Source organism: Pseudomonas sp. 02C 26 (genome assembly GCF_002843585.1).
Taxonomy (GTDB): domain Bacteria; phylum Pseudomonadota; class Gammaproteobacteria; order Pseudomonadales; family Pseudomonadaceae; genus Aquipseudomonas; species Aquipseudomonas shirazensis.
The window spans coordinates 4,681,911-4,912,596 of the sequence record NZ_CP025262.1; the positions used below are offsets into that span (position 1 = coordinate 4,681,911).

Below are 230,686 nucleotides of genomic sequence, written 5' to 3' on the forward strand. Positions count from 1 at the left end.
CGAAGCCTGGGCGATGACGTGGTCAGCTTCTTCGATCGCCGACAGGAACACGATGTCGTCGGAAACCACACCCTCTTTCACCACGCGGTACGGGCTCTCGAGGAAGCCGTACTGGTTGGTGCGGGCATACGCCGCCAGGGAGTTGATCAGACCGATGTTCGGACCTTCAGGGGTCTCGATCGGGCACACACGGCCGTAGTGGGTCGGGTGTACGTCACGGACTTCAAAGCCAGCGCGCTCACGGGTCAGACCGCCAGGGCCGAGTGCAGAGACACGACGCTTGTGGGTAATTTCCGAGAGCGGGTTGTTCTGGTCCATGAACTGCGAGAGCTGGCTGGAACCGAAGAACTCTTTCACCGCCGCCGCAACCGGCTTGGCGTTGATCAGGTCTTGCGGCATCAGGCCTTCGCTTTCTGCCATCGACAGACGCTCTTTGACCGCACGCTCAACGCGCACCAGGCCAACCCGGAACTGGTTCTCGGCCATCTCGCCAACACAACGCACACGGCGGTTGCCGAGGTGGTCGATGTCGTCGACGATGCCTTTACCGTTACGGATGTCGACCAGAGTCTTCAGCACGTCAACGATGTCTTCCTTGCTCAACACGCCCGAACCTTCGATCTCGGAGCGACCGATACGACGGTTGAACTTCATACGGCCAACAGCGGACAGATCATACCGCTCGGCGCTGAAGAACAGGTTGTTGAACAGGGTCTCGGCGGCATCCTTGGTTGGCGGCTCGCCTGGACGCATCATCCGGTAGATCTCGACCAGCGCTTCCAGTTGGTTGCTGGTGGTGTCGATCTTCAGGGTGTCCGAAATGAACGGACCGCAGTCGATGTCGTTGGTGTACAGCGTCTCGAGGCGAACAACCTGAGCCTTGGCGATCTTGATCAGCAGCTCGGTGGTCAGCTCGGTGTTGCACTCAGCCAGGATCTCGCCGGTAGCCGGATGTACGATTGCCTTGGCAGTGGTGCGACCCAGTACGTACTCCATCGGCACGTCCAGCTGCTTGACGCCAGCCTTCTCGAGCTGATTGATGTGGCGTGCAGTGATACGACGGCCTTGCTCGACGATGACTTTGCCATTTTCGTCATGGATGTCCATGACCGCAACTTCACCGCGCAGGCGCTGAGGTACCAGCTCCAGGCTCAGGCTTTCACCGGTAACGTGGAACACGTTGGTGGTGTAGAAGGCGTTCAGTACCTCTTCGGTGCTGTAGCCCAGCGCGCGCAGCAGTACCGAGGCCGGCAGTTTGCGGCGACGGTCGATACGCACGAATACGCAGTCTTTCGGGTCGAACTCGAAGTCCAACCAGGAGCCGCGGTAAGGAATGATACGAGCCGAGTACAGCAGTTTGCCCGAGCTGTGCGTCTTGCCACGGTCGTGGTCGAAGAACACACCCGGCGAACGGTGCAGCTGGGAAACGATCACACGCTCGGTACCGTTGATAACGAAGGTACCGTTCTCAGTCATCAGGGGAATTTCACCCATGTAGACTTCTTGCTCTTTGATGTCCTTGATCGCTTTGTTCGACGACTCTTTGTCGAAGATGATCAGACGGACCTTGACCCGCAGCGGTACGGCGAACGTCACGCCGCGCAGGACGCATTCCTTGACGTCGAAAGCCGGTTCGCCCAGACGATAGCCAACGTACTCCAGGGCAGCGTTGCCGGAGTAGCTGATGATCGGGAAGACCGACTTGAAGGCAGCATGCAGACCGACGTCGCGGAACTGATCCTTGGATGCTCCCGCTTGCAGGAATTCGCGATACGAATCCAGCTGGATGGCCAGGAGGTAAGGCACATCCATCACGTCCGGCAACTTGCTAAAGTCCTTGCGGATACGTTTTTTCTCAGTGTATGAGTAAGCCATCAGCGTTCCCCAGCTTGGTCACCTGCTTGTTTGGCGTCTCCCGGCGGGAGCAACCAGAAAATCGTGCAAACCCCATGGTTTGCTCCACCCTCTAGGTGGCTACAGCACGTTATCGGGGCCGACCTGGTCGGCCGCCAATAACGGAAAAAGGCCGGTGGCAAAAGCCACCAGCCGTCAGCCTTAGCTCAACGCTCCGGCTGGAGTCGCAAAGTCGAAATTACTTCAGTTCGACTTTAGCGCCTGCTTCTTCCAGCTTCTTCTTAGCGTCTTCAGCGGCTTCTTTCGAAACGCCTTCAGCTACAACCTGAGGAGCGCCATCGACTTTCTCTTTGGCTTCTTTCAGGCCGAGACCGGTCAGTTCACGAACTGCCTTGATCACGTTTACTTTCTTCTCGCCAGCTTCCAGCAGAACGACGTTGAATTCGGTCTGCTCTTCAACAACGGCGGCAGCAGCAGCTGGGCCAGCAGCGGCAACAGCGGCGGTCACGCCGAAGGTTTCTTCCATTGCTTTGATCAGTTCAACAACTTCCAGAACGGTTTTCTGGCCGATTGCTTCGATGATTTGTTCGTTAGTCAGGGACATTGACTTAAATCCTGTATTGGGGTGAAGGCCTACGCAGCCATCAAATTAAACGTATGATTTTGAAAGCGCTTCGTTGCCTTAGGCAGCGGTAGCTTCTTTCTGGTCGCGAATGGCTGCCAGGGTACGAGCCAGCTTGCTGGTAGCGCCTTGGATAACGCTCATCAGCCTTGCGATGGCTTCGTCGCGGGTCGGCAGGGTAGCCAACACGTCGATTTCGTTCGCTGCAATGAACTTGCCGTCAAACGCAGCTGCCTTGATCTCGAACTTGTCCTGACCCTTGGCGAACTCTTTGAACAGACGAGCAGCAGCGCCCGGGTGTTCGTTGGAGAAAGCGATCAGGGTCGGGCCAGTGAAGGCGTCGTTGAGGACACTGAAGTCAGTGCCAGCAACAGCGCGCTTGAGCAGGGTGTTACGTACAACACGTACGTATACGCCAGCTTCACGAGCCTCTTTACGGAGTCCGGTCATTGCGCCTACAGTCACACCACGGGCATCAGCCACGACAGCGGACAGAGCGACTTTGGCAGCCTCGTTGACTTCAGCGACGATGGCCTTCTTGTCTTCGAGTTTAATTGCCACGGGTAAAACTCCTGCTTGTTACCGTTTCATCTGGCCGAAGCCGGATGTCGTTTTGGTGTCTGATTCGGTAAGGAACCGGGAGCACCATCTGCGTAGGCTGGGTGTTTAAGGCTTGCGCCGCCTACGGTCTTGGATAGCCCCCGCCAGGCAGGGACCCCAATTTTTGCAGCTGGCGTGCCTGAGCACGCCGGCTTTGTCTTACGCGTCCAGCGAGCTCTGGTCGATGACCAGACCTGGGCCCATAGTGGTGCTCAGGGTAACGCGCTTGACGTAGATACCTTTCGAGGAAGCCGGCTTGATACGCTTCAGATCAGCGATCAGGGCTTCAACGTTTTCCTTCAGCTTGCCGGCTTCGAAGCCAACCTTGCCAACGGAGGTGTGGATGATACCGTTTTTGTCGGTGCGGTAGCGAACCTGACCAGCTTTGGCGTTTTTAACCGCGGTAGCTACGTCTGGAGTCACGGTACCAACCTTCGGGTTAGGCATCAGGCCACGAGGACCGAGAACCTGGCCGAGTTGACCAACAACGCGCATGGCATCCGGGGATGCGATGACTACGTCGTAGTTCAGGTCGCCGGCTTTCATTTCGGCAGCCAGATCGTCCATGCCTACACGGTCAGCGCCGGCAGCCAGAGCGGCTTCAGCAGCAGGACCCTGGGTGAACACGGCAACGCGTACGGTCTTGCCAGTGCCGTGTGGCAGCACAGTAGCGCTACGAACGACCTGGTCGGATTTACGCGGGTCAACACCGAGGTTGACGGCAACGTCGAAGGATTCGCTGAACTTCACGGTGGAGAGTTCGGCCAGCAGCACTGCTGCGTCTTCGAAGTTGTAGACTTTGCCAGCTTCGATTTTCGAAGCAATAGCCTTTTGGCGCTTGGTCAGCTTAGCCATTACACACCCTCCACGTTGAGGCCCATGCTGCGAGCAGAACCGGCGATGGTACGCACGGCTGCATCCAGGTCAGCGGCAGTCAGATCAGCCTCTTTGGTCTTGGCGATCTCTTCCAGCTGAGCACGGGTCACAGCACCCACCTTGACGGTGTTAGGACGCGCGGAGCCGCTGGTCAGGCCAGCTGCTTTTTTCAGCAGAACCGAAGCAGGGGTGCTTTTGGTTTCGAAGGTGAAGCTACGGTCACTGTAAACAGTGATGATCACAGGAGTCGGCAGGCCGGCTTCTTGACCCTGAGTACGGGCGTTGAAGGCCTTGCAGAATTCCATGATGTTCACACCGTGTTGACCCAGTGCTGGACCAACGGGTGGGCTAGGGTTGGCCTGGCCGGCCTTTACTTGCAGCTTGATGTAAGCCTGAATCTTCTTAGCCATGAGCTACTCCAATATCGGGTACGAACGCCTGAAGGCTCCCCGGATTACGTGCGTTTTATCCCAGTGACGACAAAACCCCGCAGCACATAGGGCTGCGGGGTATGGGATGCGTCGTTCGCCTAGACCTTCTCGACCTGGCCGAACTCGAGCTCCACCGGAGTGGAACGACCGAAAATGAGCACCGCCACCTGGAGCCGGCTCTTTTCGTAGTTAACTTCTTCAACGGTACCGTTGAAATCAGCAAAGGGACCGTCAACAACACGAACCACTTCACCTGGCTCAAAGAGCGTTTTTGGCTTCGGCTTGTCGCTGCCGTCGGCAACGCGACGCAGAATAGCCTCAGCTTCTTTATCGGTGATGGGTGCAGGCTTGTCTGCAGTACCACCAATGAAGCCCATTACACGAGGGGTATCCTTGACAAGGTGCCAAGTACCTTCGTTCATTTCCATCTGGACCAATACATAGCCAGGGAAGAACTTACGCTCGCTCTTGCGCTTCTGGCCATTACGCATTTCGACGACTTCTTCGGTCGGAACCAGAATTTCGCCGAAACCGTCTTCCATGCCAGCCAGCTTGACACGCTCAGTCAAAGAGCGCATCACATGCTTCTCGTAACCCGAGTAAGCATGCACAACGTACCAACGCTTAGCCACGGGACACCCTTAGCCAACAATCAAGGAAACCGCCCAGCCGAGCAGGGAGTCGAGACCCCACAGCAGCAGCGCCATAACCAATACAACGACCACAACGATAAGCGTGGTTTGCATGGTTTCTTGGCGGGTCGGCCACACGACTTTACGGATCTCGGTACGAGCTTCCTTCGCCAACGCAAAGAACGACTTGCCCTTTGCAGTCTGCAAGGCAACGAAGCCAGCAGCAGCAGCCAGAGCTAGAAGTGCGAGTACGCGGTACAGAATCGGAGAGGCGGAGTAATATTGATTACCCACGACACCAACGACTACCAGTGCAACAACAGCGAGCCACTTGAAAAGATCAAAACGCGAATCTTGGGCTTCAGTTTTGGGAGTCATCGAGGAGGATCCTGTGAGAAGAAAGCCAATCACACCGAGGTGAATGGCAGGTCAGGAGGGAATCGAACCCCCAACCTACGGTTTTGGAGACCGTCGCTCTGCCAATTGAGCTACTGACCTTTAACACTGTACCAGGCCGGCCATTATGCCGACCTGATCTTATGAAATCAACTACTTATTCAATAATTTTTGCTACGACGCCGGCGCCGACGGTACGACCGCCTTCACGGATAGCGAAGCGCAGACCGTCTTCCATTGCGATGGTCTTGATCAGAGTGACTTCCATCTGGATGTTGTCACCTGGCATTACCATCTCAACGCCTTCCGGCAGCTGGCAGTTACCGGTCACGTCAGTAGTACGGAAGTAGAACTGAGGACGGTAGCCTTTGAAGAACGGAGTGTGACGACCGCCTTCTTCTTTCGACAGAACGTAAACTTCTGCGGTGAACTTGGTGTGCGGCTTGACCGAACCTGGCTTGACCAGAACCTGGCCACGCTCAACGTCGTCACGCTTGGTACCACGCAGCAGAACGCCACAATTCTCGCCAGCACGACCTTCGTCGAGCAGTTTGCGGAACATTTCAACACCAGTGCAGGTGGTGGTGGTGGTGTCACGCAGACCAACGATTTCCAGGGCGTCTTGAACGCGGACGATGCCACGCTCGATACGACCGGTAACAACGGTACCACGACCCGAGATCGAGAATACGTCTTCGATTGGCATCAGGAACGGCTTGTCGATAGCGCGCTCTGGCTCTGGGATGTAGCTGTCCAGAGTTTCTACCAGTTTCTTGACGGCAGTGGTGCCCATCTCGTTGTCGTCTTTGCCTTCCAGAGCCATACGAGCCGAACCGATGATGATCGGAGTGTCGTCGCCTGGGAAGTCATAGGTGGACAGCAGGTCGCGAACTTCCATCTCGACCAGTTCCAGCAGCTCAGCGTCGTCTACCAGGTCAGCCTTGTTCAGGAAGACCACGATGTACGGAACGCCAACCTGACGGGACAGCAGGATGTGCTCACGGGTTTGTGGCATCGGACCATCGGCGGCCGAGCAAACCAGGATAGCGCCGTCCATTTGCGCAGCACCGGTGATCATGTTCTTCACATAGTCAGCGTGACCTGGGCAGTCGACGTGAGCGTAGTGACGGATCTTCGAGTTGTACTCGACGTGCGCGGTGTTGATGGTGATACCACGCGCTTTCTCTTCTGGAGCACTGTCGATCTTGTCGAAGTCGACGACTGCCGAACCGAACACCTCGGAGCAGACGCGAGTCAGAGCTGCGGTCAGAGTGGTTTTACCATGGTCAACGTGGCCGATAGTGCCAACGTTTACGTGTGGTAGGGAACGATCAAACTTTTCCTTAGCCATCGAACAGTCCTCCGCAGAAGAAAATAGTCACTACTACCGATAAAACAAAGGCAGATATTTTCATATCTGCCTTGTTATATGGAGCTCTTGAGCGGACTTGAACCGCTGACCTCACCCTTACCAAGGGTGTGCTCTACCAACTGAGCTACAAGAGCGAAACAATGTGCAATAACAGCAAACTTGGAGCGGGTAGCGGGAATCGAACCCGCATCATCAGCTTGGAAGGCTGAGGTTCTACCACTAAACTATACCCGCGGAGCTTGCAGCTCTCGCTAAAATGGTGGAGGGGGAAGGATTCGAACCTTCGAAGTCGAAGACGGCAGATTTACAGTCTGCTCCCTTTGGCCGCTCGGGAACCCCTCCTGAGCGTGGGCGGCATTTTCAGCTTTTGCCGTCCTGCTGTCAAGCTTTTTTTCAATTAAATCTTGAAGTTAGCTGCTTTGACAACAGCTTCCGGTCCTACCACCTGAGTGGTGTTCCCTGCGAAGCGGGCGCCATTCTATCAAGCTATTCAGCAGTTGCAATACCCCCGCAGAAAATAATTTTGCGTTTTAAGTCTTTGAAATCCTTGGAAAGACTCTCGACCATTGATTGGTCCAGCAAACGCTCGCTTTCAACTGCAACCTTTAGCCACTGGCCGTCAGCTCCCGGCAGCTGGCCAGCCACGAGCTGCGTGTCAATGTCAAGGCTCAGCAACCGCTGGCGCAGCGCATCGATCTGCTCCTTGCTGGGCAGGCCACCCACTACCAGGCATTCATCGCGGCGGCGCGCCGGCGCCGCAGCACCCGTCTCGCGCAGCAGGCGGATCTCCTGCTGATTACCTTTATAAAGAGAGAGCGGCGCGACCTCTTTGACTCTCAACGGCGCCTCCTGCTGATGCCACACGTAAAAAACGACGTTAAGCACCAACAGCAACAGAAACAACCAACGCATAGGCACCTCAATCCAGTGGACAAGCCATGGCCAAGCCGACAAATACCAGATCCGGCACGATTCGCGCCTGCGGAGCCGCATCGCGAACAAGCGGCGCATCACCACCCGTGAGGAATACGCTAAAGCTATCGCCCCACAACGCCCGCGCCTGCTCGATCTGAGTTCGAGCAAACCCTTGCAGCATGAGCACGCAACCGCGCTCGACCGCTTCGACTGTAGAACGGCCGGGGGCGAGCGTGCTCAGCGCCCGCTCCGCCGAGGCATCGTCATAACGAATGCGCCGGGTATGCGTGCGCAACTGGCTACGCATCAGCGGCATCCCTGGGCAGATGTAGCCACCAAGATGCTCGCCATCTGCAGCAACGAAGTCAGCCTTCGCAGCGGTCCCTAGATCGATCACCAGGCATGCGCCTTTGGCCAGGTGATAAGCACCCAACACGGCCAACCAGCGATCCATGCCCAGCCGCTGGTAATCTTCATAGCCATTGCGCACACCGGCCATGGCCTGTGCTGGCAAGGCTACCTGGGCATCTATGGCAAACTCGGCAAACAGAACGGCGCGCAGCGCCGCGGTTTCTTCTTCACTGCGCACGCTGACGATTCGGCAGCCTTGCAGGTGCAACGAAGGCAAGCCCAGCACGGCGACAAGCAGGGCCTGATCCGAGTCGACAATCCCACCGCCAACAATAGTGGCGTCACTGGCATGAATGACGCGCCACTTGATAAAGCTGTTACCGCAATCGAGCTCAAGAATCATCACGCAACCTCAGGCTGAGCTCACCACCGCTGAAGCTCTTTTCCACACCGTCAACCTCAAGCCGCAAGCCACCCTGCCCATCTACCCCACGGACGATGCCATGGGTATGGCTGGTACCAGCGATCAGCGCGACTTTGCGCCCCTGCCAGACATGCGCCTGCTCCCATTCTTCCTGGAACGCGGCAAAGCCATAACGACGATGGCGAGCCAACTCATGCTGCAGCTGCACATTGAGGCGCGCGACCAGCAGATTACGATCGATCGGCGCGCCGGCTTCACGCCTCATTGACGTCCATTGTTGATCGACCTGGTCGTTGGTCTGCATGTTGACGTTGATCCCGACACCTATCACCACATGGCAGACATCAGCCGGGTCGCCCACCAGCTCAAGCAGGATGCCAGCGATCTTTTGCTCGGCAACCAGCACGTCATTGGGCCATTTCAGGCCAGCCTGCTCTACACCAAACCCGTGTAACGCGCGCATGACGGCCAACCCTACGACCAGGCTCAGGCCTTCGAGCTGACGCATGCCGCCTTCGATCCGGAGCACCAGGCTGTAATACAGGTTTTCGGCAAATGGGCTGACCCACTGCCGGCCGCGTCTGCCCCGACCAGCACTTTGCCGCTCGGCCAGCACCACAAAGGGGGCGGCCTGGCCCTGCCCTACTGCTCTAAGGGCCTCGGCATTGGTCGAGTCGATAGCGTCATGGATGTACAGCGGCCACAGTTCACCTTCGGATTGCGCAGCGATGACGCCGGCATCAAGCAGTGCCAACGGCGCTGCCAACTGGTAGCCGCGACCGCGTACCTTGTGGATAGACAGATTCAATTCGGATTCCAGATGCTGCAGCTGCTTCCAGACGGCGCTGCGGCTCACTCCGAGAGCTTCCCCGAGTGCCTGCCCGGAATGAAACCGGCCATCCTTGAGGAGATTCAACAACTTCAGCATGCCAGTCTCGACTTTGAATAAGGCTGGAATGATAGCCATGGCCTGCTGGCTTGCATAGGAAAAGGCGACCCAGGGCCTAGCTATAGAGCGAAATGTTCGCGGCGCCCTGGAAGTGCCAGGCATTCAGATGGAGAGCTAGTGCCGCTTTGCGACCCCAGATTTCCGGATCCCGGAAAAGACAAAACCCCTACCTGCTCGCGCAGATAGGGGTTTTGCGAAATGAATCTTGACGATGACCTACTCTCACATGGGGAGACCCCACACTACCATCGGCGATGCATCGTTTCACTACTGAGTTCGGGATGGGATCAGGTGGTTCCAATGCTCTATTGTCGTCAAGAAATTCTGTAGCCAGAACGTCCAGATGAACGGCCCAGCAAATTCGGATATGTGATGTTTGTGTACGAATCTTCAGCGTTTCGTCTTCACCACCGCAACCTGCATGAGCAAATTGCTTGGGTGTTATATGGTCAAGCCTCACGGGCAATTAGTATTGGTTAGCTCAACGCCTCACAGCGCTTACACACCCAACCTATCAACGTCGTAGTCTTCGACGGCCCTTCAGGGGATTCTAGATCCCAGTGAGATCTCATCTTGAGGCAAGTTTCCCGCTTAGATGCTTTCAGCGGTTATCTCTTCCGAACATAGCTACCCGGCAATGCCACTGGCGTGACAACCGGAACACCAGAGGTTCGTCCACTCCGGTCCTCTCGTACTAGGAGCAGCCCCTCTCAAATCTCAAACGTCCACGGCAGATAGGGACCGAACTGTCTCACGACGTTCTAAACCCAGCTCGCGTACCACTTTAAATGGCGAACAGCCATACCCTTGGGACCGGCTTCAGCCCCAGGATGTGATGAGCCGACATCGAGGTGCCAAACACCGCCGTCGATATGAACTCTTGGGCGGTATCAGCCTGTTATCCCCGGAGTACCTTTTATCCGTTGAGCGATGGCCCTTCCATACAGAACCACCGGATCACTAAGACCTACTTTCGTACCTGCTCGACGTGTGGGTCTCGCAGTCAAGCGCGCTTTTGCCTTTATACTCTACGACCGATTTCCGACCGGTCTGAGCGCACCTTCGTACTCCTCCGTTACTCTTTGGGAGGAGACCGCCCCAGTCAAACTACCCACCATACACTGTCCTCGATCCGGATAACGGACCTGAGTTAGAACCTCAAAGTTGCCAGGGTGGTATTTCAAGGATGGCTCCATGAGAACTGGCGTCCCCACTTCAAAGCCTCCCACCTATCCTACACAAGCAAATTCAAAGTCCAGTGCAAAGCTATAGTAAAGGTTCACGGGGTCTTTCCGTCTAGCCGCGGATACACTGCATCTTCACAGCGATTTCAATTTCACTGAGTCTCGGGTGGAGACAGCGCCGCCATCGTTACGCCATTCGTGCAGGTCGGAACTTACCCGACAAGGAATTTCGCTACCTTAGGACCGTTATAGTTACGGCCGCCGTTTACCGGGGCTTCGATCAAGAGCTTCGCTTGCGCTAACCCCATCAATTAACCTTCCGGCACCGGGCAGGCGTCACACCCTATACGTCCACTTTCGTGTTTGCAGAGTGCTGTGTTTTTAATAAACAGTCGCAGCGGCCTGGTATCTTCGACCGGCAAAAGCTTACGGGGTAAACCCTTCACCTTCGCCGGCGCACCTTCTCCCGAAGTTACGGTGCCATTTTGCCTAGTTCCTTCACCCGAGTTCTCTCAAGCGCCTTGGTATTCTCTACCTAACCACCTGTGTCGGTTTGGGGTACGGTTCCCGATTGTCTGAAGCTTAGGAGCTTTTCTTGGAAGCATGGCATCAACCACTTCGTCGCCTAAAGGCAACTCGTCATCAGCTCTCGGCCTTGGGATCCCGGATTTGCCTAAGATCCCAGCCTACCACCTTAAACTTGGACTACCAACGCCAAGCTGGCCTAGCCTTCTCCGTCCCTCCATCGCAACAATCGGAAGTACAGGAATATTAACCTGTTTTCCATCGACTACGCTTTTCAGCCTCGCCTTAGGGACCGACTAACCCTGCGTCGATTAACGTTGCGCAGGAAACCTTGGTCTTTCGGCGTGCAAGTTTTTCACTCGCATTGTCGTTACTCATGTCAGCATTCGCACTTCTGATACCTCCAGCAAGCTTCTCAACTCACCTTCACAGGCTTACAGAACGCTCCTCTACCGCATCACCAAAAGGTGATACCCGTAGCTTCGGTGCATGGTTTGAGCCCCGTTACATCTTCCGCGCAGGCCGACTCGACTAGTGAGCTATTACGCTTTCTTTAAAGGGTGGCTGCTTCTAAGCCAACCTCCTAGCTGTCTAAGCCTTCCCACATCGTTTCCCACTTAACCATGACTTTGGGACCTTAGCTGACGGTCTGGGTTGTTTCCCTTTTCACGACGGACGTTAGCACCCGCCGTGTGTCTCCCATGCTCGGCACTTGTAGGTATTCGGAGTTTGCATCGGTTTGGTAAGTCGGGATGACCCCCTAGCCGAAACAGTGCTCTACCCCCTACAGTGATACATGAGGCGCTACCTAAATAGCTTTCGAGGAGAACCAGCTATCTCCGAGCTTGATTAGCCTTTCACTCCGATCCACAGGTCATCCGCTAACTTTTCAACGGTAGTCGGTTCGGTCCTCCAGTTAGTGTTACCCAACCTTCAACCTGCCCATGGATAGATCGCCCGGTTTCGGGTCTATACCCAGCGACTAAACGCCCTATTAAGACTCGCTTTCGCTACGCCTCCCCTATTCGGTTAAGCTCGCCACTGAATATAAGTCGCTGACCCATTATACAAAAGGTACGCAGTCACCTAACAAAGTAGGCTCCCACTGCTTGTACGCATACGGTTTCAGGATCTATTTCACTCCCCTCTCCGGGGTTCTTTTCGCCTTTCCCTCACGGTACTGGTTCACTATCGGTCAGTCAGTAGTATTTAGCCTTGGAGGATGGTCCCCCCATGTTCAGACAAAGTTTCTCGTGCTCCGTCCTACTCGATTTCATTGATAAGAGATTTTCGTGTACGGGGCTATCACCCACTACGGCCGCACTTTCCAGAGCGTTCCACTAATCTCAAACCAACTTAAGGGCTGGTCCCCGTTCGCTCGCCACTACTAAGGGAATCTCGGTTGATTTCTTTTCCTCAGGGTACTTAGATGTTTCAGTTCCCCTGGTTCGCCTCTTGCACCTATGTATTCAGTACAAGATACTCAGCTTATGCTGAGTGGGTTCCCCCATTCAGAGATCTCTGGATCACAGTCTGTTTGCCGACTCCCCAAAGCTTATCGCAGGCTACCACGTCTTTCATCGCCTCTGACTGCCAAGGCATCCACCGTATGCGCTTCTTCACTTGACCATATAACCCCAAGCAATCTGGTTATACTGTGAAGACGACATTCGCCGAAAATTCGTACTGCCCTTTCGAGCATTCACAAATTTTACCTTAGCCTGATCACACACCAGTGAAAGTGCGTGTCAGTCTATTTATATCACATATCCGAATTTTTAAAGAACGATCTGACAAAAGTCAGAAATCAACATTCATCAACGAATGTTCATTTCTAAGTTCTGACAAGCTGTGAAGCATGAAGCAAAATGGTGGAGCCAAGCGGGATCGAACCGCTGACCTCCTGCGTGCAAGGCAGGCGCTCTCCCAGCTGAGCTATGGCCCCGTGTATCTGCAATGGTAGGTCTGGGCAGATTTGAACTGCCGACCTCACCCTTATCAGGGGTGCGCTCTAACCAACTGAGCTACAGACCTATAACAGGGTCACGTTACAGCATCGTCTTTATACAAGTGAATCAAGCAATTCGTGTGGGAGCTCATCAGCAGGCTGATGTCTTCGATTAAGGAGGTGATCCAGCCGCAGGTTCCCCTACGGCTACCTTGTTACGACTTCACCCCAGTCATGAATCACACCGTGGTAACCGTCCTCCCGAAGGTTAGACTAGCTACTTCTGGTGCAACCCACTCCCATGGTGTGACGGGCGGTGTGTACAAGGCCCGGGAACGTATTCACCGCGACATTCTGATTCGCGATTACTAGCGATTCCGACTTCACGCAGTCGAGTTGCAGACTGCGATCCGGACTACGATCGGTTTTGTGAGATTAGCTCCACCTCGCGGCTTGGCGACCCTCTGTACCGACCATTGTAGCACGTGTGTAGCCCAGGCCGTAAGGGCCATGATGACTTGACGTCATCCCCACCTTCCTCCGGTTTGTCACCGGCAGTCTCCTTAGAGTGCCCACCATAACGTGCTGGTAACTAAGGACAAGGGTTGCGCTCGTTACGGGACTTAACCCAACATCTCACGACACGAGCTGACGACAGCCATGCAGCACCTGTGTCAGAGTTCCCGAAGGCACCAATCCATCTCTGGAAAGTTCTCTGCATGTCAAGGCCTGGTAAGGTTCTTCGCGTTGCTTCGAATTAAACCACATGCTCCACCGCTTGTGCGGGCCCCCGTCAATTCATTTGAGTTTTAACCTTGCGGCCGTACTCCCCAGGCGGTCAACTTAATGCGTTAGCTGCGCCACTAAAATCTCAAGGATTCCAACGGCTAGTTGACATCGTTTACGGCGTGGACTACCAGGGTATCTAATCCTGTTTGCTCCCCACGCTTTCGCACCTCAGTGTCAGTATCAGTCCAGGTGGTCGCCTTCGCCACTGGTGTTCCTTCCTATATCTACGCATTTCACCGCTACACAGGAAATTCCACCACCCTCTACTGTACTCTAGCTTGCCAGTTTTGGATGCAGTTCCCAGGTTGAGCCCGGGGCTTTCACATCCAACTTAACAAACCACCTACGCGCGCTTTACGCCCAGTAATTCCGATTAACGCTTGCACCCTCTGTATTACCGCGGCTGCTGGCACAGAGTTAGCCGGTGCTTATTCTGTCGGTAACGTCAAAACAGCAAGGTATTCGCTTACTGCCCTTCCTCCCAACTTAAAGTGCTTTACAATCCGAAGACCTTCTTCACACACGCGGCATGGCTGGATCAGGCTTTCGCCCATTGTCCAATATTCCCCACTGCTGCCTCCCGTAGGAGTCTGGACCGTGTCTCAGTTCCAGTGTGACTGATCATCCTCTCAGACCAGTTACGGATCGTCGCCTTGGTGAGCCATTACCTCACCAACTAGCTAATCCGACCTAGGCTCATCTGATAGCGCAAGGCCCGAAGGTCCCCTGCTTTCTCCCGTAGGACGTATGCGGTATTAGCGTTCCTTTCGAAACGTTGTCCCCCACTACCAGGCAGATTCCTAGGCATTACTCACCCGTCCGCCGCTGAATCGAAGAGCAAGCTCTTCTCATCCGCTCGACTTGCATGTGTTAGGCCTGCCGCCAGCGTTCAATCTGAGCCATGATCAAACTCTTCAGTTCAATACTGCTTGGGTTTTTAAGAAACCCTAAACTTGGCTCAGCAATCTCAAATGACTACTATGATTTCTCATGCGGCCACTTGTGATGCTGATAATCTTGGCGACTATCAAACCGTACTCACAAGCACCCACACGAATTGCTTGATTCAATTTGTTAAAGAGCGGTTGGTTGAGCGTTTCGTCTCAACCGAGGCGCGCATTCTACGCTTTCCTCTGTGTCTGTCAAGCGTTTATTTCGAAGTATTTTGCGAGAAACTCGTTCAACTTCAAACACTTGACTCGCTTGCGATCTCTCGTAGCGGGAGGCGAATTCTACAGCGTTACAACCTGCTGTCAACTGCCTTTTTTCACCGCTGACGATCTTTCGATCGAAGCCCTTACAGCACCTCTGAAACTTTTAACTCATTGAATCTCAAGGAGTTTTCCGTTCCAACTACGCTGGAAGTGGGGCGCATTATAAGCGCCTACGGAACCCCGTCAACCTTTAATTTCAGCTCTTTGCATTTGGCCCTCACAAACAAAAGCGGGGAGGCCTTTCGGCCTCCCCGCTCTCTCTATACAGCCAAGCACTCTATATAGAAGCAAACATCACTCTGCTTTCAGCGAAACCCGCGCAAAGGCTTTCTTGCCCGCCTGACACACATGGGTCGCACCCAAGGCAAACACAAAGCTGCGATCAACCACTTCGCCATCAACCTTCACGCTACCCGCAGCCAGCAAGTCCCGCGCTGCAGCCGAGTTCTTCACCAGGCCAGCCTTGTTCAGGATTGCAGCAATCGGCATCGACTCGACAGCGGCGACCGTCACCTCAGGGATGTCCTCTGGCAGCTCACCGTCCTTCATCCGGTTACCGGCAGCGCGGTGCGCATTGGCCGCAGCCTCTTCACCATGGAAGCGAGCGACGATTTCTTCCGCCAGCTTGATCTTGATGTCGCGCGGGTTGGCGCCCTGCTCGACATCGGCGCGGAACTGCTCGATCTCTTCCATGGAGCGGAAGCTCAGCAGCTCGAAGTAACGCCACATCAGCGAATCCGGGATCGACACCAGCTTGCTGTACATCACCCCCGGAGCTTCCTGGATACCGACATAGTTACCCAGCGACTTGGACATCTTCTTGACACCGTCCAGGCCCTCGAGCAGCGGCATGGTCACGATGCTCTGTGCTTCCTGGCCGTAGGCACGCTGCAGCTCACGCCCCATCAGCAGGTTGAACTTCTGATCGGTACCGCCCAGCTCGACGTCGGACTTCAGCGCTACCGAGTCGTAGCCCTGCACCAGCGGGTAGAGGAATTCGTGGATCGCGATCGGCTGGTTGCTGGTGTAACGCTTGTCGAAGTCGTCACGCTCGAGCATCCGCGCCACGGTGTACTGCGACGACAGGCGAATGAAATCGGCGGGGCTCAGCTGGTCCATCCAGGTGGAGTTGAACGCGACTTCGGTCTTGGCCGGGTCGAGAATCTTGAACACCTGCTGTTTATAGGTCTCGGCATTGTCGAGGACCTGCTCGCGGGTCAGCGGCGGGCGGGTGGTGCTCTTGCCGCTTGGATCACCGATCATGCCGGTGAAATCGCCGATCAGGAAGATCACCTGATGCCCCAGCTCCTGGAACTGGCGCAGCTTGTTGATCAGGACCGTGTGCCCCAGGTGCAGATCCGGCGCGGTCGGGTCAAAGCCCGCCTTGATACGCAGCGGCTGACCGCGCTTGAGCTTTTCGACCAGCTCCGACTCGACCAATACCTCTTCCGCACCGCGCTTGATAAGCGCCAGCTGCTCTTCAACCGACTTCATAGAAAACCCGCAAGGCTCAGATTCAAAGGCAGCCAACCATACAAGATCGGCCATCAAATACAAGTTTGGCAACGAGATGTGACCCGAACGGGCGCTGTTGACGTCTATGCGCCCTTGCGCGAAACTGCTTTTGGTTATATTTTATACAGTTATTTCATCTTCATCATGTCATTCATCTTTTCTATTTCACTTTTTTCATTCACCTTTTCAAAGTCACCTTCCTATGCCTAAAGAAACGCCTAAAGCGCCGCCGCTTTATCCGAAAAGCCATCTGGTGGCCGCGAGCGGCATTGCCGCCCTCCTCAGCCTGGCCTTGCTGGTATTCCCTTCAAGCGAAGTCGAAGCCAAGAAAACCACCCTCAATCTCGAGCTGGAAACTCCCGCCGAGCAGCTCAAAGACGAAGCCAACGCAGCCCACATGCTGCAGGCACCTGCCGAGCAAGCCTCGCCATTTGCCCAGATCGACAACGCCGCTACCCCGGCCGAGAACACCGCCAAGACCGAAGCACCGGTTGAAGCACCCAAGGCGCCAGGCCATCGTGAAGTGATCGTCGCCCGCGGCGACACCCTGTCGACCCTGTTCGCCAAGGTCGGCCTGCCGTCCAACGTGGTCCACGACGTGCTCGCCAGCGGCAAGCAAGCCAAGCAGTTCAGCCAGCTCAAGCATGGCCAGGTACTGCAGTTCGAGCTGGACAAAGACGGCCAGTTGACCACCCTGCACAGTAAGGTCAGCAACCTCGAAACCATTCGCCTGAGCAAGACCGACAAGGGTTACAGCTTCGAGCGCGAAGTCAGCAAACCGGTGGTGCGCACTGCCTATGCCCACGGCGTGATCAAGAGCTCGCTGTCGGCCTCGGCCCAGCGTGCCGGGCTGTCGCACAGCATGACCATGGACATGGCCCGTGTACTGGGCTACGACATCGACTTCGCACAGGACATCCGCCCTGGTGACGAATTCGACGTGGTCTACGAGCAGAAGCTCATGGACGGCAAGGTGGTCGGCACCGGCAATATCCTCTCGGCCCGCTTCACCAACCGCGGCAAGACCTACACCGCAGTGCGCTACACCAACAAACAAGGCAACACCAACTACTACACCGCTGACGGCAACAGCCTGCGCAAGGCGTTCATCCGTACTCCGGTGGATTTCGCCCGCATCAGCTCGCGCTTCTCCAATGGCCGCAAGCATCCAATCCTGAACAAGATTCGCGCACACAAGGGTGTCGACTATGCGGCCCCTCGCGGTACGCCGATCAAGGCTGCAGGCGATGGCCGTGTCGAACTGGCAGGCCGTCGTGGTGGTTACGGCAACACTGTGATCATTGCCCACGGCAACCGTTACAAGACCCTCTACGGCCACATGCAAGGCTTCGCCAAAGGCGTCAAGACCGGCAGCACGGTCAAGCAAGGGCAGATCATCGGCTATATCGGTACTACCGGCCTGTCGACCGGCCCACACTTGCACTACGAGTTCCAGGTAGGTGGTGTCCACGTCGATCCGCTGAGCCAGAAGGTGCCGATGGCTGATCCGATCGCCAAGTCCGAGCGCCAGCGCTTCCTCCAGCAAAGTCAGCCATTGGTTGCCCGCATGGACCAGGAAAAGGCCACCCTGCTCGCCGCGAACAAGCGCTGAGTCATGGCGCTCTATCTGGGAGTGATGTCCGGGACCAGCCTCGACGGCCTGGACATCGCCTTGATCGAACAGGGTGAGCAGCTGCGGCTGCTTGCCACCCACTACACCCCGATGCCCACCGATCTGCGCCAGCAGTTGCTGAGCCTGTGTGCCAGCGGCCCTGATGAAATAGCCCGCGCCTGCCTGGCCGAGAACAGCTGGGCCACCCTCGCCGCCGAGGGCATCGCGCAACTGCTGGCCACACAAGGCCTGCAAGCTGATGACATTCGGGCTATCGGCAGCCACGGCCAGACCATCCGTCACGAGCCTGCACGCGGCTTCACCGTGCAGATTGGCAACCCGGCATTACTGGCCGAGCTGACCGAGATTTGCGTAGTTGCAGACTTTCGTCGGCGCGATGTTGCCGCCGGCGGTCAGGGCGCGCCACTGGTGCCGGCCTTCCATGAATCGTTGTTCGGCCACCTTGGTCAGCGCCTGGCAGTACTCAATGTCGGCGGCTTCAGCAACCTCAGCCTGATCGAGCAGAACACGCCAGTGCACGGCTTCGACTGCGGCCCCGGCAACGTGCTGATGGATGCCTGGATCGAGCGCAAGCGCGGCCAGGCATATGACGCTGATGGCATTTGGGCGGCAAGCGGCGTGATCATTGAGCCGCTGCTGAAACGCCTGTTGAGTGACCCGTTCTTCGCCGGCAGCGGCCCGAAAAGCACCGGTCGCGAGGTATTCAACTTGCCCTGGCTGCAAGCCCATCTGGCAGCATTGCCCGCCTGCCGCGACGAAGACGTGCAGGCCACGCTGCTCGAGCTGACTGCCCGCAGCATCATCGACTCGCTGAGCAATGCCCAAACCGCCACCGAGGCCCTGCTGGTGTGTGGCGGCGGTGCGCGCAATGGCGCCTTGATGCAGCGCCTGGCGCAGCTGTTGCCAGACGCTGAGGTCGCCAGTACCGCAGCCTATGGCGTCGATCCGGACTGGGTCGAGGCGATGGCCTTCGCCTGGCTGGCGCATTGCTGCCTGGAGGGCATCCCCGCAAATCGCCCCAGCGTTACCGCCGCCAAGGGCTTGCGCGTGCTCGGCGCTGTCTACCCCGCTTAACGCCCCCGCAGAATGCAAAACGCCGCGCAATTGCGCGGCGTTTTGCCAATCACAGCCCTGCTTCAGATCGAGAACGAAGAACCGCAGCCACAAGTGGTGGTGGCGTTAGGGTTCTTGATCACGAAACGCGAGCCTTCCAGACCTTCCTGGTAATCGACTTCGGCGCCAGCCAGGTATTGGTAGCTCATTGGATCGACCACCAGCGCAACGCCTTCGCGCTCGACGATGGTGTCGTCGTCAGCCACTTCTTCATCGAAGGTGAAGCCGTACTGGAAGCCCGAACAGCCGCCGCCCGTCACGAACACGCGCAACTTCAGGCGAGCATTGCCCTCTTCGCTGACCAGGTTCTTCACCTTGCTTGCAGCACCTTGGGTGAACTGCAAAGCCGTGGGGGTGAAGGATTCGACGCTCATGTTGACTCTCCCGGCGCAGTGCCGCCATAAAACTCGATGGCGGCTATTATCCGCTTCTCCGAGAAAAATGGTCAACAATACGTAAGCAGCAGGCGACCCGCCTTACGCCGCAGCACAAGGCGGGTCACCGCGATCAAGGTAGCAAGCCGGCGTGGGACAAGCCCATGCGCTCGTCCAGGCCGAACAGGATGTTGAGGTTCTGTACCGCCTGCCCTGATGCGCCCTTGACCAGGTTGTCGATTACCGACAGCACCACCACCAAGTCACCACCCTGCGGCCGGTGTACGGCGATACGGCAGACGTTGGCGCCGCGCACACTGCGGGTTTCCGGGTGGCTGCCAGCCGGCATTACATCGACGAACGGTTCATCGGCGTAGCGTTTTTCGAACAAGGCCTGCAGGTCGACCGACTTGTCGACGACATTTGCGTACAGCGTGGCGTGAATACCGCGGATCATCGGTGTCAGGTGCGGGACGAAGGTCAGTCCGATGTCCTGGCCAGCAGCCAGACGCAGGCCCTGGCTGATTTCCGGCAGGTGACGGTGCCCTTTGACCGCATAGGCCTTCATGCTTTCGCCCGACTCGCAGAACAGCGATCCGACCGCAGCGCCACGCCCCGCACCACTGACCCCGGACTTGCAGTCGGCGATCAAGCGCGATGGATCGGCCAGGCCAGCTTCGAGCAACGGCAACAAGCCAAGCTGGGTAGCGGTTGGATAGCAGCCCGGCACAGCGATCAGCCGTGCCTGACGGATTTTCTCGCGGTTCACCTCAGGCAAACCATAGACCGCATCCTTGAGCAGCTCCGGCGCACCGTGCGGCTGGCCGTACCACTTGCCCCACTCGACCGCGTCCTGCAGGCGGAAGTCAGCCGACAGGTCGATAACTCGGGTACCGGCCGCCAGCAGCTCGCCAGCCAGGGCGTGGGCAACGCCGTGCGGGGTGGCAAAGAACACCACGTCACAGGCCGCCAGGGCCTTGCTGTCGGGTACGCTGAAGGCCAGGCCGTCGTAATGACCACGCAGGTTCGGGTACATATCGGCCACTGCCACACCGGCTTCCGAGCGCGAGGTGATGACCGCGACTTCGGCCTGAGGATGCTGCGCCAGCAGACGCAACAGTTCGACCCCGGTGTAACCCGTGCCGCCGACGATACCGACCTTGATCATAACGCTTGCCCCTTATCAACGATGCGACTGGAAAGCGCACGATGATAGGGCTGCCAGCCGTCTGTAACAACTCTTGGGATGCGCCGGCAGGTGCTTCACCACTACTATCCGACCACCGTGAAAACCTGAAGGAACACCCTCCATGCTTTACCTATGGATCAAAGCGCTGCACATCGTCAGCGTGGTCTGCTGGTTCGCCGGCCTGTTTTACCTGCCACGGCTGTTCGTCTATCACGCGCAAAGCGAGGACAGCACCAGCCAGGAGCGCTTCACCGTGATGGAGCGCAAGCTGTATCGCGGCATCATGAACCCGGCGATGATCGCCACCTTCGTGTTCGGCATCTGGATGCTCTACCTGACCCCAGGCTGGCTCAGCCAGGGCTGGATGCATGCCAAGCTGACGCTGGTAATCCTGCTGACTGGCTACCATCACATGTGCGGCGCTCAGCGCAAACGCTTCGCGGCCGGCACCAACAAGCGCAGCCATGTGTTCTACCGCTGGTTCAACGAGGTACCGGTACTGCTGCTGTTGGCGATTGTCATTCTGGTGGTGGTCAAACCGTTCTGACCCGCTGGGGCGCTGTAGCAAAAGGCAACACCTCTGTTGGCCACGCTGTACACTAGCGCCCCTTTCCGTCGCCCCAGGAGCCGCGCATGACCCGTTACGCCATGATCACCGGTGCTTCCAGCGGCCTGGGCCTGGCCCTGGCGGAAGCCCTGGCGCGGCGTGGCCGTAGCCTGATCCTGGTGGCGCGCCATCGCGAAACCCTCGAACCGCTGGCAATCGAGCTGGCTCAGCGCTTTGGCGTCGAGGTGCTGCTGCGTGCCTGCGACCTCAGCCAGCCGCTGCGCCTGTCGGGCTTTGTGCTTGAGCTGGAAGAAGGCGAGCGGCGCATTGACCTGCTGGTCAACTGCGCCGGACAACGCACGTATGGCCCGTTTCTGGCCCACGAGTGGGCTGACGAACAAGACCTGCTCGAGGTCAACATCCTCGCCCTAACCCGCCTGTGCCACGCCATTGGCAACCTGATGGCGATCCAGGGCGGCGGGCAGATTCTCAACGTTGCTTCGCTGGCAGCTGTGGCCCCCGGCCCGTGGATGGCCTGCTATGCCGCGAGCAAGGCGTATGTGCTGAGCTTTTCCGAAGCCCTGCGCGAAGAGCTTGGCCGTACCGGCATCAAGGTCTCGGTGCTGTGTCCAGGCCCAGTACGCTCGGCACTGCGCAAGATCCCCAGGCTGGACAACGGCCAGCGCTGCCTGAGCGCCGAAGAAGTGGCGTTGTATACCGTCCGCGCACTGGACAAGAACCGCCCGCTGATCATGCCCGGTCGGCGTAATCGCTGGCTGGCGAGGCTGCCACGCCTCCTGCCGCGTTGGTTGACGCGCAAGCTGGCCGGCTTGATCAATCGCCGTTACTGCCCGCTGGAAGCGCAATAGCACTGTGCGCGCAGCGCCGTGCTGGGTACACTCAGCTCGGACCCTGACCATGGAGCAAGTGCTGTGGAGACTCTCTTCACCAAGATCATCAACCGGGAAATCCCGGCCAAGATCATCTACGAGGATGACCAGGTTCTGGCCTTCCACGATATCGCCCCGCAGGCGCCGGTACATTTTCTGGTTATCCCGAAAAAGCCGATCCGCACCCTCAACGACCTGACCGAAGATGACAAGGCCGTCGCCGGCCATATCCTCTTCACCGCGCAGCGTCTGGCCAAGGAGCTGGGTTGCGAGGACGGTTTCCGCGTAGTCATGAACTGCAACGAACTGGGCGGCCAGACGGTCTACCATATTCACATGCACGTGCTCGGCCAGCGCCAGATGCACTGGCCACCGGGCTGATCCAAGGCAAGCCCCGGCCAGGGGTTTGCGGTAAACTGTCGGGCATCATTCTTGCGGAGGTGCCCGATGGCTACCGAACGTCACTATTCGCCGCTCGACCGCTTGTTGCTGCAGGCCGATACCGCCATGCGCACCTTGCTCCCTTTCAGCGGCCAACCTGCCCGCCCTTCTCCTGCAATCATCCAGCCCGACGCTGACCTGGACGACGCGCAAACGCGCCATGTCGCCGGTTTGATGCGCATCAACCACACGGGTGAAGTCTGCGCCCAGGCGTTGTATCAGGGGCAATCGCTGACCGCCCGCCTGCCTCAGGTGCGCAAAGCGATGGAACATGCGGCCGAAGAAGAGATCGACCATCTGGCCTGGTGCGAGCAGCGTATTCGCCAACTCGGCAGCCATCCCAGTGTGCTCAACCCATTGTTCTACGGCATGTCGTTCGGCATCGGCGCAATCGCCGGGCTGGTCAGCGACAAGGTCAGCCTTGGCTTCGTTGCGGCAACCGAGCATCAGGTCTGCAAGCATCTGGATGAACACCTCGAGCAGTTGCCCAGCGAAGATGAAAAATCCCGAGCCATTCTCGAGCAGATGCGGGTCGATGAAGAGCACCATGCCGACGCGGCACTGGAAGCCGGCGGCTATCGCTTCCCGGCGCCCGTGCGCTTTGGCATGAGCCTGATGGCCAAGGTCATGACCAAAAGTACCTACCGTATCTAGGAATACACAGATGACCGAACGTTTCGATGCCAAGGATCTGGCGCGTGCGGTCGACGCCGGTATTCTGCAACCCGGCCAGGATCAGGCGCTGCTGAGTTTTCTGCGGCGCCAGCCAGTTGTCCAGGCAAGCTTCCAACTGGCGCATGTAGCGTTCTACCTCGGCGGCCTGCTGATCATGGCCGCCATGGGCTGGCTGCTGACCGAGGCCTGGATGAGCATCGGTGATTCTGCGCTGCTGGCTATCGCCCTGCTGTATATCGCCGTATTGACCATATCAGCCCTGGCCCTGCAACGGCGCCAGCAGCTTGTGCCTGCCGGCGTGCTCGGCGCAGTGGCGGTGAGCATTGTGCCGCTGAGTGTGTTTGCTCTCCAGCGCTTGCTGGGCTGGTGGCCGCTGGACGACACTCAGGTCGACTTCCATCAGTACTACACCAACGTGCAAGCCGGCTGGCTGCTGATGGAGGCGGCGACGGTGCTCGCCGGCCTGCTGATGCTGCGCCTGATTACCTTCCCGTTCATCGTCATGCCGATCGCCGTGGCGCTGTGGTTCATGTCGATGGACCTGACCGAGTGGATATACGGCGCGCCGTTCAGCTGGGAGCAGCGGCGCCTGGTCTCGGTCTGGTTCGGCCTGGGCGTGCTGCTGCTGAGCATCGTGGTCGATGGACGCACGCGCAAGGACTACGCCTTCTGGGGTTACCTGGCTGGCCTGGCAGCGTTCTGGGGTGGGTTGACCCTGCTCGACAGCGGCAGCGAATGGGGCAAAGCCATGTATGGCTTGATCAACCTGGGCCTGATGGGCCTGTCGGTGCTGCTGCGACGGCCGATCTTCATGGTGTTCGGCGCCATGGGCGTGGCGGCCTACCTGGGCTACCTGTCCTATCAGGTGTTTGCCGACTCGCTGTTGTTCCCGCTGCTGCTGACCTTGATCGGCCTCGGCGTGATCGGTCTGGGCCTTGTCTACCAAAAGCATCGTGAAAAGCTCAGTGCCAGCTTGCGCGGCAACTTGCCCGAACGCCTGCTCACGCTGTTACCCGGGCTGCGTCGATAATGTCGAGAGTTGCCCGGCGCCTGCTGCAAAGTCTGGGCTTGCCGTTGATGGCCTACCTGTTCATATGCCTGATGACCGCGCAAATCCGGCAAGCGAGCTTCAGTCTCACGCTACCCAGCCTGGGCGAACCCGACAGCAACAGTGCAATTGAACTACTGCTGTTGAGCCTGCCGGGGCAGTTACTGTTTGTGCTGGCGGGCTGCTTTACTCACAGACGCCGACTGCTGATTGGCGTCTTCTTGCTGGCGGCCAACATCACGGCACTGTTGCAGTGCCTGGTGTTTGCTCAATGCTTCGGCACCACGTGGAGCACCGCCGAGACTTTTATCCTGCTGGCCAGCAATGCACCAGCACTGCTGCTGGCGCTGGTGCCCGGGCTGGCCTTGCTCTACAACACGGAACAACTCAGCCGAGTTCGACGATCTCATAGCTGTGGGTGATTTCCACACCTGCGCGGCCGAGCATGATCGACGCCGAGCAGTACTTCTCTGCTGACAGCTCGACAGCGCGCTTGACCTGCGCTTCCTTGAGGCCGCGACCCTTGACCACGAAGTTGAGGTGGATCTTGGTGAACACCTTCGGATCTTCGTCAGCGCGCTCGGCTTCGAGGAATGCTTCGCAGCTCTCCACTGCCTGGCGCGATTTCTTCAGAATGCTGACCACGTCGAAGTTGCTGCAGCCACCGAGGCCGAGCAGGAGCATCTCCATCGGCCGCACGCCAAGGTTGCGCCCACCGGCTTCGGGCGGACCGTCCATGACCACGACATGGCCGCTACCCGATTCACCGAGGAACATGGCTTCACCGGCCCATTGGATGCGTGCCTTCATGCTTGTCGACTCCAGATACGTAGAAAGGGTGCCAGCTTAAGCCTTGTGAGCCCGTCGGAAAAGCTCAACTCAACACGCATCGCTGCCGATACACTGGGCAGCGCCTGATAAGCTGGCGCCAAATGACTGGCGCGGCCTGCCAGCCGATCCGAAAAGCCTCTGTATCGCATCGAACAGGATGTCCTGATGGTTGTGTCCGCCCTCTCCGCCAAGATCAAGAACATCGACAAGTTGCTGGTGCACTGCCAGCGCCGCCGGTTTGCCGCCAAGAGCGATATCCTTTGTGCCGGCGACCGGGCTGAGACCTTGTCGTTCATCATCAAAGGTTCGGTCACCGTGATCATCGAAGATGACGAGGACCGCGAGATGATCATCGCCTACCTCAACGATGGCGACTTCTTTGGTGAGCTGGGCTTGTTCGAGCCAGTCGGCAAGGAGCAGTATCGCAGCGCCTGGGTGCGGGCCAAGACCGAATGCGAAGTGGCCGAGATCAGCTACGAGAAATTCCGCGAGGTCGCCCGCCTCGACCCTGAGATTCTCTACGCCTTGGGCAGCCAGATGGCCCAGCGCCTGCGCAACACCACGCGCAAGGTCGGCGACCTGGCGTTCTTCGATGTCACCGGGCGCGTCGCCCGCTGCCTGCTCGACTTGTGCAAGCAGCCCGATGCCATGACTCATCCGGACGGCATGCAGATCAAGATCACCCGCCAGGAGATCGGGCGGATTGTGGGTTGTTCACGGGAGATGGTCGGCCGCGTCCTCAAGGATCTGGAAGAGCGCAGCCTGGTTCAGGTCAAGGGCAAAACCATGGTGGTCTACGGTACCCGTTAATCCTTGGGCAAACCTGCGATCACCTCAGCATAGGCGGCGGACAGGCGCTCGAACCAGGGCACTGCCGGCGCCACTTCATGCAGGGCGATATGACTGTCGGCGCGGCAGTGCTGATCAATGCCGCAGCACTGGTTGAAGCGGTTGACCGCCGCCACCATCGACTCGCGCTGGTCATCCAGCAGCAGGGCGCCATGCACCAGCACTACCGGGCGCTTGCCACCCAGGCCCTGGCGCCAGCGCTGAGCAGTGCCGACCAGCTTGCGCCCGTTGAGGTTGACGTTGTAACGGCCATCGCAAAACGCGCCATCGATCTCGCCCAGCGAAGCCACCCCGCCCCACTCGCGCAGAACCTCACACAGCGGCTGACACAAACGCTCGTAGGCGTTCTCGATACGGCCATGGTCGCCTTCGCTACGCGGCGCAACATAGACCAGCGCGACGTTGACCGTTGCATGCGATTGCGGCACCGGTTCGCCGCCAGTCTCGCGTAGCAGCACCGGCCACCCGGCAATGGCCAGTTCGGCGCAGGCAACTTCAAAGTTCTCTTGTCGACTCAGCCGCCGCGGCATCACCAGCGCCTGATCGGTCGGGCGCCAGAACAGCACGCCGGCCTCGGCATCGCCGCGGCACACGGCGGCGAGCAGGTCCTGCTCGGCTTGCAGGCCCTGCGCGACGGTCAGGGCCAGAGGTTGTTCGCTCATCAGGATGCCACCTTTTAGCCACCACGTAGAAACAACGAAGCCGGCAATGGCCGGCTTCAAGGTCAATCAGTCCAGTTCCTGAACCACGTTCTGTACCGGCCGCTGCGGGAAGAACAGCCGCTGCAATTCCTGCCCCGGTTGCTCTGCGCGCATGAACGCTTCGCCAACCAGGAACGAGTACACCCCGTTGATCTCCATCAGCTCGACATCGGCCCGGTTGAAGATCCCGCTCTCGGTGATCGCCAAGCGCTCGCGAGGAATCCGCGGCAGCAGGTCGAGGGTGGTTTCCAGGCTGACGTCAAAGGTGTGCAGGTTACGGTTGTTGACCCCGACCAGTGGTGTGTCGAGGGTGTTCAAGGCCCGCTCCAGCTCGTCGCCGTCATGCACTTCGACTAGCACATCGAGGCCGACCGACTTGGCCACAGCGGCCAGTTCGGCCATGCGCACATCATCCAGCGCAGAGACGATCAGCAGCACGCAATCGGCACCCAACGCACGGGCTTCGACGATCTGGTACGGATCGATCATGAAGTCCTTGCGGATCACCGGCAGCGTGCAGGCCGCGCGGGCCTGCTGCAGGTAGGCATCGGCGCCCTGGAAATAGTCGATATCGGTCAGCACCGACAGGCAGGTCGCGCCGCCCTTCTCGTAACTGACGGCGATGTCGGCCGGGGCGAAGTTTTCGCGGATCACGCCCTTGCTCGGTGAGGCCTTCTTGATTTCGGCAATCACCGCAGGCTGCTTGCGTCTGGCCTGCTCGATCAACGCATTGGCAAAACCACGCGGCGCATCAGCAGCCTTGGCCAGTTGCTCGAGCTCGGCCAGGCTGACCCGGGCACGGCGCTCGGCGACTTCCTCGACCTTGCGGGCGAGGATATTTTCCAGCACGGTCGGCACGCTCATGCTTCGTTCTCCTGCTTGAATACGGCGGTAAAGGCGCCCAGTTCCTGGAGTTTTTCCCAGGCCAGGCCGGTGTGCAATACATCGCTGGCAAGCTCTACGCCCTGCGCCAGGGTCATTGCATGGTCTGCTGCGTACAGTGCGGCGCCCGCATTGAGCACGATCATCTCGGCAGCCTTCTGGCCGTTTTCGGTCTTGCGCCGGCCCAAGGCATCGCGGATCAGTTCATACGAGGCCTGCGGGTTTTCCACCGCCAGGCCATGCAGGCTCTGGCTCTTCATGCCGAGGTCTTCGGGCTCGACCCAATACTCGCTGATCTCACCTTTTTTCAGCTCGGCAACAAAGGTCGGCGCTGCCAGGCTGAACTCATCCAGGCCATCCTTGGAGTGCACCACCAGCACGTGCTTGCTGCCCAGACGCTGCAGCACCTCGGCCAGCGGCCGGCACAACGCCTGAGAAAACACGCCGACCACCTGGTGTTTCACCCCGGCCGGATTCGTAAGCGGGCCGAGCATGTTGAACAGGGTACGCAGGCCCAGCTCGCGACGCGGGCCAGCGGTGTACTTCATGGCTTTGTGATGACTCTGCGCGAACATGAAGCCGATGCCCAGGCTGTCGATGCAGCGGGCAACCTGCACTGGCGTCAGGTTCAGGTAGATCCCGGCCGCCTCGAGCAGGTCGGCACTGCCGCTTTTGCCCGAGACTGCGCGGTTGCCATGTTTGGCCACCTTGCAGCCCGCTGCGGCGAGTACAAACGACGCTGCCGTGGACACGTTGAAGATGTTCGCACCGTCACCGCCAGTACCGACCACGTCGACCACGCCGTCGAGGCTTTCCAGCTCGACCTTGTCTGCCAGCTCACGCATGACCGACACCGCGCCGACGATTTCGTCGATGCTCTCGCTCTTCATGCGCATGCCCATGAGGAATGCACCGATCTGCGCCTCGCTGCACTGACCGGTCATGATCTGGCGCATGACGTCGCTCATTTCTGCAGTCGACAGGTCCAGGTGGCCAACGATACGGCTCAATGCGCTTTTGATATCCATGCTCGAATCCTTAACGGCGGCCGCCGGTCTGCTTGAGGAAGTTGGCGAACAGCTCATGGCCCTGCTCGGTAAGAATCGACTCGGGGTGGAACTGCACCCCTTCGATGTTCAAGGTCTTGTGACGCAGGCCCATGATTTCATCCACCGAGCCATCGTCGTGGGCAGTCCAGGCGGTCACCTCGAGGCACTCGGGCAGGGTCTCGCGCTTGACCACCAACGAATGGTAGCGGGTCACCGTGAGTGGATTGTTCAGTTCGGCAAACACGCCCAGGTCGCGATGATGGACCGGGCTGGTCTTGCCGTGCATCACCTGGCGAGCGCGGACTACATCGCCGCCAAAGGCCTGGCCGATCGACTGGTGGCCAAGGCAAACGCCAAGAATCGGCAGCTTGCCGGCAAAATGCAGGATGGCCTCGATCGACACGCCGGCTTCGCTCGGGGTGCACGGGCCAGGTGAAACCACGATGCGCTCGGGGTTGAGTGCTTCGATCTGGGCGATGGTCATCTCGTCATTGCGGATGACCCTGACCTCGGCCCCCAACTCGCCAAAGTACTGGACGACGTTGTAGGTGAAGGAGTCATAGTTGTCGATCATCAGTAACATGTGCGGCAAACCTCTAGAAGACTGACTTCTGATTCGGACCTTGCGCTTGCGCTTCCAGGCGCGGGTCATCCCGCACGGGGCGCTGGGTCAAGCACAAGGCAGGCAGATGGAGCGAGGCCGCGTGGCGGCCAGCCAACTCAACACATCAACGCGACGGGGTCTGTTCCGCCAGGGCTACGGCGCGGAACATCGCGCGGCGCTTGTTGATGGTTTCTTCCCACTCCAGCGCAGGCACCGAATCAGCAACGATACCGCCACCGGCCTGAACATGCAGTTCGCCATCCTTGATCACCGCGGTGCGAATGGCGATCGCGGTGTCCATGTTGCCGTTCCAGGCAAAGTAACCGACTGCGCCGCCATACACGCCACGCTTGACCGGCTCGAGTTCGTCGATGATTTCCATGGCACGGATCTTCGGTGCGCCGGACAAGGTCCCGGCCGGCAGGATCGCCCGCAGTGCATCCATCGCAGTCAAGCCCTCGGCCAGTTGGCCGGTGACATTGGAGACGATGTGCATGACGTTGGAATAGCGCTCGATCACCATCTTCTCGGTCAAGCGCACGCTGCCGGTTGCCGAAACACGGCCGACATCGTTGCGGCCCAGATCGATCAGCATCAGGTGCTCGGCAATTTCCTTGGCGTCGGACAGCAGGTCGTCTTCCAGCGCGCGGTCCGCTTCTTCGTTGGCACCGCGTGGGCGGGTGCCGGCGATTGGGCGCACGGTGACCAGGTTGTCTTCGACCCGCACCAGCACTTCCGGCGAACTGCCGACGACATGGAAGTCACCGAAGTTGAAGAAGTACATGTAAGGCGTCGGGTTGAAGCAGCGCAGCGCGCGATAAAGGTCGATGGGCGCGGCCTTGAAGTCGATCGACATGCGCTGCGACGGTACCACCTGCATGCAGTCGCCGGCGAGGATGTACTCCTTGACCGTATCGACCGCACGCTCGTAATCGTCCTGGGTGAAGCTTGAACGGAATGCCGGTTCGGCTGCCATCGGCCCGCTCAGGTCAAGGCCGCGACGTGGCGTGATCGGCTCGCGCAGCTTGGCCAGCAGCGCCTGCAGGCGCGCCTGGCCCTGTTCGAGGGCGTCTTCGGCAGACGGGTCGACCAGCACGATCGCGTGCATCTTGCCGGCCAGGTTGTCGAACACCACTACTGCGTCCGAGACCATCAGCAGAATGTCCGGCACACCCAGTGGGTCCGGGTTCGGGCAGGCGCCCAGGCGTTTTTCCACATAACGCACGCAGTCGTAACCGAAGTAGCCGACCAGGCCGCCATTGAAGCGCGGCAGGCCGGCGATATCGGCAACCTTGTAACGCTCTTTGAACGCTTCGACGAAAGCCAGCGGGTCTTCCACCTCGTGGCTTTCTACCTCGACACCGTCTTCAAGGATGCTCACCTGATAGCCGTGTACGCGCAGCACCGTGCGCGATGGCAGGCCGATCATCGAGTAACGGCCCCACTTCTCGCCGCCCTGAACGGATTCGAGCAGGTACGAGTTGGCCTGATCAGCCAGCTTCAGGTAGATCGACAGCGGCGTGTCGAAGTCGGCCAGGGTTTCGCAGGCCAAAGGAATGCGGTTGTAGCCAGCAGCGGCCAGACGCAGGAATTCTTCGCGGGTCATGAGTAGCCTCGGAGCAAGAGCAATGGGGTCAGGCAAACGGACGGGCCGGCAGCTGCCGGCGAGCAGAAGTCAGGCGCGCCAACGCCAACGGGCCAGGGCCTTGATGACTTTCATCCAGTATTTGCCGATAACCGCCACGATGGACTCTCTGTCTTTGGAGGCTGGAAGGTCGGCCAACGTTATCCCAGTGTCGGTGACTACGCAACCAGGCAACAGGATGCGTAGATCACTGATCACCAGGCTGGGCGATTCTTCCTCGATTGGCCGGCCGTGGTTGTAGCCATAGCTGAGGCCCACCGACTGCACTCCGGCGGCTTTGGCAGCGAGCACATCGCTGCGCGAATCGCCGACGAACACCGCCTGCGCCGGGCTGACCCCAGCCATTTTCATCACGAACAGCAGCGCCGCCGGGTCAGGTTTTTTCTGTGGCAGGGTGTCGCCGCCAATGATCCAGCGGAAATAGCGACCGATCTTCATCTGATCCAGCAGCGGCGCGACAAAGCGCTCCGGCTTGTTGGTGATCAGCGCCATCTCCACGCCTTGCTTGTGCAGCCAGCGCAAGGTGTCGCGCACGCCAGGGTAGACCACGGTGAGCTCATGGCTCTCGGCATAGGCCTCCATGAACAGGGACAGGCCCTGCTCGGCCAGCGCGTCGTCGACCATGCCGTGGTCAAGGCCTCCCGCCAGTGCCCGGCGCACCAGTACCGGTGCGCCATTGCCGACCCAGTGGCGAACCGCCTCAAGGCCGGCCGGCGGACGACCGAGTTCGAGCAGCATACGGTCTACCGCTGCAGCCAGGTCGGGGACAGAATCGATCAGCGTGCCATCCAGATCGAACATCACCAACTTGGGCAGCGTCCCCGGGAACAGCTGCTCGAAGCCGCTCATGGGCGGGCCAGGGCCATTTCGGCGCGCATCTTGGCGATCACTTCCTGGTAATCCGGCGCATTGAAGATTGCCGAGCCGGCGACAAAGGTGTCGGCGCCAGCAGCGGCGATCTCGCGGATATTGTTGACGTTGACGCCGCCGTCGATCTCCAGGCGAATGTCACGCCCGCTGGCATCGATCAGCGCGCGTGCTTCACGCAGCTTGTCGAGGGTGCCAGGGATGAACTTCTGCCCGCCGAAGCCTGGGTTGACGCTCATCAGCAAGATCATGTCGACCTTGTCCATCACGTACTTCAAGGTCTCCAGACCGGCAGCCGGGTTGAACACCAGGCCAGCCTTGCAGCCGCCGTCACGGATCAACTGCAGCGAGCGGTCGACGTGCGTGGTCGCGTCCGGGTGGAAGGTGATGTAGGTAGCGCCGGCTTCGATGAAGTCGCCGATGATGCGGTCGACCGGGCTGACCATCAGGTGCACATCGATCGGCGCGGTGACGCCGTATTTGCGCAGTGCGCTGCACACCATCGGGCCGATGGTCAGGTTGGGTACATAGTGGTTGTCCATGACATCGAAGTGGACGATGTCGGCGCCGGCGGCCAGTACTTTGTCGACGTCTTCACCCAAGCGGGCGAAATCGGCAGAGAGGATGGACGGGGCAATAGCGTAGGGCTGCATGGCGCACCTGTAGGCAGAAATCACGGTGGCGCGCATTGTACCTCAGCCCTGCCGGATGGGGGCTGATTGGTGTCAATCCTGCTGCAGCGCGCCAGCCCGAGGGTGGGGGCTGGCGCCAGCAGGCTACTCTGGCTGTTGCGTACGCAGTTTTTCACTGCGCCCACGTAGCCATTCCAAGGTCAACAACAGCACCACCGAGAAAGCGATGAGCAAGGTCGCTGCCGCAGCGATGGTCGGGCTCAGGTTCTCGCGAATACCGCTGAACATCTGCCGCGGCAGGGTTGCCTGTTCAGGCCCGGCGAGAAACAGCGTGACCACCACTTCATCGAACGAGGTGGCGAAGGCAAACAATGCCCCCGAGATCACCCCAGGAGCAATCAGCGGCAAGGTCACCCGACGGAACGCGGTCAGCGGCGAGGCACCGAGGCTGGCCGCGGCCCGCACCAGGTTGTAGTTGAAGCCCTGCAGGGTGGCCGACACGGTGATGATCACAAACGGTACGCCCAGCACCGCGTGCACAAGGATCAACGAGATGAAGCTGTTGCCCAAGCCCAGCGGGGCAAAGAACAAATAGCTCGCGACACCGATGATGACCACTGGCACCACCATCGGCGAGATCACCAGGGCCATTACCAACGACTTGCCGGGGAAGTCGCCGCGGGTCAGGCCAATCGCGGCCAGGGTGCCGAACACCATTGCCAGCACAGTCGCCGCAGGGGCGACGATGATGCTGTTGCGCAGGGCGCGCATCCACTCCGCCGAAGCGAAGAAGTCCTGATACCAGTGCAGCGAAAAGCCCTGCAGCGGGTACACCAGAAAGCTGCCGCTGTTGAACGACAGCGGGATGATCACCAGGATCGGCAGCACCAGGAACAACAGGATCAGGCCGCAGAGGATCCGCAGGCTGTAGAACCACACCCGCTCGATGGGTGACATATAGGGGCTCAGCATGACAAGGCTCCTCAGCTCAGACGCAGACGGCTAGCGCCGACCAGCCAGCTATAGATCAGGTACAGCAGCACAGTTGCCAGCAGCAACAGCCCGCCCAGTGCGGTGGCCATGCCCCAGTTGATGCTGGTGTTGGTGTAGAAGGCCACGAAGTAGCTGACCATTTGATCGTTCGGGCTGCCGAGCAGCGCCGGGGTGATGTAGTAGCCGATCGCCAGAATGAACACCAGCAGGCAACCTGCGCCAATCCCTGCGTAGGTCTGCGGGAAGTACACCCGCCAGAAACTGGCGAACGGATGGCAGCCCAGCGAAATTGCCGCGCGCATATAGCTCGGCGAGATGCCCTTCATGACGCTGTACAACGGCAGGATCATGAATGGCAGGAGGATATGCACCATCGAGATGTACACCCCGGTGCGGTTGAACACCAATTCCAACGGTTCGTCGATGATACCCATCGCCATCAGCGCACTGTTGATCAACCCGCCCGACTGCAACAGCACGATCCAGGCAGCCACTCGCACCAGAATCGAGGTCCAGAACGGCAACAGCACGAGAATCATCAACAGGTTGCTCTGCCGGGTTGGCAGGTTGGCCAGCAGATAGGCCAACGGGTAAGCCAGCAGCAGGCAGATCACGGTGATGACCACACCCATCCACAGGGTGCGGGTGAAGATATCCAGGTAGATCGCCTGGTCCGGCGTGGCCTTGGCTATCTCACCGAGGTCATCGATGCGGTGATCGACCGAGGCCAGCAGGTAATAGGGGGTGACGGTGCTGGTATTGCGGCGGATCGCCTGCCAGTAGGCAGGATCGCCCCAACGCTCATCCAGGTTTTGCAGTGCTTCTTTATAGGAAGCCGGTTCGCTCGCGAACGGCAGCGCCCGGGCAGTCTTCGACAACAGGCTGCGGTAACCGGCCAGCTCCATGTTCAAGCGTTTGGACAGGTCACCGAGGGTCTGGTTCTTGCGCGCCTCGGCCAGGTCCTGGCTCAGCGCCTGATATACCGGTTCGCCAGGCAGGCTCTTGCCATCCCACTGCTGTACCGCCTCGACGGTGCGCGGCAGGCCGGCGACCACCTCGGGGTTGGCCACGCTCTTGAACAACAGCGCCGCAATCGGCACCAGGAACACCAGCAGAAGAAACAGCGCCAGCGGCGCGATCAACGCCTGGGCCTTCCAGCGGTTGACCCGCTCGGCATGCTTGAGGCGCTGTTTGAGGCTTTTACCTGCGCCTTCGTTCAGGGGCACTGCAATGGCCATGGCGAACTCCGAAAATCTGGAAAACGGGGAGCGCCGGAGATAACCCGGCGCTCCGAGGGCGCAGTTACTTCTTCGCCGCCCAGGCGTTGAAGCGTTGCTCCAGCTGCTCGCTGTTGTCAGCCCAGAAGGCCACGTCGATCTGCACCTGGTTGGCGATGTTTTCAGGCGTGGTCGGCATGTCTTTCTTCACGTCATCCGCCAGCAGCGCGACCGCCTTGGAATTGGCCGGACCGTAGGCGATGTTTTGCGAGTAGGTTTTCTGCTGCTCGGGCGCAACGCTGAAGGCGATGAATTCCTTCGCCTCTTTGCTGTTCTTCGCGCCTTTAGGAATGGCCCAGGCGTCAAAGTCATAGATGCCGCCGTTCCATACCACCTTGAGGTTGCTTTCTTTCTGCACGGCAGCGATGCGACCGTTGTAGGCCGAGCTCATCACTACGTCGCCAGAGGCAAGGTACTGCGGCGGCTGGGCGCCGGCTTCCCACCACTGAATGCTCGGTTTGAGCTGATCGAGCTTTTTGAAGGCGCGATCCTGACCGGCTTTGGTCGCCAGTTCCTTGTAGACGTCCTTGGGCGCAACACCGTCGGCCATCAACGCGAACTCGAGGGTGTACTTGGCACCTTTGCGCAGGCCGCGCTTGCCCGGGAACTGCTTGGTGTCCCAGAAATCAGCCCAGCTGGTTGGTGCGGTCTTGAGCTTGTCGGCGTTGTAGGCCAGCACCGTGGACCAGACGAAGAAGCCGACACCGCACGGCTGAATAGCGCCCTTGACGTAGTCCGCCTCGTCACCGAACTGAGCGGGATCAATTTCCTCGAACAGGCCCTCGTCGCAACCACGGGCTAGCTCCGGCGATTCGACTTCGACCAGGTTCCACGAAACGCTCTTGGTATCGACCATGGCTTTGACCTTGGCCATTTCACCGTTGTACTCACCGGCGACGATTTTGCCCTTGCCGGCCTTTTCCCACGGCTCGTAGAAGGCTTTGACCTGGGCGGCCTTGTTGGCTCCACCGAACGACACCACGGTCAGGTCTGCGGCGGCCATGGCCTGGCTGGCGGCGAACAGGCCAAGGGCCACGGCGGTCAGTTTCAACTGCTTGCGCATTATTATTCTCTCCACAGTACAGGGTTGGTTAAGCGAACCTTCAATGGGCTTCGGCAATCGGATCGAGCGCGCGGGCGTGTTCGACTTCCCAGCCCAGCGGTACCACATCGCCCACGGCCAGGGCCGGGTCGAGTTCGGCAATCGGCTGCTTCACGAAGAAGTCGCCCTTGCCGCAGACTTCCAGACGCACCCGTACGTGGTCGCCCAGATAGATGAACTCGGCCACCCGGCCGGAGAATCGGTTGGCGCAGTGCTCGCTGTGGCCATTGAGGCGGACCCGCTCGGGGCGGATCGACAAGGTCACCGGATCGCCCGCCTGGCCGACATTCACCGCCAATGCCTCGACCTTCTCGCCCCGCGCCAGCTGCACCTGGCAGCGCTCGCCATTGCGCGCCAGCAAGGTGCCGCTGAGGCGGTTGTTTTCACCGATGAAGTTGGCGACGAAGGTATTGCGCGGCTCTTCATAGAGGGTGCGCGGGTCGGCGATCTGCTGAATTTCGCCCTGATGGAACACTGCCACCCGATCAGACATGGTCAGTGCTTCGCTCTGGTCGTGGGTGACGTAGACCACGGTCACGCCCAGGCGCTGGTGAATGTGCTTGATCTCCATCTGCATGTGCTCACGCAGTTGTTTGTCCAGCGCCCCGAGCGGTTCGTCCATCAGCACCAGCTGCGGCTCGAAAACCAGAGCACGAGCCAATGCCACCCGCTGCTGCTGGCCGCCGGAGAGCTGACCGGGGTAGCGCTGGGCGAAGGCGTCGAGCTGGACCATGCCGAGCACGCGCTTGACCCGCTCGCTGATGTCGGTCTTGCTCAGGTTGCGCACGCTCAGGGGGAAGGCAAGGTTCTCGGCGACGGTCATGTGCGGGAACAATGCGTAGTTCTGGAACACCATGCCGATATCGCGCTTATGCGGTGGCACGTTGTTGATCGAGCGCCCACCGAGGAGGATTTCGCCGGCGGTGGGGGTTTCAAAACCGGCCAGCATCATCAGGCTGGTGGTCTTGCCCGAGCCGGACGGGCCGAGCAAGGTCAGGAACTCGCCCTTGCGGATATCCAGATTGAGGTCTTTGACGATCAACGACTCGCCGTCGTAGCTCTTCTGCACACCACGGAAACTGACCAGCGTGTCGCCGCTGGCAGTGTTCGAATTCGCCTCGCTCATGCCTGCACCTTTTTGTTGGATGACTGCGTGAGAGAAGCTTAGACAAGGCGCAAGTGCCGGCAAATCGGGGCCGCTGAGAGAATGCCATCATCCCCTTGGAAGATTGCCTGTAGGGATCGCCCTACACGGATGGCGTTATCAGACAGGCGCTTCGCCGACTGAGCTGTGCCCTAGATGGCGTAGGTGGCGGGCAAGCCGCGTGCTTGAGCAGGGTACGCACTGCAATCGCTGCGCACCGCGGCAACTGCGCGGATGACCGCCGACGTCGCCGACAGAACAGTCACACCAGCTTGTGCTCCATGGCGTACTTGACCAGCTCGGCCAGGGAGTTGACCTTGAGCTTCTGCATCAGCCGCGCTTTATGGGTGCTGATGGTCTTGCTCGACAAGGCCAACTGCAGCGCGATGTCATTGACGTTGGCGCCCTGGGCCAGGCGCTCGAATACCGAAAACTCGCGCTCAGACAGCAGCGTATGCAGCGGCCGGGTGTCGGTCAGGCCGACCTCGAACACCATGCGGTCAGCCAGCGCCGGGTCAATATAGCGCCCTCCTCCCGCCACTCGGCGGATGGCCGTCAACAACAGCGCCGGGTCGCTGTCCTTGGTCGCGTAGCCGGCAGCGCCGGCCTTCAACGCCCGCGCAGCCATTTGCGCCTCGTCATGCATCGACAGCATGAGAATAGCCGGCGGGTTGTTCAGTGCGCGGATGCGCGGGATCGCCTCTAGGCCACTGACCCCCGGCATGGAGATATCCAGCAAGACCACTTCGCACGGGGTATGGCGCAACGCATCCAGCAACTGCTCGCCATTGCCCGCCTCGGCCACCACCTGCATGTCCTTGGCCAGGCCGATCAGTTGCTTGATGCCCTCGCGGACAATGGTGTGGTCTTCTGCCACCAGCACTCGAATCATGCTTGTCTCCTAATCCAGAGGGATACTGACGCTCAGGCTGCTGCCCTCGCCGGGTTCACTGTCCAGGGTCATGCTGCCGCCCAGCATCAATACCCGCTCACGCATACCGACCAGGCCAAACGAAGTCGGCCTGGGTTGATCGGGGCAAAAACCGACACCGTCATCGATCACGCTCAGGCGCAGGGTACCGCCGGTGCGCAGCAGCTCGATCTGCACGGTGTGCGCCTGGGCATGGCGCATCACGTTGGTCAGCGCCTCCTGCAGAATCCGAAACAGCCCGGTGGCCTTGGCATCACTCAATGCTGGCAGATTATCCGGCACCTGCACCAGACACGGTATCTGCGTGCGCGCTTCGAAGCGGCGCGCCTGCCATTCAATGGCCGAGGCGATGCCGGCATCAAGGATCGGCGGGCGCAGGGCGGTGGCGACATCACGCACCAACTGGAACAACTGCGCGATCAAGCGCTTCATGCTCGCCAGGCGCTCGTGCAGGCCGGGGTCGAGCTCGGCATAGGCCAGCTCGCACATCGACACTTCGAGCTTGAGCACGGTCAGCATCTGCCCGAGTTCATCATGCACTTCGCGGGCGATGCGGGCCTTTTCTTCTTCGCGCACGCTCTCAAGGTGGGCAGACAACTCGCGCAACTGCCCCTCGGAACGGGCCAGGGCCAGCTCGGCGCGTTTGCTCTGGCTGATGTCCCAGACCACGCCATCCCAGACCACGCGCCCGTCGGCCAGGCGCCGGGTACTGGCCTTGATATCAGCCCAGCGCTGCTCGCCCTGGCGGGTGACGATGCGCCCCTGCCACGACCAGTCCTGATTGTTGGCCAGGGCCAGGTCCTGGACCCGGTGATAATCACTGCGGTCATCCGGATGCACCAGGTTGCGCAAGCCCATCTGCGGATGCTGGATGGCTGCCGGAGTGTAGCCAACCAGGGCTTCGCTACCCTCGCTGATATAGGGGAATTCAAGCTCGCCGGCAGCAGGGTTGCGTTCGAGCCGAAACACCAGCCCCGGTACGTTGCCGGCAATACCCTTGAGCTGCGCTTCGCTTTCGCGCAGGGCCGCCACGGTGCGCCGGCGCTCGGTGACATCGGTGAGGAACATCACCAGGTATTCGGCATCGCGAAAGCGCAGAAAACTCAGCGACAGATCGACCGGCAACACGCTGCCATCGGCACACCGGCACTGACTCTCGAATTGCTCGGCGCCACCGTTGCCAGCCCGCACCCGGCGCCACAGCTCCAGCCAACGGTCCATGTCCAGGTTGGGCTCGAAGTCACGCAGCGGCCGGTCCAGCAGTTGCCCTTCGGCGTAGCCAAGCATGCCCTCGGCCGCGTGGTTGGCGTAGCGCACATGGCTGTCCCAGTTGATCCAGAGGATACCGACGGTGCTGTGGTCGATGGAAAACTGGCTCAGGCGCAGTGCCTGTTCGCGGCCGTGGCGCTCGGCCAACGCTTCGCGCGCCTGCAACAAGCTGCGTTCCAGCTGGCGCTGCTCACGGCGCTGCCACAGCAAGGTGGCGATGGCACACAGCAACAGCAGCCCGAACAACAGCGCGAGGTTCTGCCAGAAACCCGCGCTCTCGCTCAGGCGCGGGTACTTGGGCTGCAGCCAGCGCTGGTGCAATTGCTCCAGCTGCTTGGCCGGCATCGCCTGCAGCCCGCGCTCGAGCACATCGGCCAACAGCGGCCAGTCACGCCGCGAACCGATCCGCAGCAGTTGCGGCAAGCCGATGTCACCGACCACGACGAGATCGCTGAACTCGCCTTCGCGCGACAGGCGGCTGAGCTGCGCTTCGTCGACCACCGCAAAGCTCGCCTGCGCACCGAGCAGGGCTTGCAGCGCCTGCCGCTCGTTGGGCACGCCTTGCAGGTTGAGGTGGGTGTAGTTGCTGCGCAGGTAATCGGCCAGCGGGCTGGGCATGCGCACCACTACACGCTCACTCGACTCAAGCTTCTCCAGTTCGACCGCCACCGCGCCGCTGCGCGGCCCGACCACCAGCTGCGGCACGCGCATGTACGGGTCGCTGAACAGCCACAGGCGCAGGCTGGCCGGGGTCTGGGTCAGGCCTGGGGCGAAGTCGATCTCACCAGCCTTGAGGGCGTGCTCAAGCGCTGCCTGGTCAGCGAAATTGCGCCAGGTCAGGTCCAGTCCGAGCGCCTGCGCCAGCCAGCTGACCAGTTCGACGTTGGCCCCATACAGCTGCTGCAGGCGCCGGTCGAACTGCGCATAAGGCGCCTGCAGCACCAGGCCCACGCGCAGGCTGCGGTGCTCCTCCAGCCATTGCTGCTGAACCGGCTCCAGCGCCACCGACGGCACCGCAGCGGGCCGTGCCACGGCGATCAAGGGCAGGCACAGGCAGCCGATAACCAACAGGCGACGCATTCGCTTCATCTATACGCTCGACTTGGCAAGCGCGACCACCAGCCGTGGCCGTCGCGGACAAATACTATTAGGCTGCCGGTATCATTCTGGCTTTGGGTTGATTCATGTTGACACTTTATCGCACGCAGCTGGCAATGATCTGCCTCAGCTCACTCCTGCCGCTGGCAGCCCAGGCGACCGCTGCCGAACCTGCCGCTCCGGCCGATACAGCCGCCGCGCCGATTGTGCGCCCGGGGTTGCTCGAACGCAGCCAGGAAGACGCGCAAGCACTCGAACGGCGCGTGCCCAAGGCCGAGCAGCAGATGCTGCAGGCCGGCAGCGACAGCTTTCTGGCCCTGTGGAAGCCGGCCAACGACAGTAACCCGCAAGGCGCGCTGATCATCCTCCCCGGCGCCGGCGAGAACGCCGACTGGCCCAATACGGTCGGCCCGCTACGCAGTAAATTCCCCGATGCCGGCTGGCACAGCCTGAGCATCAGCCTGCCTGACCTGCTTGCCGACAGCCCGCAGGCGCGGGTCGAGGCAACACCAGCGGCGCCCGCCGAGAAAGCCAACGGCGAGGTTGCCACCGTGCAGGACACCCCGGTCGATGCCAACGCCAATGTCGCCCAGGCCACCGCAGCCGACCCCGACACCGCGCAGAGCACCGACGCGGTCGACGCCAGCGAACAGAACGATCAGGCCGACGCCGAGCGTACCTTCGCCCGCCTGGACGCTGCCGTGGCCTACGCCCAAAGCCAGAAAGCGCGCAGCATCGTCCTGCTCGGCAACGGCAGTGGCGCCTACTGGGCAGCGCGTTACCTCAGCGAAAAGCAGCCGCCGCAGGTGCAGAAACTGGTGATGGTGGCGGCGCAGACGCCAGCGCGGGTCGAGCATGATCTGCTCAGCCTGACGCCCACGCTGAAGGTGCCGGTTGCCGACCTGTATTTCGCCACCCGCAGAGCAGACCAGCGCGCCGCGCAGTTGCGCCTGCAGGCCAGCAAGCGTCAGTCAGGCAGCCAGTATCGGCAGCTGTCGCTGATCGCCATGCCCGGCAACAAGGCAGCAGAGCAGGAGCAACTGTTCCGCCGCGTGCGCGGCTGGCTCAGCCCGCAGGAATAAACCCTGGCCGTGGCTACAAACCGCGGCGCTTGCGCACCAGTGCGTAGGCCTGGTGCAGCTCGCGGGTGGTCTCGGTTGCCTGGCGCACCTGCGCCTCGCTGGCGCCGTTGCCAACCAGTTTGTCCGGGTGATGGCGGCTGAGCAGCCGCCTGTAGGCCTGCTTGACCTGATCGGCCTCGGTATCGGCGGCTACGCCGAGCAAACGCAGCGCGCCTGCGTAGGTCAGGGTGCTGCCCTCGACCCCGGTTTTACGCGGCTCGTACTCAAGCGAAAGCGCCTGCGCCTCGCGCCGGCTCAGGCCCAGCTGTTGCCCCCAGGCCAGCACCAGATCACGCTCATTGGCGCCGGCCCGGCCATCGGCCCAGACCATCCGCCAACAGGCGCGCAAGGTGCCTTCGGCAGCGTGCGGCTGTTGCTTGATGCGTTGCAGGTGATGGCTGAAGCGGTCCTTGCCGGCCTTGCCGCGATTGAACGCGGCAATCGCCCGCAACCGCGCCGGCTCGGCCAGCGCCAAGCGGGCCATCTCCTGACGCGCCTGCTGAATATGCCCAGGCGCCACCCGCCCGTCGCTTTTGGCCAAACGCCCAAGCAACACAAACAACAGCTCATCATCACGCAACGGCGGGCGCCCGCTCAGGCGCTCGCGACAGTCCGCCCAACCCTGCAGGCGTAAACGCCGGTCCATGGCCTGACCCAGCAAGGCTCCCAGCAGTGCACCAGGAATACTGGCCACTGCAAAGCCTGCCCCGGCACCAATCACTGTGCTCGGCCACCACATGTCAGGCGCGCTCGCCGATCAGGCGCTCGACTTCGGCGAGCCGCTCGAGCGTACCGACATCGACCCAATGGCCCTGATGGTACTCGCCGCTGACCTGGCCCTGCGCCATCGCCGCACGCAGCAGCGGCGCAAGCTTGAACGCGCCCGCCTGGCAACCGGTGAACAACGCTGGGTCCAGTACCGACACCCCACTGAAAGTCAGCGTGCCTGGAGTGTCGTCGCCATCGATCACCCGCTCACCTCGCAGGCGGAAATCGCCACGGCCGTGGTGCCCGGGGTTATCCACCAGTACCAGGTGCGCCAACGCCTTGCTCGGCGCGCGCAGACGGCTGAAGTCGAAATCGGTCCAGACATCGCCGTTGACCAGAATGAACGGCGCATCACCGAGCAGCGGCAGCGCCTTGAAGATACCGCCACCGGTTTCCAATGGCTCGCCCTCGGCCGAGTAGCGAATGCTCAGGCCGAACTGGCTGCCATCGCCGAGGTGGTCTTCGATCTGCTGACCGAGCCAGGCATGATTGATCACCACCTCGGTCACACCGGCAGCCGCCAGCGCGCGCAGGTGATACTCGATCAACGGCTGGCCGGCGACCGGCACCAGCGGTTTCGGGGTGTGCAGGGTCAGCGGGCGCATGCGCTCGCCCTTGCCTGCGGCCAGAATCATCGCCTTCATCGGCCCGCCTGCAGTTGTGCGATCAAGCTGCCCAGTTCTGCCAGCTCCGGTCGGCGCACGATCACTTCGTCTATATAAGCAAAGAAGCGTGGTACGTCGCTGAGGTAGCGCGGCTTGCCGTCGCGGTGGCAGATGCGCGCGAAAATACCGATGACCTTGAGGTGGCGCTGCACGCCCATCAGGTCACTGGCGCGGTGGAACGCCTCGAACTCAGCCTGCACCGGGATGCCGGCAACCCGCGCCTTCTCCCAGTAATCACCCAACCAGCCTTCAACCCGCGCTTGCGGCCAACTGAGGAAGGCGTCCTTGAACAGGCAGGTAATGTCATAGGTAATTGGGCCATAGACCGCATCCTGAAAATCCAGCACGCCAGGGTTGGGCGCACTGTGCATCAGGTTGCGCGGCATGTAGTCGCGGTGCACCAGCACTTTTGGCTGGGCCAGCGCGCTGTCGATCAACAGCTGGCTGACACGCTGCCAGCTGGCCTGCTGCTCGGCACTCAGGCTGACGCCCAGCTCGCGGCCCACATACCACTCAGGGAACAGCTCAAGCTCGCGGCGCAGCAAGGCGTCGTCGTAGCTCGGCAGCGCTGCGTCCAACGGCAGCCGCTGCAAGGCCAGCAGGGCGTCGATGGCGTCGGCGAACAGGCCGTCGGCGTTTTCCGGGTTAATAATGTCGAGGTATGTCTGGTGGCCCAGATCGCCCAGCAGGAGGAAGCCCCGCGCCAGGTCTTGCGCATGAATGGTCGGCACGTGCACGCCGGCACTGGCCAACAAATGATCGATGGCAACGAACGGCGCGCAATTTTCCTGCGGCGGCGGCGCATCCATGACCACGAAACTGCGCTCGCCGGCCTGCCAGCGGAAGTAGCGGCGGAAGCTCGCGTCACTGCTGGCGGCGGTCAGCGTGCCTGCTGGCACGTCGCCCCAGGCGTTGCGTTGAAACAGGTTGAGCAGTTGTTCCTGGAGCCAGGCCTGGAGCAGTTCTAGACGAAGATCGTGTTCGGGCATTACAAGGGTCTCCGACGGCCCTAGCCGTCAAGCGGGTCATGCTTTATTATCCAGCATCTTTTTCAGACCATCGAGAGGCGTGCGGCCCCACACGCGGGCAGATGGCACGCAGGAAGCCCGGACTAATAAGATGGCATTGAAATCCCCCACGTTTCGTAGAAAGTTTCCGTTGCTGGTAACAGGCAGTTTGCTGGTACTGCAACCACTGGCCACCTCGTACGTGGTGGCAGCCGAGCAGTTTGACTGCCAAGTGTCCGCCTCCGGTGGTTGGGACTGCAAGCCCAAGACGCCAGCCAACAGCCTGCCACCACGCCCTGTGCATGATGGCGCGGCGCTCAGTTCGACTGGCGAAGGTAAGGCTGAACAAGCCACCGTCGACGGCGAACCCGCGCCAATGCTGGTTACCGAGAGCAAGGGCCGCGGCCTGAAAACGCGCAGCGAAGACTACAGTCACCTCGACTGGGTCCCGCGCGACAAGCTCACAGCTGCCCAACTGGCCGAGACCGGTCCGTACTGCGCCGGTGCCTACATCGAGCCGACCCGCCCTGGCATGGATGACACCACGCCCAAGGACGAGTCGCCGACCTACATCAACGCCAAGGTCTCCAAGTACCAGCAGGAGCAGCAGATCGCTACCCTCGCCGGTGACGTGGTCATGCGCCAGGGCAGCATGCAGGTCGAGGCTGATGAAGCCAACCTTTACCAGGCCGAAAACCGTGGCGAGCTCAAGGGCAACGTCAAGATCCGTGACAACGGGGCGCTGGTAGTCGGTGATGCCGGGCAGATCCAGCTCGACACCGGTGAAGCCCAGGTCGACAACGCCGAATACGTGATGCACAAATCGCGCATTCGCGGTAACGCCCTGTACGCCAAACGCGCCGAAAACGCCATCATTCGCCTCAAGGACGGTACCTATACCACCTGTGAGCCGAACAGCAACGCCTGGCAGCTGAAGGGCAACAACATTACCTTGAACCCGGCCACGGGCTTCGGTACTGCGACCAACGTCACCCTGCGGGTCAAGGATTTCCCGGTGTTCTACACACCGTACATCTACTTCCCGATCGATGACCGTCGCCAGTCCGGCTTCCTGCCGCCGTCGTTCAGCTCCAGCAGCGACACCGGCTTCATGCTGGTCACGCCGTACTACTTCAACCTGGCGCCGAACTACGACGCCACGTTGTACCCGCGCTACATGGCCAAACGCGGCATGATGGTCGAAGGCGAATTCCGCTACCTGACCAAGTCCAGCGAAGGTCAGTTCGGCGGCGCCTACCTGAACGACGAAAGCAACGATCGCGAGAAGCAGACCGACTACCAGAAAGATCGCTACATGATCAACTGGCAGCACCGCGGTGGCCTCGATGATCGCCTGATGGCGGAAGTCGACTACACCAAGATCAGCGATCCGTTCTACTACCAAGACTTGGAGTCGGAGCAGATCGGCGTCGAGTCCGGTGATGTGGTCAACCAGCAAGGTGCGCTCACCTACCGTGGTGACAGCTACGTTGCCCGCCTGAATGCACAGGCTTACGAACTGGCCACCATTTCGCAAATCACCCCGTACGACAAGCTGCCGCAGCTGACCATCAACGGCATGCTGCCGTACCATCCGGGCGGCTTCGATCTGTCTTATGACGCCGAGGCAGTGCGCTTTGATCGTGATTTGAAAGATGATTTCGTGCGTGACAAAGACGGCAACCCGGACACTTCGGTCGGCGGTATCGCTGGCCGTCGGCTGGATGAAAACGTCTTTGGTCTGGCGCGAGCCAACGGCACTCGCCTGAACGTCGCGCCGGCTATCAGCCTGCCCCTGGCTGCAAGTTACGGCTACGTCACACCGAAGCTGAAATACGTGTATACCCGTTACGATCTGGATCTGGACGGCAAGGGCAAGGCTGATCTGGCTGCGGCTTCTGATGAGACTCGCAATCTGCGTGGTGACTTCTCCAGCAGCCAGGATCGCGACATTCCCGTCTTCAGCGTCGACAGCGGCCTGTACTTCGACCGCAATACCCAGTGGTTCGGCAAGGACTACCGTCAGACTCTCGAGCCGCGCCTCTTCTATCTCTACGTTCCGTATGAAGATCAGAAAGACATTCCGGTGTTCGACTCAGGCGAGAGCTACTTCAACTACTCCTCGCTGTTCCGTGACAACCGCTTCACTGGCTCGGACCGGATCGGCGACGAGAACAAGCTGTCGCTGGGCGTGACCAACCGCTGGATCGAAGAAAACGGCTTCGAGCGTCAACGCGTCAGCGTTGGCCAGGCCCTGTACTTCGCCGATCGCAAGGTGCAGATGCCAGGCATCGACTGGCGCACCCGTCAGGACTCGCAGTCGAACGTCTCGCCGTACGCATTCGAATACATGTTCGCCTTCAACCGCGACTGGCGCCTGAATGCCGACTACAACTGGGATCCGGACACCCGCAGCCCACGTTCGGGTAGCGCGATGTTCCACTACCAGCCGGAAGATAATCCGAACAAGATCATCAACGCTGGCTACCGCTACCGCAACGACCTGGTCCGCTACGACTCGCTGACCGGCACCTGGCAGGTAGGCGGCGGCGACTACGGCACCCCAGGCCAGCCGAACTACGTCAAGGACTACTACAAGATCAAGCAGCACGACTTCTCGGTGATCTGGCCGATCGTGCCGCAATGGAACGCGATTGCGCGCTGGCAGCATGACTACAACCAGAACCGCACCCTGGAAGCCATGGGCGGGTTCGAGTACGACAACTGCTGCTGGAAGCTGCGTCTGATCAACCGTTACTGGATCGACTACGACGACTTCAGCCAGGCAATTCCGCAGAACGAAAAAGGCGACCACGGCATCTTCCTGCAAATCGTCCTGAAAGGGCTCGGTGGCGTCGTGGGCAACAAGGTCGAATCTTTCCTCGACCAAGGCATTCAAGGTTATCGTACTCGTGAAGACCAAGCTTATTGATCGTCTGCGCCCGCTGATGCTGGGCGCCGCACTGCTGACCGGCGTGGCGCATGCTGCGCCACAACCGCTGGACAGCGTGGTGGCCATCGTCGACAACGACGTGGTCATGAAGAGCCAACTGGACCAACGTGTACGCGAGGTCGAGCAGACCATCGCCAAGCGTGGCGGCGGCATGCCGCCAAAAGGCGCGCTGGACCAGCAAGTACTGGAGCGCCTGATCGTCGAAAACCTGCAACTGCAGATTGGCGAACGCTCGGGCATCCGCATTACCGACGAAGAGCTGAACCAAGCCATCGGCACCATTGCCCAGCGCAATGGCATGTCGCTGGAGCAGTTCCAGGCAGCGCTGCGTCGTGACGGCCTGTCGTTCGACGATGCTCGCGAGCAGGTCAAGCGCGAAATGATCATCAGCCGCGTGCGCCAGCGCCGGGTTGCCGAGCGGATTCAGGTGTCCGAGCAGGAAGTGAAAAACTTCCTCGCCTCCGACCAGGGCAAGATGCAGCTGTCGGAAGAGTTCCACCTCTCCAACATCCTCATCCCGACCCCGGAAGGCGCCAACTCGGCAGCGATCCAGGCGGCCGCTCAGCAAGCCGGCCAGGTCTACCAGCAGCTCAAGCAAGGCGCCGATTTCGCGCAGATGGCCATCGCCCGTTCGGCCAGCGAAAACGCCCTCGAAGGCGGCGACATGGGCTGGCGTAAAGCCGGTCAACTGCCACCTGAGTTCGCCAAGATGCTCAGCGGCCTCAGCAACGGCGAGATCGCCCAGCCGATTCGCATCCCCAACGGCTTCCTCATCCTGAAAATGGAAGAGAAGCGCGGTGGCAGCGAAAACGTCCTGCGCGATGAAGTGCACGTGCGCCATATCCTGATCAAGCCAAGCGAGATCCGCAGCGACGCGGCCACCGAGCAACTGGCCGAGAAGCTCTACGAGCGGATCAAGAACGGTGAAGACTTCGCCACCCTGGCCAAGAGCTTCTCGGAAGACCCGGGTTCGGCGCTCAACGGCGGCGACCTCAATTGGGTCGACCCGAACAGCCTGGTGCCTGAGTTCCGCGAAGAAATGGCCCGCGCCCAACAGGGTGAAGTGACCCGTCCGTTCCGTACCCAGTACGGCTGGCATGTGCTTGAAGTCATGGGCCGCCGCGCCACTGACAGCACCGACCAGGCCCGTGAACAGCAAGCCCTGAGCGTGCTGCGTAACCGTAAATACGACGAAGAGCTGCAAACCTGGCTGCGCCAGATCCGCGACGAAGCCTACGTTGAGATCAAGCTGCCTGGCGCCGACCAGGCCGCCCAGTGAAGCCCCTGCGCTTCGCCGTTACTCCCGGCGAGCCGGCCGGCATAGGTCCCGACCTGTGCCTGCTGCTCGCCAGCGAAGCCCAGCCCCACCCCCTGATTGCCATCACCAGCCGTGACCTGCTCGCCGAGCGGGCCACCCAGCTGGGGTTGGCTGTCGACCTGCTGGCAGTCGCGCCGGGCAACTGGCCCGAGCAACCAGCACCGGCCGGCAGCCTGTATGTCTGGGATACACCGCTGGCGACAGCGGCTGTGGCCGGCCAGCTCGATCAGGCCAACGCCGCATTCGTGCTGCAGACCCTGACCCGCGCGGGCAACGGCTGCCTCGATGGCAGCTTTGCCGGGATGATCACCGCGCCGGTGCACAAGGGTGTGATCAACGAGAGCGGTATCCCATTTTCCGGACATACCGAGTTTCTCGCCGAACTGACTCACACCGCACAAGTGGTGATGATGCTCGCCACCGGCGACCTGCGCGTTGCCCTGGTAACCACCCATCTGCCGCTGCGCGAGATTGCCGACGCAATCACCGCTGAACGCCTTGAGCGGGTTACGCGCATCCTGCATGCCGACCTGCGCGACAAGTTCGGCATCGCCAACCCGCGCATCCTGGTCTGCGGGCTCAACCCGCATGCCGGCGAAGGCGGCCACCTGGGCCGCGAAGAAATCGACATCATCGAGCCTGCACTGCAGCGCCTGCGCAACGAAGGCATGGACCTGCGCGGCCCGCTGCCGGCCGATACCCTGTTTACCCCAAAATATCTGCAGCACTGCGACGCGGTGCTGGCGATGTACCACGACCAAGGCCTGCCTGTACTCAAGTACAAGGGCTTTGGCGCAGCGGTCAACGTCACCCTGGGCTTGCCGATCATCCGCACCTCGGTCGATCACGGCACCGCCCTGGACCTCGCCGGCAGCGGCCAGGTCGACACCGGCAGCCTGCGCGTCGCGCTACACACCGCCTATCAGATGGCCGAGAACCGCACATGAACGAGCAATACCAACACCGCGCGCGCAAGCGCTTCGGCCAGAACTTCCTGCATGACGCCGGTGTTATCCACCGCATCCTGCGCGCCATCCACGCCAAGCCAGGCGAGCACCTGCTGGAAATCGGCCCAGGCCAGGGCGCCCTCACCGAAGGCCTGCTGAGCAGCGGCGCGCAACTGGACGTCGTCGAGCTGGACAAGGACCTGGTGCCGATCCTACAACACAAGTTCGCCGGCAACGACAATTTCCGCCTGCATCAAGGCGATGCGCTGAAGTTCGACTTCAACCAGTTGGGTGTTCCTGCCGGCAGCCTGAAAGTAGTTGGCAACCTGCCGTACAACATCTCTACGCCGCTGATCTTCCACCTGCTCAGCCACGCCGGGCTGATCCGCGACATGCACTTCATGCTGCAAAAGGAAGTAGTCGAGCGCATGGCCGCAGGGCCTGGCGGCGGCGATTGGGGCCGGCTGTCGATCATGGTGCAGTACCACTGCCGGGTCGAACACCTGTTCAACGTCGGCCCTGGCGCGTTCAACCCGCCGCCGAAGGTCGACTCGGCGATCGTGCGCCTGGTCCCGCATGAAGTCCTGCCGCACCCGGCCAAGGATCACCTGCTGCTCGAGCGCGTCGTGCGCGAAGCCTTCAACCAGCGCCGCAAGACCCTGCGCAACACGCTCAAGGCCTTGCTCAGCAATGAACAGATCGAAGCCGCCGGCGTCGATGGCAGCCTGCGCCCCGAGCAGCTCGACCTGGCTGCGTTCGTGCGTCTGGCTGACAAGCTGGCCGAACAGAGCGCCGCGTAACAACGATACCGGCCTGGCCTGGGTGCAGCCATTTGCGCCCAGGCCGCTCCCCCCCCCGAAGCACCTCCGCTGCGACACGACTGGCCTCCCGCCCCGCCGATAGCCTAGACTGCATGCACTGCCGTAATCGCGTGTTTGCTCAAGGCCATTGCATGTCCGACCCTCGATACCTGATCGACGTTAGCGTCGTCACCCGCTACCTCAAAGAACAGTCCGACCCCGACAACGAGCGCTTTGCGTTCGCCTACACCATTACCGTGCAGAACAGTGGCACGGTCGCAGCCAAGCTGATGTCACGGCACTGGCTGATCACCAATGGCAATGGCGAAGTCGAAGAAGTGCGCGGGGCCGGTGTGGTGGGCCAGCAACCGCTGATCGCGCCTGGGCAGAGCCACACCTACAGCAGCGGTGCGGTGATCAGCACCCACGTCGGCGCCATGCAGGGCAGCTATCAGATGTTCGCCGAAGACGGTAAGCGCTTCGATGCCACCATTGCCCCCTTCCGCCTGGCTGTACCTGGGTCGCTGCACTGATGGCTGTGTACGCCGTCGGTGATCTGCAAGGCTGCCTGCAGCCGCTCAAGTGCCTGCTCGAGCGCGTGCGCTTCAATCCAGCTGTCGACCGCTTGTGGCTGGTCGGTGACCTGGTCAACCGCGGCCCCGAATCGCTGGAAACACTGCGTTACCTGTACGCCATGCGCGATTCGCTGGTGTGCGTGCTGGGCAACCACGACCTGCACCTGCTGGCGGCCTGGCACAATGTCGAGCGCCTGAAAAAAAGCGACACCCTGCGCGAGATTCTCGAGGCGCCAGATGCCGATCAGTTGCTCGACTGGCTACGCCGGCAAAAACTGCTGCATTACGACGAGCAGCGCGGCGTTGCCCTGGTGCATGCCGGTATCCCACCTCAATGGACCCTGGGCAAAGCCCTTGAACTGGCTGCCGAGGTAGAGCAGGTACTGCGCGACGACACCCGACTCAAACTCTATCTGGACGGCATGTACGGCAACGAGCCGAACAAGTGGAGCAAGGACCTCAGCGGGGTCGATCGCCTGCGTGTGATCACCAACTACTTCACCCGCATGCGCTTCTGCACCGCCGCAGGCAAACTAGACCTGAAAAGCAAAGAAGGCCTGGACACTGCACCCAAGGGCTACAAGCCCTGGTTCGCGCACAAAGACCGCCGCTCCCGGCATGTGCAGATCATCTTCGGCCACTGGGCCGCCCTCGAAGGGCAAGCCGACGCCCCTGGCGTAGTGGCGCTGGACACCGGCTGCGTGTGGGGCGGCGCGATGACCCTGTACAACGTCGACAGTGGCGAAATGCACCGCTGTGACTGCGCCGACGACGGGACCCCGCGCCCGCCGCTCAGTCAGCTAAACTCAACGATCAGCCCAGAAGGAACCTCGCCATGAGCGAATTCAAGCGCATCCCTCCCGAGCAGGCTCAGGCCCTGCGCGAGCAAGGTGCAGTCGTGGTCGACATCCGTGACCCGCAGGCCTACGCCGCTGGCCACATCGATGGCGCTCAGCACCTGGATAACCACTCGATCAGCGACTTCATCCGCGCCGCCGATCTGGACAAACCCACCGTCGTTGTCTGCTACCACGGCAACTCCAGCCAGAGCGCTGCCGCGTACCTGATTGGCCAGGGTTTCTCCGACGTCTACAGCCTCGATGGCGGCTTTGAACTGTGGCGCAATACCTACCCCGCCGAGACCGCTACCAGCTCCGCCGAATAAATTTTCACTTAGCCTGCAGCCCGCGCCCCGTGCGGGCTGCGCCAGACCTGACGAACGGTCGCGGCAAACTTCTCGGCCTAGCGCCCTTGCCCTTGCGCAGAACCAACTACTCTTAAGCTCAGGCCATCCAAAAAGGGGAGAGCCGGTACACCGGCGTGCGGGTCATCGGTAGCGCTTCAAGGGTGTTCTGGGGGGTACACAGCGGCCGGCGAAATCCGGCAGCTGCCAGCATCAACTGATTGATCCGGCGTCGGCTCCACGTATCGAGCGAGGTGACGTCATGAGTATTTTTAGCCACTTCCAACAACGTTTCGAGTCAACCCGTCAGGAAGAATTGACGCTGCAGGAATACCTGGAGCTGTGCAAGCAGGACCGCAGCGCGTACGCCTCGGCGGCCGAACGGCTGTTGCTGGCCATCGGTGAACCGGAGGTGATCGATACCTCCACCAACTCACGGCTGTCGCGCATCTTCTCTAACAAGGTGATCCGGCGCTATCCGGCCTTTGCCGACTTCCATGGCATGGAAGAGTGCATCGATCAGATAGTCTCCTACTTCCGCCATGCTGCGCAGGGTCTGGAAGAGAAGAAACAGATCCTTTATTTGCTCGGTCCGGTAGGTGGCGGTAAGTCGTCGCTGGCCGAGAAGCTCAAGCAACTGATCGAAAAAGTACCGTTCTATGCAATCAAGGGCTCGCCGGTCTTCGAGTCGCCGCTGGGTCTGTTCAATGCAACAGAAGACGGCGCCATTCTCGAAGAAGACTTCGGCATCCCACGGCGTTATCTGAACACCATCATGTCGCCCTGGGCGACCAAGCGGCTGGCTGAGTTCGGGGGCGACATCAGCCAGTTCAAGGTGGTCAAGCTGTACCCGTCGATCCTCAATCAGATCGCCGTGGCCAAGACCGAACCCGGTGACGAAAACAACCAGGACATCTCGGCACTGGTCGGCAAGGTGGATATCCGCAAGCTCGAGGAATTCCCGCAGAACGACGCCGACGCCTACAGCTACTCGGGCGCATTGTGCCGGGCCAACCAGGGCCTGATGGAATTCGTCGAGATGTTCAAGGCGCCGATCAAGGTCCTGCACCCACTGCTGACAGCTACTCAGGAAGGTAACTACAACAGTACCGAAGGCCTGGGGGCGATCCCCTACTCCGGGATTCTGCTGGCTCACTCCAACGAATCGGAGTGGCACACCTTCCGTAACAACAAGAACAACGAAGCGTTCATCGACCGGATCTACATCGTCAAGGTGCCGTACTGCCTGCGCGTCAGTGATGAGATCAAGATCTACGACAAGCTGCTGTTCAACAGCTCGCTGGCCAAGGCGCATTGCGCGCCCGATACCCTGAAGATGCTGGCCCAGTTCACTGTGCTGTCGCGCCTCAAGGAGCCGGAAAACTCCAACATCTACTCGAAGATGCGCGTCTACGACGGCGAGAACCTAAAGGACACCGATCCAAAAGCCAAGTCGATCCAGGAGTACCGCGATTCGGCCGGTGTCGACGAGGGCATGAACGGTCTGTCGACCCGCTTCGCGTTCAAGATCCTGTCCAAGGTGTTCAACTTCGACGCCCACGAGGTAGCGGCCAACCCGGTGCACCTGCTGTATGTACTGGAGCAGCAGATCGAGCAGGAGCAATTCCCGGCCGAGGTGCGTGAACGCTATCTGCGCTTCCTCAAAGAGTACCTGGCACCGCGCTACATCGAGTTCATCGGCAAGGAAATCCAGACCGCCTACCTCGAGTCCTACAGCGAGTACGGCCAGAACATCTTCGACCGTTATGTGCTGTACGCAGACTTCTGGATTCAGGACCAGGAGTACCGCGACCCGGAAACCGGCGAAATCCTCAACCGGATTGCCCTCAACGAGGAGCTGGAGAAGATCGAGAAACCGGCCGGCATCAGCAATCCGAAGGACTTCCGCAACGAGATCGTCAACTTCGTGTTGCGTGCCCGCGCCAACAACAACGGCAAAAACCCGACCTGGCTCAGCTACGAAAAACTGCGGGTGGTGATCGAGAAGAAAATGTTCTCCAACACCGAAGACCTGCTGCCGGTCATCAGCTTCAACGCCAAGGCCAGCAAAGAGGACCAGCAGAAGCACAACGACTTCGTCACCCGGATGGTGGAGCGTGGCTACACCGACAAGCAGGTGCGCCTGCTTTCGGAATGGTACCTGCGGGTCAGGAAATCGCAGTAAGCGGCTAGCTAGACGGCCCAGACCGCACGCTGTGCAGCGCACCGTTTCGACGCTGCGCCACAGCCTGCGGTACTGGTGGTGGCTGTTTCGTGCAGCGTCAAGCCTGCAGCTGTTGTCAGCGGAGAGACCATGAGCTACGTAATCGACCGACGCCTGAACGGCAAGAACAAGAGCACGGTCAACCGCCAGCGTTTTCTGCGCCGGTACCGTGACCACATCAAGAAGGCCGTCGAAGAGGCGGTGAGTCGTCGTTCCATCATGGACATGGAGCACGGCGAGCAGATCAGCATCCCCGGGCGTGATATCGACGAACCGGTGCTTCATCATGGCCGCGGCGGCAAGCAGACCGTGGTCCATCCAGGCAACAAGGAATTCACCGCCGGTGAACACATCGCGCGGCCGCAAGGCGGCGCCGGCGGTGGCGGCGGACGTGGCAAAGCGGGTAATTCCGGCGATGGCATGGACGACTTCGTATTCCAGATCACTCAGGAAGAGTTTCTCGAGTTCATGTTCGAGGACCTCGAGCTACCCAACCTGGTCAAACGCCAGCTGACCGGCACCGAGACTTACAAGACCGTCCGCGCCGGGATCAGCAACGAAGGCAACCCGGCACGCATCAACATCATCCGCACCCTGCGCTCGGCCCATGCCCGGCGCATCGCCCTGACCGGCAGCAGCCGCGCCCTGTTGCGTGAGGCCAAGGCGGAGCTGGCACGACTGAAAGTCGAAGAACCAGACAATTTCACCGATATCCAGGCAGTCGAAGCCGAAATCCAGCGGTTGAGCGCGCGGATCAACCGCCTGCCCTTCCTCGACACCTTCGACCTCAAGTACAACCTGCTGGTGAAGCAACCCAGTCCCAGCTCCAAGGCGGTGATGTTCTGCTTGATGGACGTGTCCGGCTCGATGACCCAGGCCACCAAGGACATCGCCAAGCGCTTCTTCATCCTGTTGTATCTGTTTCTCAAGCGTAACTACGACCGCATCGACGTAGTGTTCATACGTCACCACACCAGTGCCCGCGAAGTCGACGAAGAAGAGTTCTTCTATTCGCGCGAAACCGGCGGCACCATCGTCTCCAGTGCGCTCAAACTGATGCAGGAGATCATGGCCGAACGTTATCCGACCAACGACTGGAACATCTACGCCGCGCAAGCTTCGGACGGGGACAACTGGAACGACGATTCGCCGATCTGCCGCGAGATCCTCTCCAAGCAGATCATGCCGCATGTGCAGTACTACACTTACGTTGAAATTACCCCACGTGAGCACCAGGCGCTGTGGTACGAGTACGAGCGCATCGGCGATTCGTTCCCGGATACCTTTGCCCAGCAGCAGTTGGTCTCGGCCGGTGATATCTATCCGGTCTTCCGTGAACTCTTCCAGCGCAGGTTAGCCACATGACCGCCAGAGCACAGAGACGCCAACCGATTTCCACCGGGTCCGAGTGGACGTTCGACCTGATCCAGACCTACGACCGCGAAATCGGTCGGCTGGCCGAGCGTTACGCGCTGGACACTTACCCCAACCAGATCGAGGTCATCACTGCCGAGCAGATGATGGATGCCTATGCCTCGATCGGCATGCCGCTCGGTTACCACCACTGGTCCTACGGCAAGCAGTTCCTCAGCACCGAGAAGTCCTACAGCCGGGGGCAGATGGGCCTCGCTTACGAGATCGTGATCAACTCCGACCCGTGCATCGCCTACCTGATGGAAGAAAACACCATGTGCATGCAGGCACTGGTGATTGCTCACGCCTGCTACGGCCACAACAGCTTCTTCAAGGGCAACTACCTGTTCCGCACCTGGACCGATGCCAGCTCGATCATCGATTACCTGGTGTTCGCCAAGCAGTACATCGCCCAGTGTGAAGAGCGCCATGGCATCGACGCAGTGGAGGACCTGATCGACTCCTGCCACGCCTTGATGAATTACGGCGTGGACCGCTACAAACGCCCCTACCCGATTTCCGCCGAGGAAGAGCGCCGCCGGCAAAAGGACCGTGAAGAACACCTGCAACGCCAGATCAACGACTTGTGGCGGACCATCCCCAAAGGCGCCGACAAGGGCAACGACCGCGACGACGCGCGCTTCCCGGCCGAACCGCAAGAGAACATCCTCTATTTCATCGAGAAACACGCCCCATTGCTCGAGCCTTGGCAGCGTGAAGTGGTGCGCATCGTGCGCAAGATTGCCCAGTACTTCTATCCACAGCGCCAGACCCAGGTGATGAACGAAGGCTGGGCAACCTTCTGGCATTACACCTTGATGAATGACCTCTACGACGAAGGCCTGGTTACTGAAGGCTTCATGATGGAGTTTTTGCAGTCGCACACCAGCGTGGTGTTCCAGCCCGGCTTCGACAGCCCTTACTACAGTGGCATCAACCCCTACGCCCTGGGCTTTGCCATGTACGTCGATATTCGGCGTATGTGTGAACACCCAACTGATGAAGATCGCCGCTGGTTCCCTGAAATTGCCGGCAGCGATTGGTTGTCTACCATCAAGTTCGCCATGAGCAGTTTCAAGGATGAGAGCTTCATTCTGCAGTACCTGTCACCCAAGGTAATCCGCGACCTGAAGCTGTTCAGCATCCTTGACGACGACCAGCGTGATGACCTGCTGGTGCCTGCAATCCACGACGAAGACGGCTACCGCACCATCCGCGAACAACTGGCATCGCAGTACAACCTCGGCAACCGCGAACCGAACGTGCAGATCTGGAGCATCGACCGCCGCGGCGACCGCTCGCTGACCCTGCGCCACCAGCAGCACAACCGCAAACCATTGGGCGACTCCACCGAAGAAGTCCTCAAGCACCTGCACCGTTTGTGGGGCTTCGATATCCATCTGGAAACCGTGCAAGGTGACCAGATCATGAAGACCCATCACATGCCGCCACGGGGCGAACACGGCGACCCCGGCGACTACGGCCGGATGGACCTAGCGGTGATCCACCACCTCTAGCCCAGCCACCGCCATTGCTGTCGACAGGGTATCCTGTCGCCAGCAATGGAGGTTCTACATGCAGATTTACAAAGTCGGCGGCGCCGTGCGCGACCGCCTGCTCGGCTTGCCGGTAAGCGATGTCGACTGGCTGGTGGTGGGTGCAACGGTCGAGCAGATGCAAGCGCTGGGCTATCGCCCGGTCGGTGCTGATTTCCCGGTCTTCATCCACCCGAAAACCGGCGAGGAGTACGCACTTGCGCGCACCGAACGCAAGAGCGGACGCGGCTATGGCGGCTTTACCTTTCACGCCAGCCCCGAAGTTACGCTCGAAGAAGACCTGATCCGCCGCGATCTGACCATCAATGCCATGGCCGAAGACCTGCAGGGTAACCTATATGATCCCTACAACGGCCAGAGTGACCTGGAACAGCGCATCCTGCGCCATGTATCTCCGGCGTTCGCCGAAGATCCCCTGCGCGTGCTGCGGGTTGCGCGGTTCGCTGCGCGCTATGCCGCTTTGGGCTTCACGGTGGCCGCCCAGACGCTTGAGCTGATGCGCCAGATCACCGAGTCCGGTGAACTGCAGGCGCTGACTGCCGAACGCAGCTGGAAGGAGATCGAACGGGCCCTGATGGAAGATCAGCCACAGGTATTCATTGAAGTGCTGCGGGCCTGCGGCGCGCTCAAAGAGCTGCTACCTGAGCTGGATTCGCTGTTTGCCACGCCAGGTGAACGCGGCCAGGCCACCTTGGCCGTGTTGGCCCACGCCGCAGCCCATGAACAGCCACTGCACGTACGCTGGGCCTGCCTGACCCATGATCTGGGTGCAGCCATCAAAGCCGTCGGCCAGCGTTTCAAGGCACCTCGTGAATGCCAGGAACTCGCCTGCCTGGTAGGCGAATGGCAGCATCACTACCAGCAGGCAGCAGCGCTGGATGCCAGCACGTTGCTGAATATTTTGCAGAAGTTCGACGTCTATCGCCGTCCGCAGCGCCTGGAAGACTTCATCGCAGTCTGCGAGATGGTTGCCCACGGACACTCGCTGCATGACTGCTCGCAGAGTGCCTACCTGCGCGGAGCAGCTGCAGCCGCGAAAGCCGTAGAAGTGAAAGATCTGGTCCAGCAAGGCCTGACCGGGCAAGCACTGGGCGAGGCGGTCAAAGCCCAGCGATTGTCGGCACTGGAAGCCTATACCCAGCGCTGAATGTCGCTGTGACTGCGGCTCAGGTCCGGGTCAACTGCAAGCCGCGCCATTCAAACGGCACGGGTGCCAATACCTGATCGATGTTGGCATCCTGCCACAGCTGGGCCATGCGCTTGCCCTCACCGGGATGGACCAGCTGCGGCGCGATCTGCGACAACGGCAGCAGCACAAAGGCGTTTTTCAGAATCTCCGCCCGCGGCAATTCCAGGCCATCGAAGCTACCGTGCAGATCGTCATACATCAGCACATCGATATCCAGCGGCAAGCCCTTGCGCTCAGGCGCGTAGCGGCCGTTTTCCGCCTCGATCAACTTCAGCCGACGGTCCAGCTCGAGCAGCGGCAGGTCGGTTTGCCCGGTCACCACCAGGTTGTAGAACGGACCACTCTTGATCCCCACCGCCTGGCTTTCGAATACTGCCGAGCAACGCATGTCGCCGAGAAAGCTGGCCAGCGCGTCGAGCCCCGCACACAAGTGCCGCTCGCGCTCAACATTGCTGCCCAGCCCCAGATATACCGTGCTCAGAGACATCCGCGCTCGATCTCCACGCCAACACCACCACGGGCCGCCGGCACCGCGCCCGGCTTGGTCAGTTTCAGGCGTATCCAGGGGATATTGAATTCGGCCATCAACAGCGCGACCAGGCGCTCGGCGAAGGTTTCTACCAGTTCGAACCGCGCCTGTTCGGCAAAGGCCTGAATGCGCGCCGTGATGGTGGCGTAGCACAGGGCCAGGTTGAGGTCGTCAGTGGCGGCCGCAGGGCGGTTGTCCCACGCCAGACTCAGGTCCAGGCGCAGGCACTGGCGAATCTCCCGCTCCCAGTCGTAGGCGCCGATTACCGTATCGACTTCCAGGCCTTCGATGAACACTCTGTCCAAGCACTTCTCTCCACAGCACGACAAGGGCGACTGGCGCCGTTAGAATCAAGGCGTCCTCGCCCGGAATAGTTAGCATGTTTTGGTTATTGGCGATGCTCGCCTACCTGCTTGGCTCGCTGTCCTTTGCCATTGTTCTGAGCCGCCTCAGCGGTAACCCCGACCCTCGCTCAAGCGGTTCGGGCAATGCCGGGGCGACCAACATGCTGCGCCTGGCTGGGCGCAAGATGGCGATCCTGACCCTGCTGGGCGACCTGTGCAAGGGCATCGTGCCCGTGCTGCTGGCCGAGCAAGCCGGGCTGGGCCTGCAACAGCAAGCCTGGATCGGCCTGTGCGCGGTCATCGGCCACCTGTTCCCGGTGTACTTTCGCTTCCGTGGCGGCAAGGGCGTAGCCACTGCCGCCGGCGTGCTCCTGGCCCTGTACATTCCAGCTGCCTTGCTGGCTATCACGGCCTGGCTGATGACCTTCTACCTGACCCGCACCAGCTCGCTCGCCGCATTGATCGCCACTCCGCTGACCCTGCCATTGCTGGCCTGGCGCGAGCCGGCGGCGCTGCTGCCGATGAGTGTGCTGACGCTACTCATCGTCTGGCGCCATCGGCGCAACCTGCGCGACCTGTTCGCTGGCCGCGAACGGCATTTCTGACGCCGCCCCAACCCTTAAAAAAACCGATCAGATCGGCGGCAACTGCTCCATCGGCCAGCGCGCCTGCACGCTGATCGCCAGATCCTGCTGCTGCCCGGCCAGCAAACGCTGACAACCGGCATAGGCGATCATCGCGCCGTTGTCAGTGCAAAAGCGCGGACGCGCGTAGTAAACATTGCCCTTGATCGTTGCCAGCATGCCTTCCAGCGATGCGCGCAACGCGGTATTGGCACTGACCCCGCCGGCAATCACCAGGCGCTTGAGGCCGGTCTGCTGCAGGGCGCGCTTGCACTTGATGGTCAGAGTGTCGACTACCGCCTGCTGGAACGCCAGCGACACGTCGCAACGGGTTTGCTCGGTGTCGTCACCGGCATCACGGCACTTGTTCCAGGTGTTCAGCGCTGAGGTCTTGAGGCCACTGAAGCTGAATTCCAGCCCAGGGCGGTCGGTCATCGGCCGCGGGAACGTGAAGCGCCCCGGCACACCCTGCTCGGCCAGGCGGGCAATTTCCGGGCCGCCGGGGTAATTCAGGCCGATCAGCTTGGCAGTCTTGTCGAAGGCCTCGCCGGCGGCATCGTCCAGGCTCTCGCCGAGCAACTGGTACTGGCCGATGCCATCGACCCGAACCAGCTGCGTATGGCCGCCGGACACCAACAAAGCGACGAACGGGAACTGCGGCGGCTGCTCTTCAAGCATCGGCGCGAGCAGGTGACCCTCCATGTGATGCACGCCGATTGCCGGGATATCCCAGGCAAATGCCATCGACTGCGCACAGGAGGCGCCCACAAGCAGCGCGCCGACCAGGCCCGGGCCTGCGGTGTAGGCAATTGCGTCGATATCGCTGGCCACTGCGCCGGCATCCGCCAGTACTTCGCGGATCAACGGCAGCATGCGCTTGACGTGATCGCGCGAGGCGAGCTCGGGCACAACGCCGCCGTAGGCGCGGTGCAGGTCGATTTGACTGAACAGTGCATCAGCGAGCAAACCGCGTTCACTGTCGTATAATGCGACGCCGGTTTCATCGCAGGATGTTTCCAATCCCAGTACTAGCATGGGTCTGTGCCTTGTTTAGGCTGAATTCGAAGGCGCGCATGATAGTCCCCGTGCCCAGTGCCGACCAGCGGTTTTCGATCAGAGGCTTTGCATTCCGGTCAGCTTAGCGTTAACATCCGCAACCCTTGAAAACCGACGTTCTCCAGCGCATCTTTATTTTTGTCAGGAGCACGTCTACCCCGGTAACGAACGAAGGTAGCCCTGGATGCCAGCCGTCAAAGTAAAAGAGAACGAACCCTTCGACGTAGCTCTGCGTCGTTTTAAGCGCTCCTGCGAAAAAGCCGGTGTACTGGCTGAAGTGCGTAGCCGCGAGTTTTACGAAAAGCCAACTTCCGAGCGTAAGCGCAAGGCTGCTGCTGCAGTCAAGCGTCACGCGAAGAAAGTGCAGCGCGAACAGCGCCGCGCCGTTCGCCTGTACTAATACAGACGTTCGTCGCAAAGCTTCTGCCCTGCCCGGCTAACCCCGGGCAGTTGGCAGCAGCAGCTTCAAACCTCAGGCGCGAGCCCGAGGCGCCAGCTACCTAGAGCAGCCGGCAACCGTAACACACGTCAGAACTGGTCCTCGCGACCAGGCGTGCCGTCCCTGTCTGACGAGCCCTTGTGGCTGGCGACGCGCACACTCCCCTCGCTTGACCCTCACTGCATCGCACCGCACCCATCATTCCCGCACCCTTGCGTTAGCGATTAGACTTGCCGACTGCACGATGACGAGACTGCCATGGCCGGGCTGATTCCCCAGAGCTTCATTGACGACCTGCTTAACCGCACCGACATAGTCGACGTGGTGAGTTCGCGCGTCCAGCTGAAAAAAACCGGCAAGAACTACTCCGCCTGCTGCCCGTTCCACAAAGAAAAATCGCCGTCGTTCACGGTCAGCCCCGACAAGCAGTTCTATTACTGCTTCGGTTGCGGCGCCGGCGGTAACGCGCTCGGCTTCGTCATGGACCACGACAACCTGGACTTCCCCCAGGCCGTCGAAGACCTCGCCCGCAGTGCCGGCATGGAAGTCCCGCGCGAAGAAGGCCGGCGTGGCAACAAGCCACGTCAACCGACCGACTCGCCGCTGTACCCTTTGCTGGAAGCTGCCGCCGAATACTACCGCCAGGCGCTGCGCAGCCATCAGACGCGCAAGGCGGCCGTTGATTACCTAAAGGGTCGTGGCCTGTCCGGCGAAATCGCCCGTGATTTCAGCCTGGGCTTCGCCCCGCCCGGCTGGGACAACCTGATGAAGCACCTGGGTGCCGACAGCCTGCAGCAAAAGGTCATGATCGATGCCGGCCTGCTGATCGAGAATGCCGAAAGTGGCAAGCGCTACGACCGCTTCCGCGACCGGGTGATGTTCCCGATCCGCGACAGCCGTGGCCGGATCATCGCCTTTGGCGGCCGCGTGCTGGGTGACGACAAGCCCAAGTACCTGAACTCGCCGGAGACCCCGGTATTTCACAAAGGCCAGGAGCTGTACGGCCTGTATGAAGCGCGCAAGCACAACCGCAGCCTCGACGAAATCATCGTCGTCGAAGGCTACATGGATGTCATCGCCTTGGCTCAGCAAGGCCTGCGCAATGCCGTAGCGACCCTCGGCACTGCCACCAGCGAAGAGCACCTCAAGCGCCTGTTCCGGGTAGTGCCCAGCGTGCTGTTCTGCTTTGACGGCGATCAGGCCGGTCGCAAGGCAGCCTGGCGTGCACTGGAGTCGACGCTGTCGAGCCTGCAGGACGGTCGCCGCGCACGCTTTCTGTTCCTGCCCGAAGGCGAAGACCCGGACAGCCTGGTCCGTGCCGAAGGCACCGACGCGTTCCGCGCGCGCATCATTCAGCACGCACAACCGCTGGCGGATTACTTTTTCGAGCAATTGAGCAACGAAGCCGATCCTCGCTCACTGGAAGGCAAGGCGCACATGGCGACCCTGGCTGCACCGCTGATCGAAAAAGTCCCCGGCGCCAACCTGCGCCAATTGATGCGCAACCGGCTCAAGGAAATCACCGGGCTGGATACTCAGCAGGTCGAGCAACTGACGCAGAACGCGCCAGCGGCCAGCGTGCCCGATTACGACCCAGGCTTCGACTACGACGCCATGGCCAGCTACACCCCCGACTATTCCGACGCGCACCAGCCCGACTACGGCGCGCAGCAAGAGCAGCGGCCATGGACGCCGAACAAAGGTGCCGGCAAAAAGCAGTGGGAGAAAAAACCCTGGGACAAGAAAGGCGGCAAACCCTGGCAACGGGATGGCCAGCGCGAGGCGCCGCCACGGGTGCCGGCGCCGGTCGAACCGCCAACGCTGTCGGCCTTGCGCACCCTGCTGCATTACCCGCTGCTGGCTGGCAAGGTCGAAGACGCCAGCCATTTCGCCGATGAAGAGCATGTGTACAACCAGCTGCTGATTTCGCTGATCGAAGCTGCACAGAAGAATCCTAAGCTAAGCTCAATGCAACTGATTGCACGCTGGCACGGCACTGACCAGGGGCGTTTATTGCGCGCCCTGGCAGAAAAGGAATGGCTGATCGATGCCGATAACCTTGAACAACAGTTTTTCGACACCATTACTAGCTTATCCGCCCGCCAACGCGAGCGCAGCCTGGAACATCTGATGCGCAAAGCGCGTCAAAGTGACTTGAGTCCAGAGGAAAAATCTCAGCTTTTGGCCCTGCTGAGCCGCAAAGTTCCTGCACAAAACCCGACCTCATCTGGCGCGTGAGGCCCTTATTCGGGTATAATCCTCGGCTTGTTTTTTTGCCCGCCAAGACCTTCAGTGGATAGGGTGTTATGTCCGGAAAAGCGCAACAGCAATCTCGTATCAAAGAGTTGATCACCCGCGGTCGTGAGCAGGGCTACCTGACTTACGCGGAGGTCAACGACCATCTGCCTGAGGATATTTCAGATCCAGAGCAGGTGGAAGACATCATCCGCATGATCAACGACATGGGGATCAACGTATTCGAGACTGCTCCGGATGCGGATGCCCTGTTGTTGGCGGAAGCCGACACTGATGAGGCCGCAGCCGAAGAAGCCGCCGCAGCACTGGCTGCTGTCGAGACCGATATCGGCCGCACGACCGACCCGGTGCGCATGTACATGCGCGAAATGGGTACTGTCGAGCTGCTGACCCGCGAAGGCGAGATCGAAATCGCCAAGCGGATCGAGGAAGGCATTCGTGAGGTCATGGGGGCTATCTCCCATTTCCCGGGTACTGTCGACTACATCCTCGGCGAATACACCCGCGTCACCACCGAAGGTGGTCGCCTGTCCGACGTATTCAGCGGTTACATCGACCCTGACGACAATATCGCCACGCCGTCCGAAGAAGCCCCGCAGCTAGGCGCCAAAAACGCCGCTGCAGCCAAGGACGACGAGGAAGAGGACGAAGAGAAAGACGACAGCGAGGAAGAGGAAGAGACCGAAAGCGGTCCCGACCCAGTTCTCGCCCAGCAGCGCTTCGGCGCCGTGTCCGATCAGCTCGCGATTACCCTCAAAGTGCTCAAGAAGCACGGCCGCAGCCATGCCGAAAGCATTGGCGCGATGCAGGTTCTGGCCGAGCTGTTCATGCCGATCAAGCTGGTGCCCAAGCAGTTCGAGGTGCTCGTCGAGCGCGTTCGTGGTGCCTTGGACCGTCTGCGTCAGCAAGAACGCGCAATCATGCAGCTGTGCGTACGTGATGCGCGCATGCCGCGTGCCGACTTCCTGCGCCTGTTCCCGGGCAACGAAGTCGACCAGACCTGGAGCGGTGACCTCTCCAAGCGCAGCACCAAGTGGGCTGCAGCGCTGGGCGAAAAGAACGATGCCATCGTCGCCTGCCAGCAGAAGCTGGTAGACCTTGAAAACGAAACCGGTCTGACCGTTGCCGAAATCAAGGACATCAACCGTCGCATGTCGATCGGCGAGGCCAAGGCCCGTCGCGCCAAGAAAGAGATGGTCGAGGCCAACCTGCGTCTGGTGATTTCGATCGCCAAGAAGTACACCAACCGGGGCCTGCAATTCCTCGATCTGATCCAGGAAGGCAACATCGGCTTGATGAAGGCGGTCGACAAGTTCGAATATCGTCGTGGTTACAAGTTCTCGACGTACGCCACCTGGTGGATTCGTCAGGCCATCACCCGCTCGATCGCCGACCAGGCACGCACCATCCGTATTCCGGTGCATATGATCGAGACGATCAACAAGCTCAACCGTATTTCCCGGCAGATGCTGCAGGAAATGGGTCGCGAACCGACCCCGGAAGAGCTTGGCGAGCGTATGGAGATGCCTGAGGACAAGATCCGCAAGGTGCTGAAAATCGCCAAAGAGCCAATCTCCATGGAGACGCCGATTGGTGATGACGAAGATTCGCACCTGGGTGACTTCATCGAAGACTCGACCATGCAGTCGCCAATCGATGTAGCTACCGTCGAGAGCCTCAAGGAAGCGACTCGTGATGTTCTGGGCGGCCTGACCGCACGCGAAGCCAAAGTGCTGCGCATGCGTTTCGGTATCGACATGAACACCGACCACACCCTTGAAGAGGTCGGCAAACAATTCGACGTAACCCGTGAGCGGATTCGTCAGATTGAAGCCAAGGCGCTGCGCAAGTTGCGCCACCCGACCAGAAGCGAGCATCTACGCTCCTTCCTCGACGAGTGATGACAAACCCCGGCCCAGGCCGGGGTTTTTCTTGGCCATTGAAAAAGTGCCAGCACTGACCGCGCAGTTGTCGGGGCAATCCCGCCAGCTGTTGAATTCCTGCCGAAGTTAATCGTCTTACCCTCACACCCCGCAGCAATGCACGGCTACACTCGAATTCAGACTATCTGCCTAGAGGCTGCTATGCCGAAAATGCCGGCCCTACTGTTGCTGATCCTGTTTTACTGGAGCGCAACGGCCGGCGCCCTGACCCTGACCGAAGACGAGCAAGCCTGGCTCAGCGCCCATCCACAGCTGCGCCTGGGCGTGGACGCATCCTGGCCCCCGTTCGAGTTTCGCGATCAGGAGGGCCTCTACCAGGGACTGGCCGCCGATTACATCAATGTGATCCAGGAGCGTCTTGGCGTCACTCTCAAACCAACCGAGCCAAAAACCTGGAGCGAGGTGCTTGAGCTTGCCCGCAACGATCAACTCGATCTGCTGCCGGGCGTGATGTCGACCCCGGAACGGCAGAACTACCTATCCTTCACCCGCCCATACCTGGACTTCCCGATCGTTATTCTGGCCCATGAGGGCGGTCGCCAACCGCGCACCCTCAAGGATTTGTACGGGCTGAAGATCGCGGTGGTGGAAAACTACGCGCCCCATGAACTGCTGCGCACCCACCACCCCGACCTCAATCTGGTTGCCCTGCCCAATGTCAGCTCGGCCCTGCAAGCCTTGGCGACCGACGAAGTGGACGCCGTGGTCGGTGACCTTGCTTCAAGCATCTGGAGCCTGCGCGAGCTCAAGCTCGATGGGCTCTACGTCAGCGGCGAAACACCCTACCGCTACCAGTTGGCAATGGGCGTACCCCGGGACAACAAGCAACTGGTGGCCATCCTCGACAAAGTCATCGCCGATATGAGCAGCGATGAAGTCAATGACATCCAGCAGCGCTGGGTCGGCAACGTCGTCGATCAGCGCAGCTTCTGGCACGACATGCTGCTCTATGGCCTGCCGACAGTTGTGCTGCTGATGCTGGTTCTCGCTGCCGTCATCCGCATCAATCGCCGGCTCAGCTCGGAAATATCCCGGCGCATAGCGCTTGAACAGGAACTGCGCAGCAGCGAATACCATTACCGCAGCCTGGTCGAAAGCCTGTCGGCGGTCGCATGGGAAGCCGACGCCAACGATTTCACCTACAGCTACGTCTCGCCCCACGCCGAAGACCTGCTCGGTTACAGCCTGGGAGACTGGCTCAGACCCGGTTTCTGGAGCAGCATCGTGCATCCCGAGGACGCGCTCTGGGCCAAGGCTTACTGCGACAGCGAAACTGCCGCCGGCCGCGATCACAGCCTCGACTACCGCGTGATCCGCGCCGATGGCCATACGCTGTGGGTGCGCGATATCGTCAGCATGATCGAGCAGGGCCAGCGCTCGGTGATGCGCGGCCTGATGATCGATATCAGCGAGACCAAGCGTACCGAGCATGCCTTGCGTCTGTCCGAGCAGAAGTTTGCTTCGGTGTTCCAGCAATGCCCGGATATCCTCCTGATTGCTCGGCACAGCGATGGCTGCCTGCTTGAGGTCAACGAAGCATTCGAGGAGCAGATCGGCCTCGGCCCCAATCAGGTAATCGGCCGCACCGCTACCGAGCTTGGTCTGTGGGGCGTCAGCGGCAGCGGCCCGAGCGTACTGGAACGCTTGCACCTGGGCGGTATTCGCAACCTCGAGATGAGCTTCCGGCGCAGCAACGGCGAGTTGTTCACCGGCCTCACCTCGGCGGAGACCTTCGACCTCGACGGCACCCCGGCGCTGGTCGTGGCCGTACGCGACATCAGCCAGCTGAAGGAAACCCAGCAGCGCCTGCAGATCTCCGAAGAGAAATTCGCCAAGGCCTTCCACGCCTCGCCCGACGGCTTGCTGCTGTCCAGGCAGAGCGACGGCCTCCTGCTCGAGGTCAATGAAGGCTTCTGCCGCCTAACCGGCTACAACCTTGACCCGCGCCTTGACCAAACCTCGCTGGACCTGGGCATCTGGGTCGACCTCAACGAACGCAAGCTGCTGCTGAGCAAACTCAAGAAAGACGGCTTCGTGCGTGATTTCAGCTGCCACATTCGCCGCAGCGATGGTCAGATTCGCCTCTGTGAGCTGTCCGCCAGACCGCTGCCGATTGCCGGCGCCGACTGCATGCTGACTATCGCCCGCGACATCACCGAACGCCATCTCATGCAGGAAAAACTGCAACTGGCCGCCACTGTGTTTGAAAACACTGCCGAAGGTGTGTTGATCACCGACACCGATCAGCGCATCACTGCGGTCAACCGGGCATTCAGCGAGATCACCGGTTACAGCGAGATCGAAGCCCTCGGTCAGACCCCGCGCCTGCTCGCCTCTGGCCAGCATGACAGCGCCTTCTACGTTGCCATGTGGCACCAGCTGACTGCCGAAGGCCACTGGCAAGGCGAGATCTTCAACAAGCGCAAGAACAGCGACCTGTACCCGAGTTGGCTAACCATCAGCGCGGTGCGTAACAGCGAGCGCGAGATCACTCACTTCGTGGCGGTGTTTGCCGACATCTCCAGCCTCAAGCACGCCCAGGCCAAACTGGATTATCAGGCGCATCACGACCCACTGACCGGCCTGCCCAACCGCGCCCTGTTCGAAAACCGCCTGCATGCCGCGCTGCAGTGCTCGCTGGTGTCCAACCGCCAGGGCGCGGTGCTGTTCCTCGACCTCGATCGCTTCAAGCACATCAACGACAGCCTCGGCCACCCGGTTGGTGACCTGCTGCTCAAAGGCATTGCCCAGCGCCTCAAGGAACAGGTGCGCGACGTCGACACCGTGGCCCGCCTGGGCGGTGACGAATTCATCATTCTGCTGCCTGGTCTGCACAAGCCAAGTGACGCCAGTGCCATCGCCAACAAACTGCTGGCCTGCTTCAGCGCGCCGTTCCAGGCCGGCGAACACGAGTTCTTCACCAGCGCCAGTATCGGCATCAGCCTCTACCCACAAGACGGCAGCGACGTCGCCAGCCTGATCCGCAACGCCGACGCTGCGATGTACCGCTCCAAGGCCAAAGGCCGCAACCGGGTCGAAGCCTACACCCGTGACCTCACGGCCCAGGCCAGCGTGCGCGTGGCCCTGGAAAACGAACTGCGCCGCGCCATCGATCGCAACGAGCTGAGCCTGTGCTACCAGCCCAAGCTGAGCCTCAAGACACAAAACCTGGTCGGCGCCGAAGCCCTGATCCGCTGGAACCACCCAACCTTCGGCGACGTTTCCCCAGAGCATTTCATCCACCTCGCTGAAGAGAACGGCACCATCCTCCAGCTTGGCGACTGGGTACTGGAACAAGCCTGCCGGCAGATGCACCAGTGGCAAAAGCGCTATCAGCCGTTCGGCCCGCTGTCGATCAACCTCGCCGGCGCGCAGATGCGCCAGCCCCACCTGGCCAAGCGCATCGAGCAACTGCTCAAGACCTACCAGCTCAAGGCCGGCGACCTGCAGCTGGAGATCACCGAAAACTTCATCATGAGCCAGGCCGAAGAAGCCCTCAGCGTGCTCCATCAGCTCAAGCAGCTCGGCGTGCAACTGGCGATCGACGACTTCGGCACCGGCTATTCATCCCTGAGCTACCTCAAGCGCCTGCCGCTGGACATCCTCAAGATCGACCAATCGTTCATCCGCGGCCTGCCCGACGACCCGCACGACGCTGCGATCACTCGCGCGATCATCGCCCTCGGCCGGAGCATGCAGCTGACCATCATTGCCGAAGGGGTAGAGAACCAGGCGCAGCAGCATTTCCTCACCGCTGAAGGCTGTGAGCAGATCCAGGGCTATATCGTCAGCTTGCCGCTGCCGCCGGAAGAATTCGCTGCAGGCTTCCTGCGTTTAGCACTATCGGATCTTTCGGATGGCACCCATTCAAAACCCTAGCTATAATCCCCGCCACCTCTGGGGCCTATAGCTCAGTTGGTTAGAGCAGAGGACTCATAATCCTTTGGTCCACGGTTCAAGTCCGTGTGGGCCCACCAAATTGAAAGCCGCGCATTGCGCGGCTTTTTTCGTTTCTGAAATATCACTTACGGCCACGCAGCCGCTTCAGCCAGCACCAAGAAAGAGCAGTCCTCATTGCTAACCTTCGGACCAGCCCGCGCCAATGGCTACTTTGAGCCGAATAGCGTTTTTTATCGGCTCATTCTTGAAAACAGCACGCGTCAGGTGAAATCTACAAATCCCGCAACAACAGCGTCTTGCCCACATTACGCAGCACCTGGCTGTATTGCCGGCGCCAGTTATCGCGCCAGAACGCCGCATCGGCGGCGGTGCCGTCGGTGGAGCGGGCGCGGACGATATCGCTGGCGGCGACTTCTTCGGGTTGTTGCTGGCTCAACATGGGGAAGGCCATGTAACCGCGATAGTGCTGCGCCAAGACCTTGTCCAGAGCAGTGCCCGCGTAACCGCCTTGCTCCAGCAGGCGCTGACAGCCGCGGTTCGACAGCAGATAAGCATGGCTGCCGCGGGCACGCACCCGGGCGATGCCACGGCGCCAAGTCAACCAGACCTTGCCCAGGTTTGCGCCCAGGTAGAACAGCTCTGGATCGGCGCTCTGCAGAAATCGGTTGACCTGCTCGACCTGAAACGGCTCGAACGCTACCAGCGTGGCGTCGTCCTCGAGAATCAACACGCGCCGACAGCCGCGCTCCAAGGCAATGCGCGCGCAGTGACCATGGGAATCGAAACAGCCCCGTTCAGGGCTGTGCTGATCGCGCTCGACCAGCACATATTCGATCTTTAGCCCGCTGTCTGCGAACTCGTGTTGCAGCAGCAGGCGGCGATCGGCGCGTTCGCGCAAGCTGATGCAAAAAACGCTATCGACCTGCAGCTGTGTAAGGTCCTTGGATCTGGTCATCCTTCCCGTCTCTGGAACTGCGTAAAGACTTCAAGGGTTATTGCCAGGCATAACGTCCCGGTTGGCCTGACACCCACTGGCGTGTGAACTGCGATTGATTTCAAAAGTATAGATCAACTGCGCCAGTCTGCCCGCGACTGTGCCGCAGTGGGTTTATCTGCGTTATAAGTGTCGTCACTCAAGTTCCAGCTGCAGAGAGCCGACATGTCGCAACCGCGTCAAATCATCCTCGACGAAATCGATCGCCAGCTGATCGCCCTGCTTCAGATCAACGCCCGCGAAAGCGTCGCCAACCTCGCCCGGCAGCTGGGCATTGCCCGCACCACGGTCAATTCACGCCTGGAGCGCCTGGAAAACAGCAAAGTCATCGCCGGCTACGGCGTACGCCTGGGCCAGCGCCTGATCGGCGGTGGGCTGCAAGCTTATGTCGGGATCAAGGTCCAACCGCGCGCGGGCAAGGAGGTGGTGCGGCGGATGACGGCCATGGGCCAGGTGCAACAGCTGTGTGCCGTGAGTGGCGAGTTCGACTACGTGGCGTGGCTGCACAGCGAATCGCCGGAACAGCTGGACCAGTTGCTCGACCAGATCGGCAGCCTGGACGGTGTGGAAAAAACCACCACGTCGATCATCCTCAGCAGCAAGATAGACCGCGGCCAGCCGATCTGAAAGCCACTTAATGCCTTCGTCATAACGACGTCATTAGCCTCAAAGTGACGAAAAAAAGATTAAAACGACGCCAGCATGAGTCTTAATAACGAACTGCGCACACCCTAGAATGATCCCAGGCATTTTCTCTACTCACGCTTCGCCCTCCGCGCAGCTCCTGGCAAGGTCATAACATGAACAACAATCGCCACCCCGCCGACGGCAAGAAACCAATCACGATTTTTGGCCCGGACTTCCCCTTCGCTTTCGACGACTGGCTGGAGCATCCGGCCGGTCTGGGCAGTATCCCGCTCGACCGCCAGGGCGAAGAGGTGGCGATTATCGGCGCCGGCATTGCGGGGTTGGTAGCGGCCTACGAGCTGATGAAGCTTGGCCTTAAACCAGTGGTGTATGAAGCGTCGAAAATGGGCGGCCGTCTGCGCTCGCAAGCCTTCAACGGCACCGACGGGATCATCGCCGAGCTGGGCGGCATGCGCTTTCCGGTGTCGTCGACGGCGTTCTACCATTACGTCGACAAGCTGGGCCTGGAAACCAAACCGTTTCCAAACCCGTTAACGCCAGCTTCGCCAAGTACCGTCATCGACCTTGAAGGCCAGACCTACTACGCCGAAAGCGCGGCGGATTTGCCAGCGCTGTTCCAGGAAGTCGCCGACGCCTGGGCCGACGCGCTGGAAAGCGGCGCGCGCTTTGGTGATATCCAGCAGGCCATTCGCGACCGCGATGTGCCGCGCCTCAAGGAGCTGTGGAACACCCTGGTACCGCTGTGGGACGACCGCACGTTCTATGACTTTGTCGCCACTTCCAAGGCCTTCGCCAAGCTCAGCTTCCAGCACCGCGAGGTGTTCGGTCAGGTTGGCTTCGGTACCGGCGGCTGGGACTCGGACTTCCCCAACTCGATGCTGGAAATCTTCCGCGTGGTAATGACCAACTGCGACGATCACCAGCACTTGATCGTCGGCGGTGTCGAGCAGGTGCCTCAAGGCATCTGGCGCCATGTGCCGGAGCGTTGCGCGCACTGGCCGGCAGGCACCAGCCTCAGCTCGCTGCATGGCGGCGCGCCGCGCACCGGGGTCAAACGGATTGCCCGTGCCAGCGATGGCCAACTGGCGGTCACCGATACCTGGGGCGGCTGCCGCCACTACGCCGCTGTGCTGACCACCTGCCAGAGCTGGCTGTTGACCACCCAGATCGACTGCGAAGAGTCGCTGTTCTCGCAGAAGATGTGGATGGCTCTGGACCGCACCCGCTACATGCAATCGTCGAAGACCTTCGTCATGGTCGATCGGCCGTTCTGGAAGGACAAGGACCCGGAAACCGGCCGCGATCTGATGAGCATGACCCTCACCGACCGCCTGACCCGTGGCACCTACCTGTTCGACAACGGCGACGACAAGCCGGGGGTGATCTGCCTGTCCTACGCGTGGATGAGCGACGCCCTGAAGATGCTCCCGCACCCGGTGGAAAAACGCGTGCAGCTGGCACTGGACGCCCTGCACCGGATCTACCCGAACACCGACATTGCCGGGCATATCATCGGCGACCCGATCACCATCTCATGGGAGGCCGACCCGTACTTCCTCGGCGCCTTCAAAGGTGCGCTGCCGGGCCACTACCGCTACAACCAGCGGATGTACGCGCACTTCATGCAGGACCACCTGCCAAGCGCGCAACGCGGCATCTTCATCGCCGGTGACGATGTGTCGTGGACCCCGGCCTGGGTCGAAGGCGCGGTGCAGACTTCGCTGAACGCGGTGTGGGGTATCATCAACCACTTCGGCGGCAAGACCCACCCGGACAACCCCGGCCCAGGCGACGTATTCGACGAGCTTGGGCCGATCGCCCTGCCCGACTGACCAGGAGGCGGCATGCACATCGCTCTGTTCCAAGGCCAGCCCGGCCCCCTCGACCTGGCTGGCAACCTCGAACGCCTGCAGCAGCAGGCGCACCAGGCAGCCGCCAGCGGCGCGCAGTTGCTGGTGTGCCCGGAGATGTTCCTGACCGGCTACAACATCGGCAGTAAACAGGTCGAGCAGCTGGCTGAAGAATCGGACGGGCCCTCGGCCATGGCCGTGGTCGAGATCGCCCAGGGGCTCGGGATTGCCATTGCCTATGGTTACCCCGAACGCGGCGAAGACGGCGCCATCTACAACAGCGTGCAGTTGATCGACAGCCATGGCCGCAGCCTGGCCAACTACCGCAAGACGCACTTGTTCGGTGAGCTGGACCGGGCCATGTTCGATGCCGGCAGCAATCACTTCCCGGTGGTCGAGCTGAATGGGTGGAAGGTCGGCATGCTGATCTGCTACGACATCGAGTTTGCCGAGAACGCCCGGCGTCTGGCGCTGGATGGCGCCGAGCTGATCCTGGTGCCGACGGCGAACATGAAGCCATACGACTTCGTCTGCCAGGTGACGGTGCGTGCACGCGCCCAGGAAAACCAGTGCTACCTGGTCTACGCCAATTACTGTGGCGCGGAAGGCGATATCCATTATTGCGGGCAGAGCAGCATCATCGGCCCGGACGGCGCTGTGCTGGCGCTGGCTGGAGAAGATGAATGCCAACTGCACGCGGAGCTGGACAGGCACCAGGTCGTGGCCGGGCGCCAGGCATTCCCGTACTTGCAGGACCTGCGGCGCGACCTGCACCAGCGCTGAGGGTGAATGCGCTAGCATGCGCACTCGCCCCTGGAGAATTCATGCCTGACGCCACTCGCCATCTGCCCCTGGCCAACGGCCTGCACCTTACCTTGCGTCACGCGCCGCGCCTCAAGCGTGCGGCGGCGGCTTTGCGCGTGCATGCGGGCAGCCATGATGCAGCGACGCGCTGGCCTGGCTTGGCGCACTTTCTCGAGCACCTGTTTTTCCTCGGCACCGAACGTTTCCCGCTGGAGGATGGCCTGATGCGCTACGTTCAGGGCGTTGGCGGCCAGGTCAACGCGAGCACCCGCGAACGCACCACTGACTTTTTCTTCGAAGTGCCGCCCGCTGCACTGGCCGGTGGTCTCGAGCGCCTGTGCCAGATGCTCGCCGAGCCGGACCTGAGCCTAGTGCGGCAAGTCAGTGAGCGCGAGGTGATCCACGCCGAGTTCATCGCCTGGTCGCGCAATCGTGAATCGCAGGACCAGTTCACGCTGCTCCAGCGGCTAGCGGCGGGTCATCCGCTGCGCGCCTTTCATGCGGGCAACCGATACAGCCTGAACCTGCACAATCCGCAGTTTCAGCGCGAGCTCAGGGGCTTTCACCAACGCTTCTATCAGGGCGGGCAAATGGTCCTGAGCCTGTGCGGGCCGCAGTCGCTGGACCAGCTGCAAGCCATGGGCGAGCGCTACGCCAGCGTTTTCGCCAGCGGCCAGCGGATGATTCAGGCACTGCCACCGGCTTTGAAAGAGCAACTGCTGGTGCCGCCAGCGCCCAAGCACGGCCAACTCGAGCTGCTGTTTGCCCACGATGGATTGCCGGCGGGTGCACAGCAGGCCATGGAATTGCTGCTGGGGTGCATCAGCGACAGCCGCGAAGGCACTTGGCTGGACGCACTGCGCCAACGCGGCTGGGTGCGTGAATGCCAGCCAAAACTGTTGTATGCCTTCGCCGGCCAGTTGCTCTGGACGATACGTCTGCGCTTGACCGACACCGCGCAGGTCGATGAGGTACGAGCGCTGCTGCACGGCTGGTTGCAGTTCATCAGGCAAGCAGACTTCGACGCATTGAACGCAGCCTATGCTCAGCTGCAACAGCGCCGGGCGATGTCCGCCAGCGCATTGGAGCTGGCGCAGCGAGACAGCCGTGAAAACCCGCTGCAAGCACTCGATGCGCGATCGCTCCAGGCTCTGCCTGCAGTATTGGATGGCCTGCCGCTGCAGGCATACGGAAGCTGGCAACTGCCGCCCGCCAATCCTCTGCTGCTCGCGAGCCTGCCCAACACGACGGCAGCGCTACCAGCCGCCCTGAGCATCAGCGCCTGCCTGCCCAGCTCGCGCCAATACGCCGCGCTGTATCTGCGCTGGAGGATCGCAACACCTCTGCGCCAGCGTCTGCACGCAGTGCTGGTCAACGCACTGCGGCCGCTCACCGAGCGCGCCGAGCAGGCCTCGCTACAGATGGACTTCAGCAGCAGTGGCGAGTACTGGCAGTTACGCTGCGCCGGGCTCCCCGCGGCCGTGGTGCGGCTGGTTGAAGAGGCGCTGGCAGTGTTGAACCAACCTGCTGCTGACTGCTGGCAAGCACCTGTAGCGGATGAACCTGCGTTGATTCCGATCAGGGCGCTGCTCAAGCGTTGGCCCGACGAGGTAGCGATTGCGCCCACCGCTCAGCCAGATACTGCCCGAGTGCTGGATCAGGCGATCCTCGACCAAGTCTGGCGGAGCACCAGCTGCCGAGGCCTGGCGGTCGGCTTCGGCGACCCGGAACTGGCAGCATTGGGCTCGGCACTCAGCCGCACGATGTGGGACGAGGCGGCCGACCAAGAGCAGTCGCTCGATGCCAGCACTGTGCCGGGCAAACGCTGGCTATATGCCGACGTAACAGGCAGCGAACACGCGCTGTTACTTTTCTGTCCGCTGACGGCGCAGCTACAAGGCGCCGGACGGCTGCTTGCACAACTGCTGCAGGGCCCGGTGTACCAGCGCCTGCGGGTCGAACTGCAATTGGGCTACGCAGTGTTCAGCGCCTTCCGCCAGACCGACGGCATCGGCGGCCTGCTGTTTGGCGTGCAATCGCCCCACGTCCGGCCGGAGCAGATCCTCGCACATCTGCTTGAGGTGTTCAGCGCAGGCGTGACTCTCGACAACGCCGCTCGGCAAGCTTTGGCTGATAGCTTTGACGAGGCAGCGATGCCCGACGCCGAGGTCGCGCAGTTGGCTTGGCAAAGCCACCTGGCCGGTGCGGCAGCCGATCTCGGGGGGCTGCAAGCAGCTATTCTGGACACCGATCAAGCCAGTCTGAACGCCTTGCTGACAGCCCTGATCACGGCCCAGCACGGCTGGCTATGCCTGGCCAACAGCCCAGCGCCTGACTCGCCCTGACCGAGATTGTTACTCGCAACGCAACAACCCTTCTCGCAAAATGAACCTTCTGGTACATAATTATCTTGTAAGATAGCGCAACCTCAGCAAATGGAACCTCCTGCCTCCGGGGGGTACCAAATAAGTAGCTGACAACCCTCAAGCCCCATCCCGAAGGAGTAATCCCATGTGGACCAAACCTGCTTACACTGATCTGCGTATCGGCTTTGAAGTGACCATGTACTTCGCCAACCGCTAAGCCTGGCTTGCGGTTAGACGCCTCGGTCCCGCCGGGGCGTTGTTGTTTTTGCCTACAGCATTTTGCATAGAGGGTGGCCATGTACGTCCAGATTCTTGGTTCAGCTGCCGGTGGCGGATTTCCGCAGTGGAACTGCAACTGCGTCAACTGCAAGGGTTTCAGGGATGGCTCGCTGCGCGCGCAAGCGCGTACCCAGTCATCGATCGCGCTGTCTGACGACGGCGAGCACTGGGTCCTGTGCAACGCTTCGCCAGATATCCGCGCGCAACTGCAGGCGTTTGCACCGATGCAGCCGGCCCGTGCACTGCGCGACAGCGGCATCGACGCGATCGTCCTGCTCGACAGTCAGATCGACCACACCACCGGCCTGCTCAGCCTGCGTGAAGGCTGCCCGCATCAAGTCTGGTGCACTGACATGGTCCATCAGGACCTGACCAGCGGTTTTCCGTTGTTCAACATGCTCAGCCACTGGAACGGCGGCCTGGCCTGGAACCGTATCGAACTCGAAGGCAGCTTCGTTATCCCTGCCTGCCCCAACCTCAAGTTCACCCCGTTCCCGCTGCGCAGCGCCGCGCCGCCGTATTCGCCGCACCGCTTCGACCCGCATCCAGGCGACAACCTCGGCCTGCTGGTCGAAGACCTGCGCACAGGCGGCAAGCTGTTCTACGCCCCAGGTCTCGGTCAGGTCGACAACTCCCTGCTGGAAATGATGCAGGGTGCCGACTGCCTGCTGGTCGATGGCACGCTGTGGCGTGATGATGAAATGCAGCAGCGTGGCGTCGGTACCCGCACCGGTCGCGAGATGGGCCATCTGGCGCAGAGCGGCCCAGGCGGCATGCTTGAAGTGCTGGACGGCTTCGCCAGCCAGCGCAAGGTCCTTATCCACATCAACAACACCAACCCGATCCTCGATGAAGACTCGCCCGAGCGCGCCGAAGTCGAACGCCGCGGCGTCGAAGTCGCCTACGACGGCATGAGCATCGAGCTGTAGGAGCCGCACATGAGCGACGCAACGCCGATGTCGCCTGCCGAATTCGAGCAGGCTCTGCGCGCCAAGGGCGCCTACTACCACATCCATCACCCCTATCACGTGGCGATGTATGACGGCCGCGCCAGCCGCGAGCAGATCCAGGGCTGGGTCGCCAATCGTTTTTACTATCAGGTGAATATTCCACTGAAGGACGCCGCGATCCTCGCCAACTGCCCGGATCGAGAGATTCGCCGCGAGTGGATCCAGCGCCTGCTCGACCACGACGGTGCGCCCGGTGAAGACGGTGGTATCGAAGCCTGGCTGCGCTTGGGTCAGGCGGTTGGCCTGGACCCGGAGCAACTGCGCTCGCAAGAGCTGGTGCTGCCCGGCGTGCGCTTCGCGGTCGACGCCTACGTCAACTTCGCCCGCCGCGCCAGCTGGCAGGAAGCCGCCAGCAGCTCGTTGACCGAGCTGTTCGCGCCGCAGATTCACCAGTCGCGGCTGGACAGCTGGCCACAGCATTACCCGTGGATCGATCCGGCTGGCTACGAGTACTTCCGCACCCGTCTTGGCCAAGCCCGGCGCGACGTTGAGCACGGCCTGGCGATCACCTTGCAGCACTACACCACCCGCGCCAGCCAAGAGCGCATGCTGGAAATCCTTCAGTTCAAGCTGGATATTCTCTGGAGCATGCTCGACGCCATGAGCATGGCCTATGAGCTGGACCGCCCTCCCTACCACTCCGTCACCCGCGAGCGGGTCTGGCACAAGGGGATCACACTATGAGTCTTGACCGTCAACAGGTGCCCAGCTGGCGCCCAGGCTACCGCTACCAGTATGAGCCGGCGCAGCAAGGCCACGTCTTGCTGTACCCGGAGGGCATGATCAAACTCAACGAAAGTGCCGCGCTGATTGGCGGCCTGATCGATGGCCAGCGCTCGGTCGCGGTGATCATCGCCGAGCTTTCCCAGCAGTTCCCCGATGTGCCCGAGGTCGCTGACGACATCGAGCAATTCATGGAGGTGGCCCGTGCCGAACACTGGATCGTCCTCGCCTGAAACAGCCGGCAAAGCCGGCGTCGGCCTACCGCTGTGGCTGCTCGCCGAGCTGACCTACCGCTGCCCGCTGCAATGCCCGTACTGCTCCAATCCGCTCGATTTTGCCGAGCAAGGCCAGGAGCTGACCACGGCACAGTGGTTCAAGGTCATGGCCGAAGCGCGCGCGATGGGCGCGGCACAGTTGGGCTTCTCTGGCGGCGAGCCGCTGGTGCGCCAGGACCTTGCCGAGCTGATCGGCGAGGCCCGCCGGCTGGGCTTCTACACCAACCTGATCACCTCCGGCATCGGCCTTACCGAAAAGCGCATCGCCGAGTTCAAGACCGCCGGGCTGGATCACATCCAGATCAGCTTCCAGGCCAGTGACGAGCAGGTCAACAACCTGCTCGCCGGCTCGAAAAAAGCCTTCGCGCAAAAGCTCGAAATGGCCCGCGCCGTCAAAGCCCACGGTTACCCGATGGTGCTCAACTTCGTCACCCACCGGCACAACATCGACAAGATCGACCGTATCATCGAGCTGTGCGTGGCGCTTGAGGCCGACTTCGTCGAGCTTGCCACCTGCCAGTTCTATGGCTGGGCGCAGCACAACCGTGCCGGGCTGTTGCCAACCCGTGCGCAGCTGGAGCGGGCCGAACGCATCACCAACGAGTACCGCGAGCGGCTCAAGGCAGCTGGCAACCCATGCAAGCTGATTTTCGTCACCCCTGACTACTATGAAGAGCGACCCAAGGGCTGCATGAATGGCTGGGGCAGTATCTTTCTTACCGTCACCCCCGACGGCACCGCACTGCCCTGCCATGGCGCGCGGCAGTTGCCGGTGCAGTTCCCCAATGTGCGCGAGCACGACCTTCGGCACATCTGGTATGACTCGTTCGGCTTCAACCGCTACCGCGGCTTCGACTGGATGCCCGAACCCTGCCGCTCGTGCGACGAGAAGGAAAAGGACTTCGGCGGCTGCCGCTGCCAGGCGTTCATGCTTACCGGCGATGCCAGCAACGCCGATCCAGTGTGCGCCAAGTCGGCCGAGCATGGCATCATCCTCCAGGCACGTGAGGAAGCCGAGCACGCCCATCAGGCCATCGAAGAGCTGACATTCCGCAATGAACGAAACTCCCGAGTCATCGCCCGCGGCTGAGTTCAGCGCCGCCCAGGCCGTCGCCGCCGGCACCGACTTCGCCGACCTCAAGGTCGGCGCGGCCGGGCTGTTCTGGAACGAATTCCGCCCTGCCGACGGCGCTTGCCGCCTGTGGCACTGGCGCGAGCAGCAAGCCCATTGCCTGACGCCGGACGGTTTCAGCGCACGCAGCCGTGTCTACGAATACGGTGGCGGCAGCTTCTGCCTGGGCAAAGAGCTGCTGGTATTCGTCAACGAGTCCGATCAGCAGATCTACCTGCAAGGCCTCGATGGCTCTGCGCCACGCGCCCTGACCGCTGCCGCCGACTGCCGCTATGGCGATGTGCTGTGGCATGCCGGCGCAGTGCTCGCTGTCGAAGAGCAGCACGCTGACAGCGTTGTGCACCGCTTGGTCTGCTTCGCCGATGAGGGCCGTCAAGTGCTGGCCGAAGGCGCCGACTTCTATTCGGCACCGACCCTGAGCGAAGACGGCCAGCGCCTGGCCTGGATCGAATGGGACCGCCCGGCACAGCCCTGGACCCGCACTCGATTGATGTGTCGCCAGCGCGACAGACACGGCGAGTGGACTGCCACGCTATGCCTGGCCGGCGATATCGACCCAGAGCAGTCCTTGCAGCAACCCCGCTTCGACGGGCAAGGCAGGCTGTATTGCCTGTCTGATCGCAACGGTTTCTGGCAGCCATGGGGCGAGATCGAGGGCGCTTGGAAAGCACTACCAGCAGTCGCCGCCGACCACGCCGCCGCGCCCTGGCAACTGGGTGCCAGCAGTTGGCTGGCAATCGCACCTGATAGCTATCTGGCCAGCTGGTTCGAAAACGGTTTTGCCCAGCTTGGCCTGCACAGCGGTGATCAGGTTCAGCGCTTCGCCAGCGAGTACACGCGCTTTCGCAGTCTGGCCCTGGACGACCGCCATATCTACGCTATCGCCGCCTCGCCGATCAGCCCAGCCGCAGTCATCGTCATCGAGCGTGTCAGCGGCCAGACCAGCGTGCTTAGCGGCGGTGGCCTGCCGCTGCCCGCCGAGCGGATCAGTCGCCCGCAGCCGATCCGCTATCCCAGCGGCGACGCCCATGCCCATGGCTTCTTCTACCCGGCGGCCAACCAGCCGCAGGGCGGCGCCGCGCCGCTGGTGCTGTTCATCCACGGCGGGCCGACCTCGGCCTGCTACCCGGTACTCGACCCGCGCATCCAGTACTGGACCCAACGCGGCTTTGCCGTGGCCGACCTCAACTACCGCGGCAGCAGCGGTTATGGCCGCGCCTATCGGCAAGCGCTGCACTTGCGCTGGGGCGAAGTCGACGTCGAAGACGCCTGCGCTGCAGTCAGTTACCTGGCGGGGCTGGGCCTGATCGACCCGCAGCAGGCGTTCATTCGCGGCGGCAGTGCTGGCGGCTACACCACCCTGTGCGCGCTGGCATTCGCCGATGTATTTCGCGCCGGCGCCAGCCTCTATGGCGTCAGCGACCCGCTGGCGCTGGCACGGGCGACGCATAAGTTCGAAGGGGATTATCTGGACTGGCTGATTGGCGATCCTCAACGAGACGCCGAGCGCTACCGCCAACGCACACCGCTGCTGCATGCCGAGCAAATCAAGGTGCCGATGATCTTCTTCCAGGGCGAGCTGGATGCCGTGGTGGTGCCCGAGCAGACTCGCGCAATGCTGGCGGCGCTGAAAGCTAACGGGATTGAGGCTGAAGGGCATTTTTATGCCGGTGAGCGGCACGGTTTCCGCAAGGCCGAGAACCTTGCGCATGCACTCGAGGAAGAATGGAAGTTCTATTGCCGGGTACTCGACCGTTGAGCCGAGTTCCCCGCAATTGCAACAGAGGGCCGCAGCGCGGCCCTCGTCACGTCAGCGCTTGGCGATGATATACACCGCGTGGATGATGCCGGGGATATAACCCAGCAACGTCAACAGGATGTTCAGCCAGAACGCACCGGCAAAGCCGACCTGCAGGAACACGCCAAGCGGCGGCAGAAGGATCGCGATAATGATGCGAATGAAGTCCATGCATGTCTCTCCGTCAGTGGTTACTACACAGACTCGCGCGCTTGCGCAGAGGTTCCGCAGGCACAACATCTTGCGCTAAAGGCAAAAAAACGCCCCGGGCCGAATAAGACAGGCCCGGGGCGATGCGCAGAAACGCCAGACGGTTCGTTGAAATAAGTGAGCGCTATTGCCGATCAGGCGCGCATCTCGCGACGGTTGTGCTGTTGCCCGTGCAGCCGGGCAAAGGCTCTGGCCAGCTTCAGCAGCATCTCGTCGACAAGCCCGCGGCTAATCGTCAGCGCCGGGGCAAAGCGGACTACATCGGGCTGGGGCGCCTGTAGCAACAAGCCCTCCTGCAATGCCGCCTGCACCAACGCTGGCGCCACCTCATCGTGTAACTGCAGCGCCCACAGCAGACCCTGCCCACGCACCTCGCCATGACCATAACGGCCGGACAACCTGCTCAGACCTTCGCGCAGGTGGCGGCCGCGGTCCTTGATCTGCTCGAAGAAGCCAGGCGCGAGCACGCTCTCCAATACCGCCAGGCCGGCCGCGCACATCAGTGCATTGCCGTGCTGGCTGCCTTGCAGCTCGCCAGGCTCGGCGCAGCAGGCGCTGCCGCGGGCCAGCAGCGCGGCGACCGGCACGCCACCCCCCAGGCCTGTGCCAAGGGCGATAATGTCGGCACGCACGTCATATCGCTGTTCGGCCAACAACGCACCGCAGCGGCCGATGCCGGTCAGTGCTTCGTCGAAAATCAGCAGAATGCCCAGCTCGCGGCACAGCCGTTCGACACCCTGGAGATACTCGCGGCTGGCCGGGATAACGCCGGCCTCGCCCTGGATCGGTTCGAGCATGATCGCGACTGTGCGCGAGTCGACGGCGGCGTGCAGTGCGCTCAGGTCGTTGAACGCCACCTGGCTGAAGCCCGACGTATCCAGACCGCGCCCGTGGCAGGCCTGGCTGGCCGTAATGACATGATCGGCGCCGCTGCGATGCAGTTGGCCCCATTTACGCGCCAGGCGGATCGCCGCTGCGCACGCTTCGGCACCGCTGTTGAGCAGGTATGCCTGGTCACTGCCGGTGCTCTGGCAAAGCTTCTGCGCCAGCAGCAACTGGTTGTGGTTGGTTAGCTGCCCGCCGCAGTTAAGCAATGTCTGGGCCTGAGCACTCAGCGCTTCGCTCACCACTTGCGGGCAATGGCCGAGACTGTTGCCTGCACTGCCTTGGGTGAAGTCCAGATAAACCCGACCGTCGTTGTCCCATAACCACGAGCCCTGCCCACGCACAAAAATCGGCGCAGGCCGCGCGGCGGACGCCATCAGCCATTCGCTCGATAGCGGGGCGGTAGCTGCCGGTGCTGCTGGTACAGATTCGACCACCGCGACAGCTGGCCGACGCAGCTTGAACAGATTCATCAGAACTCCAGACCGATCTTTCAGCGTGGCCTATCAAAAGTGTTTTTCAGCGACTGCAACAATCGGTCGCTGCAACAGCAGGTAAATGCTTGAAAACGCCGCTAGACTAGGCACAACCGGGCACTCTGGCCATTTCGATTTCCCAGCTTTTTCGATAAGTGTTGCTTATGGATTTTCGCCAACTGCGTTATTTCGTCGCGGTCTATGAAGAAGGCCACGTCGGCCGTGCTGCCGAACGCCTGTCACTGTCGCAGCCGGCCTTGTCCCAGCAGATTCGGCAACTGGAACACAGCCTCGACCTGAGCCTGTTCGAGCGCAGCAACAAGCGCCTGCTGCCGACACTGGCCGCGCACACCTTGTACAACCATGCCCAGCCCTTGCTCGACGGCTTGCAGCGCGCCCATGAGGCTATGCGCAGCTTCAAAGGCCAGGCACTGCGTACCCTCGCCATCGGTGTCCTGCAGACCGTCCGCCCCGGGCTGGTACCGCAGTTGCTGGAGCGCGTGCGCCGGGCGCAGCCGCACCTGGTGGTGCAGATCTACGAACTGTCGGGGCTGGAGATCGAGCGGCGTCTGCTCAATGGCAATCTGGATATCGGCATCAGCTATCTGCCGCCGCGCCAGGCAGGCCTGCACGGGCTGATGCTGTATGAAGATGAGCTGCAACTGGTCATCCCAGACACCCACCCGTTGAAGGACTTCAAGAAGGTCTCGATCAGGCAGGCGGCTGAATTGCCGCTGCTTATGCTGGGTGAAGAGTTTCAGATCCGCCAGATCTGGAAGGAGCAGCTGGCCAGCCAGGGCCGCAGGCCGCAGGTACAGGCCGAGATGAACAACATGGCGGGAATCCTCGACAGCCTAGCGCACACCTCGCTGGCAACCATCCTGCCAGGGCGCGCCAAGGCAGCGGCCGAGGATGATCAAGGGCTGCTGTGGAAGCCCCTCAGCGAGCCGCGCGTACCACTCAAGGTTGGCCTGGTGTTTCGCGATGCGCAGCGCCAACAGGCGTCGCTGGAGCTGTTGCGCACATTGCTCGAAGAAGAAACCGACGGGCGCCCGCTGGGCGTGTCGCCGCTGGACGTACTGGGCTGACGGTAAAAACCACGCAACAAAGAAAACCCCGCCTAAGCGGGGTTTTCCAGACTGTTTCCCTGACATCCCTATCGCCTCACCATCCTGGCGAGATTCCTTCGTGTCCCTGTTCTGTCCTTTACGCTTCCTGCGTTCCGTCCATGTGAGAAATATTAGCTGTGGATCCAATCTGAAGATAGAGGCGAAAAGTCACCACGTCGTGTAGGAAAAGGCTTACAAATCACCCCAGATTTGTTACGTCATGTGATCGAGGCGTCAGAACTGCGCAGCGTCCAACAGATACAACGACTCGCTGCCTGCCTTGACCGACGCCACCAACGAATCCACCCGCGGCAGCAACCGCGCAAAGTAGAACCGCGCCGTGCCCAGCTTGCCCTGATAGAAAGCCGCATCGCCCTCGCCTGCCTTGGCTGCCTGGGCCATGCGCGCCCACATATAGGCATAAGCGACATAGCCGAACGCGTGCAGGTACTCAACCGAAGCTGCACCGATCTCGTTCGGGTTGAGCTTGGCCTGCTCGATAACCCACTCGGTCAGCCCATCCAATTGATCCAGGGCAGTGGCCAATGGCTGGGTAAACTCGCCCAGCCCGCTATCGGCACCAGCCACGAACTGGCGAATTTCGTCGGCAAACACCTGGTAGAACGCGCCACCGCTGGCGACCACCTTACGGCCCATCAGGTCCAGCGCCTGAATGCCGTTGGTGCCTTCGTAGATCTGGGTGATGCGCGCGTCGCGCACCAGTTGCTCCTGGCCCCACTCACGGATGTAACCGTGGCCGCCAAACACCTGCTGGCCATGCACGGTGCACTCAAGCCCGGTGTCGGTCATGAACGCCTTGGCCACCGGTGTCAGCAACGCCACCAGGTCCTCGCTGCGCTTGCGCGTGGTCGGGTCTTCGCTGTACTTGGCGTTGTCCAGTTGCAGGGCGACGTAAGTGGAGAACGCCCGACCGCCTTCGATCAAGGCTTTCATGGTCAGCAGCATGCGCCGCACATCCGGGTGGACGATGATCGGGTCGGCGACTTTGTCTTTTGCCTGTGCGCCGACTGGCGAGCGGCTTTGCAGGCGATCGCGGGCGTACTCGACGGCGTTCTGATAAGAGCGCTCGGCCGAGGCCAGGCCTTGAATACCGACGCCCAGGCGCTCGTAGTTCATCATGGTGAACATGGCCGCCAGGCCCTTGTTCGGCTCGCCGACCAGGTAGCCGACTGCGCCGTCGAAGTTCATCACGCAGGTCGCCGAGCCCTGAATGCCCATCTTGTGCTCGATCGAGCCGCAGTGGGCCGAGTTACGCTCACCCAGGCTGCCGTCGTCGTTGACCAGGAACTTGGGCACCAGCAGCAGGGAAATGCCCTTGGGCCCCGCGGGTGCGTCCGGCAGCTTGGCCAGCACCAGGTGAATGATGTTTTCGGTCAGGTCGTGCTCGCCACCGGTGATGAATATCTTTGTCCCACTGACCTTGTAGCTGCCATCCGCCTGCGGCTCGGCCTTGGTACGGATGATGCCCAGGTCGGTGCCGGCATGGGCCTCGGTCAGGCACATCGAGCCCGCCCAGACGCCGCTGTACATGTTCGGCAGATATTTGTGCTTGAGCGCTTCGCTGGCATGAGCGTTGATCGACAGGCAGGCGCCTGCGGTGAGCATCGGATACAGCCCGAACGACAGGCTCGAGGCGTTGATCATTTCCTCGACCTGAGCCGAGATCGCCTTGGGCATACCCATGCCGCCAAACTGCGGATCACCGCCAACACCGACCCAACCGCCTTCGGCGTAGGTCTGGTAGGCCTCGATGAAACCGGCTGGGGTGCGTACGCTGCCGTTGTCCCAGTGGCAGCCCTCTTCATCGCTGGCGCGGTTGAGCGGCGCGATGCTGCGGGCGGTGACCTTGCCGGCTTCTTCCAGCACCGCCAGAGCGGTGTCCTGGTCGACCGCCTCGGCCAGCTCGGGCAGCTGTGCCCACAGCGTGGCCACGTCGAAGACTTCATTGAGAACGAAGCGCATATCACGCAGGGGCGCTTTATAGTCAGCCATGGACAACCTCTCACTAGTCGGGTCGGGGCGGTCCTGGCGAGGACCGCGGCACTGGAGTGAAATCAGTGTAACCGAACAACTTTTGCGAGACATAGGGTCATCACGTGACCCTACAGTCAACCCCAGTCAACCTAAGTCATGCCATTCGCACAGCGCCGCGGCGTGATTGGTGGCCGAACATCACTACACAGTTACGCCCGGCAGCCTTGGCGCTGTACAGCGCCTCGTCGGCAGATTTGAGCACCGCCTCGGGGTTGCGGTGGTCGATCAAGCGTTCGGCCACGCCGATGCTGATGGTGACCGATACGGTAGCGCTGGCCGAGCCGCTGCGCCGTTGCCGGCCGGCGCTATCGTCCTGCGGGCGGCTGTTCTGGTCACGCAGCTGAATGGCGTAGTTGGCGATCATCTCGCGTACCGCTTCCAGGTGCGGCAGACACTCTTCGGCAGTCTTGCCGGCAAACACCAGGGCGAACTCTTCGCCGCCATAGCGGTAAGCCCGACCGCCCCCCGTCACTTTCGACAGCCGGCTGGCAACCAGCCGCAGCACCTGATCACCGACGTCGTGGCCGTGGGTATCGTTGAATTTCTTGAAGTGGTCAACGTCGGTCATGGCAATCACGTAGTTGCGCCCCAAGCGCTGCATACGCTCGTTCAGCGCACGCCTGCCGGGCAAGCCGGTGAGCTCGTCGCGGAAGGCCATCTGATAGGCCTCATGGGCGACCGCTGCGGCGATCATCAGCATGACCTGGCTGCACATGATGTTCAGGGTGAACGGCAGGATGAAGGTTTTCGGCAACATCCACAGCAGGCCCAGCAAGCCGATGATCTGCGCCGCATGCAGCGGTCGCGGCTGGCGCAGGTACTGCACCGCCAGCAGGATGAAAACGATGACGAAGACCGGGTACGCCAGCTGGATCAGGCTCATCCACTGACCGTGCAGCGACGGCCAGCGGATCTCCGCCAGCCAGCCCAGCAGCGCCTCCGGAAAGCTCTGCTGCAAGGCCACCGCCACGCTGCCGACGGCAAACAGTACGGCAAAGCGGGCGAGCATGTCCTGGGCCAGATGAGTGCGTTCCTGCCAGGCGGCGAACAGGCCGAACAACGCAGGTAGCAGCAGGCAGACCAGATGAAAGATCACTGCAGCGTCTTCACGCACGCGGCCGTTGTCGCGATAGAAGTCGGTCTGGGTGTCGAGCAGGTAGTAAGCGATATACACCGTGACCATCACAAACAGCTCACGCTGCCGGCGGTACACCGCGCAATAGGCGCCGCCGAGCAGCAGCACCATGGTTGGCAGCACATTGAACAAAGACGTGAAGAAGACGCTGAGGTCTCTCACATAGGCCGCCGCCAGCCCCGACACCAGTAACACCAGTGACGGCAGGAAATGGCTTACGCGTACAGCGGATAACTGAAACAAGGGTATCTCCAACCCGGCAGATCAATAATGGCATTGTGCCTTTACTTCATCGGCAGCGCACATGAATAGATGAATACACCAGATGTTTAACGGCAGGCGTGGAGCCAGGCTTAGCTTTTTCTGTGCATGGCGCTACGCGGCCCGGACGAGCGCTCACAAAAAAACCGCCTGCCGGTGAGGGCAGGCGGTTTTTGATGTTGCCAGCGCGGCTTAGATGGCCAGGCCGAAGTCTTCTTCTTTCATCGCCATCAGGTTACCGGCACCGGACAGCATGGTCGCTGCATGGGTGCGGGTACGCGGCAGGATACGCTGGAAGTAGAAGCGTGCGGTCTGCAGCTTGGCGGTGTAGAACGCTTCTTCGCTGGTGCCGGCGGCGAGTTTTTCAGCTGCCAGACGGGCGATATCAGCCCAGAAGTAGGCCAGGCAGGCGTAGCCCGAGTACATCAGGTAATCGACCGACGCGGCACCGACCTCTTCACGGTCCTTCATGGCGGCCATGCCGACTTTCATCGTCAGTTCGCCCCACTCCTTGTTGATCGCCGCCAACGGCTCGACGAATTCCTTGACCGCTTCGTTGCCTTCCTGGGCCTGGCAGAACTTGTGCACGATTTTAGTGAAGCCCTTGAGCGCTTCGCCCTGGGTCATCAGCACTTTACGCCCGAGCAGGTCGAGGGCCTGGATGCCGGTGGTACCCTCGTAGAGCATCGAGATGCGGCTGTCGCGCACGTTCTGCTCCATGCCCCACTCGGCGATGAAGCCATGGCCGCCGTAGATCTGTACGCCATGGTTGGCGGCTTCGAAACCGACCTCGGTCATGAACGCCTTGGCGATCGGGGTCATGAAGGCCAGCAATGCATCGGCCTTCTTGCGGGCTTCTTCGTCCTTGCTGTACTTGACGATATCGACCTGCTGCGCGGTGAAGTAGACCATCGCTCGGTTGCCTTCGGCAAAGGCCTTCATGGTCAGCAGCATGCGCCGTACATCAGGGTGGACGATGATCGGGTCAGCGGCCTTTTCAGGTGCCTTGGGGCCGGTCAGCGAGCGCATCTGCAGACGATCGCGGGCGTATTTAAGGCCACCCTGGAATGCCACTTCAGCGTGGGCCAGGCCTTGCAGCGCGGTACCCAGGCGAGCGGTGTTCATGAAGGTGAACATGCAGTTCAGGCCTTTGTTGGCCGGGCCAATCAGGTAACCGGTAGCGCCGTCGAAGTTCATCACGCAGGTGGCGTTACCGTGGATGCCCATCTTGTGCTCGAGCGAGCCGCAGCTGACGCCGTTGCGCTCGCCGATGGCGCCATCGGCGCTCGGCAGGAACTTGGGCACGATGAACAGCGAAATACCTTTGGTGCCAGCAGGGGCATCCGGCAGCCGCGCCAACACGATGTGGACGATGTTGTCGGCCATGTCGTGCTCACCGGCCGAGATGAAGATCTTGGTCCCGGAAACCTTGTAAGAGCCATCCGCCTGCGGCTCGGCCTTGGTCCGCAGCATGCCCAGGTCAGTGCCGCAGTGCGGCTCGGTCAGGCACATGGTGCCGGTCCATTCACCGGTGACCAGTTTGCTCAGGTAGGTGTCCTGCTGCTCAGCGGTGCCGTGCTCGGAAATGGTGTTCATCGCGCCATGGGACAGGCCTGGGTACATGCCCCAGGACCAGTTGGCTTCACCGACCATCTCGCTGACCGCCAGGCCCAGCGACTCAGGCAGGCCCTGGCCGCCGTGAGCAACATCATGGGCCAGGCTCGGCCAGCCGCCTTCGACGAACTGTTTGTAGGCTTCCTTGAAGCCAGTCGGGGTCTGCACACCCGACTCGCTCCACTTGCAGCCTTCGAGGTCGCCAACGCGGTTCAGCGGCGCCAGCACGTTCTCGCAGAACTTGGCACCTTCCTCAAGGATCGCATCGACCATGTCGGGCGTGGCTTCCTCGCAACCCGGCAAGCTCTGGTAGTGCGCTTCATAGCCGAGCAGTTCGTCGCGAACGAAGCGAATATCACGCAGAGGGGCTTTGTATTCAGGCATTGCGATGAACCTCTTGAGGAGTCCGGTGGAGTGAGCGCCGACAGCAACCAGCACTCGGTCAAACAGTTGTTTGAAACTTACGTTTAGGTGCAAACAAAGTCAAGAAGGGACTATGGTGCCATTTACGTCGCGAAACATGGCGTATCTGCCATGTGCCCGTAAATGCAACTGCGGGCCTCACTGCAGAGGGCAACCGATCAGACAACGGTGTTGTCTGATCAGCGCCATCGCAGTCAGGCCCGCAGAGGTTTCAGCGAGATTAGCAATCAGGCGTAGGTGTCGATGAAGCGGCCGAGCAGTTCGTCGGAAGCCTTGGCGACTTTCACACCAAGCTCGACTTCAGTCTTGCCCAGCGCCAACTGCACCGTGCTGGTGGCCATGTCCATTTGCTGGCTGCGGTCGACGGCGCGCAAGCGCTCGGCCTGATAGTCGCTGGACTGGCTGGTGGCGGCACGTTCGACGGTGCCGTTGGCGATCTGGCTGGCGGCCTGATCAACGCGGTTCTGGCCCGCCTGAATGGCGCCAAGACCTGCGTAGTAGGCAGAGCTACCGGTGATTTCCATGTCAAAACTCCGATGACGCTGGATAACGGACAAACTTCATTAAAGCAGGCCAACGCCGAAAAGGCCCGTTTAAATCGCTAATAGCCTAGTGCCATTCGATAGACCGAGGGTATGCGCGCGGAGCTTAATCAAGCAGGTCAAGCTGCAGATGTTCGGCCACGGCATCGGCACTGGCTTGCTTGAGTTTGGGCACCCGCCCCAAGCACGGCGCGGGCAGGCGTTCAGCGAGGCTGGCCAGGTTTTCTTCCAGCCGCGAGGTGCGCGGCTCAATCACATTGGCCACCCAGCCGGCCAGCTGCAGGCCATCGCGGGCAATCGCTTCGGCACTTAACAGCGCGTGATTGATGCAGCCCAGGCGCACGCCGACCACCAGGATCACCGGTAGCTTCAGCGCGATCGCCAGATCGGACAGGTTGGCATGGTCCGACAACGGCACCCGCCAACCGCCGGCACCTTCGATCAAGGTGAAGTCGGCGCCCTCTGCCAGAATCCCCTGCATCGCCTTGAGCAAAGCAGGCAGCGCCAGCGCCACGCCCGCTTCGCGCGCAGCCAGGTGCGGGGCGATTGCCGGCTCGAAAGCGAACGGATTGACCCGTTCATAAGGCAACTGGACGGTACTTTGATCAATCAGCGCTAACGCATCGGCATTGCGCAGGCCCTTGCTGGTCACCGCGCATCCCGACGCCACCGGCTTGGCCGCGAGGGTGCTCAGACCTTGCAGCCTAGCCGCATGGAGCAAGCCGGCAGCGATGGTGGTCTTGCCCACGTCTGTGTCGGTACCGGCAATGAAATACGCTTGGCTCATGTCATTCCCCAGCCTGCTGAGGCTTGCGCAGCACGGCATACACCACCTGATAGGTGGCCGGCAGGCCGGACGGCTGGCGCCAGTGTTCGTAGGCCTGCAGCAAACCCTGCATGCGCGCCCGCCCCGTTAGGCCAGCCGGCCGGCCAGGGTTGAGGTTATGCGCACCCAGCGCCTTCAGTTCATGGGTCAGGCTGCGTACATCGAGGTAGTGCAGCACCTGCGCCCGCTGTTGCAGAGCGAGCAACTGCAGGCCGCTGCCGGCACACAGCCGCTGGTAATCTTCGAACCGGCGGAAGCGGTTGACGTGGACCATGCCGTCTACTGCCTGCCAACTGGCGCGCAACTCTTCCAGAGTGCCTACGCACAGGCTGCTGAACGCCAGCACTCCACCAGGGCGCAACACCCGCTGTGCTTCGCTGAGCACGCTGGCGAACTGGCTGCACCACTGAACGGCCAGGCTACTGAAAATCAAATCGACAGTGGCGTCCTGCAGCGGCAGGCGTTCGGCATCGCCGACCACGTGGAACTGCGCGCCACCTTGCTGCCGAGCGTGATCTAGCATGCCTTCGGCAATGTCGACGGCCACGCCGACAGCGCCGGCAAAGCGCTCGGCCAGCACGCGGCTGAAGTGACCGGTACCGCTGCCCAGGTCGAGCCAGCGGCTTGGGGTGAGATCAGCCGGCAACTGCTCGAGCAAAGCCACACCGACGGCGCGCTGCAACGCGGCAACGCTGTCATAACTGGCAGCAGCCCGCGAAAACGACGCCGCCACCTGGCGTTTGTCAGGCAAGCCGCCCGGCAGGGTCGGATGGGACAGATCAGTCATCGCCGCTCTCGTGCAAAAAAATCTTGATGCCCGCCGCCAGGTCCTGCGGATATTCCAGCAGGAAGGCATGCGAGGTGTTTTCAACCAGACCGACCTCGACGTCCGGGACCAGCTCGCACAGCGCCTTGGCTGCCTCTGCCGGGACCAGCACATCGCTGCCGGCAAACAGGTGCAACTGCGGCCCGGTGTACTCCACCAAGGCGTCGCGGGTATCCAGCTTGCCCAACACCTCCAGGCCGCTCATCAGGTACAGCGGATCAGTGCTCGGCAAGCCGACATTGAGTTGCTTGAGCACGGCCAACTGATCCGGCGCACCCTGGGTGCACAGCGAGCGAAAGCGCTTCAGGGTGACCTGCAGATGGCTGCGACAGCCGTCGGCAAAGGTGCTGAAGGTGTCTGCCGGCATGCCGTGCGGCCAGTCGGCGCGGCTGACGAAACTAGGATTACTGGCCAGGGTCAGCAGGCCGCAGCAGCGATCACCGCGTTTGCGGGCCAGCTCGCTGGCGAGCATCCCGCCCAGTGACCAGCCACCCAGCCAGGTGTCCTGGGGCAGGGTGCGATCAAGATGGTCGACCCAGGCCTGGACATCGCCGTCGGGCAATTCCGGCAGCGCCAGCAGGTCGACCTGCAAGCGCGGATCCTGCGCGCGCAGGCTTGCCGCCAATGGATGCAGTGCAGCAGTACCCAGCCCCCAGCCGGGCAAGAGAATCAGGCGATTACGCATCGGCGCGCTCCAGTTGTGGATAACAGTCTGCCAATGCATTCAACAATAGCTGCACCTGCGCCTCGGTGTGCGCCGCGCTCAAGGTGACCCGCAGCCGCGCACTACCGGCCGGCACTGTCGGCGGGCGAATGGCGGTCACCAGCAAGCCGCGTTCGCGCAGCATCTGCGACAGGCGCACAGCACGGCCGCTGTCGCCGATCAGGATTGGCTGAATCGGCGTCTGGCTGTCCATCAGTTGCAGGCCGATCTGCTCTGCCCCCTCGCGGAACTGGCGGATCAACGCCGCCAACTGCTCGCGCCGCCAGCTTTCGTCACGCAGCAGCTGCAGGCTCTTGAGCGTGGCGCAGGCCAGCGCCGGCGGTTGGCTGGTGGTGTAGATGTAGGGCCGAGCGAACTGCACCAGTGCCTCGATCAAGTCATCACTGCCGGCAACAAACGCACCTGCGGTGCCGCAGGCTTTGCCGAGGGTGCCGATCAACACTGGCACCTGATCCAGACCAAGGCCGAAGTGCTCGACGATTCCGCCGCCGTTGGCGCCCAGGGTGCCGAGGCCGTGGGCATCATCGACCATCAGCCAGGCATTCGCTGCGCGGGCGGTCGCGGCCAGTGCGGGCAGGTCGGCGAGATCGCCATCCATGCTGAACACGCCATCGGTAACCACCAGGGTATTGCCGGTCGCCCGCTGCAGGCGGCTGGCCAGGCTCTGCGCATCGTTGTGCAGATAACGATTGAAGCGCGCACCGCTGAGCAGGCCGCCATCGAGTAGCGAAGCGTGGTTGAGGCGGTCTTGCAGCACCGTATCGCCCTGCCCGACCAACGCGGTGATGGCACCGAGGTTGGCCATGTAGCCGGTGGAAAACAGCAGCGCACGCGGCCGCCCGGTCAGCTCGGCCAGGGCTTCTTCAAGCTGGTGATGCGGGGTGCTGTGGCCGATGACCAGATGCGAAGCACCGCCACCGACCCCCCAGCGCTCGGCGCCGGCGCGCCAGGCAGCGATCACCTCAGGGTGATTGGCCAGACCGAGGTAATCATTGTTGCAGAAGGCCAGCAGCGGCTGGCCATCGACCACCACCTGCGGCCCCTGCGCGGTCTGCAGCAGCGGCCGTTGCCGATACAGATCGGCCGCGCGCCGTTCGGCCAGGCGCGCGGTGAGGTCAAAGGCCATTTCAGGCCGACGCTGCGTCGTAGAACATCTCGCTGCTGCGCTGCTCGACCAGGGCCTGCTCGATGGCTGCCTGATGCACTTCGTCAGCGTGCTCTTCGCGCGCTTCCGGCTTGATACCGAGGCGGGCGAACAGCTGCATGTCCTTGTCGGCTTGTGGGTTGGCCGTGGTCAGCAGTTTTTCGCCGTAGAAGATCGAGTTGGCCCCGGCCATGAAAGCCAGCGCCTGCATCTGCTCATTCATCTGCTCACGCCCGGCCGACAGCCGTACGTGCGACTTGGGCATGAGAATCCGCGCGACCGCAAGCATACGGATGAAATCGAATGGGTCGACGTCGGCTTCTTCAGCCAGCGGCGTGCCGACAACCTTGACCAGCATGTTGATCGGTACCGACTCAGGATGCTCGGGCAGGTTGGCCAGCTGAATCAGCAGCCCGGCGCGGTCGTCCAGCGACTCACCCATGCCGAGGATGCCGCCGGAGCAGATCTTCATGCCGGCGTCGCGCACATAGGCCAGGGTCTGCAGGCGCTCGCTGTAGGTGCGGGTGGTGATGATGCTGGTATAGAACTCAGGCGAGGTGTCGAGGTTGTGGTTGTAGTAGTCCAGGCCAGCCTGAGCCAGCGCGACAGTCTGGTCCTGGTCCAGCTTGCCGAGGGTCATGCAGGTTTCCAGGCCCAATGCCTTGACCCCTTTGACCATCTCCAGCACGTAAGGCATGTCTTTGGCCGAAGGATGCTTCCAGGCCGCGCCCATGCAGAAGCGCGTCGAGCCAATGGCTTTGGCGCGGGCGGCCTCTTCCAGCACCTTTTGCACTTCCATCAGCTTTTGCTTTTCCAGCCCGGTGTTGTAGTGGCCGGACTGCGGACAGTATTTGCAGTCTTCCGGGCAGGCGCCGGTCTTGATCGACAGCAGGGTCGAGACCTGCACACGGTTGGGATCGAAATGCGCGCGGTGCACGCTTTGCGCCTGGAACAACAAATCATTAAAGGGCTGCTGGAACAGCGCCTTGACCTCGGCCAGGCCCCAGTCGTGACGTGTTGTAGCAATTGTGCTGGCGCTCATCGGCGTTTCCTTATCTAGGCTCTGACTGGCGCGCAGGCCAAGAAAGCCGCCAGCGCATCACGGATAGGCGCAATATTTACGGAAGGGCCATGGACTGTCAACCAATACTCAGATGGCTGGTTTACAAGTGTACGAATATTAATCAACTGTGTTTGCTGTGTGATGAACACGCTCATCAGCCCTACCCGCTGTGCAGCGCCTGCGAGCAGGAATTGCCCTGGCTGGAGGAACAATGCCTGCGCTGCGCGTTACCGCTGGCCATCGCCGGCCTGCATTGCGGCCCCTGCCACCGCAGGCCACCGGCCTTCAGCCAGGTGATTGTGCCGTGGCATTTCGGCTTCCCGCTGGACAGCCTGATCAGTCGCTTCAAGCATCGCGGGCAGTGGCCCCTCGGTCGTTTGCTGGCGGGCTTGCTCGGGGATGCGTTGGCGCATCGCTACACCGAGGGCTTGCCCAGGCCGGACTACTTGTTGCCAGTGCCTTTGGCAGCGCGTCGGCTGCGCCAGCGCGGCTTCAATCAGGCCGGTATGCTTGCGCGCTGGCTGTCAGGCCAACTGGGCATCGCCTGCAACGAGCGCTGGCTGCTGCGTACCCGCGACACCCCGGCTCAGCAAAAACTCGGCGCCAAGGCGCGCCGGCGCAATCTGCGTGAGGCGTTTACCCTGGCGCCAGGCGTTGATGTCGAAGGGCGGCACCTGGCAGTGGTCGACGACGTGCTGACCACCGGCGCCACTGCCCAGGCCATTGCCAAGCTGCTGCGCAAGGCTGGCGCCCAGCGGGTCGATGTCTATTGCCTGGCGCGCACGGCCAAACCTGGCCAGGCCTGAGCGGGCGCCAGGGTTGACTGATGACGCTACGGGAGGCAACTTCGCCAGTCTCACACCGCCTGGCTCAAGCGCATGTCTCTGCCCACCCAGCTCACCCAACACATCGCCCGCCGCCCGCAGCGCATCGCCCTGCTGCAGCACATCGCCGAGCAGGGCTCGATCACCCGCGCGGCGAAGGCTGCCGGGATCAGTTACAAGTCCGCCTGGGACGCCATCGACGAGCTCAACAACCTTGCCGCGCAGCCTTTGGTCGAACGCAGCACCGGCGGCCGTGGTGGTGGCGGCGCGCAGTTGTCGTCAGAGGGCCAGCGCGTGCTGCGCCTTTACTTGCGCCTGCAAGCGCTGCAGGCGCAAGTGCTCGAGGCCGCCGAACACAGTAGCGACCTCGACCTGCTCGGCCGGCTGATGCTGCGCACCAGCGCGCGTAATCAGTTGCAGGGTGAGGTCAGCACAGTGAGCAGCGAAGGTCGGCATGACCGGGTGACCCTGGCGCTGAGTGGCGGGCTGCAGATTCAAGCGCTGATCACCCGCGACAGCACCGAGCGGCTGGAACTGGCGCCAGGCAGCCAGGTAGTGGCCTTGCTCAAGGCCGGCTGGGTGCACTTGCTCGGCCCGGAGGACACCGCAGAACCAGGCAGCAACACGCTCGGCGCCACGGTCGCCGAAGTGCTCGCTGAAGAAGAGGCCAGCTGCGAAGTGCGCCTGCAACTGAGTAATGGCCAGACCCTCTGCGCTTTTGCCGAGAGCCAGTGGCTGACAGCTCATGGGGTGACCACCGGCAGCGAACTACGTGCGCAGTTCCATCCGGCTTATGTACTGCTGGGCGTGCCGGCCTAGCGACCTCCGGTGCGCGGGGTAATGGAGTACCATGGTGCTCACGATGTCGCCCTGCGGAGCTCCAATGTCCCACCCTTTCGATACCCTCACCCCCGACCTGGTCCTTGATGCGGTAGAAAGCCTGGGCTTTCTCAGCGATGCCCGCGTGCTGGCGCTCAACAGTTACGAGAACCGGGTCTATCAGGTGGGCATCGAAGACCAGCAGCCGCTGATCGCCAAGTTCTACCGGCCGGGGCGTTGGACCGACGCACAGATCCACGAAGAACACGCCTTTACCGCCGAGCTTGCCGACTGCGAAGTGCCGGTCGTGGCGCCAATCAGCCATGAAGGCCAGAGCCTGTTCGAACATCAGGGCTTTCGCTTTGCCTTGTTCCCACGCCGCGGCGGCCGGGCGCCAGAGCCGGGCAATCTCGACCAGCTGTATACCCTAGGCCAGTTGCTCGGGCGCCTGCACAAAGTCAGCGCCACGCGGCCGTTCGTGCACCGTGAGTCGCTCGCTGTGGATAACTTCGGGCATGCCTCGCTGCAGACCTTGCTTGACGGCAACTACGTGCCCAAGGAACTGCTACCAGCTTATGAATCGGTCGCTCGCGATCTGCTCAAACGGGTTGAAGCGATCTACGCGCGCACCCCGCACCAGACCATCCGCCTGCACGGCGACTGCCACCCAGGCAACATCATGCACCGCGAAGACGCCTACCACCTGGTCGATCTGGACGACTGCCGGACGGGCCCGGCAGTGCAGGACCTGTGGATGATGCTCGCCGGCAGCCGCGAAGAACGCCTGGGCCAGTTGGCCGAGCTGATCGACGGCTACAACGAGTTCCACGACTTCGACCCGCGCGAGCTGCCGCTGATCGAGCCGCTGCGGGCCTTGCGCCAGTTGCACTACAGCGCCTGGCTGGCGCGGCGCTGGGACGACCCGGCGTTCCCGCGCAGCTTCCCCTGGTTTGGTCAGCCGCGTTACTGGGGCGATCAGATCCTTGCCCTGCGCGAGCAGATCTCGGCGCTGGACGAAGCGCCGCTGAAATTGTTCTAGGAGCAGGTGCAGGTCTGTCTACAATAGGTGCTGTTATTTAGCTACCTAAGCAAGGATTCGGCATGCACGCTGCAAACCCGCGTCGCGGGTATATTCTCGGCCTGACGGCCTACATCATCTGGGGCCTGTTCCCGCTGTACTTCAAAGCCATTCAGAGCGTGCCGGCGGTCGAGATCATCGTCCACCGGGTGCTCTGGTCGGCGTTGTTCGGTTCGCTGTTACTGTTGGTGTGGAAGCACCCCGGCTGGTGGCGCGAGTTGCGCGATAACCCCAAGCGCCTGGCAATCCTCGCCTTGAGCGGCACATTGATCGCCGGCAACTGGCTGACCTATGTCTGGGCGGTAAACAACGGGCGCATGCTCGAAGCCAGCCTCGGCTATTACATCAACCCATTGATCAACGTGCTGCTGGGCATGCTCCTGCTCGGCGAGCGTTTGCGGCGACTGCAGTGGCTGGCGGTCGGCCTGGCAGCGGTCGGGGTCGCACAGCAGGTGTGGCAGGTCGGCAGCCTGCCGTGGGTGTCGCTGGTGCTGGCGCTGACCTTTGGCTTCTATGGGCTGATCCGCAAGCAGGCACCCGTCGCGGCACTGCCCGGGCTGGTAGTGGAGACCTGGATGCTGGTGCCGCTGGCTGCGGGCTGGCTGTTGCTGCACCCGGCTGCCAGCAGCACGCAGGGGGATTTCTTCAGCAGCACTGAAGCGCTCTGGCTGATTGCCGCCGGGCCGGTCACGCTGGTCCCGTTGGTGTGCTTCAACGCAGCCGCGCGACACCTACCCTACACCACCTTGGGTTTCCTGCAGTACCTGGCACCGAGCCTGGTGCTGTTGCAGGCGGTGCTGCTGTTCGACGAGCACTTGTCGTCGAGCACGCTGGTCGCATTCATGTTCATCTGGGCCGGTTTGGCGCTGTACAGCGTGGATGCCTGGCTTAGAGTGAGCAAGCGCACCTGATCAATAAATAACCAAAAGCCTGCAGGCCACAGCTGGCGTGGCCTGCAGCAACCTCTCCAGAGGTTATCCACATGCTGATCCCCGCGCTTTGTGCACAAGCGCCTGATTACTGAGCGTTTTTTGCTCAATCCTCGGCAAGCGGCATGGGCATTGGGCTGAAGCGGTACGCCCCCAGGTTATCCACAGGGACGTCCCCGTAAATCAGGGATAACCGCACCGCCCTGGCTGTGGACTATTCTTCGGCGCGCAGCTCAAGTTCGACCATCAAATCATCGGCCAGCGCTTCCAGGCTCTGCTGCAGATCCTCCAACGAAAGCGCCATCGGCAACGCCAGCAGCGCGTTGGCGTGGAACAATGGCTCGCTGCTCATCGGCGCCGGGCGTACTTCAGTGGTGAAGCGCTCCAGATTTACCCCCTTGTCTGCCAGCAATCGGGTAATGTCGCGAACGATACCTGGGCGGTCATTGCCCACCAGTTCCATACTGATTGGCTTCCAGTTAGCCGCGGGCTCGGCGCCGCTCTCGGCGATCAGTACGCGGATGTTGTGGCTGATCAGCTGCTCCAGCGCTTTGACCAATTCAGCGTGGGACTCAGTCGGCACCGCCACCCGCAGGATCCCGGCAAACTGCCCGGCCATACGCGACATGCGGCTTTCCAGCCAGTTGCCGTTGTGGCTGGCGATGCACTGGGCAATGCGTTCTACCTGCCCAGCCTGGTCGGGGGCGATCACGGTCAATACTAGGTGGTCCACTGCGTACTCCTCTGCCCTGCCAAGGTTTCAGCCAGGCCAACCATGGCGCAAAGGCTGGCAATCGAGTGAGTATAGGCAAGCTGTGGCAACCTGCCGCAGGGCAGTCCGAATGACTAATCGTGTACTGTTTCAAGATTTATCTGGAACAATCTACCTGTTTTTTGCGAACATGCGGCTTCCCAGCGTGACCCTATGCGACCAAATGGTCGCACAGCGACGCTTTTAGTCTGATGTTCACCCGCCTGCTGCTTCATGTAGTATGCCCCGACGCGGACTACAAAACGTCGCTGGATGTCTGCCGATGGCGCCTGTGAAAATACGCAAACCGCCCGCCAGCGCGTCTGGCAGGCCGCACCCAGCCGCCTGCGGGCATGTACTGGTGCGTGTTTGAAGAAGCGCTACAGGCTTAATACGATGAGCGAAATAGCTGAGCAGAGTGAGGCAAGCAATGACTGAACACGTTCAAGTCGGTGGCCTTCAGGTCGCCAAGGTGCTGTACGACTTCGTCAACAACGAAGCCATTCCAGGCACCGGCATCGTCGCCAAGGATTTCTGGCTCGGTGCGGAAAAGATCATCAACGACCTCGCTCCGAAGAATAAAAACCTGCTCGCCAAACGCGACCAGCTGCAAGCCCAGATCGACGCCTGGCACCAGGCGCGTCAAGGCCAGGCTCACGACGCCGCAGCCTACAAGGCATTCCTCCAGGAAATCGGTTACCTGCTGCCAGCAGCAGAAGACTTCCAGGCAACCACGCAAAACGTCGACGAAGAAATCGCCCGCATGGCCGGCCCACAGCTGGTAGTACCGGTGATGAACGCGCGTTTCGCCCTCAACGCCGCCAACGCGCGCTGGGGTTCGCTGTATGACGCGCTGTATGGCACCGACGCCATCAGCGAAGAAGGTGGCGCCGAAAAAGGCCAGGGCTATAACAAGGTCCGTGGTGACAAGGTCATCGCCTTTGGCCGCGCCTTCCTCGACCAGGCTGCGCCACTGGCTGCTGGCTCGCACGTCGACTCCACCGGCTACCGCATCGATGCCGGCAAGCTCGTGGTTGCGCTCAAGGGCGGCAGCAACAGCGGCCTGCGCGACGATGCACAGTTGATCGGCTACCGTGGCGAGGCCGCGGCGCCAACCGCAGTCCTGCTCAAGCACAACGGCCTGCACTTCGAAATCCAGGTCGACGCCAGCACCCCGGTCGGCAGCACTGACGCCGCCGCCGTCAAAGACATCCTGATGGAATCGGCCCTGACCACCATCATGGACTGCGAAGACTCGGTTGCTGCAGTCGATGCCGACGACAAGGTGGTGGTTTACCGCAACTGGTTGGGCCTGATGAAAGGCGACCTGTCCGAAAGCGTCAGCAAGGGCGGCAAGACCTTCACCCGGACCATGAACCCGGACCGCGAGTACACCGCACCGAACGGCGGCAGCGTAAGCCTGCACGGTCGCTCGCTGCTGTTCGTGCGCAACGTTGGTCACCTGATGACCAACCCCGCAATCCTCGACGCGCAGGGCAATGAGATCCCGGAAGGCATCCAGGATGGCCTGTTCACCGGCCTGATCGCCTTGCACAACCTCAAGGGCACCACCACCCGCAAGAACAGCCGCACCGGCAGCATCTATATCGTCAAACCGAAAATGCACGGCCCGGAAGAAGTGGCGTTTGCCGCAGAAATCTTCAGCCGCGTCGAAGACGTGCTGCAGATGCCGCGCAACACCATGAAGGTCGGCATCATGGACGAGGAGCGCCGTACCACGGTCAACCTCAAGTCGTGCATCAAGGCTGCGGCCGAGCGCGTGGTGTTCATCAACACCGGCTTCCTTGACCGTACCGGTGACGAAATCCATACCTCGATGGAAGCCGGCGCCGTTGTGCGCAAGGGCGCCATGAAGAACGAGAAGTGGATCGGCGCCTACGAGAACAACAACGTCGATGTCGGCCTCGCCACTGGCCTGCAAGGCCGTGCCCAGATCGGCAAGGGCATGTGGGCCATGCCTGACCTGATGGCGGCCATGCTCGAACAGAAGATCGCCCACCCATTGGCCGGTGCCAACACCGCCTGGGTGCCGTCACCGACCGCCGCGGTACTGCACGCCCTGCACTACCACCAGGTTGATGTGCAGGCGCGTCAGGCGGAACTGGCCAAGCGCGCGCCGGCCTCGGTCGATGACATCCTGACCATCCCGCTGGCAGCCGACACCAACTGGTCCGACGAAGAAATTCGCAACGAGCTGGACAACAACGCCCAGGGCATCCTCGGCTATGTCGTGCGCTGGATTGACCACGGTGTGGGCTGTTCGAAGGTGCCGGACATCAACAACGTCGGCCTGATGGAAGACCGCGCGACCCTGCGTATCTCCGCACAATTGCTCGCCAACTGGCTGCGCCACGGCATCGTGCGCGAAGAGCAGGTGCTGGAAAGCCTCAAGCGCATGGCGGCAGTGGTCGATCAGCAGAACGCTGCCGACAGTTCGTACCGGCCAATGGCGCCGAACTTCGACGACAACGTTGCCTTCCAGGCAGCGCTGGAGTTGGTGCTCGAAGGTGCCAAGCAGCCGAACGGCTACACCGAGCCGGTGCTGCACCGTCGCCGCCGCGAGTTCAAGGCGCGCAACGGGCTGTAAGTGGAGAATGCCAGGGCCGCTTTGCGGCCCTGGCTTCACTCAATCCGCAATTCCTTCCTCACCAGCCGCAACAGCTTGTCCAGATCCGGCGGCTTGACCATGAAGTCCAGCACCCCAAGGTGCATCGCCTTGACGGCCTCTGGGACCTGCGACTCCCCCGACACCACCACAATGGGCAGATCTGCCCGCACCGAACTGCGAATCTGCTTGATCAGTTCAAGCCCATCCACTGGCCCCATGCGCAGATCGGTGATCATCATGCCAATACGCGGTTCACGCCTGAGTGCCCGCAACGCAGCCAATGCGCTCGACGCACTGATGCAGCGGATACCTTTGCGATTCAGATACCAGGCCAGGGCCCTACGGCTGAGGATGTCGTCGTCGACCACCAGCACCAGCGGCAGTTGCGGCGGTGGCGCGCTGACCAAGGCCAACGCCTCGCGCTCGGCGTCACTCAGAATGTCGTCATGCTCACCCATGGTCTTCCCGTTGAAATATCGTCTGCACAGCGTATGACCACAAATTCGCCGAATGTGCTATCCGCCCGTGCAGCCAACGTCGCCGAACGGGCGTTATGCCCTCATAGACTTACGTCCAATGGGCACGAACCGGCCGCCAGCCGACCATGGGGACCGAGAACAACAAGGCCGACTTCACTATATATAGTTAGATATATATAGATCGGCACAGCGATACGGTCAGCTCATGAGTAAAAAGGACGCCTACAGCCAAGCCGGCAGAACCGCGGTGTTGCAGAACATTCAGGGCACATTGCAGTTCCTGCAGCGCTTTCCGCCGTTCAAGCAGATGGAACACAGCCATCTGGCCTTTATGGTGGAGCAGTGCCAACTGCGCTTCCACGCCAGCGGCGAAAGCATCATCAAGCCCGCCGATGGCCCGGTCGAGCACTTCTATATCGTCAAGCAAGGGCGCGTCGTCGGTGAGCGCCAGCACGTCAGCCAGGCAGGGGTAGAAACCACCTTCGAGATCACCAGCGGCGAATGCTTCCCGCTGGCGGCCTTGCTTGGCGAGCGTGCGACCCGCACCGAGCACGTTGCCGGCGAGGACACCTTCTGCCTGCAGCTGAACAAAGCTGCGTTCATTCGCCTGTTCTCGATGTCGGATGTGTTTCGTGATTTTGCTCTGCGCGGCGTCAGCAGCCTGCTCGATCAGGTTAATCAGCAGGTGCGCCACCGTGCGGTAGAAAACCTCGGCAGCCAATATTCCCTGAATACACCGCTGGGCGAGCTGGCCATGCGTCACCCGGTGGTGTGCACTCCGGACATGCCCTTGCGCGAAGCGGTGCGCCTGATGCACGAACAGCAGGTCGGCAGCATCGTGATCATCGATCCGCAGCGCTTTCCGATCGGCATCTTCACCCTGCGCGACCTGCGTCAGGTAGTGGCCGATGCCAGCGCCGAACTGAGCGCGCCGATTGCCCTGCACATGACCGCCGCGCCGTTTTACCTGGCGCCGGATGCAACTGCGTTCGATGCGGCCATGGCGATGACCGAACGACATATTGCCCACGTCTGCCTGGTACATGAGCGGCGCCTGTGCGGGGTGGTGTCCGAGCGCGATCTGTTCTCCTTGCAGCGGGTCGACCTGGTCCATCTGGCGCGCACCATCCGCCATGCGCCACGGCTGGACACATTGGTGTCGCTGCGCGGCGAGATCAGCCAGCTGGTCGAGCGCATGCTCGCCCACGGTGCTTCGTCGACGCAGATCACCCAGATCATCACCCTGCTCAACGACCACACCGTGTGCCGGGTGATCGAGCTGGCCCTGGCCGAGCGTGGCGATCCCGGCGTAGCATTCAGCTGGTTGTGTTTTGGCAGTGAAGGCCGCGGTGAACAAACCCTGTTCACCGATCAGGACAACGGCATCCTGTTCGAGGCCGACGATACTGCCCAGGCCGACGCCCATCGGCGCGCTCTGCTGCCGCTGGCGCAGTACATCAACCAGTGCCTGGCGCAGTGTGGTTTCAGCTTGTGCCAAGGCAATATCATGGCCGGCAACGCCGACCTGTGCCTGTCGCGCAGCGAGTGGGCGCGGCGCTTTGCCGGGTTCGTCCGCGAGGCCAGCCCGGAAAACCTGCTCGGGTCTTCCATCTACTTTGACCTGCGCGCGGTCTGGGGCGATGAGCAGGCGGTCGAACAATTGCGCCAGGGCATGCTTGCCCAGGTCCGCGACAACCGCATTTTCCAGCGCATGATGGCCGACAATGCCTTGCGCCAGCGGCCACCAGTGGGGCGCCTGCGCGACTTCGTACTGACCCGTCAAGGCAACGACAAGGCCGCCACCCTCGACCTCAAGGTGCAGGGCCTGACGCCGTTTGTAGACGGCGCCCGTCTGCTCGCCCTGGCCAACGGCATTGGCGCCTGCAACACCCTAGAGCGCCTGCGTCAGCTGGTCGCCAGAGAAGTCATCGATGCCCTGGACGGCGCCGCCTTCGAAGAGGCATACCACTTCATCCAGCAGACCCGCATGCAGCAGCATCAACGCCAGAGCCGCGCCAACCAGGCCTACTCCAACCGGCTCGACCCGGACAGCCTCAACCAGCTCGATCGACGCATCCTGCGTGAGTCGCTGCGCCAGGCTCAACGCCTGCAAAGCAGCCTGGCCCTGCGGTATCAGCTATGAGTCTGTTTACCTGGCTGCGCCCTTCCCTGCCTGCCGCCGTCGACCCGGCCATGCGCCAGCGCCTGGCGCAATTGCCCAAGCCAGCGCCGCCAGGCGTGCATTCGCTGCGCGAGCAGCGCTGGGTGGTCATCGACCTGGAAACCAGCGGGCTCAACCTAAACCGTGATCAGGTGCTGTCGATCGGTGCGGTGGCTATCGAAGACGGCGCCATCGATTTCAGCCAGCAGTTCGAACGCACCTTGCACCGCCCGGCGCAGAAGACCAACCCCAGCGTGTTGATCCACGGCCTCGGCCCGGATGCCCTCGCCGCCGGCTCAGCGCCGGCAACGGCGCTGCTGGAGTTGCTCGAGTTCATCGGCGACAGCCCACTGCTGGCGTTCCACGCGCCGTTCGATCAGCACATGCTCGGCCGCGCCTTGAAAGACAGTCTTGGCCATCGCTTGCAGCACAGCTTTTACGACGTGGCCGAAATCGCGCCGATGCTCAACCCCGACACGGTAATGCGCGAGGCCGGCCTGGACGACTGGATCGGCCACTTCGGCCTGCAGGTGGATGAGCGCCATCATGCCAGTGCCGACGCCCAGGTCACCGCCGAGTTGGCCCTGATCCTGTTCAGCCAGGCCCGCCGGCAGCAGCTCGACAGCCCCCTGCAACTGAGCACGCGCCTGCAGCAATGGCGGCGGCGCAAGGCTCAGAGTCACAGTTGGTAATAGCTATCCGATAGACGTGGATTGCGTGCGGCCACCCGCCTCTGTAACAATCGCGAATAATTATCGTTAGTTAACGCATTCTTTCCGGGGAACGCTCTTGCCGTCTGCGCACAGTCCACATGCTGATCTGATCGGTGCGCTTTATCGCGACCACCGCAGCTGGCTGCTGGCCTGGCTGCAACGCAGCACGCGCTGCCGGCAACGCGCCGAAGACCTCAGCCAGGACACCTTCGTGCGCTTGCTCGGGCGTGACCAGTTGCCGGTGCCGCGTGAGCCAAGGGCGTTTCTTGCTGCGGTGGCCAAGGGTTTGCTGTTCGATCATTTCCGCCGGGCTGCGCTGGAGCAGGCTTACCTGGCGGAACTGGCGCAGATGCCCGAAGCCGAACAGCCCTCGCCGGAACTGCAACTACTGATTCTCGAAGACCTCAAGGCCATCGACCGCTTGCTTGGCAAACTGTCGAGCAAAGCCCGCGCTGCGTTCCTGCACAACCGCCTGGATGGCATGGGCCATGCCGAAATCGCCGAGCGTCTGGGCGTTTCCGTCTCCCGTGTGCGTCAGTATCTGGCCCAGGGGATGCGCCAGTGCTACATCGCTCTGTATGGCGAGCCGACGTGAGCACCAGCCCGGTCTCGAACAAGGTGCTGGACGCTGCAATCGCCTGGAAGCTGTGCCTGGACGATAGCCCCGGCGTGCCAGAGCAGCGTAGTGAGTTCCTGCGTTGGCACGCTGCCAGCGAAGAGCACGCTCGCGCCTGGCGCCAACTGGGCATGCTCGACCAGCGTTTCAGCGCCGCAGTCGGCCCAGCACGCAAGGCACTGCTGCAGTCGCGGGTCAGCTTGCGCCGGCGGGTTGGTACCCTTGGCGGCGGGCTCGCCAGCGTGCTACTGGTCGCCGCGCTGGTCCTGCAACTCGATGCACCGTCGCTGTCGCCGGGTTACTGGCTGGCAGATCAGCGCACCGCCACCGGCGAATTGCGCACCCTGCGCCTGGAAGACGGCACGTTGCTCAGCCTCAATACCCATAGCGCCGTGGATATCGATTTCGAAGGCAGCCAGCGCGTGATCGTTCTGCATCAGGGCGAAATCTCGGTTGAAACCGGCCATGACGACCTGCGGCCGCTGCTGGTGCGTACCGATGATGGTCGCCTGCGCCCACTAGGCACACGCTTCCTGGTCAAGCGCGAAGCGCAAGGCACGCGTCTTGAAGTGCTCCAGTCGCAGGTCGCGGCAATGCCGTCCAACCGCGCAGATGAGCAGGTTCTGGCAGCAGGCCAGCAGGTCATGATGACGGCCAATGGCCTCAGCCAGATCAGCCCGGTTGCGGCCGGCGCCGATGCCTGGACCCGCGGCATGCTGGTGGTGGACAACGTGCGCCTGGCCGATCTTATCGCTGAGCTGGGCCGCTACCGCAGCGGCCATCTGGGCGTCGCGCCCGAGGTAGCCGACCTGCGCGTGACCGGCAGCTTCCCGCTGACCGATATCGACCTGGCACTGGCCTCACTGACCCCTGCATTGCCGGTCAAGGTCGAGCAGCGCACGCCATGGTGGGTCAAGGTCGTCGCGCAATGAGCCGCTAGCGGCAGCGCCGATAAATTTATTTCGACAGGCCCCTGTCACTTTTCAATTCTCGCCCGGCAAGGAAGCACAAAGCACTTATCCGTCGAGGAGCCGCTGCATGTCCCGTGCCGTTGATCGTATCCTGCGCCCCAGCCTGATGGCTCTGGCGATTGCCCTGTCTATCCCGATGGCCAGCCCTGCTCTGCATGCTGCCGAGCAATCGCAACTCGCCTATGACTTGCCCAGCGCGCCACTGGCGACGACCCTGAATCAGATCGCTAGCCAGGCGGGTATCGCCCTGGCGATCGACCCAGCCCTGGTCAGCGGGCGCACCGCGGCGCCGGTCAAAGGCCAGTACGATGCCCTCGGCGCACTGCAGGCGGCCCTGCGCGGCAGCGGCCTGCAACTGCAGCAGAGCAGTGTCGGCAGTTACAGCCTGGTGGCCACGCCGGAAGGCAGCCTGGCGTTGCCGGAGACAAGTATCAATGCCAACTCCAGCTATGAAAGCGCATGGGGCGCGGTCGACGGCTACACGGCAACGCGCACCGCAGCCGGCAGCAAGACCGACACCGCCATCGCCGAACTGCCGCGCTCGGTCTCGGTGATCACCCGCCAGCAGATGGACGATCGCCCGGTGCTCAGCCTCAACGACGCCTTGCGCTACACCGCTGGCGTACAAAGCAGCGGCTACGGCTCCGACTCGCGCAACGACTGGTTGCTGGTGCGAGGTTTTGTCCCGACCCAGTTCCTCGACGGCCTGCCGTTGCCCCGAGGCAATTACGCGACTCCCAAGATCGAGCCGTGGAATCTGGAGCGCATCGCCGTGTTGCGCGGGCCGGCTTCATCGGTTTACGGGCAGACGCCGCCCGGCGGTCTGCTCGACATGACCTCGCGCCGGCCGCAGGCGCAGAGTGCACACGAGATCGAAGTGCAGGCTGGCAGCAATCAACACAAGCAGATCAACTTCGACAGCACCGGCAAAGTCGACGAGCAAGGTGAGTTTCTTTACCGCGTCAGCGGCACGGTGCGTGACAGCAATTCCCCGGTTGATCACATTCCAGACAAGCGCTACAACCTGGCCCCAAGCCTGACCTGGAACATCAACGACGATACCAAGCTGACCCTGATCACTCAGTTCACCCGCGACGATACCGGCATTACCGGGCAGTTCCTGCCGCTGCAGGGCACCAAGCTCGACAGCCCGGCGGGCAAGATTTCCCACCACAAGAACCTCGGTGATCCGGACTGGGAATCCTACGACCGCACTTACTATCACCTGGGCTACGCCTTCGAGACCCGTTTGAACGATGTCTGGCAGTTCCGCCAGAACCTGCGTTACGCGCGCAACGAGCTGGACTTCAAGGGTATTACTGCAGGCGGTCAGATCTGGCCCGCCGGTCCGGATGAAGCGGTAAGCGCCGACGGCACCGTGCAACGCACCGCCGGTATCGTTGAAGAAGACATCAGCCAGTTTGCCGTGGACAACAACTTCCAGGCCGACTTCAACACCGGCGTTGTCAGCCACACCGTGCTGCTGGGCCTCGATCACCAACGCTCCGACAGCAATGCTCGCTGGCGCTGGGGCTCGGCTGGCGTGCCGGCGAGCAACATCCACAACCCGATCTATGGTCAGGACTTCTCCAACGTCCAGTACTTCGACATGTACGACTACGACCAGAAGACCCAGCAGACCGGCTTGTACGTGCAAGACCAGATGGCCTTGGACAATTGGCGCCTGACCCTCGGTGGTCGTGAGGACTGGGTCCACACCGGCACCACCTTCCACAATCAGGGTGATGCCACCAGCACCCAGCGCGACAAGAAGTTCAGCAGCAACGCCGCCCTGAGCTACGTCTTCGACAACGGCATCACGCCGTATATTTCCTATGCCGAATCATTCCAGGCGGCCATGGGTTCAGTGGTCAACAGCACCACTGCCTTCAAACCCACCGAGGGCAAGCAGTACGAGCTGGGCATCAAATACCAGCCACCGGGCAGCAGCGCGTTGTTCAGCGCAGCCGTGTTTGACCTGACCCAGGAAAACATCTCGGTTACCGAAGGCGGCGTGACCCGCCAGGTAGGCGAAGTGCGGGTCAAGGGCGTGGAGCTCGAAGCCACTGCCGACGTCAACGAAAACCTCAAGCTGGTGGGTTCCTACACCTACAACGATAGCGAAATCGTCAAAGGGCTCAGCGCTGAAGAAGGCAAGCGCATGGCTCAAGTACCGCGTAACCAAGCCACTGCGTGGGCGGACTACACTTGGCACAGCGGTGCGCTGGACGGCTTCGGGGTGGGTGTCGGCGTACGCTATGTGGGCGATACCTACGGCAACACGATCAACAGCGACTGGGGCCATGTCGGCTCGTACACCGTCTATGACGCCTCCGTGCATTACGACCTTGGCCGCTTGAACAACTCCTTCAAAGGCGTAACCGTCGCGGTAGACGCCAAGAACCTGTTCAACAAGGACTACCTGTCGACCTGTGATGGCTACTACTGCTACTACGGCGACGAGCGCAACGTGGTCGCCAGCGTGAATTACAAGTTCTGATGCAACGCTCAGCGGGCCTGCCGCAGTCTGGCATGCCCACTGACGCCCTCGTCAAGAGCCCGAAAAGATGAAAAGCCTCACCATCCGCCGCTGGTCGCAGGTCCACACCTGGAGCAGCCTGATCTGCACACTGTTCCTGCTCCTGCTGGCAATCACCGGCCTGCCGCTGATCTTCCATCACGAACTGGAACACCTGCTCGGCGACGCCCCCGTACTGCGCCAGATGCCTGCCGATACCCCGCACCTGGACCTGCAGCAACTGGTGCTCAAGGCAGAACAGTATCGTCCTGGCGAAGTCATGCAGTACTTCGGCTATGACGAGGACGAGCCCAACGGCGTAGTCGCCATCACTGCCGCCACGGCAGGCAGCGATCCCAACGACTCGCACACCTTCATGCTCGATGCGCGCACCGGCGAAGCCGTGCCCATGCCGGCTGCCAACGGCGGCTTGATGATGACTATCCTGCGCCTGCACGTGGACATGTTCGCAGGGCTTGCCGGCAAACTATGGCTGGCGTTCATGGGCCTGTTGTTCGTCGTCGCGATCATCTCCGGCACAGTGCTGTATGCGCCGTTCATGCGCCGCTTGCCGTTCGCCAGCGTGCGCCAGGACAGATCGCCGCGCCTGCGCTGGCTCGACCTGCACAACCTGATCGGCATCGTGACGCTGACCTGGGCGCTGGTGGTTGGCGTCACCGGGGTGATCAGTGCCTGTGCTGACCTGGTCATCGCCGCCTGGCGCAACGACAGCCTGGCAGCAATGGTTGCACCCTACCGCGACGCGCCGCCGCTGACCGAGCGTGCGTCGGCCAGCCAGCTGCTGCCGATCGCAACTGCCGCTGCACCGGGGATGCGTGCCGACTTCATCGCATTCCCCGGCACACGCTTCTCCAGTGAGCACCACTATGCCGTGTTCATGAACGGCGCCACGCATCTGACCTCGCACCTGTTCACCCCAGTCCTGATCGACGCCACCACCCTCGCCGTCACAGCAGTCGGCGAGCGGCCCTGGTACATGGACGCGATGGGCCTGTCGCAACCGCTGCACTTTGGCGACTACGGCGGGCGGCCGATGCAGATCCTCTGGGCACTGCTCGACGTGCTGACCATCGTCGTGCTCGCCAGTGGCGTTTATCTCTGGTGGGGCAAGCGCCGTACCGGCGCGAAGGCCAAGCCATGAGCCATCGCTCGCAATCCACCTGGCGGATCTTTACCTGGCCTGTGCTGATCGCGCTGCTGGGTGCAGGGGGGCTGTTCGCCGCGCTGCTGGGCGACGATGGCTGGGATGTTCTGGCCTGGGTCGGCCTGGGCATTCCTGGCGTGCTCGGCGTGCGGGCACTGATCAGGCGCAGTTGAGTTATCTGGCTACAACCACAGCAGGTTTGCCGTACCTAGGATGCAGGGTCCCCCATGACAAGGAGCGGGCCATGCAACCTCTCGAACTTATCCAAACACTCACCGGCCAGATCAAGGCGCTGCTCGAACCCCTGCCGGTCATCGAGCAGCCGCTGCACAATGATCTGCAGACGCGACGCAAGCTCCACAGCGACCTGGCCAGCTACTGGTCAGAACTCAATACTCAAGGCTTGAACCGCAAGCAGTCGCTGATCGCCCTGCGCCAGATTTACCTGCTGGCCGAAATCGACCTGCGCATCACTGACGACACGCTGAGCGCCGATCAGGCCGCGCCGCTGCGCACTTGCATCGAGCAACCGCGCGCCTGGCAACGCCAGCAGATAGCGGCAGCACACCGACCTCAAGTCTACCGGCCCCTGCTGGTGAACCTGCAGCCCAACTGGCGCAGCTACCTGCCGGGGGTGATGGTGATCGTCGCGGGCACCCCTGAGGGCACGCGGCTCGACGCCGACAGCGAAACCGGCGAGGCACTGCTGTGCTGCCTGTCACAAGGCATCGAGGTATTTCCCTCGCTCAAGGCCTTGCATGACGAACTGTGCGAACGGCTGGACGACCCTCTACTCAGCAGCACGTTGCTGCACCTGTACGCCGACCCGCAATCCGCCGAGCAGGCGCGTCTGGCTGATCGTCTGCGTTATGAGTGGTATGCCGATGATCCGATCGAAGCGCAGGTACAGCAACTGATCGACACCCAGCGCCAGCGCCTGAACCTGCCGTCGCTATGGGGCGACGACCAGCCGTCATCGACCACCACGCGACACGCGCAGGTCATGGCGGCACTCAGGCTCGAGGATGATCTTGGTAGCAAGGCAACGCTGAACACGCGCTATTCGCGGTTACTGGAAAAACACATGCCGGCATGGCTGCGCGATGCTGACACGCAAAGCCTCAGCCACATCATGCAGACCATGCAGGAACTGGTGGTGGCCAGTGAAAGAGCAGCGGCTCCAGGCATCCCCACCCAAGCGCAGTTTATTCAGCAGAACGATCTCAGGACATGGACGCGAGCCCGCCTGCAAGAGCGCCTGCTCGATGATTTCGGCCTGCAACTGCTACCACAGGACATAACGGTGAGCATCACGCGCGCCCGCCAGGTCGGGCCGCAGCCCTACCCGTTCAACCCATCCCTGTTCATTACCTGGCAAGGCCTCAAACAGGTCGGCAATGAAACCATTGAGATGGTCACCGAGCGCTTGCCACTGGACGATCTGGCCTTGGTCAACCTCGCCTGGTTCAATTACGACTACTGGTTGACCGCCCGTGTCAGCCATACCGAGGCACGCACGCTGCCCCCGGAGCTGACGCCGGCCTACGTGAAGACACTGGTGCGCAGCCTCAATGCCGGCGGGCGCTATGCAGATTTTCTCTACACCCAACTGGTCGACTCGCGCACGGGCCGCTGGCGCCTGCTGGCCCATACTCGAATCAACCGCGCCCGAATGCGTGCCGAAGCGGTCAAGGCCCGGTATGCCGGGCACTTCGCCGAACATCGCGCCGAGCGTGGTTACCGCTGGGCAACGGCGGTACTGGACCAACCCCACAACGCGCTCCGCCCGCCGGTAGATGGCCATACGGTCGTGGTGCGGCAGCTACTGATCCAGGGCCATACGGTGCAGGGGGTGCTACTGATAAACACTGCACAAGGCAGTGTGCCGTCGTTTCTCATGTACACCCCAGACGCGCCAGACCGACGCAACTGGCGCGAGTTTTCCAGCACCCGGCAATTGCTGCGCACCCTGCGCGACAAACCGGCGCTGCGCCAGTACCTGGCCGCTCGGCTACCACAGGTCGAGGAGAGCGAGCTGCAACGGCTGCTGCTCAAAGGGGGCCTGGGCAGTTCTCTACGCCTGCCAGCCATTCACGACGATCTGTTCTTCGCATTGTATATGGCAGAGGTCCGCGCCCAACTTGCAGCAGTCGACACCAGCAGCCGGACGACTCGCGAGGTCAATGTTCAGTCAGTCATCGACCTGTCCTGGCGGTTGCTGGACCTGATAAGCCTGGTACTGCCTGCCAAGCCCCTGATGGCATTATCGATCGGGCGAATGATCCTGGACATCTGCGATGGCATCCAGGCACACCAGCGAGGCGATATGGAAGGCGTGTTGCGCCATCTCTACAACACCATCAGCCATGCCACGGATGCGGGCGGCAGCTTCTTCGCTACCGGCGTCCTGCGCCGAGCGCTGCGCGGCTTGCCCAAGCAACCGCCACTGCCATTGCCGGCCCGCTACCAAGTCAATGTCGACACCAGCTCGTTGCGCTATCGCATCGATGGTGTGCATGACATCGGTGTCTACGAGCAGGTTTCGGCGTTTGGGGGCTTGTCGTTGTACTTCGTCAGGGACAACCACGGCAGTCATTACAAAGTCAGCTTCGATGGCGAACGCTGGCGGGTTATCGACCCTGAGCAACCGGATGCCTATCTACAGCAGCCGATCAAACGCCTGCGCAGCGGCGAGTGGGTGATCGATTCACCTGTGCTCTGGTATGACGGCCTGCCAGATCTGGCAGCGTTGTGTCATGACTGCCTGCTCACGCCAGCCCGCGCCGGCACCCCTTTGAGCAGCGCAGCGGGCTTGCACGCTGATGGCCAGCAGCTGTACCTGCAGACCCGCAGCGGGCAACTGGGCTTGCGCAGGCATTTGCTGGCAGACCAGTACCACCTGCTGATTCCCCCGGCTGAGCAGACAGGCGTCAAGCCTTGGGCGGTGCTGCGCTGGCAGGCGGACGAATGGCGCATCCGAGTGCGCCAGTCGGGCCGCAGCAGCGACTGGCTGGCGCTGCCCGAAGCCTATTCGGCGAGCCGCGGCAACAGCTGATCAATCCGCTTGTGCAAGGCGCTGTCACTCGGCCAGTTTCGCAGCATGCGCGCCCGGTCACGGGCATAGGCAGCCGCGAAGCTGAGTTGAGTGGCGTGCTGGCACATGGCGTCGAGGTCGATCAACGACCATTGGCCGTGCTGCCAGAACAAATTATGGCCTTTCATATCGCCATGGCTGATGCGCTCGCGGATCAACTGCTGCATCAACCTCAGCAAGGCCTGCAACTGCTCGTCGGGCGCATCGCCACTGGCGACGAAGGGCGCAAAACACTCGAGCAGATCCGGTCCATCGGCGTATTCGGTGACCAGATAGGCACGGCTGCGCAGGCCCATGACCCGTTGTTCAAGCACCGCCAGCGGCTTTGGCGTGGCGATGTCGAGAAAGCGCAGGCGCTGCCCTTCGATCCAGGAATGCCAGGCCCGGCTCGGGCGCCAGAAACGCTTCAACCAGTGCACGGTGTTCTTGATGTTGTAGCGCTTGAGCACCAGCGGCCGGCCGCCAACGTCGACCCGGGCAACGCTTGCGGCGCCACCGGTCTTGTACAGGTGGCCTCTGTCGATCAGCGCATCGGCCTGCTCCAGCACCGGCTGCATGGCCGCCACTTCGCTACGATCGATAGCACGCAGGCCAGACAGGCTGCGTTCGACGCTGAAAAGGCTGCACTCGCGACCGGCCTTGTCCAGGAAGTCCTTGAGGCGCCAGGCGCGAACCTTGTCGACCTGCTTCTGCAGGGCTTCCAGCGGCAGCGCATGCTCGCCGTTGGCCAGCAGGTAATGCACAAGCAGCTCTTCGGTGAACGGCTCGAGGCGCTTGGGCAACTGGGCGAAGAACACGCCGAGGTTTTCCAGCACACGCGGGCGTGACAGGCATTGGCCAGGCGTCTCGGCTTTGATCCCGGCACCATCGATCAGGTACAGCTGGCCACCATGGCGGAGCAGGTTATCCAGATGCAGATCAGCCTGCCACAAGCCCTTGGCGTGCATCTGCGCAACCGCCCCAAGCGCCTCTCCCAGTACCTGTTGCTGCTCATCGGCCAGCGGCGCCAGCGCCTCGACCTCAGCCCAGGCAGCGCCCAGGCTCTGGGCGTTTTCCAGGTACTCGAACAACAGCCAGCCGCCCTCGCCCTCTTGCAGACCGTCAGCCAGCAGTTGCGGAGTGGTCAAGTCTTGCGCGGCAATCAGCTTGACGCCATCCAGCTCGCGCTGAAAATGCCGTGCAGCATTGCTGCCGACCAGCAGCTTGGCCAGCACCGGCTTGCCGCGCCAAATACCAGCACCGACGTAGCGTTGCCCAGGCAGCACCCGCAGCAGGCTGAGCAGCTGCAGCTCAGCGCTGCCAGCAGCATCGGCCAAGGTAATGTTCAGCGGCAGGCTCGGCGTGCGCCCAGCCGCCTTGAGTTCAGACAAACGCATCAACGGGCCTCTTTTTCATGCTGGCGGCGCACCAGCCGCTGCAGCCAGGTAGTCACCAGCGCGCTGTCGGCCGGTTGCTGCAGATAGGCCGCCAGCAGACTGCGCACATCGCCTTCGCTCCAGGCGCGGGCACGGCGCAGCAAAGGTTCCAGATCTTTCAGCCGGTCGCGCATGCCAAGCAGCAGCGGCCGGGTCTTTTCCAGGTCGATCAGTTGCGCCTGCCAGCCTTCGCGGCGCTCGCGCAGGAAGATGTGCTTGGGATAGAAGCAACCGTGCACCTGGCCGGCGGCGTGCAAGGTACGCCCCAGTTGGCCGCAGGCCTGGAGGATGCCCAGGCGTTTTTCCGCGGCCAGTTGCGGCCACTGCGCCAGCAGGCTGTCGAGGTCGTTCCACTCATCCAGGGCGCGAGTCATGAGCATCGCGCGGTGCTCGCCGTTGGCCTTGCGCTCACCGTAGAACACCGCCTGCAAGGCCGGGATCTTCAGCTTCTGGTAGCGCGTGATATTGCGAAACTCGCGGGCAAATGTCGGCTCACCGAAGGGCCGATGCAGGGTGCGAGTGAAGTAGTTGAGCTGGCGTTTGAGGTAGTAGCCCTTGCCCTCCAACTCCAGGCGAAACACGCTGCTCCAGCCGCCACGGCCGGTATTGGGTTCGTCCACCGCATCGAGTTGCAGCGCCCACAGCGCTTCGAAATCGTTCAAGCCGTGGCGTTGCAGGAGGGCAAGCTCGCTGCTGGCCAGATAGTCGGTCATTCCCTTCCCTCGAAAAAGCGCACCACTTCGCGTACCCGCCGTTTATCGCTCGCGTTCAACCGCTGGTGCCCGCGGTACTGCAGGTAGAAGCGCAGGCGCTGAGTCGCCGACAGGTGATACTTGGCGACCTTGTCCAGGCAGGCCAGGTCCTTGATCACTCGATGGCGGAGCATAAAGCCGCGCCAGAAATCGCCGGTCGGGCAATCGATGAAGAATAGCGTGCCCTGATCGTCCACCAGCAGGTTGCGCCACTTCAGATCGTTATGGGTGAAGTGGTTGTCGTGCATGACCCGCGTATGCCGGGCCAACTGACGGCTGACGTGGTCGACCCAGGCGCGGTCGGCCAGGCGCGGATCATTGCGCTTGGCCAGTTCGGACAGGTCTTCGGTACGCGGCAGCTCGCGGGTGATCATCGCCCCACGGCCAAAGGCCAGGCCATTGCGCTCCAGGCCCCAGCCGATCACTTCGGCGGTGGGAATGCCCCACTTGGCGAACTGCTTGAGGTTCTGCCACTCGGCCTTGATCCGCGGCCGGCCCAGGTAGCGGCGCAAGTGCTTGCCGGCGCCGGTATAGCGTTTGACGTAGTAGTACACGCCATCGCGCTGGATCCGCACCACTTCGCTGAGCGGGTCACGGGTCAGGCGCTCGCCGTCGATGGCGAACACTGCCTCGAGGCTGCCGAAATCTGCTGCCAGGTGTTGATACTCCGGCAGCAGCGTCCAACCCGCCATCAGAGTGCATCCCCGTAGCGTTGTTTGCGCGCGTACAGTTTCTGCGCCTTGCCTTCGAGCCAGGCCAGCAGGCGCGCCTCCTCGGTGAGGATCTGACGCAGCGGCTGCTGGAAGTAACCGCGCAGGAAGCGCAGCTTGTCGCGCCGGGTCAGGCCGATATCCAGCGCCGAGAAGTACAGCGCGGCCAGGTCCTTGTCGCGCCAGCGGCGGCTGATGCTGCTGCGGGTCTGGGCGCGGTGCAGGTCGATTACCGACAGTTTGAAGTCGTCGGCACTCACCGGGCGATCAGTATGCAGAAGGAAATGGCAGATGTAGCAGTCGCGGTGGTTGACCCCGGCGCGGTGCATGCCGCCGGTCATCTTCGCCACTTCGGCGATCAGCGCGTGTTTGAGGCGCGGCAGCGGCGGCTGCTTGACCCAGTCGATGCTGAAGTCTTCCAGGCTGATGGTCGGCGCCAGCTCTTCGGTGATGATGAACGAATGCTGCTGCGCCGGATTGCTGCCGCGCTCGCCGTAGGCGACTGCGGTCATGGTCGGCACGCCGACTTCATGCAGGCGCTGGATGGCGCGCCATTCCTGGCCGGCACCTAGTACCGGCAGCTTGGCGCTGAACAGGTTCTTGAAGATCTCGCCCCAGCCGATGCCACGGTGAATCTTGACGAAGTAACCTGCGCCCTCGACCTCGGTGCGCAGCGTGCGCCGGCCTTCCAGTTCGCGGAACACTTCGCCCTGCAGTTGCTCGGCGGCCTCGAAGGCATCGCGCCCGGCCCACAGCCGTTGGAACGGCTGCGCCAATATCAGCTTCATGCGCGCTCCTGGTTGAGGATCACATCGGCGGCATGCTGCGGCATGCTGTAGAGGTCGGCGCTGTCGGCAAACGCCAGGCCATTGCGCGACCAGGCCGCACGGGCCTCGCCGTCTTCGAGCATGCGTTGCAGGTAGCGGTCGAGCTGCTCCTGCGCGAACGGCTCATCAAGCACCAGGCCGCTGTCGGCCTCGGCGATGTAATGGGCATAACCGCATACTTTCGAGACCAGCACCGGCAAGCCGGCGACCAGCGCTTCGAGCAGCACGGTGCCGGTGTTTTCGTTGTAGGCCGGGTGGATCAGCAGGTCAGCACCCAACAGGAAGCGCGGGATATCGCTGCGCCCCTTGAGAAATTGCACCTGCTCGCCCAGGCCCAGCCCGGCACTTTGCAGCTGGAACACTTTGGGGTCGTCCTGGCCGATGACCATCAGCCGGGTGCGCTTGCGCAACGCCGCCGGCAGCGCAGCCAGCGCCTTGAGGCTGCGGTCGACGCCCTTGGTCTTGAAGCCGGAGCCGATCTGCACCAGCAGCAGGTCATCGTCAGCAAGCTTGAACTCCTGACGGAACTGCGCACGGATTTCAGCGGCGTTGGCTGGTGCCCGACGGTCCTGGGAAATCCCTGGTGGCAGCAGATGAAAACGCTCCACCGGTGTACCGTAGTGCTTGATGAACAGCGGCTGCTGCACTTCGGAGATCATCAGGATCTCGGTGCGGGCATCCTTGGCGAACACCGCACGCTCGTATTCGGCGAAGTGGCGGTAACGGCCCCAGCGCCGGTACAGGCTGCCGCGCAGGGTCTGCGCCTTGTCTTCGAAGCAGCCGTCGGCAGCGTAGTAGACGTCCAGTCCGGGCATCTTGTTGAAGCCGATCAGGCGGTCGACCGGGCGCTTGGCCAGGTCAGTGGCCATCCAGGCGCTGAGCTTCTCGTTGCGGCGATGGTTGAAGATCGCCTTGACCGGCGCCACCAGCACTTCGAAGCCAGGCGGAACCTCGCCCTCCCAGATCAGCGTATAGACGCGGATCTGATGACCACGCTGCTGGCACTCCAAGGCAATGCGCATGAAGTCACGCTGCAGCCCGCCAAACGGGAAGTATTTGTACAGTACGAAAGCCAGTTGCATTAACGAACATCCTCAGCCAGCAGCAACGCGCTCAAGCGGCTCGCCACATGCTCGGGATTCAGGCGAGTGAAGCACAGCGGCCACTCGCGTTTGATATCGAACCGGCGCAGATCCTCGGCGCTCGGTTTATAGGTGCACTTCTTTTGCAGGCAGGGCGCGCAAGGGAAGTCGCTGGCCTGGTGGACCTGGACACGTCCGTAGGCGCCGGTCAAACCAGGGTTGGTGGGTCCAAACAGGGAAATGGTCGGTACATCCAGTGCTGCAGCCAGATGACCCAGGCCGGTATCCACCGCCACGCAGGCCTTGGCTGCGGCCAACACGCGAGCCACCCCTACCAGATTCAATTTGGGCAGTACCTGGCAATTACTCAAGCCCTGGGCGATGCGCTCGGCACGGTCTTTTTCGGCCTGATTGCCCCACGGCAGGCAGACCTGCAGGTTGCGCCGGCCCATGCGTTCGGCCAACTCGCGCCAGTAGGCCTCTGGCCAATGCTTGGTTGCCCAGGTCGTGCCATGCAGGAACACCACGAACGGCGCCGTGGGTGGCAATTGCAGACGGTCGAGGTCCAGGCCGTAGTTGCCGATGCCTTCGGGCAGGTCGTAAGCCAGCGCCAGGGCAAACAGCTGGCGCAGGCGCTCCACCGCATGCTGGCCGACCGCAACCGACAACGGCCGGTCATAGAAGCGGCTGGACAGGCCTTCACGCGCCGAGAAGCGATCTAGCCCAGCCACCGGCGCCTTGACATAACGGGTCAGCCAGGCCGATTTGACCAGGCCCTGGGCGTCGATCACCAGGTCATACTGGCGCACGCGCAGGCGCTGCTTGAAGGCTTTCCATTCACCGCTCTTGAGGGTCTGCCAGATGTTCTTGCGCCAGCGCCGTATCGCCACCGGGATTACCCGGTCGACCGCTGGGTGCCAGCTCGGGATCTCGGCAAAACCCTCTTCCACCACCCAGTCGAAACGGATGCCGGGGATGGCGTGGGCGGCATCGGTCAGCGCCGGCAAGGTATGAATCACGTCTCCCAACGAAGACGTCTTGATGATCAGAACCCGCACTCAGTCGACCTCAGCCAGAACATCGATACGGTTCGGCCCAGCCAGATTATGCAGCGCGGCAATGACCTTGCCCGGCTCAAGCAGACGCAGGCAGTTGTAATGACCAAAGCGGCAGGTGCGGTCGAAGCACGGGCTGCATTCCAGGCCCAGGCGGACTACTTCGACCTGTTCGGCCAAGGGCGGGGTGAAGCCCGGCGAGGTCGAGCCGTAGACGGCCACCAGCGGGCGGTTAAGCGCCGCAGCGACGTGCATCAGCCCTGAGTCGTTGGAAACCACCGCATCGGCGCAGGACATCAGGTCGATGGCCTCGGCCAACGAGGTTTCGCCGGAAAGGTTGTAAGACTCTTCGCGCAGGCCGGGGATCAACCGGTCGCGGATGGCTTCGCCAACCGGGTGGTCTTTCTTCGAGCCAAACAGCCAGACCTGCCAGCCCTGGCGGATCATGGCGTCGGCGACTTCGGCGTAGTGCTCGGCCGGCCAGCGCTTGGACTCGCCAAACTCGGCGCCCGGGCACAAGGCCAGGACCGGCCGGTCCAGCGCCAGGCCGAACTTGGCCAGCGCGGCGTCGCGGCTCGGCGCCTCGATCTGCAGGCTTGGCCGCGGATACGGCTGCGGCAGCTCGGCGCCGGGCGCATAGGCCAGGGCCATGAAGCGCTCGATCATCAGCGGGTAACGCGCCTTGTCCAGCTTGCGCACGTCGTTGAGCAACAGGTAGCGCATCTCGCCGCGCCAACCGGTGCGTTTGGGGATGCCGGCAAAGTACGGCACCAGCGCCGACTTCAACGAATTGGGCAACAGGATCGCCTGGTCGTACTGGCCCGCCAGCGACTTGCCGATCCGCCGGCGCGTGGCCAGCTCCAGCGCGCCGTGGCCGAGCGGGAAGCTCAAGGCCTGGCGCACTTCGGGCATGCGTTCGAGCAGCGGCCGGCTCCATTCGGGCGCCAGCACGTCGATCTCACACTCAGGGTGCTGCTGCTTCAGGCACTGGAACAAGGTCTGCGCCATTACCATGTCGCCGACCCAGCTGGGGCCAATGATCAGTATTCTCATGCTTTGTCCAGGAACGCTGGGGGAAAGTGCAGCACGGTCTCCCCTCTTTATATTCAGGCTAGGTGGCGTGCAGTGTACCACTGGTGGTGGAGCAAGGCTTTTAGCGCCTGTAACGCAAAAGAACACGAGCTCAGCACGCCGCTCATAACCCTGTGGGAGCGGGTTTACCCGCGAAGAGGCCGGTCGCAGCCCCCTATTTGTACGGCAAAGGCTTTGCCTTCGTTCGCGGGTAAACCCGCTCCCACAAGTTTTTGCGGCGCAGCCTAACCCTGTGGGTTTACCGGGACGCCGGACTGCCGCGAAGGGCCGCCCTGCGGCCCCAGCGATTTCAGCTCAAACCCAACTCACCCCAGATCCGGCGCACTTCGGCGCGTTCAGTGGCGAACTGCGCGGCGTCGATCACTCCGGCCTGCTTTTGCAGGGCCTGGCGGTGCGAGGCCGAGCGAAACGCCTTGTACACTTCTCGCAGCAATATTGCATCGCTGGCCGGCACCAGCCCGGCCTGTTCGAGTTCTTCGAGGATGCGGATGTTGTCGGTCCAGCGCAGCAGCGCCGGGTGCGCGTGCGACCAGGCCAGTGCCGCGTACTGGACCATGAACTCGATATCGACGATGCCGCCGGCATCCTGTTTGATATCGAACGGCACGCCAGCCTCGAAGGCATTGCTGGCAGTGCCTGCCGCAGTCTGCTTGGTGCCCAGGCTGCCGCGCATCTTGGCGCGCATCTCGCTGACCTCGGCGCGCAGTTTGTCCAGATCACGTGGCTGGCCGAGCACCCTCGCCCGCACCGCTTCAAACGCGCTCGCCACGTCCTTGCAGCCAACCAGCACCCGCGCCCGTACCAGCGCCTGATGCTCCCAGGTCCAGGCTTGCCCTTGCTGGTAACGCTCGAACGCACCGAGCGAGCTGACCAGCAAGCCGGCAGCGCCCGAGGGACGCAGGCGCATGTCGACGTCATACAGCTGGCCGGAGTTGGTCTGGGTGGTCAGCAGGTGAATGATGCGCTGGCCCAGACGGGTGTAGAACTGCGCGCTGTCGATCGGCTTGGCGCCGTCGGTTTCAGCCTGCGGATCGCCGTCATGGATGAACACCAGGTCGAGATCAGAGCCGTGGCCCAGCTCGATGCCGCCGACCTTGCCGTAACCGACGATGATGAAACCTGGATCACACAGGCTGCCATCGCTGCGTTTGGGCTGCCCGTGACGGGCCACGGTCTGGCGCCAGGCCAGGGCCAGCACCTGGTCAAGAATCGCCTCGGCCAGCCAGGTCAGGTAGTCACTGACCTTCATCAATGGCAGGTTGCCGCTGATTTCCGAGGCAGCCACGCGCAGGCTGTGCGCCAGCTTGAAGTGGCGCAGGGCTTCCATCTGCTGCTCGAGGTCGTCTTCGGGGATGCGGGTCAGCCGCTCGCGTAGCTCGCTGGCCAATTCCGGCGCCAGCGGCGGGCTGAACAGACGGCCCTCGTTGAGCAGCTCATCGAGCAGCAGCGGATAGCGGGCAATCTGTTCGGCGATCCACGGGCTGGCTGCGCACAGCGTCAGCAGACGGCGCAGGGCACTTGGGTTCTCGGTCAGCAACACCAGGTACGCCGAGCGCCGCGCCACCGCCTCGACCAGCGGCAGTACCCGCTCCAATACCAAGTCGGGATTGTCGTGTTCAACGGCCTGAGCCAGCAGGCGCGGGATAAATGCATCCAGGCGTTCGCGGCCCAAGCGCTGCATCGAACGCAGCTGCGGGCTGGCGCGCAGCCCGGTCAAGCGGCGCAAGGCATCGGCTGGCTGGCCGAAGCCGGCTTCTTCAAGCTGGCGGCAGGCGGCCTCTTCATCCTGGGCCTGCTCCCACAGCGGCGACCATTCGCCACCCACCACCAGTTCGCCCTCGGCCTCGTCTTCATCCGGGTCAGCGATGACCTGGCGGAAGTGCCAGTCGATGCGTCCGCGCCAGTACATCAACTGGGCATGGAAGCTGTCCCAGTCGGCAAAGCCGAGGATGAACGCAACCCGCGCCCGATCGATGTCGCTGTCGGGCAACATCTGCGTCTGCCGGTCGGCAATGGCCTGGATGGCGTGTTCGGTATAACGCAGGAATTCATAGCCTTCGCGCAGCTCGGTAATCACTGCAGGCGGCAAATAGCCCTGCCCTTCAAGGGTGGCCAGCACCTTCAGCAGTGGCCGCTGCTGCAGGCTCAGGTCGCGCCCACCATGGATCAGCTGGAAAGCCTGGGCGATGAACTCGACCTCGCGAATGCCTCCGGCGCCCAGCTTGATGTTGTCGGCCATGCCCTTGCGCCGCACCTCCTGCTGAATCAGCTGCTTCATGGTGCGCAGCGCTTCGATTGCCGAGAAGTCCAGGTAGCGCCGGTACACGAACGGCCGCAGCATCTCCTGCAACTGGGCGCCGGCAGCCTGATCACCGGCCACAACACGCGCCTTGATCATGGCGTAGCGTTCCCAGTCGCGGCCCTGGTCCTGGTAGTACTGCTCCAGTGCATTGAACGACAGCACCAGCGCGCCGGCCGAGCCGTAGGGACGCAGGCGCATGTCGACGCGAAACACAAAGCCATCGACGGTGACCGGATCGAGTGCCTTGATCAGGCGCTGGCCGAGGCGGGTGAAAAACTCCTGGTTGTCCAGCGAGCGCTTGACCCCCTCGGTCTCGCCGCCCTCGGCAAAGGCGAAGATCAGGTCGATGTCCGAAGACAGGTTCAGCTCGACCGCACCCAGCTTGCCCATGCCCAGTACGACCATGTGCTGCGCCTCGCCACTGCGGTTGCCGATCGGCGTGCCGAACTGCTGGCAATGCCGCGGGTACAGCCATTGGTAAGCCTGATCGATGCAGGCGTCGGCCATATCTGACAGGTCGCGGCAGGTTTCCCCCAGCGCCGCCTGGCGGGTAATGTCGCGCCAGATGATGCGCATCTGCTGACGGTTGCGGGCCCGGCGCAGGTTGCGCGCCAGCTCTTCTTCGCTCTGCGCCGCCTGGGCCACTGCGGCAATCCGCGCGGTCATCTCGCCCGGCGCATAGGCCTGCTCCAGGTCACCGCTGGCCAGCAGCTCGAGCAACATACCCGGCTCGCGCTGAGCCTGATCGAAGATGAACTCGCTGGCGGCAGCCACCTGCTCGAACTGCTGCCGATGCTCGGCGCTCAACGTAGACAGGCCAGGGTCGTCCTGACTGCTCAGCGCCTCGTTCAGCAGCTGTTGGTTACGGGCGACCAGTGGTTGCAAGCCAGCGGGCAGATCGAGAGGCAAAGGCAGACGCATGGGCTATCCTTGATCGGCAACAAAGAGAGGGGTGTAATTGGCTACGGGGAAGCGGGACCGCGGTTGAAGTGTCATACAAAAGTTGTAAATAGCTGAAATCAACGAATCATTGGCATTAAACATCAAGATCCACCCGCCTCAGCTACATCGCCAACCAACATGAACGTTTTTCCCCACAAGCCAGGGTGCGACCAAACGTCGCATTTCTGTAGTATTACTACTACCCCGACCGTGTAAAAGCATGAAATGCGAAAGCTTTTGTAGTAAAACTACACGGCGCCGGGTCACACTCCGGTAATCCAAGAATTCACGACGTCTGCCCATAAGGCCAGTCGCAAACTCAGGCAGCCGATTCTGGTTGCCTTTCCGCCCTGGAGCAAGCCATGCAAGACCTCGATCCAATCGAAACCCAGGAATGGCTGGATGCCCTGGAGTCGGTCCTCGACAAAGAAGGCGAAGACCGCGCTCATTACCTGATGACCCGTATGGGCGAGCTGGCCACCCGCAGTGGATCCCAGCTGCCGTATGCCATCACCACGCCATACCGCAACACCATCCCTGTCACCCACGAAGCACGCATGCCTGGCGACCTGTTCATGGAACGCCGCATTCGCTCGTTGGTGCGTTGGAACGCACTGGCCATGGTCATGCGCACCAACCTGAAGGATTCGGACCTGGGCGGACACATCTCGAGCTTTGCCTCCAGTGCCACCCTGTATGACATCGGCTTCAACTACTTCTTCCAGGCCCCGACCGACGAACACGGCGGCGACCTGATCTTCTTCCAGGGCCACGCCTCGCCTGGCGTCTACGCCCGTGCCTTCATGGAAGGCCGGATCAGCGAAGAGCAGATGAACAACTTCCGTCAGGAAGTCGATGGCAAAGGCCTGTCGTCCTACCCGCACCCATGGCTGATGCCTGATTTCTGGCAGTTCCCGACCGTTTCGATGGGTCTGGGTCCGATCCAGGCGATCTACCAGGCGCGCTTCATGAAGTACCTCGAAGCCCGCGGCTACATCCCGGCCGGCAAGCAAAAGGTCTGGTGCTTCATGGGCGACGGCGAGTGCGACGAGCCGGAATCCCTGGGCGCGATCTCCCTGGCTGGCCGCGAGAAGCTGGACAACCTGATCTTCGTCATCAACTGCAACCTGCAGCGCCTCGACGGCCCAGTGCGCGGTAACGGCAAGATCATCCAGGAACTTGAAGGCGTGTTCCGTGGCGGTGGCTGGAACGTCAACAAAGTGGTCTGGGGCCGTTTCTGGGACCCACTGCTGGCCAAGGACGTCGACGGTATCCTGCAACGTCGCATGGACGAAGTCATCGACGGCGAGTACCAGAACTACAAGGCCAAGGACGGCGCGTACGTCCGTCAGCACTTCTTCAACACCCCAGAGCTCAAGGCCATGGTCGAAGACCTGTCCGATGACGAGATCTGGAAGCTCAACCGTGGCGGCCACGACCCGTACAAGGTCTACGCGGCGTACCACCAGGCTGTGAACCATAAGGAACAGCCGACCGTCATCCTGGCCAAGACCATCAAGGGTTACGGTACCGGTGCTGGCGAAGCCAAGAACACCGCGCACAACACCAAGAAGGTCGACGTCGACAGCCTGCGTCACTTCCGTGATCGTTTCGACATCCCGGTCAAGGACGACGAGCTGGAGAATCTGCCGTTCTTCAAACCAGAAGAAGGCAGCGCCGAGGCCCGTTACCTGGCCGAGCGTCGCTCCGCGCTTGGTGGCTTCGTACCACAGCGCCGCGCCAAGAGCATGAGCATCCCGACCCCGCCCCTGGAAACCCTCAAGGCGATCCTGGACGGTTCGGGCGACCGTGAAATCTCCACCACCATGGCCTTCGTGCGGATCCTCGCGCAGCTGGTCAAGGACAAAGAGATTGGCCAGCGCATCGTTCCGATCATCCCGGACGAAGCCCGTACCTTCGGTATGGAAGGCATGTTCCGCCAGCTGGGCATCTACTCGTCGGTCGGCCAGCTCTACGAGCCAGTCGACAAAGACCAGGTGATGTTCTACCGCGAAGACAAGAAAGGTCAGATTCTCGAAGAAGGCATCAACGAAGCCGGCGCCATGTCGTCCTTCATCGCTGCCGGTACTTCGTACTCGAACCACAACCAGCCGATGCTGCCGTTCTACATCTTCTACTCGATGTTCGGCTTCCAGCGTATCGGTGACCTGGCCTGGGCCGCTGGCGACAGCCGCACCCGTGGCTTCCTGATCGGCGGTACCGCCGGCCGTACCACCCTCAACGGTGAAGGCCTGCAGCACGAAGACGGTCATAGCCACCTGCTGGCCGGGACCATCCCGAACTGCCGCACCTACGATCCAACCTACGGCTATGAGCTGGCGGTGATCATTCAGGACGGCATGAAGAAGATGACCGAAGAGCAACAGGACATCTTCTACTACATCACCGTGATGAACGAATCCTACCAGCAGCCGGCAATCCCGGCCGGTGTCGAGGAAGGTATCGTCAAGGGCATGTACCTGCTCGAAGAAGACACCCGCGACGCGGCACACCACGTTCAGCTGATGGGTTCCGGCACCATCCTGCGTGAAGTCCGTGAAGCTGCGAAGATCCTGCGCGAAGAGTTCAACGTCGGTGCCGACGTGTGGAGCGTTACCAGCTTCAACGAACTGCGTCGCGACGGCCTCGCCGTAGAACGCGCCAACCGCCTCAAGCCTGGCCAGAAGCCACAGCAGACTTACGTCGAGCAGTGCCTGACCGGTCGCAAAGGCCCGGTTATCGCATCGACCGACTACATGAAGATTTTTGCCGAGCAGATCCGTCAGTGGGTGCCGAGCAAAGAGTTCAAAGTCCTGGGTACCGATGGTTTCGGTCGCAGCGACAGCCGCAAGAAGCTGCGTCACTTCTTCGAAGTTGACCGTCACTTCGTGGTGCTGGCTGCCCTGGAAGCCTTGGCTGACCGTGGCGAGATCGAACCGAAGGTGGTAGCTGATGCCATCGTCAAGTTCGGCATCGACCCGGACAAGCGCAACCCACTGGACTGCTGAGGAGTATTTTTAAGTGAGCGAACTCATTCGCGTACCTGACATCGGCAGCGGTGAAGGTGAAATCATCGAGCTGTTCGTCAAGGTTGGCGACCGCATCGAGGCTGACCAGAGCCTGCTGACCCTGGAGTCCGACAAGGCCTCCATGGAGATTCCGGCGCCTAAAGCCGGCATCGTCAAAGAGCTCAAGGTCAAGCTGGGCGATCGCCTGAAAGAAGGCGACGAACTGCTGGTTCTGGAAGCCGAGGGCGCTGCGGCGTCCGAGGCTCCGGCCGCTGCTGCGCCTGCCGCCGAACAACCGGCTGCCGCGCCTGCGCCAGCCGCCGAGGCTGCTCCTGCGCCGGCCGCAGCTCCTGCTGCTGCCACCGTGCAGGACATCCACGTGCCGGACATCGGCTCGTCGGGCAAGGCCAAGATCATCGAAGTACTGGTCAAGGCCGGCGACACCGTCGAAGCTGACCAGTCGCTGATCACCCTGGAGTCCGACAAGGCCTCCATGGAGATCCCTTCGCCTGCCGCTGGCGTGGTTGAAGAAGTGATCGCCAAGCTGGACGACGAAGTCGGCACCGGTGACCTGATCCTCAAGTTGAAGATCGCTGGCGCCGCACCTGCTGCGGCCCCTGCCCAGGCGGCTGCCGCACCGGCCAAGGCTGAGGCTGCTCCGGCTGCCGCACCTGCCGCCGCACCGGCTCCAGCTGCTGCACCGGCCCAGGCTGCTGCCCCGGCTGCTGCCAGCAACGCCAAGGTCCATGCCGGCCCTGCGGTACGTCAGCTGGCCCGTGAATTCGGTGTCGAGCTGGGCGCTGTTTCGGCTACTGGCCCGCACGGTCGCATCCTCAAGGAAGACGTGCAGGTCTACGTCAAGGCGATGATGCAGAAGGCCAAGGAAGCGCCGGCCGCCGCCGGTGCAACCGGTGGTGCTGGTATCCCGCCGATCCCGGTGGTCGACTTCAGCAAGTTCGGTGAAGTCGAAGAAGTGGCCATGACCCGCCTGATGCAGGTCGGCGCTGCCAACCTGCACCGCAGCTGGCTCAACGTGCCGCACGTGACTCAGTTCGATTCGGCTGACATCACCGAGCTGGAAGCCTTCCGTGTCGCGCAAAAAGCCGTAGCGGAAAAGGCCGGCGTCAAGCTGACCGTACTGCCACTGCTGCTCAAGGCCTGCGCCCACCTGCTCAAGGAGCTGCCGGACTTCAACAGTTCGCTGGCACCAAGCGGCAAGGCAATTATCCGCAAGAAGTACGTCAACGTCGGTTTCGCCGTCGACACCCCGGATGGTCTGCTGGTCCCGGTCATCAAGAACGTCGACCAGAAGAGCCTGCTGCAACTGGCTGGCGAAGCTGCGGCACTGGCTGAAAAAGCCCGTACCAAAAAGCTTTCGGCCGACGAGATGCAGGGCGCCTGCTTCACCATCTCCAGCCTCGGTCACATTGGCGGCACTGGCTTCACGCCGATCGTCAACGCGCCGGAAGTGGCGATCTTGGGTGTATCCAAGGCAACCATCCAGCCGGTCTGGGATGGCAAGGCCTTCCAGCCCAAGCTGATGCTGCCGCTGTCGCTGTCGTACGATCACCGTGTGATCAACGGCGCTGCTGCTGCGCGCTTCACCAAGCGCCTGAGCGACTTGCTGGGTGATATCCGCACCATCCTGCTGTAATGCTGCAACTGCTGCCCCGGTACATGCCGGGGCAGCAGGCACCACTTTCGAGCTGCCACGCTCGTACCTCAACCCCGCCCCTGGCGGGGCTTTTTTTTGCCCGCAAAACTGCAACCGGCTGCAGAAACTCACACCCCTGCCGATAAACTGCCAATAGCCCGACATGGCCGCTTGCCAGCCTTCGGGACATGATGCAACCTTGCCAGATGCGCTGCCTGCCAGGCCCTGTCACCCTCTTCAAGCGAGTCTTCGATGAAAAGCCAACCCGATGCCGCGACCCGAGTGGCGGCCGAGGTCGTGACCCAGCTACCCGTGCCCTCGCGGCTGGGCATGCTGCGTTTCGAAAGGCTCAACGAAGCCAACTGGGCGATGCTCTACCTGGACCCCAACTGCGACCGCCAATTCGGCCTGCCTGCCGCTGAGCTGTGCGCGTTGGTCAGCTCGCCGTATGCCAGCCTGATGGAGCCCGAAGCACGCTATCGCCTGCATGACGAGATCCAGCTGCAGCTGTCGCGCCGTGGTCATTACCGGGTGCGCTACACCCTGCACGTTGGCCCGGCGCCATTGCGTTTGCTGGAGTGCGGCGAAGTCTACAAGCAGCATGGCCGGCAGCTGCTGCGCGGGTACCTGACAGTGCTCGATGATCACGCCGAAGACAGCATCAACATGACCGCCAGCGACCTGGAAACCCGCAACAACCGCCTGCAGATCGCTCTGCAGCTGAACCAGCGCGCGCAGCAGGAACAGCTTGAGCATCTGGAGCGGGTACGAGCCCAGCAAGACTTGATTCTACGCCTGGCGCGGCAGCGCTACAGCGCCGACAACTCGCTGCTCGAAGCCGCCGAGCTGATCACCCGCAGCGCCTGTGAAATCTACAACGTCGACTGCTCGAGCATCTGGTACCTGCATGACCAGCAGCTGGAGCCGATTACCGCCTGGTACCGGCTTGACCAGGAGCACCGCCTACCGGCCCCGATCGACGCCAGCCAGTTCCCCGACTACATCGAAGCGCTGCATGCCAGCCGCGCCATCGACGCGCACAACGCCAGCCACGACCCGCGCACCCGCGACATGGCGCAGAGCCTGTTCCCGGCCTCCGACAACGCCATGCTCGACGCCAGTATCCGCGTCGACGGCCAGGTAGTCGGCGTGCTGTGCCTGGAGCAGACCGGCATGCCGCGGGCCTGGCAGTCGGATGAAATCGCTTTTGCCGGCGAGCTCGCCGACCAGTTCGCCCAGGTCATCACCAACCACAACCGGCGTACCGCTGCCAGCGCGTTGCACCTGTTCCAGCGCGCGGTCGAGCAGAGCGCCAGCGCCTTTTTGCTGGTCAACCGCGACGGCGTGGTCGAGTACGTCAACCCAAGTTTCACCGCGATCACCCAGTACAGCACCGATGAGGTCCAGGGCCATCGCCTGTCCGAACTGCCGGCCCTGGAAAACCTCAGCGAGCTGCTGTTCGATTCGCCGTCGAGCCTGGATATGGGCAACAGTTGGCAGGGCGAATTCAAGAGCCGGCGCAAGAACCTCGAACCCTACTGGGGTCAGCTGTCGATTTCCAAGGTGTACGGCGACAACCGCGAGTTGACCCACTACATCGGCATCTACGAAGACGTCACCCAGAGCAAGCTGGCTCAGCAGCGCATCGAGCGCCTGGCCTACACCGACAACCTGACCAACCTGGGCAACCGCCCGGCGTTCATTCGCAACCTCGATGAGCGCTTCAGCCGCGACAGCGCCAGTTCGCTGTGCCTGCTGCTGGTCGACATCGACAACTTCAAGCGGATCAACGACAGCCTTGGCCACCAGACCGGCGACAAGCTGCTGGTGAGCCTGGCCCGACGCCTGCGCAACAGTCTGACCGTCGGCGGCATCCTTGCGCGCTTTGCCAGCAACGAATTTGCCGTGCTGCTCGACCACACCAGCCTGGAGAGCGGCCAGAGCATTGCCCTGCAACTGCTGCGCACCCTCGACAAGCCGATGTTCGTCGACAACCAGCTGATCAACGTCACCGCCTCGGTCGGCCTGGCCTGCGCGCCGCTGCACGGCAGCGACCCGCAGACCCTGATGAAAAACGCCGGCCTCGCCCTGCACAAGGCCAAGGCCAACGGCAAGCATCAGGTGCAGGTGTTCACCGAAGTGCTCAACGCCGAAGCCAGCTACAAGCTGTTCGTCGAGAACAACCTGCGCCGCGCCCTGACCCAGAACGAGCTGGAGGTGTTCTACCAGCCCAAGCTGTGCCTGCGCAGCGGGCGCCTCCTCGGGCTGGAAGCGTTGCTGCGCTGGAACCACCCGGAGCGCGGCATGATCCGCCCGGATCAGTTCATCAGCGTGGCCGAAGAAACCGGCCTGATCATCCCCATCGGCAAGTGGGTGGTGCGCCAGTCGTGCCGCATGAGCCTTGAACTGAGCGCCGCTGGCCTGGGTGACCTGCACGTCGCCATCAACCTTTCGCCCAAGCAGTTTTCCGACCCGGAGCTGGTCAGCTCGATCGGCTCGATCATCAAGGAAGAAGGCCTGCCTTCGCACTTGCTGGAACTGGAGCTGACCGAAGGCTTGCTGCTTGAGGCGACCGAAGACACCCACCGCCAGCTGATCGAACTGAAGGCGTTGGGGCTGACCCTGGCGATGGACGACTTTGGTACCGGCTACTCGTCGCTGAGCTACCTGAAGAAATTCCCGATCGACATCATCAAGATCGACCGCAGCTTCATCAACGAAATCCCGGACAACCAGGACGACATGGAAATCACCTCGGCGGTGGTGGCCATGGCCCACAACCTCAAGCTCAAGGTAGTCGCCGAGGGCATCGAGACCCCTGCGCAGCTGGCCTTCCTGCGCCGCCATCGCTGTGACGTCGGCCAGGGCTACCTGTTCGATCGGCCAATCCCCGGCCGCGAACTGGTTGAGCGCCTCAAGCGCTACCCGCGCGGACCAGTGGCCTGACAGCGCGCTCAGTCTCGGGCACTATACAAGTCATTCGGGCCGCAGCAGCGCGCTGACGGCCCCTGCCTACATCTACTGAATATACAGAGGAGCGGCCATGGTCCTGCGTTCGGAAATCCTGGTGAACAAAAACGTCCTGCCTACTGCGGAACAGGCCCTGCCTGGCCGCGAGACGCCGATGAGCCTGCCCGAGATGCATTACGTCTTCAACGAGACGCCGCTGCTTGGGCCGTTCTTCCAGAACGTCGATTTCGCCATCTTTGGCCTCGGTTGCTTCTGGGGCGCCGAGCGCCGTTTCTGGCAGCGCGAAGGCGTGGTCAGCACGGTGGTTGGCTATGCCGGCGGCTTCACTCCGAACCCAACCTACGAAGAAGTCTGCTCGGGCCTGACCGGCCACACCGAAGTGGTGCTGGTCGTGTTCGACAAGGACAAGGTCAGCTATCAGGAGCTGCTGGCGATGTTCTGGGAGCTGCACAACCCGACCCAGGGCATGCGCCAGGGCAACGACGTCGGCACCCAGTACCGTTCGGCGATCTTCTGCACCAGCCCCGAGCAGCTCGAGCAAGCCAACGCGAGCAAAGCGGCCTACCAGGCTGAGCTGGACAAGGCCGGCTTTGGCCCGATCACCACCGAGATCGAGCAGGCGCCAACGGTGTACTTCGCCGAGGCCTACCACCAGCAATATCTGGCCAAGAACCCCAACGGCTACTGCGGCATCGCTGGCACCGGCGTGTGCCTGCCGCCCAGCCTGCAAGGCAACTGAGGCCCGGCCATGAGCACGATGACCCTGTTCCACTCGCCGCTGTCGCCGTTCGTGCGCAAGGTCATGGTGGTGCTGCACGAAACCGGGCAACTGCCGCGGGTACAGTTGCAGGCAGTGAATATCAGCCCGGTGGCTGGCGACGAGCAACTCAATCAGGACAACCCGATCGGCAAGATCCCGGCCTTGCGCCTGGAAGACGGCACTGTGCTGCATGACAGCCGGGTGATCTGCGAGTACCTCGACAGCCAGCACGTCGGCACCCCGCTGATCCCGCGTGAGGGCTCGGCCCGCTGGCGCCGGCTGACCCTGGCGGCGCAGGCCGATGCGATCATGGATGCGGCGGTATCGAGCCGCTACGAGAGCTTCCTGCGCCCGCAGGACAAGCGCTGGGATGGCTGGCTCGAAGCGCAGAGCGAGAAGATCCGCCGCAGCCTGGCCAACCTGGAGCAGGAGCACCTGGCCGAGCTGATCTCCGGGTTCGACATGGTCGCCATCGGCGTCGCCTGCGCGCTGGGTTATCTGGACCTGCGCCAGCCTGAGTTCGGCTGGCGTGAGCGCCAGCCCGGCCTGGCGGCCTGGTACGCCGAAGTGTCGCAGCGGCCTTCGCTGCGCGCCACTGCGCCAGCTGCCTGACTGACGGCAAAAGGGGCCGCAATGCGGCCCCTCTTTCAGCGCTGGCCTGGCGCAAACAGCAGGCCGATCTGCAGCGCCAGCCGGCGCCCCAGCTCACGTTCCTCCCTCATGCCGACCTCCCCACCCGCGACCAGTCCAGGCGCCGGGTCAGGACCATGAATACGCCGAGCAAGCCAAAGCACAGCAGCGAGCCCATCAACAGCGCGTAGTCCTCGGCGCTGAGCAACCCGAACAACATCGCGTAGAGCACCGCCAACCCGCCAGCGAAGCCCAACCCGCGCCAGACACTGCGCAGCACGTGGCTGAGGTAGAAGCCGATCAGCAGCACACAAGCCGACGCCGACAAGCCGTAGGCAGCGCCGAAACCCAGGTGCTCGGACAGTGACAGCAACAGCAGGTAGAAGAACGCCAACGCCACGCCAACCAGCACGTACTGCACCGGGTGCACGCTGAGGTTTTTCAGCACCTCGAAGAGGAAGAATCCGGCAAAGGTCAGAGCAATGAACAGCAGCGCATATTTGATCGCCCGCTCGCTCTTGAGGTACTGGTCGACCGGGTCGACAAAGCTCACGCCAAAGGTGCGCTGCTTGTACTCGCTACAGTCGGCGACCGTCGCACACTGGCGCAGGGCATCTTCCAGGTTGGTGGCAAAGAACGAGGTCTGCCAGTGGGCCTTGAAGCCCTCACCGCTGATCTCACGCCGGCTTGGCAAGTAACTGCCGACAAAGCTTGGGTGCGGCCAGTTGGCCTGCATGTCGACACTGCTGCTGCGCCCGATCGGCAGCACGTACAGCTGCCCGGTGCCTTGCAGGGCAAGCTCGAAGCCATAGGTGAACTCGCGCGCCTGCTGGCCATCGAACTGCGGCAACGGCACGTGCACACCGCCACGCATCCAGTCCAGACCAGTACCTGCAGCGAAAGGCAGGCGTTGATCGTCCAGCTGCAGTTCCAGGTTGCTCTCGATGCCGCGGATGTCGCTGATGCCAACCACCAGGAACGGCTTGTCGAAACGGTAGTCCTCATAGTCCTTGTCGATGCCCCAACGCTCGGGCAGCTTGAACCGCCCGGCTATCTGACTCTTGGCGTGGAACAGCCGCGCCTGATAGATGCCGCGGGCGCGCAGTTCGGTATCGATGTTGATGTCAGCGTCGAACGTCTCCGGCAGGAAGTACAACTGGCCGTTAACGGTGACCGTCTCCTGTACGCTCTGGCCGTCCTTGTCGATCCAGCGCCGCTCGTACTTGCGGTACGGCACCACCAGCAGTGGGCCGGAGATCAGCTGATCGAAGCTTGAGCTCTGGGCGATGTCGGCCAGCACATTGTCGCGCAGGTTCTGCCGGTCCTCGATCAGGCCACCGATCATCAGCAGTGGTATCAACAGCAGCAACATCAGCAAGGCGATCATGCCGAGCTTGAAACTCAGGGTCTTGTTCATGGGTGGAGGCTCCGTTGGCGATGGGCACAGTCTGTGCCGCGCCTGTGGAGCCAGCAGGGAGCCAATGTGGAGATTGCGTGGAGATACTGTGGTGAGTTGCAGTTACCAGCTTCGCCGACACCGCCGGGCCAGCTACGCTGGCGTTTCGCGACACAAGGCCGCTCCTACAGGGGCCGCGTCATGTCAGGTTCACGCGGATCCTGTAGGAGCGGCCTTGTGTCGCGAGAGGGTCGCGAAGCGGCCCCAGCAATTCAACAGACGCGCCGCAGCGGCAGCCACAACCTCACCCGCACGCCGCCTTCGACGTTATCCACCGCCAACTCGCCACCATGCAGCTGCATCACCTCGGCGACAAAATTCAGCCCCAGACCGCTGCTCTTGCGCCCACTGCCTGGTCGCGGCAGCGAATAGAAGCGCTCGCTGACGCGCCCTATCGCGTATTGCGGAATTGCCTCACCCTGGTTGAACAGGCTCAACGCGACCCGCTCGCTGCCCTGCTCCAGCTCGAACAGCAAAGTCCCACCCGCCGGGGTGAAGTCCAGTGCATTCTCGAGCAGGTTGGCCAACGCCTGGCGCATCAGGTACGGATCACAACGCAACCGCACCGCCGCCGGCACGCGCTGGCGCACCTGCAAGCCAGCGCTGTCGATACGCGCTGCGTGGGCCAGCAGCAACTCGTCGACCAGCACCGCCAGCGCCACCTCCTGCTCATCCTCCAGAGCCTGCATCTGCTCGACCTGGGCGAGATTCAGCAAGCGTTCGATCATCTGCTGCAAGCGCCCGCTCTCACGTTCGATATTGCTGGCGAAACGCAGCCGCTGCTCGGCGGGCATGTCGCCCTGCAGCAGCTCGGAGGCGCCACGAATCGCCGCCAGCGGGCTTTTCAGCTCGTGGGTCAGGGTATGCACATAGCGCTCGACATAGGCCTTGCCGGCAAGCTCGGTACGCATCCGCTCGACTGCGGTGGCGAGTTGCTCGAGCTCGCCGCCCTTGTAATGCGGCAACGCCGCGCGCTGACCCTCGCTGACCGCCTGGGCGTAGTGGGTGAGCCTGCGCAGCGAGCGCGCCAGCCACCACGACAACAGCGCACCGACCAGCAGGCCGAGGATGATCAAGCCCAGGCCAAGATTGAGCAGGCGCCGCTCGGCGCGGTCGATGTACGGCTGCAGCGAGCTGTTGGGCTTGGCCACGGTGACCACGCCGATGATCTTGCCGGCATCCATGATCGGCGCCGCGACGTGCATCACCGAGGTGCTTTCGTCATCCGGATCGCTGCGTGAAGAGCGCGCACCGTATTGCCCGTGCAGGGTCAGGTAGACGTCGTTCCAGCGTGAATAATCCTTGCCCAGATCGACCCCGGCCGAGTCGAGCAGGACGATGCCATTGGCGTCGGTCACGTAGATGCGGTGGCTGACCTGATTCTTCGCCAGCCCCCAGATCTGCGCGCCGGGGCGGCGCTGACCGTACGATTCAAGCAACTGCGGCAAGCGGCTCTGGCCAAGGGTCCCGGCCTTGACGTCGTCGTGGAGGATCTCCGCCAGCAGGTTGGCAGTGTCGACCAGGGTTTCTTCGGAAGCCTGGCGCACCACCGGGCGAATCTGCTCACGCACGGTATTGAGCAAAAAATAGCCAGCCAGCCCGACAAACAGGAAGTACACCAGAAAGATCCGAATACCCAGGCGCATCAGGCGTGTTCCGGGCTGTAGCTGTAGCCCAGGCCGCGATGGGTCTGGATCGGCTCGGCGTCAGCGGCGACCTGGCGCAGCTTGGCGCGCAGGCTCTTGATATGGCTGTCGATGGTGCGCTCGTAGCCAGCGTCCCCCGCTACCCCCAGCGCGTCGAGCAACTGCTCGCGGCTGAACACCCGCTGCGGCTGCTCAAGCAAGCACTGCAGCAGGCGAAACTCGTGACGGGTCAGGGCCAGGCTGACACTGCGGTAAACGATCTGCATGCGCAGCGTGTCGACCTGAAACAGCGTCGCCACAACGGGCGTTTCGCTGCGCGGCGCCATGCGCTTGAGGATCGCCCGCACCCGCGCGGCCACTTCGCGGGGGCTGAACGGTTTGACCACGTAATCGTCGGCACCGATCTCCAGGCCCAGCACCCGATCGATCTCGGCGTCGCGGGCGCTGAGAAACATCACCGGCACTTCGCTGAAGCGGCGCAGCTGGCGGCAGGTTTCAAAGCCACTGATGTCGGGCAGGCCGATGTCGAGAATGACCAGGTCGGCCGGCTGCAGGCGCTGGCGCTCAACGGCAGCGCTACCCAGGGTCACCCACTCGGTGCTGTGGCCGTCGGCTTGCAGGGCGTAGATCAGGGTGTCGGCGATGGCGGATTCATCTTCGACGATGAGGATATGGGGCATTCTTGGCGACAAGCCTCAAGCTGCAAGCTTCAACTAGAAGCGGATCGCGTGAACTTACACCGATCCGCTGTTTCTTGCAGCTTGTGGCTCGCAGCTTGAAGCTGCTCCGTCAGCACTCAGGCTTGCCAGCGGTAAACCTGCGCGCGGGGTTTACCGCCGCCTTGAACTCGCGCAGCGCCTTGGCGCCAATCAACAACGGATAATTGAAGCTGCTGCGGTCGGTCAGGTTGACCTCGACGGTGCGCTTCTCATCGCCCAGGCACAGCTCCAGGTCGACCACCGGCCGGCGTGCCGCCTCTGCGCTGTCGCCTTCCTCATCATCCTCGTCGGCGCGGCTCTTGATCTTGCTGATGCGCGCAACCTTGTGCTCGTAGACCTTGCCATCGGCATCCTTGGTTGCCAGCTTGAAGCGCACCCAGTCCTCGCCATCACGGGTAAAGCGCTCGATATCCTTGGCCGACAACGAGGCTGTCAGCGCACCGGTGTCCATCTTGGCCTTGAGCGTTTCACCGCCGATCTCCGGCAGGCTGATGTACTCGTAGCGACCATACAGGGTCGGCTCGGCGGCCATGGCCGGCAGGGCGAGCAGCGATAACAGGGCAAGCAGTGGTTTCACGGGCTAACTTCCTTGAGACGGGACAGCGCTTAGACTGCACAAGCGCGATAGGTTCGTCGCAAGAGCTTATCCAACATAATGTGAAACATTTGTCCCGGTCGTTGGCCACTGGAAGTTTGGCGTAGGCCATAACCGCACTTATCATTGTCGACCGCTTATTTCACACAACAAGAGTCTCTTTATGCGTCGCCTGCTGACCGGCATCCTCACAACCATCCTGCTATTGCTCAACACCGTGGTGATGATCTGCCCGTTGATGGTCTTCGCCCTGCTCAAGCTGGTGCTGCCGGGCCGAGGCCGTGACTATGCGTCTGCAGGCGTGATGTGGATGGCCGAGACCTGGTCGGAGATCGACAAGGTCATTTTCGCCCTGTGCATCCCTACCCAGTGGGATATCCGCGGCGTCGACAAGCTGCGACAGGACACCTCCTACCTGTGCGTGAGCAACCACCAGAGCTGGGTCGATATCCCGGCGCTGATCGAAAGCCTCAACCGCCGGGTGCCGTTCTTCAAGTTCTTCCTCAAGAAGGAACTGATCTGGGTGCCGCTGCTGGGCCTGGCCTGGTGGGGCCTGGACTACCCGTTCATGAAGCGCTACAGCAAGGCGTTTCTGGCCAAGCACCCGGAGCTCAAGGGCAAGGACCTGGAAATCACCAAGGCCGCCTGCGAGCTGTTCAAGCGCCAGCCGGTGACCGTGGTCAACTACCTTGAGGGCACGCGCTTCAGCGAGGCCAAGCGCCTGGAACAGCAGTCGCCGTACAAGCACTTGCTCAAGCCCAAGGCCGGTGGCGTGGCGTTCGTGCTGGCGGCGCTGGGCGAACAGCTCGACGCCCTGCTGGATGTGACCATCGTCTACCCGGGCGACCAGGCGCCGGGCTTCTGGGCCCTGCTCAATGGCAGCATCAGCCGGGTGATTATCGACATTCGCGTGCATGAGCTGGACCCGGCGTTGTGGGCGGGCGATTACGAGAACGACCCGGTGTTTCGCGAGACCGTGCAGGCCTGGGTGAACCAGCTGTGGGTCGAGAAGGACCAGCGCATCGAGCAGTTGCGCGCCGAGATGCGCTGAGGCCTGCAGCGGCTGAGCCGGCCTCTTCGCGGGGCAAGCCCGCTCACACAGGATGTGCGCTTGTGGGGAGGGGATCAATGTCCATCAGCCGCAGACGGACAGGAACGTAGGAAGCGCCCTAACACTTCTGCCAGTTATGCAACATCTCGCAGGCCGGGAAACTGAGCTGATCAAAGACTCAGCGCCTGCGAGGCCAGCCCCGTGAACAAACGCCTTAATTTCTACCAAAGCGGACAGATCAATCTCGAGATCACCGGCAACCAGAACTGGAAGCTACTGCAGGGGGCCGGTCAGCCGTTGGCTGAGCGGCGCGACAGCCACTCGGGCATGGACATTCAGCTGTTGATAACGGACAGCCAGAAGTCCGTGTTGAAGACGCACGGCGGCCTTGGCGCAGCCACTTGCATCTATACCGCCTATGGGCATGACGCTCGGTCACAGCCTGCGGCGCCGCGACTTGGGTTCGCGGGTGAACCTCCCGAGCCATTGACCGGCAACTACCTGCTGGGCCAGGGGTATCGCGCCTATAGCCCGGTACTGATGCGTTTCCTCGCACCTGACAGTCTGAGTCCGTTCGAGGAAGGTGGGTTCAATGCTTATGGCTACTGTGCGGGCGACCCCGTCAACTATTCAGACCCGACAGGGCACCATCCAGCGGTGTCAGCGGAGCTTCTGAAAGCCCAGATAGCAAAAATGCGCTCGGCTTCCGCAAAACGTTCCACCCCGCAACCGGTCAAGAAACTGCCCGGCAAAGACGCATCAGTAGAACCCCTGCGCTCCATATTGATAAAAGAGAAGCGCGCTGACCGACCGAGAAAGTCAGTACGCATCGCTGACACGCCGGGTCGCAGTGATGTGAAAGCGGATACCCCGACCGCCTTGGTGGCAGCACCAACGGCCCAGTCCATCTTCAAACAAAGGATGGCGCTCTCGAGGGCGTCAGGGAATATCTACGCTGAGCTTGAAAAACTGGAGCACCACTATGTAGAGGCTTTGCATTACTCCGGGAGTTCGCCCCAAGCCAGACGCCCGCCAGGCAAACTGATATCAGCAAAACTGAGAAGCATCAGCGAGCTAATCGGCAACAGGCGCCAACGGCTATTCGAGCTTCGCGACGCCGCCGAACGCCTTAGAACCTGATCAAACCGAAGGTGTTGTTGCAGGCGCCGGAGTGGTCCACAGGCTACCCAGGTTCTGCAGGAGCGAACCGGCGATGCCTTGTTGACCGAGGTACTGGAGAATCAGCGGGGCGAACTGGCCGATCATGCCGGTATCCATGCCCAGGGCCTTGAAGGCGCTGTCCAGATCGCTGCGGTCTTCGACGTTGTTGCCCAGCGCGTTGCTCAGGGCCGATTGTTTGTCGCTGTTCTTGCCGAGCAATTCGCCCAGGCCACTGAGGCCACCGAGGGCGTTGGCGCCGGAGAGCAGGTCCAGGCCGGGCACGGCCTTGGTCAACTGGCCGTAGTCGTCGCTGCTGAGGTTGTTGCGCGCCAGGCCGAGCATTGCCCCGGCGCCGCCCACGGCCTGTTCGGGGGTGATGTTCAGTTCGCTGCCCAGGGTGTTGAGCAGGTTGGCCGATTCGGCGGGTGCCTGCACCTTGCCTTGTGACTGCTGGCTTTGCGCGGCGGACACGGCATTGGCGGCGTCGCTGAAGTTGAAGGCGAACGCTGGCGTTGCGGCCAGGGTCATCAGGGTAGCCAGGGTAAACGCTTTCATCGGGGGGACCTCGTCGGCCGGAATGGCCTGGGAAACGAGGCATTCGACTGGGGGTTTGGAGGTTTGTTCCGAGCCGGGTATCGGGCCGTTTTCATCCAGCGGGGGGTGGTTTTCGGGCTTCCAGCTTGACGGCAGATTGCCGGGGCTGCTGCGCAGCCCTTTCGCGACACAAGGCCGCTCCTACAAGTACGGCGCTGCCTTGAGCCTTGCGCTGTATCTGTAGGAGCGGCCTTGTGTCGCGAAAGGGCCGCGCAGCGGCCCCAGCAATCTGAGGGACACAATCCGATTCGCTGAACCCCACTTGTTCAGGGCAGCCGCCCCGTCCACATCGGGGGGCAGCTGCACGCTGGGCGGAAAACCAAGTCACAAGGCAACCCTGGCAGGCCGCACTGACTCCTGCGTACAACTGCCATGAACAGCCATCTCATTAACCGAGTTCCCTCAGGGCATTTCCTAAGGCCATGTATGACTACCAACCGTGCGCAGGAAGTTTTGCATCCTAACGCGGGAATTCAGAAAGCACGCCAAACAAAACTAGTACTTTTGCCAGTTGTGCCCGCTCATTCACTCGCCCGACACTGGCGCAAACTCCCCCTGCACCAAGATCGCAGGCAACTCACATGAGCATGCACTAATGACCAAAACCAATGCGGGCGACCGCCTGTACTTTCATCAGGGCGACAAACTCGCCACCGTAAAACAAGGCACGCAAAACCACAGCGTATTCCGTAGTCTCGATACCGCCTTGGCAGAGCAATTAAACTGTGACAGCGAACCCGTGAGGTTCCTGACTACCGATGGCAATGGATCAGTGCTCCAGGTAAAAACTGACCAGCAACTGGAGAGCCTTCCTTACACCGCCTATGGGCACTCCGCATCACAGCCCTCAACCCTGTCACTCCTGGGATTCAATGGTGAGTGCATTGATCCGGCAGAGCTTTATATCCTAGGCAATGGTTATCGTTCACATAATCCTCGCCTCATGCGCTTCTTATCGCCAGACAGCCTCAGTCCGTTTGGCAAGGGGGGCCTCAACAGCTACGCTTACTGCGGTGCAGACCCTGTAAACTTCACCGACCCGTCTGGACACTTCCGACTGTTCGGTCGCTTGTTCGCACCCAAACTACCCAAACATGTAAAAAACGCGCCTACGCGAGGATTACCCAGCTACTCAGAGGCGCAAACATATGCCGTGCCCGGCGAGAGGCCACCCAGTTACGATGAGACTCTCAGGAATTACCCCAAAGAGAGAGATATAAGAATCACAAAGACCGCACCCCTTTTAAATAAATTAGAAGCTCGCGCCAAGAAGTACGACAGCTACATTGAACGCCAGCACGAAAAAGCTGATAGAGCCAACCATCAATACACAATCCACCAAGCCAGTGCCAACCATTACACCTACGGCTCTGACATGTGGCGCTTCCATATAAGCAAGGCAAATTTCGCCTACCACAAGGAAGCCTATTACAACATGAAATCAAGATACTTTACTGCCGATAGGGATAAGATAACTGCGGCCATTGCAGAGCTAAGACGGACTTAATCCTATTATCATTTCGGCTGCACAGCATCTATCAGCGGATGAATACTGGGGTTTGCGAGGACAAATGATGAAGATCAAAAACAGCAACTTATACTTTTATCAAGGCGGCACCCTCGCCTCCGTCAAACAAGGCACCCAAACCCGCACAATCCTGCGCGGCGCTGATACGCCGCTTGCCGAGCAGCATTCAGAGGCCACACAAGGTACGGAGCTTTTGGCAGCCAACGCGCTAGCCGACAGGTCACCTGCGGTCTAGGGATCGAGCATCAGAACAAATCCTGACATTCACCCTGCCAATCATCCCGGCCTCCCCTAAAAAAGCCCCTGAAAAGGGGCTTTTTTCTTGAGGTCACATCACGCCGCACTGAACGTCTTATGCGGATCAATCACAAACTTCTTCGGCACCCCAGCATCAAACTCGCCATACCCCTCAGGCGCCTGATCCAGGCTGATCACCTGCACGCCCACCACTTCAGCAATATTGATCCGGTCCCACATGATCGCCTGCATCAGCTGGCGGTTGTACTTCATGGTCGGGGTCTGGCCGGTGTGGAAGCTGTGCGATTTCGCCCAGCCCAGTCCAAAGCGGATGCTCAGCGCGCCGATCTTGGCGGCGGCATCCACCGCGCCCGGGTCTTCGGTCACGTACAGCCCGGGGATACCGATGTTGCCGGCAACGCGGGTCACCTGCATCAGCGAGTTCAGCACGGTGGCCGGCGCTTCATGCTTGGCGCCCTCGTGACCATGGCCGCGCGCCTCGAAGCCGACCGCGTCAACGGCGCAATCCACTTCCGGCTCGCCGAGGATGTCGACGATCTGCTCGTGCAGCGGGGTGTCCTTGGACAGGTCGACCACCTCGAAGCCCTGCGCCTTGGCATGCGCCAGACGGGCCGGGTTGAGGTCGCCGACGATCACGCAGGCGGCGCCCAGCAGCCGTGCCGACGCAGCAGCCGCCAGCCCGACCGGGCCGGCACCGGCGACATACACGGTGCTGCCAGGGCCAACCCCGGCCGTCACGGCGCCGTGGTAGCCGGTAGGCAGAATGTCGGACAGGCAGGTCAGGTCACGGATCTTTTCCATGGCCTTGTCGCGGTCCGGCAGTTTCAGCAGGTTGAAGTCGGCGTAGGGCACCAGCACGTATTCGGCCTGGCCGCCGGTCCAGTCACCCATGTCGACGTAGCCGTAGGCGCCACCGGCGCGGGCCGGGTTGACGGTGAGGCAGACGCCGGTGTGCATCTCTTTGCACGAGCGGCAGCGGCCGCAGGCAACGTTGAACGGTACCGAAACCAGGTCGCCGATTTTCATCCGCTCGACGTCACGACCCATCTCGATGATTTCACCGGTGATCTCGTGGCCCAGCACCAGCCCGACCTGGGCGGTGGTACGGCCACGAACCATGTGCTGGTCGGAGCCGCAGATATTGGTGGAGACCACCTTGAGGATCACACCGTGCTCGATCTTCTTGCCGCGTGGGTCCTGCATTTTGGGGTAGTCGATGTTCCGCACCTCGACCTTGCCAGCGCCGAGATACACCACTCCACGGTTACCAGACATGCTCTTACCTCGCTTGATTTGTACTTATGCAGCGTTGGTTGAAGCGCCGCCATCCATGGGCGGCATGTGTTACTGGAATGGGGGAATTGTGGGCTTGTGGCAGGGAAATGCCGTGACTGGAAACGACAGTGGCTTGCCCGCAGGCGTCAGGTGGGTCTGGAGATAGCCGGGGGCGCTTTGCGCCCCTTTCGCGACAGAAGGCCACTCCTACAAGGACCGCGTCGGCCCAAACTACGCGGTCTTTGTAGGAGCGGCCTTGTGTCGCGAAAGGGCCGCAAGGCGGCCCCGACGATCTCAGAGCACCACCGTCCGATTGGCGTTCAAAAACACCCGCCGCTCAATGTGATACCCCACCGCCCGCGCCAGGGTCAGGCCTTCGATATCACGCCCCTTGGCAATCAGGTCTTCGGGATAGTGACTGTGATCGACCACTTCGACCCCCTGGGCAATGATCGGCCCTTCATCAAGGTCGTTGTTGATGTAGTGCGCCGTGGCACCGACCATCTTCACACCCTTGTTGTAAGCCTGGTGATACGGCTTGGCACCCTTGAACCCAGGCAGCAACGAGTGATGAATGTTGATCGCCCAGCCATCCAGGCGACGGCACAGTTCAGGCGACAGCACCTGCATGTACCGCGCAAGAATCACCAGCTCGGCACCACTCTCCTCGATCACCTGCAGCACCTTGCGCTCTTGCGCAGGCTTGTCCTTGGGGTCGAGGGCGAAGTGGTAATACGGGATCTTGTGCCAATGCGCCAATGGCTCGAGATCGGGGTGATTAGAGATCACCGCGACCACGTCCATCGCTAGCTGACCAATGCGCTGACGGTACAACAGGTCGTTCAGGCAGTGATCGGCCTTGGACACCATGATCACCACCTTGGGGCGGTGATTGGGTGCGGTCAGCTCGAAGGTCATGCCAAACGCATCGCTGCGCTCGGCCAGGCCATCACGAAAACCCGCCTCATCGAAATCATCTGGCTGGCGGAACTCGACGCGAATGAAGAAGCGCCCCGACAGCCGATCATCGAAGGAGTGGTGCTCGGTGACATAGCAACGCTGCTCGTAGAGAAACCGCGTCACCACATCGACCGTGCCGAGCATGCTCGGGCAGTCGGCGGTGAGAATCCAGGTATCCGGTGCCCGACTCATGTGTCTCTCCTTAGGCTTCGATGCTCAGGCCGTATTCAGCCGAGGCGTCCTGCAGCCACATCCACCAGTAATCGGCGAAGCTGCGGCGAATCACCAGTTCCCAGGTATCTTCACCGGTGCGGCGGATCACCAGCTGCGACTTGGCGAACACCGTGCCGACCGCCTTGCCCACCGGGAAGTTGTTTGGATGTACATCATAGCTGGTGGATTTCATCAGCACGTCGCGCACGTTGGCGCCCTGCAACTCGAGCAGGGTCTGCCCGCCGCTGACATTGACCACCTGAATGTGCAAGCCCGCGAGGGCGTCGCGCAGTTGCTGCTCGACCGCAAACTCCTGCCCGCCCGGGACGATCAGCAGCCACTCATCCGGGCCAACCCACTGCAGCGAGGTCTCGCCCTTGGCGACCACGGTCAGGGCTACCGGCAGCTCCAGGCCGAGGGCCTTGTGTACACCGCTGGCAAAGGCCGGATCATGGCCGTCGCCACGCAAGGTCAGATGACCAAGCAGTTTTTTCTCGCGCAGGGTCACGCCTGCGTTGTTGCGGCCCTTGCCCACCAGGCTGGCGAGGTCTGCATGGTGCAGCGGCGTCTGGGCCTTGGCCTCGGCGCCGGGGTTTTGCTGGAAGACGTTGATAGCGCTCATTGTTACCTGCCTTGAATTCTTGTGTTCAGGCGTGGCAGCGGCGCTCGGCCGCGGCCACGAGAGTTGAGCATCGGTCTGGCGTCAGACGTTCTGCCGCTCACCCTTCGGATCGAAGAACACCGAAGACACAATCTCTGCTTCGATCACGCTGCCATCGGCCTGCGGCGAATACACCCGCTCACCCATGCGCTTGAGACCACCCTTGACCACACCCATGGCGAACGAATAGCCGAGGGAGTTGGAGGCATAGCTGGAGGTGACGTGACCGACCATGTCCATCGGGATCGGCTGCTTCGGATCGAACACCAGCTGAGCGCCTTCCGGCAGCCACTGTTTAGGGTTGATCGGCTTGAGCCCGACCAGTTGCTTGCGGTCTTCGCGCAGGCAGTCCTCGCGGTTCATGCCACGCAGGCCGATCCACGAGTACGGCTTGTTGCGTCCGACACACCAGCTCATGTTGAGGTCGTCGGCGTTCATCGAGCCATCGGTATCCTGGCCAACGATGATGAAGCCCTTCTCGGCACGCAGCACGTGCATGGTCTCGGTGCCATACGGGGTCAGGTTGTACTGTTTGCCCGCCGCAACGATCTTTTCCAGCACACCCATGGCGTAGTTGGCCTGGACGTTGACTTCGTACGACAGCTCACCGGTGAACGAGATGCGGAACACCCGCGCCGGCACGCCGCCAACGGTGCCTTCCTTCCAGGTCATGAACGGGAAGGCGTCCTTGTCCAGGTCGATGTCGCTGATCTCGGCCAGCAGCTTGCGGCTGTTGGGGCCAGACAAGGTCATGGTTGCCCAGTGGTCGGTGACCGAGGTGAAGTACACCTTCAGTTCCGGCCATTCGGTCTGCAGGTACAGCTCCATCCAGCCCAGCACGCGCGCTGCGCCGCCGGTCGTGGTGGTCATGATGAAGTGGTTGTCGCCGACGCAGGCGGTCACGCCGTCGTCGAAGACCATGCCGTCTTCCTTGCACATCAGGCCATAACGGGCCTTGCCCACATCGAGCTTGGTCCAGGCGTTGGTGTAGATGCGGTTGAGGAACTCACGCGCATCCGGGCCTTGAATGTCGATCTTGCCCAGGGTCGAGGCGTCCAGCAGGCCGACGCTGTCGCGCACGGCCTTGCACTCACGCTCAACGGCAGCGTGGATGTCTTCACCGGGTTTTGGGAAATACCACGGACGTTTCCACTGGCCGACATCCTCGAACTCGGCGCCGTTTTTAACGTGCCAGGAATGCAGTGCGGTGAAGCGTACCGGCTCGAACAGGTGACCACAGTGACGACCCGCTACCGCACCGAAGGTAACCGGCGTGTAGTTGGGGCGGAACATGGTGGTGCCCATCTGCGCAATGCTGATACCCAGCGAACGGGCGGCGATGGCCAGGCCGTTGATGTTGCCCAGCTTGCCCTGATCGGTACCGAAGCCCAGCGCGGTGTAGCGCTTGACGTGTTCGACCGACTCGAAGCCTTCACGGGTCGCCAGCTCGATGCCGGCAGCGGTGACGTCGTTCTGCTGGTCAACGAACTGCTTCGGCCCACGAGTGCCTTTGTCATGCGGCACCTGGAACAGGGCCAGGGTAGGCTCCTCGGTGCGCTGGACGGCTTTGGGCAGGGTACCGACCACGGCCTTGAAGCCGGCTTCGGTAGCGGCGCGCACGCCACCTTCAAAACCATCGGCCAGGACATCACCAAGCGGGTAGACGCCATTCATGCCGCCAACACAGACGCGCTTTTGCGGCGCATCACCCGGGACGAAACCGAGGATGTCTTCACGCCATACCGGACGCCCGCCAAGGTGCGAGGCCAGATGGACGATCGGGCTGTAGCCGCCGGAGGTCGCGATCAGATCGCAGGCCAGGGTTTCGCCAGGGCTGGTCACGGTAAACGCCTGGGCGTCGATGGCGGCAACCCGCGCACCGGTCACATGCTTGCTGCCAGCCGCTTCAACCACAGCGCTGGAGGTGAGGATGCGAATGCCCTTGGCGCGTGCTTCTTCCACCAGCGAACCGCGTGGGTTGTGGCGTGCATCGGCGATCGCAACCACTTGCAGGCCGGCATCGTGCCAGTCCAGGGCAACGCGATAGGCGTGGTCGTTGTTGGTCGACAGCACCAGCTTGCGCCCAGGCGCCACGCCGTAGCGACGCACGTAGGTGGAGACAGCGCCGGCGAGCATGTTGCCCGGCACATCGTTGTTGCCGTACACCAGCGGACGCTCGTGGGCGCCAGCCGCCAGCACAACTTGCTTGGCACGCACGCGGTGGACGCGATGACGCACCTGGCCAATCGGCGCGCGGTCACCGAGGTGGTCGGTCAGGCGCTCGTGGATGGTCAGGAAGTTATGGTCGTGGTAGCCGTTGACGGTAGCGCGTGGCAGTACCAGCACTTCGGCCATGCCTTGCAGCTCGGCCACGGTAGCCGCGACCCAGTCGGTGGCAGGCTTGCCATCGAGAGTCTCACGGCTGTCGAGCAGGCTGCCGCCGAACTCTTCCTGCTCATCGGCGATGATCACCCGCGCACCGCTGCGGCCAGCGGCCAGCGCTGCGGCCAGGCCGGCAGGGCCAGCACCGACGATCAACACGTCGCAGTGGTGGTTCATGTAGTCGTAGCTGTCCGGGTCGTTCTGCAGCGGCGCGCGACCGAGGCCGGCGGCTTTGCGGATGTACTTCTCGTAAGTCATCCAGAACGATTTCGGGTACATGAAGGTTTTGTAGTAGAAGCCCGGCGGCATCATGCTGCCACCGACCTTGCCGAGGATGCCCATCACGTCGTTGTTGACGTTCGGCCAGCCGTTGGTGCTGGTCGCGACCAGGCCGGCATACAGCGGCTGCTGAGTGGCGCGCACGTTGGGGATCTGGGTGGCTTCGCTGGAACCGATCTGCAGGATCGCATTCGGCTCTTCGGTGCCGGCTGCAATGATCCCGCGAGGCCGCGAATACTTGAAGCTGCGGCCGACCACATCGACGCCGTTGGCGAGCAACGCGGCAGCCAGGCTGTCACCTTCGTAACCCTGATAGGTCTTGCCGTTGAAGCTGAAATTGAGGACTTTGCCGCGGTTGACACGGCCGCCGCTGGCAAGGCGATAACTCTGGCTCATACTTTTTCCCCCAGGCCTTTGACGGTCGACGGCGCGGCGCTAGCCTTGCTGGCGGCAGTGATCTGCGGCTTCTCGCCGATCTTGTAGGTTTCCAGAATTTCGTAGGTCACGGTGTCGCGGGTGACGTTGAAATACTGGCGGCAACCGGCGACGTGATCCCACAGTTCGTGGTGAATGCCACGCGGGTTGTCGCGGAAGAACATGTAGGTACCCCACTCCTCGTCGGAGCAAGCCGCCGGATCGAGCGGGCGGGCAATATGGGCCTGGCCTGAGGCGTGAAACTCTTCTTCGGAGCGCAGCTCGCCGCAGTGGGGACAGAAAATATGCAACATGACGATTGTCTCCGATTAGTGGGCGACGGCCGCAGCGCCGTGTTCATCGATCAGCGCACCGTTGTAGAAGCGGTCGATGGAGAATGGCGCAGCCAGTGGGTGCATTTCGCCTTTGGCCAGGCTTGCGGCAAACACGTTGCCTGAGCCTGGGGTGGCCTTGAAGCCGCCGGTGCCCCAACCGCAGTTGAAGAACAGGTTCTTCACCGGGGTCTTGGAGATGATCGGGCAGGCGTCCGGGCAGGTGTCGACGATGCCGCCCCATTGGCGGTTCATGCGTACCCGCGAGAGGATCGGGAACATCTCGACGATCGCCTGCAGGGTGTGCTCGATCACCGGGTACGAACCGCGCTGGCCGTAGCCAACCCAGCTGTCGATACCGGCGCCGATGACCAGGTCACCTTTGTCCGACTGGCTGATGTAGCCGTGTACCGCGTTGGACATGATCACGCTGTCGATGATTGGCTTGATCGGCTCGGAAACCAGCGCCTGCAGCGGGTGCGACTCGAGCGGCAGACGGAAGCCCGCCAGGCGCGCCATGTGCCCGGAGTTACCGGCAGTGACCACGCCGACGCGCTTGGCGCCGATGAAGCCCTTGTTGGTCTCGACACCGATCACCGCGCCGTTTTCCTTGCGGAAACCGGTCACTTCGGTCTGTTGAATCAGGTCGACGCCGAGGGCGTCGGCAGCGCGGGCAAAGCCCCACGCCACGGCATCGTGACGGGCCACACCACCACGGCGCTGAACGGTTGCACCGAGGATCGGGTAGCGGGTGTTCTTCGAGCAGTCCAGGTACGGGATCTCGGCCGCGACCTGGTCGGTATTGAGCAGCTCGCCGTCGACGCCGTTGAGGCGGTTGGCGCTGACTCGACGCTCCGAATCACGGATGTCCTGCAGGGTGTGGCAGAGGTTGTAGACGCCGCGCTGGGAGAACATCACGTTGTAGTTGATGTCCTGCGACAGGCCTTCCCACAGTTTCATGGCGTGCTCGTAGAGCTTGGCCGACTCGTCCCACAGGTAGTTGGAGCGAACGATGGTGGTGTTGCGCGCGGTGTTGCCGCCGCCCAGCCAGCCTTTTTCGACCACGGCAACGTTGGTGATGCCGTGCACCTTGGCCAGGTAGTAAGCCGTCGCCAGGCCATGCCCGCCGCCGCCTACAATCACCACGTCATAGACCTTTTTCGGGGTCGGCGTGCGCCACATGCGCTGCCAGTTTTCGTGGTGGCTGAGGGAGTGTTTGAAAAGGCCGAAGCCCGAATAGCGTTCCATTGTCTGTTACTCCACTCAGCGGTAAACCGGGAAGTCGGCGCACAGTGCGGCGACCTGCTTGGCAACGTCGGCTTCGACGTCGGCGTCGCCCAGGTTGTCGAGGACATCGCAGATCCAGCCGGCCAGTGCCACGCACTGAGCCACCTTGAAACCGCGGGTTGTGACCGCCGGGGTGCCGATGCGCAGGCCCGAGGTAACGAACGGCGACTGCGGGTCGTTGGGTACGGCGTTCTTGTTGACAGTGATGTGCGCGCGGCCCAGGGCTGCGTCAGCGTCCTTGCCGGTCAGGCCCTGACGGATCAGGCTGACCAGGAACAGGTGGTTGTCGGTACCGCCGGACACCACGTCATAACCGCGCTTGATGAACACTTCGGCCATGGCCTGGGCGTTGTCGATGACCTGCTGCTGGTACTGCTTGAAGCCAGGCTCCTGCGCTTCCTTGAAGCACACTGCCTTGCCGGCGATGACGTGCATCAGCGGGCCGCCCTGGGCGCCGGGGAATACCGCCGCGTTGAGCTTTTTCTCGATGTCCGGGTTGGCCTTGGCCAGGATCAGGCCGCCACGTGGACCGCGCAGGGTCTTGTGGGTGGTGGTGGTGACCACGTCGGCATACGGCAGCGGGTTTGGGTACAGGCCAGCGGCAACCAGGCCAGCAACGTGGGCCATGTCGACGAACAGCAGCGCACCCACCTTGTCGGCAATGGCGCGGAAGCGCGGGAAGTCGAGGGTCTTGGAGTACGCGGAGAAACCAGCAACGATCATCTTCGGCTGATGCTCGACCGCCAGGCGCTCGACTTCGTCGTAGTCGATCAGGCCGGTGTCGGTGTTGATGCCGTATTGCACCGCGTTGTACAGCTTGCCCGAGGACGAGACCTTGGCGCCGTGGGTCAGGTGGCCGCCATGGGCCAGGCTCATGCCCAGAATGGTGTCACCGGCTTGCAGCAAGGCCAGGTATACAGCGCTGTTGGCCGACGAACCGGAGTGCGGCTGGACGTTGGCGTAGTCGGCACCGAACAGTTGCTTGGCGCGCTCGATAGCCAGCGCCTCGACCTTGTCGACGTGCTCGCAACCGCCGTAGTAGCGCTTGCCCGGATAGCCTTCGGCGTATTTGTTGGTGAGGCCGCTGCCCTGGGCCTGCATCACGCGCTTGCTGGTGTAGTTTTCCGAAGCGATCAGCTCGATGTGATCTTCCTGACGTTGTTCTTCGGCATTCATCGCCGCCAGCAGCGCGTCGTCGTAACCCTGGATCTGGTCTTGCTTGCTGAACATCATGTGTCTCCCGGCAGCGATCATTTTTTGTCAGTAGGGTTCAGTGCCCCTTTGTGCCGATGGTATGACTGCGGCGGGTGGGTCAGATGCCTGCGCACGCCTTGCAATGGCGCGTTTACGACATTCGCCGCTGGGCTGTCGCGCGCGGGCATGCTTGCCAGAATCAGCCATCGGCCTGCGCCCGCGTGCTTGAGCCGCCGGCGGGCCGGGCAATTGCGCCGTGCACGGTTGTATAGGCAACCGGGTAAATGATCGTTTAGAGTGCATCTCTGCGTCGTTCACAGGACCGTGTCATGACAGATAACAGCCAGCAATTCGCCAGCGACAACTATTCCGGCATCTGCCCCGAAGCCTGGGCGGCGATGGCCAAGGCCAACAAAGGCCACGAGCGCGCCTACGGCGATGATCAGTGGACCGAGCGTGCGGCGGCGTACTTTCGCAAGATCTTCGAAACCGACTGCGAAGTGTTCTTCGCCTTCAACGGCACCGCAGCCAACTCGTTGGCCCTGGCCTCCTTGTGCCAGAGCTACCACAGCGTGATCTGCTCGGAGACCGCCCACGTCGAGACTGACGAATGCGGCGCTCCGGAGTTTTTCTCGAACGGCTCCAAGCTGCTCACCGCGCCCAGCGTCAACGGCAAGCTGACGCCTGAGTCGATCCGCGAAGTGGCGCTCAAACGCCAGGACATCCACTATCCGAAACCACGCGTGGTGACCCTCACCCAGGCCACCGAAGTCGGCACCGTGTACCGCCCCGACGAGCTCAAGGCGATCAGCGCCACCTGCAAGGAGCTGGGCCTCAACCTGCATATGGATGGCGCGCGCTTCACCAATGCCTGCTCGTTCCTCGGCTGCTCGCCGGCCGAGCTGACCTGGAAGGCCGGCGTCGATGTGCTGTGCTTTGGCGGCACCAAGAACGGCATGGCCGTGGGCGAGGCGATCCTGTTCTTCAACCGCGAGCTGGCTGAAGACTTCGACTACCGCTGCAAGCAGGCCGGCCAGCTGGCATCGAAGATGCGCTTCCTCTCCGCGCCTTGGGTAGGGCTGCTGGAAGACGGCGCCTGGCTGCGCCACGGCAACCACGCCAACCACTGCGCGCAGTTGCTGGCCTCGCTGGTCAGCGACCTGCCGCAGGTGAAGCTGATGTTCCCGGTGGAAGCCAACGGGGTGTTCCTGCAAATGCCGGAGCCGGCGCTCGAGGCGCTGCGCAACAAGGGCTGGCGCTTCTACACCTTCATTGGCAGCGGCGGCGCACGCTTCATGTGCTCGTGGGACACCGAACTCACGCGCGTGCGTGAGCTGGCGGCGGATATCCGCGCCGTCGTGGCAGTCACCCCTCTGTAGAGCCATCCCTGTAGGAGCGGCCTTGTGTCGCGAAAGGGCTGCGTAGCGGCCCCAACATTTTGTGGCGCTGCACAAATCCTAGGGCCGCTGCGCGACCCTTTCGCGACACAAGGCCGCTCCTACAGGAGGGCGCGGCAACACCGGCTACTGCATTTCAAAGCCTGAAACCACCCATCTGCCGCGCCAGGTCATCAGCCAAGCGGCGCAGTGCCTGGCATTCCTCGCGACAACCAAGCACCTCGGCGGCGGTCTGCCGGGCCAGGTCGGAAATCCCCTGCACATTGCGATTGATCTCTTCAGTCACCGCTGACTGCTGCTCGGTCGCGGTGGCCACCTGCTGGTTCATGTCACTGATGCGCTCGACCTGATCGGTGATCGCCCCCAGCGAGGCGCCGGTGCGCTGGCTTGCTTCAACCCCGCTACCGGTGGCCAGCTGGCCTGCCTGCATTGACTGTAGGAGCGGCCTTGTGTCGCGAAAGGGTCGCGCAGCGGCCCCAGATTCTCAGCTTCGCCGCCACTATCGCCGGGCCAGCTTCGCTGGCCTTTCGCGACACAAGGCCGCTCCTACAGGAGGGCGCGGCAACACCGGCTACTGCATTTCAAAGCCTGAAACCACCCATCTGCCGCGCCAGGTCATCGGCCAAGCGGCGCAGTGCCTGGCATTCCTCGCGACAGCCAAGCACCTCGGCGGCGGTCTGCCGGGCCAGGTCGGAAATCCCCTGCACGTTGCGATTGATCTCTTCAGTCACCGCTGACTGCTGCTCGGTCGCGGTGGCCACCTGCTGATTCATGTCACTGATGCGCTCGACCTGATCGGTGATCGCCCCCAGCGAGGCGCCGGTGCGCTGGCTTGCTTCAACCCCGCTACCGGTGGCCAGCTGGCCTGCCTGCATTGACTGTAGGAGCGGCCTTGTGTCGCGAAAGGGTCGCGCAGCGGCCCCAGATTCTCAGCTTCGCCGCCACTATCGTCGGGCCAGCTTCGCTGGCCTTTCGCGACACAAGGCCGCTCCTACAGGCTCGCGGCAACCCCCGGCGACTGCCCTTTACAGCCTGAAACCACCCATCTGCCGCGCCAGGTCATCGGCCAAGCGGCGCAGTGCCTGGCATTCCTCGCGACAACCAAGCACCTCGGCGGCGGTCTGCCGGGCCAGGTCGGAAATCCCCTGCACGTTGCGATTGATCTCTTCAGTCACCGCTGACTGCTGCTCGGTCGCGGTGGCCACCTGCTGATTCATGTCACTGATGCGCTCGACCTGATCGGTGATCGCCCCCAGCGAGGCGCCGGTGCGCTGGCTTGCTTCAACCCCGCTACCGGTGGCCAGCTGGCCTGCCTGCATTGACGTCACAGCCACGCCCGCGCCCTGCTTGAGGCGCTGAATCATCTGCTGCACCTGATCGGTAGACAGCTGCGTGCGCCGGGCCAGGGTGCGCACTTCATCGGCGACCACGGCAAAGCCGCGGCCCATTTCACCGGCGCGGGCCGCCTCGATGGCCGCATTGAGGGCGAGCAGGTTGGTCTGCTCGGAAACGCTGCGAATCACCGCCAGCACCTCATCGATCGAGGCCACTTCCTGCGCCAACTGGCCCACCGCCTCGGCGGCCCGGCTGATTTCACCGGACATGCCATGGATGCCCTGTACCGACTGCTGCACCTGCTGGCGCGCCTGCACCGCTTCGTCACGCGCCGACTGCGAGGCGTACGCCGCATGTCCTGCGTTTTGCGCAACGTCCTGCACAGTCAGGCCCATCTGGTGCACGGCGGTGGCGACCATCTCGGTCATCTGTTGCTGACGCTCCGAGCGGTCGGCGGTGTTGCCGACTACCTGCGTCACCTGTTCGACCGAACGGTGCAGGCGCTCGGTAGTGCCCAGCACCTCGGCGATCAGCGCCCTCTGGCTGTCGAGAAAGCGGTTGAAGCCGCGAGCCAGATCACCCAGTTCATCCTCGCGGGAATCATCCAGGCGATGGCTCAGGTCGCCAGCGCCGCCACCAATCTGCACCAGCGCCGTGGTCACCTGACGGATCGGGCGCACCAACCCGCGCGCCAGCAGCACCACCAGCAGCAATGAGAGCAAGGCTACTGCCCCACCAATCAAGCTGGTCAACCACACCGCCTGGCGCATCTGCGCGTAGATCTGCGCCTGCGGCACTTCAGCCACCAGCGTCCAGTTGAGATCACGCAGCGGCAGGCTCAGGGCCAGATACTGCTCGCCGTCACGTTCGAACTGGCTACGCTGCAGGCCTGCGCCCCGCCCCAGTAAACGCTTGGCGGCGTCGCCACCGACCTGTTCGGCGAGCGTGCGTTTGGCGCTGTATTGGTTGTCCGGGTGGACCTGGATCAGGCCGTCGTTGCGCACCAGCATGACCCTGCCCTGCTCGCCAAAACTGAAGTCGTGGATCAGCTTGGACAACTCGGTCAGGCGCAAGCCCATGCCGGCGATGCCGACCAGTTGCCCGGCCTTTTCGATGCGGTAGTCGATGAACAGCGCCACCTCGCCGGTGGCGCCATCCACGTCGATATTGATCAGCCGCTCGGCACCACTGTCGATGTAGCCATAGAACCACTGGTCCTTGGGGTTCTGCCGGCCAAGGGTGCGATCCAGGCCTTTCTCGTTGTAGTAGTGGCCGCTCGCAGTGGCGGCGAACAACGCGGTAAACGCATGGTTGCGCTGCTTGGCAGCGTCCAGGTATTCGATGAAGCGCGCCGCCTCGGCGGGATTCTCACCGGCAGCGAGCCAGTCACGCAGCAGGGTATTGCCGGCAATATCGGCGGCCGCCACCAGCGGCTGGCTAAGCATGCGCTCGATATCGTTGCGAATGGCCTCGATGCTGGCCGGCAGAGCGGTGTCGAGCAAATAGCGCTCGGTCAGGCGATTGACCGCCACGGTATAGATCGCAACCACCACCAGGATGCTCACCAACAGGGCCGTGCCCATGCCTGCGATCAACTGCAACTGGATACTTCGCCGCCAGATACGCATACGTTTTCCTCCCCCAGGATTCTTGTTTTGGGGGATTGTATACACTTACGTATCCATTCAATCCAGCAATCATCGACAAACGCTAACGCAAAACGGGGAACAGCCACGCGTCACCGCATGGCTGCCCCCCGCTCGAATTTTGCCTGTTGGCTGGTGCTTTACTGCTCGCCGATGGTGCGTGCGATGGCATCTACCGTGGCATCGATCTGCGCCTGGGTGCGGGCGAGCGTCACTTGATGCTCTTTTTGCAGTTCGATCTGCCGCGAGCACAGATTCAGCGCCGCCAGCACCAGCAGCTTGTCACCGATCAGGGTCGGGTACTGGCGCTTGGTTTCGTTGAGGGCGGTGTTGAGCATCCGCACAGCCTGCGAGAGGGTCTCTTCCTGGCCTTCAGGGGCCTTGATCGAATAGTCGATACCCAGAATCGACACGACATTGATCGGCTGCGCTTGCAGTTTCATCCGTTGACGACACCTGCGCTGGCGCGCTCAACCAGCGCCTGGATACGCGCAGCAGTGGCGCCGTGTTTCTCTTCCTGTTCCATCAGCGACAGCTGCAGGCTGTCGTTGTCTTCCTTGGCCTGGGCCAGTTCCTGGGCGATGGCAGCGTTCTGCTCGCTCAGCTGGGTGTTTTTCTGCATCAGGTCGTTGACCAGCTGCTCGAGTTGATTCAGGGAAGTTTCCAACATGGGGTATGTCTATCTCGGGTTGTTGCAGAGGGCGCACACGATAAAGAAAAGCACGCGCCCCCGCCATTAAATATCGGGTCAAAAGGCTTCAGCCAGGCCAGATTGACAGGGGATCGGCCACCTTGTTCCGGCCTGGGTCAACCGCCGGTCAGGATTTGTCGCGGCCAACTCGGGCTTTTGCTCATCGAACTCAAGACTGGCCGGTCATGACCGATAGCCATACAGGTCTTATCTCGACGCAAGGATTGCGCGCCACCTTACCTTGCCCGGATTGTCCAAATCATGTCCCTACGCAATATGAATATCGCCCCGCGCGCCTTGCTCGGGTTTGCCTTGATCGGCGCATTGATGCTTGGCCTTGGCGTGTTTTCGCTGGTCCAGATGGGCAAGATTCGCCAGGCGGGTGTCGCCATCGAAAGCATCAACGTGCCGAGCATCAAAACCCTCGATGAACTGACCGCGTTGAGCCTGCGCTTGCGTACGCTGTCCTATCGTCTGCTGGTCAATCGTGACCCGGCCGCTCAGCAAGACACCCTGCGCCTGCTGGACGAGCGCAACGCGCAAATCGACAAGGCGCAGAGCCGTTACCAGACGTTTATCGTCGATGTCGAAGAACAAGCCGCGTTCGATCAGTACGGCCAGTTGCTGACCCAGTACCGCCAGCTGGAAACCCGCATGCGCAACCTGAGCCAGGCCAACCGCATCGAGGAACTGGCCGACCTGCTCAACCGCGACCTGCTGACCAACTCCGAGCAGATCAACAAGGTCATGAACACCCTGCTGGAAATGAACACCGAGCAGGCGCGCAACGCCAACGCCACCGCCGCCAATCAGTACAGCACGGCGTTCACCCTGGTGATCGGTCTGCTCATCGCCGCCACCGTGCTGACCCTGATCTGCGCATTGCTGCTGACCCGCAGCATCGTCAAGCCGATCGAAGAAGCCTTGCAGGCAGCTGAACAGGTAGCCGACGGCGACCTCACCCACACCATTCGCGCCGAAGGCAGCGACGAAGCAGCGCGCCTGCAGCGAGCCATGGCCCGCATGCAGGAAAAGCTGCGCGACACCCTGCACCTGATCGCCGGCTCCTCTACCCAGCTGGCCTCGGCGGCCGAAGAGCTCAACAGCGTGACCGACGAGAGCGCGCGCGGCCTGCAGCAGCAGAACGCCGAAATCGAACAGGCCGCCACTGCCGTTACCGAGATGACCAGCGCGGTCGAGGAAGTGGCGCGCAATGCCGTCAGCACCTCGGAGGCTTCGGCTGAAGCCAGCCGTTCCACCAGCGATGGCCGTGACCTGGTACTGGAAACCGTCAGCGCCATCGAGCGCATGAGCGGTGACGTACAGGGTACTGCCAAGCTGATCACTCACCTGGCCGAACAGTCGCGTGATATCGGCAAGGTACTCGACGTGATTCGCGGCCTGGCCGATCAGACCAACCTGCTCGCCCTCAACGCCGCCATCGAGGCAGCGCGGGCCGGTGAGGCCGGGCGTGGTTTTGCCGTGGTGGCTGACGAAGTGCGTGCACTGGCGCATCGCACCCAGCAGTCGACCAGCGAGATCGAGCGCATGATCGGCACCATCCAGGGCGGTACCGGCCAGGCGGTCGAGTCGATGCGCACCAGCACCGAACGCGCCGAATCGACCCTGAACATCGCCCGCGGCGCGGGCCTGGCGCTGGACACCATCGCCACGGCCGTAGCACACATCAACGAGCGTAACCTGGTCATCGCCAGTGCGGCCGAAGAGCAGGCTCAGGTCGCCCGCGAAGTCGACCGTAATCTGGTCAACATCAACGACCTGTCGGTGCAAAGCGCCACCGGGGCACACCAGACCAGCGCGGCGAGTGCCGAGCTGTCGCGCCTGGCAGTTGACCTCAGCAGCCTGGTTGCACGCTTCCGCGTCTGACCCAGGCTGCAGCGCTCAAGCGGCCTCGGCTTAGTACTCGATACGAACGTCGCCGCGCGGCACGCTGCAGCAGGAGAGGATGTAGCCCTCGGCTTCATCCTCTTCGGTGATGCCGCCGTTGTGCTCCATGTCCACTTCGCCGCCCAGCTTGAGCACCTTGCAGGTGCCGCAGATGCCCATGCCGCAGGCTTTCGGGATCATCAGGCCGACCTTGGCCGCCGCCGCATGCACGGTCTCGCCCGGGGCCACGCGGATGCTCTTCTCGCTGCCGACGAACTCCACCAGGTTCAGATCGGACAGATCCACTTCCGGAGCATCGGCTGCCTGTTCGGCGTGCTCGACAGCGTCGGCCTTGGCCTCCGCCGGGGTCGCGCCAAACGACTCCTCGTGGTAGTTCTTCATGTCGAAGCCGACCGCCTCGAGCATACGCTTGACCGCGCTCATGTACGGCGTAGGCCCGCAGCAGAACACCACGCGCTCCATGTAATCCGGGGCGATCAGCTCCATCAGGCGCTGGTTCAGATACCCCCGATAACCTGCCCACGGCTCGCCCAGCCCGTGCTTCTCACAAATGATGTGCAGGCTGAAGTTGGGGATGCGCGAGGCCATCTGTTCCAGCTCGCGGTGGTAGATGATGTCCTTCGGTGAACGCGCGCTGTGGACGAACACCATGTCGACATTGGCATTGGTGTCGTAGAACCAGCGCGCCATCGACATCACCGGGGTGATACCGACGCCACCGCTAAGGTAGAGCACCTTCGGTGCCGGGAAATCGATTGCGTTGAACAAGCCGACCGGGCCGTGCACCGGCAGTTCGGCGCCTTCGTGCATGGTGTCGTGCAGGTAGTTGGAAACATGCCCACCCGGTACCCGCTTGACCGTGATCGAGAAGCTGTACGGCACCGATGGCGAACTGGAGATGGTGTACGAGCGCATCACCTGCTTGCCTTCGATTTCAAGCTCCAGGGTGACGAACTGGCCGGGCTTGAAGAAGAACATGATCGGCTGGTCGGCCATGAAGCAGAAGGTGCGCACATCCCAGGTTTCCTGGATGACCTTGACGCAGCGCACGATGTGGCGGCCGTTGGCCCAGGTCTGGGTGCTGACCGGGTTGAGGAATGTTTCGGACATGTTGTTCTCCAACGGCCGACTACCGGCCTTTTATGGCTCCGATAATGCTCAAGGCCGTGGCCCGGCACATTCCCATCAGCGACATCGGCGTGCTTATCGCGACCAGCCCCGCACGACAAGGGCTGGCGCGTCGGAATTCGATTCGGCCATGTCGCCCATGGATACGGCTCAAGGCGCCCTTGATCGCACACTCCACGGCAAATAGACCTGATGTTTTCTGCACCTGCCTTGCGGCACTAAAACAACGATTAGCCACCTTTCGCCGGCCTTTATCGGCCTTGAGGATTACAACGATGGACGTCACCGCAACCCTGAGCCTGGGCGATCCACTGGAAGCTGCACGCAAGGCCACCGCCGAGATGCTGCAGACCCGCGAGCGCACCTACTCGCTGCCCCAGCCGTTCTACACTGACGAGCGTCTGTTTCAGATCGACATGCAGGAAATTTTCCAGAAGGAATGGCTGATCGCGGGCATGACCTGCGAGATCCCGACCAAGGGCAACTTCCTCACCCTGCAAGTCGGCAAAAACCCGATCATTGTCATCCGCGGCGCCGAAGGTAAGGTGCATGCGTTCCACAACGTTTGCCGCCACCGCGGCTCGCGCCTGTGCACCAGCGACAAGGGCAAGGTCGCCAAGCTGGTCTGCCACTATCACCAGTGGACCTACGAACTGGACGGCCGTCTGCTGTTCGCCGGCACCGAAATGGGCGCCGACTTCGACATGAAGCAGTACGGCCTCAAGCCAGTCAATGTGAAGGTTGCGGGTGGCTACATTTTCATCAGCCTGGCGGAGAACCCGCCAGCCATCGACGAGTTCCTGGCCACCTTGGACCATTACATGGAACCGTACGACATGGAGAACACCAAGATCGCGGTGCAAACCCAGTTGCTGGAAAAGGCCAACTGGAAGCTGGTGCTGGAAAACAACCGCGAGTGCTACCACTGCAACGGCTCGCACCCCGAACTGCTGAAGACCCTGCTCGAGTGGGACGACACCGAAGACCCGCGCGCCGACCAGGCCTTCAAGGACCACGTGGCCGCCTCGGCCGCCGCCTGGGACGCCGAGAAGATTCCTTACCTGCACAAGAGCCACGGCCTGCGTAACCGCATCGTGCGCATGCCGCTGCTCAAGGGCACCGTGTCGATGACCATGGACGGCAAGCAGGCGAGCAAGAAGCTGATGGGCCGGATCAAGAACCCCGACCTCGGCTCGATGCGCATCCTGCACCTGCCGCACTCGTGGAACCACTGCATGGGCGACCACATGATCGTCTTCACCGTGTGGCCGATCAGCGCCCAGGAGACCCTGGTCACCACCAAGTGGCTGGTGCACAAGGACGCCGTCGAGGGCGTCGATTACGACCCTGAGCAGATGCGCAAGGTGTGGGACGCAACCAACGACCAGGACCGCCGCCTGGCCGAAGAGAACCAGCGCGGGATCAACTCCACCGCCTACCAGCCAGGCCCTTACTCGAAGACCTATGAGTTCGGCGTGGTCAACTTCATCGACTGGTACAGCCAGCGGGTGCTGGAAAACCTCGGGGCGGAGCCGGCGCCGTATCTCAAGGAAGTCAAAGCCCAGTAGCGGCGACGGGTGGGCTCAGGCCACGGCATCGCTTTGCCGTGGCCGGAGCCGGGTTCACACCGGGGTGTCCCTGATCACGCTCACACTGCGCGTGGGATCCCACCGATTGCCCTGTACCGGGTAGCGCTGCGGTATAGGCGCAGTTGCCATGCTGTACAGTTCGCCCACGGAAATCGCCGTGGCAACAAATCCAAACGCCATATCCACCCAAGCAAGTGCATCGCCCTGGGCGCCCATCAAACGCGCACTGGCGGTACCGATACTCATACCCGCACTCACCCCGCCAAACGCGGCCAGCGCCTTGTCGCGCGTGCTCCACGGGCTCAAGGGTGTTTCAGCGTTGTTGTATGTCAGCGCTCCCGCTCCGCTTCCTGCATGAGGTCCCGTGATATCAAAATCACGTTCAGTAGTGTAATTGCGATAAACCCCGGTCGCGGTGACGAGCAGATTGATCACCCCTGATGCCAAGCTTCTGAGCGGTCCGAGCCAGGCAGGAATCTGACCACTGGGGTCTGCCCAGTTGACCGGATCATTACCGCAGTAGGCATAGGCATTGATCCCGCCTTTGCCGAAGGGGCTGAGGCGATCCGCTGAATGAAAGCGCATCAAGACCGGGTTGTAGCTTCGATGGCCATTGCCCAGGTGGTAGCAGCCGGTGACGCAATCGCGTGGCTGGCCGCTGAATCCCAGAATCGGGCCGCTGGGCTGATGTACATAACCGTAGGGTGTGTAGGCCCGCGGACGAAAACCCGAGCCTGCCATGGGCGTCTGAGCCCTGTCTGGGGCTAACAGATGGAGTGAAGACATGTTGGTAGCTCTCGGTGTAAGGGTGTCCCGTGACGCTAACCCTGCAGGCGGATGAGGTTAACTGGCAAAAGTACTAGCGGAGCGAACCGTCACGATCTTACCCACAGGCTGATTGCCTACCGTTGTGGACATCGCTTGGCGCTCGGCAGTGACGTAACTGGTCATTTATTAATCAAAACTCTACAAGCCCTGTATTCATTGGCCTGCAGGAGATACCCAACACCTTGTCCACAGAGAGACCAACAGAGTTTGTGTGCAAAACACGAGTGGGTGGAAAATGGCTTGTGGATAACCTCGCTAGGCCGCTGATAGTGATGGTTTGACCGGATTTATCGGGGTTTCGCTCAGTTTCTGATCAATCCAGTGCAGCCCTTACCAGGCGGGCTCTGCAGCCGATGCCCAACAGATTATCCACAGGCCCACTAACAGCGATTGTGGGCAACCTCGTCGTATTGCCGCCTTCGCGAAACAAAAAAGCCATGAAAATCCATGGCTTGAATTGATTTTTTTTTGTACAGAACTCTGGAGACCTTGAAAATACTGGGCTGTAGCGATGCGCAAACACTTTATCCACAGAGTGGCGAACAGAGATTGTGTGTAAGCGGGGAGTGGGGCGCCCTGCGCCTGTAGGAGCGGCCTTGCCGGGGCGCCGGACCGGTCGGAAAGGGCTGCAACGCAGCCCCTCGGTCGTTCAGACAATCTCGAACCGGCCCTGCTAACGCAACACCCCCTCCTCCACCAGCAACTTGAGAATCGCCTCGGCGCCCTCCTGTGGCGAAACATCCTTGAGCACCTTGCCGCCGCCGCCACTGGCCTTGGCCGTGGCGGCCTTCATCCGGTCGGCGCCGCTCTTGGCCTTGATCACCTTGAGCCGCTTGGGCCGCGGGCGTGCCGGTTGCAGCTCGGCGTCGGCCAGCAGGGCATCGTCCACCACCTCGACATCACGCGCCGCCAACACCCCGCGCCGGGCCGGGCCGAACGCGCTCTGGCGCGGCTTCGGCGCGGCGTTATCCACAGTCGCGAGCAACGGCAGGCGCACCTTCAAGCGCCGCCGCTGGCCGCGTGGCAGGGCCTGCAGCACCTGGGCGGTGCCGTTTTCAATGGACTCCACCTCGGCCAGGCCGACGATCAGCGGCCAACCGAGCCTCTCCGCCAACAGAAACGGCAGCATGCCCGAGCCTTCGCCTGTCTCGGCCTGGCTGCCGGTCAGCACCAACTGCGCGCCTGCGTCGCGCAAGTAATCCCCGAGCACCCCGAGCACATCGGCGCCCGCCGGCTGCTCCAGCACATCCAGGTGATCCAGGCCCATCCCCAGGTAGGCGCGCAAGGCCTCCTCGCGCGGATCGCCGGCGTGCACCACCTGCAAGTTATCCCCAGCCAGCTGCAATCCCAGCTCGACCGCACGGGCATCCTGCTCGGCCCGGCGACTACGGCCAGAGCCGGGATGAGCACCAATGGAAACCAGGCTAATGACCTTTGTACTCATGTTGGAACCCTTATGCCGCGTCGCGCTGGCCGCCGCTGCGGTAGTTATCCACAGCTTCGATCAGAGCCTGAAGAATCGCCGCGCTGTCGCCAATCACTGACAGGTCGGCCCGTTTGATCATGTCGCAGCCAGGGTCCATGTTCACCGCCACCACCTTGTCACAGGCACCAATGCCCTGCAGGTGCTGGATCGCCCCGGAGATACCCACAGCCACGTAGACCCGCGCCGTGACCCAGGTACCGGTGGCACCCACCTGGCGCGTACGCGGCATGAAGCCGTCGTCGACTGCCACCCGCGAGGCACCTTCGGTGGCGCCCAATGCAGCGGTGGCACGGTGGAATAGCGCCCAGTCCTTGACGCCGTTACCGCCAGAGACGATGAATTCCGACTCGGCCATGGCAATGGCGGCCGGGTCGACCGCCACCGAGCCAAGGTCCTCGATGCGCGACAAGCTACGCGCAACGCTTGTGGACAACTCGACCGGCAGCGCCTCATGGCGGGTTTCACTGACCGGCTCGGCGCACTCGGCAGCGGCCAGAATCAGCCGTGCCATGCCCCGTTGCAGGTCTTGTTGGCCCGCGCCAGCACGGCCGATGCACTGGCCATCCTTGATCTGCCAGACCCGCGTCGCCGGGCGTTCACCCAGTGATGCAGCAAAGCGCCGGCCAAGCTCACCGCCACCGGTGCGGCTGTCGGGCAGCAGCCAGTGCTGCGGGGCAAACTGGTTATCCACAGCGCGCAGGCCCTGCACCAGTTGCTCCGGTGCATAACCCTGGAATGCCTCGCCTTCGATCACCAGCAGGCGATCGACACCGGCGGCGCCGAAATTGCCTTCCTTGTGCTCGCCAAAAACAATCGCCAGCACCGCGCCATCCTTGCCGGCGAGGCTGTGGGCCAGGCCGAGCAAGTCGCGGTCGTGAGGGCCAAGGCGGCCGCCGACCATGTCCGGGACCACGGCGATGTAGAACGCAGGATCTGCCACCTGATGTAGCGGCAACTGCACTTCAGCTGCAGCCGTACGCCGGCCCCCGGTAGCGGTGCCTTGCTGGGCACCGCTGCGGTCCAGACGTTTGAGGCCGCTGGCCGCAATGAAGCCTGCGGCAATTGCGTGGGGGTTCTTGCGGATGATGCCATTGGGCCCCATCCAGCTGGTTTGCTGGGTCTGCATCGCTGCGTGCAACGGATGCAGACGGTTACGGGCGATCCACTCGGCGCGTGGGTCGCGGCGGATGATGTCGCTCATCAATGCACCTCCGCAGGTTCACGTTTGGCTGCTGCAGCTTTCGCAGTAGCTGGAGCATCGGCTTCGATCAGCACATCGGCGACCAACTCGGCGAGGTCCTTGATCAGTGGCCGTGGTTCGACCACGCCTTCAAGCATCGCGGTGCACTGTGGGCAACCCACGGCGACCACTTCGGCCTCGGTTTCGCGGATGTCGTCCATGCGCATATCGGGGATCCGTTGCTTGCCCGGGATGTCGGTGATCGGCGCACCGCCACCGCCGCCGCAGCAGCGTGAACGGAAGCCCGAGCGCTGCATCTCGCGCACTTCGATGCCCAGCGCCTTGAGCACTTCGCGCGGCGCCTCGTACTCGCCGTTGTAGCGGCCCAGGTAGCACGGGTCGTGATAGGTCACGCTGGAACCTTTGTGCTGGCCGAGGTTGAGCTTGTTGGCGGCGATCAGCTCGGCGATATAAGTGCTGTGGTGCAGCACCTGATAGTCACCACCGAGCGCGCCGTATTCATTCTTCAGCACATGGAAGCTGTGCGGGTCGCAGGTGACGATGCGCTTGAAGCGGTACTGCGCCAGGGTCTGGATATTGCGTTTGGCCAGTTGCTGGAAGGTAGCTTCATCGCCCAGGCGACGGGCAACGTCGCCGCTGTCGCGTTCTTCCAGGCCGAGCACGGCAAAGTCCACGCCTGCCGCCTTCAGCACTTTGACGAAGGCACGCAGGGTGCGCTGGTTGCGCATGTCGAAGGCGCCATCACCGACCCAGAACAGCACCTCGGTGGTTTTCACCTCGCTGAGCAGCTGCAGGTTGAGGTCGGCGGCCCAGTTCATTCGCCCACCCGGGTTGAAGCCGCCCGGGTTGTCGGTGGCGATCAGGTTGTCGAGCACCTCGGCGCCCTTGTTCGGCGTGGCGCCGCGTTCCAAAGTCAGGTGACGGCGCATGTCGACGATGGCATCGACGTGCTCGATCATCATCGGGCATTCCTCGACGCAGGCACGGCAGGTGGTGCAGGACCACAGCGTGTCGGCATCGACCAGGCCATTGACGATCGGCTGATGCGGATGGCCGCCATGCTCGCCCAGCGGCTTGCCCGGATACGGGCTGCCGGCGAACTTGGCGTCGGTGCCACCGGCCAGGCCGATGACCATGTCCTGGATCAGCTTCTTCGGGTTCAGTGGCTGACCGGCGGCGAACGCCGGGCACATCGCCTCACACTTGCCGCACTGCACGCAGGCGTCAAAACCAAGCAGCTGGTTCCAGGTGAAATCGGCAGGCTTTTCTACACCGAGCAGCGCGTTCGGGTCTTCCAGATCAATTGGCTTGAGCCCGGTCGAGCGGCCACCGCCAAAGCGTTCGGCGCGGCGGTGCCAGGCCAGGTGCAGGGCACCGGCGAAGGCGTGCTTCATCGGCCCGCCCCAGGTCATGCCGAAGAACAGCTCGGACACGCCCCACAACACACCAAGGCCCAGCACCGCGACCATCACCCAGCCGCCAGTATTGGCGGGCAGGATGCCGGCCACCGGCAGCGTCGCAATGAAGAAGCTCGCCGCGAATACCAACAGGCTTTTCGGCAGGCGCATCCACGGCCCTTTGGACAGCCGCGCAGGCGGATTGAGGCGCCGCTTGAAGACGAACAGTGCGCCGGTGAACATGATCACGGTGGCGACCAGCAGGGCGTAGCCAAGGATCTTGTTCTGCAGGCCAAAGCCATGCACCAGAATCGCCAACGCTGCCGACAACACAAAGCCGCCTGCAGTGGCGACGTGGGTGTTGGACATGTACTTGTCGCGCTCGACCACATGGTGCAGATCCACCAGGTAGCGCCGCGGCATGGCCAGCAGGCCGCCGAGCAGGTTGACCTTGGACGGCCGGCCACGGCGCCACATGCGCACCCGGCGCAACGCGCCGAGCACTGCCAGGCCAAGGGCCGCGAACAGCAGAATGGGTAAAAGGGTGTTTAACATGGGAGGCTCCCACAACAGCTGAAATCGTGCGCCGCGCTCAAGCAAGCGCGGCGCGGACCCCTGTAGGAGCGGCCTTGCGTCGCGAAAGGGCTGCAACGCAGCCCCAGGATCTATGTAGCGTCACAAGATCGCCGGGGCCGCTTCGCGACCCTTTCGCGACACAAGGCCGCTCCTACAGGAGGGCCAGTTCATGTGCGATCGATCAGAAGTCCTTGCACAGGCGCAAGGCGTCGTAGATCGCCGCGTGCACGTTGCGCTGGGCCACGCAGTCACCAATGCGATAGAGCAAGTAGCCTTCGCCCGGCTGGCTGAGGATCGGCTGTGGCTTGATGGCAAACAGCGCCTCCACATCGATCTGGCCCTTGTTGCGCGAACCCTCTTTGAGCCCGTAGTACAGCTCTTCGTCAGGACGTACACCGTTCTCGATCACCACCTGGTCAACCACCCGCTCTTCCTTGGCGCCGGTGTATTCGTTTTCCAGCACCGCGATCAGCTTGTCGCCTTCGCGATAGACCTTTTCCAGCATCAGGTCGCCGGTCATGATCACTTCTTTCGGGTACATGCTGCGGTAGTAGGTCGGGAAGGTGGTGCCGCCCATGGCCACGCCTGGCTTGATGTCATCGGTGACGATCTCGACCTGGCTGCCCTTGTCAGCAATGAAGTCCGCGGTCGACATACCGGTGAATTCGCAGATGGTGTCGTACACCAGCACATTCTTGCCCGGCGCAACCTTGCCATCGAGCACGTCCCAACTGCTGACCACCAGGCCTTCGGCAGCGCCCCAATGCTCGTTCTGCTCGACGAACGGATGGCCGCCGACCGCCAGCACGATCACGTCCGGGCGCAGGTCCTGGATGGTCGCGATATCAGCCGCAGTGCCCAGGCGCAGGTCGATCTTCAAACGGGCGAATTCGAGCTGGTACCAGCGGGTGATACCGGCAATCTGGTCGCGTTGCGGAGCCTTGGCAGCAATGGTGATCTGCCCGCCCATCTGCTCTTTCTTCTCGAACACGGTGACGTCGTGGCCACGCTCGGCGGCAACCCGCGCCGCTTCCATGCCGGCAGGGCCGGCACCGACCACCACCACCTTGCGTTTGACGCCGGTAGTCTTCTCGATGATGTGCGGCACGCCCATGTATTCACGGGAGGTCGCGGCGTTCTGGATGCACAGCACATCCAGCCCTTGATACTGGCGGTCGATGCAGTAGTTGGCACCGACGCATTGTTTGATCTGGTCGATCTGGCCCATCTTGATCTTGGCGATCAGGTGCGGGTCAGCCATGTGCGCCCGAGTCATGCCGACCATGTCGACATAGCCGCCCTCGAGGATGCGCTGCGCCTGGTTCGGGTCCTTGATGTTCTGCGCGTGCAGTACCGGGACCTTGACCACTTCCTTGATGCCGGCTGCCAGGTGCAGGAACGGCTCCGGCGGGAAGCTCATGTTGGGGATAACGTTGGCCAGGGTGTTGTGGGTGTCGCAGCCCGAACCGATCACACCGAAGAAATCGAGCATGCCGGTCGCATCGTAGTACGCGGCGATCTGCTTCATGTCTTCGTGGCTGAGGCCATCGGGGTGGAACTCGTCACCACAGATGCGCATGCCCACGCAGAAATCGTCACCAACCTCGGCGCGCACGGCTTTGAGCACTTCCATGCCGAACTTCATCCGGCCTTCGAAGCTGCCGCCCCATTCGTCGGTACGCTTGTTGACCCGCGGGCTCCAGAACTGGTCGATCATGTGCTGGTGCACCGCCGACAGTTCGACGCCATCCAGGCCACCTTCCTTGGCCCGGCGCGCAGCTTGCGCATAGTTGCCGATCACCCGCCAGATCTCTTCCGGCTCGATGGTCTTGCAGGTCGCACGGTGCACTGGCTCACGCACGCCCGACGGCGACATCAGGGTTGGCCAGTTGAAACCGTCCCAGCGTGAGCGACGGCCCATGTGGGTAATCTGAATCATGATCTTGGCGCCGTGCTTGTGCATGGCGTCGGCAAGGTTCTGGAAGTGCGGGATGATCCGGTCGGTCGACAGGTTGACCGAAGCCCACCATTCCTGCGGGCTGTCGATGGCAACCACCGACGAGCCACCACAGATGGCCAGGCCGATACCGCCCTTGGCCTTCTCTTCGTAGTATTTGACGTAACGGTCGGTGGTCATGCCGCCGTCGGTGGCATACACCTCGGCGTGAGCAGTACTCAGCACGCGGTTACGGATGGTCAGTTTGCCGATCTGGATCGGCTGGAACATTGCTTCGAAGGCCATGACGCTATCTCCGGCTCAGGCTTACAACGGCTTTGTAACGAACAGGCCATCTTCGTGGCCCTCTTCCGACCCGCCGTAGACCTGCTCTGCCACGGTGCGCAGCGAGCTGCCACGGGCGGCGAGAATCTGGTCCATGGCGCCGGCAAACCAGCCGGTGAACATGTAGTCGACCTTGCGGCCAACCTTGCCGTACACATAGACGAACGCCGAGTGCTTGAGCCTGACGCTGCAGGTGCCCTTGTCGAGGTCGATGGCTTCGATTTCAAACAGGCCCCAGCCGCGCTGGGACAGGCGCTTCATGTAGTGTTCGAACACCGCCACGCCTTCCAGGCCATGGCATTCGGCTTCTTTTTCACACCAGTGCCAGGCCGACTTGTAGCCGGCCTTGTAGAGGATCTCGGCGTAGGCGTCGGCGCCCAGTACTTCTTCGATACCCATGTGGTTGTTGACGAAGAAATGGCGTGGCACATACAGCATCGGCAGCGCGTCGGAAGTCCAGACACCGGTCTCGCTGTCGACTTCGATTGGCAATTGCGGGGCGATCTTGGCCATGGAAACTTAACTCCAGAAATTTTTGAGAGATGGCCCAGACTGTTTTGGCCTGGGCAGAACGGTTTGGAGTGCGGCTTACTCGCCCCACACATCCTTGAGCACGTTGACCCAGTTCTCGCCCATGATCTTGCGCACCACGCGTTCGCTGTGGCCGCGCTTGAGCAGGGTTTCGGTGAGGTTGGGGAACTCGCCTACAGTGCGGATGCCAAGCGGGTTGATGATCTTGCCGAAGTTGGTCAGACGGCGGGCGTAGCCCTTGTCGTGGGTCAGGTATTCGAAGAACTCCTGGCCGTGACCCTGGGTAAAGTCGGTGCCGATGCCGATGGAATCTTCACCGACGATGTTCATGGTGTATTCGATCGCCTCGGCGTAATCGTCGATGGTCGAATCGATGCCCTTGGCCAGGAACGGCGCAAACATGGTCACGCCAACGAAGCCGCCGTGGTCGGCGATGAACTTGAGTTCAGCATCGGACTTGTTGCGCGGGTGTTCTTTCAGGCCCGACGGCAGGCAGTGCGAGTAGCACACCGGCTTCTTCGATTCGAGGATGACTTCTTCGGAGGTTTTCGAGCCAACGTGGGACAGGTCGCACATGATCCCGACGCGGTTCATCTCGGCGACGATTTCGCGACCGAAACCAGACAGGCCGCCATCACGCTCGTAGCAACCGGTGCCGACCAGGTTCTGGGTGTTGTAGCACATCTGCACGATGCCGACGCCGAGCTGCTTGAACACATCGACGTAGGCGATCTGGTCCTCGAAGGCGTGGGCGTTCTGGAAGCCGAAGAGGATGCCGGTCTTGCCCAGCTCCTTGGCCTTGCGGATGTCGGCGGTGGTGCGTACCGGCATCACCAGGTCGCTGTTGTCGCGGATCAGCTTCTGGCTGGCGGCGATCTGGTCGACGGTGGCCTTGAACCCTTCCCACACCGACACTGTGCAGTTGGCTGCGGTCAGGCCGCCTTTACGCATGTCCTCGAACAGCTCGCGGTTCCACTTGGCGATGATCAGGCCATCGATGACGATGCTGTCGGCGTGTAATTCGGCTGGGCTCATCAGGCTGTCCCCTTTTTGATATGGGTTGCGCCGAATCAGGTGTCGGCGTTTAGGGCCAGCATATGCCTGCGCGAACGACGAGCCGGATGCAAAAACGACAAGGGCCATACCGAAAGCGTCAAAGCCCTCATCGCGACAGTTGGCTTCATGACAAATGTCGCTCAAGCCTGTTCAAGGGGGCAGCGCTGAGCGAGAATTGCCCGACTTTTTCATGGGAAGTGAACATGCTGCGGATCAATTCATTGATAGGCCTGACTTTATTGTTGAGCGCGCCGTTCGCGTTCGCCGCCGACGATGAGTCCACCCCATGCGACAACGTCGACAGCGATGCCCAGGGCTACGCCTGCGCCGCCTACAACAAGCAGACCGCCGAGCGTGAGCTGCAAGCGGCGTTCGATGACCTGATCCAGCGGATTCGCGACCAGTATCCGGATGAGGGCGACAAGGTGCAGAGCCTGTCCGAGCGTTTCCGCGCTGCGCAGACCCTGTGGACGCAACTGCGCGATGCCGACTGCAAGGTCGAGACCGCCGCTGAAAAACCCGGCAGCAAGGCCTTCGAAGCCGCCTGGAACACCTGCGTGGCGCAGCGCAGCGATGATCGCTCCGAATACCTGCAGTCGATCGGCCAGCAATAATCCGCAGCCTTCATGACGCCGCACTGGTGTGGCGGTCGGCCCGCGGGCAGCGCTGGAAGCGCGCCCGGTAACAGCGGGTAAAGTATGACGCCGAGTCAAAGCCGCAGGCGATGCTGACCTGCAGTACGCTCATGTCGGTCTGGCGTAGCAACTGGCGCGCCTTGTCCAGCCGCAGGCGCAGATAGAAGCCGCTCGGCGTGTCGTTCAGGTGCAGCCGGAACAACCGCTCCAACTGGCGCCGGGTGACCTGGATCAGGTCGGCCAGCACCTGGGTATGCAACGGCTCCTCGGTATTGCGCTCCATCTCGCCGATCACCTTGACCAGCTTCTTGTTGCTCAGCCCGTAGCGCGCGGCAATCTGCATGCGCTGGTGATCCTGGCGTGGGCGGATGCGGCCGAGCACGAACTGCTCCGAGACCTGTACCGCCAACTCGCTGCCATGGGCCTGGGCGATCAGATCGAGCATCAGGTCGATCGAGGCCGTACCACCGGCACAGGTGATCCGCCGCCGGTCGATCTCGAACAACTCCTGCGTGGCCTGCAAGCGTGGGTAGCGCTCCTTGAACGCCTCCAGCGCTTCCCAGTGCAAAGTCGCCCGGTAGCCTTCGAGCAAGCCGGCTTCAGCCAGCAGCATCGCGCCGGTATCGATCCCGCCGAGGATCACTCCTTCATGCTCGAGCCGGCGCAGTGCCTGCTGCAAACCCAGGCTGTAGTGCGCCAGCGGGTCAAAGCCGGCCACCACCAAAAGCATCTGCGGCGCCGCCTCCCCCGCCAATGCAGCATCGGCATTGACCGACATGCCATTGCTCGCCTGCACCGCGCCGCCGTCCAGGCTGAGCACACGCCAGCGATATAACGTCCCGCGAAAGCGGTTGGCCACCCGCAACGGCTCCAGGGCACTGATGAAGCCCATCGCGGAAAAACCCGGCAACAGCAGAAAGTGAATGGTAACGGCCATCGAGGGCTCCCGCACAAGGTAGTCGCCAGGGTGCAAATGTTGGTCGCCAGCGTGCGACTTTTGCCTGGGCTTGCCGGGTAGCTTAGTCACACGGCCCGCAGAGGTCGCCCACCATAACAACATGCACTGCCGATGGAGAGCCACCATGCACAGCTTGATCCGCCGCAGCCTGTTACCCCTTGTGTTGAGTACCAGCTTTGCCCTGCCAGCATTTGCTGGCGAACCTGCGGTGTGCCAGAAGGTCCGCCTCGGCGTGGTCAACTGGACCGACGTCATCGCCACCAGCGCGATGGCTCAGGTATTGCTCGATGGCCTGGGTTACCAGACCAAACAGACCAGTGCCTCGCAACAGATCATCTTTGCCGGCATCCGCGACAAGCGCCTGGACATGTTCCTCGGTTACTGGAACCCGATCATGAACCAGACCATCACCCCGTTCGTCGAGGCCAAGCAGGTCAAGGTGCTCGCTGAGCCGAGCCTGAACGATGCCCGCGCTACCCTGGCGGTGCCCAAGTACCTGGCCGATCAGGGCCTGCAAAGCTTTGCCGACATCCACAAGTTCGAGAAGCAGCTGGGCGGCAAGATCTACGGCATAGAGCCCGGCTCAGGTGCCAATACCCAGATCAAGGCAATGATCGCCAAGAACCAGTTCGGCCTGGGCAAGTTCCAGCTGGTCGAGTCCAGCGAGGCCGGCATGCTCGCGGCGGTTGACCGCGCGGTACGGCGCAAGGAAGCGGTGGTGTTCTTCGGTTGGACCCCACACCCGATGAACGTCAACATCAACATGGTCTACCTGGGCGCCAGTGAAGACGCCCTCGGCCCGGACGAAGGCCGCGCCACAGTGTGGACGGTGACCGCGCCTGACTATGCCGAGCGCTGCCCCAACGCCAGCCGGCTGCTGGCCAACCTGACCTTCAGCGCCGAGACCGAGAGCCGCATGATGCAGCCGCTGCTCGATCACAAGGACGCGCTGGAATCAGCCCGCAAATGGCTGCAGGAGCACCCCGAAGACAAATCCCGCTGGCTTGAGGGGGTGACCACCTTCGACGGCAAGCCGGCTGCCGACAACCTCAAGCTCAGCGCCAACTGATTCGGCTTTTCCGCCCACTGACCGGTTCAACCGGTCGGTGCGGGAGCCCTGCACCCGTATTTTGACCAGGAACCCCTAGCATGAACCACGACGTCATCATTACCTGCGCCCTCACCGGCGCTGGCGACACGGTCGCCAAGAGCCACCTGGTGCCGATCACCCCGGCGCAGATCGCCGCCGCCGCGGTCGAGGCCGCCAAGGCCGGCGCCACGGTCGTCCACTGCCATGTCCGCGACCCGCAGACCGGCCGTTTCAGCCGCGATGTCGAGCTGTACCGCGAAGTCATGCAGCGCATCCGCGAGGCCGACGTCGACATCATCGTCAACCTCACCGCCGGCATGGGTGGCGACCTGGAAATCGGCCCGGGCGAGTCGCCGATGGACTTCGGCCCCGGCACCGACCTGATCGGCCCGCTGGAGCGGCTGGCACACATCGAGGCGCTGCTGCCGGAAATCTGCACGCTGGACTGCGGCACGCTCAACTTCGGCGATGGCAACGCCATCTACGTGTCGACCCCGGCGCAACTGCGCGCGGGCGCCAAACGGATCACCGAGCTGGGGGTCAAGGCCGAGCTGGAAATCTTCGACACCGGCCACCTGTGGTTCGCCAAGCAGATGATCAAGGAAGGCCTGCTCGATGATCCGCTGTTCCAGTTGTGCCTGGGCATCCCCTGGGGCGCGCCAGCCGACACCGGCACCATGAAGGCAATGGTCGACAACCTGCCGCAGGGTGCGACCTGGGCTGGCTTCGGCATTGGCCGCATGCAGATGCCGATGGCCGCGCAAGCGGTGCTGCTCGGCGGCAACGTGCGGGTCGGTCTGGAAGACAACCTGTACCTGGACAAAGGCGTGCTGGCCAGCAACGGCCAACTGGTCGAGCGTGCAGTGGAGATCCTCAGCCGGCTTGGTGCACGCGTGCTCACGCCGGCTGAAGGTCGGGCAAAAATGAACCTCAAGCGCCGGTAATTCCCTCAGGAGTCGAACATGCCTTTCATTACCGATATCAAGATTTTTGCCGCGCTTGGCAGTGGTGTCATCGGCAGCGGCTGGGTCGCCCGCGCCCTCGCCCACGGCCTTGATGTAATCGCCTGGGACCCAGCTCCCGGCGCCGAACAAGCCCTGCGCCAACGGGTCGCCAATGCCTGGCCCGCGCTTGAGAAGCAAGGCCTTGCCGCAGGTGCCGCGCAACAGCGGCTGCGCTTTGTCGACAGCATCGAAGACTGCGTGCGCAACGCCGACTTCATCCAGGAAAGCGCACCCGAGCGACTGGAGCTCAAGCTCGATCTGCATGCGCGCATCAGCGCTGCCGCCAAGCCCGCTGCAATCATCGCCTCGAGCACCTCAGGGCTGCTGCCGAGTGAATTCTACGAGTCGGCCAGCCACCCGGAACGCTGCGTGGTCGGCCACCCGTTCAACCCGGTCTATCTGCTGCCGCTGGTCGAAATCGTTGGCGGCCGCAATACCGCTGCCGAGGCCATCGAAGCCGCCAAGGTCATCTACACCGCGCTCGGCATGCGCCCGCTGCACGTGCGCAAGGAAGTCCCCGGTTTTATCGCCGACCGCTTGCTTGAAGCGCTCTGGCGCGAGGCCTTGCACCTGGTCAACGACGGCGTCGCCACCACCGGCGAGATTGACGATGCGATCCGCTTTGGCGCCGGCCTGCGCTGGTCGTTCATGGGCACCTTCCTCACCTACACCCTGGCGGGTGGCGACGCTGGCATGCGCCACTTCATGGCCCAGTTCGGCCCGGCGCTGAAGCTGCCCTGGACCTACCTACCCGCGCCGGAGCTCAGCGAACAGTTGATCGAAGACGTGGTTGCCGGCACCTCGGAGCAACTCGGCGAGCGCAGTATCGCGGCCCTTGAACGCTACCGTGACGACACCCTGCTGGCCGTGCTGGAAGCGGTGAAAACCAGCAAAGCCCAGCACGGCATGAGCTTTGCCGACTGAGGAGCAGACGATGCCTGCACAGATTACCTACCGCACCCCAGTCCAGGCGGACTGGGTCGACTACAACGGCCACCTGCGCGATGCCTATTACCTGTTGATCTTCAGCTACGCCACCGATGCGCTGATGGAGCAGATCGGCCTGGACGCCGACGCGCGTGGGCACAGCGGCCATTCGCTGTTTACCCTCGAGGCGCATATCAACTACCTGCACGAGGTCAAACTGGGCAGCGAGGTGTGGGTGCAAACCCACATCCTCGGCTTTGACAGCAAACGCCTGCACCTTTACCACAGCCTGCACCGGGCAGACCTCGAACAAGCACTGGCGGCCAGCGAGCAGATGCTGTTGCACGTGGACCTGGCCGGGCCGAGTGCGGCGCCGTTCAGCGACTACAGTCGGTCGCAACTGCAGGCCATGGTTGCGGCTCAAGCGCCATTGCCAGCAGACACATGGATCGGTCGTACCTTGCAGCTACCGGGCAAAAAAAACCCCGACAAGCCGTGAGCTGTCGGGGCGGGAGAGTGAGCGATATTCACTGTGACGAGTCAGGGTGACCAAACCCCACGTTGCGGTGAATGACCCCAGTGTGCGGGCCCATTGGTTGATCGAGTTAGCCATGAGCGACCTGTTCATAGCCAAAGCAGCCACGTCGGCATTCTGTTGTTGCGGGCATGTCGCGGTCGTCACAGAATCGGTCGTAAATCACAGCAGCACTCTCTTGGCGATAAGAAGGGACAACAACCATGATGCATGCGGATTTGATTGATCAGGACGACCTGCTGGGGCAAATGCGCGCTCGCGGCTTTGATATTCCCGCCGGCGCCAGCGCCGAGCAAGCCTGCGAAGTGGTCGTGCGCGGGCTGACCGAACCCAACGCACGTGCACTCAAGGGCATGGTCGAGCAGATGTACACCGGCAGCGCGACGATCCTCCCGGCAGTGCGCCAGGCCATCGAAAAACAGCTGCTGCCGGCGTTGGCGCAGTTCAACAAGCGCGCCTGATTCGGCTCATGCGGGCTGGGGCTGGGGCTCCAGCTCCAGCGTGCGCTCGAACAATTCGCCGAGGCCGACCTGGTGGGTCACCCCTACCACGGTACACTGCGGCAACTCGCGACGGAGCACGCGCAACAGGCCATAGGCGGCGTTGAAGTCGAGCTGGCTGGTGGCTTCGTCCAGGTACAGCGTGTCGGGTTGGTACAGCAACGCCCGCGCCAGGCTCAGGCGCTGTTGTTCACCGCCACTGAGCACCCGCTCCCACTCTGCTTCGTCACCCAGGCGGCTGACCAGTTCGCTCAAACCGACCTTGACCAGTGCGTCGATCAACAGCACATCGTCGAAGCGCTGCAACTGCGGATACGCCAGCAGTTCATCCAGGCGCATCTGCGGCAGATACGGCTTTTGCGGCAGCAGCAGGCTGCGCCCAGGCGGCAACTGCCAATTACCCCGGCAGTACGGCCACAAGCCTTGCAGGGTGCGCAGCAGGGTCGACTTGCCCAGTCCGCTGCGGCCGGCCAGGCGCAGCCACTGGCCCTGGCCCACCCGCAGATCGAGATTACTCAGCAGCGCACTGCCATCTGGCCGACACAGGGTCAGCCCTTGCGCGCACAGGCAACTGCCCTGCGGCGCGCTGACTACCTGCTGCCGGCTGGCTTCGATGGCCCGCTCGAACTGATCCAGCCGCTCCAGCGCCGCGCTCCAGCGCACCAGCTTGTTGTACAGCTTGATGAACCAGCTCAACGAATCGTGCACGGCGCTGAACGCGCTGCGGATCTGCATCAAGCCACCCAGGGTGATGGCTTTGCTCATGAACGCCGGCATGGCCGCGAACACCGGAATGATCAGGCTCAAGCGCTGGTAGGCGACGGTAAACAAGCTCAGGTCGCGCTCACGGCCGATCAAATGCCGCCAGTTGCTCGCAATCGCCTGAAAACGCCGGGCCAGTTGCTCGCGCTCGACCCCTTCGCCGCGGTACAGGGCGATCTGCTCGGCATGGTCGCGCTTGCGCAGCAGGCTCGCGCGAAAGTCCGCCTCACGGTGCTCGCGTTCGTAGTTCAGTGCGTGCAGCGGCTTGCCGATCAGGTGCGTGAGGACGCTGCCGGTCAGGGTGTAGATGACCACAATCCACAGTAAATAGCCGTGTACGCTGAAGGTCGCGCCGAACAGGCTGAAGGTCTGCACCCCGGACAGGTTCCACAGGATCAGCGCAAAGGCGCCAACCTGGGCCAGGTTGATCACCAGTGACGCCACCAATTCGATGCTCAGCCCCACCATCAGGTCGACGTCCTGGGCGATACGCTGGTCAGGGTTGTCCGGCTCGCCGCTCAGGCCCAGCCGATAGAAAGCGTGATCAGCCAGCCAGGCATCGGTCAGGCGCGCAGTCATGGCCTGGCGCCAGCGCAGTTCAAGACGTTTGCGGATGTAATCGAGGCCGACGATGATCAGTACGTAAGCGCCCAGGTACAGCGCGTACTGGCCCACCAGCCCATACAAGGCAGCGGTATCGAACGCCGCCAGGGTGTCGTAGAAAGTCTTGCTCCAGCTGTTGATCAGCACGTTGATCTGCACCACCAGCAAGCCCAGGCCGATCACTGCCGCCAGCATCAACCAGCCCTGCCACTGGCCGCGATCATGCCAAAAGGGCCGGCTCAGACGGACGAATCTGCGCAGCGTATTCACAGCGCCTGCTCCAGCGCAGTCACCGACGGCAGCAAGCGCAATTGCACCTGATTATCCTGCGGGAACAACAGCCGCGCCTGCTGCTGCAGGGCCGGCAAGCTTAGCGCTGCCGGCAACTGCGCCTGGGTGCGCAGGTAGCGTGGGTCTTGCCAGTGTCGTTCGCTGAGGATCAAGCGCTTGAACTGAGTCTGCGGATCGTCGCGGCGCTTGGCTTCCTGGCGGGACAGTTCGCTTCGTTGCACGGCGACCCACTGTGCATCCACATCCAGTTCGGCCAGGGTCTGCTGCGCCAGCGCCCACAGCTCATCGACCCGGGCCGGGTCGCAGGTGAAGTTCAAGCGGCTCTCGATGCGCTGGGTCTGTGGGTTGAGTTCGCTGTCGAACTGCAAGCGGTAGATCCCCGAGGCTTCCCCGCGCAGGCGCTGCTTGAGGCGCTGGTTGGCCAGATCGCGCAGGGTGGCCACGCGCATGGCCGCTTCAGGGCTCCAGGCCTGCGGCTGATAACTGCTGGCCTCGAGCACGGCCCTGGGCTCCAGCGCGATGGCCAAGTCATGCCGACGCTGGCCGGGTTGCTGCTTAACCGGCTTGCTCGGCAAGGCGGACGTGCGCGGCACGCTGGCAAGCTGCTCGCGCACCAGCGGCTCCAGTTGGGCACGGTCAATGGCGGCCATCAGGTAATAGGTGACTGGCGCACCCGCCAAGCGCTGCCAGTCAGCACGCAGTTGCTCGCTGGTCAACGCTTGCAGCGTGGCAGGCATTGGCGACTGCCAGGCATCGGCGCCGAACTTGAGCCGGCGCTGCTGGCTGTCCTGCTGGCTGCGCACATCATCCGGGCGGCTGTTGCTGCGTGCCAGCAGGTCAGCGCGTGCCTCGCTGAACAGCGCCGGGTCGATGTTCGCCTGTTGGCTCAGGCGATAGCTCTGAAACAGGCTTGGCAGCTGCTCGGGCGCTGCGCTGAGGTTCATCTGCAGGCGCTGCGGTGAGTGCTCCAGGCTGATGGTGGCGCGCTGCTGTTTGCGCCACTCGGTCAACGCCTGGCTTGCGCCTGCCGGCGGGGCACTGGCCAGCGCCAGTTGCGCCGCCATCTGCAAGCGCCAGGCCGGCGCACCGTCGATGTTGTAGCCCGCCGATGATTCCGCTTGCAGCAACCACTTGCCGTCCGGGCCGTTGCGGCGCAGCCAGACCAGCCGATCACCGTTGCTCAACTGCCAGTGCTCGACCTGCTCTTGAGCGAAAGCCTTGCGCGCAACGATGGTGCCGGCCGGGCCGGGTGCAGGCAGCTCGAAGCGAGGCGTTGCAGCGACCTGGGGCGCTTCGCTGACGGGTGCCGACAGGCGTGTCTGGGCAATGCTTACCTGCAGCGCTTCGACTTGCGCGACCGTTGGCAGGCGCACCAGGCTGGCCTCTGGCGCGCTGATCTGCAGCACCCGGTCACGGCTGGCGAGCCAGCGCTGCAGGCGCTGCTCAAGGTCGCTGCGATCGATCTGCTCAAGCACTTCAAGATAACGCCCGGCGGTGGCCTGACGATCGGTCACCCGCCCTTCAGGGGCAGTAGCGTTGCTCAGTTGCTCGACCCACTGTTCGAAGCTGCGCGGTTTGCTATTGGCCACCGTCTTCTCACCGAGGCCGCGAATATGCGCCTGCTCGCGTTGGAAATCGGCCTCGCTGAACCCATGCTGGCGCAGCCGCTCGATCTCGCTGAGCAACTGGCGTAGCGCCTGATCGTGAGCCTGGCCCTCGACACCGGCGGCGATCCCCAGCACGGTCGACTGGCTGCCAATCAGGGTCTTCTGCGCAATCAGGCTACGCACGCCCGGTTGCAGCGGTTGGCGGCGCAGGCTGTCGAGCAGGACGGCCAGGGTCATGCGGTCGATCAGCCGCTCACGCAAGGCATTGCGGCTGCTGCCGCGGCTGTCCGGCTCATGCAGGCGCAGCAGCAGCGAGACTTGATTGCTGCCCGACTGCGGGTCGTGCAGGTGGAAGACCTTGAGGCTGTTGTCCAGCGGCAGGTCGCGATAGGCCCGCGCCGGGCTGCCAGTGCCAGCGGCCTTGCCGAAGGCCTGCTCGATCTGCGCCAACATCGCCGCCGGTTCAAAGTCACCGACCGCCGAGATGACCATGTTGCCAGGCTGGTACCACTTCGCCTGGTACGCCTGCAGGCTGCCCAGGCTGGCACTGCGGATCGCCGCTTCATTGCCGATGGTGCGGTGTTTGGGGTAGCGCGAGCCGACCCGCTGCGACGCCGTGCGTTGCTGGTTCATGCGCTGGGCCACGCCAAGGCCGCCGCGCCATTCTTCGATGACGATCGGCCGCTCGCGCTCAAGGTCCGCCGCCGTGTAGTCAGCCGCAAAAACCATGTCTGCAAGTACCTGCAAGGCCTGCGGCGTCTGCTTCACGCCAGCCGGCGGGCTGAGCATGTACTGGGTGCGTTCATAGTTGGTCATGGCATTGAAGTGCCTGCCCTGCACCCAGCCCAGCTCGGTCATGCGCTCGCGCACGTTGCTGTTCTGCCCGGCGCGGCTGTGGAACAGCAAGTGCTCGACCATGTGCGCGACGCCAACCTGGTCTTCAGTTTCGTCGATGGAGCCGGCGTTCACCGCCAGGCGCAAATCGAGCCGGCCGGGCTGGCTGGTCTCGCGCACCAGCCGGTATTGCAGGCCGTTGGCCAGGGTGCCCTGGCTGACTGCCGTGTCCCACGGCAGCGGTGTATCGGCGTCAGGCAGCGCTGCGCAGGCGCCGAGCAGCAGCGGGCCAAGCAGGCCGGCAATGAGCTTTTTCATCAAGGTGTCCACGGTTTTTTATAGGAGGATCAGAAGCGGTAGCCGACTTCCAGCCAGTACTGGCGGCCGACTTCGTAGCTGACCAGGCTGACCGACTCGCGGCTGGCGATCTTGTTGACCCGGTCAGTGACGTTGGTCACGTCGACATTGACGAACATCGCCTGGTCCTTGCCGGTCGGGATCTCCCAGGCCACACGCATGTCCCAGGTTGGCGCGCCGGGGGTGGCTACGGTTTCGTAACGCTTGAGCACCTCACCGTTGACCTCGGCATCCGGGCTGACCCCGACCACCTGGTCGTACGGGCCGCGGTAGCGGAAGAAGTTGCTTACCGACAGGTTCCACTGAGGGATGTCGGTGATGGTGGTCAGGCGCCCGGTCCACGGCCGATTGAAGTCGCTGGCCGGTAGTTCGTGGTAAGCGATGCGCTTGCCGTCGAGCACCACGTCTTCGTTGTCCAGCTGGTCACCGTCCAGGCCTGCTTCGTAGGTGGCGCCATAAGCATTTTTGGAACGCGACCAGTCCAGTGCCAATTGCACACTGGTGCTGGTGCCATGGAAACGCAGCGGCTGCATCGGCGTGACCGTCAGGCTGAGGTTTTCACTCTCGCTGGTGCCCGCATTCAGGTAGGTGTAGTAATCCTTGCTGTAGCCTTCGGGGATGTCCTTGGCGTCGAGGTAGTAATACGGACGAGTCCGGTAGATCTGCCCCTTGCCGGTACGGTTGACGTACTTGAGCTGGAACTCGGTGTTGAACCAGCGTTGATTTAGACCCAGCATCCACTCATCGTCGTAGGGGATGTCCATCGTCGAGAACTTGCTCAGGTTCGGGTTGCGGCTGGCCAGGGTCCAGTCGTCAGACTGGGCAGTGCGGGTATAACGATTGGTAAAACCCTGGCGCCCATCGGCAAGTCGGTACTTGAACAGGTTGCGACCGTAGTAACGGTTGGCGCCGAACACCAGCACTGTGCTGCGATCACCGAAGAAGTCGTAGTCGCCGGCAAAGCGCGGCGCCAGGCTTTTCTTCTCCATGTAGTCATCACCCTCATAGCGCAGGCCCGGGCGCAGGGTGAGGTTGCCGTAGCCGATTTCATCCTGAATGAACAAAGCGTACTTCTTCTGCGCCATGTCGATTTTGCCGGCACCGTAGTTCATCATCGCCGAGCCCCATTGGCGATTCTGACCAGTAAGCAGCAACCCGTTGGAGCACCATGGGTCGCTGCCGCCGCAGGCACCGTTGTCGCGTTTGAGGGTGGTGATAGACAACGCCGAGTCTTCCCGCTCCCAAGTGGCTTGCTGGTAGCCAAGTTCAAGGCCTGTGGTCAGGCTGTGGGTACTGCTGCCCAGGTTGAAGGTCTGCCAGTCGGCCTTGAGCTTGTAGTCGAGGCTGCGCTGGGTCTGGTAGATATCACCAAAACCACCCTCCGAGCTGCGCGCATTGTTCAGGCCCGGGTTACCCCAGTCCTTGCTATCGGACCAGTACCACTTGATCTCCTGATCGCGATCAGACTCGCGCGACGCATACAGATCGCTCATGGCCAGTTGCTGAGTCCAGCGCGCGTTGTCGCCCTCATAGATGGCCTTGAACGAGCCCTGCCAGCCGCCATTGATATTGGTGTAGCCGGAGTCCCGGTAGTCTTCCCGGTAGTAGGTGTTTTCCTGTGGCGCGTAGACGATCGAGGTGTCCAGGGTCAGGCGGTCGTTGACCGTCCAGTAGGTCTTGAGCAGGAAGTTGTCGAGCTGGCGGGTCTGCTCCTGGTCGTTGTCGCTGGTGGGGCTGCTGTAGCCGTTGGCGTAGCCGCGCAGGGGCAGGTACGAGCGCTTCTGCGAGAAGTTCAGCAACGCGCCGAAGTTGTCGGTGAGGTGGCCCTCGAGGGTGCCGCGCAATGTCGTCTTGGTGAACTCCGGCTGGTTTTTCTCGTTCGACGAGGTCTCGAAGTTCTCTTTGTTTTCCCGGGTGATGTGGTAGCTGGTCCACTCCGAACGGGTCATGGCGTAGGAAATCTTGCCGTGCAGATCCTGGCTCGGGCGGCGGGTGATGGCATCGACCACACCGCCATTGAAGCCGCCAAACTCGACCGGCACGTTGCTGTCGTAGACCTTCACTTCTTCAAGCAGGTCAGCGTCCAGCGCGATGCCGTGGGAGCGGCTCGGCGCCGAGTCGAACTGGCGGGTTTCGTTGTAACCGTGAGCACCGGGGTCGAGGTCATTGTTGATCGAGATGCCATCGATCATGAAGTTGTTCTGATAGAACCTGGCGCCGTTGATGCTGATGTCGGCCGGGTCGATTTCGCCGGGCGTGTTCGAGCTTTTCTGGTCGGTGCTGAACTGCACGTTGGGGTGCATCTGCAGCAGCGTAGTGATGTCGCCGTTGGCCCCGGGGAATGCATTGATCGCCTTGCGGTCGATGACCGTGGCGCCCATGTAGCTGTTTTCTTCGGTATCGCCCAAAACCACCGTGTTATGCAGCTCCAGCGCGCCGTCGGCGGCGCTTTGCAGGCGACGAAAGACCAGCGCGCCGTACTCGTAGTCCCAGGCCAGGCCGCTGCCCTGGAGCAAGCGCGACAGGGCGATTTCGCTGCTGAACTGGCCGCTGATGGCACTCGATTGCAGGCCGTCGAGCAGGTCTGGGTCGACCGTCACCTGCAGGTTGCTCTGCTGGCCGAAGTTGATCAGCGCGATAGCGAGGTTCTGCGCGGGGATGTCGAACATGTGCACCTGGCTCAACAGCGTGCGCTCGGCGGCCTCTTCGGCATGCGCTGGCAGCGCGCCAAACAAGCAGCACAACCCAAGCATGCCGCTGCCTGCGACGTTCTTCAGGCGCAACGACCAACCCCGCGCTGGGCGCGACCTACGGCTTGTTACTACAGTCATCCCACGTCCCCGCCCCGAACACAGTCCGGGTAGCAAATAGAATACGAATCGATCTCAGTTATTGCGCGCGGGGTAGAAGACGGGGTGGTTCGCGGATTTTTCAGAAAATTTTGAAATATTTTTTCTGGGAGCGGCTTCAGGGCTGTCGCTCAGCCCCGAACAGGTCTCAAGGCCGGCTGACAACAAGCAACCAGGGGCCAAAATTTTCGACCTTGCCACCATGTGGCCGCAACACGGCGTTCAGCGCCGCCTGGGGTTTGCGCAGGTCATACACACCGGTCACGCGTTTGCTGCCCAGGCTCTGGTCGCGTAACAGCACCTTGCCTGGCAGGTAACGCTCAAGCTCGCCGATCAGTTCGGCTATCGAGACGTCATCGGCAATCAACTGGCCCTTGCGCCAGGCTGCCGCCTGCGACGGCTGGAAAGTGCGGACCTGGACCAACCCGTCGATATAGCGCAGGCGCTCCCCCGCCGTCAGCGCGCTGGACAACACCCGCGCCTGGCTGGCATCAGCGACGCGCACCGAGCCGTGCTCGACCTCGACGTCCACCTGCTGCGGGCGCAGCTCAACATTGAAAGCAGTGCCGGTGACCGTCACCTGCACAGCGTCGGCGCGGACATGAAACGGCCTGGTAGCGTCCGGGGTGACTTTGAAGAAGGCCTGCCCGGCGAGCAGACGCACATCGCGTTGAGTGCCGGCGTACTGGACGGCGATGGCGCTGTCGCTGTCCATCTGCACCACACTGCCATCGGCCAGGGTAATGTCGCGGGTTTCGCCCTGGCCGGTGCGGTAGTCGGCCTGCATGCGCAAGCTGAGCGAAGGAGCCAGCGCCACCAGCAAGCAGGCAGCTACAGCCGCGCCGAGCCAGCGCCGCCGACGCCGCGTTGGCCGAGCCGCTGGCGGCAGCGAAACGGGATTGCTGGTTACCGGCAGCGGCCACTGGGCGGCGCTGGTCGGCGTCAGTTGAGCGGTCAGGCGCCAGACCCGCTCGGCCTTGCCATAGGCCTCGGCATTGGCCACATCGCTGGCGCACCACTGCGCAAGCTCAGCCCGCAGCTGAATGTCGTCGGGCGCCTGCTGCACACGCAGGAGCCAGTCCAGCGCCTGGTCACGACGGCTGGAAGCGGGGTCTGCTGACGTCATGTGCGGCCAGTCTCCTGTGGATTAGCGGGCGCGAAGGGTCGCATAGAGTCGGCCCGTTGAGCAAAAGACGCGGCAGCGCGTGGTTTTTTCACAGATGCTTTCAAAGATCGCCCTCCAGCCGCTCCAGACAATGGCGCAGGGCATCGTGCACTAGTTGATGGACGAGGCTGACCGAGACGTTCAGGTGATTGGCCACCTGCTGCAAGGTGAAGCCGCCGAGGCGATGCATCTCGAACGCCAGACGCGTGCGCTCGGGCAGCTCTTCCAGCGCGCGGCTGATGGCTGCCAGCTCATTCTGCTGGCTGACGGATTGCTCCGGGGAGGCGCTACTCGAGGGTAAATCGGCAAGCAGCTCATCGCCGCCGGGCTGGGCCTTTTCGGTGGCATTGCGGCGGGTTTGATCGAGCGCCAGGTTGCGCACGATGCGGTACAGGTAGCTGGCTGGGTGGCGGATGTCGGCGCTGTCGTCCTGGCGGCTGAAACGCAACCAGGCCTCCTGCACAACATCCTCGGCGCGGGCGCGGCAACCTACGATCGGCGCGGCGTAATCAAGCAACGCCGCCCGGTGGCTCAGGTACAGCTGCAGTTTGTCGTCCGCCACGGGGTGGTATGCCAGCAATGCTCGGGGCGGCGATGTTACCTGTAGTCGAGAATCATTATCAACAGGTTCACGCTACTTGGCCCCGCCTTCGCGGCAAATCCGCGAAGGCCTGCTGAGAGTTACAGCCTTACGCTGGCAAACGTCGACTCGTTGCGCGCCTGGCTCAGTGCAGCCAACGGCCCACTGTGCGGCGACAGGGTCATGGCCTGCGGAATTGGCATCATTGCCACCTGCTGTGTGGTGTTGGAGCCGACGCGCTCATCGCGCGGCGGAATGCCAAAGTACTCGCGGTAGCACTTGGAGAAATGCGGCGTGGAAACGAAACCGCACACCGAAGCCACTTCGATGATCGACATCGGCGTCTGCTTGAGCAACTGGCGGGCGCGGATCAGGCGCAGCTTGAGGTAATAACGCGACGGCGAGCAATGCAGGTACTTCTGGAACAGGCGCTCGAGCTGACGACGCGAGACGGCGACATAGACTGCCAGCTCGTCGAGATCGATCGGTTCTTCGAGGTTGGCTTCCATCAGCGCGACGATCTCTTGCAGCTTCGGCTGGTTGGTGCCGAGCATGTGCTTGAGCGGCACGCGCTGGTGGTCCTGTTCGTTGCGGATGCGCTCGTAGACAAACATCTCGGAGATGGCTGCCGACAGTTCACGGCCGTGATCACGGCTGATCAGGTGCAGCATCATGTCCAGCGGCGCGGTGCCACCGGAGCTGGTGAAGCGGTTGCGGTCGAGGGTGAACAGGCGGGTGCTCATGTTGGCCCGCGGGAACGCCTCCTGCATCGATGCCAGGCACTCCCAGTGCACGCTGCAATCAAAGCCGTCGAGCAGGCCGGCACAGGCCAGGGCCCAGCTGCCGGTGCACACCGCACCGAGGCGACGCGACTGACGCGCTTGCGCCTGCAGCCAGGTGACGTGCTCGCGGGTAACCGTGCGCTGAATGCCGACACCGCCGCAGACAATCACCGTATCGATCTGCGGCGCGGCGTGCATGGAGGCATCCGGGGTGATCTGCAAGCCATCGCTGGCCCACACCTGGCCGCCATCGACGGTCAGGGTATGCCAGCGATACAGCTCGCGACCCGACAGTTGGTTGGCCATGCGCAGCGGCTCTACCGCCGACGCCAGAGATATCAGGGTGAAGTTGTCCAGGAGAAGAAATCCGATGGACTGGGGTGCGCTGCGGTTCTGGGTTTGGGTCCCGGAAGTGTACGACGTCATCGCGATTTCTCCTCACTCAAATACAGGGGTGCCTCAGGCGGGCACTGGTTCTTGTCATGGCCCCAGTTCGTCTGCGGGGGCTCTGTTAATAGCACTACCGATTACAACGCAATTGGCATGCCTAAATTGAATGGCCCGCCAACAAAGTCCAAAAACGACCTTGCGCACCAGCGTCCATGGGCTTCTGCTACCGCGACAGTTCTAGCCGCAAGCCCCGCCGTAGGGCTTTTCGTTATCGCCCGTGAGCATTTAAGTAGCAGTGCTGGGAAACATGTCTCTAAACGACATGTAACCTTGTCACCGCTCCAGTATCAGCGTGTTAAACAACTTGTTTGAAAATACAGATGACCGGCGCACCAAAAAGAGGCGCAGTGGTCATTAATGGCAAATTCGAGTTGTGCGAGGTGCACATTCGGCTGCAAAAAAGGGCCGCATGCGGCCCTTGGGAATCAACGCTGAATCAGCATTCGATGACGCTGACGGCAAGACCTCCGCGGGAGGTCTCCTTGTACTTGTCGTGCATATCGGCGCCGGTATCGCGCATGGTGCGGATTACCTGATCGAGCGAGATGAAGTGCTCGCCATCACCGCGCAAGGCCATCTGCACTGCGTTGATTGCCTTCACTGCGGCAATTGCATTGCGCTCGATGCACGGCACCTGAACCAACCCGCCGACCGGGTCGCAGGTCAGGCCGAGGTTGTGCTCCAGAGCAATTTCGGCGGCGTTTTCCAGTTGCGCCGGAGTTGCCCCAAGCACTTGAGCCAGGCCGGCGGCGGCCATCGCGCAGGCGGAGCCAACTTCACCCTGGCAGCCCACTTCGGCGCCCGAGATCGAGGCGTTCTTCTTGCACAGAATGCCTACCGCAGCTGCAGCCAGGAGGAAATCAACGACGTGGCTTTCATCGACCACGTCGGAGAAGCGCATGAAGTAATGCAGCACCGCCGGGATGATCCCGGCAGCGCCATTGGTAGGCGCGGTGACCATGCGCCCGCCGGCGGCGTTTTCTTCGTTGACCGCCAGGGCGAACAGGTTGACCCACTCCATTGCACTAAGGGTCGAGCCGATCACGTTGGGCTTGCCCAGCTCTTGCAGGCTGCGGTGCAGCTTGGCTGCCCGGCGACGCACATTGAGCCCACCAGGCAGGATCCCTTCATGCTTCAAGCCGTTGTTGACGCAGTCCTGCATGGCGCTCCAGAGCTTGATCAGGCCGGCGCGAATCTCTGCCTCGCTGCGCCAGACCTTCTCGTTGGCCAGCATCAATTGCGACACGCTGAGGTCGTTTTGCTTGCACAGCCGGAGCAGCTCGGCAGCGCTGTTGAAATCGTACGGCAGCTCGGTCTGATCTGCATCGAGCACACCACTGGCAGCCTGCTTGGCGTCGACCACAAAGCCGCCGCCAACCGAGTAATAAGTGTCCTGGTGCAGCTCGCCGTGCGCGCCCTCGGCCTTCAAGGTCATGGCGTTGGGGTGGTACGGCAGGTTCTCGTCGAGCAGCAGCATGTCGCGCGCCCAGACAAATTCGACCGGCAGGCGGTTGTCCAGCAACAGGGTATTGGTTTCGCGCAGATCGGCAATACGCGGGACGATCTGGCTTGGGTCAATGGCGTCTGGCCATTCGCCCATCAGGCCCATGATGGTGGCGTGATCGGTGCCATGGCCGATGCCGGTGGCCGACAGCGAGCCATACAGGCGCACCTCGATACGCGTCACTTGTTCAAGCTCGCCGCGCTCACGCAAACCCTCGACGAACAGCGCTGCGGCGCGCATTGGGCCGACAGTGTGCGAGCTGGAAGGCCCTACACCAATCTTGAACAGGTCGAACACGCTGATGGCCATGGTCGGAACACCTCTTGCTGGGCTTGTCTGGCCGCGCCATGTGGCGCGTCTGGCAACTGCTAGGCTGAACCTGCGAGCTGCCGCTATTACCCGCATCATCAGCCTTTTGCGCCGCCACTCGCCGTCTGCAACCGACGTACTTTTGTCAGGCCGCGCCGCGATGTACTGGCGCTGCTACGCCACTGTTCAAGCCGTTTTCGGCTGGGCAAATGCCGCAAAGAGGGGGTGCAGGGGGTGGAAAAATCCATATGCGACATTGCCCGTACTGGATACGACCCATCCTGTACTGGATGCGACTCAGGCAGTAGGCGATTGCCCGGCGCTGGAGGATTATCGAAAGCGACTCGTATTGCACGGCCACGCAACCTGCCCTCTGCAGGCCTGGTCGACCGGACCCTGAGAAGCCCCGGCGACCCACGCGAACCCGAAGAAAAAACTACAGGAGTCCACCTATGAAAGGTTCACCCTCGCTGTTGCTGGTTGCGATGCTCACGGCACCGTTGCTGGCTCAGGCTGCAGAGCCGGAACAGTGTCAGACGGTACGTTTTTCCGATGTCGGCTGGACCGATATCACGGTAACCACGGCGGTTACCAGTGCGGTGCTCGAAGCGCTGGGTTACAAGACCCACACCACCATGATCTCGGTCCCGGTGACCTACAAGTCGCTGGCCGCAGGCAAGGATCTGGATGTATTCCTCGGCAACTGGATGCCGACCATGGAAAACGACATCAAACAGTACCGCGACGCCGGTACCGTCGAGACCGTACGCGCCAACCTGGAAAACGCCAAGTACACCCTGGCAGTGCCACAGGCGCTGTATGACAAGGGCCTGAAAGACTTCGCCGACATTGCCAAATTCAAAGACGAACTGGGCGGCAAGATCTACGGCATCGAGCCTGGCAACGATGGCAACCGCACCATCCAGAGCATGATCGACAAGGATGCCTTCGGCCTCAAGACGGCCGGTTTCAAGATCGTCCAGTCCAGTGAAGCAGGCATGCTGTCGCAGGTCGATCGCTCGCAGAAGCGCGGTGAAGCGGTGGTGTTCCTCGGCTGGGAACCGCACCCGATGAACAAGCGCTTCAAGATGCAGTACCTGACCGGCGGCGACGACTTCTTCGGCCCTGATTTTGGCAAGGCCACCGTGCTGACCAACACCCGCAAGGGCTACACCCAGGAGTGCAGCAACGTTGGCCAGTTGCTGAAGAACCTGTCGTTCTCGCTCAACATGGAAAGCGAGCTGATGGGCAATGTGCTCGACGACAAGATGAAGCCTGATGCCGCGGCCAAGGCGTGGCTGAAAAACAACCCACAAGTGCTCGATACCTGGCTCGCCGGAGTCACCACCGTAGATGGCAAACCAGGGCTGGAGGCAGCCAAGGCCAAGTTGGCGCAATAACCAACACACAACCGGCACTCTCTCGGGGCAGGACCGTGCCTGCCCCGGACTGATTCCAATCTATGCAGGTGGAAGCTCGCTATCATGCTTATTGATCAGAAAATACCTCTGGGGCAGTACATCGCGTCGTTCGTCGAATGGCTGACTCAGAACGGCGCAGATTATTTCGATGCCATCGCTCAAGGCCTGGAGTTCATGATTCACGGGGTGACCAGCGCCCTGACCTGGTTCAACCCACTGGTGCTGATCGCACTGTTTGCCGCGCTGGCGCACTTGATCCAGCGCAAATGGTCGCTAACGGCCTTTGTCGCACTGTCGTTTCTGCTGATTCTCAACCTGGGCTACTGGCAGGAAACCATGGAGACCCTCGCCCAGGTCACCTTCGCCACGGTGGTATGCGTTGCCATCGGCGTGCCGGTGGGCATTCTTGCCGCGCACAAACCGATGTTCTACACCGGCCTGCGCCCGGTACTCGACCTGATGCAGACGGTACCCACCTTCGTCTACCTGATCCCAACCCTGACCCTGTTCGGCCTGGGCGTAGTGCCGGGGCTGATCTCTACCGTGGTGTTTGCGATTGCCGCGCCGATTCGCCTGACCTACCTGGGCATCTGCGACGTACCGCAAGAGCTGCTCGATGCCGGCAAGGCCTTTGGCTGCTCGCGCCGGCAACTGCTGACGCGCATCGAACTGCCGCACGCCATGCCGAGCATTGCCGCTGGCGTCACCCAATGCATCATGCTGTCGCTGTCGATGGTGGTGATCGCCGCCCTGGTCGGCGCTGACGGCCTGGGCAAACCTGTGGTCAACGCACTGAACACCGCTGATATCTCCCTGGGCTTCGAAGCAGGCCTGGCGATCGTGCTGCTGGCAATCATGCTCGACCGTATCTGCAAGCAACCTGAAGCTACGGCAAGGAGTGAGGCATGAGCATCATTCGATTCGAAGACGTCGACGTCATCTTCACCAACAAGCCGCGCGAGGCGTTGTCGCTGCTCGACCAGGGCCAGACCCGCGAGCAGATCCTCAAGCAGACCGGCCTGGTGGTCGGCGTCGAAAAGGCCAACCTGGACATCCAGAAAGGCGAAATCTGCGTGCTGATGGGCTTGTCCGGTTCGGGCAAGTCGAGCCTGCTGCGCTGCATCAACGGCCTTAACACGGTCAGCCGCGGCAAGCTGTTTGTCGAGCACGAAGGCAAGCACATCGACATCGCCCACTGCACCCCGGCCGAACTGAAGATGATGCGCACCAAGCGCATCGCCATGGTGTTCCAGAAGTTCGCCCTGATGCCGTGGCTGACGGTGCGGGAAAACATCAGCTTTGGCCTGGAGATGCAAGGTCGCCCCGAGAAGGACCGGCGCAAGCTGGTGGACGAGAAGCTCGAGCTGGTCGGCCTGACCCAGTGGCGCAACAAAAAGCCTGATGAGCTCTCCGGCGGTATGCAACAGCGTGTCGGCCTGGCCCGCGCCCTGGCCATGGATGCCGACATTCTGCTGATGGACGAACCGTTCTCGGCCCTCGACCCGCTGATCCGCCAGGGCCTGCAGGACGAGCTGCTGGCGCTGCAGAGCAAGCTGAACAAGACCATCGTGTTCGTCAGCCACGACCTCGACGAAGCGCTCAAGCTGGGCAGCCGCATCGCGATCATGAAAGACGGCCGGATCATCCAGTACAGCAAGCCCGAAGAAATCGTGCTGAACCCAGCCGATGAATACGTGCGCACCTTCGTTGCCCACACCAACCCACTCAACGTGCTGTGCGGACGCAGCCTGATGCGCACCCTGGACAAGTGCAAGCGCGTCAATGGCTCAGTGTGTCTGGACCCGAGTGGCGACTCCTGGCTCGACCTGGGCGAAGGCAACTCGTTGACCCGCGCACGCCAGGGCCAGAACGGCATGGACATGCAGAACTGGGCGCCGGGGCAGGATGTGGCGTTGCTCGACCGTCGCCCGACCGTGGTGCACGCCGATATCGGCATGCGCGAAGCGCTGCAGATTCGCTATCAGACCGGCAACAAGCTGGTGTTGCAGGATAACGACAAGGTGGTCGGGATTCTTGGCGATACCGAGCTGTATCACGCGTTGCTCGGCAAAAATCACGGTTGACTGCTATTGGGGCTGCTTCGCAGCCCTTCGCGGGTAAACCCTTCCCACAGGTTTTGCAGCGCCGCCGTGCCCCTGTGGGAGCGGGTTTACCCGCGAAGGGCCGCAAAGCGGCCCCAATACAATGGCTCAGCGAACGACGATACCGCGCGCGGCCATGTAAGCCTTGGCCTCGGGCACGGTGTATTCGCCAAAGTGGAAGATACTCGCTGCCAGCACCGCGCTGGCATGCCCTTCCAGAATGCCGTCCGCCAGGTGCTGCAGGTTGCCCACACCACCTGAGGCAATCACCGGAATCCCCAGCGCATCGCTGATAGCCCGGGTCACGCCCAGATCAAAGCCGTTTTTCATGCCGTCCTGATCCATGCTGGTCAGCAGAATCTCACCGGCACCCAGGCCTTCCATCTTCTTCGCCCACTCGACTGCATCGAGCCCGGTCGGCTTGCGCCCGCCGTGGGTGAAAATCTCCCAGCGCGGGGTTTCGCCCGGGCCAGAGACCTTCTTCGCGTCAATGGCGACCACGATGCACTGCGAGCCAAAACGCTGCGCAGCCTCGCCGACGAACTCGGGGTTGAACACCGCCGCGGTATTGATCGAGACCTTGTCGGCACCAGCATTGAGCAGGTTGCGAATATCCTGCACGGTGCGCACGCCACCGCCCACGGTCAGCGGGATGAACACCTGGCTGGCCATGCGCTCGACGGTATGCAAGGTCGTGTCACGGCCATCGACACTGGCGGTGATGTCGAGAAAGGTGATCTCGTCGGCGCCCTGCTCGTCGTAACGACGGGCGATTTCCACCGGGTCACCGGCATCGCGGATGTTCTCGAACTTGACGCCCTTAACCACCCGGCCGTTGTCCACGTCCAGGCAAGGGATGATGCGCTTGGCCAGTGCCATGGGTTGCTCCTCAGCCTTGGTAGGTGTCGCAGAAGGCCTGGGCCTCGGCGACGTCCAGGGTACCTTCGTAGATCGCCCGGCCAGTGATGGCACCGACGATCCCCGGCGCCTTGGCGTCGAGCAGGGCACGAATGTCACCCAGGTTGTGGATGCCGCCCGAGGCGATCACCGGGATGCGCGTGGCTTCGGCCAGGGCTTTGGTGAAGGGCACGTTGCAGCCCTGCATCATGCCGTCCTTGGCGATGTCGGTGTAGACGATTGCCGACACGCCATCAGCCTCGAAACGCTTGGCCAGGTCGATCACCTGCACCGAGCTGACCTCAGCCCAGCCGTCGGTGGCGACGAAACCGTCCTTGGCGTCCAGGCCAACGATGACCTTGCCCGGAAACGCCTTGCACGCCTCGGCGACGAACTCAGGCTGCTTGACCGCCTTGGTGCCGATGATCACGTAGCTGACGCCAGCCTTGATGTAGTGCTCGATGGTTTCCAGCGAACGGATACCGCCGCCGATCTGGATCGGCAGTTGTGGGTAGCGTTTGGCGATGGCAGTAACCACTTCGCCGTTGACCGGCTGGCCTTCGAAGGCGCCGTTGAGGTCAACCAGGTGCAGGCGGCGGCAGCCACCCTCGACCCATTTGGCGGCCATGCTCACCGGGTCATCGGAGAACACTGTGGAGTCTTCCATGCGGCCCTGACGCAGGCGCACGCAAGCACCGTCCTTGAGATCGATAGCGGGAATAATCAGCATCTTGGCAACCTGTCTAATCGTTGGGGTTCAGGGCTTCTCGAGCGCCCACAGGTCGCTTTCGATGCTCTCGAACCGCTCCTTGAGGTGCAGCTGAACATCGGCAATCGCCCTGTTGTAGTAATACGGAGCCACTTCTCGGGAAAACAGGTCGAGGACCTCGGCCACCTCGAACGACCCCAGTTCAAGCTCGAAGCGGTCTTCAAGAAAGCGCTTGAGCTTGTCCAGGGCCTCGCGCTCCTGTTCGGGGGCGAGGGTCAGGATCGGTGGTTTGGTCCGCGACTTGCTCATTTACCAGCGGCCATCCCAGGCGGCGAAGTTCTGCAGCAACTGCAGGCCATGGGTATGGCTCTTCTCCGGGTGGAACTGCACGGCAAAGCGCGAGCCTTCGGCCAGCGCAGCAGCGAAGTCGACGCCGTAGTGGCCGCGACCGACTACCTGGCCAGGCTTGCCGGCATTGATGTAGTAGCTGTGCACGAAGTAGAAGCGGGCACGGTCTGGGATGTCATGCCAGAGCGGGTGCTCGATGGCATGGCTGACTTCGTTCCAGCCCATGTGCGGCACCTTGAGGTGCTCGCCCTGCTCTTGCAGGTCCTTGCCGAAGAAGCGCACCTGGCCGGGGAACAAGCCGATGCAATCGACGCCGTCGTTTTCTTCGCTGTGCTCGAGCAGCGCTTGCATGCCGACACAGATGCCGAGAAACGGCCGGTCCTGGCTGACTTCACGGACCAGGCTGTCAAAGCCCAGCCGGCGAATCTCGGCCATGCAGTCGCGAATCGCGCCTACCCCAGGGAACACCACGCGATCGGCCTCGCGGATCACCGCAGCGTCGCTGGTGACCAGCACCTTGCCGGCGCCTACATGCTCAAGCGCCTTGGCCACCGAGTGCAGGTTGCCCATGCCATAGTCGATTACGGCTACGGTCTGCATTTACAGGCATCCCTTGGTCGACGGCATTTGCCCGGCCATGCGCTCGTCCTGCTCGACCGCCATGCGCAGGGCACGGCCGAAGGCTTTGAACACGGTCTCGATCTGGTGGTGGGTGTTGTGCCCGCGCAGGTTGTCGATGTGCAGAGTGACCAGCGCATGGTTGACGAAGCCTTGGAAGAACTCCTGGAACAGGTCGACATCGAAGCCCCCGACCGAAGCCCGGGTGTAAGGCACGTGCATCGACAGGCCTGGGCGGCCGGAGAAGTCGATGACCACACGCGACAAGGCTTCATCGAGCGGCACATAGGCGTGACCGTAACGATAGATGCCTTTTTTGTCGCCAACGGCCTTGGCAAACGCCTGGCCGAGGGTGATGCCGACGTCTTCGACGGTGTGGTGATCATCGATATGCAGGTCGCCCTTGCATTCGATATCCAGATCGATCAGCCCGTGCCGGGCGATCTGGTCGAGCATGTGTTCAAGGAAGGGCACGCCGATATCGAATCGGGCCTTGCCACTGCCATCGAGGTTGATCGAGGCCTTCACCTGGGTTTCCAGGGTATTGCGCTCGACGGAAGCCTTACGTTCGACCATCACCAGCTCCGCAAAATCATTGGGCGAAAAGGTCGACATTATAGGCCTAGAACGCGCCAGCTTGAAACGCGGATGACATATGGCAACTCGCCGGGGCAAATGCAAACGCGGGTAAACCCACTGGCACCAGGGCTATAAGCACCCTGCGACAGCGAATTTACCCGCGTTTGGCCCGGTTTGGCTGGCATGCAAGCCAGCCAGCGCGGTTGTCAGTGGAACAGTACGGCAGTCTTTTGCAGGGTAATCCAGATACCCCACGCCAGCGGAATCACCACCACGGCCCAGGCCAGCAGCACCAGCGGCAGGCTGCCCGGCGCGGCGTGCCATTCCAGCGAGCGAGCATTGTCGACGCCTTTGTCGTGGCTCAGCGCGCGCTCGGCCGCAAGCTCGGCATCGGTCATGAAGTACTTGTCGGCCACCGGACGCACCAGGGCGTTGCAGATAAAGCCCAGCACCAGCAGGCCGGCGAGGATGTACAAGGTCATGTCGTAGGCCGCCGCACGGGCAACCCCGGCCGCCAGTTGCGACTCGCGCAGATAGGTGATCAGCACCGGGCCGAGCACGCCAGCAGCAGCCCAGGCGGTCAGCAGGCGACCATGGATCGCACCGACCATCTGCGTACCGAACAGGTCAGCCAGGTAAGCCGGTACCGTCGCGAAACCACCACCGTACATCGACAGGATGATGCAGAACGCCGCCACGAACAGCGCCACGTTGCCCAGATGGCCCATGTTCGGCACCAGGCTGTAGAGGCCGACGCCGAGGGCGAAGAAGGCAAAGTAGGTGTTCTTGCGGCCAATGTAGTCGGAGAACGAAGCCCAGAAGAACCGCCCACCAATGTTGAACAGGCTGAGCAGACCGGTGAAGCCGGCGGCGATTGCCGCGATCTGCGCCAGTTGCGCGCTGTTCAGCTCGCTGAAGCTCAGCTCGTTGCCGATCAGCTTGCCGGCGAACACTTCCTGCAGCAGTGGCGAGGCCATGCCGAGGATGCCGATACCGGCCGAAACGTTCAGGCACAGCACCAGCCAGACCAGCGCGAACTGTGGGGTTTTCCAGGCAACGCTGACATGCACGTGACGGTCGGTGACCATCGCGTTGGCTTTTTTCGCCGGCGGCGTCCAGCCCTCAGGCTTCCAGCCGGTTGGCGGTACGCGGTAAGTCAGAGCGCCAGCCGTCATGAACACGAAGTAGATCGCCGCCATGACCACAAAGCTCTGCCACACGCCGACTTCAACCGAGCTGCCGAAATGGCCCATCAGCGCAGTGGCCAGGGGAGCGCCGACCATCGCGCCGCCGCCAAAGCCCATGATCGCCATGCCGGTAGCCATGCCGCGCTTGTCCGGGAACCACTTGATCAGGGTCGACACTGGCGAGATATAGCCCAGGCCCAGGCCGATACCACCGATCACCCCCGAGCCGAGCCACATCAGCCACAGCTGGTGGGTCTTGATGCCGATCGCCGAGATCAGCAGGCCACCGCACCAGCACAGCGCCGAAACCAGGCCAGCCTTGCGTGGGCCGGCGTGTTCCAGCCAGCCGCCGAGCACGGCAGCCGAGCAGCCGAGGAAGACGAAGAACAGCGTGTAGATCCAGCTCAGCATCGAGATCGGCCAGTCACACTCGGCGCTGAACATCCGCGCGATGAAGCCCATGTCCGCCGAACAGGCAACCGGTGCGGTGATGCCGATGGCTTGCGACAACGGCAGCCAGAACACCGAGAAACCGTACGCCATGCCGATGCACAGGTGGATTGCCAGCGCTGCTGGGGGCACCAGCCAACGGTTGAAGCCCGGCCGGGCGATGATGCGCTCCTTGGACAGGAAGCCCGGCGCGCGCGCCGCTTCTCCCGCAGTACTGCTGCTCATGGTGTTTCCTCTTGTAAGTAGACGTTGCCTTCGGCTCTTCGGCCTGGTTGGCTGCACGCACGCTGCGATCGGACATTCACGGCATCCGCGACAATCGGTCGCGTAATGCGGCGAAAGCGGCGCAAGGTTAACCAGCTGAAACGCTCAATGGAAGCAATCTGACATCGTTATTTTTTGCCACCTGCGCAAGCCGGCTGAACTGTAGAGTAGCTGGCGGTCAGAAACTGATAAGCCTGAGTAGAACCAGGCTGCGCAACCCGGCGAAACCGATACTTAGGCAGGAAATAACCTATATCTACTGGCGGGTACTCAGGCTAACCAGCCACGGCGCTATACTCTGGCGCTTGAATTTTCATTTCGGACTACAAGGACTCGCCCATGAAAGCGTTCGGCAAAATCCTGGGGCTGGGGCTTCTCGGGTTGCTGCTGATCATCGTGGCACTGGGCTTTGCCCTGACCCACCTCTTCGATCCCAACGACTATAAAGACGAGATTCGCCAGCTGGCACGGGACAAGGCTCATGTCGAGCTGACCCTCAACGGTGACATTGGCTGGAGCCTGTTCCCGTGGCTGGGCCTGGAGCTGCATGAAGCCAGCATCGCCACCCTGAACAAACCCACCGAACCGTTTGCCGACCTGCAGATGCTCGGCCTGTCGGTGCGCGTGCTGCCATTGCTGCGCCGTGAAGTGCAGATGAGCGACGTACGCGTCGAGGGCCTCAACCTGAGCCTGGTGCGTGACGAAAACGGCCACGGCAACTGGCAGGACATTGGCAAACCACTGCCGACCCAGGCCAGCACCACGCCTGGCCAACCTGCGCCGGCGCCGAGCGAACCAACAGGCAGCGAAGAAAGCGCCAGCGAGCGCTCGGTCAAGCTGGATATCGACAGCCTGACCGTGAACAACGCCCGCGTGCAGTACACCGATGCCAAGACTGGCCAGAGCCTGACCGCCGAGAGCATCCAGCTGAGCACCGGCGCGGTCCACGAAGGAGCGAACATCCCGCTCAAGGCCAGCGCCTTCATCAGCGCCGCGCAGCCGAACATCAAGGTGCGCAGCGAACTGGCCGGCGAACTGCGCTTTGATCGCAAGCTCAAGCGCTACAACCTCGAAGACATGCGCCTGTCCGGCGAAGCCTCGGGCGAGCCGTTTGCCGGCAAGAGCATGACCTTTGCTGCTCAGGGCCAATTGCTGGTCGACATGGCTGCCAATGTCGCGTCCTGGAATGGCCTGAAGGTTTCCGCCAACCAGTTGCGTGCACTGGGTGAGCTGAACGTGCGCGAGCTGGACAAGACACCGCTGGTCGGCGGCGGTATCTCCATCGCCCAGTTCGACCTGCGCACCTTCCTCGACAGCATTGGCCAGCCATTGCCAGCCACTGCCGACCCGGCCGCCTTCAGCAAACTGGAACTGGTCAGCCGGCTCAGCGCCAGCCCGACCAGCCTGGCTCTGGAAGGCCTGGCAGTGAAACTGGATGACAGCAGCTTCAGTGGCCGCGTAGCGGTTGAAGACTTCGCCAAGCAAGCCCTGCGCATTCAGCTCAAAGGCGACAAGTTCGACGCCGATCGCTACTTCCCGGCCAAAAGCGAGCAGGCCAAGGGCGCCAAGGCGGCGCGTCAGGCCGAGGTCCAGCAGCAGGAAGCAACCGCCGTTGCCGGTGCCGGCAGCTCGCCGCTGCCAAGCGCACCGACCCAGGTTGCCTGGAGCACCGACAAACTACTGCCGGTCGACCGTCTGCGTGCCCTCGACCTGCAAGCCGACCTGAGCTTTGGCGCACTGACCCTGGACAAACTGCCGATCAACGATGCCCAACTCAAGGCCAGCGGCCAGGGCGGTTTGATTGCTCTGCAAAGCCTGCGCGGCGAGTTGTATAACGGCACCTTCGAAGCCACCGGCAGCGTCGATGTACGCCCGGCCGTGCCGCAGATCGGCATCAACACCAAGATCAACCGGGTCCCGGTCGAGCACTTCATCAAGTCCGACAACCCGGAACAGGCGCCGCCAGTCAAAGGCCTGCTGACCCTGAGCAGCGACCTGACCGCCAGCGGCAACAGCCAGAAAGCGCTGATCGACACCCTCAACGGCAACGCCAACTTCACCATCAACGATGGTGTGCTGGTCAATGCCAACCTTGAGCAGCAGCTGTGCCAGGCCATCGCCACCCTCAACCGCAAACAGTTGAGCGGCGACCCGCGTGGCAAGGACACTCCATTCCAAGAGCTGCGCGGCAGCCTGGTAGTGCGTAACGGCGTGGCCAGCAACCCTGACCTGAAAGCGCGCATTCCCGGCCTGACCGTCAACGGCCAGGGCGACCTGGACCTGCGCGTGCTCGGTATGGACTACCGCGTTGGCGTGGTGGTCGAAGGTGACCAACGCGCCATGCCGGACCCTGCCTGCCAGGTCAACGAGCGTTTTGTCGGCGTCGAGCTGCCACTGCGCTGCCGTGGCCCGCTGGAACTGGGTGCCAAAGCCTGCCGCCTGGATCAGGACGGCCTGGGCAAGGTCGCCGCCAAGCTGGCCGGCAACCGCCTCAAGGACAAGATCGACGAGAAACTCGATGAGAAGCTGGGCGACAAGGTCAGCCCGGAACTCAAAGACGCGCTCAAGGGGCTGTTCAAACGATGAGCCCCGAGCAATTCTCCGGCGCCGTGCTGGCATGGTATGACCAGCACGGCCGCCACGACCTGCCCTGGCAGCAAGACATCAACCCATACCGGGTGTGGGTCTCGGAAATCATGCTGCAGCAGACCCAGGTCAGCACCGTGCTGAACTACTTCGACCGCTTCATGCAGGCCCTGCCCACCGTGCAGGCCCTGGCCGAAGCGCCGGAAGACGAAGTGCTGCACCTGTGGACCGGGCTTGGTTACTACACCCGCGCCCGCAACCTGCAGAAGGCCGCGCAGATCGTCGTCAGCCAACACGGTGGCGAGTTCCCGCGCAGTGTCGAGCAGCTCACCGAGCTGCCCGGCATTGGCCGCTCCACAGCCGGCGCGATCGCCAGCATCAGCATGGGTATCCGCGCGCCGATCCTCGACGGCAACGTCAAGCGCGTGCTGGCCCGTTTCACCGCCCAGGGCGGTTATCCGGGCGAACCCAAGGTTGCCAACGCCTTGTGGGCGACAGCCGAGCGCTACACCCCACAAGCCCGGGCCAACCACTACACCCAGGCGATGATGGACCTTGGCGCAACCCTGTGTACCCGCAGCAAGCCCAAATGCCTGATCTGCCCGCTGCAGCGCGGCTGCGAAGCGCACCTGCTCGGCCAGGAAACCCACTACCCCGAGCCCAAGCCACGCAAGGCGCTGCCACAGCGGCGCACGCTGATGCCGATGCTGGCCAACCGCGAGGGCGCCATCCTGCTCTACCGGCGCCCGTCTAGCGGCCTGTGGGGCGGTTTGTGGAGCCTGCCTGAGCTGGATGACCTCGAGCAGCTCGATGACCTTGCCTATCAGCACGGCCTGCGCCTGAACGGCACACAGGCGCTGGACGGCCTTACCCATACCTTCAGCCATTTCCAGTTGGCCATCGAGCCCTGGCTGGTGCGCGTCGACCCCCTGGGTACGCACGTGGCCGAGCCTGACTGGCTCTGGTATAACCTCGCCACCCCGCCGCGCCTGGGCCTCGCCGCCCCGGTCAAGAAGCTGCTGAAACGCGCGGCCGACGAATTGATTGCAGGAGAGCCGCAATGACCCGCACCGTGAACTGCCGCAAATACCACCAGGAACTGCCCGGCCTCGAGCGCCCACCGTACCCGGGTGCCAAGGGCCAGGACATCTTCGACAACATCTCCCAGCAAGCCTGGGGTGATTGGCTCAAGCACCAGACCCTGCTGATCAACGAGAAGCGCCTGAACATGATGAACGCCGAGGACCGCAAATTCCTCCAGGTGGAGATGGACAAGTACTTCTCCGGCGAGGACTACGCCAAGGCCGAAGGCTACGTTCCGCCTAGCGAATGACCCCGTAAAAGCGTAAGCGACGGAATTAATTTAAAAAATTTTCAAAAAGTCGTTGACGCAAACCTGAAAAAGTCTTTTAATGCGCCCCGTTGCCCAGATAGCTCAGTCGGTAGAGCAGAGGATTGAAAATCCTCGTGTCGGCGGTTCGACTCCGTCTCTGGGCACCAAAACACTAAAACCCTGAATCGAAAGATTCAGGGTTTTTTTATGCCTGGGATTTAATCAACAGGCCGCAGAGCATGTGTGGCCCCGTGCTATCATCCGCGCCGAATCTGCCCTCCCTGAGCAGATAGCCCCCAAGGACGATGGTTGAGCATGGACTGCCTCCCAAGACACGCAATGTCTCAGCCCGTTTTTCACACTCGAAAATCGGAAGCGCTATGACATCCCCAAGCGAACTCATGAACAAGGTCAACCGCAAGACGCTGCACATGGTGCTGCTGACCATGGCGACCGGCGGCCTGTACCTGCTGCTGTGGCTGTACAAGACCAATCAGCACCTGCGTGAAGCCACCGGCCAAGAGGCGTGCAGTGAGACCTACATTATCTGGATGTTTGTCTGCACGGGCCTGAGCGGCCTGTTCATCAACGATGAGCAACTGGCCTTGGAAATTGCAGCCGGCTTGCTGAGCATTGCTGCCCTTGTGCTGCAAATCGTCTGGGCATTCAATGCCCGACGCATACTGCTGGCCTTCGCCCACGCCAACAACCAGATCCACTTCCGCATGAACGGCTTCAACACCTTCGTGCTCAACCTGTACTACATCAACTACTGCATCAACGAGTTGGGCGAGACTGACCAACGCCAGCAGCCCGTATACAGCCAGGCCATGCAGCCTTGACCAGCCAGTAACAGCGTATCCGCTGCGCCCGTCTGCCTGGCAGCCGTGGCGCAACGCACGCGTCGTTGACCAGTATCAACAAGCCATCAGCGCAATATCCTTAGCATGATCGGTGGACACTCGAACCGACCCGCAAGGATTTCCATGAGCGACGAATCCACCCCGCTTCTCTCCTCCGCCCCTGCTGCCGACACCAGCGCCACCCTCAGCGCAAGCGCCACACCGGCCCCGCGCAGCCGTCGCCCACGCCAGCGCAAGCCGGCCGCCAAGGTCAGCGCCGAACCGGCGATTCTCAGCATCAGCCAGCAGCCCGCCGCGCTGCAGGTGGCCAGCGCACGCAAAGGCAGCAACGAGGACAGCACCTCGGCGCGCCTGCCCGCCAGCTACCCGTACCGCACCCGGCTGCGGCGCAACGAATACGAAAAGGCCAAGACCGAGCTGCAGATCGAGCTGCTCAAGGTGCAGAGCTGGGCCAAGGACACCGGCCAGCGCATTGTGGTGCTGTTCGAGGGCCGTGACGCGGCCGGCAAGGGTGGCACCATCAAACGCTTCATGGAGCATCTGAACCCGCGTGGCGCGCGCATCGTGGCGCTGGAGAAGCCTTCCGAGCAGGAACAGGGCCAGTGGTATTTCCAGCGTTACATCCAGCACCTGCCGACCGCCGGGGAAATGGTCTTCTTCGACCGCTCCTGGTACAACCGCGCCGGGGTCGAGCGGGTCATGGACTTCTGCACCCCGATGCAATACCTGGAGTTCATGCGCCAGGCGCCAGACCTTGAGCGGATGCTCACCAACAGCGGCATCCTGCTGTTCAAGTACTGGTTCTCGGTCAACCGCGAAGAGCAGCTACGCCGTTTCGTCTCGCGCCGGGACGACCCGCTCAAGCACTGGAAGCTGTCGCCGATCGATATCAAGTCGCTGGACAAGTGGGACGACTACACCGGCGCCAAAGAGGCGATGTTCTTCCATACCGACACCGGCGATGCGCCGTGGACGGTGATCAAGTCGGATGACAAGAAGCGCGCGCGGATCAACTGCATCCGCCACTTCCTGCATTCGCTGGAGTACCCCGGCAAGGACCTGCGCGTGGCCCATGCGCCCGACCCGCTGCTGGTCGGCCGGGCATCGCGTGGCTTTGAAGAAGATGAGGCGCCGGCGGCCTGATCGCGACGCGTGCCTCTTGGGTTTGTCGGGCAAGTGCGATTCAATACGCGCACTTTTGCCCCTCCAAGGATTTCAGGCCCCATGGCTTCCAACACCAAGCAGCAAAAACGCGCCAAGCGCGCCGCCAGCAAAGCCAAGCAAAACCGTATGGTGCGCAGCGGCCAGGCAGTCAAGGCGAGCGCCGGTGACAGCGCCAGCGTCGAGCAGATCTTCAACAAGGCGCTGGAGTCGGACAGCTACAGCGAGCTGTTCAGCAAGATGAAAGCCGCTCAGGAAACCGGCCTGGTGGCAATGATCGCGGTGTTCCTGGTCGACCCACTGCTGACCCTGGTGCTCAAAGGCCACAAGGAAGAGCACGCCACCGACTACATCGTGCTGGTGTTCACCGCCTACCGCACCTGGCTGGACGGCGCCGACGAAGAAACCACCATGGCCTGGCTGGAGAGCGACGAGTTCCAGGAAGCCTACGTAGCGGCCTCCGAAGTGGTGGCCAAGCAGCAGCTGCAACAGAAGCAGTTCGGCTAACTCTGCCTCAGCGGCCCCTGTAGGAGCGGCCTTGTGTCGCGAAAGGGCTGCGCAGCGGCCCCGGATTCTCAGCTTCGCCGCCGAAATTGCCGGGCCCGCTACGCGGGCCTTTCGCGACACAAGGCCGCTCCTACACCGGCAGCGTTGCGACATTAAAAAAGGCCGCGCCCTGAACCAGAGCGCGGCCTTTTTGCATTCAGCTCAACGAGCCGGCAGATCAGTTACTCAGCACAACCCGCCCAGCTGCCACGGCGGCCTTGCGCTTGCGCTGCACCAGCAGGCCGGCAGCGACCACAGCCAGGCTCAGCAGCGCGGTGGCGATGATCTCGATGCGGTGGTCTGGACGAATCGCCATCACCACCAGCACGGCGACGATAAAGGCGATGGTCACCCAGGTCAGGCCCGGGAACAGCCACATCTTGAACTCGATCTTCTCGCCGCGTGCTTCACGCTGGCTGCGCATGCGCAGTTGCGACACGGCGATCACCAGGTACACCAGCAAGGCAATCGCGCCGGAGCTGGCCAGCAGGAACTCGAACACCTGCGCTGGCGCGACGAAGTTGGCAAATACGCAGAGGAACGCCGCAGCGGTCGACAGCAGCACTGCCCAGTGCGGCGTACCCGCCTTGGTGGTGCGCTGGGCAACGGCCGGCGCATCGCCACGCTTGCTCAGCGAGAACAGCATGCGCGAGGAGGTGTATAGCGCCGAGTTGAGGCAGCTGGTCACGGCGATCAGGACGACGATGTCGACGATCAGCTTGGCATTCGGCACGCCGATCATGCTCAGCACGGTCTGGTACGAACCGGTGGCCGCCAGGGCTGGGTCGTTCCACGGCACCAGGGCCACGACCAGGAAGATCGATACCAGGTAGAACAGGCAGATCCGCCAGATCACCGAGTTGGTGGCCTTGCTGATCTGTTTGCCCGGGTCTTTCGATTCGGCGGCGGCGATGGTGACGATTTCAGTACCCATGAACGAGAACATGGTGGTCAGCATGGCTGCCAGCACTGCGCCGAGGCCGTTGGGCATGAAGCCCTGGGTGTCGAACAGGTGGCTGACGCCGCTGACCTGGCTGCCCGGCACCATACCGAACATGGCCGCGCAACCGACCACGATGAAGCCGATGATCGCCAGCACCTTGAGCAGCGCGAACCAGAACTCGAATTCGCCGTAGTTCTTCACACTGAACAAGTTGGTAACGGTCAGCGCCAGAGTGATCAACAGCGAGAACGCCCACAGATCAACCGCCGGGAACCAGGCATTGAGGATCGCGGCCGCGGCGTTGGCTTCGAGCGGGATCACCAGCACCCAGAACCACCAGTACAGCCAGCCGATGGTGAAGCCGGCCCAGTGGCCGATCGAGCGATCAGCGTAAGTCGAGAACGAACCAGTGTCGGGCGAGGCGATCGCCATTTCGCCAAGCATACGCATCACCAGCACCACCAGGGTACCGGCTGCCGCGTAGGCCAACAGCACAGCAGGGCCGGCCGCCGCAATGGCGTGGCCGGAGCCAACGAACAGCCCCGCGCCGATCACACCGGCGATGGACAACATGGTGACGTGACGCGATTTGAGCCCCTGAGCGAGGTCATTGGAATTGTGCTTACCGCTCATAAAACTACCTTTGTAAGGAGGTGGACTACCTGAATGACTGGCCAGCGCACCCGGGATTTAGGTAGGCGTCGCTGCATTCTGGAAATCTCCTGTGGCAATTACCGCGCCATCTCTGTGCTTGGCTCATCAGCGCCAGGCCCGATATCAATCCCGGCGGGGCCTGCAGGGCATCTGGCCAAGGCTTGACCGAATGCACATCAAATCGGCTTGTGCCGAGCAGATTACTGAAATACCCACTTACAAATTCACCAAAGGTGCTCCTTGGTAACACCCGCGCACAAAATCGAAGCGCCCAGGTGCAACCGTCAGCGCAACCTCCATTCAAGCGAAAAAGAGGGCAGCAGCCATTACGGCTAAAAACGGCTTCCCAGTGCGGTACAAAACTGGCACCATCGCGCCTTTTTTCATCAAGGCTCTGGTGCTGGGCACAAGGCCGGCGGACATCCTCGCGACGTTGCACTGCAACGATGCGACAAACTGCCCCGCCAGCGACCTGAGCCCCTTGCGACCCCGTTGGCTGTCAATGAGCCGCTATGCTAGCGTGGCGCTCGCCAGGAAGGCCGCCAACAGCTGGGAACGCACCCGAACCGAAGAGGACCGCACATGGCCCAGGCCACGCCCGCGCTGGAAATCCGCAATCTGCACAAGCGCTATGGCACCCAGGAAATTCTCAAGGGCATTTCCCTGACCGCGCGCGATGGTGACGTGATCTCGATCCTCGGATCGTCCGGTTCCGGCAAGTCCACCCTGCTGCGTTGCATCAACCTGCTGGAAAACCCGCATCAAGGGCAGATCCTCCTGGCCGGTGAAGAGCTCAAGCTCAAGGCCGCCAAGAACGGCGACCTGATCCCGTCGGACAACCGCCAGATCAACCGCCTGCGCAGCGAAATCGGTTTCGTCTTCCAGAATTTCAACCTGTGGCCGCACATGTCGATCCTCGACAACATCATCGAGGCGCCGCGCCGCGTGCTTGGCCAGAGCAAGGCCGAAGCCACTGAACATGCCGAAGCGCTGCTGAACAAAGTCGGTATCTTCGACAAGCGCCACAGCTATCCCGCCCAGCTTTCCGGTGGCCAGCAACAGCGTGCTGCCATTGCCCGTACCCTGGCCATGAAGCCCAAGGTGATCCTGTTCGACGAGCCAACTTCGGCGCTCGATCCGGAAATGGTCCAGGAAGTGCTTAACGTTATCCGCGCATTGGCCGACGAAGGCCGTACCATGCTGCTGGTAACTCACGAGATGAACTTTGCCCGCCAGGTGTCCAGTGAAGTGGTTTTCCTGCACCAGGGCCTGGTTGAAGAGCAAGGAACGCCGCAGCAGGTCTTCGAAAACCCGAACTCGGCGCGTTGCAAGCAATTCATGTCCAGCCACCGCTAACGGAGCAATACATGCAGACCTACAAGAAGTTTCTCCTGGCCGCTGCCGCCACTTTGGTGTTCTCGGCCAATGCCCTGGCCGCAGACAAACTGCGCATGGGTATCGAAGCGGCCTACCCGCCGTTCAACAACAAGGATGCCAGCGGTAACGTGGTCGGCTTCGACAAAGACATCGGCGACGCCCTGTGCGCCAAGATGAAAGTCGACTGCTCGGTCGTCACCTCCGACTGGGACGGCATCATCCCCGCCCTGAACGCGAAGAAGTTCGACTTCCTGGTGTCGTCGCTGTCGATCACCGACGAGCGCAAGCAAGCGGTTGAATTCACCGACCCGTACTACTCGAACAAGCTGCAGTTCATCGCACCGAAGAACGTCGACTTCAAAACCGACAAGGCCTCGCTCAAAGGCAAGATCATCGGCACCCAGCGCGCGACCCTGGCCGGCACCTGGCTGGAAGACAACTACGGTAGCGACGTGCAGATCAAACTGTACGACACCCAGGAAAACGCCTACCTCGACCTGATCTCGGGCCGCGTCGACGCCATCCTCGCCGACAAATACGTGCAGTACGAGTGGCTCAAATCCAACGACGGCAAAGCCTATGAGTTCAAAGGCGAGCCGGTGATGGACAGCGACAAGATCGGCATTGCCGTGCGCAAGGGTGACGACAAGTTGCGCGACCAGCTCAACGCTGCCCTGAAAGAAATCAAAGCCGACGGTACGTACAAGAAGATCAACGACAAGTACTTCCCGTTCAGCATCGAATGATTCGCCCGACCGGCACGCCCTCGCGGCGTGTCGGTCCCTAGAACGCACCTAATCAATGAATATTGACCTGCACGGATTCGGTCCGGCCTTGATGGCTGGCACCCTGATGACGGTAAAACTGGCGCTCTGCGCCTTGCTGCTGGGGCTGATCCTGGGCCTGCTCGGCGCCCTTGCCAAGACTTCTGCCCTCAAGCCACTGCAATGGCTTGGCGGCTTCTATTCGACCCTGGTGCGCGGGATTCCCGAGCTGCTGTGGGTATTGCTGATCTATTTCGGCACCGTCGGCCTGGTCAACAGCCTCGGCGACGCCCTGAACATGCCCGGCCTTGAGCTGAGCGCATTTGCCGCCGGCGTGATCGCGCTGGGCCTGTGCTTTGGCGCCTACGCCACCGAAGTGTTCCGCGGCGCGATCCTGGCGATCCCCAAGGGCCACCGCGAAGCCGGGCTGGCCCTGGGCCTGTCCAAAGGCCGCATCCTCTCGCGGATCATCCTGCCGCAGATGTGGCGCATTGCCCTGCCGGGCCTGGGCAACCTGTTCATGATCCTGATGAAGGACACCGCGCTGGTGTCGGTGATCGGCCTTGAAGAAATCATGCGTCACTCGCAGATCGCCGTGACCGTGAGCAAGGAACCGTTCACCTTCTACATGGTTGCCGCGTGCATCTACCTGAGCCTGACCGTAGTGGCGATGGCCGGCATGTACTTCCTGGAAAAACGCGCCGCTCGCGGCTTCGTGAGGGCTGAATAATGAACTGGGAAGTCATCATCAAATGGCTGCCACGCCTGGCCCAGGGCGCGACCCTGACCCTGGAGCTGGTGGCCATCGCCGTGATCGCCGGCCTGATCCTGGCCATCCCGCTGGGCGTCGCCCGCGCCTCGCGCCACTGGTACGTGCGCGCCCTGCCCTACGGCTACATCTTCTTCTTCCGCGGCACGCCGCTACTGGTGCAGCTGTTTCTGGTGTATTACGGCCTCGCCCAGTTCGAAGCCGTGCGCAACAGTGTGCTGTGGCCGTACCTGCGCGATCCGTTCTGGTGCACCGTGCTGACCATGACCCTGCACACTGCCGCCTACATCGCCGAGATCCTGCGTGGCGCGCTGCAGGCCATCCCCAAGGGTGAAATCGAAGCAGCGCGGGCGCTGGGCATGTCCCGCGGCAAAACCCTGTTCTACATCATGCTGCCACGCGCCTCGCGCATCGGCCTGCCGGCCTACAGCAACGAAGTGATCCTGATGCTCAAGGCCAGCGCCCTGGCCAGCACCGTGACCCTGCTCGAACTCACCGGCATGGCCCGCACGATCATCGCCCGCACCTACCTGCCGGTGGAGATCTTCTTCGCGGCCGGTTTGTTCTACCTGGTCATCTCGTTCCTCCTGGTGCAGGGCTTCAAGCTGCTGGAACGCTGGTTGCGGGTGGACGCCTGCCAAGGGCGCTAAGGCGCCCATGGCCATCCTCGAAAGCGACCAGCTACACGCCCGCTTCCACGCCCTCGACCAGTTTCTGGTCGAGCATCAAGCGCTGTGGAAGCCCAGGCCCTTCACCGCCTTGCAGCTCGACTGGGAACAGCAGTACCCAGAACTGGCCAGTTGGCTGCGCCAGTGCACCCTCGAAGACGCCGAAGCCAACCTCGACCCAACCCTGCCACCCGCACCTTATCCACAGCTGGCCGCCCAGGCTCAGCAACTGACCGCCCTGGATGAGTTGCCCGACGCAGACTTATCGCCCGCCGGCCACCGCCTCGACGTCAACGTGCCCGGGCGCAAGTGGCAGCAGATCGAAGCCTTCAGCCGCCGCCTCGGCTTTCGCCAGCAGACCCAGCACTGGCTCGACTGGTGCGCCGGCAAAGGGCATCTCGGCCGCCGCCTGCTGCAGCCCGGCCAGCAACTGATCTGCCTCGAGTACAACCCCGAGCTGGTCGCTGCCGGCCAGGCCCTCAGCGACCACCACAAGCTGCCCGCCCAGCACCTGCAACAAGACGTCATGGCCGCCGACAGCGCCCGCTGCCTCGACCAAAGCAAAAGCGTGGTCGCCCTGCACGCCTGCGGCGATCTGCACGTGCGCCTGCTGCAGTTAGCCGCCAGCAAAGGCTGCCAACACATCGCGTTGGCGCCCTGCTGCTACAACCGTATCCAGGCCAGCGCCTATCAGGCCCTGTCCAGCCACGCCCGCGCCTCGACTCTGCAGCTCGACCTCGACGACCTCGGCCTGCCCCTGAGCGAAACCGTCACCGCCGGCGCCCGCGTCCGCCGCCAGCGCGACGCCTCGATGGCCCGCCGCCTAGGCTTCGATCTGCTACAACGCGAACAACGCCAGAACGACAGCTACCTGCCGACGCCATCGCTGCCGGTCAGCTGGCTGGACAAGACCTTCGCCGCGTACTGCCACGACCTCGCCTCGCTCAAGCAGCTGCCCCTCACCGGCAACCCCGACTGGGAGGCACTCGAAGCCGCCGGCTGGCAACGCCTCGCCCAGGTGCGCAACCTGGAGCGTGTACGCAACCTGTTCCGCCGCCCGCTGGAGTTATGGCTGGTGCTCGATCGAGCGCTGTACATGCACGAACAAGGCTACAACGTGCGCCTTGGGCTGTTCTGCGACTACGCCCTTACACCCCGAAATTTGCTACTTTTAGCCGAGCGCGGGCGATGAGCAACCTGTGGATAAGTCTGTGCACAAGCTTTTGATGAAATTGGTAGATTTGTGGATCCAACTGGCTATTTAGGGCCGTCTGCTTATTCGCTTAAACCTTCAAGCCCAGCAAAAACAGCACTTTGCGCAAAGACCGGCGGTTACGACCAACGGTATGCCCGCACGGCAATCCTGGCATGCCGCTTGTGCATAAGCATTTTCAGAATTGTCCGAAAGCGTGATGGCCACCCGCCTTCGCCCATGCCTACTGAGTTACAATTGCCCGCAACAAAGACTGTCACCGAACGGACTTCGACATCGTGATCCCGATCAAATCCACCGCCCTGCTCAGCTTCGCCCTCGCCGTAACCGGCTGCACCAACACCACCAGTCACGCCCCCGGCAAAGCCCTTGGCTGGGACACCCCCGCCATGCAACTCGGCGGCGACCGCGGCCTGCCGCTGCACGTCGCACAGCCCTGCCGCAAGCGCGGCTGCGACAACGACAAGCTGTTTTTCAACCCCGCCAAGGCCGAGCCAGGCATAAACACCATCCACCGCGGCTGGTAGGAGATTTCTCCTTTCAGGCCGGTGAGTTACGGGTTTTTGCATTGATTGCAAGGAAGTGGTTTACACGGCTGCTCGGATAGCTATAATGCGCCCCTGTGCCGGTATAGCTCAGATGGTAGAGCAACTGACTTGTAATCAGTAGGTCCCGGGTTCGATTCCTGGTGCCGGCACCATACACACACGAAAAACCCGCCTTCTGGCGGGTTTTTTCGTTTCTGGCATCAGCACACCGCCGCCCCTGTAGGAGCGGCCTTGTGTCGCGAAAGGCCGGCAAAGCGGACCCGGCAGTATCAGCGACAATGCTAAAACCGCAGAGCCGCTATGCGCCCCCTCCCCTACCGGCCCGCCCAGCCCGCCATGCCCCCTCCCCACATGAGATCCCCGCACTTCTCTCGTAGCGGTCCCAAGTTCACCTACTGAATCCAGCCCCATCGCGATCGGCGTAGGAGCGGCCTTGTGTCGCGAAAGGGCCGCAAAGCGGCCCCAGCAATCCCAACCCAAACCGCAGAGCACGCCAAATAGCATTAGCTCTAATGCCACGACTAGCGCATGCACATCATTTTGCAAGGCCCAATCTCAGCTGTCCTGAAGAACTGTCAGTGCAACCTCAGCCAACAAACCTGATCGGCTTTTGTGTTCTGGATGGCTTTCACAAAAGCATAGATCCGACTCAGCAAATGAGCCGGCAAGGTGACTTTGAGTTCTCCTGCTTGCCGGCGTAGCTGTTGATGCCGATAAATGCCGAAGTGCAACCGAGATAGTCTGAATTCTCGGCCTGCACAACTTGCTGGCGTTGGGAATCTCTTGTTGATCCTCAGCAAGCAGCTCAAGCGTCCCCTATAAGGGTCGCCCTCGATTGGCACGCCGGGATGGTGCCAACGTGTGCACCGGGCCATGCCAAAACATTGAGGACTCACTTAATTCCTTTGCTCGACACCAGGCTGATCGTTGAGCTGCACATCCATGACCTCACGCACCCCTGAAAGCCGTGACAAAGCGCGGCCCAATCGACGTGGAGCTCAGGATCAAGGACTACCTGCAGATCATCATGCGTGAAGCCAAACGGCTGCGACTGATTACGGCGAACCCGGCTCATGACCTCGATGGCTCTATCAAGACACCACGGGTAACTCACCGACCCGCACTACCCCTATCGCGGCTCCCAGAGCTATTGGCATGCATCGAGGACTACAGAGGTCGCCCACTCACGCGCCTCACGGTGATGCTGTCGTTGCATGTATTCGTACGCTCCAGTGAACTGCGCTTCGCCCGTTGGAATGAGTTCGACCTCAAGCGCGGAATCTGGGAAGTCCCCGACACCCGCCCGGCGCTGGACGGCGTGCCGTTTTCCACAAGGGGTCGAAGATGGCCGGGGACATCCACGTTGTACCCTTATCGCCGCAAGCAGTGGCTTTGCTTGAGCAGATCCACGCGATCACCGGCAAGTTCGAGCTGGTGTTCGCAGGGGATGCCAAGCCGTGGAAACCGATGTCCGAGAACACTGTGAATGCCGCGCTCAGGACGATGGGATACGACATCAAGGTGGATATCTGCGGCCACGGGTTCCGAGCCATGGCGTGCAGTGCGCTGGTTGAGTCCGGGCTGTGGTCGGAGACGGCTATCGAGCGACAGATGAGCCGAAAGGAACGCAACAACGTGCGCGCCGCTTATACCCACAAGGCCGAGTTCCTCGAAGAGCGCCGGATGATCATGACCTGGTGGAGCCGGTTTCTAGAGGCGAACCGCGAGGACCATGTAACACCGCACGAGTTTGCCAAGCAGACGGGCGAGAACGTCACGCGCGCCTGCGCAGTGCCAAGAGGACCGAGTAACCCCCCGCTTCAGACTCGCTGTGAAGTTACCCACAGCACCGCATGAGCTCCTCCGCGCGTGTCCATTGAAACGAGGCGGCAAAGCCGCCCCGTTTCAATGGACCTAATCTTATTAAAAGCCAATGGCACAGTTATCGTCAGTGGAAAACCACTGATGTCCACCGGGGGATAGTTTATCCACAGGCGCTAACCACCTGAAATCGCTTTGCTTGACGAATATTGTCCACAAGCGTAGACCGGTAGGTGCAAAGGCTGCCGAGGCAGCCGAATGTAGCCAGAAACCTGAAAGGTCACGCCGCAACCGCGGTGGTTCAACCCCCAAGTACGATTCGCGTCCGGTAGCTCGTACGGTCACTACCCATGTGATGGATGCCAACTAAACATCGTTGCCCCCACGGCAACCACCCTACCCGTCTGCCCTGCAGCAACCATTCCGCTTGGCCATTTCGTATGCGCCAACCTACGCCCGTCTCTTTCTCCGGAAAGAGACGGGCGCTCCTGACACTGCTGCAGCACTTATCGCAAATGGCTTTGCGGCATTTACCCTCGTGACAATCGGCGTGACAAACGCTGATGTCACCAGCAACAGCAACAACAACAACAACAACAACAACAACAACAGCAACAGCAACAGCAACAGCAACAGCAACAGCAACAGCAACAGCAACAGCGATAGCGATGTAGATGTAGATGTAGATGTAGATGTAGATGATGGTGCCGCAAATCAGGGAATGGACTGCACCTGACAGACAGTCAGGCATGCCCCGGTCATCGCATTGCTGCGTTCACCCGGCTCAGGCTCTTCAGGCGCTGGTATCGTCAGCCAGCGCTGCCTCCACCCGCCCACCGGTAACGGTGTTTAGGAGGCCAGATCATGAGGTGCCCTTGCTCCCGGATGTAAGGAGCCGCCAGTCCCGCGTAGAGGACATTCCCCACAGGTCGCAGGGGCCTTGATCCCTGATAACACTCAGCATTCTTGGCGGGATGACGTGGGGCGAGGATCGGAGATCGAAAGATGAGGTGAGCGACATGGGACTTGTGGGTAAAGCCGTGAGGCTAACGACTTAGGCAGGATTAACATTCAGGGCGGCACCAAAGGTGCTCGCACCGGAGCGTCAGCGCCACGTTGGATCGCACTGAACGACCATGTTGAAGGTGCGCTCGAGCTGGCGAGTCAGGTGTCGCCTGCGGGCAGCCGCAACCTGATTGCTCCACACAAAAGCTACACAAATCTTCTGCAAGAGATCATCCGCCCTGCATGGGACATCCTGCATATACATAACCTCAAGGCTTCCATGAGCTACGAGCGGCGTACGCATGTGAGCACTATGAGCGAATCACCCTGCACCGCGCACCTATCAACGGCGGCCAATGTTGCCAGGTAGATATGAAGCTTGATCGTACGGACCGAAGGCAGGTCAGTTGTGAACTGGAGCACGGTCGGATCGGTGTAGTCACGGCCTATATTGGTGGGCTGGCATGAATAAGAAATTGCACATGGAAATACTCTTGTCCGGGGTGCTGACCGGCTCGTACGCAACCCTGCAACGTCATGTATGACAAGCGAAAATCATTCAGACTGAAATCGAAAAGCGGTGGGAATGGAGAAACCCCTTGGGCTTGGTAGAGGAAGCATATGGCGTGGTTTCTCCAACATGGCTTAGACCTGCGCTGCGAGGCGACCAGATATTATTACTTGCTGACTGTACGATTGCTTGCCCGTCGATTAGAAAAGCCATGGTTATTTATTTGATAACGAGAGTGTGGACACTGCTTAAAAAACGAAAAAACACTGCACCTTATCAACGCCAGCCATGTACGACTTAATGACTGGGTATTTTTGCAACTTTAAATTAGTGTAGCACCCATTTAAATATGAGCCACTCGACCATACAGAAGCAACAGCATCCACTAACAGTTAAATAATATATAGGCCCCAAGCAACTACATAATAACCTCAGCGTTAAACCTGCACCCACGAACTCACATGGGCTTATTACAATTTTTTGATGGCTGCTCATATTATCTCACGCCTAGCGCGTAAGACTTACAATCCTGAAACGCACATCAATAAATTGTTAAGCCTCATAGACATCGCCCGAGGCAATGTGCCACTATTGACTTCCACGCCACTATAAGGAACATAACATGCAGGTCGAAGCTTCCCGCTTAGCGCACCCTGATCCACGTCTCTACGGAACCGACAATAGTTATATACTATTTTACGACGAAACAAACAATGTCAGAAAATTGCGATTACGCGAGAACGGCTTAAATATAAAAAAATGTGACAGCTTTGTACTTGGCGGTATAGCTCTAACCCCTGAGCACGACGAGCTTCCATGTATATCCGGATTGAGATCCACTCTCAAAATACCAAGCAATGCGCCAGAAATAAAACTTGAACTTATTGCCAAAGGAGATTTTGAGAAAATTTTAGCATCACCAAAAATCACAAAGTTTCTCACTTGGCTTATAGAACACAAAATCCACATACACTACACCAACCTAAATATTTTAAATTGGTCGATTCTCGATATAGTCGAGTCTATCAGCGCCGAAGAGAATTATTTGCACATTCAAGAGTATCATTTGGAGTTGAAAAATGAGCTTTATAGAGTAGCCAGCGCAAATCTATCCAAATTTTTGAGCATGCTTAGATCACACCAGTATCCTGATTTAAGAGAAGATAACACAAGAAAATTTCTTGAAGACACTTACAACTTCGTAGTTCAATATGGCCCAGCAACCAAAAACCCCGCAACTGTAGAACTTGAGAAAATTTTATTAAGTGCAAGTAAAGAAATCACAAAGCTTGCTTTTCTGCATAGCGACAAAGCCCATGAGTTAATCGATGGGTTTCAAGGATTTTTCCTTAACCGAATAGCATCATTCCCCAACGCAACTCACTTTTTTGATGAAGAAAAAACCATCCAAGAGGCCATCTCCAATTTCGAAGTAATTAACAATGACAGTTTAGTACATTACCATTTTGTAGAATCTGTACAGACACCAGGGGTTCAGTTATCTGATGTCATCGTAGGCTTTCTTGGTAAGTATTTCACATTTATCGAAGACACTTCACCCCAAAAATTAATTGATTTAAAAGGGCGGCTTAGCAGCGCTCAAAGGCAAAATATTAAGCTTTTACGGACACTGATCGCACGATCAGACAAAATTAGCAATCATTTCATACATAGGATTACAACGATAGATAGCAATCTCAAGAGTGACTATTTCTTGTTTGACAAAAAACTGCCGAAATATGTTGTTAGATCTTAACTTTTTCTGAAAATCTCGAGGTGACACTTATGGGTCAGAATAGCCAGGCACGGCGCCAAGCCAAAATAAACAAAGCAAACAATGCAAAGAAAAGAAATCAGGCCAGACTCAATCATCTATCCACCATAACACCACAGTTATTTTTGGATGAATCCGGACACACTGGCCATAATCTTACAGATCTAGATCAGCCTATATTCACGTTAGCGGGAACAGTACACTCTGCTGCTGAAGCAGAAAAGCTTCTTAAGCTATTAAACTGCAAATCTCCGATTGAAGCTCATTTCAAAAAGCTAAAGAAAACAAAGTCTGGCAGAGAGGGCATTGCGAAATTTGTAAATAGCCCGCTCATAAACTTCGACTGTGTGAAAGTTGACTTAGTAAATAAAGATTATTTTATCACTGGGAAAATTGTCGACTTACTTATTGAAACCATGCTGCATGCTAGAGGTGTTGATCTATACATCAATGGTCAAAATATTGCTTTGGCCAACATGCTGCACTACTGCATGCCTCAATTCTGTGGCCAGGAAAATGTGGTGCAAATGCAGCAAGCTTTTGTTTTGATGATCCGCGATCAGACGGAGGCACGGATCACACAATTTTATGACATGCTTGAACGTATGAAACGACTCTGCTCATATACTGAATTTCATAAATCTCTCGATCTTATATTAGACACAAGGGATGAAATATCTGACATACTCACGGGAATAGATAAATCAGCGCTTGACCCTTCAATTCCTGCATTTTTCAGCCAATGCGTATTATGGGGGGATATTTATAAAAAAGGGTTTCACATAATACACGACGACTCTAAGTCTATAGAGAGGCAGCGTGAAAGCCTAAATTTATTTATGGATCTTAGGAAAAAAACCATTGAGATCGGTTACGATCGACGCAAATTCAAATTACCCATTAAAGGCCTAAGTTTTAATTTCGCAGGTTCTCATGAGCACGCCCAAATACAGGTGGCCGACATAATATCTAGCGCTACATCTTACTGGGCCGGATGTAAAGCAAAAGGTCAAGTCAATGATGAACTTTACGATATTCTAGATAATTCAAATATCCCAAAACTTGTTTCTAAGAATAGTATCTGGCCATCCACCAACATATCACCGACCGAGTTAAAGACAGTTTATTCTGGCGGATTAAACCCTGCCAATTCAACAGCAAACTTTCTTATTAGCGACAATTTAACTTAGTGCGCGATGAAAACCTGGCCAAATCTTGTAAGATTTGGCCTTCTACATCTAGAGCGCGCGATAATAGTCAAGCAGACCACTACACTCCTCAAGTCCCCTTAGCAAAGCTCCAGTTTTCCCAATCTCTTTTCTGAGTTTAATTAAGTGAGCCTTTTTGTGTAAATCTCCGTCCAGTCTAGGCATTGTATTGTGATAAAATCGAAGCAGTTGATATTCTCCAATGTGCGTCATTAGGAGATGCTTATCGATGGCTTTAGCTACCATCCAGACAGTTTTCTTGTATTTGATAGACCGCTCAATGGAGACCGACTCCATTGGCAATATGTTCTTTACACTATGCTCCCTAGAGCTTTCTATATCTCTACCAAACGCATGCCCTATATTATTTCTCACACGCCTCATTTCATCTAACAACCCTATGTTCTTCTGCAGCACCTCAGGAGTTTTCCCGAATATTCGCTCATAGGCCTTAACCCTTGCACTCCAATCACCTTTAGTGCAAGAGACTACTTCCTTATCTGAATCAAATCCTATTTTTCTTCCAAATTTTACACCATGCATACCATCGACTTTCCTGGATGAAGCAAACAGCAGTCCAGGATCAGACTCTAGCGCAAGCTTAATTACTGAAGCCATATATGTCTCTAGATTTGCGGAGACCGCCATAACGCCATTCAATACCGTCCACTTCTCAAGTTGATTATATGCGGACGACCAATCACGCAAATCTTTGTATAAGTTATCTCTATCAACGCCATCGCAATTCAGGTGCAGTTCGACATCATCTTTCCAGTCAGCGCCACTACTCCCAAGCTTACTGAAAACATATTTTTTTGATGTTATTTGCGCCCAAAACATCCTCTCATATTCTTTCGTATACTTTTTGAAAACCTGGAACGGCCAAGTAGTAGCTTCCCGACTGTGCCAACGATCAAATTTAGCCTCACTCCTACGTATAGCTTTTTCCATGATGCACTCTGCTGCTGCTCGCACTAATACTTCAGACAATTTAACAAGAGCTCATCTAAAACGCAACAGATAGGAGTTAAACTCAAACGCAAAATTGCTTATACAGTTTTAAAAATTATCACGAAGACCACATCCCGACTTGTTTCTCGCACAAACATCAAGACACTTTTGTTCTCCATATCAAGCTCAGCATTTGTTATACTTTTAATTAACAATCCATCTAAATCCTAAGCAGGTCGTGGCCGCAACACCATTACTTTATGATTTAAAATTCACCTGCACTATCTGAAGCGCCGCACATCTATCCTATAATCACTAGGAGGCATCATTATCACCAGGACAGATTGCCTTAGTGAGGCTGCTTACATTTTGGAGAAATGCGCAAGTCCCAAAGGATAGTTTTAGAGATAGCAATTTTTATGCATCAACATTTATTCTATATAAAACAGATATTTATGATTTTTTTTGACTCCTGGTGCCGCACCATATAAATGAAGGGCTTGCAGCGATGCAGGCCCTTTTTTTGCTCCCGACGTAACAAGCGCACGGCGGGTGGCGTGGATGCGATGAGGATTGATGCCTTGAGCAACCCATACGGCGACGCAAAGCCTGGCGAGTTTCTGCCTGGGCTGATTCCTTCCACCGGCGATCCATGCGCAGCTGCGTAAGCGCCTAATCGGAGATCGCCGTGGCTGATAGCCCGGTCAATTGCCTCATTGCCCAAGCGAGGGCCGAGAGCCTGGTCGAAGCACCCGAGCTGCTTAAAGCGCGCGTCGAACGTAGCGGAGATCGTCGCTGGCTTGCCGATGGAGAAGCAACCACTGCCGAGGCTCCACGACGCAAAGCTATCGGGCATGGCTACATTGGGTTTCGTACTCAGCGGGTTCGAAGTGATAGACGGGTGCGCCTACGCAATCCTGGTGGTGTAGGTTGGAATGAAAACAGGGGCCGAGGCCCCTGTTTTTTTAGCTGCTAAAATTCCTGAATTACCCGGAACAAGCGAACCGACCAGTAGGCGGCTTGCAGTGCTCGGATCACTTCTTCAGGCAAATAGCGTTGGACGAATCTTATCATTGTCCGATGTTCCTATTGCTATATGGAAGTACCCGTCAAGCATACCTTGACGGGGCCACCACTCCATTTTTGCGAAGCCCATAACAGTGTCGCTTCCGACAATCATTGCGGTGAACATTCCTGTGACCTGTATCTCTGGCAAGTTGTTGTCAACTTAATCAAGTTGACAACAACTCTGTTGAGATTTCGGTATACCGAAAGCGTATTCCATAGGATCGTGGTGTCGACGCGTGTTGACGGCTCTGCCAGGTAGCAATAGGCTTTGAATTCTGACGTTGCAAAGCTGTACCTGCTGGAGTGGCGGCACCGATGCTACCACGCAATTTCCGAATAGGACCATTGCAAAGAATCACTCTGAGGCCCGCCGTTGCGCGGGCCTCAGCGTTTCTGACGTTTCGCTTACAACCTAGGTTGCTGTGTTTTTTTGGGTTTCGCTAGAGGTTTCGCGGGTTTCCAGCGATCGATATAGCAACCTGCAATTATGCACACGCCAGAAAAAATCAGACGAACGGTATCTGCATTTTTAAGCTGCCTTAACTTAACTTTCTAGACCGTTCCTCAAGAGGGCCTTGAAAGGGCTTGAAAAGAGTCCTTAGTTTTTACAGCAATACCTGTCAACTCGACGTGGACAGGTATTACTTCAACACCCCCACCCCACCGAAGAGTCACCGGCATGCATTGAGGGGCAGTTCCGCAAAGCGGTCTAGTTAACAGAATATATTCTGATCGTAGGTTAATCACATCGTGAAGCTATGACGTAATCGGCTTAAGTTTCTTTGATAGAAACAAGATAGAGCTAGCCGTCTTGCTGAACGCCGCCGAATTAGTCGGTACGGGCGTAGGCCCATGAACGTGCCCCGCAAGCTGCGTGTTCATCGCTTGCACCAGGTCAAGCAGATCACACAGCACTTGGAGCACATTCACCCCTCCGACCCCAACCACGTCTTCGGCGCCTGCAGGCGCTGAGTCTTGCCCACCACACTGGTACGCAAACGCTCGATCCTCTCCTGCATGTCGCCGCCGATGGTCGCATTCAGCTTCTGCCCCACCACCAGGTTGAGGTCGCGGCCGGTGGCCTGGTGCAGATTATCGACTGAGGCCAGGCTGGCTGACCCGCCCGACAGCAGCTTAAGCGCGCCCAGCGCCTCAATCTTCTTCACCCCGCCCACTGACTCGGTCGAGTGGTCATCGATGTTTCTGGTGTGGCTTTGGAAGCGCTCGGTGTTATCCAGGGCTTCAACTTCGCGCTCGATCGCTTTGTCCATGATCTTGCCGTCCGTCTGCCGCAGCCAGTTGCCGTCCGCATTGACGCGCTGCTGGCAGGCTTCACTGTGCTGCCAGACCTGGTCGCCCTTGGGCACCCGAGGAAGGCTCAGACCGTGCGGCAGGATCTGTTGGATGAACGGCTTGTGCGGCAGGCCGTAGGCGAAGCTGACAACCACCGTGGTGCCTTCCTCGGGGAAGCCGAACATTCCGGCCTCCTGCCCGCCCATGGGCGCCGGCAGCGGCAGTCCCTGCGGCACTGGCAAATCCGGATCGGGCTCACCGTCCGGGGTGAGCACCTGGGCATCAACTCCGAATCGCGGCCTGAAGTCGTCGCACAGCCCGGGCGCCGCCGGCGCATCCGGTACCGCGACCACACGGCCAGAGCGCGGCAGGTGATAGCCGCCGATGAGTTCGGGAAACTGGCGCTCTACTGAGCGGCGGATTGCGTCTTCCATCGTATGGCCATCTGCGAGTCAACAAGGGTCACCGAGGTGTTCCGCTCGTTTTGGTTGATCGTTGCGCCTGGTCGCAGTCCTGGAAGAACAGCGACCATGGCGCTCTGGTTGCCGCTGTAGCCGTCGAACAGCTCGATCGGCAGCTGGGTCGGGGCGCGGATACCCCAAAAACTATGGGCCCAACTGCCCACGAACACCTCACCGTCACCCTGCTGCTGTTAGATGAAGTCGGGGATGTTGAAAACCCGGGCCAGGCTGTCGAGTGCTTGGTAGCCGGCAGCCAGGCTGTAGAAGAACGGCGCCTTGACCCGGGTGTAGGGTTGGTCCGGTACGCGGAACTGCAGCCCGGTCCTAGTGCTGATCTCCTCGAGCACCTGGTGCAGATCAACATGGCGAAGGTTCATTGGTAGCGGCATCGCCAGCACGCTGGTCAGCTCGCGGCAGAACAGCGCCTGTTGCTGGCTGTTGGCAGCGCTGCTTTGGCTTTTAAAATGCCGCAGTAAGTAAGCGTACCCCCGTAAGCCTCTCGCGATCTGCTCTATGTGATGCTTCATTCAGTGGGTCCTATGGGAAGCCCCTTGCATTAAAATACCGCCATCATAATAATGAGATCGATTACCATTTATGCCTCGGTGTCTTTCTCATGTCGGCGCTTGATCATTCGGTTCTTCATCGGTTGTACAGCGAACATAACAGCTGGCTGAAAGGCTGGTTGCGTGTGCGTTTGGGCAACGCCGCCGATGCTTCGGACCTGGCTCAGGACACGTTCCTGCGGGTGATGACGGCGCGCAATGACGCACCCATCCGCGAACCTCGTGGCTACCTGAGCGCCATCGCCCGTTCGCTGCTGATCGATAAATCCCGTCGCCGCGCCATTGAGCAGGCTTACTTGCATGCGTTGGCACAACGGCCAGAACCGGTGGATGTTTCGCCGGAGATTCGCTTGTCCATCATCGAGATGCTGGTGGCGGTCGATAGCCTGCTAGATGAGCTGGGCCAGCGCACGCGTGAGATTTTCCTGGCGGTGCAGCTCGAAGGTCTGAGCTACGTGGCGGCGGCCGAGCGGTTTGGGGTGTCGGTGACCACGGTGAAGAATCATCTGATTCGCGCCATGACGCGCTGCCTGTTGCTGGTGGATAACTGATGTCTGCGTCGCCCAACCTGGAGACGCTGGAGGCGGCCGCCACCTGGTATGTGCAGCTCAATGACGGCACCGCCAGCGAGGCGCGCACGCGGGCGTGGCAGGCGTGGGTACAGGCCAGCCCTGACCATGCGGCGGCATGGTCGCGGGTTGAAAAGCTTCAGCAGCAGTGGGCGGCGATACCGCAGCAGGCGGCGTTGTCTGGCCTCGGTGCAGCGCAGGCACAACGCCGTGATGTACTGAAGATTCTCGGTATGCTGATAGCGGTCGGCGGTGGTACATGGATGGCCGTGGAGCAGGTGCCGTACCGCTCGATGCTAGCGCAACAGCGCACGGGCATCCGGGAACGTCGTTCGCTGCGCCTGGACGATGGCTCGCAACTGGAACTGAACGCCGACACCGCACTGGACATCCATTTCGACTCCAGACAGCGGCTAATCCAGCTACTCCGTGGCGAAATTATTGTGCAAACCGCCAACGATCCCACCCAGCGCCCCTTTATGGTTCAGACCGCGCAAGGGGGCGTGCGCGCGCTCGGCACCCGGTTCAGTGTGCGCCAACTGCCCGAGCAAACCCTTGTCGGTGTGCTGGAGGCGGCGGTTGAAGTCAGCCCGCAAAGGCATGCCGATCACCCGCTGCGCCTGGAAACCGGCCAGCAGGTCACGTTCGATCGTGATCGGGTAGGCAGCGTCCGCCCCCTGCCAGCGGGTTCGACCGCCTGGGTGCAGGGCATGCTCAGCGTCGATGATTGGCGGCTGGGCGACTTCATCGAGGAGTTGGGGCGCTATCGACCGGGCGTCCTGCGCTGTGCCGCCGAGGTTCGGGGGTTGAGCATTTCCGGCGCTTTTCGCATCGATGATACCGACACCGTGCTGGAGAACCTGGGCAAATCCTTGCCGGTGAAAGTGCGTTATCTGACGCGTTACTGGGCCAGCATTGAAGCGGCGTGAAGCCGCGTCGCAAAATCTTCAGCGGCAACCTTGCTGATTCAGATTCTCATCCGTCAATGACATAAGCCGCGATACAGCGGGTTTCTGCCAAGACAACGGAAGGATCACCGAATGCCCCCGCTTTCCCACAACACTCCGACGCTGCTGAGGCGCGCCGTGCGCCTGGCCGTTCTGGGCGCTTCCCTTGCCAGCCTGTCTGGCCTGGCGCTGATGCCGGCTCAGGTCATGGCGCAGAGCCTGACCGCTTACCAGGTCGCCCCCGGGCCGCTGAGTAGCGCCCTGGCCGAGTTCGGTGTGCAGGCGGGGGTTACCATTTCGTTCGACACCGAGCAGGCTCGGCATCTCACAACTGACGGGCTCAAAGGCTCATACAGTGTCGAGGAAGGACTGTCGCGCCTGCTCGCCAACAGTGGCCTGCAAGCGCAACGGCAGAGCAATGGCGGGTACGTTCTGGTCGCGAACAGTACCGACGATGCCCTGGAACTGGGGGCTACGCAAATCACTGCCAACCAGTTGGGCACTGTGACTGAAGGCACCGGTTCGTACACTCCCGGCACTATCGCTACGGCGACGCGCATGGTGCTGACGCCTCGAGAAACACCGCAATCGATCTCGGTAGTAACCCGCCAGGCGATGGATGACTTCGGGCTTGTAGCCATCGATGACGTTATGCGCCATACCCCGGGCATCACCGTATCGACCTATGACACCGAGCGTACCAACTACTATTCCCGCGGGTTCTCCATCGTCAACTTCCAGTACGACGGCATCCCTACTCTGCGCGATGCCCAATATTCGGCGGGCCAGACCCTGACCGACATGGCGATCTATGATCGCGTCGAAGTTCTCAAGGGCGCTACAGGTCTGCTCACCGGGGCAGGCGGCCCAGGGGGTACCATCAACCTCATTCGCAAGAAACCGACCTCCGCGTTCAAGAGCAGCATCGAACTGGGCGCCGGCTCCTGGGACAACTATCGCTCCCAAGCCGACGTCAGTGGTCCCCTGACCGAAACAGGCAACGTCCGCGGCCGTGTCGTAGCGGCGTATCAGGACAAACAATCGTTCCTTGATCATTACTCGCGTAAGACCGGTGTGCTCTACGGCATCCTGGAGGTCGACTTGGACGAAAACACTCTGCTGACCCTCGGTGCCGATTATCAGGACAGCGATCCGAAAGGCTCCAGTTGGACCGGTACACGCACCATCTTTGATGCGACCGGCAAAAAGCTGGACCTGCCGCGTTCGTTCAACAACGGCCCAAAATGGGGCTCTTGGGAACAGTACAGCCGCACGGCCTTCGCGAGCCTGGAACATACCTTTGATAATGGCTGGGTCACCAAAGGCCAATACAACCACCAGATCAACGGCTATGACGCCCCCCTGGGCTACATCTCCCAGGACACCGCCACCGCCAGCTCCATCTACGCGCGCAAATACGTGGGCAAGACCACCAGCGACAGTCTCGATGTGTACGCCTCGGGGCCATTCGAGCTGTTCGGCCGCGAACACGAACTGGTCATCGGTCAGTCCCTGTCCATTTCCAAATGGAAAGCCAAGGACTACACCGCAACCACCTACTTCAACAATTCCTATGATTTCTACAACTGGGACGGCGATGCCGCCGAGCCGCTGTGGACCGCCACCAAGTTCAACGACGAAACGACCCGCCAGACCGGCACCTACGTCACCAGTCGCTTCAGCCTGACGGATGAACTGCACCTGTTGCTCGGCTCACGTATTGCCAACTACCAGGTGACTGGGACCAGCGACACTCAGGAAAGCGGTAAGGTGGTACCGTATGCCGGCCTGACATATGACCTGAACGACAATTTCACCGCATACGCCAGCTATACCGAAATCTTCCAGCCACAGACTCAGTACCGCACCCGCACCCGTGCCATGCTAGCCCCCAACGAAGGCAAGAACTATGAGTTCGGCCTCAAGGGTGAGTTCTTCGGTGGCCGCTTGAATTCCAGCCTCGCCTACTTCGAGGTGCACGAAGAAAACCGTCCGCTGGCCGACACAGCCTGGAACTCGCAGCCGGGCGTCGACTACTCGTACATCGGCACCAAGACCAAGACCAAGGGCTACGAAGCGGAAATCTCCGGCGAATTGGCCAAGGGCTGGCAGTTGCAAGCGGGGTATACCCATAAGATCGCCCGCAATAGCGATGGTGATAAAGTCGCCACCTGGGAACCGGAAGACCAGGTCAGCTTCTACAGCACCTACAAACTCCAGGGCAGCCTGGACAAGCTCACCGTCGGTGGCGGCGCGCGTTGGCAAAGCGCTGGCTGGCAGACCGTCAACAACTGGGGCTACCCCGGTGGTGGCCGCTACGAGAAATTCACCCAAGACCCCTACTGGCTGGTTGATCTGATGACCCGCTACCAAGTGACCGATAACCTTTCGGTCACCTTCAACGTCAACAACCTGCTCGACAAGCACTATTACACCAACATTGGTTTCTATGACTCGGCCTACCCTGGCGACCCACGCAACATGATGGTTACCACGCGCTGGGATTTCTGATCTCTGCGATCAAACCGGTTTCCTTTCTGCTGCTCATGCAACAAAGCCCTCGTAGCGATACGAGGGCTTTGTTTTAGCAGCCAGCGCGGAAAACCGGCATCAAGTAATCGATGGCTTTCTCTTCTTCGGGCGGCATCTTCTGGTTCAGCTCGACCGGCTTGAATACAGGCCACCTCGATAAAGGGGACGCCGTAGGACATTTCCCAACCTGCAACCAAATGCTTCAGCCGAGGGCTCTTCGGAACTATCCTACGCCGCTTGCGGAAGCTTCCATGTTGTCGGGGAAATACCTCAGGGGTACCGTCCCTGGGTCGTCATTTGCGCGACCAAGGTGTGAGAACCTTGTAAACATGTTAGCGGCCAATCAATGGCGGTCGTACGCGGGCAGACTTCGGTCTGGCCGGGTTTTTCCATGTTTACCGGTTTCTCACTCCGCGTACGACTGCCACCCACCCCGTGAGAAGGGAGGTGGTGACAGTCCCTGTGTAAACACGGAGATCCACCATGAAGAAACTCGTCCCCGACCCACCCCGCCAAGACTTCACCCAACGGTCCTCCTTCAGCCTCCATCCAAACGTCACTACTTCTGAAATCCTTGCCCATGCCAGCAAACTGCTGCTTGGCGTAGCCGAAACCATCGACCAACACCGCCGCGCCCATCCTTACCAGGCCGGGCTGAACATGCTGGCGAACGCCGCCCATACCGCCGATGCCTCACGCGCTCTGATTGACTACGCAGTGACCTGCCTGCCCGCCAAGCCGGAGGAATGCTGAGATGAGCGACGATCAAAAAACCAACGTCACGGCCGGCGTCGAAACGTTCTTCGAATCGGGTGAAAGGTCCTCTCACATATTTCGGGTCATGCCCGGAGTGCCGTTCGAGCATGCCTATGAACACGTGTCAGTACTGCTGGGCTACATCAAGCATCTGGTCCGCGAGGGCGATATGGAGAATGACCACAAGCTGCTCGGCGCAGCGGATTACCTGAGCACCTTCGCCAAGGCGATCATGGACGACATCGAGATCGCGCGAAACCGAGCTCAACGCACAACGGCATAGAAGCAGGAAGGGCCGCTCGGCGGCCCCACACTGCGCAGCCAGCCGAGTACGAGGTAAGCAACATCAAGTTGATTACGATCAAAATCCACATTCACGCCAGCAGTAGGCTAAGCGCAATGACCGCCACAACGAGGGCGCCGCATGGCCAAGAAATTCCCCCTCAACCCAAGCCATCCCGAACGCATTTGTTGGGGGTGCGACCTGTACTGCCCGGCCAAAGCGCTGGCCTGCGGAAATGGTGCGGATCGGACGATGCATCCTGCCGAGCTGTTTGGTGAGGATTGGCACGAGCACGAAACGTGGTCGGAAGACGCAGACGTCAAGCGCGGTGAGGATCTGCCGCTAAGTTCGAGCACCTGATTGTGCGCTTCAGTTACCGAAGCTCTGCACAAAGGGTCCTGCACTCTGCTTGATCGCCGCGACCACGTGCGGCGCCTGTTCGCATAGCTCCGGCGCTTTGGCCAGTACTTGCTCAAGCGCCTGCAACTGCTTGCGGATAACTTCACCCGGTTGCGTTACACCACACGTGTCGGCGAAATCCAGCAAACCCTGCCTGGATGCAAACAGAGACTTGTTGCCGGCGAGCGTAAGCGCGAGCACATCTTCGGGGATGTAAGCCGTGGTGTTGACGATATCGTAAGCGGGCGCCAGGCGGGCATCGCGCATCACGGGGTCAGAATAGAGCAGGCCAAAGTTTTTCAGATGGGCATCGCCGTTACCGACGATGCAGCTCAGCGTAACCATCTCGAACAGTTGCGTGAGCGAGGCATTGAGGTGCTCGGGTGCGCAGAACACGCGAATTGCCTTGGCAATCGCTGCATAGCTCTTGCTGTACTTCTGCTCTGCTGGCAGTCCCATCAACGCCGTCATGTCTTCAAAACCGATTGGGTTGTGCTGCTCGTCGCGGTCGAAGCGGCGCATGACGAACAACTTGGCGTTGTCCGAGAGGAAGAACGGCGGCACGGGCAGCCCTGAGGCCTGCGCGATGGTCATGCACAGGTACTCATTGATGGCCAGGCCGGGATATTCGTCGCGGCCACTTTTGATGATCAATTCCGAAGTCTTCGAGGTGAACCGCTGTGGTGTTGAATTTCGTTGTTCAGGCACCAGGACTTTAGGCTGCACACCCGAGATACCGGCACGCAGGATGTAGCGATCCACCAGGTCGGCGAAGATGTCGTGCGAGCCGTCCCAAGATAAAATTTCGTCCAGCTTTTCGCCAGGAAACTGCTCACGCTCAAGCAACGCATCAACCGTGCGCGAGCTGACGTGCACCCGGCCTATGGGAGAGCTGCTACCAGATAACGCCAGTAGCAACATGGGGTCGACTTTGGCGATCTTTGCCAGGCGGTTGCGTAGCTGCTCGAGCACATAACCTTCCGGCAGGTTCATCTGAAATACCGGATGCAAATCTCGATGGCGGTACTCTTCCGTGCGGGTAGGCATGAGCAGGCTGACTGCAGCGCGCGGCTCAGCCTCCGCAGCGTAACGAAACAGGTAATCAGCAGCGCTGGTAAGGATTGTTCCGCTGATACCTTGGGGTGTCGTTACAGTCAGTGAAGCGCTCATTCAAACATCCCCTGGATCTCTTCCAACGTAGGCATGGCTGCAGCAATCACTCGCAACTCGCAATCCATTGCGCCAAGAGCTTTAGCATAGGCGGCGATAGCAACGGATAGGCTACCTTTCTCCACAGCGATGATTTTCTGACGAGTAAGGTTTGCCAGCTCTGCAAGCTGTTGCTGGGTGAGCCCTCGATGAAGGCGCCGTGTGCGTATTTGTCGCCCTAAGCGCTGAGTTAGCAGTTCGTGGTCCATGTTTAGAATACGAGACAATTGGATTGACATGTAACGTATACGTGACCAGATCGAAAATCAATTGATATGTGGTGAACTGCTGGCCTCGGCCATATGCCGGACCGTTTTGGCAGTTTGCTGAGCCGGTGATCTTCGCTCAAAGCGCAGGTTCAGGGAGGCCGGGTTTGTATACCTCGAGAAGCGAGTAGAAGACGGGTTCTCGGCCCTCGCGGCGCTCATGCTCGTAGCTGAATCACCGCAAACTACTGCTGATCGCCTCATCTTCAATCAGGTCAGTGAGCAAATACTGGAGGTGATTGCCCTCGCCAACCTTCGAGCCCATCAACTCCAGCTGACTTTTGGTTGTGTGTCGGTCGCATTCTGCAACGGCCATATGCATGGCGGGCGTGTGCAGATAACAGCACTGATAAGCAGGCTCGCCGAGCATCAGCGTCGGGGTGAGTTGAACGCTTCTCGCACGTTTTATGAGAGACCAAGCCAATGTGGCATCCAGCCCAGCAGGAAGCCGAAACCGCCACTCGTCAAAGTGCAGGTAACTGCCTTTCGGATCGAGCGGATGGGCCAGCGCGAAATATTGCGCTGCCTGGTCCTGATGCTGTGCGCTGATGAGCGCGAGCGGGTCCGTGATGACCTCGGGCGGGCGCTTGATGATGCTCATTCCAGATGTCCCTCGATTTGGAATGAGACTACAGCACTAATCCAACTCCCTAAAACGCAAAAAGGGCCGCTAAGCGGCCCTTTCCGTCACCCAACCAGAATCAGAAGATGCTGATCGGATACTCAACAAACACACGAACTTCGTTGCCGTCGTCGTTGTAGCCGTTCTGCTGTACCGCGTTGTTGGTACGCAGGAACGAGCCGCGCAGTTTGACCGACAAGTCCTTGGCCGGGCCGTCTTGAACGACGTAACGGACCTGGCTGAAGATTTCGCGCTCTTTGCCTTCGCCGAAGCCTTGTGGGTTGGCGACGTTGCGGGTGTTGATGTTGTCGCCGACAACGTAGGCCAGCTTGTAGGTCAGGCCAGGCACGCCGAAGGTGCTGAAGTCCAGGCCGTAGCCGAGCTGCCAGGAGCGCTCGTCTTCAGCGTTGAAGTCAGACCAGTACGAGTTGGCCAGGTAGATGGTCGAACCACCGTCACCCACGCCGCCTTCGTTCTGGTACCAGCCGTAGTTGTAGCCGGTGCTGCCGGTGCTGCGCTGGTGCGCCAGGGTGAACGAGTGCGCGCCGTAGGCGTAGGTAGCGGCCAGGCTCCAGATGGTGTTGGAGTCGCCGTTCAGGCCTGCAGCCTGGACGAACTTCTTGTCGATGTCCGACTTGTAGCCGTTGAAGTCGAGGGTCAGCGACTGGTCAGCAGCGATCGGGAAGACGTAGTTCAAACCCAGGTAGTGCTTCTTCATGACGTCTTCGTTGTCGGCTGTATACAGCGACGCGGTGAAGTTGTCGGTGAATTTGTAGCTACCACCCAACACGTTGATCGACTTCAGGCCACCGCTGTCGCGGTGCTCGGCGCTCTTGCGCACTTCCTGAGTGAAGCGACCGGCGTTCAGCTCGAGGCCTTCGATCTCCTTGGAGGTGATCATGGTACCGGTGAAGCTTTCTGGCAGCAGGCGCGAGTCGTCGTACTGCAGCACTGGCAGGGCCGGCATCTGGTCGCCGTACTTCAGCACGGTGTTGGAGATGCGGAACTTGACCGCAGCGCCAGCACGGGCGAGGTCGTTGGCCGCAGCGCTCTGGCCATCTGCGTCAACGGTGTTTTCCCGCTTGAAGAAGTCGATACCGCCGCCGCCGTTACGGCCTTTGCCGCCGTCCAGGCGCAGTGCGTACAGGCCGAAGGCGTCAACGCCTACGCCGACGGTGCCTTGGGTGAAGCCGGAGGAGAAGTTACCGATGAAGGCCTGGCCCCATTGGGACTGGTCATTGGTGCCGTGTTTCTTGTCACGGTTGATGAAACCGTTGCGCAGCAGGATGTTGGCGTGGCTGTCTTCAACAAAGCCCTTGCTCTCGGCCTGGTCATTGGCCTGTGCCTGGGTCGCGGCAACGAGTGCCAGGGCGATCAGGCTGATCCTGGTTTTCAACATTTTCTTTTCCTTTATTTTTAATCAAAAACACTGTGCATTTTTACGCCCGGAAACCAACGCCCCTTCGTAGGTTCGACGTTATGCGGATCCAACTGACAAGCCGTACCGATGCTCAACTGGCGGGCTTTCGCAGCCGCATGGCCATGTCATGGCCAGCAAGCGATGGCGAATCCTAGCCGCCCCTGCTTCTCAATGTCAAAAAATCGTGAAAGGCAGGTGTATATAACCAAAAAAACACCTCGCAATAGTGCATTTCAATGCTTATCTGCCCTTGCGTGGGGCATTTTTTCCCACAAGGCGGTAATTCAACCTACATACAACAGTAAATGGCTCTACGATCAGCGCCGCCGACCCTGTTACATCGAGATACACATGTAAAGACAGGGCTTTACGAATTACCCGAGCAAGCGCTAATAGCAAGCATTACCATCCGCATCCATTTTTCATTAACTGCTTGTTTGGATGCCGTCATGCGTGTGCCTCGCCGCCTCTCGCCCCTGTCCCTGAGCCTGTCGCTGCTGTGCAGCGCAGGCGTTGCCACTGCCGCCACCACTACCCTGCCAGAGCTCTCGGTCACCGCCGATGGCGAGCGTGAACGGGACAACCCCCGGGTCAAGGAAGTCAGCACGGCGACTCGCACCTCCACAGCGGTGCGCGACGTACCGCAAGCCATCGACACAGTGAAGACCAGCAACCTGCTGGATTACGGCAGCAACAACCTGGGCAAGGCGCTGGAAGGCATCCCCAACGTCAGCAGCGGTGCCGATACGCGTTTCGACAGCGTGCGTATCCGCGGCTTCGAGAGCAGCAACGACTTCTATCTGGACGGCATTCGCGACGACAGCCAATACATACGCGATCTGCACAATATCGAGCGGGTCGAGGTGCTCAAGGGCCCGGCCGCGGTGCTGTATGGCCGTGGCGGCCAGGGCGGTATCGTCAACCGGGTGAGCAAGGCGCCAGAGCATGGCCGGCGCTCGAGCATCGAAGCCCAGGCGGGCAGCGAAGATATGCGCAGCCTGTACGCCGACCTCAGCGCCGACCCAAGCGACACCATCAGCCTGCGTTTGAACATGGGCAACCTCGACTACAACAGCTTTCGCGATGGCGTCGATGGCAACCGCCAGCTGTTCGCGCCGTCGATGAGCTGGCAACTGACGCCAGACCTGAACTGGCTGGTGCAGTACGAATACAGCCGCTTCAACCGCACCCCGGACCGCGGCATTCCCGGCGTCAATGGCCGCCCGGCCGACGTCGACCGGGGCACGACTTACAGCGATACCCAGCGCGACTTCATCGATGACCAGGCGCAGTCGCTGCGCTCGCGCTTGAACTATCAGCTCAGCGACAACTGGCAGTTGCGCCACACGCTGGGCCTGTTCCAGCTCGACAGCCAGTTCGACAATACCTACGCCACCGGCTACAACGCCGCCAGCAACACGGTGACTCGCCAGCGGTGGCAGCAGGATCTGAAAACTCGCAACCTGTTCAACAACCTTGAAGCCGAAGGCGAGTTCGCCACCTGGGGCCTGCACCATACCGTGCTGGTTGGCCTAGAGCTGGGCCACCAGCGCCGCGACCCGCTGTTGCGCAATGCCCTGCCGGCCAACCGAGGCGGCACGCCGGTGCCGAGCCTGGACCTGGACAACCCCGACCGCGGCCTGCAACACAATGGCCGTATGCAGGTGTTCAGCAACAACCACACCGTGGTCGACAGCCGCGGCCTGTACCTGCAAGACCAGATCCGCCTGAACGAGCAATGGCAGATTCTGGCGGGGCTGCGCTTTGACCGCTTCGAGGTCGAGACCACCAACCGCCTTAACAGCGCCAGCGAGCCGCAAACCAGCACCAGCACCAGCCCGCGCATCGGCGTGGTGTACTCACCGTGGCGCGAGCACTCGTTCTACGCCTCGTGGAGCAAGACCTTTTCGCCAGTCGGCG

At 61.3% G+C, this 230,686-nt stretch carries 192 protein-coding genes, 9 tRNA genes, 3 rRNA genes and 8 pseudogenes (2 of these 212 only partly in view); 99 read left to right on the top strand and 113 right to left on the bottom strand.

The genetic code is table 11. From position 1 onward, the window contains the following. From rpoB to tyrS, 21 genes are all read right to left on the bottom strand, one after another. A protein-coding gene (gene rpoB, locus CXQ80_RS21395; RefSeq protein WP_101322349.1) for a DNA-directed RNA polymerase subunit beta crosses the window boundary here: on the bottom strand, window positions 1–1,875 show its 5' end (the start). The gene continues 2,199 nt to the left of window position 1, outside the view; 1,875 of the gene's 4,074 nt are visible here — the first part of the coding sequence; its start codon is at window positions 1,873–1,875; the stop codon falls past the left edge of the window. Window positions 1,876–2,092: 217 nt separating this feature from the next. Beyond that, window positions 2,093–2,458: a 50S ribosomal protein L7/L12 gene (gene rplL / locus CXQ80_RS21400; RefSeq protein ID WP_033703494.1), complete on the bottom strand. Its 366-nt coding sequence runs from the start codon at window positions 2,456–2,458 to the stop codon at window positions 2,093–2,095. Between the two features lie 78 nt (window positions 2,459–2,536). Continuing rightward, the gene (rplJ, locus tag CXQ80_RS21405) at window positions 2,537–3,037 is read right to left on the bottom strand and encodes a 50S ribosomal protein L10 (protein ID WP_101322350.1); all 501 of its coding nucleotides are present in this window, start codon (window positions 3,035–3,037) and stop codon (window positions 2,537–2,539) included. Between the two features lie 198 nt (window positions 3,038–3,235). After that, window positions 3,236–3,931 carry a 50S ribosomal protein L1 gene (gene rplA, locus CXQ80_RS21410; RefSeq protein WP_101322351.1) on the bottom strand — a complete coding sequence of 232 codons (696 nt, stop codon included), beginning with the start codon at window positions 3,929–3,931 and terminating at the stop codon, window positions 3,236–3,238. After that, window positions 3,931–4,362: a 50S ribosomal protein L11 gene (rplK, locus tag CXQ80_RS21415; RefSeq protein ID WP_101322352.1), complete on the bottom strand. Its 432-nt coding sequence runs from the start codon at window positions 4,360–4,362 to the stop codon at window positions 3,931–3,933. Before rplK ends, rplA begins: the two co-directional genes overlap by 1 nt. Window positions 4,363–4,481: 119 nt before the next feature. Next, the gene (gene nusG, locus CXQ80_RS21420; protein WP_101322353.1) at window positions 4,482–5,015 is read right to left on the bottom strand and encodes a transcription termination/antitermination protein NusG; all 534 of its coding nucleotides are present in this window, start codon (window positions 5,013–5,015) and stop codon (window positions 4,482–4,484) included. Between the two features lie 9 nt (window positions 5,016–5,024). Next, entirely contained in the window at window positions 5,025–5,393 is a 369-nt protein-coding gene (secE, locus tag CXQ80_RS21425) for a preprotein translocase subunit SecE (protein ID WP_101322354.1), read from the bottom strand. Between the two features lie 44 nt (window positions 5,394–5,437). Further along, window positions 5,438–5,513: transfer RNA gene (locus CXQ80_RS21430), tRNA-Trp, on the bottom strand. A gap of 55 nt (window positions 5,514–5,568) precedes the next feature. Continuing rightward, window positions 5,569–6,762, bottom strand: a complete 1,194-nt coding sequence (gene tuf / locus CXQ80_RS21435; protein WP_101322346.1) for an elongation factor Tu — start codon at window positions 6,760–6,762, stop codon at window positions 5,569–5,571. 79 nt (window positions 6,763–6,841) lie between these two features. Next, window positions 6,842–6,917, bottom strand: a tRNA-Thr gene (locus CXQ80_RS21440). 26 nt (window positions 6,918–6,943) lie between these two features. Further along, a tRNA-Gly gene (locus tag CXQ80_RS21445) sits at window positions 6,944–7,017 on the bottom strand. Window positions 7,018–7,040: 23 nt separating this feature from the next. Then, window positions 7,041–7,125, bottom strand: a tRNA-Tyr gene (locus tag CXQ80_RS21450). A 144-nt stretch (window positions 7,126–7,269) separates the two neighbouring features. Beyond that, a complete protein-coding gene (locus CXQ80_RS21455; protein WP_101322355.1) occupies window positions 7,270–7,695 on the bottom strand; it encodes a hypothetical protein in 426 nt (141 codons plus the stop codon). A gap of 7 nt (window positions 7,696–7,702) precedes the next feature. Continuing rightward, window positions 7,703–8,452, bottom strand: a complete 750-nt coding sequence (locus tag CXQ80_RS21460) for a pantothenate kinase (protein WP_101322356.1) — start codon at window positions 8,450–8,452, stop codon at window positions 7,703–7,705. Further along, window positions 8,442–9,401 carry a bifunctional biotin--[acetyl-CoA-carboxylase] ligase/biotin operon repressor BirA gene (gene birA, locus CXQ80_RS21465; RefSeq protein WP_101323124.1) on the bottom strand — a complete coding sequence of 320 codons (960 nt, stop codon included), beginning with the start codon at window positions 9,399–9,401 and terminating at the stop codon, window positions 8,442–8,444. The genes CXQ80_RS21460 and birA overlap by 11 nt, the downstream gene beginning before the upstream one ends. A 224-nt stretch (window positions 9,402–9,625) precedes the next feature. Further along, a 5S ribosomal RNA gene (gene rrf, locus CXQ80_RS21470) occupies window positions 9,626–9,741 on the bottom strand. 126 nt (window positions 9,742–9,867) lie between these two features. After that, a 23S ribosomal RNA gene (locus CXQ80_RS21475) occupies window positions 9,868–12,760 on the bottom strand. A gap of 240 nt (window positions 12,761–13,000) precedes the next feature. Beyond that, a tRNA-Ala gene (locus CXQ80_RS21480) sits at window positions 13,001–13,076 on the bottom strand. Between the two features lie 12 nt (window positions 13,077–13,088). Then, a tRNA-Ile gene (locus CXQ80_RS21485) sits at window positions 13,089–13,165 on the bottom strand. 87 nt (window positions 13,166–13,252) lie between these two features. Beyond that, a 16S ribosomal RNA gene (locus CXQ80_RS21490) occupies window positions 13,253–14,789 on the bottom strand. The 16S, 23S and 5S rRNA genes sit together here with 2 tRNA genes alongside, the layout of an rRNA operon. Window positions 14,790–15,376: 587 nt before the next feature. Beyond that, on the bottom strand, window positions 15,377–16,576 hold the full coding sequence (tyrS, locus tag CXQ80_RS21495; RefSeq protein WP_101322357.1) for a tyrosine--tRNA ligase: 1,200 nt from the start codon (window positions 16,574–16,576) through the stop codon (window positions 15,377–15,379). Between the two features lie 223 nt (window positions 16,577–16,799). Here tyrS and CXQ80_RS21505 point away from each other — a divergent pair, with 223 nt between their 5' ends. Then, window positions 16,800–18,209 (top strand): peptidoglycan DD-metalloendopeptidase family protein, encoded by a 1,410-nt coding sequence (locus CXQ80_RS21505; RefSeq protein ID WP_101322358.1) that lies wholly within the window; start codon window positions 16,800–16,802, stop codon window positions 18,207–18,209. 3 nt (window positions 18,210–18,212) lie between these two features. Then, window positions 18,213–19,304, top strand: coding sequence for an anhydro-N-acetylmuramic acid kinase (locus CXQ80_RS21510; RefSeq protein WP_101322359.1), 1,092 nt, complete (start codon window positions 18,213–18,215; stop codon window positions 19,302–19,304). A 62-nt stretch (window positions 19,305–19,366) separates the two neighbouring features. On the opposite strand, the gene erpA is transcribed toward CXQ80_RS21510, so the two are convergent. Continuing rightward, complete coding sequence (gene erpA / locus CXQ80_RS21515; protein WP_101322360.1) at window positions 19,367–19,717, bottom strand: iron-sulfur cluster insertion protein ErpA; 351 nt, start codon at window positions 19,715–19,717, stop codon at window positions 19,367–19,369. 133 nt (window positions 19,718–19,850) lie between these two features. Continuing rightward, a complete protein-coding gene (gene argC / locus CXQ80_RS21520; RefSeq protein ID WP_101322361.1) occupies window positions 19,851–20,885 on the bottom strand; it encodes an N-acetyl-gamma-glutamyl-phosphate reductase in 1,035 nt (344 codons plus the stop codon). Between the two features lie 142 nt (window positions 20,886–21,027). On the opposite strand from argC, the gene hemJ reads away from it, so the two are divergent. The 6 genes from hemJ to CXQ80_RS21550 all read left to right on the top strand — a co-directional run bounded on the left by hemJ (window position 21,028) and on the right by CXQ80_RS21550 (window position 24,929). Next, the gene (gene hemJ, locus CXQ80_RS21525; RefSeq protein WP_101322362.1) at window positions 21,028–21,453 is read left to right on the top strand and encodes a protoporphyrinogen oxidase HemJ; all 426 of its coding nucleotides are present in this window, start codon (window positions 21,028–21,030) and stop codon (window positions 21,451–21,453) included. 86 nt (window positions 21,454–21,539) lie between these two features. Further along, the gene (locus tag CXQ80_RS21530) at window positions 21,540–22,322 is read left to right on the top strand and encodes an SDR family oxidoreductase (RefSeq protein ID WP_101322363.1); all 783 of its coding nucleotides are present in this window, start codon (window positions 21,540–21,542) and stop codon (window positions 22,320–22,322) included. 63 nt (window positions 22,323–22,385) lie between these two features. Further along, window positions 22,386–22,724, top strand: coding sequence for a histidine triad nucleotide-binding protein (locus tag CXQ80_RS21535; protein ID WP_101322364.1), 339 nt, complete (start codon window positions 22,386–22,388; stop codon window positions 22,722–22,724). 66 nt (window positions 22,725–22,790) lie between these two features. Further along, window positions 22,791–23,438, top strand: a complete 648-nt coding sequence (coq7, locus tag CXQ80_RS21540) for a 2-polyprenyl-3-methyl-6-methoxy-1,4-benzoquinone monooxygenase (RefSeq protein WP_101322365.1) — start codon at window positions 22,791–22,793, stop codon at window positions 23,436–23,438. A gap of 10 nt (window positions 23,439–23,448) precedes the next feature. Beyond that, window positions 23,449–24,489: a DUF2157 domain-containing protein gene (locus CXQ80_RS21545; RefSeq protein WP_101322366.1), complete on the top strand. Its 1,041-nt coding sequence runs from the start codon at window positions 23,449–23,451 to the stop codon at window positions 24,487–24,489. 47 nt (window positions 24,490–24,536) lie between these two features. Next, window positions 24,537–24,929 carry a hypothetical protein gene (locus CXQ80_RS21550; protein WP_256585607.1) on the top strand — a complete coding sequence of 131 codons (393 nt, stop codon included), beginning with the start codon at window positions 24,537–24,539 and terminating at the stop codon, window positions 24,927–24,929. On the opposite strand, the gene CXQ80_RS21555 is transcribed toward CXQ80_RS21550, so the two are convergent. Beyond that, window positions 24,895–25,317 carry an OsmC family protein gene (locus CXQ80_RS21555; RefSeq protein ID WP_101322368.1) on the bottom strand — a complete coding sequence of 141 codons (423 nt, stop codon included), beginning with the start codon at window positions 25,315–25,317 and terminating at the stop codon, window positions 24,895–24,897. The two genes, CXQ80_RS21550 and CXQ80_RS21555, sit on opposite strands and share 35 nt — an antisense overlap. A gap of 186 nt (window positions 25,318–25,503) precedes the next feature. On the opposite strand from CXQ80_RS21555, the gene crp reads away from it, so the two are divergent. Continuing rightward, entirely contained in the window at window positions 25,504–26,148 is a 645-nt protein-coding gene (gene crp / locus CXQ80_RS21560; RefSeq protein WP_101322369.1) for a cAMP-activated global transcriptional regulator CRP, read from the top strand. Here crp and CXQ80_RS21565 read toward each other — a convergent pair. From CXQ80_RS21565 to CXQ80_RS21625, 13 genes are all read right to left on the bottom strand, one after another. Beyond that, window positions 26,145–26,849, bottom strand: a complete 705-nt coding sequence (locus CXQ80_RS21565) for a lipoate--protein ligase family protein (RefSeq protein ID WP_101323126.1) — start codon at window positions 26,847–26,849, stop codon at window positions 26,145–26,147. The genes crp and CXQ80_RS21565 overlap by 4 nt on opposite strands. Before the next feature lie 66 nt (window positions 26,850–26,915). Continuing rightward, a complete protein-coding gene (gene trpC, locus CXQ80_RS21570; RefSeq protein WP_101322370.1) occupies window positions 26,916–27,752 on the bottom strand; it encodes an indole-3-glycerol phosphate synthase TrpC in 837 nt (278 codons plus the stop codon). Then, window positions 27,749–28,798 (bottom strand): anthranilate phosphoribosyltransferase, encoded by a 1,050-nt coding sequence (trpD, locus tag CXQ80_RS21575; protein ID WP_101322371.1) that lies wholly within the window; start codon window positions 28,796–28,798, stop codon window positions 27,749–27,751. Before trpD ends, trpC begins: the two co-directional genes overlap by 4 nt. 10 nt (window positions 28,799–28,808) lie before the next feature. Further along, window positions 28,809–29,402 (bottom strand): aminodeoxychorismate/anthranilate synthase component II, encoded by a 594-nt coding sequence (locus CXQ80_RS21580; protein ID WP_101322372.1) that lies wholly within the window; start codon window positions 29,400–29,402, stop codon window positions 28,809–28,811. 145 nt (window positions 29,403–29,547) lie between these two features. Beyond that, entirely contained in the window at window positions 29,548–31,029 is a 1,482-nt protein-coding gene (trpE, locus tag CXQ80_RS21585) for an anthranilate synthase component I (RefSeq protein WP_101322373.1), read from the bottom strand. A gap of 69 nt (window positions 31,030–31,098) precedes the next feature. Beyond that, window positions 31,099–31,917 (bottom strand): phosphoglycolate phosphatase, encoded by an 819-nt coding sequence (locus tag CXQ80_RS21590; RefSeq protein ID WP_101322374.1) that lies wholly within the window; start codon window positions 31,915–31,917, stop codon window positions 31,099–31,101. Then, the gene (gene rpe, locus CXQ80_RS21595) at window positions 31,914–32,588 is read right to left on the bottom strand and encodes a ribulose-phosphate 3-epimerase (RefSeq protein WP_101322375.1); all 675 of its coding nucleotides are present in this window, start codon (window positions 32,586–32,588) and stop codon (window positions 31,914–31,916) included. The genes CXQ80_RS21590 and rpe overlap by 4 nt, the downstream gene beginning before the upstream one ends. A gap of 123 nt (window positions 32,589–32,711) precedes the next feature. Continuing rightward, entirely contained in the window at window positions 32,712–33,539 is an 828-nt protein-coding gene (locus tag CXQ80_RS21600; RefSeq protein ID WP_101322376.1) for an ABC transporter permease, read from the bottom strand. Between the two features lie 11 nt (window positions 33,540–33,550). Further along, window positions 33,551–34,798: an ABC transporter permease gene (locus CXQ80_RS21605; RefSeq protein WP_101322377.1), complete on the bottom strand. Its 1,248-nt coding sequence runs from the start codon at window positions 34,796–34,798 to the stop codon at window positions 33,551–33,553. Window positions 34,799–34,862: 64 nt separating this feature from the next. Further along, complete coding sequence (locus CXQ80_RS21610) at window positions 34,863–35,900, bottom strand: ABC transporter substrate-binding protein (RefSeq protein ID WP_101322378.1); 1,038 nt, start codon at window positions 35,898–35,900, stop codon at window positions 34,863–34,865. 40 nt (window positions 35,901–35,940) lie between these two features. Then, complete coding sequence (locus CXQ80_RS21615) at window positions 35,941–37,065, bottom strand: ABC transporter ATP-binding protein (protein ID WP_101322379.1); 1,125 nt, start codon at window positions 37,063–37,065, stop codon at window positions 35,941–35,943. 280 nt (window positions 37,066–37,345) lie between these two features. Further along, complete coding sequence (locus tag CXQ80_RS21620; RefSeq protein ID WP_101322380.1) at window positions 37,346–37,975, bottom strand: response regulator transcription factor; 630 nt, start codon at window positions 37,973–37,975, stop codon at window positions 37,346–37,348. Between the two features lie 9 nt (window positions 37,976–37,984). After that, window positions 37,985–40,372 carry a PAS domain S-box protein gene (locus CXQ80_RS21625; protein ID WP_101322381.1) on the bottom strand — a complete coding sequence of 796 codons (2,388 nt, stop codon included), beginning with the start codon at window positions 40,370–40,372 and terminating at the stop codon, window positions 37,985–37,987. Between the two features lie 95 nt (window positions 40,373–40,467). Here CXQ80_RS21625 and CXQ80_RS21630 point away from each other — a divergent pair, with 95 nt between their 5' ends. After that, window positions 40,468–41,463, top strand: coding sequence for an alpha/beta hydrolase family protein (locus CXQ80_RS21630; RefSeq protein WP_101322382.1), 996 nt, complete (start codon window positions 40,468–40,470; stop codon window positions 41,461–41,463). Between the two features lie 13 nt (window positions 41,464–41,476). On the opposite strand, the gene CXQ80_RS21635 is transcribed toward CXQ80_RS21630, so the two are convergent. From CXQ80_RS21635 to CXQ80_RS21645, 3 genes are read right to left on the bottom strand one after another with little or no spacing between them, the layout of a single operon-like run. Beyond that, window positions 41,477–42,241, bottom strand: a complete 765-nt coding sequence (locus CXQ80_RS21635; RefSeq protein ID WP_101322383.1) for a TerB family tellurite resistance protein — start codon at window positions 42,239–42,241, stop codon at window positions 41,477–41,479. Window position 42,242: 1 nt separating this feature from the next. Then, window positions 42,243–42,914, bottom strand: coding sequence for an N-acetylmuramate alpha-1-phosphate uridylyltransferase MurU (murU, locus tag CXQ80_RS21640; protein WP_101322384.1), 672 nt, complete (start codon window positions 42,912–42,914; stop codon window positions 42,243–42,245). After that, the gene (locus CXQ80_RS21645; RefSeq protein WP_101322385.1) at window positions 42,911–43,924 is read right to left on the bottom strand and encodes an aminoglycoside phosphotransferase family protein; all 1,014 of its coding nucleotides are present in this window, start codon (window positions 43,922–43,924) and stop codon (window positions 42,911–42,913) included. Before CXQ80_RS21645 ends, murU begins: the two co-directional genes overlap by 4 nt. Before the next feature lie 130 nt (window positions 43,925–44,054). Between CXQ80_RS21645 and CXQ80_RS21650 the strand changes: the two genes are divergently transcribed. The 11 genes from CXQ80_RS21650 to CXQ80_RS21700 all read left to right on the top strand — a co-directional run bounded on the left by CXQ80_RS21650 (window position 44,055) and on the right by CXQ80_RS21700 (window position 58,058). After that, the gene (locus CXQ80_RS21650; protein WP_101322386.1) at window positions 44,055–46,874 is read left to right on the top strand and encodes an LPS-assembly protein LptD; all 2,820 of its coding nucleotides are present in this window, start codon (window positions 44,055–44,057) and stop codon (window positions 46,872–46,874) included. Continuing rightward, window positions 46,855–48,174 (top strand): peptidylprolyl isomerase SurA, encoded by a 1,320-nt coding sequence (gene surA, locus CXQ80_RS21655; RefSeq protein ID WP_101322387.1) that lies wholly within the window; start codon window positions 46,855–46,857, stop codon window positions 48,172–48,174. The genes CXQ80_RS21650 and surA overlap by 20 nt, the downstream gene beginning before the upstream one ends. Then, on the top strand, window positions 48,171–49,160 hold the full coding sequence (pdxA, locus tag CXQ80_RS21660) for a 4-hydroxythreonine-4-phosphate dehydrogenase PdxA (protein ID WP_101322388.1): 990 nt from the start codon (window positions 48,171–48,173) through the stop codon (window positions 49,158–49,160). Before surA ends, pdxA begins: the two co-directional genes overlap by 4 nt. Beyond that, on the top strand, window positions 49,157–49,960 hold the full coding sequence (gene rsmA, locus CXQ80_RS21665; protein ID WP_101322389.1) for a 16S rRNA (adenine(1518)-N(6)/adenine(1519)-N(6))-dimethyltransferase RsmA: 804 nt from the start codon (window positions 49,157–49,159) through the stop codon (window positions 49,958–49,960). The genes pdxA and rsmA overlap by 4 nt, the downstream gene beginning before the upstream one ends. A gap of 152 nt (window positions 49,961–50,112) precedes the next feature. Next, window positions 50,113–50,493 (top strand): Co2+/Mg2+ efflux protein ApaG, encoded by a 381-nt coding sequence (apaG, locus tag CXQ80_RS21670; RefSeq protein WP_101322390.1) that lies wholly within the window; start codon window positions 50,113–50,115, stop codon window positions 50,491–50,493. Then, window positions 50,493–51,374: a symmetrical bis(5'-nucleosyl)-tetraphosphatase gene (locus CXQ80_RS21675; protein WP_101322391.1), complete on the top strand. Its 882-nt coding sequence runs from the start codon at window positions 50,493–50,495 to the stop codon at window positions 51,372–51,374. Before apaG ends, CXQ80_RS21675 begins: the two co-directional genes overlap by 1 nt. Next, window positions 51,371–51,700, top strand: a complete 330-nt coding sequence (glpE, locus tag CXQ80_RS21680; protein ID WP_101322392.1) for a thiosulfate sulfurtransferase GlpE — start codon at window positions 51,371–51,373, stop codon at window positions 51,698–51,700. Before CXQ80_RS21675 ends, glpE begins: the two co-directional genes overlap by 4 nt. Window positions 51,701–51,980: 280 nt before the next feature. Beyond that, window positions 51,981–53,903 (top strand): PrkA family serine protein kinase, encoded by a 1,923-nt coding sequence (locus CXQ80_RS21685; protein WP_101322393.1) that lies wholly within the window; start codon window positions 51,981–51,983, stop codon window positions 53,901–53,903. Between the two features lie 129 nt (window positions 53,904–54,032). Next, the gene (locus CXQ80_RS21690) at window positions 54,033–55,307 is read left to right on the top strand and encodes a YeaH/YhbH family protein (RefSeq protein ID WP_101322394.1); all 1,275 of its coding nucleotides are present in this window, start codon (window positions 54,033–54,035) and stop codon (window positions 55,305–55,307) included. After that, complete coding sequence (locus CXQ80_RS21695; RefSeq protein WP_101322395.1) at window positions 55,304–56,872, top strand: SpoVR family protein; 1,569 nt, start codon at window positions 55,304–55,306, stop codon at window positions 56,870–56,872. The genes CXQ80_RS21690 and CXQ80_RS21695 overlap by 4 nt, the downstream gene beginning before the upstream one ends. 58 nt (window positions 56,873–56,930) lie before the next feature. Next, complete coding sequence (locus tag CXQ80_RS21700; protein WP_101322396.1) at window positions 56,931–58,058, top strand: multifunctional CCA addition/repair protein; 1,128 nt, start codon at window positions 56,931–56,933, stop codon at window positions 58,056–58,058. A 19-nt stretch (window positions 58,059–58,077) separates the two neighbouring features. Here the strand turns inward: CXQ80_RS21700 and folK are convergent, their stop codons facing one another. Next, window positions 58,078–58,587: a 2-amino-4-hydroxy-6-hydroxymethyldihydropteridine diphosphokinase gene (gene folK, locus CXQ80_RS21705; protein WP_101322397.1), complete on the bottom strand. Its 510-nt coding sequence runs from the start codon at window positions 58,585–58,587 to the stop codon at window positions 58,078–58,080. Continuing rightward, window positions 58,578–58,934 (bottom strand): dihydroneopterin aldolase, encoded by a 357-nt coding sequence (gene folB / locus CXQ80_RS21710; RefSeq protein WP_101322398.1) that lies wholly within the window; start codon window positions 58,932–58,934, stop codon window positions 58,578–58,580. The genes folK and folB overlap by 10 nt, the downstream gene beginning before the upstream one ends. 74 nt (window positions 58,935–59,008) lie before the next feature. On the opposite strand from folB, the gene plsY reads away from it, so the two are divergent. After that, a complete protein-coding gene (gene plsY, locus CXQ80_RS21715) occupies window positions 59,009–59,578 on the top strand; it encodes a glycerol-3-phosphate 1-O-acyltransferase PlsY (protein WP_101322399.1) in 570 nt (189 codons plus the stop codon). A gap of 27 nt (window positions 59,579–59,605) precedes the next feature. On the opposite strand, the gene tsaD is transcribed toward plsY, so the two are convergent. Further along, window positions 59,606–60,631, bottom strand: a complete 1,026-nt coding sequence (gene tsaD, locus CXQ80_RS21720; RefSeq protein WP_101322400.1) for a tRNA (adenosine(37)-N6)-threonylcarbamoyltransferase complex transferase subunit TsaD — start codon at window positions 60,629–60,631, stop codon at window positions 59,606–59,608. Between the two features lie 205 nt (window positions 60,632–60,836). On the opposite strand from tsaD, the gene rpsU reads away from it, so the two are divergent. From rpsU to CXQ80_RS21745, 5 genes are all read left to right on the top strand, one after another. Then, window positions 60,837–61,052: a 30S ribosomal protein S21 gene (rpsU, locus tag CXQ80_RS21725; protein ID WP_002551877.1), complete on the top strand. Its 216-nt coding sequence runs from the start codon at window positions 60,837–60,839 to the stop codon at window positions 61,050–61,052. A gap of 297 nt (window positions 61,053–61,349) precedes the next feature. Next, entirely contained in the window at window positions 61,350–63,329 is a 1,980-nt protein-coding gene (gene dnaG / locus CXQ80_RS21730) for a DNA primase (RefSeq protein ID WP_101322401.1), read from the top strand. A 68-nt stretch (window positions 63,330–63,397) separates the two neighbouring features. Beyond that, entirely contained in the window at window positions 63,398–65,248 is a 1,851-nt protein-coding gene (rpoD, locus tag CXQ80_RS21735; RefSeq protein WP_101322402.1) for an RNA polymerase sigma factor RpoD, read from the top strand. 183 nt (window positions 65,249–65,431) lie between these two features. After that, window positions 65,432–69,169, top strand: a complete 3,738-nt coding sequence (locus tag CXQ80_RS21740; RefSeq protein WP_101322403.1) for a bifunctional diguanylate cyclase/phosphodiesterase — start codon at window positions 65,432–65,434, stop codon at window positions 69,167–69,169. 21 nt (window positions 69,170–69,190) lie between these two features. Then, window positions 69,191–69,267 (top strand) — tRNA-Ile (locus CXQ80_RS21745). Window positions 69,268–69,461: 194 nt separating this feature from the next. On the opposite strand, the gene CXQ80_RS21750 is transcribed toward CXQ80_RS21745, so the two are convergent. Continuing rightward, on the bottom strand, window positions 69,462–70,145 hold the full coding sequence (locus tag CXQ80_RS21750; RefSeq protein ID WP_101322404.1) for a hypothetical protein: 684 nt from the start codon (window positions 70,143–70,145) through the stop codon (window positions 69,462–69,464). 204 nt (window positions 70,146–70,349) lie between these two features. On the opposite strand from CXQ80_RS21750, the gene CXQ80_RS21755 reads away from it, so the two are divergent. From CXQ80_RS21755 to CXQ80_RS21800, 10 genes are all read left to right on the top strand, one after another. Further along, on the top strand, window positions 70,350–70,811 hold the full coding sequence (locus CXQ80_RS21755) for an Lrp/AsnC family transcriptional regulator (protein WP_101322405.1): 462 nt from the start codon (window positions 70,350–70,352) through the stop codon (window positions 70,809–70,811). A 173-nt stretch (window positions 70,812–70,984) separates the two neighbouring features. Then, window positions 70,985–72,664 (top strand): NAD(P)/FAD-dependent oxidoreductase, encoded by a 1,680-nt coding sequence (locus tag CXQ80_RS21760; RefSeq protein WP_101322406.1) that lies wholly within the window; start codon window positions 70,985–70,987, stop codon window positions 72,662–72,664. 12 nt (window positions 72,665–72,676) lie between these two features. Further along, window positions 72,677–73,465: a carbon-nitrogen hydrolase family protein gene (locus CXQ80_RS21765; protein WP_101322407.1), complete on the top strand. Its 789-nt coding sequence runs from the start codon at window positions 72,677–72,679 to the stop codon at window positions 73,463–73,465. Between the two features lie 41 nt (window positions 73,466–73,506). After that, entirely contained in the window at window positions 73,507–75,831 is a 2,325-nt protein-coding gene (pqqF, locus tag CXQ80_RS21770; protein WP_101322408.1) for a pyrroloquinoline quinone biosynthesis protein PqqF, read from the top strand. A gap of 166 nt (window positions 75,832–75,997) precedes the next feature. Then, window positions 75,998–76,069 carry a pyrroloquinoline quinone precursor peptide PqqA gene (pqqA, locus tag CXQ80_RS21775; protein WP_003243383.1) on the top strand — a complete coding sequence of 24 codons (72 nt, stop codon included), beginning with the start codon at window positions 75,998–76,000 and terminating at the stop codon, window positions 76,067–76,069. A gap of 79 nt (window positions 76,070–76,148) precedes the next feature. Further along, complete coding sequence (gene pqqB / locus CXQ80_RS21780) at window positions 76,149–77,060, top strand: pyrroloquinoline quinone biosynthesis protein PqqB (RefSeq protein ID WP_101322409.1); 912 nt, start codon at window positions 76,149–76,151, stop codon at window positions 77,058–77,060. 9 nt (window positions 77,061–77,069) lie between these two features. After that, window positions 77,070–77,825 carry a pyrroloquinoline-quinone synthase PqqC gene (gene pqqC, locus CXQ80_RS21785; RefSeq protein ID WP_101322410.1) on the top strand — a complete coding sequence of 252 codons (756 nt, stop codon included), beginning with the start codon at window positions 77,070–77,072 and terminating at the stop codon, window positions 77,823–77,825. After that, window positions 77,822–78,097, top strand: coding sequence for a pyrroloquinoline quinone biosynthesis peptide chaperone PqqD (pqqD, locus tag CXQ80_RS21790; protein ID WP_101322411.1), 276 nt, complete (start codon window positions 77,822–77,824; stop codon window positions 78,095–78,097). Before pqqC ends, pqqD begins: the two co-directional genes overlap by 4 nt. Then, complete coding sequence (gene pqqE, locus CXQ80_RS21795) at window positions 78,069–79,229, top strand: pyrroloquinoline quinone biosynthesis protein PqqE (protein ID WP_101322412.1); 1,161 nt, start codon at window positions 78,069–78,071, stop codon at window positions 79,227–79,229. The genes pqqD and pqqE overlap by 29 nt, the downstream gene beginning before the upstream one ends. Then, complete coding sequence (locus CXQ80_RS21800) at window positions 79,195–81,030, top strand: S9 family peptidase (RefSeq protein WP_101322413.1); 1,836 nt, start codon at window positions 79,195–79,197, stop codon at window positions 81,028–81,030. Before pqqE ends, CXQ80_RS21800 begins: the two co-directional genes overlap by 35 nt. Window positions 81,031–81,081: 51 nt before the next feature. Here the strand turns inward: CXQ80_RS21800 and CXQ80_RS21805 are convergent, their stop codons facing one another. Both CXQ80_RS21805 and CXQ80_RS21810 read right to left on the bottom strand, forming a co-directional pair. After that, window positions 81,082–81,240 carry a YqaE/Pmp3 family membrane protein gene (locus tag CXQ80_RS21805; protein ID WP_101322414.1) on the bottom strand — a complete coding sequence of 53 codons (159 nt, stop codon included), beginning with the start codon at window positions 81,238–81,240 and terminating at the stop codon, window positions 81,082–81,084. 173 nt (window positions 81,241–81,413) lie between these two features. Next, window positions 81,414–82,637: an aspartate aminotransferase family protein gene (locus tag CXQ80_RS21810; protein WP_101322415.1), complete on the bottom strand. Its 1,224-nt coding sequence runs from the start codon at window positions 82,635–82,637 to the stop codon at window positions 81,414–81,416. A gap of 167 nt (window positions 82,638–82,804) precedes the next feature. Between CXQ80_RS21810 and CXQ80_RS21815 the strand changes: the two genes are divergently transcribed. Then, the gene (locus CXQ80_RS21815; protein ID WP_101322416.1) at window positions 82,805–83,728 is read left to right on the top strand and encodes a LysR family transcriptional regulator; all 924 of its coding nucleotides are present in this window, start codon (window positions 82,805–82,807) and stop codon (window positions 83,726–83,728) included. 255 nt (window positions 83,729–83,983) lie between these two features. Here the strand turns inward: CXQ80_RS21815 and CXQ80_RS21820 are convergent, their stop codons facing one another. The 9 genes from CXQ80_RS21820 to bioB form a co-directional block, all read right to left on the bottom strand. Then, complete coding sequence (locus CXQ80_RS21820; protein ID WP_101322417.1) at window positions 83,984–85,762, bottom strand: acyl-CoA dehydrogenase C-terminal domain-containing protein; 1,779 nt, start codon at window positions 85,760–85,762, stop codon at window positions 83,984–83,986. Window positions 85,763–85,898: 136 nt separating this feature from the next. Beyond that, window positions 85,899–87,182: a diguanylate cyclase gene (locus CXQ80_RS21825; protein WP_101322418.1), complete on the bottom strand. Its 1,284-nt coding sequence runs from the start codon at window positions 87,180–87,182 to the stop codon at window positions 85,899–85,901. 210 nt (window positions 87,183–87,392) lie between these two features. Next, window positions 87,393–89,198: a phenylacyl-CoA dehydrogenase gene (locus CXQ80_RS21830; protein WP_101322419.1), complete on the bottom strand. Its 1,806-nt coding sequence runs from the start codon at window positions 89,196–89,198 to the stop codon at window positions 87,393–87,395. 266 nt (window positions 89,199–89,464) lie between these two features. Continuing rightward, complete coding sequence (locus CXQ80_RS21835) at window positions 89,465–89,761, bottom strand: pyrroloquinoline quinone biosynthesis protein PqqE (protein WP_101322420.1); 297 nt, start codon at window positions 89,759–89,761, stop codon at window positions 89,465–89,467. Window positions 89,762–89,885: 124 nt separating this feature from the next. After that, window positions 89,886–90,566, bottom strand: coding sequence for a dethiobiotin synthase (gene bioD, locus CXQ80_RS21840; RefSeq protein WP_101322421.1), 681 nt, complete (start codon window positions 90,564–90,566; stop codon window positions 89,886–89,888). Between the two features lies 1 nt (window position 90,567). Beyond that, entirely contained in the window at window positions 90,568–91,392 is an 825-nt protein-coding gene (gene bioC / locus CXQ80_RS21845) for a malonyl-ACP O-methyltransferase BioC (protein ID WP_101322422.1), read from the bottom strand. Next, window positions 91,385–92,116, bottom strand: a complete 732-nt coding sequence (locus CXQ80_RS21850; protein ID WP_101322423.1) for an alpha/beta fold hydrolase — start codon at window positions 92,114–92,116, stop codon at window positions 91,385–91,387. Before CXQ80_RS21850 ends, bioC begins: the two co-directional genes overlap by 8 nt. Continuing rightward, window positions 92,109–93,281: an 8-amino-7-oxononanoate synthase gene (bioF, locus tag CXQ80_RS21855; protein ID WP_101322424.1), complete on the bottom strand. Its 1,173-nt coding sequence runs from the start codon at window positions 93,279–93,281 to the stop codon at window positions 92,109–92,111. Before bioF ends, CXQ80_RS21850 begins: the two co-directional genes overlap by 8 nt. A 1-nt stretch (window position 93,282) precedes the next feature. Next, window positions 93,283–94,341, bottom strand: coding sequence for a biotin synthase BioB (gene bioB / locus CXQ80_RS21860; protein ID WP_101322425.1), 1,059 nt, complete (start codon window positions 94,339–94,341; stop codon window positions 93,283–93,285). Window positions 94,342–94,430: 89 nt separating this feature from the next. Between bioB and CXQ80_RS21865 the strand changes: the two genes are divergently transcribed. The 4 genes from CXQ80_RS21865 (at window position 94,431) to rarD (ending at window position 97,994) form a co-directional block, all read left to right on the top strand. Then, window positions 94,431–95,168, top strand: coding sequence for a ComF family protein (locus CXQ80_RS21865; RefSeq protein WP_101322426.1), 738 nt, complete (start codon window positions 94,431–94,433; stop codon window positions 95,166–95,168). A 72-nt stretch (window positions 95,169–95,240) separates the two neighbouring features. Continuing rightward, a complete protein-coding gene (locus CXQ80_RS21870) occupies window positions 95,241–96,005 on the top strand; it encodes a TOBE domain-containing protein (RefSeq protein ID WP_101322427.1) in 765 nt (254 codons plus the stop codon). A 64-nt stretch (window positions 96,006–96,069) separates the two neighbouring features. Further along, window positions 96,070–97,044: a serine/threonine protein kinase gene (locus tag CXQ80_RS21875; RefSeq protein ID WP_101322428.1), complete on the top strand. Its 975-nt coding sequence runs from the start codon at window positions 96,070–96,072 to the stop codon at window positions 97,042–97,044. Between the two features lie 62 nt (window positions 97,045–97,106). Beyond that, a complete protein-coding gene (rarD, locus tag CXQ80_RS21880; protein WP_101322429.1) occupies window positions 97,107–97,994 on the top strand; it encodes an EamA family transporter RarD in 888 nt (295 codons plus the stop codon). A 232-nt stretch (window positions 97,995–98,226) separates the two neighbouring features. Here rarD and CXQ80_RS21885 read toward each other — a convergent pair whose 3' ends face one another. Continuing rightward, window positions 98,227–98,745 carry a glycine cleavage system protein R gene (locus tag CXQ80_RS21885; protein ID WP_101322430.1) on the bottom strand — a complete coding sequence of 173 codons (519 nt, stop codon included), beginning with the start codon at window positions 98,743–98,745 and terminating at the stop codon, window positions 98,227–98,229. A 448-nt stretch (window positions 98,746–99,193) separates the two neighbouring features. Here CXQ80_RS21885 and CXQ80_RS21890 point away from each other — a divergent pair, with 448 nt between their 5' ends. Next, a complete protein-coding gene (locus CXQ80_RS21890; RefSeq protein WP_101322431.1) occupies window positions 99,194–101,371 on the top strand; it encodes a malate synthase G in 2,178 nt (725 codons plus the stop codon). Window positions 101,372–101,406: 35 nt separating this feature from the next. Here CXQ80_RS21890 and CXQ80_RS21895 read toward each other — a convergent pair whose 3' ends face one another. Beyond that, the gene (locus CXQ80_RS21895) at window positions 101,407–101,850 is read right to left on the bottom strand and encodes a response regulator (protein WP_101322432.1); all 444 of its coding nucleotides are present in this window, start codon (window positions 101,848–101,850) and stop codon (window positions 101,407–101,409) included. A 226-nt stretch (window positions 101,851–102,076) separates the two neighbouring features. Between CXQ80_RS21895 and CXQ80_RS21900 the strand changes: the two genes are divergently transcribed. The 8 genes from CXQ80_RS21900 (at window position 102,077) to CXQ80_RS21935 (ending at window position 113,070) form a co-directional block, all read left to right on the top strand. Next, complete coding sequence (locus CXQ80_RS21900; RefSeq protein WP_101322433.1) at window positions 102,077–104,014, top strand: putative nucleotidyltransferase substrate binding domain-containing protein; 1,938 nt, start codon at window positions 102,077–102,079, stop codon at window positions 104,012–104,014. Beyond that, window positions 104,011–104,724, top strand: a complete 714-nt coding sequence (locus CXQ80_RS21905; protein WP_101322434.1) for a PolC-type DNA polymerase III — start codon at window positions 104,011–104,013, stop codon at window positions 104,722–104,724. Before CXQ80_RS21900 ends, CXQ80_RS21905 begins: the two co-directional genes overlap by 4 nt. Window positions 104,725–104,821: 97 nt before the next feature. Next, entirely contained in the window at window positions 104,822–105,340 is a 519-nt protein-coding gene (locus CXQ80_RS21910; RefSeq protein ID WP_101322435.1) for an RNA polymerase sigma factor, read from the top strand. Next, window positions 105,337–106,293 (top strand): FecR domain-containing protein, encoded by a 957-nt coding sequence (locus CXQ80_RS21915; RefSeq protein ID WP_101322436.1) that lies wholly within the window; start codon window positions 105,337–105,339, stop codon window positions 106,291–106,293. The genes CXQ80_RS21910 and CXQ80_RS21915 overlap by 4 nt, the downstream gene beginning before the upstream one ends. A gap of 106 nt (window positions 106,294–106,399) precedes the next feature. Then, entirely contained in the window at window positions 106,400–108,832 is a 2,433-nt protein-coding gene (locus tag CXQ80_RS21920; protein ID WP_101322437.1) for a TonB-dependent siderophore receptor, read from the top strand. A gap of 67 nt (window positions 108,833–108,899) precedes the next feature. Next, complete coding sequence (locus tag CXQ80_RS21925) at window positions 108,900–110,012, top strand: PepSY domain-containing protein (RefSeq protein ID WP_101322438.1); 1,113 nt, start codon at window positions 108,900–108,902, stop codon at window positions 110,010–110,012. Then, window positions 110,009–110,188, top strand: coding sequence for a hypothetical protein (locus CXQ80_RS21930; RefSeq protein WP_101322439.1), 180 nt, complete (start codon window positions 110,009–110,011; stop codon window positions 110,186–110,188). The genes CXQ80_RS21925 and CXQ80_RS21930 overlap by 4 nt, the downstream gene beginning before the upstream one ends. Before the next feature lie 71 nt (window positions 110,189–110,259). Further along, window positions 110,260–113,070, top strand: a complete 2,811-nt coding sequence (locus tag CXQ80_RS21935) for a dermonecrotic toxin domain-containing protein (RefSeq protein WP_101322440.1) — start codon at window positions 110,260–110,262, stop codon at window positions 113,068–113,070. Here the strand turns inward: CXQ80_RS21935 and CXQ80_RS21940 are convergent. From CXQ80_RS21940 to glnE, 8 genes are all read right to left on the bottom strand, one after another. Then, complete coding sequence (locus CXQ80_RS21940) at window positions 113,043–114,485, bottom strand: lipopolysaccharide kinase InaA family protein (protein WP_101322441.1); 1,443 nt, start codon at window positions 114,483–114,485, stop codon at window positions 113,043–113,045. The two genes, CXQ80_RS21935 and CXQ80_RS21940, sit on opposite strands and share 28 nt — an antisense overlap. Then, window positions 114,485–115,237: a lipopolysaccharide kinase InaA family protein gene (locus CXQ80_RS21945; protein WP_101322442.1), complete on the bottom strand. Its 753-nt coding sequence runs from the start codon at window positions 115,235–115,237 to the stop codon at window positions 114,485–114,487. The genes CXQ80_RS21940 and CXQ80_RS21945 overlap by 1 nt, the downstream gene beginning before the upstream one ends. Further along, complete coding sequence (locus CXQ80_RS21950; protein WP_101322443.1) at window positions 115,234–115,968, bottom strand: lipopolysaccharide kinase InaA family protein; 735 nt, start codon at window positions 115,966–115,968, stop codon at window positions 115,234–115,236. Before CXQ80_RS21950 ends, CXQ80_RS21945 begins: the two co-directional genes overlap by 4 nt. After that, complete coding sequence (gene rfaP, locus CXQ80_RS21955) at window positions 115,968–116,774, bottom strand: lipopolysaccharide core heptose(I) kinase RfaP (protein ID WP_101322444.1); 807 nt, start codon at window positions 116,772–116,774, stop codon at window positions 115,968–115,970. The genes CXQ80_RS21950 and rfaP overlap by 1 nt, the downstream gene beginning before the upstream one ends. Continuing rightward, window positions 116,771–117,895: a glycosyltransferase family 4 protein gene (locus CXQ80_RS21960; protein WP_101322445.1), complete on the bottom strand. Its 1,125-nt coding sequence runs from the start codon at window positions 117,893–117,895 to the stop codon at window positions 116,771–116,773. Before CXQ80_RS21960 ends, rfaP begins: the two co-directional genes overlap by 4 nt. Further along, window positions 117,895–118,953, bottom strand: coding sequence for a lipopolysaccharide heptosyltransferase I (gene waaC, locus CXQ80_RS21965; protein WP_101322446.1), 1,059 nt, complete (start codon window positions 118,951–118,953; stop codon window positions 117,895–117,897). Before waaC ends, CXQ80_RS21960 begins: the two co-directional genes overlap by 1 nt. After that, window positions 118,954–120,003 carry a lipopolysaccharide heptosyltransferase II gene (gene waaF, locus CXQ80_RS21970; RefSeq protein WP_101322447.1) on the bottom strand — a complete coding sequence of 350 codons (1,050 nt, stop codon included), beginning with the start codon at window positions 120,001–120,003 and terminating at the stop codon, window positions 118,954–118,956. Between the two features lie 328 nt (window positions 120,004–120,331). Then, entirely contained in the window at window positions 120,332–123,265 is a 2,934-nt protein-coding gene (gene glnE, locus CXQ80_RS21975) for a bifunctional [glutamate--ammonia ligase]-adenylyl-L-tyrosine phosphorylase/[glutamate--ammonia-ligase] adenylyltransferase (protein WP_101322448.1), read from the bottom strand. Window positions 123,266–123,648: 383 nt separating this feature from the next. Between glnE and aceE the strand changes: the two genes are divergently transcribed. The 5 genes from aceE to CXQ80_RS22000 all read left to right on the top strand — a co-directional run bounded on the left by aceE (window position 123,649) and on the right by CXQ80_RS22000 (window position 132,290). Beyond that, window positions 123,649–126,294, top strand: coding sequence for a pyruvate dehydrogenase (acetyl-transferring), homodimeric type (gene aceE / locus CXQ80_RS21980; RefSeq protein WP_101322449.1), 2,646 nt, complete (start codon window positions 123,649–123,651; stop codon window positions 126,292–126,294). 13 nt (window positions 126,295–126,307) lie between these two features. Next, the gene (aceF, locus tag CXQ80_RS21985) at window positions 126,308–127,948 is read left to right on the top strand and encodes a dihydrolipoyllysine-residue acetyltransferase (protein ID WP_101322450.1); all 1,641 of its coding nucleotides are present in this window, start codon (window positions 126,308–126,310) and stop codon (window positions 127,946–127,948) included. A gap of 252 nt (window positions 127,949–128,200) precedes the next feature. Continuing rightward, on the top strand, window positions 128,201–130,894 hold the full coding sequence (locus tag CXQ80_RS21990; protein ID WP_101322451.1) for a bifunctional diguanylate cyclase/phosphodiesterase: 2,694 nt from the start codon (window positions 128,201–128,203) through the stop codon (window positions 130,892–130,894). A gap of 97 nt (window positions 130,895–130,991) precedes the next feature. Beyond that, entirely contained in the window at window positions 130,992–131,657 is a 666-nt protein-coding gene (gene msrA / locus CXQ80_RS21995; RefSeq protein WP_101322452.1) for a peptide-methionine (S)-S-oxide reductase MsrA, read from the top strand. Between the two features lie 9 nt (window positions 131,658–131,666). Then, window positions 131,667–132,290: a glutathione S-transferase gene (locus tag CXQ80_RS22000; protein WP_101322453.1), complete on the top strand. Its 624-nt coding sequence runs from the start codon at window positions 131,667–131,669 to the stop codon at window positions 132,288–132,290. A gap of 106 nt (window positions 132,291–132,396) precedes the next feature. On the opposite strand, the gene creD is transcribed toward CXQ80_RS22000, so the two are convergent. The 4 genes from creD to CXQ80_RS22020 all read right to left on the bottom strand — a co-directional run bounded on the left by creD (window position 132,397) and on the right by CXQ80_RS22020 (window position 136,706). Further along, complete coding sequence (gene creD, locus CXQ80_RS22005; protein ID WP_101322454.1) at window positions 132,397–133,725, bottom strand: cell envelope integrity protein CreD; 1,329 nt, start codon at window positions 133,723–133,725, stop codon at window positions 132,397–132,399. A gap of 251 nt (window positions 133,726–133,976) precedes the next feature. Then, window positions 133,977–135,410: a two-component system sensor histidine kinase CreC gene (gene creC, locus CXQ80_RS22010; RefSeq protein WP_101322455.1), complete on the bottom strand. Its 1,434-nt coding sequence runs from the start codon at window positions 135,408–135,410 to the stop codon at window positions 133,977–133,979. Next, window positions 135,410–136,090 (bottom strand): two-component system response regulator CreB, encoded by a 681-nt coding sequence (gene creB, locus CXQ80_RS22015; protein WP_101322456.1) that lies wholly within the window; start codon window positions 136,088–136,090, stop codon window positions 135,410–135,412. The genes creC and creB overlap by 1 nt, the downstream gene beginning before the upstream one ends. A 109-nt stretch (window positions 136,091–136,199) precedes the next feature. Next, window positions 136,200–136,706, bottom strand: coding sequence for an ATP-dependent zinc protease (locus tag CXQ80_RS22020; protein ID WP_101322457.1), 507 nt, complete (start codon window positions 136,704–136,706; stop codon window positions 136,200–136,202). Between the two features lie 181 nt (window positions 136,707–136,887). On the opposite strand from CXQ80_RS22020, the gene CXQ80_RS22025 reads away from it, so the two are divergent. Together CXQ80_RS22025 and CXQ80_RS22030 are read left to right on the top strand one after the other, a co-directional pair. After that, on the top strand, window positions 136,888–137,775 hold the full coding sequence (locus CXQ80_RS22025; protein ID WP_101322458.1) for an acyltransferase: 888 nt from the start codon (window positions 136,888–136,890) through the stop codon (window positions 137,773–137,775). A 201-nt stretch (window positions 137,776–137,976) separates the two neighbouring features. After that, window positions 137,977–138,915 (top strand): RHS repeat-associated core domain-containing protein, encoded by a 939-nt coding sequence (locus CXQ80_RS22030; RefSeq protein WP_101322459.1) that lies wholly within the window; start codon window positions 137,977–137,979, stop codon window positions 138,913–138,915. Here CXQ80_RS22030 and CXQ80_RS22035 read toward each other — a convergent pair whose 3' ends face one another. After that, the gene (locus CXQ80_RS22035) at window positions 138,916–139,491 is read right to left on the bottom strand and encodes a DUF2780 domain-containing protein (RefSeq protein ID WP_101322460.1); all 576 of its coding nucleotides are present in this window, start codon (window positions 139,489–139,491) and stop codon (window positions 138,916–138,918) included. It abuts the gene before it with no gap. 634 nt (window positions 139,492–140,125) lie between these two features. On the opposite strand from CXQ80_RS22035, the gene CXQ80_RS22040 reads away from it, so the two are divergent. Both CXQ80_RS22040 and CXQ80_RS22045 read left to right on the top strand, forming a co-directional pair. Then, window positions 140,126–141,037 carry an RHS repeat-associated core domain-containing protein gene (locus tag CXQ80_RS22040; protein WP_101322461.1) on the top strand — a complete coding sequence of 304 codons (912 nt, stop codon included), beginning with the start codon at window positions 140,126–140,128 and terminating at the stop codon, window positions 141,035–141,037. A 64-nt stretch (window positions 141,038–141,101) separates the two neighbouring features. Then, entirely contained in the window at window positions 141,102–141,293 is a 192-nt protein-coding gene (locus CXQ80_RS22045; protein WP_101322462.1) for a hypothetical protein, read from the top strand. A gap of 98 nt (window positions 141,294–141,391) precedes the next feature. On the opposite strand, the gene fdhA is transcribed toward CXQ80_RS22045, so the two are convergent. The 7 genes from fdhA to glyA form a co-directional block, all read right to left on the bottom strand. Continuing rightward, a complete protein-coding gene (gene fdhA, locus CXQ80_RS22050) occupies window positions 141,392–142,591 on the bottom strand; it encodes a formaldehyde dehydrogenase, glutathione-independent (protein ID WP_101322463.1) in 1,200 nt (399 codons plus the stop codon). A gap of 294 nt (window positions 142,592–142,885) precedes the next feature. Further along, a complete protein-coding gene (purU, locus tag CXQ80_RS22055; RefSeq protein WP_101322464.1) occupies window positions 142,886–143,743 on the bottom strand; it encodes a formyltetrahydrofolate deformylase in 858 nt (285 codons plus the stop codon). A 10-nt stretch (window positions 143,744–143,753) separates the two neighbouring features. Beyond that, window positions 143,754–144,386 carry a sarcosine oxidase subunit gamma gene (locus tag CXQ80_RS22060; protein WP_101322465.1) on the bottom strand — a complete coding sequence of 211 codons (633 nt, stop codon included), beginning with the start codon at window positions 144,384–144,386 and terminating at the stop codon, window positions 143,754–143,756. 81 nt (window positions 144,387–144,467) lie between these two features. Then, window positions 144,468–147,482: a sarcosine oxidase subunit alpha gene (locus CXQ80_RS22065; protein ID WP_101322466.1), complete on the bottom strand. Its 3,015-nt coding sequence runs from the start codon at window positions 147,480–147,482 to the stop codon at window positions 144,468–144,470. After that, on the bottom strand, window positions 147,479–147,814 hold the full coding sequence (locus CXQ80_RS22070; protein WP_101322467.1) for a sarcosine oxidase subunit delta: 336 nt from the start codon (window positions 147,812–147,814) through the stop codon (window positions 147,479–147,481). Before CXQ80_RS22070 ends, CXQ80_RS22065 begins: the two co-directional genes overlap by 4 nt. A gap of 15 nt (window positions 147,815–147,829) precedes the next feature. Beyond that, window positions 147,830–149,080, bottom strand: coding sequence for a sarcosine oxidase subunit beta family protein (locus CXQ80_RS22075; RefSeq protein ID WP_101322468.1), 1,251 nt, complete (start codon window positions 149,078–149,080; stop codon window positions 147,830–147,832). Window positions 149,081–149,095: 15 nt separating this feature from the next. Next, window positions 149,096–150,349, bottom strand: a complete 1,254-nt coding sequence (glyA, locus tag CXQ80_RS22080; RefSeq protein WP_101322469.1) for a serine hydroxymethyltransferase — start codon at window positions 150,347–150,349, stop codon at window positions 149,096–149,098. A 293-nt stretch (window positions 150,350–150,642) separates the two neighbouring features. Between glyA and CXQ80_RS22085 the strand changes: the two genes are divergently transcribed. Next, window positions 150,643–151,692, top strand: coding sequence for a low specificity L-threonine aldolase (locus tag CXQ80_RS22085; RefSeq protein ID WP_101322470.1), 1,050 nt, complete (start codon window positions 150,643–150,645; stop codon window positions 151,690–151,692). Between the two features lie 154 nt (window positions 151,693–151,846). Here the strand turns inward: CXQ80_RS22085 and CXQ80_RS22090 are convergent. The 6 genes and pseudogenes from CXQ80_RS22090 to CXQ80_RS22110 form a co-directional block, all read right to left on the bottom strand. Further along, a pseudogene (locus CXQ80_RS22090) lies at window positions 151,847–152,149 on the bottom strand (chemotaxis protein); the annotation flags it as partial. A 142-nt stretch (window positions 152,150–152,291) separates the two neighbouring features. Continuing rightward, window positions 152,292–152,594 (bottom strand): annotated as a pseudogene (locus CXQ80_RS22095) (chemotaxis protein); the annotation flags it as partial. A gap of 141 nt (window positions 152,595–152,735) precedes the next feature. Continuing rightward, window positions 152,736–153,473: a methyl-accepting chemotaxis protein gene (locus CXQ80_RS25420; RefSeq protein WP_371918947.1), complete on the bottom strand. Its 738-nt coding sequence runs from the start codon at window positions 153,471–153,473 to the stop codon at window positions 152,736–152,738. Between the two features lie 126 nt (window positions 153,474–153,599). Next, window positions 153,600–154,673, bottom strand: a pseudogene (locus tag CXQ80_RS25425) (cache domain-containing protein); the annotation flags it as partial. A gap of 158 nt (window positions 154,674–154,831) precedes the next feature. After that, window positions 154,832–155,134 (bottom strand): cell division protein ZapA, encoded by a 303-nt coding sequence (locus CXQ80_RS22105; protein ID WP_101322472.1) that lies wholly within the window; start codon window positions 155,132–155,134, stop codon window positions 154,832–154,834. Further along, window positions 155,131–155,361: a hypothetical protein gene (locus tag CXQ80_RS22110; RefSeq protein WP_101322473.1), complete on the bottom strand. Its 231-nt coding sequence runs from the start codon at window positions 155,359–155,361 to the stop codon at window positions 155,131–155,133. Before CXQ80_RS22110 ends, CXQ80_RS22105 begins: the two co-directional genes overlap by 4 nt. 297 nt (window positions 155,362–155,658) lie before the next feature. Between CXQ80_RS22110 and CXQ80_RS25430 the strand changes: the two are divergent. Together CXQ80_RS25430 and CXQ80_RS25435 are read left to right on the top strand one after the other, a co-directional pair. Continuing rightward, window positions 155,659–156,414, top strand: a pseudogene (locus CXQ80_RS25430) (MCP four helix bundle domain-containing protein); the annotation flags it as partial. Beyond that, window positions 156,406–157,269, top strand: a complete 864-nt coding sequence (locus CXQ80_RS25435) for a methyl-accepting chemotaxis protein (protein ID WP_371411592.1) — start codon at window positions 156,406–156,408, stop codon at window positions 157,267–157,269. The pseudogene CXQ80_RS25430 and the gene CXQ80_RS25435, both read left to right, overlap by 9 nt. A gap of 30 nt (window positions 157,270–157,299) precedes the next feature. Here CXQ80_RS25435 and gbcB read toward each other — a convergent pair whose 3' ends face one another. Then, entirely contained in the window at window positions 157,300–158,400 is a 1,101-nt protein-coding gene (gene gbcB / locus CXQ80_RS22120; protein WP_101322475.1) for a glycine-betaine demethylase subunit GbcB, read from the bottom strand. A 293-nt stretch (window positions 158,401–158,693) separates the two neighbouring features. Between gbcB and gbcA the strand changes: the two genes are divergently transcribed. Continuing rightward, on the top strand, window positions 158,694–159,986 hold the full coding sequence (gene gbcA / locus CXQ80_RS22125) for a glycine-betaine demethylase subunit GbcA (RefSeq protein ID WP_101322476.1): 1,293 nt from the start codon (window positions 158,694–158,696) through the stop codon (window positions 159,984–159,986). 54 nt (window positions 159,987–160,040) lie between these two features. Here gbcA and CXQ80_RS22130 read toward each other — a convergent pair whose 3' ends face one another. The 7 genes from CXQ80_RS22130 to CXQ80_RS22160 all read right to left on the bottom strand — a co-directional run bounded on the left by CXQ80_RS22130 (window position 160,041) and on the right by CXQ80_RS22160 (window position 169,342). Beyond that, on the bottom strand, window positions 160,041–160,793 hold the full coding sequence (locus CXQ80_RS22130; protein WP_101322477.1) for an RHS repeat-associated core domain-containing protein: 753 nt from the start codon (window positions 160,791–160,793) through the stop codon (window positions 160,041–160,043). A 715-nt stretch (window positions 160,794–161,508) separates the two neighbouring features. Beyond that, window positions 161,509–162,279 (bottom strand): electron transfer flavoprotein subunit beta, encoded by a 771-nt coding sequence (locus tag CXQ80_RS22135; protein ID WP_101322478.1) that lies wholly within the window; start codon window positions 162,277–162,279, stop codon window positions 161,509–161,511. A gap of 10 nt (window positions 162,280–162,289) precedes the next feature. Next, window positions 162,290–163,522 (bottom strand): electron transfer flavoprotein subunit alpha/FixB family protein, encoded by a 1,233-nt coding sequence (locus CXQ80_RS22140; RefSeq protein WP_101322479.1) that lies wholly within the window; start codon window positions 163,520–163,522, stop codon window positions 162,290–162,292. Beyond that, window positions 163,522–165,474, bottom strand: a complete 1,953-nt coding sequence (dgcB, locus tag CXQ80_RS22145; protein WP_101322480.1) for a dimethylglycine demethylation protein DgcB — start codon at window positions 165,472–165,474, stop codon at window positions 163,522–163,524. Before dgcB ends, CXQ80_RS22140 begins: the two co-directional genes overlap by 1 nt. 202 nt (window positions 165,475–165,676) lie before the next feature. Continuing rightward, entirely contained in the window at window positions 165,677–167,737 is a 2,061-nt protein-coding gene (dgcA, locus tag CXQ80_RS22150) for a dimethylglycine demethylation protein DgcA (protein ID WP_101322481.1), read from the bottom strand. A 21-nt stretch (window positions 167,738–167,758) separates the two neighbouring features. Continuing rightward, complete coding sequence (locus CXQ80_RS22155; RefSeq protein ID WP_101322482.1) at window positions 167,759–168,289, bottom strand: DUF5943 domain-containing protein; 531 nt, start codon at window positions 168,287–168,289, stop codon at window positions 167,759–167,761. Window positions 168,290–168,364: 75 nt separating this feature from the next. Further along, a complete protein-coding gene (locus CXQ80_RS22160) occupies window positions 168,365–169,342 on the bottom strand; it encodes a dipeptidase (RefSeq protein ID WP_086976918.1) in 978 nt (325 codons plus the stop codon). A gap of 233 nt (window positions 169,343–169,575) precedes the next feature. Here CXQ80_RS22160 and CXQ80_RS22165 point away from each other — a divergent pair, with 233 nt between their 5' ends. Beyond that, window positions 169,576–169,977: a lysozyme inhibitor LprI family protein gene (locus CXQ80_RS22165; protein ID WP_371411593.1), complete on the top strand. Its 402-nt coding sequence runs from the start codon at window positions 169,576–169,578 to the stop codon at window positions 169,975–169,977. Window positions 169,978–169,987: 10 nt separating this feature from the next. Here the strand turns inward: CXQ80_RS22165 and CXQ80_RS22170 are convergent, their stop codons facing one another. After that, entirely contained in the window at window positions 169,988–170,935 is a 948-nt protein-coding gene (locus CXQ80_RS22170) for a GlxA family transcriptional regulator (RefSeq protein WP_101322483.1), read from the bottom strand. A 145-nt stretch (window positions 170,936–171,080) separates the two neighbouring features. On the opposite strand from CXQ80_RS22170, the gene choX reads away from it, so the two are divergent. The 5 genes from choX to CXQ80_RS22195 all read left to right on the top strand — a co-directional run bounded on the left by choX (window position 171,081) and on the right by CXQ80_RS22195 (window position 174,973). Beyond that, window positions 171,081–172,025, top strand: a complete 945-nt coding sequence (gene choX, locus CXQ80_RS22175; protein ID WP_101322484.1) for a choline ABC transporter substrate-binding protein — start codon at window positions 171,081–171,083, stop codon at window positions 172,023–172,025. Window positions 172,026–172,105: 80 nt separating this feature from the next. Further along, window positions 172,106–172,990: a 3-keto-5-aminohexanoate cleavage protein gene (locus tag CXQ80_RS22180; protein WP_101322485.1), complete on the top strand. Its 885-nt coding sequence runs from the start codon at window positions 172,106–172,108 to the stop codon at window positions 172,988–172,990. A gap of 18 nt (window positions 172,991–173,008) precedes the next feature. After that, window positions 173,009–173,974, top strand: coding sequence for an L-carnitine dehydrogenase (locus CXQ80_RS22185; RefSeq protein ID WP_101322486.1), 966 nt, complete (start codon window positions 173,009–173,011; stop codon window positions 173,972–173,974). 10 nt (window positions 173,975–173,984) lie between these two features. Further along, on the top strand, window positions 173,985–174,476 hold the full coding sequence (locus tag CXQ80_RS22190) for a thioesterase family protein (RefSeq protein WP_101322487.1): 492 nt from the start codon (window positions 173,985–173,987) through the stop codon (window positions 174,474–174,476). Between the two features lie 239 nt (window positions 174,477–174,715). Then, window positions 174,716–174,973 (top strand): hypothetical protein, encoded by a 258-nt coding sequence (locus CXQ80_RS22195; RefSeq protein ID WP_101322488.1) that lies wholly within the window; start codon window positions 174,716–174,718, stop codon window positions 174,971–174,973. Window positions 174,974–174,979: 6 nt separating this feature from the next. Here CXQ80_RS22195 and CXQ80_RS22200 read toward each other — a convergent pair whose 3' ends face one another. The 7 genes from CXQ80_RS22200 to CXQ80_RS22230 all read right to left on the bottom strand — a co-directional run bounded on the left by CXQ80_RS22200 (window position 174,980) and on the right by CXQ80_RS22230 (window position 187,105). Beyond that, window positions 174,980–176,647 (bottom strand): ABC transporter ATP-binding protein/permease, encoded by a 1,668-nt coding sequence (locus tag CXQ80_RS22200; protein WP_101322489.1) that lies wholly within the window; start codon window positions 176,645–176,647, stop codon window positions 174,980–174,982. Beyond that, window positions 176,644–179,427, bottom strand: coding sequence for a M16 family metallopeptidase (locus tag CXQ80_RS22205; protein ID WP_101322490.1), 2,784 nt, complete (start codon window positions 179,425–179,427; stop codon window positions 176,644–176,646). Before CXQ80_RS22205 ends, CXQ80_RS22200 begins: the two co-directional genes overlap by 4 nt. A gap of 29 nt (window positions 179,428–179,456) precedes the next feature. Further along, window positions 179,457–182,297 (bottom strand): TonB-dependent receptor, encoded by a 2,841-nt coding sequence (locus CXQ80_RS22210; RefSeq protein ID WP_256585611.1) that lies wholly within the window; start codon window positions 182,295–182,297, stop codon window positions 179,457–179,459. Between the two features lie 166 nt (window positions 182,298–182,463). Beyond that, window positions 182,464–183,441 (bottom strand): FecR domain-containing protein, encoded by a 978-nt coding sequence (locus tag CXQ80_RS22215; RefSeq protein ID WP_101322492.1) that lies wholly within the window; start codon window positions 183,439–183,441, stop codon window positions 182,464–182,466. Between the two features lie 100 nt (window positions 183,442–183,541). After that, complete coding sequence (locus tag CXQ80_RS22220) at window positions 183,542–184,042, bottom strand: sigma-70 family RNA polymerase sigma factor (RefSeq protein WP_101323127.1); 501 nt, start codon at window positions 184,040–184,042, stop codon at window positions 183,542–183,544. Between the two features lie 119 nt (window positions 184,043–184,161). Then, on the bottom strand, window positions 184,162–185,268 hold the full coding sequence (locus CXQ80_RS22225; RefSeq protein WP_101322493.1) for a GlxA family transcriptional regulator: 1,107 nt from the start codon (window positions 185,266–185,268) through the stop codon (window positions 184,162–184,164). 460 nt (window positions 185,269–185,728) lie between these two features. Further along, the gene (locus CXQ80_RS22230) at window positions 185,729–187,105 is read right to left on the bottom strand and encodes an L-serine ammonia-lyase (protein ID WP_101322494.1); all 1,377 of its coding nucleotides are present in this window, start codon (window positions 187,103–187,105) and stop codon (window positions 185,729–185,731) included. A gap of 452 nt (window positions 187,106–187,557) precedes the next feature. Between CXQ80_RS22230 and CXQ80_RS22235 the strand changes: the two genes are divergently transcribed. From CXQ80_RS22235 to choV, 3 genes are all read left to right on the top strand, one after another. Further along, complete coding sequence (locus CXQ80_RS22235) at window positions 187,558–188,505, top strand: choline ABC transporter substrate-binding protein (protein ID WP_101322495.1); 948 nt, start codon at window positions 187,558–187,560, stop codon at window positions 188,503–188,505. Window positions 188,506–188,586: 81 nt separating this feature from the next. Then, window positions 188,587–189,435, top strand: a complete 849-nt coding sequence (gene choW, locus CXQ80_RS22240; protein ID WP_178080849.1) for a choline ABC transporter permease subunit — start codon at window positions 188,587–188,589, stop codon at window positions 189,433–189,435. After that, entirely contained in the window at window positions 189,432–190,610 is a 1,179-nt protein-coding gene (gene choV, locus CXQ80_RS22245; protein ID WP_101322497.1) for a choline ABC transporter ATP-binding protein, read from the top strand. The genes choW and choV overlap by 4 nt, the downstream gene beginning before the upstream one ends. A gap of 126 nt (window positions 190,611–190,736) precedes the next feature. On the opposite strand, the gene hisF is transcribed toward choV, so the two are convergent. From hisF to CXQ80_RS22275, 6 genes are all read right to left on the bottom strand, one after another. Next, on the bottom strand, window positions 190,737–191,507 hold the full coding sequence (gene hisF / locus CXQ80_RS22250) for an imidazole glycerol phosphate synthase subunit HisF (RefSeq protein ID WP_101322498.1): 771 nt from the start codon (window positions 191,505–191,507) through the stop codon (window positions 190,737–190,739). A gap of 10 nt (window positions 191,508–191,517) precedes the next feature. Further along, a complete protein-coding gene (gene hisA / locus CXQ80_RS22255; RefSeq protein WP_101322499.1) occupies window positions 191,518–192,255 on the bottom strand; it encodes a 1-(5-phosphoribosyl)-5-[(5-phosphoribosylamino)methylideneamino]imidazole-4-carboxamide isomerase in 738 nt (245 codons plus the stop codon). 27 nt (window positions 192,256–192,282) lie between these two features. Continuing rightward, entirely contained in the window at window positions 192,283–192,543 is a 261-nt protein-coding gene (locus tag CXQ80_RS22260) for a DUF2164 domain-containing protein (protein ID WP_101322500.1), read from the bottom strand. Further along, complete coding sequence (hisH, locus tag CXQ80_RS22265; protein WP_101322501.1) at window positions 192,544–193,182, bottom strand: imidazole glycerol phosphate synthase subunit HisH; 639 nt, start codon at window positions 193,180–193,182, stop codon at window positions 192,544–192,546. It abuts the gene before it with no gap. Beyond that, window positions 193,183–193,776: an imidazoleglycerol-phosphate dehydratase HisB gene (gene hisB / locus CXQ80_RS22270; protein WP_101323128.1), complete on the bottom strand. Its 594-nt coding sequence runs from the start codon at window positions 193,774–193,776 to the stop codon at window positions 193,183–193,185. Between the two features lie 209 nt (window positions 193,777–193,985). After that, window positions 193,986–195,641: an OFA family MFS transporter gene (locus tag CXQ80_RS22275; protein WP_101322502.1), complete on the bottom strand. Its 1,656-nt coding sequence runs from the start codon at window positions 195,639–195,641 to the stop codon at window positions 193,986–193,988. A 378-nt stretch (window positions 195,642–196,019) separates the two neighbouring features. Here CXQ80_RS22275 and CXQ80_RS22280 point away from each other — a divergent pair, with 378 nt between their 5' ends. From CXQ80_RS22280 to CXQ80_RS22310, 7 genes are all read left to right on the top strand, one after another. Next, window positions 196,020–198,266 carry an AsmA family protein gene (locus CXQ80_RS22280; RefSeq protein WP_101322503.1) on the top strand — a complete coding sequence of 749 codons (2,247 nt, stop codon included), beginning with the start codon at window positions 196,020–196,022 and terminating at the stop codon, window positions 198,264–198,266. Next, on the top strand, window positions 198,263–199,330 hold the full coding sequence (gene mutY, locus CXQ80_RS22285; RefSeq protein ID WP_101322504.1) for an A/G-specific adenine glycosylase: 1,068 nt from the start codon (window positions 198,263–198,265) through the stop codon (window positions 199,328–199,330). The genes CXQ80_RS22280 and mutY overlap by 4 nt, the downstream gene beginning before the upstream one ends. Then, window positions 199,327–199,599, top strand: coding sequence for an oxidative damage protection protein (locus CXQ80_RS22290; RefSeq protein ID WP_101322505.1), 273 nt, complete (start codon window positions 199,327–199,329; stop codon window positions 199,597–199,599). The genes mutY and CXQ80_RS22290 overlap by 4 nt, the downstream gene beginning before the upstream one ends. Before the next feature lie 91 nt (window positions 199,600–199,690). Then, window positions 199,691–199,766, top strand: a tRNA-Phe gene (locus tag CXQ80_RS22295). A gap of 213 nt (window positions 199,767–199,979) precedes the next feature. Continuing rightward, entirely contained in the window at window positions 199,980–200,441 is a 462-nt protein-coding gene (locus tag CXQ80_RS22300) for a DUF4234 domain-containing protein (protein ID WP_157831768.1), read from the top strand. A gap of 144 nt (window positions 200,442–200,585) precedes the next feature. Beyond that, a complete protein-coding gene (ppk2, locus tag CXQ80_RS22305; RefSeq protein WP_101322507.1) occupies window positions 200,586–201,605 on the top strand; it encodes a polyphosphate kinase 2 in 1,020 nt (339 codons plus the stop codon). Window positions 201,606–201,686: 81 nt separating this feature from the next. After that, entirely contained in the window at window positions 201,687–202,130 is a 444-nt protein-coding gene (locus CXQ80_RS22310) for a hypothetical protein (protein WP_101322508.1), read from the top strand. A gap of 217 nt (window positions 202,131–202,347) precedes the next feature. Here CXQ80_RS22310 and gabP read toward each other — a convergent pair whose 3' ends face one another. Next, window positions 202,348–203,745 carry a GABA permease gene (gabP, locus tag CXQ80_RS22315; protein ID WP_101322509.1) on the bottom strand — a complete coding sequence of 466 codons (1,398 nt, stop codon included), beginning with the start codon at window positions 203,743–203,745 and terminating at the stop codon, window positions 202,348–202,350. Window positions 203,746–204,348: 603 nt separating this feature from the next. Between gabP and CXQ80_RS22320 the strand changes: the two genes are divergently transcribed. The 12 genes and pseudogenes from CXQ80_RS22320 (at window position 204,349) to CXQ80_RS22375 (ending at window position 215,406) form a co-directional block, all read left to right on the top strand. Further along, complete coding sequence (locus CXQ80_RS22320; protein ID WP_101322510.1) at window positions 204,349–205,122, top strand: ABC transporter ATP-binding protein; 774 nt, start codon at window positions 204,349–204,351, stop codon at window positions 205,120–205,122. An 11-nt stretch (window positions 205,123–205,133) separates the two neighbouring features. Next, window positions 205,134–205,889 (top strand): ABC transporter substrate-binding protein, encoded by a 756-nt coding sequence (locus tag CXQ80_RS22325; protein WP_101322511.1) that lies wholly within the window; start codon window positions 205,134–205,136, stop codon window positions 205,887–205,889. Between the two features lie 55 nt (window positions 205,890–205,944). After that, a complete protein-coding gene (locus tag CXQ80_RS22330; protein WP_101322512.1) occupies window positions 205,945–206,637 on the top strand; it encodes an ABC transporter permease in 693 nt (230 codons plus the stop codon). After that, window positions 206,637–207,326 carry an ABC transporter permease gene (locus CXQ80_RS22335; RefSeq protein ID WP_101322513.1) on the top strand — a complete coding sequence of 230 codons (690 nt, stop codon included), beginning with the start codon at window positions 206,637–206,639 and terminating at the stop codon, window positions 207,324–207,326. The genes CXQ80_RS22330 and CXQ80_RS22335 overlap by 1 nt, the downstream gene beginning before the upstream one ends. Window positions 207,327–207,333: 7 nt before the next feature. Continuing rightward, window positions 207,334–208,536, top strand: a complete 1,203-nt coding sequence (locus CXQ80_RS22340; protein WP_101322514.1) for a methyltransferase — start codon at window positions 207,334–207,336, stop codon at window positions 208,534–208,536. A gap of 299 nt (window positions 208,537–208,835) precedes the next feature. After that, the gene (locus tag CXQ80_RS22345; protein WP_371918887.1) at window positions 208,836–209,084 is read left to right on the top strand and encodes a hypothetical protein; all 249 of its coding nucleotides are present in this window, start codon (window positions 208,836–208,838) and stop codon (window positions 209,082–209,084) included. 97 nt (window positions 209,085–209,181) lie between these two features. After that, window positions 209,182–209,257 (top strand) — tRNA-Thr (locus tag CXQ80_RS22350). A gap of 672 nt (window positions 209,258–209,929) precedes the next feature. Continuing rightward, window positions 209,930–210,962: pseudogene (locus CXQ80_RS22355) on the top strand (tyrosine-type recombinase/integrase); the annotation flags it as partial. 391 nt (window positions 210,963–211,353) lie between these two features. Next, window positions 211,354–211,662 carry a hypothetical protein gene (locus CXQ80_RS24875; protein WP_178080800.1) on the top strand — a complete coding sequence of 103 codons (309 nt, stop codon included), beginning with the start codon at window positions 211,354–211,356 and terminating at the stop codon, window positions 211,660–211,662. A 303-nt stretch (window positions 211,663–211,965) separates the two neighbouring features. Next, a pseudogene (locus CXQ80_RS25090) lies at window positions 211,966–212,399 on the top strand (integrase); the annotation flags it as partial. 665 nt (window positions 212,400–213,064) lie between these two features. Further along, window positions 213,065–214,198, top strand: a complete 1,134-nt coding sequence (locus CXQ80_RS24775) for a DUF3800 domain-containing protein (RefSeq protein WP_157831769.1) — start codon at window positions 213,065–213,067, stop codon at window positions 214,196–214,198. Between the two features lie 29 nt (window positions 214,199–214,227). Beyond that, window positions 214,228–215,406, top strand: a complete 1,179-nt coding sequence (locus CXQ80_RS22375) for a DUF3800 domain-containing protein (RefSeq protein WP_101322515.1) — start codon at window positions 214,228–214,230, stop codon at window positions 215,404–215,406. Between the two features lie 48 nt (window positions 215,407–215,454). Here CXQ80_RS22375 and CXQ80_RS22380 read toward each other — a convergent pair whose 3' ends face one another. The 3 genes and pseudogenes from CXQ80_RS22380 to CXQ80_RS22395 form a co-directional block, all read right to left on the bottom strand. Next, window positions 215,455–216,375 (bottom strand): hypothetical protein, encoded by a 921-nt coding sequence (locus CXQ80_RS22380; RefSeq protein WP_101322516.1) that lies wholly within the window; start codon window positions 216,373–216,375, stop codon window positions 215,455–215,457. 1,824 nt (window positions 216,376–218,199) lie between these two features. After that, window positions 218,200–219,170, bottom strand: a pseudogene (locus tag CXQ80_RS22390) (hypothetical protein). Continuing rightward, a pseudogene (locus CXQ80_RS22395) lies at window positions 219,143–219,679 on the bottom strand (hypothetical protein); the annotation flags it as partial. The pseudogenes CXQ80_RS22390 and CXQ80_RS22395, both read right to left, overlap by 28 nt. 134 nt (window positions 219,680–219,813) lie before the next feature. On the opposite strand from CXQ80_RS22395, the gene CXQ80_RS22400 reads away from it, so the two are divergent. The 6 genes from CXQ80_RS22400 to CXQ80_RS22425 all read left to right on the top strand — a co-directional run bounded on the left by CXQ80_RS22400 (window position 219,814) and on the right by CXQ80_RS22425 (window position 225,210). After that, on the top strand, window positions 219,814–220,314 hold the full coding sequence (locus CXQ80_RS22400) for a sigma-70 family RNA polymerase sigma factor (RefSeq protein WP_101322518.1): 501 nt from the start codon (window positions 219,814–219,816) through the stop codon (window positions 220,312–220,314). After that, a complete protein-coding gene (locus tag CXQ80_RS22405) occupies window positions 220,314–221,261 on the top strand; it encodes a FecR domain-containing protein (RefSeq protein ID WP_101322519.1) in 948 nt (315 codons plus the stop codon). Before CXQ80_RS22400 ends, CXQ80_RS22405 begins: the two co-directional genes overlap by 1 nt. 111 nt (window positions 221,262–221,372) lie before the next feature. Continuing rightward, on the top strand, window positions 221,373–223,790 hold the full coding sequence (locus tag CXQ80_RS22410; protein WP_101322520.1) for a TonB-dependent siderophore receptor: 2,418 nt from the start codon (window positions 221,373–221,375) through the stop codon (window positions 223,788–223,790). A gap of 504 nt (window positions 223,791–224,294) precedes the next feature. After that, the gene (locus CXQ80_RS22415) at window positions 224,295–224,564 is read left to right on the top strand and encodes a hypothetical protein (RefSeq protein ID WP_101322521.1); all 270 of its coding nucleotides are present in this window, start codon (window positions 224,295–224,297) and stop codon (window positions 224,562–224,564) included. A 1-nt stretch (window position 224,565) separates the two neighbouring features. Next, entirely contained in the window at window positions 224,566–224,850 is a 285-nt protein-coding gene (locus CXQ80_RS22420) for a DUF3077 domain-containing protein (RefSeq protein ID WP_101322522.1), read from the top strand. Between the two features lie 141 nt (window positions 224,851–224,991). Beyond that, window positions 224,992–225,210 carry a DUF3079 domain-containing protein gene (locus CXQ80_RS22425; protein ID WP_101322523.1) on the top strand — a complete coding sequence of 73 codons (219 nt, stop codon included), beginning with the start codon at window positions 224,992–224,994 and terminating at the stop codon, window positions 225,208–225,210. A gap of 9 nt (window positions 225,211–225,219) precedes the next feature. Here the strand turns inward: CXQ80_RS22425 and CXQ80_RS22430 are convergent, their stop codons facing one another. The 4 genes from CXQ80_RS22430 to CXQ80_RS22445 form a co-directional block, all read right to left on the bottom strand. Further along, window positions 225,220–226,419 (bottom strand): type II toxin-antitoxin system HipA family toxin, encoded by a 1,200-nt coding sequence (locus tag CXQ80_RS22430; RefSeq protein WP_101322524.1) that lies wholly within the window; start codon window positions 226,417–226,419, stop codon window positions 225,220–225,222. Then, window positions 226,416–226,667 (bottom strand): helix-turn-helix transcriptional regulator, encoded by a 252-nt coding sequence (locus CXQ80_RS22435; RefSeq protein ID WP_101323130.1) that lies wholly within the window; start codon window positions 226,665–226,667, stop codon window positions 226,416–226,418. The genes CXQ80_RS22430 and CXQ80_RS22435 overlap by 4 nt, the downstream gene beginning before the upstream one ends. Window positions 226,668–226,899: 232 nt before the next feature. Further along, on the bottom strand, window positions 226,900–227,325 hold the full coding sequence (locus CXQ80_RS22440; RefSeq protein ID WP_101322525.1) for a hypothetical protein: 426 nt from the start codon (window positions 227,323–227,325) through the stop codon (window positions 226,900–226,902). A gap of 100 nt (window positions 227,326–227,425) precedes the next feature. Next, entirely contained in the window at window positions 227,426–228,745 is a 1,320-nt protein-coding gene (locus CXQ80_RS22445) for an OprD family porin (protein WP_101322526.1), read from the bottom strand. Window positions 228,746–229,215: 470 nt separating this feature from the next. Between CXQ80_RS22445 and CXQ80_RS22450 the strand changes: the two genes are divergently transcribed. Then, on the top strand, window positions 229,216–230,686 hold the 5' portion of the coding sequence (locus CXQ80_RS22450) for a TonB-dependent siderophore receptor (RefSeq protein WP_101322527.1). It continues 632 nt past the right edge of the window; the window shows 1,471 of its 2,103 coding nt (coding positions 1–1,471); it begins with the start codon at window positions 229,216–229,218; its stop codon lies beyond the right edge, outside the window.

Bases quoted from the DNA above. Each gene is read 5' to 3' on its own strand.
- CXQ80_RS21865 (WP_101322426.1), top strand. From the start codon at position 94,431: ATGGACTGTCAACCAATACTCAGATGGCTGGTTTACAAGTGTACGAAT.
- CXQ80_RS21580 (WP_101322372.1), bottom strand. From the start codon at position 29,402: ATGTTACTGATGATCGACAACTATGACTCCTTCACCTACAACGTCGTC.
- CXQ80_RS21455 (WP_101322355.1), bottom strand. From the start codon at position 7,695: ATGCGTTGGTTGTTTCTGTTGCTGTTGGTGCTTAACGTCGTTTTTTAC.
- CXQ80_RS22335 (WP_101322513.1), top strand. From the start codon at position 206,637: ATGAACTGGGAAGTCATCATCAAATGGCTGCCACGCCTGGCCCAGGGC.
- hisA (WP_101322499.1), bottom strand. From the start codon at position 192,255: ATGCTGATTATTCCCGCTATCGATCTCAAGGACGGTGCTTGCGTGCGC.
- CXQ80_RS21630 (WP_101322382.1), top strand. From the start codon at position 40,468: ATGTTGACACTTTATCGCACGCAGCTGGCAATGATCTGCCTCAGCTCA.
- waaF (WP_101322447.1), bottom strand. From the start codon at position 120,003: ATGAGAATACTGATCATTGGCCCCAGCTGGGTCGGCGACATGGTAATG.
- CXQ80_RS22000 (WP_101322453.1), top strand. From the start codon at position 131,667: ATGAGCACGATGACCCTGTTCCACTCGCCGCTGTCGCCGTTCGTGCGC.
- glpE (WP_101322392.1), top strand. From the start codon at position 51,371: ATGAGCGAATTCAAGCGCATCCCTCCCGAGCAGGCTCAGGCCCTGCGC.
- trpD (WP_101322371.1), bottom strand. From the start codon at position 28,798: ATGGATATCAAAAGCGCATTGAGCCGTATCGTTGGCCACCTGGACCTG.
- CXQ80_RS21605 (WP_101322377.1), bottom strand. From the start codon at position 34,798: ATGGCCATTGCAGTGCCCCTGAACGAAGGCGCAGGTAAAAGCCTCAAA.
- CXQ80_RS21850 (WP_101322423.1), bottom strand. From the start codon at position 92,116: ATGCGTAATCGCCTGATTCTCTTGCCCGGCTGGGGGCTGGGTACTGCT.
- CXQ80_RS22420 (WP_101322522.1), top strand. From the start codon at position 224,566: ATGAGCGACGATCAAAAAACCAACGTCACGGCCGGCGTCGAAACGTTC.
- gbcB (WP_101322475.1), bottom strand. From the start codon at position 158,400: ATGTCCGAAACATTCCTCAACCCGGTCAGCACCCAGACCTGGGCCAAC.
- fdhA (WP_101322463.1), bottom strand. From the start codon at position 142,591: ATGTCTGGTAACCGTGGAGTGGTGTATCTCGGCGCTGGCAAGGTCGAG.
- CXQ80_RS22075 (WP_101322468.1), bottom strand. From the start codon at position 149,080: ATGGAACGCTATTCGGGCTTCGGCCTTTTCAAACACTCCCTCAGCCAC.
- rsmA (WP_101322389.1), top strand. From the start codon at position 49,157: ATGAACGAGCAATACCAACACCGCGCGCGCAAGCGCTTCGGCCAGAAC.
- CXQ80_RS22260 (WP_101322500.1), bottom strand. From the start codon at position 192,543: ATGAGCAAGTCGCGGACCAAACCACCGATCCTGACCCTCGCCCCCGAA.
- CXQ80_RS22230 (WP_101322494.1), bottom strand. From the start codon at position 187,105: ATGGCCATCAGCGTGTTCGACCTGTTCAAGATTGGTGTAGGGCCTTCC.
- CXQ80_RS22410 (WP_101322520.1), top strand. From the start codon at position 221,373: ATGCCCCCGCTTTCCCACAACACTCCGACGCTGCTGAGGCGCGCCGTG.
- CXQ80_RS21895 (WP_101322432.1), bottom strand. From the start codon at position 101,850: ATGGGTGAGCATGACGACATTCTGAGTGACGCCGAGCGCGAGGCGTTG.
- CXQ80_RS22405 (WP_101322519.1), top strand. From the start codon at position 220,314: ATGTCTGCGTCGCCCAACCTGGAGACGCTGGAGGCGGCCGCCACCTGG.
- CXQ80_RS22065 (WP_101322466.1), bottom strand. From the start codon at position 147,482: ATGAGCCAGAGTTATCGCCTTGCCAGCGGCGGCCGTGTCAACCGCGGC.
- creD (WP_101322454.1), bottom strand. From the start codon at position 133,725: ATGAACAAGACCCTGAGTTTCAAGCTCGGCATGATCGCCTTGCTGATG.
- CXQ80_RS21550 (WP_256585607.1), top strand. From the start codon at position 24,537: ATGGCCTACCTGTTCATATGCCTGATGACCGCGCAAATCCGGCAAGCG.
- trpE (WP_101322373.1), bottom strand. From the start codon at position 31,029: ATGACCCGCGAAGAATTCCTGCGTCTGGCCGCTGCTGGCTACAACCGC.
- CXQ80_RS21810 (WP_101322415.1), bottom strand. From the start codon at position 82,637: ATGAATCTGTTCAAGCTGCGTCGGCCAGCTGTCGCGGTGGTCGAATCT.
- CXQ80_RS22330 (WP_101322512.1), top strand. From the start codon at position 205,945: ATGAATATTGACCTGCACGGATTCGGTCCGGCCTTGATGGCTGGCACC.
- CXQ80_RS21625 (WP_101322381.1), bottom strand. From the start codon at position 40,372: ATGAAGCGAATGCGTCGCCTGTTGGTTATCGGCTGCCTGTGCCTGCCC.
- CXQ80_RS22195 (WP_101322488.1), top strand. From the start codon at position 174,716: ATGATGCATGCGGATTTGATTGATCAGGACGACCTGCTGGGGCAAATG.
- CXQ80_RS21820 (WP_101322417.1), bottom strand. From the start codon at position 85,762: ATGGCTGACTATAAAGCGCCCCTGCGTGATATGCGCTTCGTTCTCAAT.
- secE (WP_101322354.1), bottom strand. From the start codon at position 5,393: ATGACTCCCAAAACTGAAGCCCAAGATTCGCGTTTTGATCTTTTCAAG.
- CXQ80_RS22400 (WP_101322518.1), top strand. From the start codon at position 219,814: ATGTCGGCGCTTGATCATTCGGTTCTTCATCGGTTGTACAGCGAACAT.
- CXQ80_RS22185 (WP_101322486.1), top strand. From the start codon at position 173,009: ATGCCTTTCATTACCGATATCAAGATTTTTGCCGCGCTTGGCAGTGGT.
- CXQ80_RS22300 (WP_157831768.1), top strand. From the start codon at position 199,980: ATGACATCCCCAAGCGAACTCATGAACAAGGTCAACCGCAAGACGCTG.
- CXQ80_RS22275 (WP_101322502.1), bottom strand. From the start codon at position 195,641: ATGAGCAGCAGTACTGCGGGAGAAGCGGCGCGCGCGCCGGGCTTCCTG.
- dgcA (WP_101322481.1), bottom strand. From the start codon at position 167,737: ATGGCCTTCGAAGCAATGTTCCAGCCGATCCAGATCGGCAAACTGACC.
- CXQ80_RS25420 (WP_371918947.1), bottom strand. From the start codon at position 153,473: ATGACCGAGATGGTCGCCACCGCCGTGCACCAGATGGGCCTGACTGTG.
- CXQ80_RS21545 (WP_101322366.1), top strand. From the start codon at position 23,449: ATGACCGAACGTTTCGATGCCAAGGATCTGGCGCGTGCGGTCGACGCC.
- rarD (WP_101322429.1), top strand. From the start codon at position 97,107: ATGCACGCTGCAAACCCGCGTCGCGGGTATATTCTCGGCCTGACGGCC.
- aceE (WP_101322449.1), top strand. From the start codon at position 123,649: ATGCAAGACCTCGATCCAATCGAAACCCAGGAATGGCTGGATGCCCTG.
- CXQ80_RS21830 (WP_101322419.1), bottom strand. From the start codon at position 89,198: ATGCCTGAATACAAAGCCCCTCTGCGTGATATTCGCTTCGTTCGCGAC.
- dgcB (WP_101322480.1), bottom strand. From the start codon at position 165,474: ATGTTAAACACCCTTTTACCCATTCTGCTGTTCGCGGCCCTTGGCCTG.
- CXQ80_RS21940 (WP_101322441.1), bottom strand. From the start codon at position 114,485: ATGCGTTTGTCTGAACTCAAGGCGGCTGGGCGCACGCCGAGCCTGCCG.
- CXQ80_RS21935 (WP_101322440.1), top strand. From the start codon at position 110,260: ATGCAACCTCTCGAACTTATCCAAACACTCACCGGCCAGATCAAGGCG.
- CXQ80_RS22070 (WP_101322467.1), bottom strand. From the start codon at position 147,814: ATGTTGCATATTTTCTGTCCCCACTGCGGCGAGCTGCGCTCCGAAGAA.
- murU (WP_101322384.1), bottom strand. From the start codon at position 42,914: ATGAAGGCGATGATTCTGGCCGCAGGCAAGGGCGAGCGCATGCGCCCG.
- CXQ80_RS22110 (WP_101322473.1), bottom strand. From the start codon at position 155,361: ATGTTGGAAACTTCCCTGAATCAACTCGAGCAGCTGGTCAACGACCTG.
- apaG (WP_101322390.1), top strand. From the start codon at position 50,113: ATGTCCGACCCTCGATACCTGATCGACGTTAGCGTCGTCACCCGCTAC.
- argC (WP_101322361.1), bottom strand. From the start codon at position 20,885: ATGATCAAGGTCGGTATCGTCGGCGGCACGGGTTACACCGGGGTCGAA.
- CXQ80_RS22190 (WP_101322487.1), top strand. From the start codon at position 173,985: ATGCCTGCACAGATTACCTACCGCACCCCAGTCCAGGCGGACTGGGTC.
- CXQ80_RS21685 (WP_101322393.1), top strand. From the start codon at position 51,981: ATGAGTATTTTTAGCCACTTCCAACAACGTTTCGAGTCAACCCGTCAG.
- CXQ80_RS21925 (WP_101322438.1), top strand. From the start codon at position 108,900: ATGAAAAGCCTCACCATCCGCCGCTGGTCGCAGGTCCACACCTGGAGC.
- hemJ (WP_101322362.1), top strand. From the start codon at position 21,028: ATGCTTTACCTATGGATCAAAGCGCTGCACATCGTCAGCGTGGTCTGC.
- CXQ80_RS21555 (WP_101322368.1), bottom strand. From the start codon at position 25,317: ATGAAGGCACGCATCCAATGGGCCGGTGAAGCCATGTTCCTCGGTGAA.
- CXQ80_RS21755 (WP_101322405.1), top strand. From the start codon at position 70,350: ATGTCGCAACCGCGTCAAATCATCCTCGACGAAATCGATCGCCAGCTG.
- CXQ80_RS24775 (WP_157831769.1), top strand. From the start codon at position 213,065: ATGCAGGTCGAAGCTTCCCGCTTAGCGCACCCTGATCCACGTCTCTAC.
- CXQ80_RS22205 (WP_101322490.1), bottom strand. From the start codon at position 179,427: ATGAAAAAGCTCATTGCCGGCCTGCTTGGCCCGCTGCTGCTCGGCGCC.
- CXQ80_RS21695 (WP_101322395.1), top strand. From the start codon at position 55,304: ATGACCGCCAGAGCACAGAGACGCCAACCGATTTCCACCGGGTCCGAG.
- mutY (WP_101322504.1), top strand. From the start codon at position 198,263: ATGAGCCCCGAGCAATTCTCCGGCGCCGTGCTGGCATGGTATGACCAG.
- pqqC (WP_101322410.1), top strand. From the start codon at position 77,070: ATGAGCGACGCAACGCCGATGTCGCCTGCCGAATTCGAGCAGGCTCTG.
- rfaP (WP_101322444.1), bottom strand. From the start codon at position 116,774: ATGAAGCTGATATTGGCGCAGCCGTTCCAACGGCTGTGGGCCGGGCGC.
- CXQ80_RS22435 (WP_101323130.1), bottom strand. From the start codon at position 226,667: ATGGACCACGAACTGCTAACTCAGCGCTTAGGGCGACAAATACGCACA.
- CXQ80_RS21890 (WP_101322431.1), top strand. From the start codon at position 99,194: ATGACTGAACACGTTCAAGTCGGTGGCCTTCAGGTCGCCAAGGTGCTG.
- CXQ80_RS22340 (WP_101322514.1), top strand. From the start codon at position 207,334: ATGGCCATCCTCGAAAGCGACCAGCTACACGCCCGCTTCCACGCCCTC.
- tsaD (WP_101322400.1), bottom strand. From the start codon at position 60,631: ATGCTAGTACTGGGATTGGAAACATCCTGCGATGAAACCGGCGTCGCA.
- CXQ80_RS22320 (WP_101322510.1), top strand. From the start codon at position 204,349: ATGGCCCAGGCCACGCCCGCGCTGGAAATCCGCAATCTGCACAAGCGC.
- rpoD (WP_101322402.1), top strand. From the start codon at position 63,398: ATGTCCGGAAAAGCGCAACAGCAATCTCGTATCAAAGAGTTGATCACC.
- hisH (WP_101322501.1), bottom strand. From the start codon at position 193,182: ATGCAGACCGTAGCCGTAATCGACTATGGCATGGGCAACCTGCACTCG.
- CXQ80_RS21760 (WP_101322406.1), top strand. From the start codon at position 70,985: ATGAACAACAATCGCCACCCCGCCGACGGCAAGAAACCAATCACGATT.
- CXQ80_RS22310 (WP_101322508.1), top strand. From the start codon at position 201,687: ATGGCTTCCAACACCAAGCAGCAAAAACGCGCCAAGCGCGCCGCCAGC.
- CXQ80_RS21905 (WP_101322434.1), top strand. From the start codon at position 104,011: ATGAGTCTGTTTACCTGGCTGCGCCCTTCCCTGCCTGCCGCCGTCGAC.
- CXQ80_RS22225 (WP_101322493.1), bottom strand. From the start codon at position 185,268: ATGACGTCGTACACTTCCGGGACCCAAACCCAGAACCGCAGCGCACCC.
- CXQ80_RS22325 (WP_101322511.1), top strand. From the start codon at position 205,134: ATGCAGACCTACAAGAAGTTTCTCCTGGCCGCTGCCGCCACTTTGGTG.
- CXQ80_RS21900 (WP_101322433.1), top strand. From the start codon at position 102,077: ATGAGTAAAAAGGACGCCTACAGCCAAGCCGGCAGAACCGCGGTGTTG.
- crp (WP_101322369.1), top strand. From the start codon at position 25,504: ATGGTTGTGTCCGCCCTCTCCGCCAAGATCAAGAACATCGACAAGTTG.
- CXQ80_RS22215 (WP_101322492.1), bottom strand. From the start codon at position 183,441: ATGACGTCAGCAGACCCCGCTTCCAGCCGTCGTGACCAGGCGCTGGAC.
- rplA (WP_101322351.1), bottom strand. From the start codon at position 3,931: ATGGCTAAGCTGACCAAGCGCCAAAAGGCTATTGCTTCGAAAATCGAA.
- CXQ80_RS22425 (WP_101322523.1), top strand. From the start codon at position 224,992: ATGGCCAAGAAATTCCCCCTCAACCCAAGCCATCCCGAACGCATTTGT.
- CXQ80_RS21590 (WP_101322374.1), bottom strand. From the start codon at position 31,917: ATGAGCGGCTTCGAGCAGCTGTTCCCGGGGACGCTGCCCAAGTTGGTG.
- CXQ80_RS21765 (WP_101322407.1), top strand. From the start codon at position 72,677: ATGCACATCGCTCTGTTCCAAGGCCAGCCCGGCCCCCTCGACCTGGCT.
- gbcA (WP_101322476.1), top strand. From the start codon at position 158,694: ATGGACGTCACCGCAACCCTGAGCCTGGGCGATCCACTGGAAGCTGCA.
- pqqD (WP_101322411.1), top strand. From the start codon at position 77,822: ATGAGTCTTGACCGTCAACAGGTGCCCAGCTGGCGCCCAGGCTACCGC.
- rpsU (WP_002551877.1), top strand. From the start codon at position 60,837: ATGCCAGCCGTCAAAGTAAAAGAGAACGAACCCTTCGACGTAGCTCTG.
- creB (WP_101322456.1), bottom strand. From the start codon at position 136,090: ATGCCCCATATCCTCATCGTCGAAGATGAATCCGCCATCGCCGACACC.
- CXQ80_RS22130 (WP_101322477.1), bottom strand. From the start codon at position 160,793: ATGTCTTCACTCCATCTGTTAGCCCCAGACAGGGCTCAGACGCCCATG.
- CXQ80_RS22440 (WP_101322525.1), bottom strand. From the start codon at position 227,325: ATGAGCATCATCAAGCGCCCGCCCGAGGTCATCACGGACCCGCTCGCG.
- CXQ80_RS21650 (WP_101322386.1), top strand. From the start codon at position 44,055: ATGGCATTGAAATCCCCCACGTTTCGTAGAAAGTTTCCGTTGCTGGTA.
- CXQ80_RS21620 (WP_101322380.1), bottom strand. From the start codon at position 37,975: ATGATTCGAGTGCTGGTGGCAGAAGACCACACCATTGTCCGCGAGGGC.
- CXQ80_RS21615 (WP_101322379.1), bottom strand. From the start codon at position 37,065: ATGAGCGAGGCGAATTCGAACACTGCCAGCGGCGACACGCTGGTCAGT.
- gabP (WP_101322509.1), bottom strand. From the start codon at position 203,745: ATGAGCGGTAAGCACAATTCCAATGACCTCGCTCAGGGGCTCAAATCG.
- pqqF (WP_101322408.1), top strand. From the start codon at position 73,507: ATGCCTGACGCCACTCGCCATCTGCCCCTGGCCAACGGCCTGCACCTT.
- rplL (WP_033703494.1), bottom strand. From the start codon at position 2,458: ATGTCCCTGACTAACGAACAAATCATCGAAGCAATCGGCCAGAAAACC.
- CXQ80_RS22155 (WP_101322482.1), bottom strand. From the start codon at position 168,289: ATGGCCAAGATCGCCCCGCAATTGCCAATCGAAGTCGACAGCGAGACC.
- purU (WP_101322464.1), bottom strand. From the start codon at position 143,743: ATGAGTCGGGCACCGGATACCTGGATTCTCACCGCCGACTGCCCGAGC.
- CXQ80_RS22235 (WP_101322495.1), top strand. From the start codon at position 187,558: ATGAAAGGTTCACCCTCGCTGTTGCTGGTTGCGATGCTCACGGCACCG.
- pqqB (WP_101322409.1), top strand. From the start codon at position 76,149: ATGTACGTCCAGATTCTTGGTTCAGCTGCCGGTGGCGGATTTCCGCAG.
- CXQ80_RS21835 (WP_101322420.1), bottom strand. From the start codon at position 89,761: ATGGAAATCACCGGTAGCTCTGCCTACTACGCAGGTCTTGGCGCCATT.
- tuf (WP_101322346.1), bottom strand. From the start codon at position 6,762: ATGGCTAAGGAAAAGTTTGATCGTTCCCTACCACACGTAAACGTTGGC.
- CXQ80_RS22180 (WP_101322485.1), top strand. From the start codon at position 172,106: ATGAACCACGACGTCATCATTACCTGCGCCCTCACCGGCGCTGGCGAC.
- CXQ80_RS22430 (WP_101322524.1), bottom strand. From the start codon at position 226,419: ATGAGCGCTTCACTGACTGTAACGACACCCCAAGGTATCAGCGGAACA.
- bioF (WP_101322424.1), bottom strand. From the start codon at position 93,281: ATGGCCTTTGACCTCACCGCGCGCCTGGCCGAACGGCGCGCGGCCGAT.
- CXQ80_RS22025 (WP_101322458.1), top strand. From the start codon at position 136,888: ATGCGTCGCCTGCTGACCGGCATCCTCACAACCATCCTGCTATTGCTC.
- dnaG (WP_101322401.1), top strand. From the start codon at position 61,350: ATGGCCGGGCTGATTCCCCAGAGCTTCATTGACGACCTGCTTAACCGC.
- CXQ80_RS25435 (WP_371411592.1), top strand. From the start codon at position 156,406: ATGCAGGAAAAGCTGCGCGACACCCTGCACCTGATCGCCGGCTCCTCT.
- CXQ80_RS22105 (WP_101322472.1), bottom strand. From the start codon at position 155,134: ATGAAACTGCAAGCGCAGCCGATCAATGTCGTGTCGATTCTGGGTATC.
- glyA (WP_101322469.1), bottom strand. From the start codon at position 150,349: ATGTTCAGCAAGCAAGACCAGATCCAGGGTTACGACGACGCGCTGCTG.
- CXQ80_RS21815 (WP_101322416.1), top strand. From the start codon at position 82,805: ATGGATTTTCGCCAACTGCGTTATTTCGTCGCGGTCTATGAAGAAGGC.
- CXQ80_RS21930 (WP_101322439.1), top strand. From the start codon at position 110,009: ATGAGCCATCGCTCGCAATCCACCTGGCGGATCTTTACCTGGCCTGTG.
- CXQ80_RS21600 (WP_101322376.1), bottom strand. From the start codon at position 33,539: ATGCTGAGCCCCTATATGTCACCCATCGAGCGGGTGTGGTTCTACAGC.
- CXQ80_RS22445 (WP_101322526.1), bottom strand. From the start codon at position 228,745: ATGTTGAAAACCAGGATCAGCCTGATCGCCCTGGCACTCGTTGCCGCG.
- CXQ80_RS21870 (WP_101322427.1), top strand. From the start codon at position 95,241: ATGTCTCTGCCCACCCAGCTCACCCAACACATCGCCCGCCGCCCGCAG.
- folK (WP_101322397.1), bottom strand. From the start codon at position 58,587: ATGTCTCTGAGCACGGTATATCTGGGGCTGGGCAGCAATGTTGAGCGC.
- CXQ80_RS21945 (WP_101322442.1), bottom strand. From the start codon at position 115,237: ATGACCGACTATCTGGCCAGCAGCGAGCTTGCCCTCCTGCAACGCCAC.
- CXQ80_RS22085 (WP_101322470.1), top strand. From the start codon at position 150,643: ATGACAGATAACAGCCAGCAATTCGCCAGCGACAACTATTCCGGCATC.
- CXQ80_RS22045 (WP_101322462.1), top strand. From the start codon at position 141,102: ATGATGAAGATCAAAAACAGCAACTTATACTTTTATCAAGGCGGCACC.
- hisB (WP_101323128.1), bottom strand. From the start codon at position 193,776: ATGGTCGAACGTAAGGCTTCCGTCGAGCGCAATACCCTGGAAACCCAG.
- bioB (WP_101322425.1), bottom strand. From the start codon at position 94,341: ATGAGCGCCAGCACAATTGCTACAACACGTCACGACTGGGGCCTGGCC.
- CXQ80_RS21690 (WP_101322394.1), top strand. From the start codon at position 54,033: ATGAGCTACGTAATCGACCGACGCCTGAACGGCAAGAACAAGAGCACG.
- CXQ80_RS21800 (WP_101322413.1), top strand. From the start codon at position 79,195: ATGAACGAAACTCCCGAGTCATCGCCCGCGGCTGAGTTCAGCGCCGCC.
- ppk2 (WP_101322507.1), top strand. From the start codon at position 200,586: ATGAGCGACGAATCCACCCCGCTTCTCTCCTCCGCCCCTGCTGCCGAC.
- hisF (WP_101322498.1), bottom strand. From the start codon at position 191,507: ATGGCACTGGCCAAGCGCATCATCCCTTGCCTGGACGTGGACAACGGC.
- CXQ80_RS21510 (WP_101322359.1), top strand. From the start codon at position 18,213: ATGGCGCTCTATCTGGGAGTGATGTCCGGGACCAGCCTCGACGGCCTG.
- CXQ80_RS21960 (WP_101322445.1), bottom strand. From the start codon at position 117,895: ATGCAACTGGCTTTCGTACTGTACAAATACTTCCCGTTTGGCGGGCTG.
- creC (WP_101322455.1), bottom strand. From the start codon at position 135,410: ATGCGCCTGGGTATTCGGATCTTTCTGGTGTACTTCCTGTTTGTCGGG.
- CXQ80_RS21530 (WP_101322363.1), top strand. From the start codon at position 21,540: ATGACCCGTTACGCCATGATCACCGGTGCTTCCAGCGGCCTGGGCCTG.
- CXQ80_RS21700 (WP_101322396.1), top strand. From the start codon at position 56,931: ATGCAGATTTACAAAGTCGGCGGCGCCGTGCGCGACCGCCTGCTCGGC.
- CXQ80_RS21675 (WP_101322391.1), top strand. From the start codon at position 50,493: ATGGCTGTGTACGCCGTCGGTGATCTGCAAGGCTGCCTGCAGCCGCTC.
- CXQ80_RS22040 (WP_101322461.1), top strand. From the start codon at position 140,126: ATGACCAAAACCAATGCGGGCGACCGCCTGTACTTTCATCAGGGCGAC.
- CXQ80_RS22035 (WP_101322460.1), bottom strand. From the start codon at position 139,491: ATGAAAGCGTTTACCCTGGCTACCCTGATGACCCTGGCCGCAACGCCA.
- CXQ80_RS22415 (WP_101322521.1), top strand. From the start codon at position 224,295: ATGAAGAAACTCGTCCCCGACCCACCCCGCCAAGACTTCACCCAACGG.
- CXQ80_RS21805 (WP_101322414.1), bottom strand. From the start codon at position 81,240: ATGGACTTCATTCGCATCATTATCGCGATCCTTCTGCCGCCGCTTGGC.
- CXQ80_RS22135 (WP_101322478.1), bottom strand. From the start codon at position 162,279: ATGAGTACAAAGGTCATTAGCCTGGTTTCCATTGGTGCTCATCCCGGC.
- CXQ80_RS21920 (WP_101322437.1), top strand. From the start codon at position 106,400: ATGTCCCGTGCCGTTGATCGTATCCTGCGCCCCAGCCTGATGGCTCTG.
- choX (WP_101322484.1), top strand. From the start codon at position 171,081: ATGCACAGCTTGATCCGCCGCAGCCTGTTACCCCTTGTGTTGAGTACC.
- CXQ80_RS21740 (WP_101322403.1), top strand. From the start codon at position 65,432: ATGCCGAAAATGCCGGCCCTACTGTTGCTGATCCTGTTTTACTGGAGC.
- CXQ80_RS22280 (WP_101322503.1), top strand. From the start codon at position 196,020: ATGAAAGCGTTCGGCAAAATCCTGGGGCTGGGGCTTCTCGGGTTGCTG.
- CXQ80_RS22210 (WP_256585611.1), bottom strand. From the start codon at position 182,297: ATGACTGTAGTAACAAGCCGTAGGTCGCGCCCAGCGCGGGGTTGGTCG.
- CXQ80_RS21610 (WP_101322378.1), bottom strand. From the start codon at position 35,900: ATGCGCAAGCAGTTGAAACTGACCGCCGTGGCCCTTGGCCTGTTCGCC.
- erpA (WP_101322360.1), bottom strand. From the start codon at position 19,717: ATGAGCGTCGAATCCTTCACCCCCACGGCTTTGCAGTTCACCCAAGGT.
- CXQ80_RS21990 (WP_101322451.1), top strand. From the start codon at position 128,201: ATGAAAAGCCAACCCGATGCCGCGACCCGAGTGGCGGCCGAGGTCGTG.
- CXQ80_RS21750 (WP_101322404.1), bottom strand. From the start codon at position 70,145: ATGACCAGATCCAAGGACCTTACACAGCTGCAGGTCGATAGCGTTTTT.
- CXQ80_RS21645 (WP_101322385.1), bottom strand. From the start codon at position 43,924: ATGCCCGAACACGATCTTCGTCTAGAACTGCTCCAGGCCTGGCTCCAG.
- rpe (WP_101322375.1), bottom strand. From the start codon at position 32,588: ATGCAGCCCTACGCTATTGCCCCGTCCATCCTCTCTGCCGATTTCGCC.
- msrA (WP_101322452.1), top strand. From the start codon at position 130,992: ATGGTCCTGCGTTCGGAAATCCTGGTGAACAAAAACGTCCTGCCTACT.
- CXQ80_RS21635 (WP_101322383.1), bottom strand. From the start codon at position 42,241: ATGTGGTGGCCGAGCACAGTGATTGGTGCCGGGGCAGGCTTTGCAGTG.
- CXQ80_RS22060 (WP_101322465.1), bottom strand. From the start codon at position 144,386: ATGAGCGCTATCAACGTCTTCCAGCAAAACCCCGGCGCCGAGGCCAAG.
- plsY (WP_101322399.1), top strand. From the start codon at position 59,009: ATGTTTTGGTTATTGGCGATGCTCGCCTACCTGCTTGGCTCGCTGTCC.
- CXQ80_RS21505 (WP_101322358.1), top strand. From the start codon at position 16,800: ATGCCTAAAGAAACGCCTAAAGCGCCGCCGCTTTATCCGAAAAGCCAT.
- CXQ80_RS21565 (WP_101323126.1), bottom strand. From the start codon at position 26,849: ATGAGCGAACAACCTCTGGCCCTGACCGTCGCGCAGGGCCTGCAAGCC.
- CXQ80_RS22375 (WP_101322515.1), top strand. From the start codon at position 214,228: ATGGGTCAGAATAGCCAGGCACGGCGCCAAGCCAAAATAAACAAAGCA.
- birA (WP_101323124.1), bottom strand. From the start codon at position 9,401: ATGCTGAAGTTGTTGAATCTCCTCAAGGATGGCCGGTTTCATTCCGGG.
- tyrS (WP_101322357.1), bottom strand. From the start codon at position 16,576: ATGAAGTCGGTTGAAGAGCAGCTGGCGCTTATCAAGCGCGGTGCGGAA.
- CXQ80_RS21460 (WP_101322356.1), bottom strand. From the start codon at position 8,452: ATGATTCTTGAGCTCGATTGCGGTAACAGCTTTATCAAGTGGCGCGTC.
- glnE (WP_101322448.1), bottom strand. From the start codon at position 123,265: ATGCGTCTGCCTTTGCCTCTCGATCTGCCCGCTGGCTTGCAACCACTG.
- CXQ80_RS22380 (WP_101322516.1), bottom strand. From the start codon at position 216,375: ATGGAAAAAGCTATACGTAGGAGTGAGGCTAAATTTGATCGTTGGCAC.
- CXQ80_RS22160 (WP_086976918.1), bottom strand. From the start codon at position 169,342: ATGAGCCCAGCCGAATTACACGCCGACAGCATCGTCATCGATGGCCTG.
- bioD (WP_101322421.1), bottom strand. From the start codon at position 90,566: ATGAGCCAAGCGTATTTCATTGCCGGTACCGACACAGACGTGGGCAAG.
- CXQ80_RS22140 (WP_101322479.1), bottom strand. From the start codon at position 163,522: ATGAGCGACATCATCCGCCGCGACCCACGCGCCGAGTGGATCGCCCGT.
- CXQ80_RS22290 (WP_101322505.1), top strand. From the start codon at position 199,327: ATGACCCGCACCGTGAACTGCCGCAAATACCACCAGGAACTGCCCGGC.
- rplK (WP_101322352.1), bottom strand. From the start codon at position 4,362: ATGGCTAAGAAGATTCAGGCTTACATCAAGCTGCAAGTAAAGGCCGGC.
- CXQ80_RS21950 (WP_101322443.1), bottom strand. From the start codon at position 115,968: ATGGCGGGTTGGACGCTGCTGCCGGAGTATCAACACCTGGCAGCAGAT.
- CXQ80_RS21875 (WP_101322428.1), top strand. From the start codon at position 96,070: ATGTCCCACCCTTTCGATACCCTCACCCCCGACCTGGTCCTTGATGCG.
- CXQ80_RS22170 (WP_101322483.1), bottom strand. From the start codon at position 170,935: ATGGCCGTTACCATTCACTTTCTGCTGTTGCCGGGTTTTTCCGCGATG.
- bioC (WP_101322422.1), bottom strand. From the start codon at position 91,392: ATGACTGATCTGTCCCATCCGACCCTGCCGGGCGGCTTGCCTGACAAA.
- coq7 (WP_101322365.1), top strand. From the start codon at position 22,791: ATGGCTACCGAACGTCACTATTCGCCGCTCGACCGCTTGTTGCTGCAG.
- trpC (WP_101322370.1), bottom strand. From the start codon at position 27,752: ATGAGCGTGCCGACCGTGCTGGAAAATATCCTCGCCCGCAAGGTCGAG.
- choV (WP_101322497.1), top strand. From the start codon at position 189,432: ATGAGCATCATTCGATTCGAAGACGTCGACGTCATCTTCACCAACAAG.